Source organism: Enterobacter sp. 168J2 (assembly GCF_034107265.1).
Taxonomy (GTDB): Bacteria; Pseudomonadota; Gammaproteobacteria; order Enterobacterales; family Enterobacteriaceae; genus Enterobacter; species Enterobacter nematophilus.
Genome location: NZ_JAWNEB010000001.1, coordinates 1,024,277 through 1,254,962, shown reverse-complemented (window position 1 = coordinate 1,254,962; position 230,686 = coordinate 1,024,277). Strand labels below are relative to the sequence as shown.

General features: G+C 58.0%; 202 protein-coding genes and 5 pseudogenes (2 of these 207 cut by a window edge). 90 read left to right on the top strand and 117 right to left on the bottom strand.

Features of this window, described 5'->3' with window-relative positions:
* Both USG84_RS06070 and USG84_RS06065 read left to right on the top strand, forming a co-directional pair.
* Positions 1–1,395, top strand: the 3' portion of a protein-coding gene (locus tag USG84_RS06070; RefSeq protein ID WP_253542143.1) for an ABC transporter substrate-binding protein. Its footprint begins 204 nt before the window's first position; the window shows 1,395 of its 1,599 coding nt (coding positions 205–1,599); the start codon falls outside the window, past its left edge; the stop codon is at positions 1,393–1,395.
* A 55-nt stretch (positions 1,396–1,450) separates the two neighbouring features.
* Positions 1,451–1,684, top strand: a complete 234-nt coding sequence (locus tag USG84_RS06065; RefSeq protein WP_061098098.1) for a YdcY family protein — start codon at positions 1,451–1,453, stop codon at positions 1,682–1,684.
* Here the strand turns inward: USG84_RS06065 and USG84_RS06060 are convergent, their stop codons facing one another.
* Positions 1,685–2,134, bottom strand: coding sequence for a DMT family transporter (locus USG84_RS06060; protein ID WP_151413682.1), 450 nt, complete (start codon positions 2,132–2,134; stop codon positions 1,685–1,687). It lies immediately after the preceding gene.
* Complete coding sequence (locus USG84_RS06055; protein ID WP_061098100.1) at positions 2,131–2,649, bottom strand: GNAT family N-acetyltransferase; 519 nt, start codon at positions 2,647–2,649, stop codon at positions 2,131–2,133. Before USG84_RS06055 ends, USG84_RS06060 begins: the two co-directional genes overlap by 4 nt.
* A gap of 135 nt (positions 2,650–2,784) precedes the next feature.
* On the opposite strand from USG84_RS06055, the gene USG84_RS06050 reads away from it, so the two are divergent.
* From USG84_RS06050 to USG84_RS06040, 3 genes are all read left to right on the top strand, one after another.
* The gene (locus USG84_RS06050; protein WP_061098101.1) at positions 2,785–3,360 is read left to right on the top strand and encodes a helix-turn-helix domain-containing protein; all 576 of its coding nucleotides are present in this window, start codon (positions 2,785–2,787) and stop codon (positions 3,358–3,360) included.
* A gap of 65 nt (positions 3,361–3,425) precedes the next feature.
* Positions 3,426–4,466: an NADP-dependent oxidoreductase gene (locus USG84_RS06045; protein WP_253542141.1), complete on the top strand. Its 1,041-nt coding sequence runs from the start codon at positions 3,426–3,428 to the stop codon at positions 4,464–4,466.
* Positions 4,467–4,720: 254 nt separating this feature from the next.
* A complete protein-coding gene (locus USG84_RS06040; RefSeq protein WP_061098103.1) occupies positions 4,721–5,389 on the top strand; it encodes a GntR family transcriptional regulator in 669 nt (222 codons plus the stop codon).
* A gap of 119 nt (positions 5,390–5,508) precedes the next feature.
* Here the strand turns inward: USG84_RS06040 and pqqU are convergent, their stop codons facing one another.
* Complete coding sequence (gene pqqU, locus USG84_RS06035; RefSeq protein ID WP_320738209.1) at positions 5,509–7,623, bottom strand: TonB-dependent receptor PqqU; 2,115 nt, start codon at positions 7,621–7,623, stop codon at positions 5,509–5,511.
* 243 nt (positions 7,624–7,866) lie between these two features.
* On the opposite strand from pqqU, the gene USG84_RS06030 reads away from it, so the two are divergent.
* Positions 7,867–8,928: a YncE family protein gene (locus tag USG84_RS06030; RefSeq protein ID WP_151413683.1), complete on the top strand. Its 1,062-nt coding sequence runs from the start codon at positions 7,867–7,869 to the stop codon at positions 8,926–8,928.
* A gap of 51 nt (positions 8,929–8,979) precedes the next feature.
* Here USG84_RS06030 and ansP read toward each other — a convergent pair whose 3' ends face one another.
* The gene (gene ansP, locus USG84_RS06025) at positions 8,980–10,476 is read right to left on the bottom strand and encodes an L-asparagine permease (protein ID WP_028013287.1); all 1,497 of its coding nucleotides are present in this window, start codon (positions 10,474–10,476) and stop codon (positions 8,980–8,982) included.
* 417 nt (positions 10,477–10,893) lie between these two features.
* Here ansP and USG84_RS06020 point away from each other — a divergent pair, with 417 nt between their 5' ends.
* The 10 genes and pseudogenes from USG84_RS06020 to USG84_RS05975 all read left to right on the top strand — a co-directional run bounded on the left by USG84_RS06020 (position 10,894) and on the right by USG84_RS05975 (position 20,325).
* Positions 10,894–11,433, top strand: a complete 540-nt coding sequence (locus tag USG84_RS06020; RefSeq protein ID WP_253542136.1) for an AAA family ATPase — start codon at positions 10,894–10,896, stop codon at positions 11,431–11,433.
* A gap of 110 nt (positions 11,434–11,543) precedes the next feature.
* Positions 11,544–12,545 carry an LLM class flavin-dependent oxidoreductase gene (locus USG84_RS06015; protein WP_253542134.1) on the top strand — a complete coding sequence of 334 codons (1,002 nt, stop codon included), beginning with the start codon at positions 11,544–11,546 and terminating at the stop codon, positions 12,543–12,545.
* Complete coding sequence (locus USG84_RS06010) at positions 12,542–13,663, top strand: amidohydrolase (protein ID WP_151413684.1); 1,122 nt, start codon at positions 12,542–12,544, stop codon at positions 13,661–13,663. The genes USG84_RS06015 and USG84_RS06010 overlap by 4 nt, the downstream gene beginning before the upstream one ends.
* Before the next feature lie 16 nt (positions 13,664–13,679).
* Positions 13,680–15,943 (top strand): annotated as a pseudogene (locus USG84_RS06005) (NtaA/DmoA family FMN-dependent monooxygenase).
* A gap of 9 nt (positions 15,944–15,952) precedes the next feature.
* Positions 15,953–16,462: a GNAT family N-acetyltransferase gene (locus USG84_RS06000; RefSeq protein ID WP_080329221.1), complete on the top strand. Its 510-nt coding sequence runs from the start codon at positions 15,953–15,955 to the stop codon at positions 16,460–16,462.
* Between the two features lie 9 nt (positions 16,463–16,471).
* Complete coding sequence (locus USG84_RS05995) at positions 16,472–17,398, top strand: amino acid ABC transporter permease (RefSeq protein ID WP_320738208.1); 927 nt, start codon at positions 16,472–16,474, stop codon at positions 17,396–17,398.
* Positions 17,382–18,155, top strand: coding sequence for an amino acid ABC transporter ATP-binding protein (locus USG84_RS05990; RefSeq protein ID WP_151413687.1), 774 nt, complete (start codon positions 17,382–17,384; stop codon positions 18,153–18,155). The genes USG84_RS05995 and USG84_RS05990 overlap by 17 nt, the downstream gene beginning before the upstream one ends.
* 89 nt (positions 18,156–18,244) lie before the next feature.
* Entirely contained in the window at positions 18,245–18,862 is a 618-nt protein-coding gene (locus tag USG84_RS05985; RefSeq protein ID WP_061098114.1) for a glutathione S-transferase family protein, read from the top strand.
* Between the two features lie 37 nt (positions 18,863–18,899).
* Positions 18,900–19,130, top strand: coding sequence for a tautomerase PptA (pptA, locus tag USG84_RS05980; RefSeq protein WP_151413688.1), 231 nt, complete (start codon positions 18,900–18,902; stop codon positions 19,128–19,130).
* A gap of 193 nt (positions 19,131–19,323) precedes the next feature.
* A complete protein-coding gene (locus USG84_RS05975) occupies positions 19,324–20,325 on the top strand; it encodes a Kdo(2)-lipid IV(A) acyltransferase (RefSeq protein ID WP_151413689.1) in 1,002 nt (333 codons plus the stop codon).
* Positions 20,326–20,389: 64 nt separating this feature from the next.
* On the opposite strand, the gene USG84_RS05970 is transcribed toward USG84_RS05975, so the two are convergent.
* A complete protein-coding gene (locus tag USG84_RS05970; RefSeq protein WP_061098116.1) occupies positions 20,390–20,692 on the bottom strand; it encodes an ArsR/SmtB family transcription factor in 303 nt (100 codons plus the stop codon).
* Between the two features lie 160 nt (positions 20,693–20,852).
* Between USG84_RS05970 and fusA the strand changes: the two genes are divergently transcribed.
* Positions 20,853–22,952, top strand: coding sequence for an elongation factor G (gene fusA, locus USG84_RS05965; RefSeq protein WP_320738207.1), 2,100 nt, complete (start codon positions 20,853–20,855; stop codon positions 22,950–22,952).
* A gap of 273 nt (positions 22,953–23,225) precedes the next feature.
* On the opposite strand, the gene USG84_RS05960 is transcribed toward fusA, so the two are convergent.
* On the bottom strand, positions 23,226–23,798 hold the full coding sequence (locus USG84_RS05960; protein WP_061098118.1) for a flavin reductase family protein: 573 nt from the start codon (positions 23,796–23,798) through the stop codon (positions 23,226–23,228).
* A 108-nt stretch (positions 23,799–23,906) separates the two neighbouring features.
* Here USG84_RS05960 and nhoA point away from each other — a divergent pair, with 108 nt between their 5' ends.
* A complete protein-coding gene (gene nhoA, locus USG84_RS05955; protein ID WP_253542117.1) occupies positions 23,907–24,743 on the top strand; it encodes an N-hydroxyarylamine O-acetyltransferase in 837 nt (278 codons plus the stop codon).
* 8 nt (positions 24,744–24,751) lie between these two features.
* On the opposite strand, the gene USG84_RS05950 is transcribed toward nhoA, so the two are convergent.
* The 8 genes from USG84_RS05950 to USG84_RS05915 all read right to left on the bottom strand — a co-directional run bounded on the left by USG84_RS05950 (position 24,752) and on the right by USG84_RS05915 (position 35,500).
* Entirely contained in the window at positions 24,752–25,705 is a 954-nt protein-coding gene (locus USG84_RS05950) for a GlxA family transcriptional regulator (protein ID WP_253542115.1), read from the bottom strand.
* 61 nt (positions 25,706–25,766) lie between these two features.
* A complete protein-coding gene (locus USG84_RS05945; protein ID WP_151413757.1) occupies positions 25,767–26,480 on the bottom strand; it encodes an isochorismatase family protein in 714 nt (237 codons plus the stop codon).
* Positions 26,481–26,608: 128 nt separating this feature from the next.
* Positions 26,609–27,289: a respiratory nitrate reductase subunit gamma gene (gene narI / locus USG84_RS05940; RefSeq protein WP_061098122.1), complete on the bottom strand. Its 681-nt coding sequence runs from the start codon at positions 27,287–27,289 to the stop codon at positions 26,609–26,611.
* A complete protein-coding gene (narW, locus tag USG84_RS05935) occupies positions 27,286–27,981 on the bottom strand; it encodes a nitrate reductase molybdenum cofactor assembly chaperone (RefSeq protein ID WP_151413691.1) in 696 nt (231 codons plus the stop codon). The genes narI and narW overlap by 4 nt, the downstream gene beginning before the upstream one ends.
* Positions 27,981–29,525, bottom strand: coding sequence for a nitrate reductase subunit beta (narH, locus tag USG84_RS05930; protein WP_253542114.1), 1,545 nt, complete (start codon positions 29,523–29,525; stop codon positions 27,981–27,983). The genes narW and narH overlap by 1 nt, the downstream gene beginning before the upstream one ends.
* Positions 29,522–33,262 (bottom strand): nitrate reductase subunit alpha, encoded by a 3,741-nt coding sequence (locus USG84_RS05925; RefSeq protein WP_151413692.1) that lies wholly within the window; start codon positions 33,260–33,262, stop codon positions 29,522–29,524. The genes narH and USG84_RS05925 overlap by 4 nt, the downstream gene beginning before the upstream one ends.
* 67 nt (positions 33,263–33,329) lie before the next feature.
* Complete coding sequence (locus USG84_RS05920) at positions 33,330–34,715, bottom strand: NarK family nitrate/nitrite MFS transporter (protein ID WP_253542112.1); 1,386 nt, start codon at positions 34,713–34,715, stop codon at positions 33,330–33,332.
* 209 nt (positions 34,716–34,924) lie between these two features.
* Positions 34,925–35,500 (bottom strand): TetR family transcriptional regulator, encoded by a 576-nt coding sequence (locus tag USG84_RS05915; RefSeq protein ID WP_061098126.1) that lies wholly within the window; start codon positions 35,498–35,500, stop codon positions 34,925–34,927.
* Between the two features lie 117 nt (positions 35,501–35,617).
* Between USG84_RS05915 and USG84_RS05910 the strand changes: the two genes are divergently transcribed.
* Positions 35,618–37,105 carry an MFS transporter gene (locus USG84_RS05910; protein ID WP_151413693.1) on the top strand — a complete coding sequence of 496 codons (1,488 nt, stop codon included), beginning with the start codon at positions 35,618–35,620 and terminating at the stop codon, positions 37,103–37,105.
* A gap of 59 nt (positions 37,106–37,164) precedes the next feature.
* Here USG84_RS05910 and USG84_RS05905 read toward each other — a convergent pair whose 3' ends face one another.
* Both USG84_RS05905 and yddG read right to left on the bottom strand, forming a co-directional pair.
* Entirely contained in the window at positions 37,165–38,274 is a 1,110-nt protein-coding gene (locus tag USG84_RS05905; protein ID WP_061098128.1) for a porin OmpC, read from the bottom strand.
* Positions 38,275–38,750: 476 nt separating this feature from the next.
* The gene (yddG, locus tag USG84_RS05900) at positions 38,751–39,629 is read right to left on the bottom strand and encodes an aromatic amino acid DMT transporter YddG (RefSeq protein ID WP_151413694.1); all 879 of its coding nucleotides are present in this window, start codon (positions 39,627–39,629) and stop codon (positions 38,751–38,753) included.
* A 221-nt stretch (positions 39,630–39,850) separates the two neighbouring features.
* Between yddG and fdnG the strand changes: the two genes are divergently transcribed.
* The 3 genes from fdnG to fdnI are packed head-to-tail and all read left to right on the top strand — an operon-like array spanning position 39,851 to position 44,442.
* Positions 39,851–42,898, top strand: coding sequence for a formate dehydrogenase-N subunit alpha (gene fdnG / locus USG84_RS05895; RefSeq protein ID WP_253542104.1), 3,048 nt, complete (start codon positions 39,851–39,853; stop codon positions 42,896–42,898).
* A gap of 16 nt (positions 42,899–42,914) precedes the next feature.
* On the top strand, positions 42,915–43,793 hold the full coding sequence (gene fdxH / locus USG84_RS05890; RefSeq protein ID WP_253542101.1) for a formate dehydrogenase subunit beta: 879 nt from the start codon (positions 42,915–42,917) through the stop codon (positions 43,791–43,793).
* Positions 43,786–44,442: a formate dehydrogenase-N subunit gamma gene (gene fdnI, locus USG84_RS05885; RefSeq protein WP_061098132.1), complete on the top strand. Its 657-nt coding sequence runs from the start codon at positions 43,786–43,788 to the stop codon at positions 44,440–44,442. The genes fdxH and fdnI overlap by 8 nt, the downstream gene beginning before the upstream one ends.
* Positions 44,443–44,513: 71 nt before the next feature.
* Here fdnI and USG84_RS05880 read toward each other — a convergent pair whose 3' ends face one another.
* The 3 genes from USG84_RS05880 to ppk2 all read right to left on the bottom strand — a co-directional run bounded on the left by USG84_RS05880 (position 44,514) and on the right by ppk2 (position 45,970).
* Positions 44,514–44,837 carry a CcdB family protein gene (locus USG84_RS05880; protein WP_151413695.1) on the bottom strand — a complete coding sequence of 108 codons (324 nt, stop codon included), beginning with the start codon at positions 44,835–44,837 and terminating at the stop codon, positions 44,514–44,516.
* On the bottom strand, positions 44,837–45,025 hold the full coding sequence (locus USG84_RS05875; protein WP_151413696.1) for a hypothetical protein: 189 nt from the start codon (positions 45,023–45,025) through the stop codon (positions 44,837–44,839). Before USG84_RS05875 ends, USG84_RS05880 begins: the two co-directional genes overlap by 1 nt.
* A gap of 102 nt (positions 45,026–45,127) precedes the next feature.
* Complete coding sequence (gene ppk2, locus USG84_RS05870) at positions 45,128–45,970, bottom strand: polyphosphate kinase 2 (RefSeq protein WP_061098135.1); 843 nt, start codon at positions 45,968–45,970, stop codon at positions 45,128–45,130.
* Positions 45,971–46,149: 179 nt separating this feature from the next.
* On the opposite strand from ppk2, the gene USG84_RS05865 reads away from it, so the two are divergent.
* Both USG84_RS05865 and araJ read left to right on the top strand, forming a co-directional pair.
* On the top strand, positions 46,150–46,794 hold the full coding sequence (locus tag USG84_RS05865; protein ID WP_151413697.1) for a QnrE family quinolone resistance pentapeptide repeat protein: 645 nt from the start codon (positions 46,150–46,152) through the stop codon (positions 46,792–46,794).
* 120 nt (positions 46,795–46,914) lie between these two features.
* Positions 46,915–48,090 (top strand): MFS transporter AraJ, encoded by a 1,176-nt coding sequence (gene araJ / locus USG84_RS05860; protein ID WP_253542095.1) that lies wholly within the window; start codon positions 46,915–46,917, stop codon positions 48,088–48,090.
* Positions 48,091–48,095: 5 nt separating this feature from the next.
* On the opposite strand, the gene USG84_RS05855 is transcribed toward araJ, so the two are convergent.
* The 12 genes from USG84_RS05855 to USG84_RS05800 form a co-directional block, all read right to left on the bottom strand.
* Positions 48,096–49,187: an alkylhydroperoxidase domain protein gene (locus USG84_RS05855; protein ID WP_320738206.1), complete on the bottom strand. Its 1,092-nt coding sequence runs from the start codon at positions 49,185–49,187 to the stop codon at positions 48,096–48,098.
* Between the two features lie 10 nt (positions 49,188–49,197).
* Positions 49,198–50,187, bottom strand: a complete 990-nt coding sequence (locus USG84_RS05850; RefSeq protein ID WP_151413698.1) for a putative FMN-dependent luciferase-like monooxygenase — start codon at positions 50,185–50,187, stop codon at positions 49,198–49,200.
* A complete protein-coding gene (locus USG84_RS05845; RefSeq protein ID WP_253542093.1) occupies positions 50,184–51,791 on the bottom strand; it encodes a dipeptide ABC transporter ATP-binding protein in 1,608 nt (535 codons plus the stop codon). The genes USG84_RS05850 and USG84_RS05845 overlap by 4 nt, the downstream gene beginning before the upstream one ends.
* On the bottom strand, positions 51,791–52,639 hold the full coding sequence (locus tag USG84_RS05840; RefSeq protein WP_253542091.1) for an ABC transporter permease: 849 nt from the start codon (positions 52,637–52,639) through the stop codon (positions 51,791–51,793). Before USG84_RS05840 ends, USG84_RS05845 begins: the two co-directional genes overlap by 1 nt.
* Entirely contained in the window at positions 52,636–53,580 is a 945-nt protein-coding gene (locus USG84_RS05835) for an ABC transporter permease (protein WP_151413700.1), read from the bottom strand. Before USG84_RS05835 ends, USG84_RS05840 begins: the two co-directional genes overlap by 4 nt.
* 10 nt (positions 53,581–53,590) lie before the next feature.
* Entirely contained in the window at positions 53,591–55,210 is a 1,620-nt protein-coding gene (locus USG84_RS05830) for a TIGR04028 family ABC transporter substrate-binding protein (protein WP_151413701.1), read from the bottom strand.
* Between the two features lie 149 nt (positions 55,211–55,359).
* Positions 55,360–56,370, bottom strand: a complete 1,011-nt coding sequence (gene adhP / locus USG84_RS05825) for an alcohol dehydrogenase AdhP (protein WP_320738205.1) — start codon at positions 56,368–56,370, stop codon at positions 55,360–55,362.
* A gap of 195 nt (positions 56,371–56,565) precedes the next feature.
* Positions 56,566–58,278, bottom strand: coding sequence for an ABC-F family ATP-binding cassette domain-containing protein (locus tag USG84_RS05820; protein ID WP_320738204.1), 1,713 nt, complete (start codon positions 58,276–58,278; stop codon positions 56,566–56,568).
* A gap of 350 nt (positions 58,279–58,628) precedes the next feature.
* Positions 58,629–60,326, bottom strand: coding sequence for an NAD-dependent malic enzyme (locus USG84_RS05815; RefSeq protein ID WP_151413702.1), 1,698 nt, complete (start codon positions 60,324–60,326; stop codon positions 58,629–58,631).
* A 176-nt stretch (positions 60,327–60,502) separates the two neighbouring features.
* On the bottom strand, positions 60,503–60,640 hold the full coding sequence (gene sra, locus USG84_RS05810; RefSeq protein WP_008501714.1) for a stationary-phase-induced ribosome-associated protein: 138 nt from the start codon (positions 60,638–60,640) through the stop codon (positions 60,503–60,505).
* A 95-nt stretch (positions 60,641–60,735) separates the two neighbouring features.
* Positions 60,736–60,951: a biofilm-dependent modulation protein gene (bdm, locus tag USG84_RS05805; RefSeq protein WP_013096534.1), complete on the bottom strand. Its 216-nt coding sequence runs from the start codon at positions 60,949–60,951 to the stop codon at positions 60,736–60,738.
* Positions 60,952–61,182: 231 nt separating this feature from the next.
* Entirely contained in the window at positions 61,183–62,034 is an 852-nt protein-coding gene (locus USG84_RS05800; RefSeq protein WP_061098146.1) for a Vmh family MBL fold metallo-hydrolase, read from the bottom strand.
* A gap of 110 nt (positions 62,035–62,144) precedes the next feature.
* Here USG84_RS05800 and USG84_RS05795 point away from each other — a divergent pair, with 110 nt between their 5' ends.
* Positions 62,145–63,020 (top strand): LysR family transcriptional regulator, encoded by an 876-nt coding sequence (locus tag USG84_RS05795; protein WP_320738203.1) that lies wholly within the window; start codon positions 62,145–62,147, stop codon positions 63,018–63,020.
* Positions 63,021–63,027: 7 nt separating this feature from the next.
* On the opposite strand, the gene USG84_RS05790 is transcribed toward USG84_RS05795, so the two are convergent.
* A complete protein-coding gene (locus USG84_RS05790; protein ID WP_151413703.1) occupies positions 63,028–63,987 on the bottom strand; it encodes a hypothetical protein in 960 nt (319 codons plus the stop codon).
* A 115-nt stretch (positions 63,988–64,102) separates the two neighbouring features.
* Here USG84_RS05790 and USG84_RS05785 point away from each other — a divergent pair, with 115 nt between their 5' ends.
* Positions 64,103–64,531 (top strand): OsmC family protein, encoded by a 429-nt coding sequence (locus tag USG84_RS05785; RefSeq protein ID WP_028013230.1) that lies wholly within the window; start codon positions 64,103–64,105, stop codon positions 64,529–64,531.
* A gap of 23 nt (positions 64,532–64,554) precedes the next feature.
* Here the strand turns inward: USG84_RS05785 and USG84_RS05780 are convergent, their stop codons facing one another.
* Complete coding sequence (locus tag USG84_RS05780) at positions 64,555–65,460, bottom strand: LysR family transcriptional regulator (protein WP_151413704.1); 906 nt, start codon at positions 65,458–65,460, stop codon at positions 64,555–64,557.
* Between the two features lie 112 nt (positions 65,461–65,572).
* On the opposite strand from USG84_RS05780, the gene USG84_RS05775 reads away from it, so the two are divergent.
* Complete coding sequence (locus USG84_RS05775; RefSeq protein WP_061098150.1) at positions 65,573–66,322, top strand: SDR family NAD(P)-dependent oxidoreductase; 750 nt, start codon at positions 65,573–65,575, stop codon at positions 66,320–66,322.
* Here the strand turns inward: USG84_RS05775 and USG84_RS05770 are convergent.
* From USG84_RS05770 to USG84_RS05740, 7 genes are read right to left on the bottom strand one after another with little or no spacing between them, the layout of a single operon-like run.
* Positions 66,319–67,248 carry an ABC transporter ATP-binding protein gene (locus tag USG84_RS05770; RefSeq protein ID WP_320738202.1) on the bottom strand — a complete coding sequence of 310 codons (930 nt, stop codon included), beginning with the start codon at positions 67,246–67,248 and terminating at the stop codon, positions 66,319–66,321. The two genes, USG84_RS05775 and USG84_RS05770, sit on opposite strands and share 4 nt — an antisense overlap.
* The gene (locus USG84_RS05765) at positions 67,241–68,227 is read right to left on the bottom strand and encodes an ABC transporter ATP-binding protein (RefSeq protein WP_151413705.1); all 987 of its coding nucleotides are present in this window, start codon (positions 68,225–68,227) and stop codon (positions 67,241–67,243) included. The genes USG84_RS05770 and USG84_RS05765 overlap by 8 nt, the downstream gene beginning before the upstream one ends.
* A complete protein-coding gene (gene ddpC, locus USG84_RS05760) occupies positions 68,227–69,120 on the bottom strand; it encodes a D,D-dipeptide ABC transporter permease (protein WP_151413706.1) in 894 nt (297 codons plus the stop codon). Before ddpC ends, USG84_RS05765 begins: the two co-directional genes overlap by 1 nt.
* Positions 69,117–70,139 carry an ABC transporter permease gene (locus USG84_RS05755; RefSeq protein WP_061098154.1) on the bottom strand — a complete coding sequence of 341 codons (1,023 nt, stop codon included), beginning with the start codon at positions 70,137–70,139 and terminating at the stop codon, positions 69,117–69,119. Before USG84_RS05755 ends, ddpC begins: the two co-directional genes overlap by 4 nt.
* A gap of 23 nt (positions 70,140–70,162) precedes the next feature.
* Entirely contained in the window at positions 70,163–71,695 is a 1,533-nt protein-coding gene (locus USG84_RS05750) for an ABC transporter substrate-binding protein (protein ID WP_320738201.1), read from the bottom strand.
* A 14-nt stretch (positions 71,696–71,709) separates the two neighbouring features.
* Positions 71,710–72,285 (bottom strand): D-alanyl-D-alanine dipeptidase, encoded by a 576-nt coding sequence (ddpX, locus tag USG84_RS05745; RefSeq protein ID WP_151413707.1) that lies wholly within the window; start codon positions 72,283–72,285, stop codon positions 71,710–71,712.
* A 12-nt stretch (positions 72,286–72,297) separates the two neighbouring features.
* Complete coding sequence (locus USG84_RS05740) at positions 72,298–73,152, bottom strand: MurR/RpiR family transcriptional regulator (protein ID WP_061098157.1); 855 nt, start codon at positions 73,150–73,152, stop codon at positions 72,298–72,300.
* 266 nt (positions 73,153–73,418) lie between these two features.
* Between USG84_RS05740 and USG84_RS05735 the strand changes: the two genes are divergently transcribed.
* The 8 genes from USG84_RS05735 (at position 73,419) to USG84_RS05700 (ending at position 84,405) form a co-directional block, all read left to right on the top strand.
* Entirely contained in the window at positions 73,419–74,900 is a 1,482-nt protein-coding gene (locus tag USG84_RS05735) for an alpha/beta hydrolase (protein ID WP_320738200.1), read from the top strand.
* Positions 74,901–74,995: 95 nt separating this feature from the next.
* Entirely contained in the window at positions 74,996–76,207 is a 1,212-nt protein-coding gene (locus USG84_RS05730; protein ID WP_320738236.1) for a diguanylate phosphodiesterase, read from the top strand.
* Between the two features lie 88 nt (positions 76,208–76,295).
* Entirely contained in the window at positions 76,296–77,186 is an 891-nt protein-coding gene (locus tag USG84_RS05725) for an aminoimidazole riboside kinase (RefSeq protein ID WP_151413709.1), read from the top strand.
* A gap of 173 nt (positions 77,187–77,359) precedes the next feature.
* The gene (locus USG84_RS05720; protein ID WP_151413710.1) at positions 77,360–78,877 is read left to right on the top strand and encodes a carbohydrate porin; all 1,518 of its coding nucleotides are present in this window, start codon (positions 77,360–77,362) and stop codon (positions 78,875–78,877) included.
* Positions 78,878–78,943: 66 nt separating this feature from the next.
* Entirely contained in the window at positions 78,944–80,314 is a 1,371-nt protein-coding gene (locus USG84_RS05715; protein WP_253542052.1) for a sucrose-specific PTS transporter subunit IIBC, read from the top strand.
* The gene (locus tag USG84_RS05710) at positions 80,314–81,720 is read left to right on the top strand and encodes a sucrose-6-phosphate hydrolase (protein ID WP_320738199.1); all 1,407 of its coding nucleotides are present in this window, start codon (positions 80,314–80,316) and stop codon (positions 81,718–81,720) included. The genes USG84_RS05715 and USG84_RS05710 overlap by 1 nt, the downstream gene beginning before the upstream one ends.
* A 28-nt stretch (positions 81,721–81,748) precedes the next feature.
* Positions 81,749–82,765 carry a LacI family DNA-binding transcriptional regulator gene (locus tag USG84_RS05705; protein ID WP_253542047.1) on the top strand — a complete coding sequence of 339 codons (1,017 nt, stop codon included), beginning with the start codon at positions 81,749–81,751 and terminating at the stop codon, positions 82,763–82,765.
* A gap of 89 nt (positions 82,766–82,854) precedes the next feature.
* Positions 82,855–84,405, top strand: a complete 1,551-nt coding sequence (locus USG84_RS05700) for a methyl-accepting chemotaxis protein (RefSeq protein WP_320738198.1) — start codon at positions 82,855–82,857, stop codon at positions 84,403–84,405.
* An 89-nt stretch (positions 84,406–84,494) separates the two neighbouring features.
* Here USG84_RS05700 and USG84_RS05695 read toward each other — a convergent pair whose 3' ends face one another.
* Complete coding sequence (locus tag USG84_RS05695; protein WP_253542041.1) at positions 84,495–85,331, bottom strand: hypothetical protein; 837 nt, start codon at positions 85,329–85,331, stop codon at positions 84,495–84,497.
* Between the two features lie 265 nt (positions 85,332–85,596).
* Here USG84_RS05695 and USG84_RS05690 point away from each other — a divergent pair, with 265 nt between their 5' ends.
* From USG84_RS05690 to dsbG, 6 genes are all read left to right on the top strand, one after another.
* Positions 85,597–86,016 carry a hypothetical protein gene (locus tag USG84_RS05690; RefSeq protein ID WP_253542039.1) on the top strand — a complete coding sequence of 140 codons (420 nt, stop codon included), beginning with the start codon at positions 85,597–85,599 and terminating at the stop codon, positions 86,014–86,016.
* A 5-nt stretch (positions 86,017–86,021) separates the two neighbouring features.
* Positions 86,022–86,582, top strand: coding sequence for an RNA polymerase sigma factor (locus USG84_RS05685; RefSeq protein WP_151413758.1), 561 nt, complete (start codon positions 86,022–86,024; stop codon positions 86,580–86,582).
* Positions 86,583–86,669: 87 nt separating this feature from the next.
* Positions 86,670–87,041 (top strand): hypothetical protein, encoded by a 372-nt coding sequence (locus USG84_RS05680; protein WP_151413712.1) that lies wholly within the window; start codon positions 86,670–86,672, stop codon positions 87,039–87,041.
* Between the two features lie 48 nt (positions 87,042–87,089).
* On the top strand, positions 87,090–89,114 hold the full coding sequence (locus tag USG84_RS05675; protein ID WP_253542036.1) for a protein-disulfide reductase DsbD family protein: 2,025 nt from the start codon (positions 87,090–87,092) through the stop codon (positions 89,112–89,114).
* A gap of 6 nt (positions 89,115–89,120) precedes the next feature.
* Entirely contained in the window at positions 89,121–89,732 is a 612-nt protein-coding gene (locus USG84_RS05670; protein WP_151413713.1) for a DsbA family protein, read from the top strand.
* Between the two features lie 41 nt (positions 89,733–89,773).
* Positions 89,774–90,532: a thiol:disulfide interchange protein DsbG gene (gene dsbG / locus USG84_RS05665; RefSeq protein ID WP_151413714.1), complete on the top strand. Its 759-nt coding sequence runs from the start codon at positions 89,774–89,776 to the stop codon at positions 90,530–90,532.
* Between the two features lie 40 nt (positions 90,533–90,572).
* Here the strand turns inward: dsbG and USG84_RS05660 are convergent, their stop codons facing one another.
* The 3 genes from USG84_RS05660 to USG84_RS05650 form a co-directional block, all read right to left on the bottom strand.
* Positions 90,573–91,865, bottom strand: coding sequence for a glycoside hydrolase family 10 protein (locus tag USG84_RS05660; protein ID WP_253542035.1), 1,293 nt, complete (start codon positions 91,863–91,865; stop codon positions 90,573–90,575).
* A 7-nt stretch (positions 91,866–91,872) separates the two neighbouring features.
* Positions 91,873–92,160, bottom strand: a complete 288-nt coding sequence (locus USG84_RS05655; protein WP_151413715.1) for a VF530 family DNA-binding protein — start codon at positions 92,158–92,160, stop codon at positions 91,873–91,875.
* A 165-nt stretch (positions 92,161–92,325) separates the two neighbouring features.
* On the bottom strand, positions 92,326–93,813 hold the full coding sequence (locus USG84_RS05650) for a UbiD family decarboxylase (RefSeq protein ID WP_151413716.1): 1,488 nt from the start codon (positions 93,811–93,813) through the stop codon (positions 92,326–92,328).
* A gap of 112 nt (positions 93,814–93,925) precedes the next feature.
* Here USG84_RS05650 and USG84_RS05645 point away from each other — a divergent pair, with 112 nt between their 5' ends.
* Positions 93,926–94,810: a LysR substrate-binding domain-containing protein gene (locus USG84_RS05645; RefSeq protein ID WP_151413717.1), complete on the top strand. Its 885-nt coding sequence runs from the start codon at positions 93,926–93,928 to the stop codon at positions 94,808–94,810.
* Here the strand turns inward: USG84_RS05645 and USG84_RS05640 are convergent.
* The 4 genes from USG84_RS05640 to USG84_RS05625 form a co-directional block, all read right to left on the bottom strand.
* On the bottom strand, positions 94,801–95,712 hold the full coding sequence (locus tag USG84_RS05640) for a LysR family transcriptional regulator (protein ID WP_253542034.1): 912 nt from the start codon (positions 95,710–95,712) through the stop codon (positions 94,801–94,803). The two genes, USG84_RS05645 and USG84_RS05640, sit on opposite strands and share 10 nt — an antisense overlap.
* Position 95,713: 1 nt before the next feature.
* The gene (locus USG84_RS05635) at positions 95,714–96,700 is read right to left on the bottom strand and encodes an MBL fold metallo-hydrolase (protein ID WP_253542033.1); all 987 of its coding nucleotides are present in this window, start codon (positions 96,698–96,700) and stop codon (positions 95,714–95,716) included.
* A gap of 141 nt (positions 96,701–96,841) precedes the next feature.
* Positions 96,842–97,591 (bottom strand): 5'-nucleotidase, lipoprotein e(P4) family, encoded by a 750-nt coding sequence (locus tag USG84_RS05630; protein WP_414146785.1) that lies wholly within the window; start codon positions 97,589–97,591, stop codon positions 96,842–96,844.
* 86 nt (positions 97,592–97,677) lie between these two features.
* A complete protein-coding gene (locus tag USG84_RS05625) occupies positions 97,678–98,205 on the bottom strand; it encodes a GNAT family N-acetyltransferase (protein WP_061098178.1) in 528 nt (175 codons plus the stop codon).
* Between the two features lie 132 nt (positions 98,206–98,337).
* Between USG84_RS05625 and treZ the strand changes: the two genes are divergently transcribed.
* From treZ to glgX, 3 genes are read left to right on the top strand one after another with little or no spacing between them, the layout of a single operon-like run.
* Entirely contained in the window at positions 98,338–100,125 is a 1,788-nt protein-coding gene (gene treZ, locus USG84_RS05620; RefSeq protein WP_253542032.1) for a malto-oligosyltrehalose trehalohydrolase, read from the top strand.
* Positions 100,122–102,590, top strand: a complete 2,469-nt coding sequence (gene treY, locus USG84_RS05615) for a malto-oligosyltrehalose synthase (protein ID WP_151413719.1) — start codon at positions 100,122–100,124, stop codon at positions 102,588–102,590. Before treZ ends, treY begins: the two co-directional genes overlap by 4 nt.
* A 15-nt stretch (positions 102,591–102,605) precedes the next feature.
* Entirely contained in the window at positions 102,606–104,681 is a 2,076-nt protein-coding gene (gene glgX, locus USG84_RS05610) for a glycogen debranching protein GlgX (protein WP_253542031.1), read from the top strand.
* 1 nt (position 104,682) lies between these two features.
* Here glgX and USG84_RS05605 read toward each other — a convergent pair whose 3' ends face one another.
* The gene (locus USG84_RS05605) at positions 104,683–105,228 is read right to left on the bottom strand and encodes a winged helix DNA-binding protein (RefSeq protein WP_151413720.1); all 546 of its coding nucleotides are present in this window, start codon (positions 105,226–105,228) and stop codon (positions 104,683–104,685) included.
* Between the two features lie 199 nt (positions 105,229–105,427).
* Here USG84_RS05605 and USG84_RS05600 point away from each other — a divergent pair, with 199 nt between their 5' ends.
* The 3 genes from USG84_RS05600 to USG84_RS05590 are packed head-to-tail and all read left to right on the top strand — an operon-like array spanning position 105,428 to position 108,138.
* Positions 105,428–106,150, top strand: coding sequence for a DUF969 domain-containing protein (locus USG84_RS05600; RefSeq protein ID WP_025756467.1), 723 nt, complete (start codon positions 105,428–105,430; stop codon positions 106,148–106,150).
* Positions 106,147–107,133, top strand: a complete 987-nt coding sequence (locus USG84_RS05595) for a DUF979 domain-containing protein (RefSeq protein ID WP_151413721.1) — start codon at positions 106,147–106,149, stop codon at positions 107,131–107,133. Before USG84_RS05600 ends, USG84_RS05595 begins: the two co-directional genes overlap by 4 nt.
* 9 nt (positions 107,134–107,142) lie before the next feature.
* Positions 107,143–108,138, top strand: a complete 996-nt coding sequence (locus USG84_RS05590; protein WP_151413722.1) for a DUF2891 domain-containing protein — start codon at positions 107,143–107,145, stop codon at positions 108,136–108,138.
* A 34-nt stretch (positions 108,139–108,172) separates the two neighbouring features.
* Here the strand turns inward: USG84_RS05590 and USG84_RS05585 are convergent, their stop codons facing one another.
* On the bottom strand, positions 108,173–109,573 hold the full coding sequence (locus USG84_RS05585) for an MFS transporter (RefSeq protein ID WP_253542029.1): 1,401 nt from the start codon (positions 109,571–109,573) through the stop codon (positions 108,173–108,175).
* 117 nt (positions 109,574–109,690) lie between these two features.
* On the opposite strand from USG84_RS05585, the gene USG84_RS05580 reads away from it, so the two are divergent.
* Complete coding sequence (locus USG84_RS05580; protein WP_253542028.1) at positions 109,691–110,596, top strand: LysR family transcriptional regulator; 906 nt, start codon at positions 109,691–109,693, stop codon at positions 110,594–110,596.
* 9 nt (positions 110,597–110,605) lie between these two features.
* Here the strand turns inward: USG84_RS05580 and USG84_RS05575 are convergent, their stop codons facing one another.
* Both USG84_RS05575 and USG84_RS05570 read right to left on the bottom strand, forming a co-directional pair.
* Entirely contained in the window at positions 110,606–112,054 is a 1,449-nt protein-coding gene (locus tag USG84_RS05575) for a Cu(+)/Ag(+) sensor histidine kinase (protein ID WP_253542025.1), read from the bottom strand.
* Positions 112,044–112,727 (bottom strand): copper/silver response regulator transcription factor, encoded by a 684-nt coding sequence (locus USG84_RS05570; protein WP_151413723.1) that lies wholly within the window; start codon positions 112,725–112,727, stop codon positions 112,044–112,046. Before USG84_RS05570 ends, USG84_RS05575 begins: the two co-directional genes overlap by 11 nt.
* Positions 112,728–112,885: 158 nt before the next feature.
* On the opposite strand from USG84_RS05570, the gene USG84_RS05565 reads away from it, so the two are divergent.
* The 4 genes from USG84_RS05565 to silA are packed head-to-tail and all read left to right on the top strand — an operon-like array spanning position 112,886 to position 119,049.
* A complete protein-coding gene (locus USG84_RS05565) occupies positions 112,886–114,271 on the top strand; it encodes an efflux transporter outer membrane subunit (protein WP_151413724.1) in 1,386 nt (461 codons plus the stop codon).
* A 23-nt stretch (positions 114,272–114,294) separates the two neighbouring features.
* Positions 114,295–114,636 carry a cation efflux system protein CusF gene (cusF, locus tag USG84_RS05560; RefSeq protein ID WP_253542022.1) on the top strand — a complete coding sequence of 114 codons (342 nt, stop codon included), beginning with the start codon at positions 114,295–114,297 and terminating at the stop codon, positions 114,634–114,636.
* Between the two features lie 11 nt (positions 114,637–114,647).
* On the top strand, positions 114,648–115,898 hold the full coding sequence (locus USG84_RS05555; RefSeq protein ID WP_151413725.1) for an efflux RND transporter periplasmic adaptor subunit: 1,251 nt from the start codon (positions 114,648–114,650) through the stop codon (positions 115,896–115,898).
* A 10-nt stretch (positions 115,899–115,908) separates the two neighbouring features.
* Positions 115,909–119,049: a Cu(+)/Ag(+) efflux RND transporter permease subunit SilA gene (gene silA, locus USG84_RS05550; protein WP_320738235.1), complete on the top strand. Its 3,141-nt coding sequence runs from the start codon at positions 115,909–115,911 to the stop codon at positions 119,047–119,049.
* Positions 119,050–119,082: 33 nt separating this feature from the next.
* Here silA and USG84_RS05545 read toward each other — a convergent pair whose 3' ends face one another.
* Positions 119,083–119,514 (bottom strand): hypothetical protein, encoded by a 432-nt coding sequence (locus tag USG84_RS05545; protein ID WP_320738197.1) that lies wholly within the window; start codon positions 119,512–119,514, stop codon positions 119,083–119,085.
* Positions 119,515–119,960: 446 nt separating this feature from the next.
* Between USG84_RS05545 and USG84_RS05540 the strand changes: the two genes are divergently transcribed.
* The 4 genes from USG84_RS05540 (at position 119,961) to USG84_RS05525 (ending at position 121,847) form a co-directional block, all read left to right on the top strand.
* Positions 119,961–120,125 carry a hypothetical protein gene (locus USG84_RS05540; RefSeq protein ID WP_253542015.1) on the top strand — a complete coding sequence of 55 codons (165 nt, stop codon included), beginning with the start codon at positions 119,961–119,963 and terminating at the stop codon, positions 120,123–120,125.
* A 327-nt stretch (positions 120,126–120,452) separates the two neighbouring features.
* Positions 120,453–120,896 carry a PACE efflux transporter gene (locus tag USG84_RS05535; RefSeq protein ID WP_151413727.1) on the top strand — a complete coding sequence of 148 codons (444 nt, stop codon included), beginning with the start codon at positions 120,453–120,455 and terminating at the stop codon, positions 120,894–120,896.
* A 99-nt stretch (positions 120,897–120,995) separates the two neighbouring features.
* Positions 120,996–121,367, top strand: coding sequence for a VOC family protein (locus USG84_RS05530; protein WP_320738196.1), 372 nt, complete (start codon positions 120,996–120,998; stop codon positions 121,365–121,367).
* Between the two features lie 117 nt (positions 121,368–121,484).
* Positions 121,485–121,847 (top strand): DUF4406 domain-containing protein, encoded by a 363-nt coding sequence (locus USG84_RS05525; protein WP_151413728.1) that lies wholly within the window; start codon positions 121,485–121,487, stop codon positions 121,845–121,847.
* Between the two features lie 31 nt (positions 121,848–121,878).
* On the opposite strand, the gene USG84_RS05520 is transcribed toward USG84_RS05525, so the two are convergent.
* Complete coding sequence (locus USG84_RS05520; RefSeq protein ID WP_151413759.1) at positions 121,879–122,640, bottom strand: DeoR/GlpR family DNA-binding transcription regulator; 762 nt, start codon at positions 122,638–122,640, stop codon at positions 121,879–121,881.
* Between the two features lie 86 nt (positions 122,641–122,726).
* Here USG84_RS05520 and USG84_RS05515 point away from each other — a divergent pair, with 86 nt between their 5' ends.
* Positions 122,727–123,311, top strand: coding sequence for an NUDIX domain-containing protein (locus tag USG84_RS05515; RefSeq protein WP_061098202.1), 585 nt, complete (start codon positions 122,727–122,729; stop codon positions 123,309–123,311).
* A gap of 83 nt (positions 123,312–123,394) precedes the next feature.
* A complete protein-coding gene (gene tam / locus USG84_RS05510; RefSeq protein WP_151413729.1) occupies positions 123,395–124,153 on the top strand; it encodes a trans-aconitate 2-methyltransferase in 759 nt (252 codons plus the stop codon).
* 6 nt (positions 124,154–124,159) lie between these two features.
* Here tam and USG84_RS05505 read toward each other — a convergent pair whose 3' ends face one another.
* From USG84_RS05505 to USG84_RS05480, 6 genes are all read right to left on the bottom strand, one after another.
* Positions 124,160–125,350, bottom strand: coding sequence for a cytochrome c biogenesis protein/redoxin (locus USG84_RS05505; protein ID WP_253542004.1), 1,191 nt, complete (start codon positions 125,348–125,350; stop codon positions 124,160–124,162).
* Between the two features lie 135 nt (positions 125,351–125,485).
* Complete coding sequence (locus USG84_RS05500; protein ID WP_253542002.1) at positions 125,486–126,784, bottom strand: ATP-binding protein; 1,299 nt, start codon at positions 126,782–126,784, stop codon at positions 125,486–125,488.
* Complete coding sequence (locus USG84_RS05495) at positions 126,781–127,521, bottom strand: response regulator (protein ID WP_028013158.1); 741 nt, start codon at positions 127,519–127,521, stop codon at positions 126,781–126,783. Before USG84_RS05495 ends, USG84_RS05500 begins: the two co-directional genes overlap by 4 nt.
* 44 nt (positions 127,522–127,565) lie before the next feature.
* Positions 127,566–128,561, bottom strand: a complete 996-nt coding sequence (locus USG84_RS05490) for an alpha/beta hydrolase (RefSeq protein ID WP_320738195.1) — start codon at positions 128,559–128,561, stop codon at positions 127,566–127,568.
* A gap of 145 nt (positions 128,562–128,706) precedes the next feature.
* Complete coding sequence (locus USG84_RS05485; RefSeq protein WP_151413730.1) at positions 128,707–129,147, bottom strand: GNAT family N-acetyltransferase; 441 nt, start codon at positions 129,145–129,147, stop codon at positions 128,707–128,709.
* Positions 129,148–129,159: 12 nt separating this feature from the next.
* A complete protein-coding gene (locus USG84_RS05480; RefSeq protein WP_151413731.1) occupies positions 129,160–129,630 on the bottom strand; it encodes a GNAT family N-acetyltransferase in 471 nt (156 codons plus the stop codon).
* Between the two features lie 144 nt (positions 129,631–129,774).
* Here USG84_RS05480 and USG84_RS05475 point away from each other — a divergent pair, with 144 nt between their 5' ends.
* Positions 129,775–130,323 (top strand): GNAT family N-acetyltransferase, encoded by a 549-nt coding sequence (locus tag USG84_RS05475; RefSeq protein ID WP_151413732.1) that lies wholly within the window; start codon positions 129,775–129,777, stop codon positions 130,321–130,323.
* Here the strand turns inward: USG84_RS05475 and USG84_RS05470 are convergent.
* The 8 genes from USG84_RS05470 to sad all read right to left on the bottom strand — a co-directional run bounded on the left by USG84_RS05470 (position 130,311) and on the right by sad (position 139,126).
* A complete protein-coding gene (locus USG84_RS05470) occupies positions 130,311–131,225 on the bottom strand; it encodes a bestrophin family protein (protein ID WP_151413733.1) in 915 nt (304 codons plus the stop codon). The genes USG84_RS05475 and USG84_RS05470 overlap by 13 nt on opposite strands.
* A gap of 200 nt (positions 131,226–131,425) precedes the next feature.
* Positions 131,426–132,877 carry a tagaturonate reductase gene (locus USG84_RS05465; protein WP_151413734.1) on the bottom strand — a complete coding sequence of 484 codons (1,452 nt, stop codon included), beginning with the start codon at positions 132,875–132,877 and terminating at the stop codon, positions 131,426–131,428.
* Between the two features lie 115 nt (positions 132,878–132,992).
* Entirely contained in the window at positions 132,993–133,520 is a 528-nt protein-coding gene (locus USG84_RS05460; RefSeq protein WP_061098212.1) for a GNAT family N-acetyltransferase, read from the bottom strand.
* 82 nt (positions 133,521–133,602) lie between these two features.
* Positions 133,603–134,568 (bottom strand): sensor domain-containing diguanylate cyclase, encoded by a 966-nt coding sequence (locus USG84_RS05455; RefSeq protein WP_151413735.1) that lies wholly within the window; start codon positions 134,566–134,568, stop codon positions 133,603–133,605.
* Positions 134,569–134,687: 119 nt separating this feature from the next.
* On the bottom strand, positions 134,688–135,050 hold the full coding sequence (locus USG84_RS05450; RefSeq protein WP_151413736.1) for a DUF4186 domain-containing protein: 363 nt from the start codon (positions 135,048–135,050) through the stop codon (positions 134,688–134,690).
* On the bottom strand, positions 135,050–135,976 hold the full coding sequence (glsB, locus tag USG84_RS05445; protein WP_059355133.1) for a glutaminase B: 927 nt from the start codon (positions 135,974–135,976) through the stop codon (positions 135,050–135,052). The genes USG84_RS05450 and glsB overlap by 1 nt, the downstream gene beginning before the upstream one ends.
* A 64-nt stretch (positions 135,977–136,040) precedes the next feature.
* Entirely contained in the window at positions 136,041–137,630 is a 1,590-nt protein-coding gene (locus tag USG84_RS05440; protein ID WP_253541993.1) for a methyl-accepting chemotaxis protein, read from the bottom strand.
* Between the two features lie 107 nt (positions 137,631–137,737).
* The gene (sad, locus tag USG84_RS05435; protein WP_253541990.1) at positions 137,738–139,126 is read right to left on the bottom strand and encodes a succinate-semialdehyde dehydrogenase; all 1,389 of its coding nucleotides are present in this window, start codon (positions 139,124–139,126) and stop codon (positions 137,738–137,740) included.
* Positions 139,127–139,224: 98 nt separating this feature from the next.
* On the opposite strand from sad, the gene ptrR reads away from it, so the two are divergent.
* Positions 139,225–140,103 carry a putrescine utilization regulator PtrR gene (gene ptrR / locus USG84_RS05430; protein ID WP_063438018.1) on the top strand — a complete coding sequence of 293 codons (879 nt, stop codon included), beginning with the start codon at positions 139,225–139,227 and terminating at the stop codon, positions 140,101–140,103.
* Here the strand turns inward: ptrR and USG84_RS05425 are convergent.
* The 3 genes from USG84_RS05425 to USG84_RS05415 all read right to left on the bottom strand — a co-directional run bounded on the left by USG84_RS05425 (position 140,057) and on the right by USG84_RS05415 (position 142,240).
* A complete protein-coding gene (locus USG84_RS05425) occupies positions 140,057–140,539 on the bottom strand; it encodes a GNAT family N-acetyltransferase (protein ID WP_061098218.1) in 483 nt (160 codons plus the stop codon). The genes ptrR and USG84_RS05425 overlap by 47 nt on opposite strands.
* Positions 140,540–140,630: 91 nt before the next feature.
* Positions 140,631–141,425, bottom strand: coding sequence for a PhzF family phenazine biosynthesis protein (locus tag USG84_RS05420; RefSeq protein WP_151413737.1), 795 nt, complete (start codon positions 141,423–141,425; stop codon positions 140,631–140,633).
* Positions 141,426–141,451: 26 nt separating this feature from the next.
* Positions 141,452–142,240 (bottom strand): PhzF family phenazine biosynthesis protein, encoded by a 789-nt coding sequence (locus USG84_RS05415; RefSeq protein WP_151413738.1) that lies wholly within the window; start codon positions 142,238–142,240, stop codon positions 141,452–141,454.
* Between the two features lie 177 nt (positions 142,241–142,417).
* Here USG84_RS05415 and USG84_RS05410 point away from each other — a divergent pair, with 177 nt between their 5' ends.
* On the top strand, positions 142,418–143,614 hold the full coding sequence (locus USG84_RS05410) for a sugar transporter (protein WP_151413739.1): 1,197 nt from the start codon (positions 142,418–142,420) through the stop codon (positions 143,612–143,614).
* A 27-nt stretch (positions 143,615–143,641) separates the two neighbouring features.
* Here the strand turns inward: USG84_RS05410 and USG84_RS05405 are convergent, their stop codons facing one another.
* A complete protein-coding gene (locus USG84_RS05405) occupies positions 143,642–144,307 on the bottom strand; it encodes a MarC family NAAT transporter (RefSeq protein WP_061098222.1) in 666 nt (221 codons plus the stop codon).
* Between the two features lie 256 nt (positions 144,308–144,563).
* On the opposite strand from USG84_RS05405, the gene marR reads away from it, so the two are divergent.
* Genes marR through marB form a run of 3 tightly spaced genes read left to right on the top strand, consistent with a single transcriptional unit; the run spans position 144,564 to position 145,652 of the window.
* Positions 144,564–144,998 carry a multiple antibiotic resistance transcriptional regulator MarR gene (marR, locus tag USG84_RS05400; protein ID WP_028013139.1) on the top strand — a complete coding sequence of 145 codons (435 nt, stop codon included), beginning with the start codon at positions 144,564–144,566 and terminating at the stop codon, positions 144,996–144,998.
* A gap of 21 nt (positions 144,999–145,019) precedes the next feature.
* Complete coding sequence (gene marA / locus USG84_RS05395; RefSeq protein WP_008502237.1) at positions 145,020–145,400, top strand: MDR efflux pump AcrAB transcriptional activator MarA; 381 nt, start codon at positions 145,020–145,022, stop codon at positions 145,398–145,400.
* Between the two features lie 33 nt (positions 145,401–145,433).
* Positions 145,434–145,652, top strand: coding sequence for a multiple antibiotic resistance protein MarB (marB, locus tag USG84_RS05390; RefSeq protein ID WP_028013138.1), 219 nt, complete (start codon positions 145,434–145,436; stop codon positions 145,650–145,652).
* Between the two features lie 38 nt (positions 145,653–145,690).
* Here marB and eamA read toward each other — a convergent pair whose 3' ends face one another.
* On the bottom strand, positions 145,691–146,590 hold the full coding sequence (gene eamA, locus USG84_RS05385; protein WP_253541985.1) for an O-acetylserine/cysteine exporter: 900 nt from the start codon (positions 146,588–146,590) through the stop codon (positions 145,691–145,693).
* A 195-nt stretch (positions 146,591–146,785) separates the two neighbouring features.
* Here eamA and ydeE point away from each other — a divergent pair, with 195 nt between their 5' ends.
* Positions 146,786–147,979, top strand: coding sequence for an efflux MFS transporter YdeE (gene ydeE / locus USG84_RS05380; RefSeq protein ID WP_151413741.1), 1,194 nt, complete (start codon positions 146,786–146,788; stop codon positions 147,977–147,979).
* Positions 147,980–148,025: 46 nt separating this feature from the next.
* On the opposite strand, the gene zinT is transcribed toward ydeE, so the two are convergent.
* The 8 genes from zinT to USG84_RS05340 all read right to left on the bottom strand — a co-directional run bounded on the left by zinT (position 148,026) and on the right by USG84_RS05340 (position 156,044).
* Positions 148,026–148,667: a metal-binding protein ZinT gene (gene zinT / locus USG84_RS05375; protein WP_151413742.1), complete on the bottom strand. Its 642-nt coding sequence runs from the start codon at positions 148,665–148,667 to the stop codon at positions 148,026–148,028.
* Between the two features lie 52 nt (positions 148,668–148,719).
* Positions 148,720–149,418 (bottom strand): urea ABC transporter ATP-binding subunit UrtE, encoded by a 699-nt coding sequence (urtE, locus tag USG84_RS05370; RefSeq protein WP_126818165.1) that lies wholly within the window; start codon positions 149,416–149,418, stop codon positions 148,720–148,722.
* 9 nt (positions 149,419–149,427) lie between these two features.
* Positions 149,428–150,225 (bottom strand): urea ABC transporter ATP-binding protein UrtD, encoded by a 798-nt coding sequence (gene urtD / locus USG84_RS05365; RefSeq protein WP_253541981.1) that lies wholly within the window; start codon positions 150,223–150,225, stop codon positions 149,428–149,430.
* Positions 150,225–151,298 (bottom strand): urea ABC transporter permease subunit UrtC, encoded by a 1,074-nt coding sequence (urtC, locus tag USG84_RS05360; RefSeq protein ID WP_061098228.1) that lies wholly within the window; start codon positions 151,296–151,298, stop codon positions 150,225–150,227. The genes urtD and urtC overlap by 1 nt, the downstream gene beginning before the upstream one ends.
* On the bottom strand, positions 151,298–152,872 hold the full coding sequence (urtB, locus tag USG84_RS05355) for an urea ABC transporter permease subunit UrtB (protein WP_151413743.1): 1,575 nt from the start codon (positions 152,870–152,872) through the stop codon (positions 151,298–151,300). Before urtB ends, urtC begins: the two co-directional genes overlap by 1 nt.
* Positions 152,873–152,896: 24 nt before the next feature.
* Entirely contained in the window at positions 152,897–154,168 is a 1,272-nt protein-coding gene (urtA, locus tag USG84_RS05350) for an urea ABC transporter substrate-binding protein (protein WP_253541980.1), read from the bottom strand.
* Between the two features lie 202 nt (positions 154,169–154,370).
* Positions 154,371–155,474 (bottom strand): cobalamin-independent methionine synthase II family protein, encoded by a 1,104-nt coding sequence (locus tag USG84_RS05345; RefSeq protein ID WP_253541979.1) that lies wholly within the window; start codon positions 155,472–155,474, stop codon positions 154,371–154,373.
* A 156-nt stretch (positions 155,475–155,630) separates the two neighbouring features.
* Positions 155,631–156,044, bottom strand: coding sequence for a rhodanese-like domain-containing protein (locus tag USG84_RS05340; RefSeq protein ID WP_151413744.1), 414 nt, complete (start codon positions 156,042–156,044; stop codon positions 155,631–155,633).
* A gap of 73 nt (positions 156,045–156,117) precedes the next feature.
* Between USG84_RS05340 and ftrA the strand changes: the two genes are divergently transcribed.
* Positions 156,118–157,125, top strand: coding sequence for a transcriptional regulator FtrA (gene ftrA, locus USG84_RS05335; RefSeq protein ID WP_253541978.1), 1,008 nt, complete (start codon positions 156,118–156,120; stop codon positions 157,123–157,125).
* Positions 157,126–157,281: 156 nt separating this feature from the next.
* Here ftrA and USG84_RS05330 read toward each other — a convergent pair whose 3' ends face one another.
* Complete coding sequence (locus tag USG84_RS05330) at positions 157,282–157,644, bottom strand: hypothetical protein (protein WP_151413745.1); 363 nt, start codon at positions 157,642–157,644, stop codon at positions 157,282–157,284.
* Between the two features lie 243 nt (positions 157,645–157,887).
* Between USG84_RS05330 and USG84_RS05325 the strand changes: the two genes are divergently transcribed.
* Positions 157,888–158,118, top strand: coding sequence for a DUF2554 family protein (locus tag USG84_RS05325; protein ID WP_061099667.1), 231 nt, complete (start codon positions 157,888–157,890; stop codon positions 158,116–158,118).
* Here USG84_RS05325 and USG84_RS05320 read toward each other — a convergent pair whose 3' ends face one another.
* Both USG84_RS05320 and USG84_RS05315 read right to left on the bottom strand, forming a co-directional pair.
* The gene (locus tag USG84_RS05320) at positions 158,119–160,083 is read right to left on the bottom strand and encodes a peptidase U32 family protein (protein ID WP_253541976.1); all 1,965 of its coding nucleotides are present in this window, start codon (positions 160,081–160,083) and stop codon (positions 158,119–158,121) included.
* 80 nt (positions 160,084–160,163) lie between these two features.
* Entirely contained in the window at positions 160,164–160,691 is a 528-nt protein-coding gene (locus USG84_RS05315) for a helix-turn-helix domain-containing protein (RefSeq protein ID WP_061098236.1), read from the bottom strand.
* Positions 160,692–160,783: 92 nt separating this feature from the next.
* On the opposite strand from USG84_RS05315, the gene USG84_RS05310 reads away from it, so the two are divergent.
* A complete protein-coding gene (locus tag USG84_RS05310; protein WP_320738194.1) occupies positions 160,784–161,950 on the top strand; it encodes a benzoate/H(+) symporter BenE family transporter in 1,167 nt (388 codons plus the stop codon).
* Here the strand turns inward: USG84_RS05310 and USG84_RS05305 are convergent.
* Positions 161,930–162,802: a helix-turn-helix transcriptional regulator gene (locus USG84_RS05305; protein ID WP_151413746.1), complete on the bottom strand. Its 873-nt coding sequence runs from the start codon at positions 162,800–162,802 to the stop codon at positions 161,930–161,932. The two genes, USG84_RS05310 and USG84_RS05305, sit on opposite strands and share 21 nt — an antisense overlap.
* Positions 162,803–162,976: 174 nt before the next feature.
* Here USG84_RS05305 and USG84_RS05300 point away from each other — a divergent pair, with 174 nt between their 5' ends.
* Positions 162,977–163,873 (top strand): DMT family transporter, encoded by an 897-nt coding sequence (locus tag USG84_RS05300; RefSeq protein WP_253541972.1) that lies wholly within the window; start codon positions 162,977–162,979, stop codon positions 163,871–163,873.
* Between the two features lie 34 nt (positions 163,874–163,907).
* Here USG84_RS05300 and USG84_RS05295 read toward each other — a convergent pair whose 3' ends face one another.
* Both USG84_RS05295 and USG84_RS05290 read right to left on the bottom strand, forming a co-directional pair.
* Positions 163,908–164,582 carry a DUF3313 domain-containing protein gene (locus USG84_RS05295; RefSeq protein ID WP_061098240.1) on the bottom strand — a complete coding sequence of 225 codons (675 nt, stop codon included), beginning with the start codon at positions 164,580–164,582 and terminating at the stop codon, positions 163,908–163,910.
* A gap of 135 nt (positions 164,583–164,717) precedes the next feature.
* A complete protein-coding gene (locus USG84_RS05290) occupies positions 164,718–166,313 on the bottom strand; it encodes an ABC transporter substrate-binding protein (RefSeq protein WP_253543488.1) in 1,596 nt (531 codons plus the stop codon).
* Positions 166,314–166,424: 111 nt separating this feature from the next.
* Here USG84_RS05290 and pepT point away from each other — a divergent pair, with 111 nt between their 5' ends.
* Positions 166,425–167,654 carry a peptidase T gene (gene pepT / locus USG84_RS05285; RefSeq protein ID WP_253541968.1) on the top strand — a complete coding sequence of 410 codons (1,230 nt, stop codon included), beginning with the start codon at positions 166,425–166,427 and terminating at the stop codon, positions 167,652–167,654.
* Here pepT and tehB read toward each other — a convergent pair.
* Positions 167,651–168,244, bottom strand: a complete 594-nt coding sequence (gene tehB, locus USG84_RS05280; RefSeq protein ID WP_151413748.1) for a tellurite resistance methyltransferase TehB — start codon at positions 168,242–168,244, stop codon at positions 167,651–167,653. The genes pepT and tehB overlap by 4 nt on opposite strands.
* Complete coding sequence (gene tehA, locus USG84_RS05275) at positions 168,244–169,245, bottom strand: dicarboxylate transporter/tellurite-resistance protein TehA (RefSeq protein WP_061098244.1); 1,002 nt, start codon at positions 169,243–169,245, stop codon at positions 168,244–168,246. Before tehA ends, tehB begins: the two co-directional genes overlap by 1 nt.
* A gap of 122 nt (positions 169,246–169,367) precedes the next feature.
* Here tehA and ydcK point away from each other — a divergent pair, with 122 nt between their 5' ends.
* Positions 169,368–170,348 (top strand): YdcK family protein, encoded by a 981-nt coding sequence (ydcK, locus tag USG84_RS05270; protein WP_151413749.1) that lies wholly within the window; start codon positions 169,368–169,370, stop codon positions 170,346–170,348.
* Here the strand turns inward: ydcK and rimL are convergent.
* The 4 genes from rimL to USG84_RS05250 form a co-directional block, all read right to left on the bottom strand.
* On the bottom strand, positions 170,343–170,891 hold the full coding sequence (rimL, locus tag USG84_RS05265) for a 50S ribosomal protein L7/L12-serine acetyltransferase (protein ID WP_151413750.1): 549 nt from the start codon (positions 170,889–170,891) through the stop codon (positions 170,343–170,345). The two genes, ydcK and rimL, sit on opposite strands and share 6 nt — an antisense overlap.
* Before the next feature lie 45 nt (positions 170,892–170,936).
* Positions 170,937–172,592: a glucan biosynthesis protein D gene (locus tag USG84_RS05260; protein ID WP_151413751.1), complete on the bottom strand. Its 1,656-nt coding sequence runs from the start codon at positions 172,590–172,592 to the stop codon at positions 170,937–170,939.
* Positions 172,593–172,834: 242 nt separating this feature from the next.
* On the bottom strand, positions 172,835–173,608 hold the full coding sequence (locus tag USG84_RS05255) for a transporter substrate-binding domain-containing protein (RefSeq protein WP_025756391.1): 774 nt from the start codon (positions 173,606–173,608) through the stop codon (positions 172,835–172,837).
* Between the two features lie 10 nt (positions 173,609–173,618).
* Positions 173,619–174,788, bottom strand: coding sequence for a pyridoxal phosphate-dependent aminotransferase (locus USG84_RS05250; RefSeq protein ID WP_151413752.1), 1,170 nt, complete (start codon positions 174,786–174,788; stop codon positions 173,619–173,621).
* Positions 174,789–174,902: 114 nt separating this feature from the next.
* Between USG84_RS05250 and USG84_RS05245 the strand changes: the two genes are divergently transcribed.
* Positions 174,903–175,745, top strand: a complete 843-nt coding sequence (locus USG84_RS05245) for a LysR family transcriptional regulator (protein WP_320738193.1) — start codon at positions 174,903–174,905, stop codon at positions 175,743–175,745.
* On the opposite strand, the gene USG84_RS05240 is transcribed toward USG84_RS05245, so the two are convergent.
* Complete coding sequence (locus USG84_RS05240; protein WP_151413753.1) at positions 175,732–177,237, bottom strand: carboxylesterase/lipase family protein; 1,506 nt, start codon at positions 177,235–177,237, stop codon at positions 175,732–175,734. The two genes, USG84_RS05245 and USG84_RS05240, sit on opposite strands and share 14 nt — an antisense overlap.
* Before the next feature lie 43 nt (positions 177,238–177,280).
* A complete protein-coding gene (locus USG84_RS05235) occupies positions 177,281–178,624 on the bottom strand; it encodes a VOC family protein (RefSeq protein WP_151413754.1) in 1,344 nt (447 codons plus the stop codon).
* A gap of 506 nt (positions 178,625–179,130) precedes the next feature.
* Between USG84_RS05235 and USG84_RS05230 the strand changes: the two genes are divergently transcribed.
* The 8 genes from USG84_RS05230 to USG84_RS05195 all read left to right on the top strand — a co-directional run bounded on the left by USG84_RS05230 (position 179,131) and on the right by USG84_RS05195 (position 185,668).
* The gene (locus USG84_RS05230) at positions 179,131–179,316 is read left to right on the top strand and encodes a general stress protein (protein ID WP_004150795.1); all 186 of its coding nucleotides are present in this window, start codon (positions 179,131–179,133) and stop codon (positions 179,314–179,316) included.
* Positions 179,317–179,410: 94 nt separating this feature from the next.
* Positions 179,411–179,905, top strand: a complete 495-nt coding sequence (locus USG84_RS05225) for a ferritin-like domain-containing protein (protein WP_008502272.1) — start codon at positions 179,411–179,413, stop codon at positions 179,903–179,905.
* Positions 179,906–179,928: 23 nt separating this feature from the next.
* The gene (locus USG84_RS05220; protein WP_013096662.1) at positions 179,929–180,132 is read left to right on the top strand and encodes a hypothetical protein; all 204 of its coding nucleotides are present in this window, start codon (positions 179,929–179,931) and stop codon (positions 180,130–180,132) included.
* 25 nt (positions 180,133–180,157) lie between these two features.
* The gene (locus USG84_RS05215) at positions 180,158–180,664 is read left to right on the top strand and encodes a ferritin-like domain-containing protein (protein WP_014831871.1); all 507 of its coding nucleotides are present in this window, start codon (positions 180,158–180,160) and stop codon (positions 180,662–180,664) included.
* 15 nt (positions 180,665–180,679) lie between these two features.
* Complete coding sequence (locus USG84_RS05210) at positions 180,680–181,552, top strand: manganese catalase family protein (protein ID WP_320726452.1); 873 nt, start codon at positions 180,680–180,682, stop codon at positions 181,550–181,552.
* Between the two features lie 68 nt (positions 181,553–181,620).
* A complete protein-coding gene (locus USG84_RS05205; protein WP_061098254.1) occupies positions 181,621–183,024 on the top strand; it encodes a cytochrome ubiquinol oxidase subunit I in 1,404 nt (467 codons plus the stop codon).
* Entirely contained in the window at positions 183,024–184,034 is a 1,011-nt protein-coding gene (gene cydB, locus USG84_RS05200; protein WP_061098255.1) for a cytochrome d ubiquinol oxidase subunit II, read from the top strand. The genes USG84_RS05205 and cydB overlap by 1 nt, the downstream gene beginning before the upstream one ends.
* Before the next feature lie 8 nt (positions 184,035–184,042).
* A complete protein-coding gene (locus USG84_RS05195; protein WP_320738192.1) occupies positions 184,043–185,668 on the top strand; it encodes an alpha-amylase family protein in 1,626 nt (541 codons plus the stop codon).
* Here the strand turns inward: USG84_RS05195 and USG84_RS05190 are convergent, their stop codons facing one another.
* From USG84_RS05190 to USG84_RS05175, 4 genes are read right to left on the bottom strand one after another with little or no spacing between them, the layout of a single operon-like run.
* Positions 185,669–186,655 (bottom strand): SDR family oxidoreductase, encoded by a 987-nt coding sequence (locus tag USG84_RS05190; RefSeq protein ID WP_253541947.1) that lies wholly within the window; start codon positions 186,653–186,655, stop codon positions 185,669–185,671.
* Between the two features lie 17 nt (positions 186,656–186,672).
* The gene (locus USG84_RS05185; RefSeq protein WP_061098258.1) at positions 186,673–187,191 is read right to left on the bottom strand and encodes a 2-oxo-tetronate isomerase; all 519 of its coding nucleotides are present in this window, start codon (positions 187,189–187,191) and stop codon (positions 186,673–186,675) included.
* A gap of 11 nt (positions 187,192–187,202) precedes the next feature.
* Positions 187,203–187,649: a DUF421 domain-containing protein gene (locus USG84_RS05180; protein ID WP_061098259.1), complete on the bottom strand. Its 447-nt coding sequence runs from the start codon at positions 187,647–187,649 to the stop codon at positions 187,203–187,205.
* A 9-nt stretch (positions 187,650–187,658) separates the two neighbouring features.
* Positions 187,659–188,162, bottom strand: coding sequence for a hypothetical protein (locus tag USG84_RS05175; RefSeq protein ID WP_151413761.1), 504 nt, complete (start codon positions 188,160–188,162; stop codon positions 187,659–187,661).
* A gap of 139 nt (positions 188,163–188,301) precedes the next feature.
* On the opposite strand from USG84_RS05175, the gene USG84_RS05170 reads away from it, so the two are divergent.
* The 4 genes from USG84_RS05170 to USG84_RS05155 all read left to right on the top strand — a co-directional run bounded on the left by USG84_RS05170 (position 188,302) and on the right by USG84_RS05155 (position 193,379).
* Positions 188,302–188,691, top strand: a complete 390-nt coding sequence (locus USG84_RS05170) for a YdeI family stress tolerance OB fold protein (RefSeq protein WP_151413755.1) — start codon at positions 188,302–188,304, stop codon at positions 188,689–188,691.
* Positions 188,692–188,755: 64 nt separating this feature from the next.
* Positions 188,756–189,640, top strand: coding sequence for an SDR family oxidoreductase (locus USG84_RS05165; protein ID WP_061098262.1), 885 nt, complete (start codon positions 188,756–188,758; stop codon positions 189,638–189,640).
* A 186-nt stretch (positions 189,641–189,826) separates the two neighbouring features.
* Positions 189,827–190,750, top strand: a complete 924-nt coding sequence (locus tag USG84_RS05160; protein WP_151413756.1) for a LysR substrate-binding domain-containing protein — start codon at positions 189,827–189,829, stop codon at positions 190,748–190,750.
* 247 nt (positions 190,751–190,997) lie between these two features.
* A complete protein-coding gene (locus tag USG84_RS05155) occupies positions 190,998–193,379 on the top strand; it encodes a glucose/quinate/shikimate family membrane-bound PQQ-dependent dehydrogenase (protein WP_320738191.1) in 2,382 nt (793 codons plus the stop codon).
* Positions 193,380–193,425: 46 nt separating this feature from the next.
* Here the strand turns inward: USG84_RS05155 and USG84_RS05150 are convergent, their stop codons facing one another.
* From USG84_RS05150 to USG84_RS05105, 10 genes and pseudogenes are all read right to left on the bottom strand, one after another.
* Entirely contained in the window at positions 193,426–195,117 is a 1,692-nt protein-coding gene (locus USG84_RS05150; RefSeq protein ID WP_253541942.1) for a methyl-accepting chemotaxis protein, read from the bottom strand.
* 160 nt (positions 195,118–195,277) lie between these two features.
* Entirely contained in the window at positions 195,278–196,396 is a 1,119-nt protein-coding gene (locus USG84_RS05145; RefSeq protein WP_041910069.1) for an S-(hydroxymethyl)glutathione dehydrogenase/class III alcohol dehydrogenase, read from the bottom strand.
* A gap of 31 nt (positions 196,397–196,427) precedes the next feature.
* The gene (locus tag USG84_RS05140; protein ID WP_028013093.1) at positions 196,428–196,703 is read right to left on the bottom strand and encodes a metal/formaldehyde-sensitive transcriptional repressor; all 276 of its coding nucleotides are present in this window, start codon (positions 196,701–196,703) and stop codon (positions 196,428–196,430) included.
* Between the two features lie 229 nt (positions 196,704–196,932).
* Positions 196,933–197,307: pseudogene (locus USG84_RS05135) on the bottom strand (hypothetical protein); the annotation flags it as partial.
* 175 nt (positions 197,308–197,482) lie between these two features.
* The gene (locus tag USG84_RS05130) at positions 197,483–197,722 is read right to left on the bottom strand and encodes a hypothetical protein (RefSeq protein WP_151413798.1); all 240 of its coding nucleotides are present in this window, start codon (positions 197,720–197,722) and stop codon (positions 197,483–197,485) included.
* 1 nt (position 197,723) lies between these two features.
* Positions 197,724–198,200, bottom strand: coding sequence for a DUF2778 domain-containing protein (locus USG84_RS05125; protein ID WP_151413799.1), 477 nt, complete (start codon positions 198,198–198,200; stop codon positions 197,724–197,726).
* Positions 198,197–198,679, bottom strand: coding sequence for an Hcp family type VI secretion system effector (locus USG84_RS05120; RefSeq protein WP_151413800.1), 483 nt, complete (start codon positions 198,677–198,679; stop codon positions 198,197–198,199). Before USG84_RS05120 ends, USG84_RS05125 begins: the two co-directional genes overlap by 4 nt.
* 141 nt (positions 198,680–198,820) lie before the next feature.
* Positions 198,821–199,591 carry an SDR family oxidoreductase gene (locus USG84_RS05115; RefSeq protein WP_151413801.1) on the bottom strand — a complete coding sequence of 257 codons (771 nt, stop codon included), beginning with the start codon at positions 199,589–199,591 and terminating at the stop codon, positions 198,821–198,823.
* 55 nt (positions 199,592–199,646) lie between these two features.
* Positions 199,647–200,846 (bottom strand): arabinose transporter, encoded by a 1,200-nt coding sequence (locus USG84_RS05110; protein ID WP_151413802.1) that lies wholly within the window; start codon positions 200,844–200,846, stop codon positions 199,647–199,649.
* Positions 200,847–200,912: 66 nt separating this feature from the next.
* Positions 200,913–202,235: an amidohydrolase family protein gene (locus USG84_RS05105; RefSeq protein ID WP_151413803.1), complete on the bottom strand. Its 1,323-nt coding sequence runs from the start codon at positions 202,233–202,235 to the stop codon at positions 200,913–200,915.
* 169 nt (positions 202,236–202,404) lie between these two features.
* Here USG84_RS05105 and USG84_RS05100 point away from each other — a divergent pair, with 169 nt between their 5' ends.
* Positions 202,405–203,310 carry a LysR family transcriptional regulator gene (locus USG84_RS05100; RefSeq protein WP_253541938.1) on the top strand — a complete coding sequence of 302 codons (906 nt, stop codon included), beginning with the start codon at positions 202,405–202,407 and terminating at the stop codon, positions 203,308–203,310.
* On the opposite strand, the gene USG84_RS05095 is transcribed toward USG84_RS05100, so the two are convergent.
* The gene (locus USG84_RS05095) at positions 203,223–204,194 is read right to left on the bottom strand and encodes a LysR family transcriptional regulator (protein WP_253541936.1); all 972 of its coding nucleotides are present in this window, start codon (positions 204,192–204,194) and stop codon (positions 203,223–203,225) included. The two genes, USG84_RS05100 and USG84_RS05095, sit on opposite strands and share 88 nt — an antisense overlap.
* A 90-nt stretch (positions 204,195–204,284) precedes the next feature.
* Between USG84_RS05095 and USG84_RS05090 the strand changes: the two genes are divergently transcribed.
* The 3 genes from USG84_RS05090 to USG84_RS05080 all read left to right on the top strand — a co-directional run bounded on the left by USG84_RS05090 (position 204,285) and on the right by USG84_RS05080 (position 205,994).
* A complete protein-coding gene (locus tag USG84_RS05090) occupies positions 204,285–204,761 on the top strand; it encodes a GNAT family N-acetyltransferase (RefSeq protein WP_045260478.1) in 477 nt (158 codons plus the stop codon).
* A 172-nt stretch (positions 204,762–204,933) separates the two neighbouring features.
* Positions 204,934–205,602, top strand: a complete 669-nt coding sequence (locus USG84_RS05085; protein ID WP_151413805.1) for an epoxyqueuosine reductase QueH — start codon at positions 204,934–204,936, stop codon at positions 205,600–205,602.
* Between the two features lie 119 nt (positions 205,603–205,721).
* Entirely contained in the window at positions 205,722–205,994 is a 273-nt protein-coding gene (locus USG84_RS05080) for a DUF883 family protein (RefSeq protein WP_028013089.1), read from the top strand.
* Between the two features lie 25 nt (positions 205,995–206,019).
* Here USG84_RS05080 and USG84_RS05075 read toward each other — a convergent pair whose 3' ends face one another.
* Complete coding sequence (locus USG84_RS05075; RefSeq protein ID WP_151413806.1) at positions 206,020–207,483, bottom strand: EAL domain-containing protein; 1,464 nt, start codon at positions 207,481–207,483, stop codon at positions 206,020–206,022.
* 281 nt (positions 207,484–207,764) lie between these two features.
* Between USG84_RS05075 and USG84_RS05070 the strand changes: the two genes are divergently transcribed.
* Positions 207,765–208,649, top strand: a complete 885-nt coding sequence (locus USG84_RS05070) for a MarR family transcriptional regulator (RefSeq protein ID WP_151413878.1) — start codon at positions 207,765–207,767, stop codon at positions 208,647–208,649.
* 34 nt (positions 208,650–208,683) lie between these two features.
* Here USG84_RS05070 and USG84_RS05065 read toward each other — a convergent pair whose 3' ends face one another.
* From USG84_RS05065 to USG84_RS05050, 6 genes and pseudogenes are all read right to left on the bottom strand, one after another.
* Entirely contained in the window at positions 208,684–209,859 is a 1,176-nt protein-coding gene (locus USG84_RS05065; protein ID WP_151413807.1) for an HlyD family type I secretion periplasmic adaptor subunit, read from the bottom strand.
* Positions 209,856–212,033, bottom strand: a complete 2,178-nt coding sequence (locus tag USG84_RS05060) for a type I secretion system permease/ATPase (RefSeq protein WP_320738190.1) — start codon at positions 212,031–212,033, stop codon at positions 209,856–209,858. Before USG84_RS05060 ends, USG84_RS05065 begins: the two co-directional genes overlap by 4 nt.
* Before the next feature lie 72 nt (positions 212,034–212,105).
* Positions 212,106–213,755 (bottom strand): annotated as a pseudogene (locus USG84_RS24035) (FG-GAP-like repeat-containing protein); the annotation flags it as partial.
* A 195-nt stretch (positions 213,756–213,950) separates the two neighbouring features.
* Positions 213,951–214,019 (bottom strand): annotated as a pseudogene (locus tag USG84_RS24030) (hypothetical protein); the annotation flags it as partial.
* Between the two features lie 384 nt (positions 214,020–214,403).
* Positions 214,404–230,159 (bottom strand): annotated as a pseudogene (locus USG84_RS05055) (Ig-like domain-containing protein); the annotation flags it as partial.
* A 121-nt stretch (positions 230,160–230,280) separates the two neighbouring features.
* Positions 230,281–230,686, bottom strand: partial view of a TolC family outer membrane protein gene (locus USG84_RS05050; protein WP_253541927.1) — the 3' portion only. It continues 932 nt past the right edge of the window; only the last 406 of its 1,338 coding nucleotides appear in the window; its start codon lies off the right edge, out of view — the gene reads right to left on this strand; the stop codon is at positions 230,281–230,283.

The following is a 230,686-nucleotide window of genomic DNA, read 5'->3' as shown; positions in this document are numbered from 1 at the left end:
AAAAATACTCCGGTTCCTTCCCTGGCGGAGTCCTGGACGATTTCGCCGGACGGCAAGACCTATACGTTTACCCTGCGTAAAGGGGTGAAGTTCAACAGCAATAAATACTTCAAGCCGACCCGCGACTTTAACGCCGATGACGTTATTTTCTCGGTGATGCGTCAGAAAGACCCTAAGCATCCGTACCACAATGTCTCGCAGGGCAACTACGAATACTTTAACGACGTCGGGCTCGACAAGCTGATTCAGGACGTTAAAAAGGTTGATGATTACCACGTCCAGTTCACCCTGAGTGAACCAAACGCCGCGTTCCTGGCCGACTGGGGAATGGATTTCGCCTCCATTCTCTCCGCTGAGTACGCCGATGCAATGCTGAAAAAAGGCACGCCGGAGAACGTGGACACCTGGCCAATTGGTACCGGGCCCTACGTGCTCCAGCAGTACAAGGTGGATTCGCTGATCCGCTACGTCGCTAATCCGAACTACTGGGATGGCGAGGTGCCGACCAAACATCTTATCTTCTCCATCACGCCAAACGTGGAAACCCGCCTGGCGAAATTGCAGACCAATGAATGCCAGATTATTCCTGCGCCGTCTCCGGTCCAGTTTGACGTGATTAAAAAGAACAAAGACCTGACCCTGCACTCGGTCGATGCGCTGAACGTCGGCTATCTGGCGTTTAACACCGAGAAAAAGCCGTTCGATAACGTGCTGGTGCGTCAGGCGCTGAACTACGCGACCGACAAGAAGGCTATCGTCAATGCGGTCTTTATGGGCTCCGGTACGGTGGCAAAATCGCCGATCCCGCCAAATATGCTGGGCTTTAATAAAGATCTGCAGGACTACAGTTACGATCCTGAAAAAGCGAAAGCGCTGCTGAAGCAGGCCGGACTGGAGAAGGGCGCAGAGGTCACGCTGTGGTCAATGCCGGTTCAGCGTCCGTATAACCCTAACTCGCGTCGTATCGCGGAGATGATCCAGAGCGACTGGGCGAAAGTGGGCGTGAAGGCCAAAATCGTCTCTTACGAGTGGGGCGAATACCTCTCCGGGATGCGCAAAGGCGAGCACGACTCCGCGCTGTTCGGCTGGATGTCCGATAACGGCGACCCGGATAACTTCGCCGATGTGCTGCTGGGCTGCAACAGCATTAAAACCGGGTCAAACGCCGCGCGCTGGTGCGATAAGGGTTATGATGCTCTGGTGCAAAAAGCGAAGCTGACCAGCGATCCGGCCGAGCGTGCGAAACTGTACGGCCAGGCGCAGGAGATTTTCTACCAGCAGGCTCCGTGGATCGCGCTGGCAAACGGCAAAACGTTCTTTGCGACCCGCAGCAACGTGACCGGATACAGCGTGAGCCTGATGGGCAGCGATTTCTCTAAAGCGAAGCTGAACTAAGCATTTATTGCCGGGTAAGGCGTAAGCCGCCACCCGGCAAAAACAAGGAGTGACAATGTCACATTTAAACGAAGTTACCGCCCGCGTCGATGCCGCCATCGAAGAGAGCGTCATCGCCCACATGAACGAACTGCTGATTGAACTGAGCGATGATGCCGATCTCAGCCGTGAAGACCGTTACGCCCAGCAGCAGCGTCTGCGTACCGCGATTTCGCACCACGGCAAGCAGCATAAAGAGGAGATGGACGCGCGGCAGGAACAGCTGACCAAAGGCGGCACCATACTGTAGTCAAAACTGGCGTCGCGCCACCAGCCAGGCTCCCACGACCAGCATCACCGCGCCGCACACCGGGCCGATCAGGGCGCGCAGGGGAATGCCGTGGCTTCTCAGCACGTCAAGGACCAGCCCGCCAATCAGCTGGCTTGCGACCAGCACGGCGATGGTCGTTGCCGCGCCAACGTTCTGATACCCGCTGATGCTGGCAAACACAAAAAAAGACCCCAGCAGCCCCGGGATCAGCGTCCACCAGCGCACCGTTGATGCCAGCTCGCTGAACCCGGCGAAGCCCTGCTTCAGCAGCAGAATGCTGACAAACAGCACAATGCCAACCAGGGAGTTCAGCAGCATTGCGATAAGAATGGTGGAGGAGGACTGGGTGATTCGCACCATTAAGGTGTTTTGCACCACCAGACCGATCCCCGCCGCCACCAGGAACGTCAGCGTCAGCGACTGATTCATGGGATCGCGTCCGGGTCGCTGCGCTCGTCCAGCTGCAGCTGCATAAAGGTTAAGTCCAGCCAGCGGCCAAACTTGGTTCCCACCTGCGGCATCTGCCCCGTTGTCACAAAACCGAGCGTTTCGTGGAGGTGAATCGAGGCCTTATTTTGCGCTTCAATGCCGGCCACCATCACGTGCTTGCCGATGGCGCGGGCCTCGTTGATCAGCGCTTTCATTAACGTACGGCCAATGCCTTTACCCTGATGCTCCGGATGAACGTACACCGAATGCTCGACCGTGTGACGAAAGCCGTCGAAGGCGCGCCAGTCGCCGAAAGAGGCGTACCCGGTGATAGCACCGTTTTCCTCGCTCACCAGAACCGGGTAACCCGCGAGCGTGCGGGCCTCGAACCAGGCGATTCGGTTATCGGTATCGACGGTTTTATCGTTCCAGATCGCGGCAGTATGCAGCACCGCATGGTTATAGATCTCTCCTATCGCAGCGCAGTCTTCTTTACAGGCGTGACGAACGATCATGATTTAACCTCTGTGTGTTGTTTACTATAGTATTACGCTATAGATATGATATTACACAACTGTATCGTCAGAACGCTACGTGAGAATTATTATGAGACACATTGAAACGGCCTTTATACGCTTTAGTATGACGTTATGAACACACTGTCAGACACAATGAATCAGCGTATTAGCGCCAGAATTCGCCTCGAACGTGAATCACGCGGCTGGTCTCTGAGCGAGCTGGCCGAGCGGGCAGGCGTATCTCGCGCCATGATCCATAAAATAGAACGCGGTGACAGCAGCCCGACGGCAACCCTGCTTGCCCGCCTGTCAGGCGCGTTTGGGATCAGCATGTCGACCCTGATTGCCAGAGCCGAGATGCAGGAGGGAAAACTCCTGCGCCTGGCGAACCAGCCCGTCTGGCGCGATCCGCAAACGCACTACCTTCGTCGCCACGTTTCCCCGCGTACCGATCTGCCTATCGACCTCGTTCAGATTGAGCTGCCCGCGGGGAGCGACGTCCCGATGCCGGCATCGTCCTACGCGCTGGCGCGTCAGCTGATCTGGCTGCAGTCCGGCGAGCTGGTATTTCAGGAGGGCGATACCCGCCACGAGATGAAGGCCGGAGACTGTCTGGAGCTGGGGCCGCCAAACGACTGCCGTTTCATCAACGAAACGAACGAAACCTGTATCTATCTTGTGGTCCGGCTTAACCAGTCTGCCTCGTAATGTTAAGGCGATAATGCCGATCGTGAGCCAGGCTGTAATGACATTTGTACCAGAAGGAGAACCCGATGAATCAATCTGTTTCGCAAAATCGCCGCTGGGTGCTGGCCTCGCGTCCACAGGGCGCGCCGGTTGCGGAGAATTTTCGTCTGGAAGAGCAGCCTGTTCCTGCACCTCAGGCGGGGCAGCTGTTGCTTCGCACCGTGTGGCTGTCGCTGGACCCTTACATGCGGGGCCGCATGAGCGATGCGCCATCCTATTCTCCGCCGGTTGAAATTGGTGCGGTGATGGTAGGGGGAACGGTGAGCCGCGTTGAGCAGTCAAACCACCCCGACTTTAAAGCGGGTGAATGGGTGCTGAGCTACAGCGGCTGGCAGGAGTACGCGCTTTCGGACGGCAGCGGCCTGGTCAAGCTGGGCGATAATCCCTCCCATCCTTCCTGGACGCTGGGCATTCTTGGGATGCCGGGCTTTACCGCCTATATGGGATTACTGGATATCGGACAACCTAAAGCGGGCGAAACGCTGGTGGTGGCCGCGGCGACGGGCCCGGTTGGCGCAACCGTTGGGCAGATCGGCAAAATTAAAGGCTGCCGGGTGGTTGGCGTCGCCGGTGGCGCAGAAAAGTGCCGCCACGCCGTAGAGGTGCTCGGGTTTGACGCGTGTCTGGATCACCACGCGGCGGATTTCGCTGAGCAGCTGAAACGCGCCTGCCCGAAAGGCATTGATGTCTATTTTGAAAACGTCGGCGGGAAAGTATTTGACGCCGTGCTGCCGCTGCTGAATACCTCCGCGCGCGTGCCGGTGTGTGGCCTGGTGAGCGGCTACAATGCAACGGGCCTGCCTGAGGGGCCGGACCGTTTGCCGCTTTTGATGGGCACCATTCTGAAGAAACGCATTCGGATGCAGGGCTTTATCATCGCCCAGGACTACGGTCACCGCATTCACGAGTTTCAGGAAGAGATGGGGCGCTGGGTGCAGGAGGGCAAAATTCACTATCGTGAACAGGTGACGGACGGGCTGGAGAACGCGCCTGAAGCGCTGATTGGCCTGCTGGAAGGAAAAAACTTCGGTAAAGTCGTGATTCGCGTCGCGGGGGACAATAAATAAAAGGCACTATGGCGGGGTTTCCCGCCATATTTATTTGTGAAGATACGATATATTGTCTTTAATTAACGGACATGGCTTTTCGCGCCATCATCCCGGATGAGCCCGAAACCGATAAAAAAAACACATTTTGCATTTTTTGCTGTTTTATGTACTTCCCACCACCAGGCATGACGATACAGGATATATCGGACCAGCGTCGTTTTATTAAAACTGGCGTTTAAAATAGCATTAAGTTTTAGCTACAGGAATTGAACATGCTTGATTTGGATCACTTAGAAAAAGCCCAAAGGATCAGTCTTACCATGCAAGTTGAACTCAGTTTAAAAGGAGCGTTAATTACAGGCTCCCTTAAACCTGGTGCACGACTGATTACGAAAGAGATCGCCGATAAATTAGGAACCAGCATTACCCCAGTACGCGAGGCGCTGCTGCGTCTGGTATCAGCAGGGGCATTGCATGCCACGCCAGCACAGGCATTTCTGGTGCCGGAAGTGACGCTGGACCGTTACAACGAAATCAACGCTATTCGCAAGCAGCTTGAGCCCATGGCGGTTGCCGCAGCCTGTCAGAATATGTCTGACCAAAAGATGGAGACGTTGCGCAAATTGTCGGAAGCGTTTCATGAGGCTATGCGCAACGGGAACGTTCAGCAGGCATTGCAGGCGAATCGCATCTTCCGCTTTACGCTTTATCAGTACGCGGAAATGCCCACGCTGAATGCGTTAATTGAACAGCTTTGGGTGCGCATCGGACCGTGCATTAACTACCTGCACCAGGAGCTTAATGACATTAAAGAAGCGACGTATCACTATGACGAACTGCTTTCAGCCCTGGAACGCCGGGATGTTGACGCCAGCCAGAAGGCGATAGAAAAGTTGATTGATGAAGCGAATACGCTTTTACAGCGACAATATTTTAACTGAGAGATTATTTAACAGAGCGACTATATACCGCATTTAATTATTTATCTGGTGAATAACTCCTGATGGCATTTTGCCATCAGGAGCGTTATTTTCTTTATAAAATAAACTTTACTTTTTTCTTACTCGAATCGATAAGAAACCGACAGACCCACACCGTAGTTACGGCCAGGCGCTGGCTCGTAATAACGCCCGTTGGATTCGTTGACAATAACCGAGCCAGCGTACTCTTTGTCGAACAGGTTATCTACGCGGCCAAAGACGTCCATCCCCCAGCTGCCGTAGTTGAATTTATACCCGGTATTCAGCCCGACCACCGTGTACGACGGCGCTTTCGCCGTGTTCTCGTCGTCGGCCATGATATCGCTCATATAGCGCACGTCCGAGCCCGCGTACCAGCCTTCTTCAGGCTGCCAGCCAAACGACGCATAGCCCATATTGCGGGCAATGCCCGGCATACGGTTGCCGTTACAGTCCGCGTCGCCGCAGACGTTGGTCCGGTAGGTGGCATCAAGATAGGTCCACGCCAGTTTCAGCTTCCAGCTCTCAGCGAACTGCTGATCGAGAGACACTTCGACTCCCTGACGGCGGGTCTTGCCGGCATTTTTATAGCTGGTGCGGCCGCCAGAGCTGGCATCCACCACGATCTCGTCATCCGTATCGGTGCGGAACAGCGCTGCCGTCAGCAGGCCATTGCCAATGCGGGTTTTACTGCCCACCTCATACGTGTTGTTCGTGGAGGGCTGCAGGCCAATGTTCAGGCCGCCCTGGTTATCGGCGCGATACGAGAGCTCGTTGATGGTTGGCGTTTCGAAGCCACGTCCTGCGGCAGCGTAGAGGTTCCACGCGTCCGTCACCGCATACTTCACGGAGCCCGCCGGGAGCCACTTGTGATAGCTCGCGTCACCGCTGTCGTCGCCGTTGCCCGGCGTAACGTAATGGTCGTTGGAATCAAACCAGACCGAGCTGTAACGCACGCCCGCATCGACGGACAGTTTCTGCGTCAGCTGCCAGCTGGTCTGCAGGTAAGGGTCAACGTTCCACATCAGGTTACGTTCGTTCCGGCGTTTATCACCCTTCACGCCGTAGTCCGGCACGCCGTTGTTCATCACGAAGTTCTCGTACCCGCGGCGGTCTTCACTCATGTTTTCATAGTTCAGACCGGTGGTGAAGGTGACCGGCACCAGCAGCTCGCCGCGGTGCGTCCAGCGGGTATCAACCCCCTGATAATGACGCTGCATATCGATCACGCCGCCGGAGTGAGAAGGCCTCAGCTGCGGCTGATAGGGGATCGACTGGTACTGAGTCATTTCACGCTCGCCGGCGTACATCATCACGCTGAGATCGTCCTGAGCGCTAAGCTGGCGGTCGTAACGCAGCCCCGCCTGAGTCTGCTTGATGGTCTTGCGCGTGTTGTACTGATCGCCACGCGGGGACTGGCGCGGGTTGTCCTGCCACTCCTGATAGCTCAGCCCGCCAGGATCGTTGGCCTTCATGTCCACGCTGTTAAAAATCAGCGTCAGCTTGCTGGCGTCGTCAATGCGTACGCCCAGTTTGGCGTTCGCGAGATTCTTCCGCGCGCCGCTGTGGTCGCGGTAGCCTTTAGTGGTGAAGCGGGTGGTGGATACGGTGTAATCCACGTCCCCCGCGTGCGTCCCGTCACCCATTGCGCCGGTGGCTTTCATGCCGTAGCGCCATGTTCCGTAACTGCCGTAATAGCTGCTCGCCTCGATGGTCGGCGGCTGCTGCCCGGTTTGCGTATTGATGTTAATCACGCCGCCGGAGGCGTTGCCGTACAGGGCGGAGAAGGGACCGCGCAGCACCTCAACGCTGTCAATGCTGGAGAGATCGATGTTGGAGGTCTGGCCCTGTCCGTCCGGCATGGTGGCTGGAATACCGTCGACATACATGCGAATGCCGCGCACGCCAAACGTTGACCGGGCACCAAATCCGCGCATCGAAAGCTGGAGATCCTGAGCATAGTTCTGACGGTTCTGAATCTGTAGTCCCGGAACGCTGCCAAGCGATTCGGAGAGATTAATGCGCGGCGCGGCGTGGCGCATATCGTCGCCATTCACGACGCTGACCGCCGCCGGAGTATCAAGCTCTGATACGGTTTGCGGCGTGGCGCTGACGATCATGGTCTGTTCCTCTGCGCTTATCGCGCTTAGAGGCGCAAAAACAACGGGAACCAGCAGCAGCGGGAGAGATGCCTTACGGGCAGATATGATTTTCATGAGTAAAACCGGTTGTGATGTATAAACGAACCAAATGGAACATGTCCATACATGTTAAAGGTTTTGTAAATGTTTTGAAAACTATAACCGCACATTGCGTTAATGAAAGGCAATAGGGAAAAGAAAAACTCCACTTTTAACTTATTAATGATTACTATTCTCATTATCAAAAAGGCAATGCCATGACGTTGCCAGCCGGAAGCAATGTCAGCAGTACCCCCAATTTTCAAAAAAGGAATTGTTATGTCTTTACGCCATCTGTGCTCGCCACGCCTGAGTACGTCTCTGCTGTCTGCCGCTTTACTGTTTGCCGGAACCTTCCAGGCGCATGCCGCCGAAGAGATGCTGCGTAAAGCGGTGGGTAAGGGTGCCTATGAAATGGCGGTCAGCCAGCAGGAGAACGCGCTGTGGGTTGCGACGTCGCAAAGCCGTAAACTCGACAAGGGTGGCGTTATCTATCGCCTCGATCCTGCCACGCTGGAGGTGACGCAGGCCATTCATAGCGATCTCAAACCGTTTGGCGCCACCCTTGACGGCGCGACGCAAACCCTGTGGCTGGGTAATACGATCAACGGCGCGGTGACGGCCATTGATGCGAAAACGGGCGACGTGAAAGGGCGTCTGGTGCTTGATAGCCGCCAGCGCAGTGAAACCGTCAAGCCGCTGCAGCCGCGCCAGCTGGTGGCGGATGACGCGAGCAACACGATTTACATCACCGGTGTCGGCAAAGAGAGCGTGATTTGGGTCGTGGATGGCGCAACGCTGAAGCTGAAAGAGACCATTGCCAATACCGGCACGTACAGCACCGGTCTGGCGCTGGATGCGAAGGGGAAACGCCTCTACACCACCAATGCTGACGGCGAGCTGGTCACCATTGATACCGCCACCAACAAAATCCTGAGCCGTAAAAAAGTGCAGGACGATGGAAAAGAGCACTTCTACCTGAACCTGAGCCTGGACACCGCCGGTCAGCGCGCGTTCCTGACCGATTCAAAACAGCCGGAAGTGCTGGCGGTGAGCCTGAAAGACGGCAGCGTGATCGAGAAAATCGCCGCGCCTGAATCGCTGGCCGTTCTGTTTAACCCGGCGCGCAATGAAGCCTACGTGACGCACCGCGAGGCCGGCAAGGTGAGCGTGATCGACGCGAAAACCTACAAAGTGACCAAAACGTTCGATACGCCGGTCTATCCGAACAGCCTGGCGCTCTCGGCGGATGGCAAAACGCTCTACGTGACGGTGAAGCAGAAATCTACCCGCCAGCAGGAAGCGACCCAGCCTGACGACGTGATTCGTATCGCGCTGTAATATAAAAAAAGGGAAGGCATATGCCTTCCCTTTTTAATGCTTTTTTGATGCTTAACGCGAGGTCTCTTCCACCAGCGGCGCGTCGTGTTTTTCATCGTCTGGATGAACCGGCGCGGTGCTGTGAATTTCGTGAACGCGCTTACGCACGCCGAACCAGCCAGCGATCAGCAGCACGGCCAGCAGCGGGATGGTGGCAATGGTATAGGTGCCGTTCGGGTAGTCGAACGCCATCAGCACCAGCACGCTGAACAGGAAGAGCAGGGTGAGCCAGGAGGTCACCGGCGCGCCCGGCAGCTTGAAACTGATATCTGCGGCTTTACCTTCTTTAATGGCTTTACGCAGACGCATCTGGCAGACCACGATAAAGGCCCAGGAGGCGATAATCCCCAGCGCGGCCACGTTCAGAACGATCTCGAAGACCTGAGACGGCACCAGATAGTTCAGGAATACGCCGAAGACGTACACCACCAGCGTGGCCAGAATGCCCGCGTAAGGTACGTGCTGCTTGCTCATCTTCGACATGAACTTCGGCGCGGAACCGCCCATCGACATGGAGCGCAGGATACGGCCGGTAGAGTAAAGACCGGAGTTCAGGCTGGAGAGCGCCGCCGTCAGCACCACGATGTTCATGATGCTGCCCACGTAAGGCACGCCGAGCTTCGAGAAGAAGGTGACGAACGGGCTCTGGCCGGCCTGATAGGCGTTCCACGGCAGCAGCAGAACCAGCAGCACCACGGAGCCGACGTAGAACAGACCGATACGCCAGATCACGCTGTTAATGGCTTTTGGCACCATAGTCTGCGGATCTTTACATTCGCCCGCAGCGGTACCGACCAGCTCGATAGAGGCAAAGGCAAACACCACGCCCTGAACCAGCACCAGCGCAGGCAGCAGACCGTGCGGGAAGAAGCCGCCGTTATCGGTTATCAGGTGGAAGCCGGTAGCATTGCCATCCAGCGGCTTGCCGCTGCCGAGGAAGACGGTACCGACCACCAGGAAAATCACAATGGCGAGCACTTTGACCAGCGCAAACCAGAACTCCATCTCGGCGAACCACTTCACGCCGATCATGTTCATGGTGCCGACGATCGCCAGCGCGCCAAGGGCAAACACCCACTGCGGCACATCACCGAACGCGCCCCAGTAGTGCATATAGAGCGCAACGGCGGTGATATCGACGATACCGGTCATTGCCCAGTTGACGAAGTACATCCAGCCTGCCACGTAGGCGGCTTTTTCACCGAGGAATTCTCGGGCGTAAGAGACGAAGCTTCCGCTGGAAGGGCGATGCAGTACCAGTTCACCCAGCGCGCGAAGAATGAAGAAGGAGAAAATCCCGCACACCAGATAAACCAGGGCGAGAGCCGGGCCCGCCATCTGCAGACGCGCGCCAGCACCTAAAAACAGACCCGTTCCAATAGCGCCGCCGATGGCGATCATTTGAACCTGACGGTTGCCCATCGCTTTGTGGTAGCCCTCTTCGTGGGAGTTCAACCAGCGACGTTTCGCAGCATGATGATCGGCTGCGCTTTTATTGCTTGTTTTCATTGAGTTACCTGTTTGCCTGTCTGAACCATTATCGTGATAGTCCTGCCTGGCAGAATGCAATACAAACGATTGCTTCTGCGCAAACACATGCCGCCTTCCCAGTCATTCTGCGTATGGATAAGGCGAAACATGGCGAGGCATCCTACCTGCAATTCATAAGCGACGCAAAATATAACCGTGCCGAAAGTGATGCAGGTCGAAGGAAATCGTGTGGTCAGAGCAGACAAGGATTACAACGCGCTGAATCGTGGCGATTTTTTAGTCAAAACAATTATTGAAGTGCTGCTTTAATCATCAGAATCCCTTAATAATTACATAGGGGTAGAGCGCCAGCCTGCTGCGCCTCACTGGCGTTTCATTAACAAAACTAAAACGATATGATGCGATCCGTTTTCTTCAGCAGGGTCAGGCGGAACGGTGAAAATTAATATTATCGGTACCAGCGGAAGTGGAAAAAGTACGCTTGCCAGACGCATCGCGACGGAGCTGTCGCTCCCGTATATTGAGATGGACAGGCTGTACTGGCGCCCTGACTGGCAGGGGACACCGGACGAAGTGCTGCTAGACACGCTGGAGGATACGCTCGCTGCCACGCCCGGCTGGGTGCTTGACGGCAACTACAATCGCACGCGCCCGGTGAAGTGGCGTGATGTGGATATGGTCGTGTGGGTCGACTGCGGATTCACCCGCACGCTCCGGCAGGCGGTCACGCGCGCATTCAAACGCGCATGGCACCGGCAGGAGCTTTGGCCCGGCACCGGAAACCGCGAAAGCTTCCGCCGCTCATTTTTCAGCCGGGAGTCCATCATCATCTGGACAATTAAAACGTGGCGCAGCAACCGCAAACGTTACGAAGCTGACATGCAAAACCCGCAATACCGCCATATCCAGTTTGTCCGCATCACCCGTCGTCAGGAGGCGGATGCGCTGATTTCATCGCTAAAATCACACCGTTAGCAGGGTTATGCTTTTCTGTTTTCCGGGAAACCAAATGTAAATTAATTGTTTCTCAGTGGTGAAATGCGCCTTTAATAATGTCGCCATGTTAAGTCAAACGAGAACGCAACATGTCATGGCGAATCAGCATTCTGGATAAAAGCCCCATCGCTGAAAATGAAACGGCTGCCGATGCGCTGGCGCGGACGTTAGCGCTGGCGCAACAGGCAGAAAATCTGGGCTATCACCGCTTCTGGATTGCCGAACACCACAACACTCCCCATCTTGCCAGCCCGTCGCCGGAGCTGCTGATTGCCTGGATCCTCGGGCAAACCACGCGCATCCGCGTCGGATCCGGCGGTGTGATGCTCCAGCACTACAGCCCCTATAAAGTCGCTGAAAACTTCAACGTGCTGGCCGCGCTGGCGCCCGGTCGCGTGGATCTGGGCGTCGGGAAAGCCCCCGGCGGGCTGCCGCTCTCGACCCGCGCGCTGCAGCAGGGGCTGCATCAATATGAAAAAGGCAGCTTTGCCGAACAGCTGGCCCAGCTCGATCGCTGGATCCGCCCTGAACGTCAGTCTGCGGAGGAAGCCGTGCGCGCCACGCCGCTGCCGCCGGTACCTGCCCAGGGCTTTCTGCTGGGCGCCAGCACCGAAAGCGCGCTGCTCGCCGCATCGCTCGACTGGCACTTCGTCTTTGCCGCGCACCTGAACGGCGACCCGGAACTGCTGCGTGAGGTGGTATCAACCTGGCGTAAGAACAGCGCGCGGGAGGTGATTGTGGCGGTGCAGTCGATTGTCGCACGGACCCATGCCGAGGCGGACGCGCTGGCGCAGAAGGTCGAAGTGTGGGGCGTTGAGCTGGCAAACGGCCAGCGCGTGACCGTCGCCAGCGAGGAACAGGCCTACGCCTTTGCCCGTCAGGCGGGGAGCGAGCCGGTGCGCATTGCCCGTCGGGCGCAGTCGCTGCTGGCGGGCACGGCTGAGTCGGTGCTGGAACAGCTCAATGCCCTGCATGAGCAGTGGGGCATTGACGAATTTATCATCGACACGCCGGTCGCGGAGGGGGCAGCGCGCGTCCAGTCCCTGCGTTTGCTGGCCGAGGCGCGTCTTAACAGGGAGGTCACCGTATGAGCTTCGGCGAACAGCTGATTGCCTGGCGCCGCGAGCTGCACCGGAACCCGGAGCTGTCCGGCCAGGAAGTGGAGACCACCGCCCGCCTGCGCCAGTGGCTGACGGATGCCGGAATTCCCCCTCAGCCCTACGACCTGCCGACCGGGCTGGTGGCGGAAATCGGGGCCGGTGACAAACTGATTGCGCTGCGGGCAGACATTGATGCCCTGCCAATTGAGGAGCGCAGCGGCGTACCGTTTAGCTCGCAGCATGCAGGCGTGATGCACGCCTGCGGACACGATATCCACACCAGCGTGATCCTCGGCGCCGCGTTAAAGCTCAAAGAGCGCGAAGCCTCGCTCAACGGCCGGGTGCGGATCCTGTTCCAGCCTGCCGAAGAGAACTTTGGCGGGGCGAAGAGCATGGTGCGCGCGGGGGCCCTCCGTGACGTCCGCGCCATCTTCGGTATGCACAACGAGCCCGGCCTGCCGGTCGGTGAGTTCGCCACCCGCGGCGGGCCGTTCTATGCCAACGTCGACCGCTTCGTAATCCGCATTACCGGCAAAGGCGCGCACGCCGCGCGTCCTCACGAAGGCAACGACGCTATTGTGCTGGCGAGCCAGCTGGTGACGGCGCTGCAGAGCGTCGCCAGCCGCAACGTCAACACGCTGGATTCGGTGGTGCTGAGCGTAACGCGCATTGCCGGGGGGAATACCTGGAACGTGCTGCCGGAAAGCGTCGAGCTGGAAGGCACGCTGCGCACCCACCGCCTGGAGGTGCAGCAGAACGTGAAGGCTCGCGTGGGCGAAATCGCCGCCGGGTTTGCCAGCGCCTTCAGCGCGCAGATTGATATTACCTGGTATGCCGGGCCCACCGCGCTGGTGAACGACGAGCGCTGGGCCGATTTTGCCACCTCGGTTGCCCGTGAGGCGGGGTATGAAACCCGACACGCGGAGCTGCATATGGGTGGGGAAGATTTCGCGGTTTATTTGCAGTCCGTTCCCGGCGCGTTTGTCAGCATCGGCAGCAATAGCCCGTTTGGTTTACACCACCCGGCATTTAATCCGGACGAAGCATTAATTGAGCCCGCTGCCCGCTATTTCGCCCAGCTTGCGGAAAAAGCGCTGCAACACGTTTAATTCTGGAGAGGTAAATATGTCTGCACATCGTCAACTGCGGCTCGGGACCATTTTGCACGGTGCGTCCGGAAATATGTCCGCCTGGCGTCATCCAGCGGCGGTCGCGGATGCCAGCATTAATTTTGAATTTGTAAAAGAGACGGCGTTAAAAGCGGAGGAGGGCAAGCTCGATTTTTTATTTGTTGCCGACGGTCTTTATATCAATGAGAAATCCATTCCGCATTTTTTAAACCGCTTTGAGCCGTTAACGGTATTATCCGCGCTGGCAAGCATCACCTCGCGTCTGGGGCTGGTGGGAACCTTATCCACCTCCTACAGCGAGCCCTTTACCACGGCACGCCAGTTCGCCAGCCTCGATCACCTGAGCAACGGGCGCGCGGGCTGGAACGTGGTGACCTCGCCGCTGGAAGGCTCGGCGAAGAACTTTTCCCGCGAAAAACACCCGGAGCATGCCCTGCGCTACCGCATTGCCGATGAGTATCTCGACGTGGTTAAAGGGCTGTGGGATTCCTGGGAAGGCGACGCGTTCATCCGCAACAAAGAGAGCGGGCAGTTTTTTGACCCGGCTAAACTTCACGCCCTGAATCACCACGGTGACTTCTTCAAGGTCGCCGGGCCGCTGAATATTGGCCGCACCCCGCAGGGGCGTCCGATTGTTTTTCAGGCGGGCGCGTCGGACGACGGGAAAAAGCTGGCGGCAAAACATGCCGACGCCATTTTTACCCATCACGAAACCTTCGAAGAAGCGAAAGCGTTTTACCGCGACGTGAAGCAGCAGCTGGAAACAAACGGCCGCCGCGCGTCAGATTTACATATTTTCCAGGGCGTCAGTGTGATTGTGGGCAAGGACGCCGACGATGTGGAAAACCAGTATCAAACCACCGCGGCGCTGGTGTCGATCAACGATGCCCTCAACTACCTCGGACGTTATTTTGAGCATCACGATTTCAGCCAGTACCCGCTCGACGAGCCGTTCCCGGATATCGGTGACCTGGGCAAAAACAGCTTCCGCAGTACCACCGATGAAATTAAGCGTAACGCCCACGAGCGCGGCTTAACCCTGCGTCAGGTGGCGCTGGAGGCCGCTTCGCCGCGCCCGCGCTTTTCCGGTACGCCGGAAGAGGTGGCCGATGGTCTGCAGGCCTGGTTTGAAGGCTATGCCGCAGACGGCTTCATCATTCAGGGCGGTACGCCGGAAACCTTTCCGCGCTTTGTTGACCAGGTGGTGCCCGTTTTACAGGCCCGCGGCCTGTTCCGCACCGACTACCCGGGCACCACGCTGCGCGAGAGTCTGGGCTTAGACCAACCGAAAAACCAGTTCACACAACAATAAAAGAGAACTTCGCTATGCAGAAAACAACGCTTATTCTGGCGCTCGCGCTGGCCTTTACCCCTGCCGTCTGGGCAGATAATGTGAACATCAACGGCACCGGCGTGAGTATCGAAGCCAACAAAACGCCGATCAACACCGCCAAAAACAGCGATGCCGTGGCGCAGCTGCCGAAAGATTATCGCTTTGCCGTGCCGGGGAAATTTACCGTGGCGGTGGCGGGCCTCAATCAACCGCCGCTGACGGTGTTTTCCGACGACAACAAAACGCTGCTCGGCAGCGAGGTTGACGTCGCCCGTCTGGTGGCCGACAGCCTCGGGCTGGAGCTGAACGTGGTGCCAACCTCCTGGGAAGACTGGCCGCTGGGCGTGGCGTCCGGAAAATACGATGCGGCCATCAGCAACATTACCGTTACCAAAGCGCGCAAGGAGAAGTTTGATTTTGCCACCTACCGTAAGGACTCCCTCGGTTTCTACGTGAAATCGACCAGCCCGATCGAATCGCTTCAGAAGGCAGAGGATATCGCCGGGCTGCGGATTATCGTTGGTTCCGGGACCAATCAGGAGGCCATCCTGCTGGCATGGAATGCCGAAAACCTTAAGAAGGGGCTGAAACCGTTTACGCCGATCTACACCAAAGACGATGCGGCGCAAACGCTGGCGCTCCAGTCCGGGCGCGCGGATGCCTACTTTGGCCCGAACGTGATTGGCGCATGGAAGGCGGCGCTGACCGGGAAAACCAAGCTGGTCGGCAGCGTCGACGGCGGCTGGCCGAAGGCGGCGCACATTGCGGTGACGCTGAAAAAAGGCAGCGGCCTGGTTGAGCCGGTGCAAACCGCGCTGAACGGCGTAATCAAAAACGGCGATTACGACAAAGTGCTCAACCGCTGGGGGGAGGGCGTTGAGCGCATTCCGCAGTCAGAAGTGAACCCGGCGGGGCTGGGTGACTGAGGAGGCGCTATGCGTGAACAATTTCGTGACGTCTCGCCGGAAGATGCCGAACTCCAGCCCGTTATCGAGGGGCTGTTCGGTGAGTACGCCGCGCGCTACGGGGACTACTTTTCCAAAGATGCCGAGGTGGAGCTCACCGAGTGGTACTTAGCGCCGCAGGGGCTGTTTATCGTGCTGGAGCGCGACGGGAAGATTATCGCCACCGGCGCGTACAAGCCCTTCGACGAACGCACCGCGGAAATCAAACGCATCTGGACGGACAAAACCCTGCGTCAGCAGGGGCTTGCCGGGCGCGTGGTGCAGGAGCTGGAGCGCAGGGCGGTGCTGGCAGGCTACAGCCAGATCTACCTGACAACCGGTTTTCGCCAGCCCGAAGCGGTGCGGCTGTACCTCAGCCAGGGCTACCAGCCGCAGTTCGATCTTAACCGGGATCCGGAAGAGTACAGCCAGCCGCCGTTTGACGGTCGGCTGCGCTTCACTAAAACGCTGGTGCGCGAAGCGTTCAGTAAAACCGCATAAGGAACGACGATGAGCAACGTTGAAACCATTAAGGTGGTCCCGGCGCGTTACCCGCTGCGGGCCGTCGGCGCCGCGGTGGCGCTGTTTATACTGGCGGTCGTGGTTCAGTCCGTGGCCTTTAACCCGCGCTGGGAGTGGGCGGTGTTCGCCCGCTGGTTCTTTGACCCGGCGATCCTCGAAGGCGTAGGGCAGACGCTGCTGCTGACCCTGATCGGCACCGCCCTGAGCGTGGTGTTGGGCGGCGTGCTGGCGCTGGCGAGACTGTCCTCGTCATGGCTGCTGAGCAGCCTGGCGTGGGGCTACATCTGGCTGTTTCGCTCCCTGCCGCTGATCGTGGTGCTGATCGTTCTCTACAACTTTTCCTATCTCTACGACACGCTTTCTCTCGGCGTGCCGTTCACCGGCATCACCTGGGGCAGCTTTGAAACCATCAACGTGCTGGGGCAGTTCTCCACCGCCGTGGTGGGATTAACCCTGGTGCAGAGCGCCTATACCGCCGAGATCATTCGCGGTGGATTCCTCGGGGTCGATCACGGGCAGTATGAAGCGGCTGCCGCGCTCGGCCTGCCGGCCTGGCGACGTACGGTGCGGATAATTCTGCCTCAGGCGCTGCGCACCATTCTGCCGTCCGGGTTTAATGAAATCATCAGCCTCGCCAAGGGCACGGCGATGGTCTACGTCCTGGCGATGCCGGAGCTGTTCTACACCATTCAGATGATCTACAACCGCACGCAGGAGGTTATCCCGCTGCTGATGGTCGGTGCCGCATGGTATCTGGCCATTACTACCGTCCTGTCGGCCATTCAGTATATGGTCGAGCGCGCGCTTGCCCGCAGCGAACGCCGCTCTGCGGTTAATCATAACCGTGTCGCCCGTCGCACCCGTTCCGTCACTACCACGCCAGCACAGGAGCCTATCCATGCAAGCCTCTCCTGAAGGACATATCTCGATCACCGGCGTCAGCAAGTATTTTGGTCGCCATAAGGCGCTCGACAACGTCTCGCTTGAGATCCCGCCGGGGTCCGTGACGGTGATCCTCGGGCCGTCCGGCTCCGGTAAATCGACGCTGCTGCGCACCATTAATCATCTGGAGCGCGTCGACGAGGGCTTTATCCAGATAGACGGGGATTACATTGGCTACCGTCGTCAGGGCGACAGGCTTTATGAGCTGAAGGAGAAGGAGATCCTCAGGCAGCGCGTCAACGTGGGCTATGTGTTTCAGAACTTCAATCTCTTTCCCCATCTGACGGTGCTGGAAAACCTGATTGAGGCGCCCATCGCGCATAAAAAGCTCGGCAAAAAAGAGGCGGTGGAGAGGGCCTACAGCCTGCTGGACGTGGTTGGGCTGCGGGATAAAGCGGATGCCTGGTCCCGCCACCTTTCAGGCGGCCAGCAGCAGCGTATCGCGATTGCCCGCGCGCTGGCGCTGCGCCCCCGCGTGATGCTGTTTGACGAGCCGACCTCTGCGCTGGATCCGGAGCTGGTGGGCGAAGTGCTGGACGTGATTAAAAAGCTCGCCCGGTCCGGCACCACGCTGGTGGTGGTCACCCATGAGATCGGCTTTGCCCGTGAAGTGGCGGATCAGGTGGTGTTTATGGTCGACGGAAAAATCGTGGAGCAGGGCAGCAGCGACGAGGTATTGAACCGCCCGTCGCACCCGCGAACGCGCCAGTTCCTCTCCAAAGTGCTGTAAGGAGCGCCGATGAAACAGGCGGTCTACCCGCCTGGGATAACCTGCTCATGGTGCTCTACACTTAGGGTTTTTATCCCTGAGGGGGCAACATGATGAAACTCTATGGCGTACCCGGCTGGGGCTCGGCGATCGGTGAAGTGATGCTCACCCTGGCAGATATCCCTTATCAGTTTGTGAACGTGGACGGGTTTGACCAGCCCGGCCCGCAGCGCGAGCTGCTGCAAAAGCTCAATCCGCTGTGTCAGGTGCCAACCCTGGAGCTTGAAAATGGCGCGATCGTGACCGAAACGGCGGCGATTGCCCTGATGGTGCTCGACCGCTGTCCCGATCTTGCCCCGCCCGTGGGGCAGGCTGAGCGCCAGCAGTTTCAGCGTCTGCTTATCTGGTTCGTGGCGAACGTCTATCCCACCTTTACTTACGCCGACTATCCGGAACGCTGGGTGCCCGATGCGCCGGAACAGCTGCAGAAAAACTGCATTGAATACCGGAAATCCCTCTATCTGTGGTTTGAAAATCAGCTCAAGGCCGACCCTTTTGCGCTGGGTGAACGGCTGACGCTGCTGGATGTATATATAGCGGTGGCGCGCACATGGGGGCCTCGCCATGAGTGGTTTGCGACGAATACGCCGAAGCTTACGGCGATTGCGGATACCGTGTGTCAGCTGCCGGAACTGCACAAGGTGTTAAAGGCAAACAACATTATCTGATAACGTGGAATGCTCATACATAACAGGAAGCCTGCATATGCCACACGTAGATATCAAATGTTTTCCCCGCGATCTTAACGACGAGCAAAAAACCTCGCTGGCGGCAGATATCGCCGAGGTGATTATTCGCCATTTCAACAGCAAAGACGGTTCAGTATCGGTTGCTTTGAACCAGGTGAACCCGGAAGACTGGAAAGCCCAGGTATGGGATACCGAAATAGGACCGAAGCTGGACGAGTTAATTAAAAAGCCCGGGTATTCGATGTAATTTTTTTGCCGGGTAGGGTCGTTGTCTTGCCCGGCATCTCCTGCCTCTCATACCTTCATTTCGCAAAAAACGATAAAAATGAGTTTTATCTTATCCGTTACACTTAATGTTTCTGACTGACATTTAATAAATCCTTAGGAAAGATCTCCAGCAGAATCAATTAAGGACAGCAACGTTAAAGGATAATTTTCTCATGACAAAATTACCCCGGTTTTCACCCGCCTTTTTCCACCCTCGCTACTGGCTAAGCTGGACAGGCATCGCCGCGCTGTGGCTCATCATGCTGCTGCCTTACCCGGTGCTGTACAGACTGGGACACAGCCTGGGGCGGTTAGCCATGCGTCTGCTGCCTCGCCGCGTCGAGATTGCCCGCCGCAACCTGGAACTTTGCTTTCCGCAGATGAAAGCAGAGGAGCGTGAATCTTTGCTGCAGCGTAATTTTGAGTCCGTGGGGATGGGGGTAATCGAAACCGGTATGGCGTGGTTCTGGCCCGAGCGGCGGGTGCGGAAATGCTTTACCGTGCGCGGCTATGAGCACATGGAAAAAGCCAGGGAGCAGGGAAAGGGTGTGGTGCTGGTGGGGATGCATTTTTTGACGCTTGAACTGGGCGCGCGGATATTTGGCATGCTCAACCCCGGTATTGGGGTGTATCGTCCAAACAATAATGCGCTGCTGGACTGGCTACAAACGCGCGGGCGTCTGCGTTCTAATAAGACCATGCTGGATCGCCATGATTTAAAGGGCATGATCCGCGCCCTGAAGCAGAATGAAATTCTGTGGTATGCCCCGGATCATGACTATGGCAAAGCCAACAGCGTGTTTGCGCCGTTTTTTGCGGTTCCGGATGCCGCCACGACCGCTGGAAGCTATATGCTGGTCAAAAGCGCGAAACCTGCCGTGATTCCGTTCGTGCCGCGCCGCAGGGCGGACGGTACCGGATACGAGCTGATTGTTCTTGAAGATATCAGCGCTTCATTGCAGGGCGCGGATAAAGAGTCTGTCGCAACCCAGATGAACCGGGCGATCGAGCGCGCGGTGCTGATGGCGCCGGAGCAGTATATGTGGCTGCACCGTCGCTTCAAAACGCGCCCTGAAGGCCAGCCGGACAGGTATGCCCGCCGCAAGCGCGCGGCATCGCGGGTGGATATCCTCTCCGCCGACGACCTTTCTGACCGCTCGGGGGTTCAGCACTAAAAAGCGGCTCTCATCTCTTGCCGGGTGGCGTTGCGCTTGCCCGGCTAACAATAAGCTGTATTTTTCATTTTCCTGCTGTCAGCAGTATCTCCATCAGCCCCGGAAAGCGGGCATCCAGATCGTCTCTTCGCAATGAAATCATATTCTCCCGCCCCTGAGGGCGCTGCCAGATGACGCCGCTGTCGCGCAACACGCGCCAGTGATGGGTCATCGTTGACTTCACCACGTCGTCCGGGCGCAGCGCGTTACAGCTGAGTTCGCTGCCATCGGCGAGCCGGCGAATAATCGAGAGGCGAAGCGGGTTGCCGAGGGCAAAGAGCACATTTTCCAGCAGTATTTGTTCAGTTTCAGGGTGGTTTGGGATCATCGTTTTCCTGCGCGTGATGTCAGATTGAGCTATATCAACAATAGGTCAACCGTTAAAAAATAGTTCGATAATACTCGTACAATGGGACTATTATAGCAAACGAACGAATGCACGACCATCCCGGTCGTCACAGACAAGTCATGAGACTTAAGGAAATATCATGCCCCGACCCATCCCTCTCGAACGTTATCGCAACATCGGTATCTCCGCGCATATCGATGCCGGTAAAACCACCACCACTGAGCGCATCCTGTTTTATACCGGGATGAGCCACAAGCTGGGTGAAGTACATGATGGCGCGGCAACCACTGACTGGATGGCGCAGGAGCAGGAGCGCGGGATCACGATTACCTCCGCGGCGGTCAGCTGCTTCTGGCCGGGCATGGACAGAGGGTTTGAACCGCACCGGATCAACATCATCGACACCCCGGGGCACGTGGACTTCACCATTGAGGTGGAACGTTCCATGCGCGTGCTCGACGGTGCCGTGATGGTGTATGACTCCGTGGGCGGCGTGCAGCCGCAGTCGGAAACCGTCTGGCGTCAGGCCAATAAATATCACGTTCCGCGGCTGGCCTTCGTCAACAAAATGGACCGTCCGGGTGCCGATTTCTTCCGCGTGGTGCGGATGATGCAGGAGCGCCTGAAGGCCAATCCGGTGCCGATTGTCATCCCGGTGGGTGCCGAAGATCGTTTCACCGGCGTGGTCGATCTCATCAAGATGCGCACCATTTTGTGGGACGACGCCACGCAGGGCATGGCGTTCAGCTATGCGCCCGTGCCGGACGATTTAGTCAGTACCGCCCAGGAGTGGCGGGAAAAAATGGTCTCCGCGGCGGCGGAAGCCAGCGATGAGCTGATGGATAAGTACCTGGAGACGGGCGACCTGACGGAGGCGGAAATTATCCAGGGGCTGCGCATTCGCACCATCTCGGGCGAAATCCAGCCGATGCTGTGCGGCAGCGCCTTTAAAAACAAAGGCGTGCAGCGCATGCTGGATGCGGTGATTGAACTGATGCCGTCCCCGCTGGACGTGCCGGCCATTGACGGCGTGGATGAAAAAGGGCAGCACGCGGAGCGTCATCCAAGCGATGACGAACCGTTCTCGGCGCTGGCGTTCAAGCTGATGAGCGACCCGTACGTCGGGCAACTGACCTTTATCCGGGTCTACTCTGGCGTGCTGCGCAAAGGCGACGCGGTGTATAACCCGGTAAAAGAGAAGAAAGAGCGCATCGGGCGTATCGTGCTGATGCACGCCAACGATCGCCACGAGGTGGACGAACTGCGCGCGGGGGATATCGCGGCCTGCGTGGGGCTGAAGGACGTGACCACCGGCGACACGCTCACCGATCCGAACGCCGTGATCACGCTTGAGCGCATGGAGTTCCCGGACCCGGTTATCTCGTTGGCGATCGAGCCGAAAACCAAAGGCGATCAGGAGAAAATGGGGATCGCGCTGCAGCGTCTGGCGGCGGAAGATCCGTCGTTCCGCCTGCATACTGACGAAGAGTCCGGCCAGACCATTATCTCCGGGATGGGTGAGCTACATCTTGAGATCATCGTCGACCGCATGAAGCGTGAGTTTGGCGTCGAGGCGAATATCGGTCGCCCGCAGGTGACGTACCGCGAAACCCTGCGCAAGGCGGTGAAGGATATCGAAGGCAAATTTGTCCGGCAGTCCGGTGGTAAAGGGCAGTACGGCCATGTGGTCCTAAGCCTGGAGCCGCTGGAGCCCGGAAGTGGCTTTAAATTTGAAGATGCCACCAAGGGCGGCGTGGTGCCGCGCGAGTATATCCCGTCCGTTGAGAAAGGGCTGCGGGAGGCGATGAACAGCGGGGTGCTGGCGGGCTATCCGGTGGTCGACGTCAAAGCGACGCTGACGTTTGGCTCGTACCACGACGTCGACTCCTCGGAGATGGCGTTCCGCATGGCGGCGATCCTCGGCTTCAAGGAGGGCGCTCGCAGGGCGGATCCGTTTATTCTTGAGCCGATCATGCACGTGGAGGTGGAAACGCCGGAAGAGTACGCCGGGAACATCATGGGCGATCTCTCTTCCCGCCGCGGCATGGTGCAGGGGATGGCGGAGCAGTACGGCAGTCAGATTATTCGCGCTGACGTACCGCTGGCGGAGATGTTTGGTTACGCCACCACGCTGCGCTCGATGTCCCAGGGACGCGCGACGTATACGATGGAGTTCCATCATTTTGCGGAAGCACCGCGGAATGTTGCGGATGAGATTATTTCACGGCGTGCGAAGTAATACGGTCACTCTCTGAGGGGTCCCCATAAAATAATGCGAGCAGTGAATCATCCCCTCGCCCCTTTGGGGAGAGGGTTAGGGTGAGGGGAACATACGGCAGTGGTGGTCATTCCGTTCACTTTATGTTCCTTGCTACTCTGTGATTCTTCTACCAGTGAACGTGCCAGGGCGGCTCAATCGCCGCCGCCCTGGCAACCCGGGCTCCCGGCGGTAAATCGCCGCTTCGGGTAGAAAAATTACTCGGGAACCCTCAGCCCCCAGGGGGAGCGGTTCTCAATCCAGTGCCTTCACCATCTTCCCGCTCGCCACAAATGTCCCCGCGCCCAGATGATGCAGAGTATTCAGCTTATCCCCGTCAAACTGCCAGCGTCCGGCGACAAACGCGCGTTCATCCGCTGCTGCGGATACCACTTCGCCAAACAGCGTATCGTATTTTTCTGCCGCGGAAGTGACGGGTAATAACCGGCACTCCATCCACGCCAGGCATTTTTCTTCAATCACCGGCAGGCCAAGCTCAGGGCCGTTCACGACCGGGATCCCGTAGCAGTTGAATTTGTCCTCGTCGCGCCCGCTCACGCTACCCACCGCGAACGTCCAGTTGGCCGCCGCCACGCCGGGGATGACGATGCCAAACTTTCCGCTGCGCTCGATCAGCTCGCGTGACCAGGTACTTTTATCCACGACTATTGCGATGCGCGGCGGTTCAAACTCAACGGGCATTGACCACGCGGCGGCCATCACGTTGCGTCTGTCGAGGGATTCATCCCGACTGGTGATAAGCACGGTGGGACCGTGGTTGAGCAGACGGCTGGCATGACGTAATTCAACAGGGCGAAAGTGGCTCATAGGATCTCCTCATCTACACCGATGAGTATGGCGAAAAAGCACGTAAATCAAAGTGAGTGCGTAAAATTAGTTTATAAACAAAACATCACAATCAAAGGAAAATGATGCATGTCCCCATTTCTGACCGCCTATTTCGCTCGCATCGGCTGGGCGCAACCGCCACGGGTGGATATCGATACCCTGCGCGCGCTGCATTTACACCACAACTGTGCGATCCCGTTCGAAAATATTGATGTTGTCCTGCCGCGCGAAATCCATCTTGAAGATCAATGTCTGGTCGACAAGCTGGTGACGGCGCGACGCGGGGGATATTGCTTTGAGCAAAACGGTCTTTTTGAGCGCGCGTTGCGTGAAGTCGGGTTTACCGTGCGCAGCGTGCTGGGGCGGGTCGTACTGGCAAATCCGGCGCAGATGCCGCCGCGCACGCACCGCCTGCTGCTGGTCGAGCTGAACGGCGAGCGCTGGATTGCCGACGTGGGTTTCGGCGGACAGACGCTGACGGCGCCGATTCGCCTGCTCGCCAACGAGGAGCAGGAGACCCCGCACGGCATCTACCGTCTGCTGAGCGAGGGCAACGACTGGGTGCTGCAGTTCCGCCACCACGAGCACTGGCAGTCGATGTACCATTTTGACCTGACGACGCAGTATTTCAGCGATTACGTGATGGGGAACTTCTGGTCGGCGCACTGGCCGCAGTCGCATTTCCGTCATCATCTGCTGATGTGCCGCCACCTGCCGGACGGCGGCAAGCTGACGCTGACCAACTTCAACTTCACCCACTGGCACAACGGGCACGTGGAGGAGCAGATCCATTTGCCGGATGCCGGGGCGCTGTATCAGCTGATGCAGGAACGCTTTGGGCTGGGCGTTGACGATCCGAAGCACGGCTTTACGCTGGCAGAACTCACGGCGGTGATGGCAGGGTTTGAAACGCACGGGAAATAGCCCCCTCGCTATCGGCCACGAAACTCGCGCCGATAGCGAGATGGCGAGGTGTTAAGCAGCTTGTGAAAGTGGCGGCGCAAGGACGTTGTTGAGGGAAAGCCGACGCGCTCGGCAATGTCATCCACAGGCTGGTCGGTTTTTTCGAGATAGCGTTGGGCGACGATAATGCGCTGGTTTAGCAGCCAGCGCGAAAAGCTCTCACCGGTGGTTTGCTGAAAACGCCGGGTAAAGCTGCGACGGCTCATGCAGGCTTTTCCCGCCACGCAGTCCAGCGTGAGCGCAAGTTGGAGGTTTTCCGTCGCCCAGGCTAGCGCGTCGGTGAAGTTATCCCCTCGACGCGTGTTCTGAACCGGCAGTTCTACGTATTGACGTTGTCCACCCTGACGATGGGGCGGTACAACCAGCAACCGCGCTACGCTATTCGCCACTTCCGCGCCCCAGGCCTGACGCACCAGATGCAGGCAGCAGTCGATACTGGCCGCCGTGCCCGCGGAGGTGACAACGTCACCATTATCGATATAAAGAACGTCTTTATCCATCTGCACGGAGGGATAGAGACGCTGAAAGTCAGACGCCCAGCGCCAGTGCGTCGTTGCAGGGCGGTTTTCAAGTAGCCCGGCAGCGGCGACCACAAACGCGCCCATACACAAACCCACAATACGTGAACCCGCGGCATGTGCTTTTTGCAGGGCCTGCAGGAGATCGGGGGACGGGGCATGCTCGGGACAGTCCCAGCTTGGGACGATCACCATATCCATTCCGGCCAGCTCATCAAGCCCACGCTCGACAACGATAGAAAATCCGGCATTGGTTTTAAGCGCGCCGGGCGTGGTAGCGCATACGACAAGCTGGCAAAGGGGGGCGCCCATTGGCGTTAGCGCTTTCTCAAATACGGCATAGGGCACCGAAAGGTGAAAAGGAATAATACCGTCAAATACAACAATACCAATTTTAAGCGTCATGTAAGCCTCCTTGTGCCAGCCAGTATAAAGTCCTGGCTGGCGGCAGGGATCAAGCCCGGTCTTATTCTGTGACTGGCAGCGCCATAACGTCTCTGGTCGTCATAATTTCGGCAAACACATCGGCAACACCGGCTAATGCCGCACGCTGCAGCGTTTTGTGGTCCACCACGCCACCCTTACCATCATCCAGATCGCGTGTTGCTGTCGCATCTTCAGGGATAATCACGTTATAGCCCAGCGGTACAGCGTCACGCGCGGTAGAGGAAATGCACATGTGCGTCATCAGGCCAATGACTATCACCTTTTTGATGCCTTTTTTCTTTAATTGCGCATCCAGATCGGTGCCAACAAAAGAGCTCGGGGTCGCTTTGGTGATAATGGCGTCTTGCGCAGAAGGCTGCAGATCTTTATGGAACTGCGCATAGATAGATCCCTCGGCAAACAGTGGACTGTCTTTCGGCCCCATATGACGAACGAAGTAGACCGGCATCCCCTTTTGATGGGCATAGCTAACCAGCTTTTGACTGTTCTTCAGTACCTTATCGCCATCAGGGATCACCATCTGACCACGAAAATCTTTACCTGCGTAATATTCGTTTTGGATATCCACCACGATTAACGCAGTTTGTGAGGCGGATAAAGACGAAGTCGCCGTTGCGCCCGTCATTGCACGGATGGTCTTGCTATTCCTGTCGGTCGTTTCCTGAGCGTTAGCATAGGTTGAAAAAGTGCTCATCATGCCGATCAGCAAAGCCGTACGAAAAAATGGTTTCATCACGCGAACTCCCTCTGTGTTGTGTTCGGGAGCCATTATTCCGCACGGTCGCTAACGGTATGAGTCACCTGGAGAACCAATAACGATACTTTTGGGCCATTATGAGACGACACATCTGACGGCTTCAATCAACGGCGCGATCTCACCACCTGATACCGACGCGTGAAATACTCAAACGGCGCGCTCCACACGTGTACCAGACGGGTGAACGGGAAGATGAGGAAGATCGTCATCCCCAGCACCAGATGAACGCGGAAGATAGGCGCAACGCCGCTCAGCATCTCCGACGAGCCGCCCTTGAACGTCACGATCCCCTGCGCCCAGCCGACCAGCTTCATCATCTCGCTTCCGTCAGGGTACTGGGCGGAGAAAGGAATGGTCGACAGCCCCAGAATGCACTGGATAAGCAGGATACTCATGATGATAATATCCGGCGTGGTGGAGGTAGCGCGCACCCGCTGGTTGAAGAGGCGGCGGTAAAGCAGCATCGACCCGCCAATCAGCGTCAGCACGCCGCAAATCCCGCCCGCAATCATGGCCAGCTGCTGCTTAACCGCGACGGGTAAAAACCAGGCGTACATCCAGTGCGGGGTTAACATGCCGAACAGGTGCCCGAAGAAGATCCCCAGAATCCCGATATGAAACAGGTTAGAGGCCCAGTTCATCCCGCGCTTGCTGAGCATCTGGCTCGACGAGGCGCGCCAGGTGTACTGCCCGTAGTCGTAGCGCAGCCAGCTGCCGAGGAAAAACACGGTGGCGCAGATGTAGGGGTAAATATCATAGAAAAACACGTTCAGGTAATGGATCATTTTGGGCCTCCGGCGCTGACGTCCACGTACTGCGGCGCGACGTCCTGGCTAAAGCGTCGTTGATATTGCTGCATCGGCGAGCTGTCGCACGATGTGGCGTTGTCTTCGATAAACTTCACCTGTTCCTCTTCCCACACGGCGTCCAGCGCCTGACGGGTGTCATCCCGTTTCTCACCGGACACCTGTTTCGCCACGCTGTCGCTGGACAGCCGCGTACCGGCCATCGTCAGCAGGGCATCAAACAGCTGATAATGCGCCACGCCGCGCTGCTTCAGGCGGCCGCCAATCAGGGCCAGGATCGGCGCGACGTTTTGTAACCCTTCGCGCGCCTCTTCATCGGTCACGAGGCTGAGATATTCCAGGTAGAGCGGCAGATAGTCCGGCAGCTCGCGGCAGTCCAGCGCCAGACCGGCTTTCTCATACTGGCCCATCAGGTCCACCATCGCCTGGCCGCGATCGCGGGACTCGGCGTGAACGTGCTCGAACAGCAGCAGCGAGGTCGCGCGCCCGCGTTCAAACACTTCGCACCATTCGGCCTGTTTATCCAGCAGCGGGGCGCTCAGGTGCTGCTGCGCAAACGGCAGCAGCATGGGCGCGTCCTGCTCAACCAGGGAAAGCGCCTCATCGCGGTTTTCCCACAGCAGCTCATCGGGATACTCAATCAGCAGCGCGATGATTTTAAGGATCTGCATTACTCTCCCTCCCCGTGTTCGCGCACCTCGGTGATGTTGATCGCGTCGATGCGGCTGCTGTTGAAGAGGTTGAACTTGGTGTCGGAGCCGTGGCAGCCGTCGCCAAAGGTGAAGCCGCAGCCGTTTTTCTCCGGGAAGGCGTCGCGCGCCATTTCACGGTGGCTGGTGGGGATCACGAAGCGGTCTTCGTAGTTCGCGATGGCGAGATAGCGGTACATCTCCTCAACCTGCGCTTCGGTCAGGCCGACTTCCTCAATGGCGCGGGTGTCGGTCACGCCTTCCACGGTCTGGGAGCGTTTATAGTGACGCATCGCCATCATGCGCTTCAGGGCGCGCAGCACCGGGCCGGTGTCGCCGGCGCTGAGCATGTTTGCCAGGTACTGCACCGGAATGCGCAGGCTCTCAACCGCCGGCAGAACGCCGTCGCTCTGCGGCAGGCCGCCGGCGTCAGCGTAGGACTGAATTGGCGACAGCGGCGGCACGTACCAGACCATCGGCAGGGTGCGGTATTCCGGGTGCAGCGGCAGGGCGAGCTTCCAGTCCATCGCCATTTTGTAGACCGGCGAACGCTGGGCGGCGTCAATCACGTTCTGCGGAATGCCCTGTTTCAGGGCTTCCTCAATGACCGCCGGATCGTTCGGGTTGAGGAACACGTCGCACTGGCGCTCGTATAGATCGGTTTCATGCTCGGTGCTGGCGGCCTCCTCGATGCGGTCCGCGTCATACAGCAGCACGCCGAGATAGCGGATGCGCCCGACGCAGGTTTCAGAGCAGACGGTCGGCTGGCCGGACTCAATGCGCGGGTAGCAGAAGATGCATTTTTCTGACTTGCCGCTCTTCCAGTTGAAGTAAATTTTCTTGTACGGGCAGCCGCTGATGCACAGGCGCCAGCCGCGGCACTTGTCCTGGTCGATCAGCACAATGCCGTCCTCTTCGCGCTTGTATATCGCGCCGCTCGGGCAGGTGGCAACGCAGCTCGGGTTCAGACAGTGTTCGCACAGGCGCGGCAGGTACATCATGAAGGTGTTTTCGAACTGGCCGTACATCTCCTTCTGGATCTTCTGGAAGTTGCGGTCGCGGGCGCGTTTTTCAAACTCGCCGCCCAGCAGCTCCTCCCAGTTGGGGCCCCAGACGATCTTGTCCATCCGCTTGCCGTCAATCAGCGAGCGCGGGCGGGCAGTAGGGAGGTGATCCCCCGCCGGCGCGCGGTGCAGATCCTGATAGTCAAAGGTGAAGGGCTCGTAATAATCGTCAATCTGCGGCAGGACGGGGTTGGCGAAAATCTTCGACAGCACGCCCATTTTGCCGCCGAGGCGCGGCGTCAGCTTGCCGTGTATGCCTCGGATCCAGCCCCCTTGCCACTCCTCCTGATCTTCCCAGTTTTTCGGGTAGCCGATCCCCGGTTTGGTCTCAACGTTGTTAAACCACGCATATTCCATCCCTTCACGCCCGGTCCAGACGTTCTTGCAGGTGACCGAGCAGGTGTGGCAGCCAATGCATTTATCGAGATTCAGAACCATGCCAACCTGTGAGCGTATTTTCATTTTTTCGCCTCCTGTACCTGATCCCGACCTTCGCCGTCCAGCCAGTTAATGTTTTTCATTTTGCGGATCATGATGAATTCGTCGCGGTTGGAGCCGACGGTGCCGTAATAGTTGAAGCTGTACGCCAGCTGGGCGTAGCCGCCAATCATGTGCGTCGGTTTCGGGCAGACGCGGGTGACCGAGTTGTGGATCCCGCCGCGCCTCCCGGTCACCTCTGACCCCGGAATGTTCAGGATGCGCTCCTGGGCGTGGTACATCATGGTCATGCCCGGCGGCACGCGCTGGCTGACCACCGCGCGGGCGGTGAGGGCGCCGTTGGCGTTGAAGGCTTCGATCCAGTCGTTGTCCTCAATGCCCAGCTCGCGCGCGTCGGTTTCGCTGATCCAGACGATGGGGCCGCCGCGCGACAGGGTCTGCATCAGCAGGTTTTCGCTGTAGGTAGAGTGGATGCCCCATTTCTGGTGCGGCGTCAGGAAGTTGAGCGCTTTCTCCGGGAAGCCATTCGGCGGGATCTCGCGCATATGGGTGACGCTGCGGGTGTCAATTGGCGGACGGTAGGCGACCAGGCTCTCCCCGAAGGCGCGCATCCACGGATGATCCTGATACAGCTGCTGGCGGCCCGAAAGGGTGCGCCACGGGATCAGCTCGTGGACGTTGGTATAGCCCGCGTTATAGGAGACGTGCTCGCTCTCAAGGCCGGACCAGGTCGGGCTGGAGATGATTTTGCGCGGCTGCGCCTGGATATCGCGGAAGCGGATCTTCTCGTCTTCCTTGTTCAGCGCCAGATGGGTGTGATCGCGCCCGGTCAGTTCCCCGAGCGCTTCCCAGGCCTTCACCGCCACCTGACCGTTGGTTTCCGGGGCGAGGGCGAGGATCACCTCCGAGGCGTCAATGGCGGTTTCAATGCGCGGGCGGTCTTTCGCCGGGCCGTCGAGCTTGACGTAGTTCAGCTTGCCGAGGAAATCGACCTCGTTCTGCGTGTTCCATGAAATGCCTTTGCCGCCGTTGCCGAGCTTATCCATCAGCGGGCCGAGAGCCGTAAAGCGCTCGTAGGTTTCCGGGTAGTTACGCTCGACGACCGCAATGTTTGGCGCGGTTTTACCGGGGATCAGATCGCATTCGCCCTTGCGCCAGTCCTGAATATCAAACGGCTGCGACAGCTCCGCCGGGGAGTCGTGCTGCAGCGGCTGTAGCACCACGTCGGTTTCGGTACCCAGATGGCCAACGCACACCTCGGAGAAGACTTTGGCGATGCCTTTGTAGATCTCCCAGTCGCTGCGCGATTCCCACGCCGGATCGACGGCGGCGGAAAGCGGATGAATAAACGGGTGCATGTCCGAGGTATTCATGTCGTCTTTTTCGTACCAGGTGGCGGTTGGCAGGACGATATCCGAGAACAGGCAGGTGCTGGACATGCGGAAATCGAGCGTCACCAGCAGGTCCAGCTTGCCCTCGATGGCGGCGGTTTGCCATTCCACCTCCTCAGGCTTCACGTCGTCCGTTGAGCCTAAGTCTTCACCCTGAATGCCGCTCTCGGTGCCGAGCAGGTATTTCAGCATGTACTCGTGGCCTTTCCCGGACGAGCCGAGCAGGTTTGAGCGCCAGACGAACAGGTTGCGCGGGTGGTTTTTACCGTTGTCTGGCTGTTCGCTGGCGAAGCGGATATCGCCGGATTTTAACGCCTGAACGGTGTACTCCTGCGGCGTCATGCCCGCCGCCTCCGCGCGCGCCTTCACGTGCAGCGGGTTGAGGTTGAGCTGCGGCGCGGACGGGAGCCAGCCCATGCGCTCGGCGCGGACGTTAAAGTCGATCAGGTGTCCGGTGAATTTCGACGCATCTGCCAGCGGAGAGAGCAGCTCCTGCGCGGTCAGCTTCTCGTAGCGCCACTGGCTGGCGTGGTTGTAGAAGAAGGAGGTGCTGTTCATCTGGCGCGGCGGACGGTTCCAGTCCAGCGCGAAGGCCAGCGGCAGCCAGCCGGTTTGCGGGCGCAGCTTCTCCTGGCCGACATAGTGCGACCAGCCGCCGCCGCTCTGCCCGACGCAGCCGCAGAAGACCAGCATGTTGATCATTCCGCGGTAGTTCATGTCCATGTGGTACCAGTGGTTCACCCCGGCACCGAGGATGATCATCGAGCGACCGTGCGTTTTGTGCGCCGTGTCGGCGAACTCGCGGGCAATTTTTTCAATCAGGTACGCGGGCACGCCGGTAATCTGCTCGCCCCAGGCGGGCGTGTAGGCTTTGATCTGGTCATAGCTGTCTGCGGCGTTACTGTCCTCCAGACCGCGATCGAGACCGTAGTTAGCCAGCACCAGATCGTAAACGCTGACCACCCGTTTCTGGCTGCCGTCGGCGAGCGTCAGGGTTTTGCTCGGCACGCGGCGCGTCAGCACTGGCTCCTGCTTCACGCTGCGGAAGTGCGGGTTTTCGTTGCCGCCAAAGTAGGGGAAGGCGACGTCCGCCACGCTATCGTGGGTAATCAGCAGGGAGAGGGTTAATTCGGTTTCATGGCCCGCAGCCTGAGGCTCCAGGTTCCATTTGCCTTTTTCCCCCCAGCGAAAACCGATAGAGCCGTTTGGCACCACCAGATCCCCGGCAATATCAAAAGCGACGGTTTTCCACTCCGGGTTATTGGCTTCACCCAGACCGTCGACGAGGTCCGAGGCGCGCAGCATCCGCCCCGGCACCACGCGACCGTCAGCCAGCTCGTCGAGCAGGACCAGCATCGGCATGTCGGTGTAGCGGCGGCAGTAGCTCAGGAAGTAATCGCTCGGGTTATCGAGGTGGAACTCTTTAAGGATCACGTGGCCCATCGCCATGGCGAGGGCGCTGTCGGTGCCCTGTTTGGGGGCCAGCCACTGGTCGCTGAGCTTCGCCACCTCCGAGAAGTCCGGCGTGATGGCGACGGTCTTGGTCCCCTTGTAGCGCACCTCGGTGAAGAAGTGGGCGTCCGGGGTGCGGGTCTGCGGCACGTTCGAGCCCCAGGCGATAATGTAGCTGGAGTTGTACCAGTCGGCGGACTCCGGCACGTCGGTCTGCTCCCCCCAGGTCATCGGCGACGCGGGCGGCAGGTCGCAGTACCAGTCGTAGAAGCTCAGGCAGGTGCCGCCCAGCAGGGAGAGATAGCGCGTACCGGCGGCGTAGGAGACCATCGACATCGCCGGAATAGGCGAAAAACCGGCCACGCGGTCCGGGCCGTAGTTTTTGATGGTCCAGACGTTGGCGGCGGCAATCAGCTGGTTTAGCTCTTTCCAGTTCGAGCGGATAAACCCGCCTTTACCCCGCGCCTTTCTGTAGCTCTGGGCCTTTTGCGGATCGTGTTGGATGGCATCCCAGGCCAGCACCGGATCGGTATGCTGCGCCAGCGCCTCGCGCCAGAGCTCAATCAGCCTGCGGCGCACCAGCGGGTATTTAAGTCGGTTGGCGCTGTAGAGATACCAGGAGTAGCTTGCGCCACGCGGGCAGCCGCGCGGTTCGTGGTTAGGCAGGTCAGGGCGGGTGCGGGGGTAGTCGGTCTGCTGGGTTTCCCAGGTCACCAGGCCGTTCTTAACGTAAATTTTCCAGCTACAGGAGCCGGTACAGTTTACCCCGTGGGTGGATCGCACAATCTTGTCGAACTGCCAGCGCTGGCGGTAGCTGTCCTCCCAGTCGCGGTTGGTGTGGTACACCTGCCCGTGCCCATCGGCGAAACTGTCGCCTTTTGTTTTGAAGTAACGGAAGCGGTCCAGCAGTTTGCTCATGACATTTCTCCTGCTTCGATAGCATGGCCGGAGGGTGGTGCATCACGCTCCGGCGAAGATGTAGTTTTTATTTTTGTGCGGATTTGCGGCCATACACCAGCCAGGTGACGAGCACGCAGACGATGTAAAACACGAGGAAGACCTTCATGGCCCCGACCGGCGACCCGGTCATCGCCAGCGAGGTGCCAAAGGCTTTAGGGATGAAGAACCCGCCAACGGCACCGATGGCGGAGATAAAGCCCAGCGCGGCGGCGGTTTCCGTCACCGCTTCATGCTGCGCCTGCTCGTCCGTGCCGCCCTGCTTTTTGACACGGTCGAGGGTGATTTGGCGGAAGATAATCGCGATCATCTGGAAGGTCGAACCGCTGCCCAGCCCGGCGGTGAGGAACAGGCCCATAAAGACCAGGTAGAAGGCGACAAAGCTGCCGGAGCCAGAGCCGGGCAGGGTCAGGAAGATCAGGGCGCTGAATACGGCCATAAAGACGAAGTTAATCAGCGTGACGCGTACGCCGCCAAGCCTGTCAGAGATCATCCCGCCCGCCGAACGCGCCAGCGCGCCGATCAGGGGGCCAAAGAAGGCGAGGTGCAGGATGTTCACGTCCGGGAACTGGGTTTTCGACAGCATGGCAAAGCCCGCCGAGAAGCCGATAAACGAGCCGAAGGTAGCAAGATAAAGCAGGCTCAGCAGCCAGAGGTGTAAGCGCTTCAGCACCGGCAGCTGGCTGGCGATGGAGGCCTTTGAGCTGGCGATATCGTTCATGCCAAAAAACGCCGCAAGGGTTGCCAGCAGCAGCAGCGGCGCCCAGATCCAGGCCGCATTGGCCAGCCACATCGTCGAGCCGTCCTCCTGCGGTACGCCGTGCACGCGGAGGAAGGTAAACATTGGCAGGAAGATGACCAGCGGCGCAACCAGCTGCATCACGCTGACGCCCAGGTTTCCCAGCCCGCCGTTGATGCCCAGCGCGCTGCCCTGTCTGGCTTTCGGAAAGAAGAAGCTGATGTTACCCATGCTGGAGGCAAAGTTGGCCCCGGCAAAACCGCAGAGCAGGGCAATCACGATAAAGACCCAGTAAGGTGTCGCGGTGTCCTGAACGGCTATCCCCAGCCAGACGCAGGGAATAATCAGGATAACGGTGCTCAATACCGTCCAGTAACGTCCGCCAAATATTGGCACCATAAACGAGTAGGGGACGCGCAATATCGCGCCGGAGAGAGAAGGTAATGCCGTTAGCATAAAAAGCCGATCGGTAGTGAAATTAAATCCGACTTTATTCAGGTTGACCGCAACGGCGCTAAATAACATCCACACGCAAAACGCTAATAGCAGGCAAGCTACCGAAATCCATAGGTTTCTTCGTGCGATATGTTTTCCTTTGTTCTCCCAAAATTGCGCGTTTTCAGGTTTCCAGTTACTCAACAGATGGGGATTATTCTTTTCACTTTGTTGCGACATATCGCCCTCTTGCTTACCATGACGGAGAGAAAAATGAAGTAAAAACAAAAAGATGACTGTGGGGGTGTTATTGGTTTTTTTGGATGCTTTGGGATACATCTGAAAGGATAGATAAAAAAGCGAACCCCCGAGATTAGAATGAAAATAAGGGTTCGCTTAATGTGTTACTAATTGTAACCATCCTGAAAATTAATACTCCAGAAGGAGTATTAAAACAATTCCAGGGTGATAAGTTTATCGAGATGCTTATTAAACGCCGCATCGTCCATCTCAGGCATATTTAAAACGGCGATCCCATCCAGGCCGCAAACCAGCCCTATTAAACGCCAGGCGATATTTTCCGCCCGATCGGTAAGCGTGAACGCGCTGGCATCAGCCCCGGCACGGATAATCGCCACGGTTTCCTGATGCCACATCTCCATGGTCAGGACATAAGCCGCTTTGATCTCGGGATCCCGGCTGGCGAGAATTTGGGCTTCCCGCCACAGGCGAATGTAGGGTTCAAACCCACCGTCGTCGCTGCCGAGCATGCTGTGCAGCCGTTCCCGCCAGCTGGCGTTTTCCCCCACCACGTCGGCATCCAGCAGCTCGCGGATCACACGCACAAACGCCAGCGATTTTAACTCGCCGCCGGAGGCAAAGTGGTGGTGAACCTGTCCTGTCGCAACGCCTGCTTCTGCGGCAATGCGCCGTACCGTCATGGCTGCCAGCCCCTCGGCCAGCGCCACGCGCATCGCGGCCTGTAAGATCGCTTCCCGTCTCTCGTCCTTGCTCAAATAGCGCATTTTTTCTCTACTCTCAATAAGACCGAAACGAGTGTAACAAAAAGCTGGACAGGCGTTCAACTTTACGTAGGATCGGATTCTGGACATGTGTCCATGTTTAAAATGAAAAGGAAATTTATGTTTCGTCAGTGGTTAGCGTTAGTGATTATCGTGCTGGTGTACATCCCGGTGGCGATTGACGCGACGGTGCTGCACGTGGCGGCGCCGACATTGAGCATGACGCTGGGCGCCAGCGGCAATGAATTGCTGTGGATCATCGATATTTACTCGCTGGTGATGGCGGGGATGGTGCTGCCGATGGGCGCGCTGGGTGACCGCATTGGCTTTAAACGCTTGCTGATGATCGGCAGCACGCTGTTTGGCCTGTCGTCCCTGGCGGCCGCGTTTGCCCCGTCGGCAGGGTGGCTGATAGCGGCGCGCGCCTCGCTGGCGATCGGTGCGGCAATGATCATTCCGGCTACGCTTGCGGGGATCCGCACGCTGTTTACCGACGCGAGAGATCGCAACATCGCGCTCGGCGTCTGGGCGGCAGTGGGTTCCGGCGGGGCGGCGTTTGGTCCGCTGATTGGCGGTATGCTGCTGGAGCACTTCTACTGGGGCTCGGTATTTTTGATCAACGTGCCGATCGTGCTTATCGTGGTTACCCTAGCCGCGCGCTTTGTCCCGCAGCAGGAAGGGCGTCCTGAGCAGCCGTTAAATATCAGCCATGCTGTCATGCTGATTGTGGCGATTTTGCTGCTGGTCTACAGCGCCAAAACCGCGTTAAAAGGCGTTCTGTCGCCGTGGCTGGTGGCGTTTACCTTGCTCACGGGGGCCGTGATGCTGTTTATTTTTGTGCGCATCCAGCTGCGCGCCCGCGTGCCGATGATCGACATGCGCCTGTTCTGTCACCGCATCATTTTAAGCGGCGTGGTCATGGCGATGACGGCGATGATCGCCCTGGTGGGCTTTGAGCTGCTGATGGCGCAGGAGTTGCAGTTTGTCCACGGCTTTACGCCGTTCGAGGCGGGCATGTTTATGCTTCCGGTGATGGTGGCAAGCGGATTCAGCGGGCCGATTGCCGGTGTGCTGGTGGGCCGTCTGGGGCTGCGCATTGTCGCTGCCGGGGGGATGGGGCTCAGCGCGGTCAGCTTCATCGGCCTGTCGATGCTTGATTTCAGCACGCAGCAGTGGCAGGCGTGGAGCCTGATGGTTCTGCTGGGCTTTAGCGCCGCAAGCGCGCTGCTGGCCTCGACTTCAGCCATTATGGCCGCGGCGCCAAAAGAGAAAGCGGCAGCCGCAGGGGCCATTGAAACCATGTCCTACGAGCTGGGCGCGGGGCTAGGGATTGCTATTTTCGGCCTGCTGCTCACCCGCAGCTTCTCGGCGTCGATTGAGCTGCCGCAGGGGCTGAACGCAACGCTCGTCGATAGTGCATCGTCATCCATTGGCGAGGCGATGAAGGTGGCGCAGGATCTGACGCCAGCATTGGGGGACTCGGTAATTGAAGCGGCGAAAGCGGCGTTCATTACCTCCCACAGCGTGTCGCTGGGGAGCGCAGGAGGGATGTTGCTGCTGTTGGCCGTCGGGATTTGGTTTAGCCTGGCGAAGGTCAATTCACGGTAAACATGGGCAGAAGCCAAAAAAAAGCCAGCTTATTCAGCTGGCTTTTTTAGTGACAAATCTTAGAACTGGTAGGTCAGACCCAGCGCAACGATGTTGTCGGTACCGATACCTGCCTGGCGAGTGAACTGGTTGTCGTCGAGCAGGTTGATTTTGTAATCCACGTAGGTGGACATGTTTTTGTTAAAATAGTAGGTCGTGCCAACATCGATGTATTTAACCAGATCCTGGTCGCCGAAGTTCTCGATGTCTTTACCTTTGGACTGCAGGTAAGCGATGGATGGACGCAGGCCAAAGTCGAACTGGTACTGAGCCACAACTTCGAAGTTTTGCGCCTTGTTTGCGAAACCGTAAATGTCGCTGCGGTTGCCGTTAGAGGTACCGAAGCGGGTCGCGTTATAGGTCTGAGAGTACTGCGCGGCAAGGTAGATATTGTTCGCGTCGTACTTCACGCCGCCGCTGTACACTTCTGCGCGGTCGCCTTCACCGTATACGCCAGCCGCATTCTGGTCAGCGGTACGTTTGGAGGAGGACATTGCACCCCCGACGCTGAAGCCTTCACCCAGATCGTAAGTCAGGGACGCGCCGTAGCCGTCGCCGTTCTGGTTCAGCAGGCTGCGGCCGTTGGTGTTTTCACCGCTTACGCTGCCGTTTTTACCCTGGTACTGCAGGGCAAAGTTCAGGCCGTCAACCAGACCAAAGAAGTCCTGGTTACGGTAAGTTGCCACGCCGTTCGCACGAGACTGCAGGAAGTTGTCGGCACCGTAGGTGTCGCCGCCGAATTCTGGCAGAACGTCGGTCCAGGAGGTCACGTCGTAGATCACGCCGTAGTTACGACCGTAATCGAATGAACCGGCTTCAGCGAACTTCAGACCTGCGAAGGCCACACGGGTCCAGGACTGGTTGTCGCCTTCGTCTTTGTTACCCTGAATCTGGTATTCCCACTGGCCGTAGCCGGACAGCTGGTCGTTAACCTGGGTTTCACCCTTGAAGCCGATACGCATGTAGGTTTTATCACCGTCCGCTCCAGCGTCGTCAGAGAAATAGTGCAGACCTGTCACTTTACCGTACAGATCCAGCTTGTTACCGTCTTTGTTATAAATCTCAGCTGCGTTTACAACGCCTGCTGCCAACATGGAAGTGACTGCCACTGCAACTAATTTAAGTTTCATCTTAAATGTTCCTTATAATTTTTTTTCAGTATTTCCTGAGCCGTCGAGAACGATTTCTAAATGAGGCTGTTCGTCAACGGCGGGCTATTTTTAAAAATCTTGTCGCTGCCTTTCAATAATAAGTTTCAAAATATGAGTAATAATTTCATTTAGTGTGATCAAGATCGGGTTAATGACGGCTGAATAAAATGATGTGGCGATTATTTAATCAGTGTGCGTTTAATTTCTGGCAGGCATGATAGCGGGTATTATTGCATTTCGGGTTATTAATGGCGGTAATATTCGCAGAAAAATAGTTACCCTGCGGTGTCAGGTTATGTCAATTTGACGTCGTAGGAATTGACGAAGGAATCTAATATAAACAGAACATCAACAAGCGCACTAATGTTCTGATAAATATATTACGGTGTGATCACATATTAAATTTATGTTAATTTTTCTGCCGGGTTTAATCGAACCCGGCAGAAATCTGAACCCTATTTTCGTGTAGCGTACCAGCAGAGCAATGACCCGGCGCAGACCATCAGCGCGCCTTGCCAGAACGAAAAAGAGAGGGGGGAACTTAGCAGCACGGCAGCAAGCGCGGCAGAGAGTACGGGAGTAAAATAGGACACGGCAGCCAGCACCGTGACGTTACCGTGCAGAATGCCAATATTCCATGCCGCATAGCCAAACCCAAGCGCAATGCCGCACATAACGAGCTTCACGATAACCGGAAGGCTGAACACCATTTCTGGCTGATCGCTAACGGCATATTTCACCCACAGGCTCAGCGCAGTGAGCAAAACAAAGAGGGTAATACCGTTTTGCCCTTTGGCAAATTTGGCGGTTACGGTGCAGTAGGCAGCCCAGATAAAAGCCCCGGCAAAGGCCAGCGCATAGCTGAGCGGGTTCGAGACAATATTGCGGGTTATTTCATCAATATGTAACCCTTGCTCACCGCCTAATACCCAACATACGCCGAGCAGTGCGATAGCTAAACCGGGAATGACCCACAGCGTTGATTTCTGCCCGTTGAATAAAATAGCAAAGACGATCGTCAGGCTCGGCCAGAGATAATTTACCATGCCGACTTCAATCGCCTGCGCTCGCGTGGCGGCATAGCCTAACGACAGCGCCAGACAAATTTCGTAACTGACAAACAGCACGCTGCCTGCAATAAGATACCCGGGTGAAAAACGTTTAATATCAGGAAATCCTACCGTCACCAGGCACAATAACCCGCTGAGGGTGTAAATCATCGCCGCGCCCCCGACGGGCCCCAGCCCCTCGCTTACGCTGCGAATCAGGCCCACCATTGTGCTCCATAGCAGTATCGCCGCCAGCCCCGTGAGCGTTGCTCTCTTTCTGTCCATTACGTTTTCATCGCTAATAAAATCAAAGGGAAAATGTATAGCATTAATTCTGGCCCTGCCGCGAATTATTCTCTCAAGTGTTTAACCCTAAAGGATTATTCAAACGCGGCAGCGGTGACTATTAAGGGGGCGACGTCAGGCGTCCTTGATTTGACGCAAAAAAAACAGGGGTTTTAATGTTAGTTTGCGGCGCGAAGTCTTATCAGATAACGAGGACAACAATGGACGTCAGCCGCAGACAATTTTTCAAAATCTGCGCGGGCGGTATGGCCGGAACCACAGCCGCAATGCTGGGATTTGCTCCCAAAATGGCGCTGGCTCAGGCACGCAACTATAAGCTGCTGCGTGCGAAAGAGATCCGTAACACCTGCACATACTGCTCCGTGGGTTGTGGGCTATTGATGTATAGCCTGGGCGATGGCGCAAAGAACGCCAGAGAAGCGATTTACCATATTGAAGGGGATCCGGATCATCCGGTGAGCCGTGGGGCACTGTGCCCGAAAGGGGCGGGGCTACTGGACTATGTCCACAGCGAAAACCGCCTCCGCTACCCGGAATACCGCGCGCCGGGCTCCGACAAATGGCAGCGACTCTCCTGGGATGAGGCGTTCTCCCGCATTGCAAAACTGATGAAAGCCGACCGTGACGCCAACTTTATTGAAAAGAACGAGCAGGGCGTAACGGTCAACCGCTGGCTTTCTACCGGGATGCTGTGCGCATCTGCGGCAAGCAATGAAACCGGCATGCTGACGCAAAAATTTGTGCGCTCTCTCGGCATGCTGGCGGTAGACAACCAGGCGCGCGTCTGACACGGACCAACGGTAGCAAGTCTTGCTCCAACATTTGGTCGCGGTGCGATGACCAACCACTGGGTTGATATCAAAAACGCTAACGTCGTGGTGGTGATGGGCGGTAACGCCGCTGAAGCCCATCCGGTGGGGTTCCGCTGGGCGATGGAAGCGAAAAACAACAACGATGCGACGCTTATCGTCGTCGATCCGCGCTTTACGCGTACGGCATCGGTGGCCGATATCTATGCGCCGATCCGCTCCGGTACGGACATTACGTTCCTGTCCGGCGTCCTGCTGTACCTGATCGAAAACAATAAAATTAACGCGGACTACGTTAAGCATTACACCAACGCGAACCTGCTGGTGCGGGATGATTTTGCCTTCGATGACGGGCTGTTCAGCGGCTATGACGCTGAAAAACGCCAGTACGACAAAACGTCCTGGAACTATCAGTTCGATGAAAACGGCTACGCGATGCGGGATGAAACCCTGACGCATCCGCGCTGCGTGTGGAACCTGCTGAAGCAGCACGTTTCCCGCTACACGCCGGACGTGGTGGAGAACATCTGCGGCACGCCGAAAGCGGACTTCCTGAAGGTGTGCGAGGTGCTGGCCTCCACCAGCGCCGCAGACAGAACCACGACGTTCCTGTATGCGCTGGGCTGGACGCAGCACACCGTGGGCGCGCAGAACATCCGCACCATGGCGATGATCCAGCTGCTGCTCGGCAACATGGGTATGGCCGGTGGCGGCGTGAACGCCCTGCGCGGCCACTCTAACATTCAGGGCTTAACCGATCTCGGTCTGCTCTCCACCAGCCTGCCGGGCTACCTGACGCTGCCGTCGGAAAAGCAGGCCAGTCTGCAAGCGTATCTTGAGGCCAATACGCCAAAAGCGACGCTGCCGGACCAGGTGAACTACTGGAGCAACTATCCGAAATTCTACGTCAGCCTGATGAAATCCTTCTACGGCGACGCGGCGCAGAAAGAGAACGACTGGGGCTTTGAGTGGCTGCCGAAGTGGGACCAGGCTTACGACGTCATCAAGTATTTCAACATGATGGATAAGGGCAACGTCACGGGGTATATCTGCCAGGGCTTCAACCCGGTGGCCTCCTTCCCGGACAAGAACAAAGTCGTTCGCAGCCTGAGCAAGCTGAAGTACATGGTGGTTATCGATCCGCTGGTTACCGAAACGTCCACCTTCTGGCAGAACCACGGGGAATCCAACGATGTCGATCCGGCGTCGATTCAGACCGAAGTGTTCCGCCTGCCTTCCACCTGCTTTGCGGAAGAGGACGGCTCTATTGCCAACTCCGGCCGCTGGCTGCAGTGGCACTGGAAAGGGCAGGACGCGCCGGGCGAAGCGCGTAACGACGGCGAAATCCTGGCAGGCATTTACCATCGCCTGCGCGAAATGTACCGCACCGAAGGCGGCAAGGGCGCCGAGCCGCTGCTGAAGATGAGCTGGCACTACAAGCAGCCGGATCGTCCTGAGTCTGAGGAAGTCGCGAAAGAGAACAACGGCGTGGCGCTGGCGGATCTCTACGACGCCAACGGCAACCTGGTGGCGAAGAAAGGCCAACTGCTGAACAGCTTCGCGCTGCTGCGTGACGACGGTACCACCGCATCGTCCTGCTGGATCTACACCGGCAGCTGGACGGAGCAGGGTAACCAGATGGCGAACCGCGATAACGCTGACCCGTCAGGCCTGGGCAACACGCTGGGCTGGGCATGGGCGTGGCCGCTGAACCGTCGCGTGCTGTACAACCGCGCGTCCGCCGACGTGAACGGCAAGCCGTGGGATCCGAAACGGATGCTGATCCAGTGGAACGGGGCGAAGTGGACGGGGAACGACATCCCGGATTACAACACCGCCGCGCCGGGCAGCAGCACCGGGCCATTCATCATGCAGCCGGAAGGGCTGGGGCGCCTGTTTGCCCTCAACAAGCTGGCGGAAGGGCCGTTCCCGGAACACTACGAGCCGATGGAAACGCCGCTCGGCACCAACCCGCTGCACCCGAACGTGGTCTCAAGCCCGGTGGTGCGGATCTACGAAGACGACGTGCTGCGCTTAGGCAAAAAGGACAAATTCCCGTACGTGGGGACGACCTACCGCCTGACCGAGCATTTTCATACCTGGACCAAACACGCGCGGCTTAATGCCATCGCGCAGCCGGAACAGTTTGTGGAGATAAGCGAAACGCTGGCGAAGGCGAAGGGCATTGCCAACGGCGACCGCGTCAAGGTGAGCAGCAAGCGCGGCTTTATTCGCGCGGTGGCGGTGGTGACCCGCCGCTTGCAGTCGCTGAACGTGCACGGCCAGCAGGTGGAAACCGTCGGCATCCCGCTGCACTGGGGCTTTGAGGGCGTGGCGCAGAAGGGCTACATCGCCAACACCCTGACGCCAAACGTTGGCGATTCCAACTCGCAAACGCCGGAGTACAAAGCGTTTCTGGTCAACATCGAGAAAGCGTAAGGAGCGATTAAGGGCGATGGAAACACAAGACATTATTAAACGCTCCGCGACCAACCCGATCACCCCCGCGCCCCGCGCGCGGGGCTATAAGGCAGAGGTCGCCAAGCTTATCGACGTCTCCTCCTGCGTGGGCTGTAAGGCCTGCCAGGTGGCCTGTTCGGAGTGGAACGATATCCGCGACGAGGTGGGGCACTGCGTCGGGGTCTACGACAATCCGGCGGATCTGAGCGCCAAATCCTGGACGGTGATGCGCTTTAGCGAAACCGACCAGAACGGCAGGCTGGAGTGGCTGATCCGCAAGGATGGCTGCATGCACTGTGAAGATCCGGGCTGCCTGAAGGCGTGCCCGTCAGCGGGCGCGATTATTCAGTACGCCAACGGGATCGTCGACTTCCAGCAGGACAACTGCATCGGCTGCGGCTACTGCATCGCGGGCTGTCCGTTTAATGTCCCGCGCCTCAATAAAGAGGACAACCGGGTATATAAATGCACCCTGTGCGTGGACCGCGTCAGCGTCGGGCAGGAGCCTGCCTGCGTCAAGACCTGTCCAACCGGCGCTATCCACTTCGGCACCAAAAAAGAGATGCTCGACGTGGCGCAAGAGCGCGTGAACAAGCTGAAAGCGCGCGGCTACGACAGGGCGGGCATTTATAACCCGCAGGGCGTGGGCGGGACGCACGTGATGTACGTGCTGCACCATAACGACCAGCCGGAGCTGTATCACAACCTGCCGAAGGATCCGGCGATCGATACCTCCATCAACCTGTGGAAAGGGGCGCTTAAACCGCTTTCTGCGGCGGGCTTTATCGCCACCTTTGCGGGGCTGATTTATCACTACATCGGTATCGGCCCTAACAAAGAGGTGGATGAGGACGAGGAGGAGCATCATGAGTAAATCGAAAACGATCGTGCGCACGAAGTTTGTCGACCGCGCCTGTCACTGGACGGTGGTGATCTGCTTCTTCCTGGTGGCGGTATCCGGCATCTCGTTCTTCTTCCCGACGCTGCAGTGGCTGACCGAAACCTTCGGCACGCCGCAGATGGGGCGCATTCTGCACCCGTTCTTCGGGGTGCTGATTTTCGTGGTGCTGATGTTTATGTTCGTGCGCTTCGTGCACCACAACATCCCGGACAAGCAGGACATTCCGTGGGTGAAAGGGATCGTCGAAGTCCTCAAAGGTAACGAGCATAAAGTCGCGAAGGTGGGAAAATACAACGCCGGGCAGAAGATGATGTTCTGGACCATCATGAGCATGATTTTTGTGCTGCTGGTGACCGGGGTGATTATCTGGCGTCCGTATTTCGCGCACTATTTCCCGATCCAGGTGATTCGCTACGCGCTGCTTATTCACGCGACGTCGGCCATTATTCTGATCCACGCTATCCTGATCCATATGTATATGGCGTTCTGGGTAAAAGGGTCGATTAAAGGCATGATTGAAGGGAAGGTGAGCCGCCGCTGGGCGCAGAAACACCACCCGCGCTGGTATCGTGACGTGGAACGGCTGGAAGCGAAACAGGAAAGTACGGAAGGGATCAAGTAAGGCCTGCGCCGTCGGCTTTGTCCGGCGGCGCTGCGCTTGCTCAGGCAGGACAAATGCCTGACCAGCCGGCGTCATGTGTTAGTCAATAAGCGATCAATTGCTGCAATAACATCATGGCGTGTATTGCGTAAATTACAAACAAAGTCTTTAGGGTTAATTTTGTTGTTGTTAAGGTGGGTTATCATGGGTGAATAAATCAGAAATGTTTCAAAGTCGATATTTACCCCCGGAGCCAGATGGCTCTGCCATAACGGTAACTTATTATTTCTTGCGAGCGGCACAATTACGCGCGTGGCAAGATCGTCATAACAATCATCCTGAATGAGCATATAGTAGGGAAGCTTGTCCCGGGTAGCTGCAGATGTATTACGGTAAACATTAAATTGTCTCAGCATTAAAGCACCCTGAAAAACTCATCATCAGTAATGGTTCCATGCTTTTCGACAAGTTCATTCATTGACTGAATGAATGAACGATCCGCTTCTGATGGCTGACGGCGGTTAACCGAGTGTTGCTCTACATGATACAAGGGTTTACGCGACGTGATGTCCTGGCCTTGTTTTATTCTTGCGGTATGTTTCATTATTTTCTCCTTTGTTGGTGCGGCCATTATCAACCGCAGCCAACAAAAAACAATACCGTTTCCCCTGGTAATCTACGTTCTGCGAGCCGCCTTCCAGTAATATCAGAACCGCTCTTCCACATACCGGAACGGGTATTTGGTGGGCTTCACTTTGCCGATTTTACGTTTCGGTAAATCTACCTTATCAACATGAATTTCTTTATAGGGGATTTGCGTCAGCAGGTGCGAAATAATATTCAGGCGCACGCGCTTTTTATCTTCTGAACGGGCCACAAACCACGGTGCCCAGGCGGTATCTGTCGCTTCAAACATGGCGTCGCGGGCGAGGGTATACTCGTCCCACAGGTTAAAGGATTTAATGTCCATGGGCGACAGCTTCCAAATTTTGCGCCCGTCGTTGATGCGGTCGCGCAGGCGGCGCTCCTGCTCTTTCGGCGTCACCTCCAGCCAGTATTTCAACAGGATAATGCCGGCATCGACCATCGCTTTTTCCATGACCGGCGTGCCGTCCAAAAATTTCTCCACCTGTTCTTCGGTACAGAATCCCATCACGCGCTCGACGCCCGCGCGGTTATACCAGCTGCGGTCGAAGATGACGATTTCGCCCGCAGAGGGCAGATGCGGCACGTAACGCTGGAAGTAGAGCTGGCTTTTCTCTTTATCGGTAGGCGCGGGAAGCGCGACGACGCGAAAGACGCGCGGGCTGACGCGCTCGGTAATCGCTTTGATGGTGCCGCCTTTACCGGCACCGTCGCGTCCTTCAAATACGATACACACCTTTAATCCCTTGGCGACGACCCACTGCTGGAGCTTAACCAGTTCAACGTGCAGGCGGCGCAGCTCTTGTTCGTACTCTTTGGTCTTCAGCGCGGGTTTAACCACCTTGTCTACGCTGGCTTTGGTCACGGTCACTGCTTTCGTTTTATTCTGTTTTGCGTTTCCCATGATAATCCTCATCTCCGAATCGGGTGATGTGCCTGGAAGGAACTAACACTTTGAAGTGTAATGCTGACCGGCAACCTTCGCGGGAATTTTTGACATACGTGTCTGATAAGCGTGTTTCCCTTCATCAGATAACGGGTTAGAATGGTGCGATATACTGTATAAATAAACAGGCTGGCGTCATGACATTAATTTTTGAAGGTGAAAAAATAGGTCGTACCCGTTTTACCGGCGAGAAAATAGAGAATGCAATCTTTCGTAACTGCGACTTTTCAGGTACGGATTTAACCAGCACGGAGTTTATCGGCTGTCAGTTCTATGACCGGGAAAGCCAGCAGGGCGGTAACTTTAATCGGGCGCAACTTAAAGATGCTATTTTTAAAAGCTGCGATTTATCGATGGCGGATTTCAGGCATTCAAATGCATTAGGCATCGAAATTCGTGAATGCAGAGCGCAAGGGGCCGATTTCCGCGGGGTCAGTTTTATGAACATGATCACTACCCGTACTTGGTTTTGCTGTGCTTACATCACAAAAAGCAACCTGAGCTATGCCAACTTTTCGAAGGTGGTTCTTGAAAAATGCGAGCTGTGGGAAAACCGCTGGAACGGCGCGCAGATACTCGGTGCGACCTTCAGCGGCTCGGATCTGTCTGGGGGCGAGTTCTCATCCTTTGACTGGCGTGCGGCCAATTTTACCCACTGCGATCTGACCAATTCAGAACTGGGTGATCTGGACGTGCGTGGTATTGATTTGCAGGGCGTCAAACTGGACAGCTATCAGATTTCCCAGCTGATGGAGCGACTTGGCATCGTTGTTTTAGGCTAACGGTATTCACAGCCTCACCCGAATTAATGGATTAACCTGTCAGCCAACTGATTTGAACTGGCTCACCATACCAGATTGTTTGATAATGCCCGTCGCGAATAGTTAACCCGTGGTCGTGGTATGAAAAAAACAATTTTTTCGTTGGCGCTTGGTACGTTTGGTCTGGGCATGGCCGAATTCGGCGTGATGGGCGTGTTGACGGAACTGGCGAAGGACACCGGGATTTCGATTCCCTCTGCCGGGAACATGATCTCGTTTTACGCCTTCGGCGTGGTGATAGGCGCACCGATTGTGGCGCTGTTTTCCAGCCGGTTCTCTCTGAAATCAACATTATTGTTCTTAGTGGCGATGTGCGTCATTGGGAATGCCATGTTCAGCATTTCACATTCTTACGTCGGGCTGGCGACAGGCCGCTTAATTTCCGGATTCCCTCACGGCGCGATTTTCGGCGTAGGGGCGATAATCCTCTCTAAAATTGCGCCGCCTGGAAAAGTCACGGTCGCGGTGGCCGGTATGATCGCCGGAATGACCGTTGCCAATCTTGTTGGCGTACCTTTCGGGACGTGGCTTGGGCATGAATACAGCTGGCGCTACACCTTTTATCTGATTGCTGCCTTTGACGTGCTGGTCATCCTCTCCGTGTTGCTGTGGGTGCCAAAACTGCACGATAAATCAGAGATCAAATTGACCGCGCAGTTCCACTTCCTGAAGAAACCGGAGCCCTGGCTGATTTTCGCCGCCACCATGTTTGGCAACGCTGGGGTCTTCGCGTGGTTCAGCTTCGTTAAGCCGTTTATGGTCAATGTATCAGGTTTCTCCGAAGGCATGATGACCGTCATAATGATGCTGATGGGGCTCGGAATGGTGTTGGGCAATCTGCTCAGCGGTAAACTCTCGGGGCGGTTTAGCCCGCTGCGCATTGCTGCCACCACCGACATGATCATTGTCGCCTCTCTGCTGCTGCTTTTCGCCTTTGGTGAACTGAAAACGGCCTCATTGTTGATGGGCTTTGTCTGCTGTGCTGGCCTGTTTGCACTTTCCGCACCGCTGCAAATTCTGCTGCTGCAGAATGCGAAAGGGGGTGAAATGCTGGGGGCGGCGGGCGGCCAGATGGCCTTTAATCTGGGTAGCGCTGTAGGGGCATACTTTGGTGGGATGATGATTACGTTCGGCTTTAGCTGGGGCTATGTCACGCTGCCGGCGGCGTTGTTGTCCTTCGCTGCGATGACCTCGCTGTTGATGTATGGCCATCTCTGCGCCAAAAAGCGTCTGGCCAACGCGAGGGCGCTGGCCTGATTTTTTCAGGGAAGCCAGGGCTCGCCCAGGGTCAACATCAACCGGTTGGCCCAGGCAAAGAACGCGGCGGATTGCAGCAGATCGAGCTGTTCAAGCGTATCCAGTTTCTGTTTTTCCAGCTCGGCCAGATGGCCCGGCGTGACGGCCGGTGGCGTGACTGACAGCGCCGCCGCAAAGTTAATTTCCGCCTGCCAGCGTGCAGACTGCCCCTCGCTAAGGGATTGTCCCGGTCTTACGGCAAGCAGGGCCTCTACCGCAGCGTCATCCTTTGACAGCTGGCTGGCTTTACGCGCATGGACAGAAGCGCAGTAGATGCAGCCGTTGATTTTACTGGCGACCGTTGCGGCCAGCTCGCGCTCGGCGCGCGGTAATCCCCCCGGCGTATAAAAAATTCCTTTATCCGTTAGCGTGCGCTGTTCAAGCACCGGCAGGTTGCGCCCCAGCAGGCGGAAGTAGTCGGAATCGGTATGGCCAAATTTCGCCAGAACGGCAACCTCATCGTCACGGAAGTCCGCCAGCGGTTTAGCCGCTATCCACGGCTCCCATCCCAGCTCCTGCTGGGTGAACGCGACGGGTGCCGCCTTCCCGGTGGCCGTTGTTGCGGTCGTGTGCCAGACGCCCGCCGCCACCGGCGTTTCGCTTTGGGCGACGGGCCTGTCGTTCAGCAGCCGCAGCCCGACGACGAGTCGGCTCTGGAAGCTCACAAACGCAACAAGCTGCGCCAGGGTAACGATGCCTGCCTTGCTCCATCCCGCCTGGGTCAGCGCTTTTAGCGCCGCTGGTGTCGCTTCCACGGGTGAGAACGTCAGCAGGCGCGCGAAATTCAGCGCCGGTGTCAGGCGTTCTGAGGTAGGGTCTGCCAGGCCAAATCCGGCATAGTGCGCAGCCAGCGTCTCCGCGCTGTGCCACCTGGCGACTTTTGCCGCCACGGCGAAGCGCTCGTCGAGCGCAATATCATCATCCTGCTGGCTGAACAGGATTTCATAGCTGCCCTGGGCGTGGCGAGTTGCAGCATCACGCGTGGCGCGCGCCTCTGCCAGAGCGGAACCGGGTTTGATTTCCGCCAGCTCGGCGAGAATATCCTGACTTAATGACATAGGTGTCTCCTCAAAGGATGTGGGGGGCAATCTTTTCGGCGATCAGCTCAATGGAGCGCAGCGTGTCGCGGTGCGTGGGTTCGACCGAATGGACCTGGAATGAGATATCCGTGGCGCGCCTGAGAACGGAGTCCGCATGCAGTGAACGCAGCACCGTATCGGGGGAACCGATATGGGCGTCGAACTGGCGGCGATAATCGGTGACAATGTCACCTTTAACCGCGTACCCGGCGGCGCGATGCTGCCGGGCCTGTTTCGTGAGGCCCGGCGTTGCGACCCTGAGCGCATAGTCATCGCTGTCGGCGACGAACGCCGTGCGGGAGGCCAGAATACGCGGCGCGATGCCCGCAGGCAGCGCATCGAGGTAGGCATCCACAATCGGGTTCTGGATCGCGTCGAGCGTTAAATCCGGCCGGTCTGCCGGGCGCGGCTGCGTGCGGGAGAGCATTAAACCGTGTCCGGCCCGGGCGGCGCGAACGGCACCGTCGACAGAGAAGGTGGCAATCCAGATACGGCCGGCCAGCTGTGGCGCTGGCGGGTAGAGGTGGTTATCCGGATGGGTAAGCGAATCTCCGCGCCAGGCGCTTTGGATCACATGCAAATGGTCCGCAAAGGCCGCGCCGCGCGCCTCGAACGTCAGGCCGAACGGCAGGAATGAGGTCGGTGTACCGCCCGATCCAAAACCGACTTCGAGACGCCCATCGGCGAGGAGATCCAGCACGGCGGCATCTTCCGCCACGCGCAGCGGGTTCTCCATCGGCAGGGTAATGATGGCCGTGCCCAGGCGGATGGTTTCGGTATGCGCCGCAACGTGCGCCAGAAACAGCAGCGGCGACGGCAGGCCACCTTCGCTTTCGTGGAAGTGATGCTGCGCAATCCAGGCGCTGTCAAAACCGTGGCGTTCGGCGTGGCGGATCTGCTCGGTTGCCAGACGATAGCGCTCCTTCGGCGTGGCGTCGTCAAGCAGGCGGGTGAAAAAACCCAGGCGTTTTCGCGTCATGCGAACTCCTTCGTAGCGGGTGAAAAATGGGGAATGGCGTCAATCAGCTCGCGGGTATAGTCGGTCCGCGGCGACGCGAATAAGGTTCCGACGTCGCCCTGTTCGACGACCTGGCCGCCGCGCAGCACCGTGACGCTGTTGGCGATCCGGCGAACGATAGACAGATCGTGGGTGATAAAGAGGTAGGTCAATCCCAGCTGCTGCTGCAGCTGCTGAAGCAGAGCCAGAATTTGCGCCTGTACGGTGACGTCCAGCGCGGAGGTGGCCTCGTCAAGCACCAGAATGGTCGGCTCAAGGATCAGTGCCCGGGCGATGGCAACGCGCTGGCGCTGACCGCCCGAAAGCTCCCGGGCGGTGCGGTTCAATATATCGACCGGCAGAGCAACCCGCTGAGCCACGGTCTCTACCCGGAGCTTGCGATCCGCCTTGCTGAGGCGAGCAAAGTTCTTCAGCGGCTCTTCGATGATGTCGAACAGGGTCTGGCGCGGGTCGAGAGAGGCGAACGGGTTCTGGTAGACGAACTGGATCTTCTGGCGCAGCTGACGGCGGGCCTCGCGGCTCAGCGCGGTGGCATCGATATCATCAATAGTGACCCGTCCGCTGTCGGCTTGTTCAAAACCGAGCAAAATACGGGCGAGGGTGGTTTTTCCTGAGCCGGATTCCCCGACCAGCGCATGCGTGCTGCCGCGCCTGACGTCAAAAGTGACCCGATCCAGCGCCTGAAGCTGATGGCCTTTGCCCAGGGAGAACCGTTTGCTAATGGCGCGGGCGCGAATGGCCGGTGACGCGAGCGGGCGACCGGTCACCGGGGCGATGGTCAGGCGCTGGCCCTGGAGATCGCTCAGCAGCTGGCGGGTGTAGGCGTGCTGCGGCGTGCGGATGATATCCGCGGTGCTCCCTTGCTCCTGAACCTCGCCGTCGCGAAAAACCAGCAGCCTGTCCGCGCGCTGCGCGGCCAGCGCCAGATCGTGAGTGACAAACAGAACGGCGGTACCCGATTCCCGGCGCAGGATATCCAGCAGATCGAGAATGCGCTTTTGTACCGTTACGTCCAGCGCGCTGGTGGGTTCATCGGCAATGATGACGTCCGGACGCAGCGCTATCGCGATGGCAATCAGTACGCGCTGTTTCATCCCGCCGGAGAGCTGATGCGGGTACTGCTTCATGCGCTGCTCGGGGTGGCTCAGGCCGACCTTTGTCAACAGGGCGAGCACCTGCTCGTCGCGGCGGGCGTGGGTTACTTTCTGGTGGAGCTGAATAATTTCCCCGACCTGCGCGCCGATGGTCTTCACCGGGTTAAGTGAATTACCCGGATCCTGCGGAATCAGGCTGATTCGCGCCCCGCGAAGGGTATCGAGACGTTTAGCGGACCACCGGCTTATCTCCTCGCCGTTGAGAATGATTTTTCCCGCATCACGCCGGGCGTTGTCGGCCAGCAGACCGATAATCGCCTGTGCCGTGGTCGTTTTGCCGGAGCCGGATTCACCGACAAACGCCAGCATTTCCCCTCGTCCGAGCGTGAAGCTGACGTTGTGCACCACCTCTCGCCACTGGCGCGCGGTGCGGTAGCTCATCGTCAAATTTTCCACTGAGATAACGGTCATTAGCGACCTCCGCTGAACTGCTGGCTGATACGGTTGGTGGCGAGCACCACGGCGATGACGACCGTGCCGGGGAAGGCGGTTAGCCACCAGGCGGTCGAGAGATAGTTACGGCCTTCGGCAATCAGCAGGCCCCATTCCGGCACGGGCGGCGGGGTGCCGTAGCCGAGAAAGCTCAGCGTAGAGAGCGCCAGGATGGCCTGACCAAACTGCAGCGTGGCAAAGGCGAGGACGGCGGTAAACGCGTTGGGCAGGATGTGTCGCCACAGCACGGCGAAAAAGGTCCCGCCGCTGCCAAACGCCGCTTCGACGTAATCCGCGTGCCGGATGCGCACGACTTCACCGCGCGCGAGCCGGGCGAAGCTGGCAATGGAGGCAACGCCCACTGCAATCGCCGCGTTAACGGTGCCAAACCCGAGCAGAATAATGACCGTCAGCGAGAGCAGCAGAGACGGGATGGACAGCAGCACGTCAACAAAACGCATCAGCAGCGACTCGACGCGCCCGGCGAACGCCCCGGCAACCACCCCTAAACCGGTGCCCACCAGCAGGCCCATGGTGACGGCGGCCAGTGCCGCGCTCAGGGAGTGGGATGCACCAAAAACAATGCGGGTGAAAACATCGCGGCCAAGCTGATCGGTGCCGAGCCAGTGGCCCGCCTGCGGCGCCAGGCGCTGTGCGCCAGCGATGCCCTCAACCGGGCTGTAGGGGGTGAACAGGCCGGGTGCCACGGCGGCAAAAATCGCGAGAATAATCACCGCCCATGCCAGCCACAGCCCGGGCTGCCACTCCACTCCCTGAAAAGTGGGGACGCGCTTTCGCGCGGCGGCGGCGTAATCGACCAGGCTCATGAAGTACCTCCGGTAACGGTTTGCAGACGGGGATCGAGCAGCGGCATCAGCAGATCCACCAGCAGGTTAATCAGGACAAAACCGAGGGCGGAAATCATCACCACCGCCTGAAGCACGGCGATATCCTGGTTATTCACCGCCTGCTGGGTCAGCTGCCCAAGCCCGCTGCGGCCAAAAACGGTTTCAGCGATCAGCGCCCCGGCAATCAGCTCGCCCAGCAGCAGCCCGGCAATGTTCAGGACCGGCAGCAGGGCGTTGCGGGTGACGTGACGCCACAGGACGGCGGTTTCACTCATCCCTTTGGCGCGGGCGACGGCGACAAACGGCTGCGTCGCCACCTGGTCCAGGCTGCGCATCAGAATCTGCGCCAGCGGGGCGGAGATTGGGATCGCGACGGTGACGATCGGCAGGAGCAACCCCTGCAGAGGCGTCGGGTTAATCACCGGGATCAGCCGCAGCTGAAATGAAAAGATCTGAATGAGGGCAATCCCAAGCCAGAACGTTGGTAAGGAGACAAACAGAACCGGCAGCGACTGGAGGGTACTGCTCAGCCAGCGCACGCCCGGCAGACGCGACGCAAAGGCCAGCGCAAACGCCAGCAGGATCGCGAGCACAAACGCGGGCAGGGCGAGGCTCAGGGTATCCGGCAGATTACTGGTAATCAGCTCGCTGACCGGCACCCCTGCCTGTAACGAATAGCCGAAATCCCCGCGCAGCATCGCCAGCAGCGTGTGGCCGTATTGCTGCCAAAGCGGGCTGTCCGCGCCGTAGGCCACGCGCATCTCCTCGATTTGCGCCGGGCTTAGGCCCAGATCCGGGTTCTGAAATTTAATCAGCACCGCGTCGCCCGGCAGCACCTGGAGCAGCACGAACGAGAGGGTAAAGGCGGCCCAGAGCACCAGCAGCCCGTGCCCAAAGCGTTGAAGAAGTGCGTGGCGCATCGTCAGCTCCTCAGCGTTTCTCAATCCACGCGCCGTAGAACGACGGGCGGCCAACCGCTTCAAAACTCACCCCTTTCAGCCACGGCGCACCGGCAAAGACCTGCGGCTCTTCAAAGATCGGAATGACATAGGCGTTATCCAGCAGGTAGCGCTGGGCGTCTCCCGTCAGCTGCAGGCGTTTTTGCGGATCCACTTCGGCAGAGATGTTCACCAGCAGCGCGTTCAGCCTGTCGTCGCGGAAGTTTTTGGCCCTGTCGCTGGAGCCGCCTTTTTGCAGCAGCGCGTCGCGATTAGCGGGGTAGAACATACTTTTCAGCACGTCCGGATCGGCGCGGCCCACTTCGGAAACGGTTAACGGGGTTTTCAGCGGATCAAGGTTATCCAGCGTGCGGCTGCCCGCGTCACCGGCCTTGACGCTCAGCGCCACGCCCACCTGTCGCCACTGCTGGGCAACCAGCTGCAGCACCTCTTTGTTTTGCGGCTGCGGCAGAGATTCATACACCGTCAGCGCCAGGCGCTGGCCCTCTTTGGCGCGGATCCCGTCGCCGCCGGCTTTCCAGCCCGCCTCGTCCAGCAGCTTGTTGGCTTTTGCCGGGTCAAAGGTCAATTTGTCGCTGAGGTCGACAAAGCCTGCGGCGGAATCGGCAATCACGGACTTCGCCTGCGGATAGTTGGCCGAGAAGAGGGTGTCGACTACCTGTTTCGCGTTGGTGGCATGCAGCAGCGCCTGACGAACGCGAATATCGGAGACCAGCGGGTTATCCGGGCGGAAGCTGATGCTGTCGTTCACCCCGCGCGTCGGGGCGGCATAGATCGTATAGCCCTGGTCGGTGGCCTGCTTTTCGTCATACGCCTGCACCTGGCGAATAAAGTCGGCCTGACCCGCCAGCAGGGCGCCGACGCGCACGCTGTCTTCCTGGGTGACGATAAACTTGATGCCGTCCAGATTGGCTGGCCCCTGTTGCGCCAGGTTTTTAGGCCCCCACCGGTAGTCCTTACGGGCTTCGAGCGTCACTTCGCGGCCCAGCTTCTCGTCCTTCACCACAAACGGTCCGGAGCCAATGATGTGGCGGGCATCACCCAGCTCTTCAAAGTTGCGCTTCAGCGTGCTGAGCGAGACCAGGCCCGAACCAATGGTGGCGGTGCCCTGAAGGAACCCCGGCGACGGTTTTTTGAAGTAGAACTTCACGGTCAGCGGGTCGATGACTTCGCTGCGATCGTAGTTATTGATGACTTCTGACACCGGCAGGCGCTGCGCCTTATTGCCTAAACCGTAGGTATCAAAATTTTTCGCCACGGCGTTCGCGTCCAGCGGCGTGCCGTCGGAGAAGGTGATGCCGGGACGCAGTTTAAAGGTGTATTCGGTTTTATCGGCGTTGGTGGCCCAGCTCTCGGCCACCCAGGGTTCCACCTGCAGCGTCTTTGGGTTTTGCCACGTCAGTTTATCGGTGATCTGGTTCAGAATACCGCCGTTCGGGTAAAAGCCGCCAGCGGGCGGGTAGAGGTTGGTGTGCGCCTGCTGCTCCAGATAAATCAGCGTGCCGCCTTTGACGGGCGCATCTGCTGCCCAGGCTGCGGTGGTCGCCAGAATCAGCGCCGTCAGCAGCGGCAGACGAAATGGGGTTTGCATGGTGAATTCCTTTGTTATCTTCTTGTTAGCGTCGGATTCATCATCGGACGCACGGGAAAACAAGGGAACGAAGGAATTAAGATAAGGATTGCTGGAAAATGGCTATAAAAAAACCGCCCCGGTAAGGAGCGGTGATGAAAGGTGAACGGTTATGAACGTAGGTCGATCACCATACGGCCGCGGATCTGGCCCTGTTCCATCTCTTTGAAGATGGCGTTGATATCCTCAAGCGGACGCATCGTAACTTTCGGCACCACCTTGCCTTCAGCGGCAAACTGGAACGCTTCCTGCAGATCCTGACGGGTGCCGACCAGCGAACCCACCACCTGAATGCCGTCCAGCACCAGACGCGGAATGTCGAGGCTCATCGCTTCCGGCGGCAGCCCAACCGCAACCACGCGGCCACCGGCACGAACCGCATCCACCGCCGAGTTGAAGGCCGCTTTCGCGACGGCAGTGACCACCGCAGCATGCGCGCCGCCGGTTTTTTCCTGCACAATTTTAGCGGCGTCTTCGCTGCGGGAGTTGATGGTTAAATCCGCGCCCATGCTGGCCGCCAGCTTCAGCTGTTCGTCGTTAACGTCAAGGGCGATGACTTTGGCGTTAAAGACGTTTTTAGCATACTGCAGCGCGAGGTTGCCCAGCCCGCCCAAGCCATAAATCGCGATCCACTGGCCCGGCTTAATTCCGGAAACTTTCACCGCTTTGTAGGTGGTGACGCCGGCGCAGGTGATGCTGCTGGCCGCGGCTGAATCCAGACCGTCCGGCACTTTTACCGCATAATCCGCGGTGACGATGCACTCTTCGGCCATGCCGCCATCCACGGAGTAACCGGCATTTTTCACATCGCGGCACAGAGTTTCATTGCCGGTGTTACAGTATTCGCAGTGGCCACAGCCTTCAAAAAACCACGCCACGCTCGCGCGGTCGCCGACCTTCAGCGACGTCACGCCAGGGCCGACCTCTTTTACGATGCCAATCCCTTCATGGCCGAGGATCACCCCCGTTTTATCGCCAAAATCCCCGTTCTTCACGTGAAGGTCGGTATGGCAAACGCCACAGCACTCCATCTTCAGCAGGGCTTCCCCATGCTTAAGGGTGCGTAAGGTTTTTTCGGTGACGTTAACCTGATGATCCTGAGTAACAACAGCAGCCTTCATGTGTATCTCCTTGTTCATGATAAGAATCTGCATAGCAGGGTAATACCTCTTAAGGATTAATACATTAGCCTGGTAATGCAAGGCTGCAGCAACATAATGTCATCATTTAATCCGATTTCAGATTAAGAACAGGGCGTTCCTCTAATAATTTAGGGGGAAAATACTGGCCCGGCGAGAGGCTCGCCGGGCGCAGCGTTACAGCTGTGCTTCTATCTCCTCAATCTCTTTACGCCATTGCGCCTGCAGCTGCGGCTTTTGATGCTTCGGCTTACGCGCCAGGTCTTCTTCCAGCAGCGTTTCCAGCGCGATCAGCCGCTCCAGCAAATCGTCGTACGGCGAGGGTTGAACCGTCGCAGATGAAATCACCGGTGCGGCGGATGTCTCGAGCCCCGCGCTTTCACGCAGCCGCTCAAACACCGCTTCAGCATCGTGCCACTCGCTCAGCCTGCCGTCCTCAATCAGCCAGAAGCGGTTACAGCTTTGGCTGATTAACTGGCGATCGTGGCTGACCAGCAGCACGCCGCCTTCGAACTGCTGCAGCGTTTCCGCCAGCGCCTCTTTGCCCTCCATGTCGAGGTGGTTGGTGGGTTCATCCAGCATCAGCAGGCTATAACGGGCAAGCGTCAGCCCGACGAACAGCAGGCGAGAGCGCTCGCCGCCGCTGAGCGTACTGACTTTTTGCCCGTGGCGCGCCCACGGGAAGCCGGCGCTGATGAGCGCCATCTTCCTGTGCTGCGGATCGGGTGCAAACGGCTCCAGCGCGTCGAGCAGCGTGGCGTTGTCCGCAAGCTGATGAAGCGTCTGGTCGTAATAGCCTGCCGACACGCGCGGGTGCAGCTTCAGACCCGCGTTTGCCAGTTCCCCGGTAAAGCCGCGCCAGATAAGCTTCATCAGCGACGATTTACCGCAGCCGTTACGCCCGACAATCGCCACGCGATCGCCGCTTTTGAGCCGCGCAACGTCGATGCTAAACAGGTCCGGCAGCCCCGGCGCAGGCGGTACGCCGAGGTTTTCCATTTCCAGCAGACGGTCTGCCCGCAGCGCGTCACCGCGCAGGGTTAACGTCCACTGGCTGCCTGCCGTTACTTCCGTCTGGCTCTCCTTCAGCCGTTCGACCTGTTTTTCCATCTGTTTGGCTTTGCGGGCCAGGTCTTCGTTGTCATAAACCTTGCCCCAGGTCGCAAGCCGTTTCGCGCTGGCGGTTACGCGGTCGATCTCCTTTTGCTCCGCCTTATTGCGCTGCGCATCGCTTTCATCTTTTGCGGCAAGCGCCCTGCGGGCGGCCGTGCAGGGAAGGGCAAAGTAGTGCAGCGTCTTATCGCGCAGGATCCAGCTGCCGTTTGTGACGGCATCCAGCAGCTGTCTGTCGTGCGAAACCAGCACGAAGCTGCCTGACCAGTTCTGTAAAAAGTGTTCCAGCCAGAGCATGGTCGGCAAATCGAGGTGGTTGCTGGGTTCATCCAGCAGGAGCAGATCCGGCTCGTGAATCAACGCCCGCGCCAGCAGCAGGCGGGTGTGCTGTCCGCCGCTCAGGGTGGCGGATTGCAGCGTCATATCCTGCGGCGTAAAGCCCATGCTGGCCAGCAGCGTTTCGGCTTTCCAGCGCAGGCTGTCGCGCTCAGCTGATGGCAGCTGCGCGAGTACCGCATCCAGCATGGTCAGCGGGAAAATGGCGTCCGGGAGATGTTGCTCCACGCGCGCCATCAGGCAGTGCCCGGCAAGCGCGACCGTTCCGGCGGCAGGGATATCTGTTCCGTCCAGCACCTTTAAAAGCGTACTTTTGCCGCAGCCGTTGTCGCCCAGCAGGCCAATGCGGTCGCCTTTTTTCAGCGTAAAGGAGAGGGAGTCGAAGAGCGTGCCAAACGCCGTATCAACGCGTAAAGATTGTGCAGTGAGTAAAGTGCTCATTGTTGCTTACCCAAGAGTTACAGGCATGTTTATGCCTCGTCAAACATCGCTGACGATAACTCAGTAAGCCCGAGAGAAGGGATTTCAAGGGTTGGTGTCTTCGCTCAAGCAAAAGTTATCGCAGCACGATACCGATAACGCTTGAGCTGGTGCGATCACCAAATGTATGTGAAACATTGAAAATTTCACAGTACAGCATAATTGGCCTCCTTATATATTCAGTGGGTTAATGGATGAAAGGAGTGTAGCGGGGGAAAGGGGGTTTGGCCAGGGGATATTCGATCGTGCGGTCTGTGCCCCTCACCTTAACCCTCTCCCCACAGGGGAGAGGGAACGGTTCGAGCGCAGAATTAAATCGAGGTACGACGATAGCTGCGGTATTCAGGCATCCAGAAATTATCATCAATAGCCTGCTGCAGCGCGTCGGCAGAGGTTTTCACCGCCACGCCCTGCTGCTGCGCCATTTTACCCACCGCAAACGCGATAGCGCGCGACACCTTGTGAATGTCCTTCAGCTCCGGCAGCACCAGCCCTTCGCCGTTGTTGACCAGCGGCGAATAGCCCGCAAGGGTTTCGCTCGCCGACATCAGCATCTCATCGGTAATGCGGGACGCGCCGGAGGCGATCACGCCCAGACCAATGCCCGGGAAGATATAGGAGTTGTTGCACTGGGCGATCGGATAGGTTTTATCCTTCCACACCACCGGATCGAACGGGCTGCCGGTGGCAACCAGAGCGTTACCTTCGGTCCAGGCGATGATGTCCTGCGGCGTCGCTTCCACGCGGGAGGTCGGGTTAGAGAGCGGCATCACGATAGGGCGCTCGCAGTGCTTGTGCATCTCGCGGATGATCTCTTCGGTGAAGAGACCGGTTTGCCCGGAAACGCCGATCAGAATATCCGGCTTCACGTTGCGCACCACGTCCAGCAGGGAGAGCACTTCGTTGTCGGTATCCCAGTTTTTCAGGTTCTCGCGCTTCTGCACCAGCTTGTTCTGGAACGGCAGCAGGTTCGGCATACCGTCGGTCAGCAGGCCGAAACGGTCAACCATAAAGACGCGGGAGCGGGCCAGCTCTTCGCTTAAGCCTTCGCGCTGCGTCTGGGCAATAATCTGCTCGGCGATACCGCAGCCCGCAGAGCCTGCGCCCAGGAAGACAATTTTCTGGTAGCTCAGTTGGCTGCCGGCCGCGCGGCTGGCGGCGATAAGCGTGCCCACGGTCACCGCTGCGGTGCCCTGGATGTCGTCGTTAAAGGAGCAGATCTCATCGCGATAGCGGTTCAGCAGCGGCATCGCGTTTTTCTGCGCAAAGTCTTCGAACTGCAGCAGAACGTCCGGCCAGCGGTGCTTCACGGCCTGAATGAAATCGTCGACAAACTGATAGTACTCGTCGTCGGTAATGCGCGGATGACGCCAGCCCATGTAAAGCGGATCGTTCAACAGCTGCTGGTTGTTGGTACCGACATCCAGCACCACCGGCAGTGTGTAGGCCGGGCTGATGCCGCCACAGGCGGTGTAGAGAGAGAGTTTTCCGATTGGGATCCCCATCCCGCCAATGCCCTGGTCGCCGAGGCCGAGAATACGTTCCCCGTCGGTCACCACGATCACTTTGATATTGTGGTTCGGCACGTTCTGCAGAATATCGTCCATGTTGTGACGATTCTGATAAGAGATAAAGACGCCGCGTGAGCGACGGTAGATCTCAGAGAAGCGTTCACACGCCGCACCCACCGTCGGGGTGTAGATCACCGGCATCATCTCTTCGAGATGGTTTTGCACCAGGCGATAGAAGAGGGTTTCGTTGGTGTCCTGAATGTTGCGCAGGTAGATGTGTTTGTCGATCTCGGTTTTGAAGCCCTGATACTGGATCCACGCGCGCTCTGCCTGCTCTTCAATGGTTTCAACCACTTCGGGCAGTAAGCCCAGCAGGTTAAAGCTGCTGCGCTCTTCCATGCTGAAGGCGCTACCTTTGTTGAGCAGGGGGAATTCGAGTAAAACCGGGCCGGCATAAGGGATATATAAGGAACGATGTTTTTTCAGTTTGTTGTCCATGTCACTCACTCTTTTTTTGAAGATCCGTCCCTGACACTGCTGTTTGTCATCTTTCTGGCCTGTGCTACGGGGTGCGGTCGGGCGGTATTATAAAGGAGCTAAATATTAATTACCGCAACACATAAACAAAAACACCACCGGTTTTGCCGATGGTGTTCTGGATCTCAGTCTGGAACTTACTTGCCCGCGTGGCGTTTTCTGCCGGTGGCGTGAGTGACTTGCGTTTCATGGTCGCCTTCAATCACCACTTTACGCTGATTAGAAAGCTTGTAGTTCAGTCCCAGAATGTGGCGTGCCTGACGGTTCGATTTCATGTTAACTCCTCAATCCTGTTGATAGTTTTAAGGACCAGTTTGCTTTCGCAAACGAAATGTAACCCCTTAGGTTGCAGATCCAGCTTAGCAGGTTTTTACAAAGGTGCGTTTTGCCCGCTGACGACGTAGTTAATGGTCTGCTGGTAGATGTCACTGAGGATGTCATTATCCGTGGATTCCACCCACTTGGTCAGTTCCATTAAAATGTCATCTTCAGTCACAGCACCGTGCTCGGCGTGAAGACCCTGCGCGATCGCGTTAACGAGTTCAGGTTGTGCTGCTGCGGTATTAGCCGGGTAATAAGTAAACATGCTGCCTCCGTGTCGTTGTCTGTTTAATGGTACGGCTCGCAAAAAATTTAATTCATAAACAGAATGGCAAATATTTTCCCGGTTGTGTCTCAGATTCATCTTAGAAATAAAAATGACATAAGTGCATGCTTTTATGCGCTTTTAGAATGTGGGGATATATTGATGTGTAGCGGTGAAGATATTTTTGGGGACTCCTGCCATCGAGGAAATATAGCAGGAGCCGTTTTTAAATTACCACTTCATTTCGCCGGTATTCACTTTGGCGCTTAATTCCAGAGAGCTCTCTTCGGCCAGGCCCGGATACTGTTTTTTCAGTGCACCGATAACGCCCGCAGAGTCTTTATGTGCCGACAATGCCTGTTCAAAATGCTGCAGATAGCCACGGGTAAAATCAATAGCCCCGGTCCCGGCCGGCGGCGTGCCCAGATAGTGGCCCGGGATCACGCGTTCCGGTTTGTGCGCGGCCATATTGTCCAGGGTCTGCTGCCACTGCTGACGGCGAGCCGGCGTCTGGGTATCTGCCGTCCAGACGTGAATGCCCCAGGAGACGCCGGTGCCGCCAAGAATCGTTTTTGCTGACGGGATCCATACGTAGGCCGCGTAGCTGTCCGGCTGCTCGATATCGACCTTTTCCCCGTCAATCATAAAGGTGGTGGAGGCGAGCACCTGCGGCACCACCAGTTCAGTCGGCGCGCCGTCTTTCATCTGCGGGCCCCAGAAGGCGAGCTTGGCGTCTTTGGTGGCCTTAATATGGTCAACCACCTGCTGCGTGGCCACCACTTTGGCATTCGGGAAGGCTTTCACCAGCGGCTGCAGGCCAAAATAGAAGTCCGGATCGCCGGAGGTGATCACAATCTTGTTCAGCGTTTTACCGCTGCGGCGGATTTTCTCTACCAGCGCTTCGCCATCCTTCACGCTGAACTGCGCGTCAAACAGCACCGCCTCTTTCGGGCCGGAAACGAGCGTGGAGGAGACCGCGAAAATGCCTTTTTCCTGCGGGTTATAGGTATCAATCGTCAACGGTGCGGCAAAAACGGCCGGAGCGAAAAGGGCGGAAAGCAGGGCAATATGAGTGAGTTTCATGCTGTTGTCTCTGTTGTTCAGGAATATCGTTATTGTACGGATATTCGCATTTGCCAGAATTCCTGAAACAAGACATGCTTAGTTTCATAAATCGAGCAGATGGAGCTTATATGGATCGCGTTATTGCCGCTCAGGTCTATAACCGGATATGCGAGCTGGGAAGCCTGAGCGCGGCGGCCCGCGCGCTGGGCATTTCCCGGCCAATGGTAAGCCGCTACCTTGAACAAATGGAGAAGTGGGCGGGGACGCGGCTGGTAAACCGCTCCACGCGCAAGCTGACGCTAACCGCGGCAGGGGAAAAGGTGCTGCAAAAAACGCGGACGCTCTCGCAGATCTCGCAGGAAATCGAAGGTCAGTCTGAAAAAGATCTGCCGTCCGGCACGCTGCGGGTAGCCTGCGCGCACTTTACCGCGATGCACCTGATTGCGCCGGTCCTGCCCGGCCTGCTCTCGCGCTACCCGCAGCTGCGCATCGAGCTGGACGTGAACAACCACCCGGTCAGCCTGGTGGGAGAGCGCATTGACGTCGCGGTGCGCATTACCGATAACCCCGAGCCCGGCATGATCGCCCGCCGGCTGGGGGAGTGTCGCTCGGTGCTCTGCGCCTCGCCGGCGTATCTGGCACAGCACGGAATCCCCGCCAGCCCGGAAGAATTGGCGCAGCACAACTGCCTGCACTACAGCTTTTTCGCCGGCCAGTCCTGGCGTTTCCTGACGCCGGAAGGTGAAAGCCTGAGCGTGGCCGTCAGCGGCAACCTGAGCGCCAGCATCTCTTCACTGCTCATGAACGCGGCGATCGAGCATTGCGGCATCGCCATGCTGCCGGAGCGCGAAGCGCGCGCCGCGCTGGAGCAGGGATTGCTGGTGCCGGTGCTGGAGGCACTCGAGCCGAAACCGCTTGCCATCCACGGCATTTATCAGTCACGGGAATACCAGCCTGCCGCGCTGCGCGCGTTCCTCGACGAACTGTCCCGCAGCCTTGCCTGAGAGGCGATTATTTTGCCTTTAGCCAGGGAGAGGCCGTGCTCCAGAAAATAATATCTGCCCCGAGATAGCTTTCGCCGAAGCGGACAAACTCCGCTTTGGTGAACGGTTTTCCGGTTTGAGGATCCTTATAGGTCAGAGTCGGTTCCTGAACCGCCATGGCGATAAGCGGCAGCGTCTGTTTATTTTTATGGAAGAAGGGATAAGCATTCTTCATGTGCGCCTTGCGGTTGGGAACAATGTCCGGCCCACCGAGGCCGATATTGTTGGCGCTGGCATACGCAAACAGACGCCCCATGTAGTTGTGGTCGTTATCCCACTCGCACGGCCAGAAGTTCACGTACTGCACCACGTGTGATTTCTGAAAGGCCTTGCGCGCAAAGGCCAGATTTTCCATCTCACCCGCGAAATAGCTGTCGCAGGTAAAGCCCGCTGGCGGATTTTTCTCGTCAATATCAATCGCGGTTTCGGGCAGGTTCACGCCATACACCTCGCCATCAAAGCGTTTTGCGAGGGCAGCCAGCAGCGCCTGGTAGCGCTGGCGCACCGCGGGGTCCCACTGACGCGCTACCCATCCCGCGCCGACAGGCTTGCCCTCGCCGGGGTTATCGAACTGCGGCGCAATCCCGCCGCTGTATTGCTTATCGTGCATCAGATAGTCCGGAACGTAGCGGGCATCCGGCTCAAAAAAACGATCCTGGATCTGAATAAAGAGTTTTTTCCGGGCGGCCTTAACACGCGCCAGATCCTGCTCAATTCGCGAGAAGTCATAGCTGTCCTTCTCGGGTTCAAGCAGGCGCCAGTTGTACACGATCTGCACGCCGCCGATGTCGCCACGCGCAACAAGCGGGAGCGCCGCATCGAGGTCGCCTGAGCTGGTATAGATAAAGTTTTCCGGCGTTTTGGCCAGTGAAGAAAGAGAGAGAGCCAGCGTGGTTACCGCGACGGCCATCCTGATTTTTAGCGTCATATTTTTATCCTTGTTGTCGGTACAGCAGGTGAAAGACCCGGAATCGTCTGTGTTCCAGGGCGTGTCAGATGCGTAGTCTATACTTAACCCTTTGTAAGCCAAAAGGAGAGCAAGAATGACGATTCATAAGCACGGTTCGGCACACTGGTCTGGCGACATTAAGCGCGGGAAAGGAACGGTTTCCACCGAGAGCGGCGTTCTCAACCAACAGCCTTACGGCTTTAACACCCGCTTTGAGGGTGAAAAGGGGACCAACCCGGAAGAGCTGATTGGCGCGGCACATGCGGCCTGTTTTTCCATGGCGCTGTCGCTGATGCTGGGTGAAGCGGGCTATACCGCTGATTCGATTGATACGACCGCGGACGTCTCTCTGGATAAAACCGACGGCGGCTTTGCCATTACTAAGGTTGCGCTGCAGAGCAAGGTAACCGTTCCGGGCATTGCGCCACAGCAGTTTGACGGCATTATTCAGAAAGCCAAAGCGGGCTGTCCGGTGTCGCAGCTCCTGAAAGCTGAGATTACGCTGGACTATAAGCTTAACTAAGCCCCTGCCGGGTTCGCGCCCGGCTATCCCTTCAGCGCGGCGGGAAACACCTCCGCCAGCCAGGCGATAAATACCTTCAGTCTGTGCGTCAAATGCCGGTTCTGCGGGTAAACCACATGAAATGGATAGGCGGCAGGGCGCCAGTCGCCCAGGATCGCCGTCAGCCCTCCCGCCTGTAAATATGACTTAGCCGAATACTCAAAGGTTTGAACGATCCCCAGCCCCGCCGCGGCAGCCGCCAGATGAGCGTTGCTTTCATTGACGCCGAGATAGTGCGGAATGCTGATTTCCAGCGCTTCGCCGTTCTCCCTGAAGCGAAACGGAAACGGTCGTCCGGTGACGGGAGAGAGATAGCTAATAAGCTTATGGCCGTTGCGCAGCTCCTGCGGATAGGCCGGTACACCGTGGTTTTTCAGGTAACCCGGCGTCGCGCAGGTGACCATTTGGGCATCACCGAGATGGCGGGCGATAAGGGTTGAATCGTTCAGCGGGCCGCCGCGGATCACGCAGTCTACGTTACCGCTGATGAGATCGACCGGACGATCGGCTACGCCAAGATCGATGCGGATATCCGGGTAGCGCCGCACAAATTCCGGCAGCAGAGGGATGAGTACGTCCCTGGCGGTGGACCCGCCCACGTCAACCCGCAAATGCCCCTTGGGCGTCGCGCGGGAAACGCGAAACGAGGTGTCGATATCTTCGATATCAATCAGCACCCGGAGCGCTTTTTCATAGTATTCCATCCCTTCAGGCGTCGCGACCACCCGGCGAGTCGTCCGGTGCAGGAGGCGTATCTCCAGATGCGCCTCAAGTGATTTAACCAGCTTGCTCAGGGTGGCGATCGGCATATTCAGCGAGTCCGCTGCGCGGGTAAAGCTGCCGGATTCCACCACCCGCGTGAAAGCGCGCATCGCCATGAGCTGATCCATGATGACCTCTGATTGTTTCTTTAGGTGAATAGTCATTTTCATTTTTGCCCGTTTTTCACTAATGCCGCAAGGGCTAAAGTCTGTCCAACGCAAACACAAAAAGGTAAATGACATGAACACGACTCTCTCAGGAAAAATCGCACTGGTCACCGGCGGCAGCACCGGTATTGGTCTTGCCACGGCGCAGGAGCTGGCGGCTCAGGGCGCGAAGGTGTACATCACCGGGCGTCGCCAGGCCGAGCTGGACGCGGCGGTGGCAGAAATAGCTTCAACGGCCGTGGGCATTCGCGCGGACGTTTCTAAGCTTGCGGATCTGGATGCGGTCTATGCCCGGATAGCAAAAGAAGAAGGCCGTCTTGATATCCTGTTCGCCAATGCGGGTGGCGGCGATATGCTGCCGCTGGGCGCGATCACCGAAGAGCAGTTTGATCGGATTTTTGGCACCAACGTTCGCGGAGTGCTGTTCACGGTGCAGAAGGCGCTGCCGCTGTTATCCGCCGGTTCGTCGATTATTCTGACCGGCTCGACGGTGTCGATTAAGGGGACGGCCAACTTCAGCGTCTACAGCGCCAGTAAGGCCGCGGTGCGTAACTTTGCCCGTTCCTGGGCGCTGGATTTGCAGGGCCGCGGGATCCGCGTCAACGTGGTGAGCCCGGGTCCAATCAAAACGCCAGGTCTTGGCGATCTGGTGCCTGAAGAGCACCGTCAGGGGCTGTACGACGCGCTGGCCGCGCAGGTACCGCTGGGGCGTTTAGGCGCGCCCGTTGAGGTGGGTAAAGCGGTGGCGTTTCTGGCCTCCGACGCGGCCAGCTTTATTAACGCCACCGAACTGTTTGTGGACGGCGGGATGGCGCAAATCTAATCCAGGCTGCGCCAGCAGCGAACGTGACGGCCCTCGCCAGAGGGCTGTAGCGGCTGGGAACGTTCACACCCCTGCGTTGCCATCGGGCAGCGGTCGCGGAAAAAACAGCCTTCGGGCAGATGTCGGTTGCCGGGAAGCTCCGTTTTGCGTAGCGCCAGCGTTTCATCCAGCGGCTCTCCGGTGCGGGGAACCGAATCGAGCAGCAGGCGGGTATAGGGATGGCGTGGCTCACTCAGCACCTGCGCGGCGCTGCCCAGCTCCACAATCTGCCCGAGATACATGACCGCCACCCGGTCGCTCATGTGCCTGACCACCGAGACGTTATGCGAGATCAGTACGTAGGTCAGATTACGCTGCTGCTGTAGCGTCACCAGCAGGTTGAGGATCTGCGCCTGCACGGAGATATCCAGCGCGCTGGTGGGCTCATCAAGCACGATGATATCCGGGTCGGACGAAAGCGCCCGGGCGATGGCGATGCGCTGGCGCTGCCCGCCGGAGAAGGCGTGCGGAAGACGGTCGAGATATTCCGGTCGAATGCCTACCTGCAGCGCCAGATCCTCCGCCAGCCGGCGGCGCTCGCGCTCGCTGCTGCGTTTCTGCACCCACACCGGCTCGGTGATGATGCGCCAGACCGGCAGCCGCGGGTCGAGCGAGGAGAGCGGATCCTGAAATACCATCTGCATGCCGCCTGCGTGGTGCGCACGCTGGCATGCGCCGAAGCTCGGCTTAAGCATGCCCATCAGCAGCTGGGCCAGCGTGCTTTTCCCGCAGCCGGATTCCCCGACAATGCCCAGCGTTTCCCCCCGACGGATCTGGAGATCCAGCCCGTTGAGGGCATGGACCTGTTCCGTCACGCGGCCAAGCCAGTTTTTGCGCGCCGCAAAGTTCACGTGCACGCTGTCCAGTTCCAGCAGTACGTCAGACATGGTGTTTCTCCCGTTGTGGATACCAGCAGGCAGCCCGCTGTCCTTCTGCGCCAGCGGGCGACAGGCGCGGCGTTTCGCTGCATTTCGCCCCGGCGGCAAAGCAGCGATCGCGAAAAGCGCACCCCTGCGGAAGCTGGCTGAGGTTGGGCACCGTGCCGGGGATGGCGGGAAGCAGATCGCGCGGCTGGCCGTTTTCCGGCGCGCACCGCAGCAGGCCGATGGAATAGGGATGCACAGGGCGGTGGATCAGCGTTTGCGTGGCACCGCTCTCGATCACGCTGCCCGCATACATCACGTACATTCTGTCGCAGAGCTGGGACACCACGGCCATATCATGGCTGATAAACAGCACCGAGGTGCCGCTGGCCTTCGCCTTATGCTTCAGCAAGCGCAGCACCTGGAGCTGAACGGTCACGTCCAGCGCGGTGGTCGGCTCGTCGGCGATGATCAGCTCCGGCTCGCAGGAGAAGGCAAGGGCGATCATCACCCGCTGGCGCATGCCGCCGGAGAGTTCAAACGGGTAACGCGCCATGACCTGCTTCGCGTCCGGGATTTGCATCTCTTCCAGCAGGGCGATCGCCTTCTGCTGCGCCTCGCGCCGGGAAAGCGGCTGATGCTGGCGGATCACCTCCACCATCTGTTTGCCAATCCGACGCGTCGGGTTGAGGGCGGTCATGGGCTCCTGAAAAATCATCGCCACTTTAGCGCCGCGCCACTGGCGAAGCTGTTTCTCGGACGCCGTCAGGACGTTTTCACCCAGTAATTTCACCTGACCGTGATGAATACGATAGCTGCCCTCCGGCAGCAGGCGCATGGCGAGCATGGCGGTAACGGATTTGCCCGACCCTGATTCGCCCACCACGCCGACAATTTCACCCCTGCCGATCTCAAGCGAAACGTGGTTCAGCGCGTGAACCTCACCGCGAAAAATCGGGAAGCTCAGATGCAGGTCTTCAATACTCAGTACCGGTTCGGTCATTACTGTTTGCCTCCTGACTTCGGATCCAGCAGATCGCGGATACCGTCGCCAAACAGGTTAAAGCCCACGGCGGTAATCAAAATCGCCGCACCGGGAAAGGCGCAGTACCACCACTGGTCCAGAACGTAGTTACGGCCCACGGCCACCATCGCGCCCCATTCGGCGGTGGGCTGCTGCGCGCCCAGGCCAATAAACCCCAGCGTGGCGGCCATCAGAATGGCGCTGCCGATATCCAGCGACGCCTGCACGATCAGCGGCGGCAGGGCGTTGCGCAGGATATGCCAGCGGATCAAATGCCAGCGGGACGCGCCAAACGTGCGGGCGGCCTGAACGTAGGTGAACTGACGCACCACCAGAGTTTGCCCGCGCGCCAGCCGCACGTAGAACGGTATGCGGACGATCGCAATCGCCAGCATGGCGTTAAACAGGCTCGGACCGAGCGCGGCGGCCAGCGCCATGGTCAGCACCAGAGAGGGAATGGAGAGCATAATGTCCATCACCCGCATGATGACGGCGTCGCCGCGCCCGCCCAGTACGCCGGACAAACAGCCCAGCAGCGAGCCAATGCCGCCCGCAATCACCACCACCGCCAGCCCGGCGGTAATCGACTGCTGGCTGCCCGCCAGCACGCGGCTGAACAGGTCGCGTCCCACCTCATCGGTGCCAAACCAGTGCTGCGCAGACGGCGCCTGCAGGCGGGCGGTAAGGTCCAGCGCGTTCGGGTCATGCGGCACTATCCACGGCGAGGCCACCATCAGGAAGAGCATCGCGATCATAATGACGCCGCCAACGATCGTAAGCGGGCTTTGGCGCAGCATCCAGAACAGCTTTGCCCAGTTGACGCGTTGTCTGGCGGTTTTCACCGGGACGGGCGTTTCCTGCGTTAACATCATTCGGCACCTCCGCGCCCGATTCGCGGGTCAATCCACAGGTAGAGCAGATCGACCACCAGATTAACCAGCACGTAGGCCAGCGAAACGACGACGGCAAAGCCCATCACCGCCGGGAAGTCCAGCGCCTGAATGGACGTTACCACCCAGGCGCCCATTCCCGGCCAGGCAAAGACGGTCTCGGTCAGTACGGCGCCGTAAAGCAGATCGCCCAGCGCCAGCCCGAGCACGGTAATGGATGGGATCATGGCATTCGGCAGGGCGTAGCGCAGGACGATGTACCAGCCGGGCAGGCCGCTGGCGCGGGCGGTGCGGATGTAGTCCTCGCTGAGCTGCTCCAGCATCGCCGAGCGCACCTGGCGCGCCACGATGCCCAGGTGAACAAACGCCAGCGTCAGCGAGGGTAAAATCAGGTGCTGAAGCGCGTTGGAAAAGACCTCACCGTTGCCTTCCAGCAGGGCGTCCAGCAGATAAAACCCGGTGACGTGGGTCGGCGGATCGAGCCAGTCGTCCAGCCTGCCGCCGCCCGGCAGAATCTGCAGGTGCCCGTAGAACAGGACAATCACGCCCAGCCCGAGCCAGAACGCCGGCGTGGAGATCCCGGTCATCGCCATTAAACGCACCAGGTGATCCAGCCAGCGGTTGCGGTATACCGCCGACAAAATCCCCAGCGGCACGCCGATGACCAGCGCCAGCAGCAGGGAACAAAAGGCCAGCTCCAGCGTGGCGGGGAAAAAGGCCTTCAGGTCTTCCGCAACCGGGCGTCCGGTACGGATGGACGTGCCTAAATCACCGTGGGCCAGGGCGTCCACGTAGCGGCCAAACTGAACGTACAGAGGTCGATCCAGCCCTAACTGCTGGCGGATGTTCTGCACGATTTCGTCGCTGGCGCGGTCGCCCGCCAGCAGACGCGCCGGGTCGCCGGGGATCATGTGTGAAATAATAAAGGTAATGATACAGACACCGGCCACCACCAGGAGTAACCCCCAGCAGCGCTGGCGCACTATGCTCCAGAACGTCATACGCTTTCCCCCGGCGAGAACCGTTATTTACTCATGGTGGCGATGTTGAACACCTGCTCCAGCATCGGATTAAAGGTGAAGCCTTTGACCTCTTTGTTCATCGCCAGCTGGTAGTTTTTCTGGAACAGATAGACGTAGGCCGCTTCGTCAATCACCACCTTTTGCGCCTGCTGGTAATCTTTAGTGCGTTCCGCCTGGTCGGTGGTTTTCAGCGCGGCCTGCAGCAGCGAATCCACCTCTTTGTTCTCATAGAACGAGCGGTTGCCCGGCAGCCCCTTTTTGTCCGATTCGAACCAGTAGTTCATGAACATGTACGGGTCGGCAAAGTCCGGGCTCCAGTTGCCGATGGCAATGTCGTAATCGCCTTTTCCGACGCGGTCGCGCATGGTGGCATTGGCCAGTTTTTCCAGCTTGACGTTAATGCCGATCTTGCCGAGGCTCGCCTGCGTGGAGAGGGCGATAGGCTCCCAGTTCGGATCGTTGTCCGAGTAGAGGAAGGTCAGGCTGGCGGGTTTGTCCTTGACCTTCTCCAGCGCCGCTTTGGCTTTGGCCTCGTCAAAGCTGTACTGCATAGCCGTGGCGTCATAGCCCCACATGCCTTCCGGGATCGGGCCGCGCATCTGCTTGCCGTTGCCGCTCAGAATGCCTTTCACCATCCCCTGGTAGTCCGTCGCCCATGAGATGGCCCGGCGTAAATCCACCTGATTGAGCGGCGCTTTACTGTTGTTGAGATAGAGATAGGTCACGCGCAGGGACGGGTATTCCGCGACGGCGACTTTGCCTTCCTGCTTCAGGGCCGAAAGCTGATCGACCGGCAGGGAGTCGGCGATGTCCAGATCGCCGCGAGAAAGCTGCAGTCGGCGCGAGGCGCTCTCGCCGATAATCTTCACCGAGACGCGCTTAAAGTGCGGCTTTCCGCCCGGCCAGTGGGGGTTCGGCACCAGGATCAGCTGCTGGCCTTTCTGCCAGCTTTTCAGCATAAACGGCCCGGAACCGGCGGTGTTTTGCGCCAGAAAACCGCGCGCGTCGTCCGCGGCATTGGCCTCCAGCACCGCCGGGTTAATGATGGACGCCCCGTCGTTTGCCAGCGTGTAGAGGAAAGGCGCGAACGGCTGGCTGAGGGTGAATTTCACCGTGTGGTCATCCACGGCATCAATTTTCAGATCTTTCGGGAAGGCTTCAGACGGCCCCTGGCCGAGCTTCAGCAGGCGCTCAAAGGAGAGTTTGACCGCTTCGGCGGTGACCGGCGTGCCGTCGGAGAATTTAGCGTTATCCGCCAGGGTAAAGGTCCACTCTTTCTGATCGTCGGACGCCTTCCAGCCCGTCGACAAATCGCCTTCCACCTCGGTAGAGCCGGGCTTGTACTTAACCAGGCGCTGGTAGGACGGGTAGGTGACGGTCCAGTCGTTGTTATCAATGGTGATGGCCGGGTCGAGCGTTTGCGGATCGGCGGCTTTACCGATTGCGAGCATGTCTTTCGGAACGGCGGCCAGCGCCAGCGGGGCGCTCAACGCCAGCGTGGCGGCGATTACGGTCGTGAGAAGCGATGTTTTCATGGCAGTGCTCCAGGTTAAAGAGAGGTGTGCGTCAGGGGAAAACAGGCAAAACGGTCATCAAGCAGCGGGTAGCTGGCGGCGTTCGGCAGTTCGAAGTGCCACCATTCGCTGCTAATCCCCACAAAACCGCCGCCGAACATGATGGCGTTCAGCAGCAGACGGTTGCGCTGGGCGTGCGGCGGTACGGAGGGGTGATACGGATGCGAGCGGTCATGCATTTCGTCAAAGCCGGCGCCCATATCCAGCACGCTGTTATGCTCGTCCATCAGGGTGACGTCGATGGCCGTACCGCGGCTGTGATTGGAGCCAATTGCCACGTCGACCACGTATTCCGGGTTCGGGCAGGCGTCCCAAAGCTGAGCCTGCGCCTGCTGCGGCCGGTAGGCGTCGTACACAACCAGCTTCAGCCCGGCCAGCGCGGCAATGCTGATGGCTTTTGCCAGCGCGGTGGCGGCGTCGGTATGCAGCAGGCACAGCGCCTCCTGATAGATCGGCCTGCCGGTGATGTTGTCGGCGGTGGCATACTTCAGATCGATATGCAGCGTGGGAAACGTCTTCGCCACATCAATCAGTTCACTCTCTTCGGGCATAGCTCCGCTCCTTTAGCGTTCGAATTGACCAAACTCTTGTTGTAATTGTCGGTTTACCGCCAGGCGCGCCGGGAGCGCATCACCCAGCGCTTCCACCACGCCCGACAGCAGCAGGTTGAACAGACAGCTCACGGGGGCAAGTGAATCCCAGAAATGACCGGTGTCGGTTTTCACCTGCAGTAAATCCATCGGGTAATCCCGCGCCCACGGGCACCAGATGTCGGTGATTAAGGCCAGCGGAATGCCTTTCTCGCTGGCCACGCGGCAGTACTGGCGGGCCATCGCGGAGTAGGTGCGCGTATCGGTCAGCACAACGTAGGGGTGCGAAAACCCGGAGTTGAGGGATTCCACCCAGCTGCCGGAAGCGCCCTCGGAATAGCTCACGCGCGGGCGAAGGTACTCAAGGTGGCTGAAGAAAGCGTTGGCGATCCCGCGCGTGGACTGGATCCCCAGCACAAACACCGCGTCGGCGTGGGCGAGGTTGTGCACTACCTGACGGAAGGCGTCCGTTTGCGCCAGCTGATACACCTGCGTGATGGCGTCCACCTCCAGCGACAGGGCGTGCTGAAGGCGGTTGGGCAGGGGGCGCTGCTGCTGCCAGGAGTCCAGCCGCTCGTTCATGCCCCAGGGCTGGTACGGTTCGCGCAGGCTCTTTTTGGCATCTTCCAGGTTGCGGTATCCCAGCTTGCGCAGGAAGCGTCCGACGGTGATCCCGCTGGTCCCGCTTGCCAGACCGACGCTCTCCGCCGTTTCAAACGGGATTTGCGCGGCGTGCGCCAGCAGCCAGCTTCCGACCCGCTTTTCGCTGGGGGTGAGCTGGCTGAACGTCGCTTCGATACGGCTCAACATCTCGGGTTTCGTCGTCATACCGCCTCGCTGTTAACTGGCTGTCAAAAGCTGGGTTTGTGTTACCGGGTTAACAATGCATGACGCGTGCCATGTTGACAGGGCGGTTAAAACCCGCCGTGCTGTAAATTTCACGCAATATTTGGTTAACCGATGATCAACATTTGTGCAGCGTAGTTCACTTTTGGTGCAGCGGCTGACGCGGCAGGTATGAATTTGGTGAATACGTCAGCGCGTTCACATTTTTGATAAGATAGAAGCATTGTGAACATGAAAGGGATCCCGGCATGGCGAATTTGCCCTGGCGAATCAGCGTGCGCCTGGCGGCGCTGGCAAAGAAAACAGGGATGGTCGTGGGGATCGTCCTGGTCGTCCTGCTGGCGGTGCGGGTCTATCTCTCGCAGCAGGGGCCGGAGCTGCACCCCTGGCACACCTGGCGGGCGGACGAGATGTCCGTGCGTGAACTCGATAAGGCCAACTTTGCCGGGTATGTCGCCCGGGAAAACGCCATTTTCGCCGAGCTTGACAGGGCGGTGACGGCGAAAACAGAGGGCGAGGAACAAACGCTGCTAAACCGCTATTATCGCCAGAGCCTGATGTGGCCGGGGCAGTTTACGCCCGATGCCAACCGCTCCTTCGTGCTGATGCCGGACGGGAAGCCGCGCGGCGCGGTGGTGTTGCTGCACGGGCTGACGGACTCGCCTTACAGCGTCAGGCACCTTGCCGAAAATTATCAGCAGCACGGCTTTGTGGCCGTGGTTCCGCGCCTGCCCGGACACGGCACCGCGCCCGGCGCGCTGACGGACGTTGACTGGGAGATGTGGCTCGCCGCAGCGCGTCTTGCCGTGCGGGAAGCCACGCGCCTGGCGGGGGAGAACGTGCCGCTGCATCTGGTGGGGTACTCCAACGGCGGGGCGCTGGCGATGAAATATGCTCTCGATGCGCTGGATTCCTCTTCGCTTCGTCGGCCGCAGCAGGTAATCCTGCTCTCACCGATGATCGGCGTGACGTCCTTTGCGCGCTTTGCCGGTTTTGCAGGGCTACCAGCGCTGCTGCCGGCGTTTGCCAAAGCGGCGTGGCTGAATATCTCTCCGGAATATAACCCGTATAAATACAACTCCTTCCCGGTGAACGCCGCCCGCCAGTCGTGGCTGCTGACGAAGGCCCTGCAGGAACAGATTGGCCGCGAGGCGCGGGAGAACAGGCTGGCGAATTTGCCCCCGGTACTGGCGTTCCAGTCGGTCATGGATTCTACGGTCAGCACCCGTGCGGTGGTGAGCGGCCTGTTTGACCAGCTTCCGGCAAACGGCAGCGAGCTGGTGGTGTTTGACATCAACCAGGCGGCGAGCTTCCGCCCGCTGTTCAAGCCGTCGTCGTGGACGGCAACCTCGGCGCTCCTGCCGATTGCCGAGAGGCGTTACAGTGTCACGATTATCACCAATGCCAGCGAGCACAGTTTCTCGACGGTGGCGAAAACAACCCCGGCAGGCAGCACGCGGGAGACGGTTGTGCCGCTTGCGCAGGCCTGGCCGCAGGATGTTTATTCGCTGTCGCACGTTGCCGTGCCGTTTCCGCCGAATGACGATCTCTACGGTCGCGAGCCTGGCGTGAAAAACCGCTACGGGATAAGCCTGGGGACGATTGCGCTGTGGGGAGAGACGTCCGTGCTGAGCGTTGGCAAAGAGGCGCTGATGAGGGTCACCTCAAACCCTTTTTATGGCTATATGCAGGAGAGGATTAACAGCCGAATCGGGGTTGAGAAAAAGTAACGTTCCCTTGTGGCGTGAATGTGTTAGGTAGCATTGTTAAAGTATGTTAAACAGTAGCTTCAATGCACCGCTCTTTCTCATCGGAACACCCTATTGTGCTGACCACGCTGATTTACCGAAGCCAGTTGAAATTATCCTGTCAGTCCTCCGCGCTGAGGGAGCTGGTGGAGCACGCCCGGATCCGCAATGCCAGTCTGAATATCACCGGGGTTCTGCTCGCAAAAGGCACTGACGTGCTGCAAATACTCGAAGGTTCTGAAGAGAGCGTGGTTAAGCTGTTCCATAAAATCCGCAATGACAAGCGGCACGGCGGGGTGGTTGAACTGATGCGGGATTACGGCCCGCGCAGGCGTTTTGAAAATGTCGGCATGCTGCTTTTCGATCTGCAGACGCAGTCACCGAAAGAGGTGCTGCAGTCGGTTTTGCATTACAGCAAGCTGGACAGCTATCTGACATCTGATGACCGGGTGTTCAAATTTATACAGACGTTTATTACGGGCAAACGTCCGGCTCCGTCGGGGGGACGCTACGATCCGGCAAAATGGACGCTCTCAACGGAAACTTTACCGCTGGGAGAAAGCCTGGGCCTGCTTGTCAGCCAGCACTGCCAGTTTGCGCTTCAGCCCATTATTGAGCCCTCGGAAGGTAAGATCAGCTCCTTTGAAGCTCTTATCCGCGGCAATGATGGCGGCAGCCCGGAACATTTCTTCAGCGCCCTGGACCCGGCCAAAATCTATGAAGTCGATCTCCAGACGAAAGCGTATGCCTTCGCGCTGGCGGAAAAGCTGGGGATTGGCAGCCATAAAATTGCGGTCAATCTGCTGCCGATGTCGCTGGTGAACGTCCCGGGCGCGGTGGCGTTTCTGGTCGATCAGATTAAACAGCATGGGCTTCAGCCGGAGCAGGTGGTCGTTGAAATCACTGAAAACGAGATGATATCCGGGCTTAACCAGTTCAACAGCGCCATTAAACAGCTACGCGCCGAGGGCGTGGGGCTGGCGATTGATGATTTCGGTTCCGGCTATGCCGGACTTTCGCTGCTGACCCGCTTCCAGCCGGATAAAATCAAAATCGACCGCGAAATCATCAGCGACATCCACCTCAGCGGCCCGAAGCAGGCGATTGTGCGCTCCATCATCAGCTGCTGCTCCGATCTTGAAATTACCCTGGTGGCCGAGGGGATCGAGAAAATAGAGGAGTGGTGCTGGCTCGAATCTGCCGGGATCCGCCGCTTCCAGGGCTTCCTGTTTGCCCGTCCGCAGCTTAACGGCGTCGGCGATATTCGCTGGCCGCATCTGATGCGTTAGGCAATTTTCCTCCCGCGTTATTTCCCCTTAGCCCTGCCTGTGCTTAAATAGCTAAAACGGTTTAACATAGTTTAGCTAAGAGGATCACATGGAAAAAATCTGGGTACTTGGCGATGCGGTGGTGGATTTATTGCCCGATGGTGAAGGGAGACTACTGCAGTGCCCCGGCGGCGCACCGGCAAACGTCGCGGTGGGCATTGCCCGGCTGGGGGGTAAAAGCGCGTTTATCGGCAGGGTTGGCGACGATCCTTTCGGGCGCTTTATGGCGAAAACGCTTGCTGACGAGCGGGTTGACGTGAAGCATATGCGCCTTGACCCGGCGCACCGCACCTCGACGGTGGTGGTGGATCTGGACGACCACGGCGAACGTTCGTTTACTTTCATGGTGCGCCCGAGCGCCGATCTGTTTCTTGAACCCGCCGACCTGCCGACCTTCAGCGCGGGCGAGTGGCTGCACGTCTGTTCCATCGCGCTAAGCGCTGAGCCGAGCCGCTCGGCGACCTTTCAGGCGATGGACGCCATCCGGAAGGCGGGCGGCTACGTAAGCTTTGACCCCAATATTCGCCCGGATCTCTGGCCGGATGAAAACGCGCTGCGTCGCTGCCTGGAACAGGCTCTGCAAAGCGCCGAGGTGGTCAAGCTCTCCGCTGAGGAACTGACTTTTTTAACCGGCGATGCGGATGTACAAGACGGTCTGAACGCGCTGATGCAGCGCTGCCCGGCGCGACTGGTGCTGGTCACACAGGGAAAAGCGGGCGTTATCGCCTGGCATCAGGGCGAGGTGAAGCACTATCCGGCCACCCCTGTGCAATACGTCGATACCACCGGCGCGGGGGATGCCTTCGTTGCCGGGCTGCTCTACGGGCTGGCCGCCGGTCAGGAGCTGGTTCCGGTAATCGCCTTAGCCCAGCGCTGCGGGGCGTTAGCCACCACGGCAAAGGGGGCAATGACCGCGTTACCCTGGCAGCAGGATCTGTAATTTATTCCTTCACGGGCCGCCGTCCGGCGGCCTGAATTGTCGCCCCGATCACACTTACTAAAACGGTTTAGCAAAAAAGATTGCCGATCCAAAATTCACAGGTTTAGTATCAGCAACCTAAACCGGTTTAGCAATTTAGCACGTTCGATTAATACTTTTAGGGATGCGACAAAATGTATAAAAAACGCAGACTTGCCGTGATGATAGGCATGCTGGCCGGCAGTACCTCTGTTTTTGCCCAGACGGATATGACAAGCATTGAAGCGCGCCTTGCCGCGATGGAGCAGCGCCTTCAGGCTGCTGAAGCGCGTGCGCAGAGCGCTGAAAAACGCGCCACCGAAGCCGAGCAAAAAACGCAGCAGCTGGTCGCCGCCCAGCAGCAGACGCAAACCACAGCCCAGGCGGTGGCGCAGCGTACCGCCGCGCTGGAGAAAAAGGCGGACCAGAGCGGCGGGTTTGAGTTCCACGGCTACGCCCGTTCCGGCCTGCTGATGAACGACGCGGCCTCCAGCAGCAAAAGCGGGCCGTACCTGACGCCAGCCGGGGAAACCGGCGGTGCGGTAGGGCGTCTGGGTAACGAAGCCGACACCTACGTCGAGCTGAACCTGGAGCACAAGCAAACCCTGGATAACGGGGCGACCACGCGCTTCAAGGCGATGCTGGCCGACGGTCAGCGAACCTATAACGACTGGTCAGCCGATACCAGCGATCTCAATATTCGCCAGGCCTTTGCGGAGCTGGGCAACCTGCCTGATTTTACCGGCGCGCTGAAGGGCAGCACCTTCTGGGCGGGTAAACGCTTCGACCGCGACAACTTTGACATTCACTGGCTGGATTCCGACGTGGTGTTCCTCGCCGGTACCGGTGGCGGCGTCTACGACGTGAAGTGGAACGACACGCTGCGCAGCAACTTCTCCCTTTACGGCCGCAACTTCGGCAGCGTGGAGCAGACCGACAATAACGTCCAGAACTATATCCTCACCATGAACCACTTCGCCGGACCGTTCCAGCTGATGGTGAGCGGCTTGCGGGCGAAGGATAACGACGACCGTAAAGACGCTAACGGCGATCTCATCAAAACCGACGCGGCCAATAACGGCGTTCATGTCCTGGTGGGGCTGCACAACGAGAGCTTCTACGGCCTGCGGGAAGGGAGTGCCAAAACGGCGTTGCTGTACGGTCACGGCCTGGGGGCAGAAGTTAAGAGCATCGGTTCCGACGGGGCGCTGCTCTCGGATGCCGATACCTGGCGCTTCGCAAGTTACGGTGTCACGCCTGTTGGCGGTGGCTGGAGCATCGCGCCTGCCGTGCTGGCGCAGAGCAGTAAAGATCGCTACGTCAAGGGCGACAGCTATGAATGGGTGACGCTCAACGCCCGCCTGATTAAAGAGGTGACCCAGAACTTCGCTCTGGCGTTTGAGGGAAGCTATCAGTACATGGATTTAAATCCGGAAGGCTATAAGGACCGTAACGCCGTTAACGGCAGTTTCTACAAGCTGACCTTTGCGCCAACGCTAAAAGCGAGCAAAATCGGCGATTTCTTCAGCCGCCCGGAGCTGCGCCTGTTTGCCACCTGGATGGACTGGAGCAGCAAACTGGATAATTACGCCAGCGATGATGCCTTTGGCAGCAGCGGCTTCAACGCCGGCGGGGAATGGAACTTTGGGGTCCAGATGGAAACCTGGTTTTAACCCATCACGCTCCCGCCCGGCGGGGGCGTTTCGCACATCATAAAAAGAAGTCAGGCAGAGGTATCTATGGATGTTAATCAAATCGCCCGTGAGCTTATTCCGCTGCTGGGCGGCAAGGAAAATATCGCCAGCGCGGCGCACTGCGCAACGCGTCTTCGTCTGGTGCTGGTCGACGACGCGCTTGCCGATCGGCAGGCGATTGGCAAGGTCGAGGGCGTGAAGGGCTGTTTTCATAACGCCGGGCAGATGCAGGTAATTTTCGGCACGGGCGTGGTGAATAAGGTCTACGCCGCGTTTATTCAGGCGGCGGGGATTAGCGAGTCCAGCAAGTCTGAAGCCGCAGATCTGGCGGCGCGCAAGCTGAACCCATTCCAGCGCATTGCGCGTCTGCTCTCCAATATCTTCGTTCCGATCATTCCCGCCATTGTGGCGTCCGGCCTGCTGATGGGCCTGCTAGGGATGGTGAAAACCTACGGCTGGGTCAATGCGGATAACGCCCTCTACATCATGCTGGACATGTGCAGCTCGGCGGCGTTTATCATTCTGCCAATCCTGATCGGCTTTACCGCCGCGCGGGAATTTGGCGGTAACCCGTATCTGGGCGCGACGCTCGGCGGCATTCTGACCCACCCGGCGCTGACCAACGCCTGGGGCGTGGCCTCCGGCTTCCACACCATGAACTTCTTCGGCCTTGAGATCGCGATGATTGGCTACCAGGGCACGGTATTCCCGGTGCTTCTGGCCGTCTGGTTCATGAGCATCGTCGAGAAAAACCTGCGCCGCGCGATCCCGGACGCCCTGGATCTGATTTTGACGCCGTTCCTCACCGTCGTTATCTCCGGCTTTATCGCCTTGCTGATTATCGGCCCGGCAGGGCGCGCGCTGGGCGACGGCATCTCCTTCATCCTCAGCACGCTGATTGAACACGCGGGCTGGCTGGCCGGACTGCTGTTCGGCGGCCTGTACTCGGTGATTGTGATCACCGGTATTCACCACAGCTTCCACGCGATTGAAGCCGGGCTGCTGGGTAACCCGTCGATTGGCGTGAACTTCCTGCTGCCGATCTGGGCCATGGCGAACGTGGCGCAGGGCGGCGCCTGTCTTGCGGTGTGGTTCAAAACCAAAGATGCCAAAATCAAAGCCATTACCTTACCGTCGGCGTTCTCTGCGATGCTGGGCATCACCGAAGCGGCCATTTTTGGTATCAACCTGCGCTTCGTAAAACCGTTTATCGCGGCGCTGATCGGCGGCGCGGCGGGCGGGGCCTGGGTAGTGTCAGTGCATGTCTACATGACCGCCGTCGGGCTGACCGCCATTCCGGGCATGGCCATCGTGCAGGCCAGCTCGCTGCTCAACTATATTATCGGCATGGTGATCGCCTTCGGCGTGGCGTTTACCGTCTCGCTGCTGCTGAAATATAAAACGGACTCTGAATAATGACGTTACCTTACCGCTGGCCTGCGATCCTGCAGGCCGTTATGAAAGGGCAGCCGCGGGCGCTGGCGGATAGCCACTACCCGCAGTGGCACCCCGCGCCGGTGACGGGTCTGATGAACGACCCGAACGGATTTATCTGGTTTGCCGGACGCTACCATCTGTTTTATCAGTGGAACCCGCTGGGCTGCGAGCATCGCTTTAAATGCTGGGGGCACTGGAGCTCTGCGGACCTGGTGCACTGGCAGCATGAGCCGCTGGCGCTGATGCCCGACGAAGAGTATGACCGCAGCGGCTGCTACTCCGGTAGCGCCGTGGACAACCAGGGCGTCCTGACGCTGTGCTACACCGGCAACGTTAAGTTTGATGACGGCAGCCGCACCGCCTGGCAGTGCCTGGCGGAGGAACAGGCGGACGGTACCTTTAAGAAGCTGGGGCCGGTCCTGGCGCTGCCGGAAGGCTACACCGGCCACGTGCGCGACCCGAAGGTGTGGCAGCACGACGGGGAGTGGTACATGGTGCTGGGTGCGCAGGATGTGCAAAAGCGCGGCAAGGTGCTGCTGTTTAAATCAGCCGATTTGCATGCCTGGGCATCCTGTGGGGAGATCGCCGGTCACGGGGTCAACGGCCTGACGGAAGCGGGGTATATGTGGGAGTGTCCGGACCTGTTCGCCCTCGACGGAACGCACGTGCTGATCTGCTGCCCGCAGGGGCTGGCGCGCGAGCCGCATCGCTACCTCAACACCTATCCGGCCACCTGGATGAGCGGGGCGTTTGACTACGCCAGCGCCGCATTCGATCACGGCGAGCTGCACGAGCTGGACGCGGGCTTTGAGTTCTACGCCCCGCAAACCGCGTTAGCAGAAGATGGACGCCGCATTCTGATCGGCTGGATGGGCGTTCCGGACGGGGAAGAGATGCTTCAGCCCACGCGGGCGCACGGCTGGATGCACCAGATGACCTGCCCGCGCGAACTTCGCTATCGCGACGGCAGGCTCTGGCAGACCCCGGCGCGCGAGCTGGCGGCGCTGCGCGAAGATGAGCAGCGCTGGCAGGGACGCGCCAGCGAGGCGCCGGAACTGGACGCGGCGCGCCTGGAGTTTGAGCTGGGCGCATCGCAGGTGAATGTCGATTTTGCTGGCGCGCTGCGCCTCACGGTCGATGAGCAGGGCGTGCGCCTGGAACGCGCCAGCCTGAAAACCGGTGTAACGTTGACCCGCTACTGGCTGGGCGACGTCCGTCATTTACGCGTTCTGTGCGACCGCTCCAGCGTCGAAATTTTCATCAATCACGGCGAAGGGGTGATGAGCAGCCGCTATTTTCCTGACCATCCGGCCCGGGTGCGATTCGAAGGTGCGTCCGACATCACATTACGCTACTGGTCGCTGCGCGCCTGCATGATAGAATGAGGGTTTTGGCAGCCGGATCTAAGTCGTTGTGAGAAAAACAAAACGCGTCACCATTAAAGACATCGCGGAGCTGGCGGGCGTGTCAAAAGCCACCGCCAGCCTGGTTCTGAACGGGCGCAGCAAAGAGCTTCGCGTGGCGGAAGAGACGCGCGAGCGCGTGCTGGCGATTGCAAAAGAGCACCACTATCAGCCCAGCATTCACGCCCGGTCCCTGCGCGACAACCGCAGCCACACCATTGGCCTGGTCGTTCCGGAGATCACCAACTACGGTTTTGCCGTCTTTTCTCACGAGCTGGAGACGCTGTGCCGCGAAGCGGGCGTTCAGCTGCTGATCTCCTGCAGCGATGAAAATCCGGGGCAGGAGACGGTGGTGGTGAACAACATGGTTGCGCGTCAGGTGGACGGGCTGATTGTGGCCTCCAGCATGCTGAACGATGCGGACTACCTGAAGCTCAGCGAGCAGCTGCCCGTGGTGCTTTTTGACCGCCATATGAACGACAGCGCGCTGCCGCTGGTGATCACCGACTCCATTACCCCGACAGCAACGCTTGTAGCGGACATTGCGCGTCAGCATCCGGATGAATTTTACTTCCTCGGCGGCCAGCCGCGGCTTTCTCCGACGCGCGACCGTCTGGACGGGTTTAAGCAAGGTTTGCGAGAGGCTGGTGTGGAGCTGCGCCCCGAGTGGATCATTCACGGCAACTATCACCCGAGCTCCGGATACGAGATGTTTGCCGAACTCTGCGCCCGCCTGGGGCGTCCGCCAAAAGCCCTGTTCACCGCCGCCTGCGGGCTGCTGGAAGGGGTGCTGCGCTATATGGGCCAGCACAACCTGCTGCAAAGCGATATCAGGTTAGCCAGCTTTGACGATCACTATCTCTACGATTCACTGACGATCCCGGTGGATACCATTCGCCAGGACAACCGCCAGCTGGCGTGGCACTGCTTTGATCTGATTGGCAAATTGATCGAAGGGGAGACGCCGCAGCCATTGCAGCGCAAGCTGGATGCCACCCTGCAGCGGCGCTATAAGCCAGCGGTATAGCCCCGACCGATACATCAATAACTTTAATTAATTTAAGTTTTGGATGCGCCGATAACCATAAGGAATAATTCTCCTTGAGGTATTGGTTTATGTCGTTGAAAAAGTCGTCCCTGATTGTCCTGTTCTCGCTGCTTTTGTTCTTTGTTGTCAGCACCGTGACCAGCGTTGGCCTCATCATTAAAAGTAATAATTCGCTGGATAACGTGAACAAAGAGATTCAGGTGGTGCTGTCGATTATTGACCCCATCAACCACAGCCGTACGCTGCGCGTGCGGGTGATGGAGTACGTGAAGATGGTGGAAGCGGGCAACTCGACAGACGAGTCTGCAAAGCTTGCCGCAGTGAAAGAGGCGCTGGCCAAAGCGGACAATGCCTTTGCGGCCTTTATGGCTTCGCCGCGTCTGACCGACGAAGCGCCGCTGGTGAGTGCCTATCAGGACGCCTGGCAAAACTACCGCAACCAGGGGCTGGCGCCGCTGATCGATGCCGCTGCGGCGCACGATGTCGCCAAATTTAACGCGCTGATCCCGGAAGTTTCCCGTCTCGACCGCCAGTACGAAATCGTTCTCGATCAGGTGCTTTCGGTTCATCAAAAATACGCCAAAAGCCTGAACGAGGATGCGCGCGGCAATTTCGTCTCCGGCCTGGTGATGATTGCCGTTATCGCCAGCCTGTTTGTGGTGGTGATTGTGGCAGTCAGCATCTTTATGAAGCGCTTCGTCTTTGCCCCGGTCAACCTGGCGCGCGAGCACTGCAGCCAGATTGCGGCGGGCAAGCTGGACATTCCGGTGCCGGTGAAGGGGAGTTCACATAACGAAATCGACCACCTGATGGGCTCGATGGAGCAGATGCGTCAGGCACTGCTTGCCACCATCGCCCAGGTGCGCGATGCGAGCCATACCGTGACGCACGCGGCGCAGGAGATTGCCTCCGGGAATATCGACCTGGCGTCACGTACCGAGCAGCAGGCTTCCGCATTGACCCAGACGGCGGCGAGCATGGAAGAGCTGAGCGCGACGGTGGCGAACAATACCGATAACGTGTATCAGGCCGGAAAGCTGGTGCAGGACGCGGTGAACAATGCCCATACCGGCGAAGCGGTGACCCGCGAAGTGATCGACACGATGAACACCATCGCGGCGAACTCGAAGCGTATCGAAGACATTACCAGCGTGATCAACAGCATCGCCTTCCAGACCAACATCCTGGCGCTGAACGCGGCGGTTGAAGCGGCGCGCGCCGGCACGCAGGGCCGCGGTTTTGCGGTGGTGGCCAGCGAAGTGCGCACCCTGGCACAGAAAAGCGCGGTGGCGGCTAAGGACATTGAGAGCCTGATTGCGCAGTCGGTTTCCAGCGTCAAAAACGGCGCGGAGCTGGTGAACCGCTCGGGCGAGGTGATTGACTCGATTATTTCGTCGGTGAATAAGGTGAATACGCTGATGGAGCAGATCTCCGTCGCCTCTGAAGAGCAGAGCCGCGGAATTAGCCAGGTCGGGCAGGCGGTGACCGAGATGGATGGCGTAACCCAGCAGAACGCCGCGCTGGTGCAGCAGTCTGCGGCGGCGGCGGCCTCGCTGGAAGAGCAGGCGCAGCAGCTTTCACGGAGTATTTCGAGTTTTAGGTTGCCGGTGCAGGCTTGATTGTATGAAGGGTGGCTCCTGAGGGAGCCTTTTTAATGTCTGGCGTCGGCAGGGTTGAACAACAATCGGTACAAGGCACTAGTTATCTTTCATGGCAGGGATACCCGCATAACGAATGAAGCAGTGCCTGTACCGGCCTTTTCGCCTTTAGCGAAAACTTGTGTGTTTACTGTTCCGTTCGTACCATAACCTGTAGGATGGCCATTGCATATTCCTCCTAACTTAACCCTATACTTTGCAATGGTGACAGCTCCGTTATTTTTAGCATCTTGATATTCTGTTTCATCATTACAGTCGTCCGAATATTTCTGATTTAGTACCTCAAAGTGCGGGCGTTCTCTTTGTGGGCAGGACCAGTTGACAGCTACTGAGGCAGTATCTTCCTTGCTTCCTGCAATATATGTGTTGATTAATATTTGAGGTGCTGTTGTGCTAAATGTACAAGGCTGACGTTGTATTTCGCTCATGCAATTTATTGTGTAGGTTAAACCATCTTGATTTAGAATGTTAATACACCATTTTGTTTTAGCCTCACCTCCGTTGTTAAGTTTAAGGATTAGGTTGCTACCGAAATATGCTCTATTACCATTAGCGTAAATTCTGTTACCAAAACAATCAGCTCGGGTGCGCCCTTTTCTTGTGCATTGATGAGTTACCTCTTCATAACCGGAATACTCTTCTGTAAGTTTGATTATCGCTTTCGAAGAGCCATATGGCCACTCGTTAGTGTCGTAATTTTCGATGCCCCTTTCAGATACATTGGGTAAAACACGTGGAATAGTAACATACCCCGGGTTGCTTAGGTTAGCAGGTAATGGTGGAATCAAGGATACGCCAGGAGATATAGATTCCACATTTAATGCATCTGAATATGCTGCGAATGGGAAAAGCAAAAGGCAATAGAAATATCTCATATCGGTTTTCACGATTGTCTCCGTTTTTAAATACTAAATATAATGGATTTTTTTTATTGATTGTTACAAGAGCACTCTTGTTTTCATAAAAGATAACTGACCTAAAAGTGGCTTTGCGGATGGCCTGAAGGTGACTCATAGCGAGCGCCAGCTCTAACCGCTATGAGTCCAAATTCCGCATCACGAAATTTTTTTATTCACCCCGGCAATATTTCCCTCCCTCATCCGTCTACCTCATCACAAGCCATAATCAGTTACTGTAAACGAGGTAAACACCATGAGAGATTTTGATATGCACGGCAGAGGTCACGGGCGCGGATTCGGTCGCCACCGTATGGGCAAGGGCTTAGTCATCGGCGCGGTAATTTTCATCGTGCTCGGCCTGCTGGTGATGTCCCTGTGGAACGCCTTACTCCCGGCGATCCTCGGCGTGAAGGCCATCGGGTTCTGGCAGGCTTTAGGCATTCTGGTGCTGAGCCGCATTCTGTTTGGCGGGCTGGGTTTCCGCCCCGGGATGTTTGGCGCGCACCGCCGGATGCACGAGCGCTGGATGAACATGACGCCCGAGCAGCGCGAGGCGTTTATTCAGCAGCGTCGCGAAGGCTTTGGTCGCCACGGGCGCGGGCACTGCGGCTGGCACGGCCATCGTGACGACAAGCGCGACGACGCCGCGCCAAAAACGCCGGAAGCAGAGTGAGCGAAATGAAAGCCGGGGAGGCGGGCGGATCCATGCTGATGTCGGCGCTCAGTGCCTGCCGCGCCCGGCTGAAAGCCTTCATTCGCGGACGGACGTCCGTTCGTGATGATGCCGACGACATTTTGCAGGAAGTGACCTATCAGCTGATGAAAGTGGAGCAGCCGGTCGAAAACGTCGCGGCCTGGCTGTTCCGCGCGGCGCGTAACGAGATGACCGACCGGGCGCGTAAAAAGCGCGAGGTGCCGCTCTCCGGCTATTTTACGGGCGAAGACGAAGAGGGTTTCCCCGAAGACGAGCTGGCCGAAACCCTGTTCGGCGTGCCGCAAACGCCGGAGGAGGAGTATCTCAAAACGCTGCTGTGGGAAGAGCTGGGGCAGGCGCTGTCTGAACTTCCGCCGCCGCAGCGCGAGGTATTTGAAAAGACCGAGCTGCACGGCTACAGCATTAAAATGCTGGCAGAGGAGACGGGGGCCAGCGAGCAGGCGCTGTTATCCCGCAAGCACAAGGCGGTGCTGTTTCTGCGCACGCGGCTGCGGGATATCTACGACGCGCTGACGGGTGAATAGCGGCGACAGACAAAACCTTACACTCAAGGCACTTGTAGATTCATCACTATCGTTTATGATCGGGGCGTCTTGTTACTGTGGAATATTATGCGCAACCGTCAGCTCCTCGGAAAATGGCTTTTGATCGTCACCTGTCTCGCGATGGCGCTTTGCCTCGTGCAGCGTGCGGTGATGCTCAACCATTTTTTACAGGGACTGGATCCGCAGATTTCACTGAGTGCAGATGCCCCAACGCAAAGCAGCAAGACTGAGCAGTCCGGGCCATCGCCCTGCCAGCTAGGCGCCCAGTCGCTTCTTTGTGCCCAGCCGCTGTTCTTCGACGGCGCGCTGCCGGCCATCATTATCTTCTTCGCGCTGTTACAGCTGCTGACGCAAGGGCGGGCATTCGCTCCTGCGGAACAGCCCGTTCAGGCACCGCCTCCCCGAATACACCTTAAAAACTGCGTTTTCCGTGAATGAAAATCATCGTCACCACACGATAATTTTTCACTGTTCACGGAGTAATACATGGTTAACCTCTTCAGGGGATTCGTCTTCCTGTGGCTGTCCTTCATCGGCATTGTCCATGCGGCAGACACCGGCTGGCTGGTCTCCCCACAAAACGATCACGCCCGCATCCGCTTCCAGGCGGAAAGGGAACAAGCGCATATTAAAGGCCTGCTCACCGTTGAGCTAAAGCCCGGCTGGAAAACCTACTGGCGATCGCCGGGCGAGGGCGGCGTGGCCCCGAAAATCAGCTGGCCGAAAGGCGTAACCGACAGCTGGTCCTGGCCGGTGCCGTCGCGTTTCGATATCTCCGGCATGACCACGCAGGGGTATCACGACAAGGTCACGATTCCGATCGTTCTCGACGGGGTGAAGAGCGACGCGCTGGACGGGACGCTCACGCTCTCCACGTGCAGTAACGTCTGCCTGCTGACGGACTATCCGCTACATCTCGATTTTACCCAGCCGGTGGATGAGGGCTTCCAGACCGCCTTCGAGCAAGCGATGCGCACCGTTCCGGGCACGTCGGGCGTATCCGCGGATCTGGCCGCCTGGCTCTCTGGCGACAAGCTGGTGATTACCGGCACCACGGACGGGAAGTGGGACAATCCGGGGATCTACTTTGACCCGCTGGAGGGTGACGTTCTGCCCGGCGAGCCGGTAATTAAACACGAGGGCAATACGCTTCGGGTGGCGGTACCCGTGACCGACGAATGGGGCGATAAACCCGCCTCGCTGGAAGGCAAGAAGCTGTCGTTTGTGCTGACCAATGGCGGTAACGCTCAGCAAACCACCATGACCGTTGGGGCAGCCCCCGCAGAGCCTTCCGCACCGGGCGGAACGGGCAAAATGGTGCTTTTTGCCCTGCTGGGCGGGCTGATCCTGAACCTGATGCCCTGCGTGCTGCCGGTAATGGGCATGAAGCTTAACAGCATCCTGCAGGCGGGATCGGACAGGCGCGCCATCAGGCTGCGCTTCCTGGCCACCAGCGCCGGGATCCTCACCTCCTTTATGCTGCTGGCCGCGATGGTGACCGCGCTTAAGCTGACCGGGGCGTCGCTGGGGTGGGGCATTCAGTTCCAGAACCCGTGGTTTATCGGCCTGATGGTCGCCGTGACCTTCCTCTTTGCGCTGAACCTGTTTGGGGCGTTTGAGATGCTGCTCCCTTCAGCCGCCGCCGGGCGGCTGGCAACGGCAGGGGGCACGGGGCTTGGCGGCAGCTTCTGCGAAGGGATGTTCGCCACGCTGCTGGCCACGCCGTGCTCCGCGCCGTTCCTCGGTACGGCAGTTGCCTTTGCCCTTGGCGCGCCGCTGCACTCCCTGTGGCTTATCTTCCTGATGCTCGGCGTAGGCATGAGCCTGCCGTGGCTGTTTGTGGCCCTGGTGCCGAAAACGGCCATGATGCTGCCAAAACCCGGCCGCTGGATGAATACGCTCAAAACGATTCTGGGCCTGATGATGCTGGCCTCCAGCCTCTGGCTGGTCACGCTGCTGAGCCTGCATCTGGGCGAGGCGGTCAGCCAGATCGTGATGCTGGTGTTGATCGCTATCGCGCTGGCGCTGTTCGCGAAGAAAGGGCAAACCTCCTCGCCGTTGTTCTGGGTCGTGGTCATCGCGCTGTCGGTGTCTGGCGGGTATCAGCTGCGCGGGTTGCTCAACTCACCGTCTGACGCCACCACGCAAAGCGTGGCACAGACCATCCCGTGGCAGCCGCTCAGCGAGGAGGCCATCCAGCAGGCGCTGGCGCAGGGGAAACGGGTGTTTGTGGATATCTCGGCGGACTGGTGCGTGACCTGCAAAGTTAACGAGCACCGGGTACTGCGTCAGCCGGACGTTATTGCCGCGCTGAGCCAGCCGGACGTGGTGGCCCTGCGCGGAGACTGGAGCCAGCCCTCCGCGCTAATCGCGGAGTTTCTGGCGAAGCGAAACCGCTACGCCATTCCCTTTAATGAGGTGTATGGCCCCGGCACGCCTGATGGAGAGATCCTCTCTCCGCTGCTGGACAAGCACACTCTGGTCACCACCCTGAATAACGCAAAAGGCTAATGCATTATGAAAAAATTCTTTATTACGCTTATGTTCCTGCTGGCCTCGGCTCAGGTGTTCGCTGCCCAGCCACTGACGCCGGACCAGGAACAGCGTGCGCAGAAGATGATCGCTGATTTCCTGTTTAACGATCCGAACTCCCCGCGTATTGGCGCGAAAAATCCAAAGCTCACCCTGGTGGTGTTTACCGACTACAACTGCCCGTACTGTAAGAAATTCGATCCTTACCTGGAGAAGATCGTCGAAAAACACCCGGATGTGGCGGTGGTCTTTAAGTTTTTACCTTTCCGCTCGGAAAGTTCATTGACCGCCGCGCGTGACGCGTTAACCGTCTGGCGCGCGCATCCTGAGCAGTTTATGAAATTTAACCATACCCTGATGGCAAAAAAGGGATACCACGATGACGCCAGCATTCAGGAGGCGCAGAAGCGCGCAGGGGTGAGCGTCACCGCGCCGGATGATGAGAGTATGGTGTCGATCAAACGCAGCCTGATCGTCGCGGAAAAAATGGGAATTCAGGGCACGCCCGCTACGCTTATCGGCGAAGGTCTGCTTCCCGGCTGGGTTCCTTTTGAACAGTTCGACGAAATGGTCAGTGACGCACTGAAAAACCGCTAACCTGAAGGGGGCGGAATGCCCCCGACAAACCGGAGAGGGAAATGAAAAAATTACTGTTACTTTCGGCGCTGGCGGCATCAGGGCTGGCCCAGGCCGCTGATGCCATACCGGATGTAGTGAAGCAGTTCAGCGAGCAGCAGCAGATCAAAATCATTAAGAAACTGGATGCCCCCGGCGGCGCACCGGCCTGGCTGGGGCAATATCAGGACATGGGGGTGACGCTATTCTTAACGCCGGATGGCAAGCACGTTATTTCGGGCTATTTGTACGATGACAAAGGAAAAAACCTCAGCGAAGGCTACTTCCAGAAAGAGATCTACGCTCCGATGGGGCGCGAGATGTGGAAGAGCCTGAACGCGGCGCATCCCCTGAAGGAAGGGGCAGAAAACGCCCCGCGTAAGGTCTTCGTCTTCGCCGATCCGTTCTGCCCGTACTGCAAGCAGTTCTGGGCCGAAGCGCAGCCGTGGGTGAAGGCGGGCAAGGTTCAGCTCAACACGCTGCTGGTGGCGTTTCTTAACCCCAACAGCGGGCGCAACGCCTCTGCGATCCTGAATGCGAAAGATCCGGTTTCGGCCTGGCGCGAATACGAACTTTCCGGCGGGAAAAAATTGCCCAAGCCAGAAGGGGACGCTTCCCGCGAAACGGTAGCGATCCTGCAGAAACACCAGGCGCTGATGGACAGCCTGGGCGCTAACGCCACGCCGGCCATTTACTATCTCAATGCGGAAAACGAGCTGCAGCAGGTGGTCGGTATGCCGGACGCGCAGCAGCTTGAGGCGATGTTCGGGCCGAAGCCGTAAAAAATCAGGCAGAAACGGGGCGTTTCTGCCTGAGAGTCACTTAGCTTCCCCAGCGTCCTTTGAGGTAGTTCACCGCCTGCTGGGTCTGCGGCTGGTTCAGGTAATCTTCCCGGAACAGGATGGTGCCGTTCACGTTGGGCAGCGAATCGTTAAGATCGAGCTGTTTTTTCAGCTCCGGCACGCCGCCCTGTACCGTCCAGTCCGGCTCGTTTTTTGAGGGCTCGCCAATCTTGTAGAACGCGATGCCGATATACAGGCGGGTGTGGGTCGGCTTGACGACGTCGGCCCACCATTTGGTCAGCACGTCATAGCGCGCCGCATCACGGGCGAAGGGCCAGTATATCTGCGGGGCAATATAGTCCAGCAGGCCCTGCTGCACCCACTGGCGCGTATCGGCGTAGGATTCATCGTAGGCCGCGGCGCCGCGCGTGTCCGAACCCGCCGGGTCAAAGGAGCGGTTTCGCCACACGCCCGCCGGGCTGACGCCAAACTCCACGTCGGGCCTGGTCTGCTTGATCGCGCGGGAGACCTGCACGATCAGCTGCTGCGTATTGTGTCTGCGCCAGTCGGCCTTTGAGGCAAATCCCTGGCCGTACTGCCGCCAGGTTTGCGCGTCGTTGAGCGCGGATCCCGGCGATTCAGCGTAAAAGTAATCATCAAACTGCACGCCGTCTACCGGGTAGTTCGCCACCACTTCGGTCACCACTTTGGTTATCCAGTCGCGCACGTCGGGAATGCCCGGGTCGAGAACAAAACGATCGCCCGAGACGCGCACCCATTCCGGGTGCTGAACATAGACGCTGGACGGGGTCAGATATGAAGTCCGGTTCAGGGCGGCGATGGTTGACGGCTTGGTATTGGTCGACACGCGGTACGGGTTGAACCAGGCATGGACCTTCATGCCGCGCTTGTGCGCTTCATCCAGCATAAACTGCAGCGGGTCGTAACCCGGATATTCGCCGATGTTGCCCGTCAGCATATCTGACCACGGTAGAATTTTTGAAGACCAGAGCGCGGTGCTGTCAGGCTTCACCTGGAAAAATACCGTGTTAATCCCGAGGCGCTTAAGGTTGTCGAGCTTGCCGATCAGCGCCTGCTTTTGCATGGCGATGCGCTGGTCGGCGCTGCGGCCATTCACCGAGGCCACCGGCGGCCAGTCGAGACGAGAGACGGTCGCCAGCCAGATCCCGCGCATCGGCTCGTTTGCCTGCGGTGTCGGTTTGCTGGCGGTGGGAAGAGGGGTAACCAGTGATTTAGGGGGTTTTGAGGAGCAGCTTACAAGTAAAAGTGCGCAGGCAGCCAGCGCACCGATCCGTTTTACGTGTCGCGTCATTTGCGTATTAGCTCTTGATAATCCGACTGTTAGCCCAGGGATTAAAGGCGGGCGCCGCCTGTTCTGCGCATTCCTCATTGTTGAGGGAGTCCAGATACAGGGCTTCAACTTCCGCGCGCGCCCACGGGGTGCGGCGCAGGAATTTCAGGCTCGATTTAACGCTGGGGTCTTTTCTGAAACAGTTAATTTTGATGCGGTCACCCAACTCGCTCCAGCCATATTTCGCCACCAGGGCGTTGACCATCATCTCCAGCGTTACGCCATGCAAAGGATCTTTGGAAATGTGTGCAGTCATAGGCGTCGAAGGTCTCAGTTTTAGTGGAGGGGTGGGTTTACCGGTGAAAGGGTACAAGAAAGCAGGGGAAGCGGCAATTTAATGTGAGCAGTGAACAATCCCCTCGCCCCTTTGGGGAGAGGGTTAGGGTGAGGGGCACACATATGGCGGTAGTGGTGATTCCGTTTACTTTTTGTCTTTAAACAGCTCCGGCGCCCACGGACGTGGATCCACCTCCATAAACGGCGCGCGCTCGAAGCGGTCCTTAAGCGCCCACGGCACCGTGCAGTCGAAGATGGTCTTGCAGGAAATGCCGTTTCCGCGAATCGAGGTGCTGTAATCCGGCGACTGGGACGGATCCAGCTGGTGGCCGCGGATCCCCGGAATGTTGGTGATGCTGACATCGCCCTGCATGCGGGTGGTCATCGCCCACAGGATGTCGTCGCTGTCGAAAATATCCACGTCTTCGTCGACAAGAATGATGTTCTTCATTTCCGAATAGGTGGCTAAGGCGATAAGCGCCGCCTGGCCCTGACGTCCTTCGTCCGACGGCTGGCGTTTTTTCACCTGCAGTATGCCGAGGAACTTGCCGCCGCCCGCGGTATGCGCATAAACGTTTTGCAGGAAGCCTGGAATCGCCTCCTCAACGGCATTGCGGATGCTGGCCTCCGTCGGCAAACCGGCCAGCGTGGTATGTTCTTCCCCCGGGCCCACCAGCGTTTGCAGGATCGCGTGGTTTCGCATGGTCACCGCTTTCACTTTGATCACGGGCAATGAGGGGTTCGCCTCGCCGCAGTAGCCCGGGAACTCCGGCATCGCGTGGCCGGTGTTGGTGTGCTGATCTTCTCTTACGCGCACGCCCGGGAGCAGTTCACCCTCGATGATAATCTCCGCCCGCGCAATGGCTTTCTCTTTTACCGCCACGCCCTGCACCAGCTCGACCGGCTGCTGGCGCAGCGCCCCGGCGACGCCCAGCTCGTTGTAGCCAAACGGGGTAGTGGGGGCTTCAAAGCACGCGCCGATATAGATGGCCGGATCGAGCCCCATGTTGATCGTCACCGGCAGCGGTTTTCCGGCTTCTTCCGCCTTTTTGCGGAAAACTTCGATATGGCGACCGGCGGCAAGGAACATGGAAAGCTCGTCGCGCTCCTGGACGCAGAGGCGGTGTATGGTCACATCTGTGAGCGAGCTATCCTCAGGATCGCTTGCCAGCACCAGCCCCAGGCAGAAGAACGGGCCTGCATCAATCGGCGTGTTTGTCGGTGCCGGAAGGAGCTTACGCAGGTCGAAGTCAGGATCGTCAGCGTAGAAAACCTGCTCCTGACAAGGCGCCTGCGAGGCCGGGACGACGACGGGGGCTATCGGCTTTTTCACCGCCTGGCCGACGTGTTTTGCCAGCTCAGAGGGCTCGCAGCCCAGGAGCAGCGCCGCGCGCTCGCGGCTGGCGTGCATGCCCACCAGAATGCGGGAGCCCGGATAGCCCTTCACGCTGTTGAACATCATGGCCGGGCCGATGCGCGTCGGACGTTTTACCGTGCCGCCCGCGCCGATATGACGGTACACACCCGCCAGCTCCGCGTTGGGATCGACCGGACGATCGGTTTCAATATACTGGCCTTCGTGGCGCTGAAGTAGAGCGATGGCGCTGCGGAGATCGTTGATCGGGTTTTCCATATTTTCCTCCCTCGTTTGAATACCTCCATTTTTATGGCAATGACCAATAGGATCAATTGCATCATTACTGCAAAATTGATAAGTAAATTCATATCAAAACAGGAGGCGTTGCGTGCAGTTTCGTCAGATGCGCCATTTCATCGTCGTTGCCGAAGAGCTCCACATGCATCGGGCCGCCGAGCGTCTGAACATGGCGCAGCCGGCCCTAAGCCAGCAGATAAAAGCGCTGGAAGAACGTTTAGGCGTCATGCTCTTTAGCCGGGCGAACCGCCGCTTAACCCTGACGCCCGCAGGTGAAGCATTTCTGGTGAAAGCCAGACTCGCCATCTCGCTGACCGAACAGGCGGTGCTGGACGCCAGGCAAACCGCACGGGGCGAGCAGGGGGTATTAAACCTGGGGTGCGTGTCGAGCGCGATGTTCGACGGCAGGCTGCCCTCCGCGCTGCGGCAGATGCACACGCGCTGGCCGGCCATTACCATGTCGCTGGTGACGGGAAACGTGCAGACGCTCTACGCCGCCGTGCAGAGTAACCAGCTGGACGTGGCTATCATCCGGGCGCCGCTGCCTTCGCTGCCTGACGACCTGCAAAGCCGCCCGTTCACGTCAGAGAAAACTGTCCTGGCGCTGTATCGTCAGCATCCGCTCGCCGGATCGTCCGCGCTGACGCTCTCGTCGGTGAAGGACGAAAAATGGATCTCCCTGCGCGACCCGGAAGGGATGGGGCTGGAACAGTACTTTTATGACGTCTGCAATGGGGCAGGTTTTCAGCCGGACGTGGTGCAAAACGCGACCGACGTACCCACCGTGATCAGCCTGGTCTCGGCGGGGTTCGGTCTGGCGCTGCTGCCCGCGTCGGCAAAGGCGGTAAACGTCGAGAATGTGGTCTACGTGGACATCCTCGACAGGCTCCGGGAGAGCGAGCTGACGCTGGTATGCCACCGGATTATTCGCTCAGAAGTGCTTAAAAAGTTTCTGCTTACCCTCGATCACACCTGACGCCCGGCCGCCTCCAGCAGCTGCTCGCGCAGCCAGACGCACGCCGGATCCCGGCTGTTTTTCGGGTGCCAGTACATGTAAATGGTAATCGGCTGGAGCGGCAGCGGCGGGGGAAAAATATCCAGCGTGCTGGCGAACTGTCGCAGCATCCGTTCCGGTAAGGTGCAAACGAGATCGGTCCCGGCGACAAGGGCAGGCGCCATGGCGTAGCTCTGGGTGGACATCGCGACGTGCCGCTGATGGCCCAGCCCGGCCAGGGTTTGATCGACAAAGCCGGTAAACGGATCCCCCGCCGACGACACCACCAGATGGGAAAGCGCGCAGTAGCTTTCCAGATCTAACGCACCGGTCCCGCGCGGATGTCCTTTGCGCTGGGCGGTGGCGAACGCGTCATCGAGCAGCTTGCGCCTGACCCAGCCGTCATGGGCGCCCGCGCTGACGCCGATATAGACATCCACGTCACCGTTTTCCAGCTGCTGCGGCAGCGTAGCCATCTCCGGCAGGGCGAAGCGCAGGCGGATACCCGGCGCCGCGGCGCCTGCCTGGTTCAGCAGCCCGGTGCCCAGCATCAGCGCCGGGTTTTCATGCAGCGCAATGACAAAGGTCCGGGTGCTGGTCTGCGCATCAAACGCGGCGGGGGCAAACATCGCGCTGATGCCGCGTAAAACGCTTTCAACCTGCGGCTTCAGCGCTTCCGCTCTCGGAGTGGGTAACACTCCGCGTCCATGCGGGGAAGGAATAAACAGCGGTTCGCCAAAGAGCGTGCGCAGACGCGCCAGGCGGGCGGACAGCGCGGGCTGGCTGATGCCCAGCCGCGCGGCCGCGTGGGTGATGTTCCTGTCCTGAAGCAGAGCGTCAAGCGTCAGGAGCAGGTCTATGTCCATCTCAGAAACGGGCGCCATTTTATTTCGCGCTGCTGGCGTCCCGGTTGGTATAGGTGACGGGGACCCAGGCATAGCCGCCTTTCTCACCTTTCGTCACGTATCCGATGCCCGGGAAAGGCAGATGGGGCGCGGCAACCAGGTCTCTGTTTTTCACAAAGTCTGCGAACGCCTGCTCGCGCACGCGGGCCGCGCTGTCCTGATCCTGATCGTAGGCGATAGTGACCTCAGGCTGCGGGAACTGGACTGCCGCAACGTGGATAACGTCACCGATGAAGGTGATCTTCTCGCCTTTACTTTCAAGCGTGTAGAAGGCCGAGCCCGGCGTATGTCCGGGGTGAACCGTGCCGGTAAGCCCGGGAAGAATTTCAGAGGTCCCGCTAAACGGCACCACTTTGCCGGCGTCAATATAGGGCTTTAAGGTTTTCTGCGCGACGTCAAAGTAGTTCTGGTCATAGCCGGTTTTTTTCTGATTGTCTTCGTTAAAGAAAAAGTCGACGTCCGGTTTGCCGACGTAAACGCGCGCGTTGCTGAACACCACCTTGCCGTCCTTCACCAGGCCGCCCGCGTGGTCGGAATGGGCGTGGGTCAGCAGGACTTCAGTAATGTCCTCGGGTTTGATTCCCTGGGTGGCGAGGCTCTCAATCAGACGTCCGCCGTTGCCGGTGCCAAAGAGCTGGCCGGAGCCGGTATCCACCAGGATTTTGTGTCCGGGCATCGCAATCAGAAAGGCATTGATGGACACTTCCGCCGGGTTGGTCTGGAAGTTTTTCGCGAGCAGCGCGTCGGTCTTCTCCCCGGTGGTCCGGCGCAGCAGCTTATGCAGATCCTGCGCAACGGTCCCGTCCGTAAACGACGTGACCAGAACGTCGCCGACCTGCACGCTGTAACCGCCAGCGGGTTGTTTCACGACGTGCTGCGGCGTCTCCGCCGAGGCATGCAGCGCGGGATAGAAAAGCAATGAACTGGAAATCAGCGTGGAAAGAGCAAGTTTTTTCACGGTAAGCATACGAGTCTCCTTTGAAAGTGCTCATCTTACTGCTCCGTAAAATTATAAGAACCTGCTCAGAAATGATAGGACCTATAAACGAGATAAATAGCACAGCGCAAAAGCCGGGTGGCGGTGAAGCCTTTCCCGGCCCTTAAGGCGTTATTTTTTCAGCGGCGCGTTCCAGGCGTCCGGCGTGGCTTTCGACCAGGAGCCATAAGCGGCATTAGGCAGCACAATCCAGTCGTTACCGAAGCGTTCCGCGCTGGCCTCAACCAGCCCGCGCTGCTGCTCGCTCGGCTTTTTGTTTTTAAACTGCACGGCGAAATCCGCCAGGCTGTCGCCAAACAGCATTATAATCTGCTGCTTTTTGAGGATGCTCTGGCGACGCTCTTCCTTGCTGACCGTATCCAGAAGCACGCTTTCATCGGACACCTGCGGAAGTCCCAGGGCTTTTAACGTCCTGAGCGTATCGGCTTTATTTTCCTGCATGCGGTCCGAGACGTAATAGATACGGACCTTGCTTTGATTAACGTGGTCAAGAAACGCTTTCGCACCCGGAATTAAGCCGGGCTTTCCCTGTTTTTCCCAGTCGCTCCAGGTATCCCATTTCGTATAGTCGTGACACTGCGCCATGTCGCGCACCAGCAGAGGGGTGTTATCCAGCACCGTTTCATCCAGGTCCATCACCACGGCGTAATTTTCAGGATTTTTCAGATCCTTTAACTTCTCGTTGAAACGCTCGGTGGCAAACCGATACGTCTGCAGCTGAAGGGCCATAATCTCTGCCGATTTCTGCTGATAGCGCAGCGCCATTTCGTACGCTTTAGGCTCACACAACTCGCGCTCGGCGGCCGTCGCCGCTGCCGTTGCACTCAATAAGGGTAATGCCAGCAGTAATGCCTTAGCCATTGAATTCACACTTTTTTCCTCAACACCCTGGTTAAAATCCCGAAAGCGTAATGAAGTTCAATGACAGAAATATGAAGGCTGCGTCGCTACGCCAGCATGTAATACCAGAACAGGGCGACCTCGTCTTTTTCCGGTAAGGCGTTGTAGAGATAACGATCGTACCCGCCCAGGGTAAACCCGTAGTGACGGTAAAACAGACAGGCTGAGACGTTCACATTTTGTGTTTCAAGCCGTAATCCCGGCGCGTTTACGCTCCGGGCCCAGACGTGCGCGGCGGCCATCAGCTTTTGCGCGGCGCCGGTTCGGCGTTTCGTGCGCTCCACGGCGATGTAATCCACCGAAATAAACTTATTCCAGCCGATTGACGCGGTAATAAATCCCGCTATTTCACCGTCATCCGTTTCAGCGACAAGAAAGATGGCGTCCGGATTAACGCAGTGGTTCTCAAGGGTTTGGATGTCGAGCTCGTAGGTTTTTATCCACGGCTCGGCAACGGCTTCAATATGCAAATCACCGTGGATAAAAGGCTCTCTGGCGATGCGGCTAATGGTGAACGAAAAGTCACAGCATTCAAGGCGTGGGAGATCGGTATTTAATCCTTTTCGAATCTGCATAGTATTCCCGGTAGTGAGTTATTTCATAAAGAATAGACGAAGCGGTTAAATCCGCTGGGCTAACGGACTTTTAATCCTGGACTAAGCTTGTACTTCGTTCCGCGTAAAATGTGGGTCATTCGAGGACAATGAATGGAATTCAGGACATTTCAAAAGCAGTGGGGTGCTGAGTTTATTTCCGATGACGTGGTACGTTTTCGCGTCTGGGCAGAAGGACAGAAAGAACTTACGCTACGTCTGGCTGCCACCGACGTGCCGATGACGGCGGTGGGGCACGGCTGGTTCCAGGCAGACGTTTCTGGCATCGCGCACGGTGCAGAATATCAGTTTGTCCTGCAGGACGGCACGGCGGTACCCGACCCGGCGTCGCGCGCGCAAAAGGGCGACGTGAACGGGCCATCGGTTGTTATCAATCCCCGACGCTATCAGCCGGTCAACCGGGACTGGGCAGGGCGGCCGTGGGAAGAGACGGTTATCTACGAGCTGCACATCGGCACCTTTACCCCGGAGGGCACCTTCCGGGCGGCTATCGACAAGCTGCCCTATCTGGCGGAGCTCGGCATCACCCAGCTTGAAGTCATGCCCGTCTCCCAGTTTGGCGGAACCCGCGGCTGGGGCTACGACGGCGTGCTGCTGTATGCCCCGCACGCTGCCTACGGCACGCCGGAGGATTTCCACGCGTTTATCGACGCCGCGCACGGGCTGGGGCTTTCCGTGGTGCTGGATATCGTGCTCAACCACTTCGGCCCGGAGGGCAACTATCTCCCTCTGCTGTCGCCCGCGTTTTTTGATGCGGAGCGGATGACGCCGTGGGGCAACGGCATCGCCTACGAGCGCGAGCCGGTGAGGCAGTACATTACCGATGCGCCGCTCTACTGGCTGACGGAGTACCGTCTGGACGGCCTGCGCTTCGATGCTATCGACCAGATTAAAGACAGCTCCGGGACGCACGTTCTGGAGGAGATTGCCGCGAAGATCCGCGAGGCGATCCCCCACCGTCACGTTCACCTGACCACGGAAGACAGCCGCAACGTGATTTTCCTGCATCCGCGCGATGAACAGGGCAACGCGCCGCTGTTCACCGCCGAGTGGAATGATGACTTCCACAACGCTGCCCACGTGTTTGCCACCGGCGAAACGCACGCCTACTACCAGGATTTTGCGTGTGAGCCGGAGAAAAAGTTCGCCCGCGCGCTGGCGGAAGGGTTTGTCTACCAGGGCGAGATTTCGCTGCAAACCGGGGAATCGCGCGGGGTGGAGTGCCGCACCCAGCCGCCGCAGTTCTTCGTCGATTTCATTCAGAACCACGATCAGACCGGGAATCGCGCCCAGGGGGAGCGGCTTATTACCCTCGCGGGGGCTGATAAAACGCGAGTGCTGCTTGCCGCGCTGCTGCTTTCTCCCCATATCCCGCTGCTGTTTATGGGCGAGGAGTTCGGTGAAACGCATCCGTTCCTGTTCTTCACCGACTTTCACGGCGACCTGGCAAAAGCGGTGCGGGAAGGGCGCGCGAAAGAGTTTACCGGCCACGCCGGGCACGATGAAGCCGTTCCGGACCCGAACGACGTGAACACCTTCGTCCGCTCAAAGCTCGACTGGCATAAGATTGCAACCGACGAAGGGAAAACGTGGCTGCGCTTCACCCGTCACCTGCTGACGCTACGCCATCGCCATATCGTTCCGCTTCTGCATCAGGGCGGCGCCGTTGAGGGCAAGGCGATTGAGACCGCGCCTGGCATGGTGGCGGTGAGCTGGCGCTTCCCCTCCGGGACGCTCTCTCTGGCGCTCAATATCGGCCCTAAGCCTGTCGACCTGCCCGCGCTCGCAGGGGAGACGCGCTTCGCCTGGCCGGAGGTAAAGGACGTTTTGCCGCCGAACAGTATTGTCGTTCGCTTTGCTGATGGAGACGCATCGTTATGATCCCTTCCGCCACGTACCGTATTCAGTTCCGCAACGGCATGACGTTTGACCGCGTCGTCGGGCTGGTGCCGTATCTGAAAGACCTCGGCATCAGCCACCTCTACGCCTCGCCCGTGTTTACCGCCACAGCGGGTTCCACCCACGGCTATGACGTGACCAACCCGAATGAAATTGACCCCGCGATTGGCGGTCGGGAAGGGTTTGACCGCATGGCCGCGGCGCTCAGGCAGGCCGGCATGGGGCTGATTCTGGATATTGTCCCGAACCATATGTCCACCTCGCTGGAAAACGCCTGGTGGCGGGACGTGATTGAATACGGCCAGCAGAGCCGCTATTTCCGCTATTTCGATATCGACGCGTCGCGCCCGCTTACGCTTCCGTTTCTCGGCGACACCTTTGAGGCGGAGCTGGAGAAGGGGGCTATCACGTTAAAACGTGACGCTGTCACGAATAAGGCCTCTCTGGTCTATTACGACACGGCGTACCCGCTCAACCCGGGAACGTACAGCGAGGATAAAAGCATCGCCGAGTTGCATGAGGCGCAAAGCTGGCGGCTGATGTCCTGGCGGGAAGCGCCGAAGCAGCTCTCGTGGCGGCGCTTCTTTGAGATCACCGGTCTGGTGGGCGTTCGGGTTGAAGACGAGACGGTCTTTGACGATACGCACCGGCTCATTCTTGAGCTGGTTCACGCGGGCGTGGTGGACGGCCTGCGCATTGACCATATTGACGGCCTGGCCGATCCGCTGGGTTATTTGCAGAAGCTGCGGCAGGCAGCCGGACCCGACTGTTACATTACGGTCGAGAAAATTCTCGCGAAGGGAGAGCAGCTCCCCACCGACTGGCCGGTTTCCGGCACCACCGGGTACGAGTTTATTGCCTCGCTGGCGGAGGTGCTGGTCGACGACGATAACCTCTCGCGCCTGGAGACAATCCACGACGAGACGCTGGGCGTCACGGTCGACCGCCACGCGGAACTGCGCGATGCCAAGGGCCTGATGACCGATCGTAATTTTGAGGGCGAGTTCACCACGCTGCTAAACCTTGCGGACGATCTGGCCCAACGCAATGACGTTGCGCTGCCGCGCGAGGATATCCGCCACGCGCTTCGCGAGCTGCTTATTGCGTTTCCGGTATACCGCACCTACGGCACTCGCGAGGGGTTAACCCCGCCGGACGTGGCGCTGCTCAGCCGCGTGGTCGCCGGGGTAAATACGTCCGAAGCGGCCCTGAGCCTGATTGTGCGCATTCTTACCGGCGAGCTGCCGGAAGATTGCCGCGACTGCGCCGCGCTTTTCAGAACCCGCTTCCAGCAGCTGACCGGGCCGCTGATGGCGAAGTCGGTGGAAGATACGCTGTTTTTCCGCCTGAACCTTGAGCTTGCGCTCAATGAAGTGGGCGCTGACCCGACGCCGCGCGCGTTCTCATTATCCCGCTTTCACCAGGAGATGCGCATTCGTCTCGCCCGTCAGCCCGACGCGCTGCTGGGCACCTCCACGCACGATACCAAGCGCGGAGAAGACGCCCGTGCGCGGCTCTACGCCCTGACGGAGGCGCCGGAACGCTGGGGAGAAAATCTCGCCCGCTGGCGGCAGATGAACCAGACCCAGGTGCGTTTTCTCAACGACGGCACAGCGCCGAACGCCGCCGATACCTGGATGATCTATCAGGCGCTGGCGGGCGTCTGGCCCGCCACGCTGTCGCCGGACGATGCCGAAGGGCTTGCATCGCTGGAGACGCGTTTCATCGGCTTCCTTGAGAAAGCGCTACGCGAGGCGAAGCAGCGCACCGACTGGATCGACAGCAACGAGAGCTATGAGAGCGTGGTGCTGAGCTACGCGCGGCACCTGCTGTCCCCGGACAACACCCTGTTTCTGAACGATTTTAGCGAGGCGATGCAGCCCTTTATCCGCGCCGGGCTGATGAACAGCCTCAGCCAGACGGCGATCAAGCTGACGGCGCCCGGCGTGCCGGATATCTATCAGGGCAGCGAGGCGCTCAACTTTAGCCTCGTCGACCCGGATAACCGACGGGAGCCGGACTTCAACGCGCTGGTGCAAAACCTCAGCGCGGCGGATGCCACGGTGTTTGAACACCCGGCGTGCTGGCGAGACGGCAGGGTTAAGCAGTTTGTCACCGCCACGCTGTTACGGCTTCGACCACATTACGACGCGCTTTTCCGCTACGGCGACTGGCTGCCGCTCAAGGTTTTCGGCGAGCGCGAGGAAAACCTGATTGTCTATGCGCGGGTTAAGGACGACGAGGCGCTGATCGTTGCCGTGCCGCGTCTGGTTTTTGGCGTCACCGATAATCATCAGCTGTGGGTCAATACCACGGTAGCGATACCCGACGAACTGGCCGGGAAGCGCTGCCGGGATCTGTTTAGCGGTGAAAGCCGCATTCTGCAAGAGACGCTGGATTTAACGTCAGAAAAGGGATGTGTACTGGTTCTGCTTACCTGCGAATAATCGTGGAGAACGAAAATGGCAAAGGATACAACGTTTGAAATTCGGGCCGGTCATGGCCAGCAGCTGGGGGCGAATTATGACGGGAAGGGGGTCAACTTCGCGCTGTTCTCCGCGCACGCTGAGCGGGTGGAGCTCTGTCTGTTTGACCCGTCCGGGAAAACGGAAATTGCCCGGCTCGAATTGCCGGAGTATACCCATGAGGTCTGGCACGGCTATGTGCCTGACCTGAAACCCGGCGCGCTGTACGGCTATCGCGTCTACGGCCCTTACGATCCGGAAAACGGTCATCGCTTCAACCCGCATAAGCTGCTTATCGATCCGTATGCCCGTGAACTGGTGGGCGATATCGACTGGAACGACGCCCATTTCGGCTATGAGCTGGGGCATGACGAGCTGGATTTGAGCTTTGATACGCGGGACAGCGCGCCGTTCACGCCGAAATGCAAGGTTATCGACCCGAACGCCTTCGACTGGCAGGACAACAACCGGCCAAACGTGGCCTGGCCGCATACCGTCGTCTATGAGAGCCACGTGAAGGGCTTTACCCAGATGAACCCGGCCATCCCGCCCGAGCTGCGCGGGACGTTCGAGGGGATGGGGCACAAAGCCTCGGTCGACTACATCAAGAGTCTTGGCATTACCTCGGTGGAGCTGCTGCCCGTTCACTGGTTCCCGGACGACCAACATCTGCTCGACCGTGGACTGAAAAATTTCTGGGGCTATAACACGCTCGGCTTTTTTGCCCCGGCGTCGCGCTACTACGGCCCGGCAGGGATCCAGGGCTTTCGCGATATGGTGCGCGCGTATCATGACGCGGGCATCGAGGTGATTCTGGACGTAGTCTACAACCACACGGCGGAAGGAAACGAGCTGGGGCCAACGCTCTCGTTCAAGGGCATTGATAACTACAGCTACTACCGCACGCTGCCGGACCAGCACCGGTATTACATTAACGACACCGGGACGGGGAACACGGTGAATACCTCGCACCCGCGCGTGCTGCAGATGGTGATGGATTCCCTGCGCTACTGGGCCGAATCCATGCACATTGACGGCTTTCGTTTCGACCTGGGGACGATACTGGGCCGCGAGCCCGAAGGGTTCGATCCGCGCGGGGGCTTTTTCGACGCCGTTACCCAGGATCCGGTTCTCTCTAAACTCAAGCTGATCGGCGAGCCCTGGGATATTGGCCCCGGCGGCTATCAGGTCGGCGGCTTCCCGCCGGGCTGGGGCGAGTGGAACGATAAATACCGCGACACCGTGCGCGAATACTGGAAGGGGGATAACGTCTCCACCGACTTTGCCGCGCGTCTTCTCGGCTCCGGGGATCTGTACGACCTGCGCGGGCGTCGCCCGTGGGCCAGCGTCAACTTTATCACCGCCCACGACGGATTTACGCTGAATGACCTGGTGTCGTACAACGAGAAGCACAACGCCGACAACGGCGAGGACAATAACGACGGGCATAACGATAACCGGTCGTATAACTATGGCGAAGAAGGGCCGACGGAAAACCCGGACATTATCGCCACCCGGGAGCGGCAGAAGCGTAATTTCCTGACCACGCTGCTGTTTTCCCACGGTACGCCGATGCTGCTGGCGGGGGACGAGTTTGGCCGCACGCAGAAGGGCAACAACAACGGCTACTGTCAGGACAGCGAAATCTCATGGATCGACTGGAAGGGGCTGTCCGAAAACGACGCTACGCTGCGCGAGTTTACCCGCCGGCTCATTTCCCTTCGCGCGCAGCAGCCGTTATTGCGCCGTGAAAGCTGGCGCGACGGGCTGGAGATCCGCTGGTTTAACGCCGGAGGCGGCCCGCAGCAGGCCGAGCAGTGGGATGAAGGCTCGACGCTCGGGGTCTCCATCAGCAGGCCGGATCTCAGACAGGAGGACGGCATCTGGCACGACGTGCTGATGCTGTTCAACCCGTTTGAAGGCACCGTGCCGTTCCAGATCCCGCAGTTTGGCGAAGGGGGATGGGTGCTGGAGCTGTCTACGGCGGATGACGCTGCCGCCGGAACAGCGATCGTCGACGCCGTAGAGTACGAACTGGCCGGACGCAGTATAACCCTGTTCAGACGTCCGTAGTTCAGAGTGATGCCGCCGCCCGGGCGGCGGTGTCATACAGGGAGGAGATCGCGCGTAACAGCTGCGCGGTTTCGCCGATCGATTTCCCGGAAATGCCGCTCTCCGCGTGAATGGCGATAAGACACGCTTCCCGCACGTCCCGGTACTTCATGCACAGCGCTTTCCCTTCATCCGTAGTGGAGAAAAAGAGCTCTTTCCCCGCTTTCTCGCTCGTTACGTAGCCCGCTTTGACCAGCTTTTTCAGGGCATAGGTCACTACGTGGGTATCTTCCACGTTAAGCACGAAACAGATGTCGGCCAGCTTTTTCTTGCGGTCGCGGTGGTTCACGTGATGCAGCAGCGAGACGTCAAAGGCGCCCATATCCGGTTCGCCGGCGGCGGTCATGCAGCGCACCATCCACTTGTTAAAGGCGTTGCCGGTCATGATCAGCGCGTACTCCAGCTCTGACAGTTCCGCGCAGCGCTCCGACACCAGGTGGCGGGAGGAGACGATCCGGCCATCGTTGATATCGTTGCAGTCGGGTGAAGCACTCTTTTTCGAGGTCATAACGTTCCTTAGCCAGAAATGTAAACTCGTCGATAAAATAAGAACATTTTATTGATAATTTGTTTACATGTTTTTGAGGTTCAGATATAGCTTTTTAGCGCAGGTTTTGTGAAGCCTGACGAAAAACACAACATCGCTCGCCGCAAATTAAAAAAATAGCCGTCGGCGCGCAACGCTCACTTTCGATAGGGTAAACGTTATGGACGGTACTACGCTGTTGCCGCTGATCGGGATACCGATCGTGGTTATTGGTTTTGCACTGCGCTTCAATCCGCTGCTGGTCGTCGTGGTGGCGGGGCTGGCGACGGGCCTGCTGGTCGGGATGGATTTCGGGATGCTGCTGGAGACCTTTGGCGAGAAGTTCGTCAATAGCCGATCGCTGGCGACCTTCATCCTGATCCTGCCGGTGATTGGTCTGCTGGAATACTACGGCCTTAAAGAGCGCGCCCAGGCCTGGGTGGCGAAGATCGCCAGCGCCACCTCGGCGCGTATCCTGATGCTCTACTTCGTGGCGCGTGAGGGCACCGCCGCGCTGGGGCTGATGTCTCTGGGCGGCCATGCCCAGACGGTGCGCCCGCTGCTGGCCCCGATGGCCGAAGGGGCGGCGCTGAACGAATACGGCGAGCTGCCGCAGCACATCCGCGACAAAATCAAGGCCCATGCCGCGGCGTGCGACAACATCGCGGTTTTCTTTGGGGAAGACATCTTTATCGCCTTCGGTGCGGTGCTGCTGATTGACGCGTTTCTGAAGGAAAACGGGATCGAAGGGATCGAGCCGCTGCACATCGGCCTGTGGGCCATTCCCACCGCCATTGCGGCATTGATTATTCATATGACGCGCCTGCTGCGCCTGGATGCCAGCATCCGCCGCGACGTTATGGCCTGGCGTGCAGAGCAGGGTACGCAGGAGGCCGCGCAATGATGACGCTTATCACCATTAACCGCGTGTACTACCTGATCGGCTTTGTCGTGATGCTGCTGGTGGTCATGACCCTGCGCGACCGCGCTAATCCGAAGCGTTTTACCACCGCGCTGTTCTGGTTCTTATTCGGCGGGATCTTCCTGTTCGGTGACCTGATGGTGCAGGAGCTGGGTAAATCCCTGGCGTACCGAATCATCGGCGGGTGCGTCATCGCTATCGCGCTGCTGGCGGGTTTTGGCCTGGTGGGGAAAGGGCACTATAAAATGGCCTCCGACGAGGAGCGCGTTGCCTCATCGAACCGGCTTAAAAACTGGCTGTTCCTGCCTGCGCTGATGATCCCGGTGGTGACGGTTATCGGCACCCTGTTCCTGAAGGGCGTGTCGATTGGCGGCGTTTATCTTCTCGACCAGAAACAGCTCACCCTGGCGGCGCTGTGCGTGGCCTGCGTCGCGGCGATCCTCACCGGCTGGTGGCTGACCAAAGGCACGCCGCTGCACGCCATTCGCCAGTCTCGTCGTCTTGTCGATACCATCGGCTGGGCGGTGATCCTGCCGCAGATGCTGGCCATGCTCGGCGGCGTGTTCGTGGCGGCCAATACCGGTGATTCGGTGCAGAAGGTGGTGAGCCTGTTCGTGAACCCGGACAGCCGCTTTATGCTGGTGGTGATTTACTGCGTGGGGATGGCGCTGTTTACCATGATCATGGGTAACGCCTTTGCGGCCTTCCCGGTGCTGAGCGCGGGGATCGCCTTGCCGTTTCTGATCAACGTGCATCACGGCAACCCGGCGCCGCTGCTGGCGATCGGCATGTACGCGGGCTACTGCGGCACGCTGATGACCCCGATGGCCGCGAACTTTAACATCGTTCCCGCCGCGCTGCTGGAGCTGAAAGATAAATATCAGGTGATCAAGATCCAGATCCCGACCGCGTTAACCCTGCTGGTGGTGAACGTGTTCCTCATGTATTTCCTCGTGTTTCGCTAAGGAGCTGTTATGGAATTGACGCAACATCAGGCTGACGCGTTTGCCCGCATGCCTTTAACCTACTTGCGCCAGGAATACCCGAACCACATTATGCACCTGCTGAATGATGATGGTGACGTTCTGCCGCCTCGCGAGCTGCACCCGATTTTTTACGGCTGTTTCGACTGGCACTCGGCGGTGCACGGCTACTGGCTGCTGCTGCGCTGCGTGCGCCTCTATCCTGAGCTACCGTGTCGGAATGACATCGTTGCGCTTTTCGACGAGCACCTGACGGAAAAGAACGTGGCGAAGGAGCTGGCCTATTTCACCGCGCCGTTCCGCGCCTCGTTCGAGCGGCCGTATGGCTACGGCTGGCTGCTGGCGCTGGCCCAGGAGCTGAAACAGTCGTCGCTGCCGCAGGCCGCAGGCTGGTACCAGACGCTGGAGCCGCTAACCCAGGATATTCGCAGCCGGCTGGTGGATTACCTCAGCAAGCTTACCTATCCGATCCGCGTCGGGACGCACTACAACACCGCGTTTGCCCTGGTGCTGGGGCTGGACTACGCCCGAGCCGTAGAAGATAGCGCGCTTGAGCAGGCGATTGTAACGGCGGCGGAGCGGTTTTATCTCGCCGACACGCGCTACCCGGCCCACTACGAGCCGGGTGGCGATGAGTACATTTCCGGCGCGCTGACGGAAGCGCTGCTGATGAGCAAGGTTGCAGAGAATTTCCCGGCCTGGTTTGACGCGTTTCTGCCGGATGTCGGCTCTACTGCGGCGCTGATGAACCCGGCGGAAGTGAGCGACCGTACCGACCCGAAAATCGCCCATCTCGACGGGTTAAACCTCAGCCGCGCCTGGTGCATGAAGCATATTGCCAGGGCGCTTCCGGCAAACCATCCGGCGCAGCAGGCGCTGGGTGATGCCGTGGCGAAACACCTGACGGCAAGCGTTGAGCACGTGGTGGGCAGCCACTACAGCGGCGGGCACTGGCTGGCGAGCTTTGCGCTGCTGGCGCTGGAGTAAATAAACGTGCAGCGCCGCGAGGCGCTGCAACAGTTTACGCAGATGCCCGAACCGCCGGGCGCAGCCTGCTCAGGCTAAACACCACCGATCCCGTCGAGGCGATGACGGCGATCCACAGCGCCAGATGCACGGCCCGGTCATGGTCTGATTCGGTCGTCGCAAGCAGCACGCCCACGACGGCGGCACCGAGACACTGGCCGAACGTCCTGACGATAGACAACACGCCGGAGGCATAGCTGGCATACTCCCGCGCCACGTTAGCGAGCATCTCCCGGTTATTGGGGCTCTGGAAGCAGCCAAACCCAATGCCGCATACCAGACTGCGCAGGCAGATATTCCATGCGGACGGATTTTCCGGCAACGTCGCCAGCAGGACCAGTCCACCGACAAAAATCATCAGCCCGATTGTCGAGATCGGCGGCGCGGAAAGGGTATCCGCCCAGCGCCCCGCGTGCGGCGCGATCAGCACAATGCCAATTGGCCACGGGGTGAACAGCAGCGCCGAAACCACCGGGCTGTAGCCATACACGCTCTGAAACAGGAACGGCAGCGCGACAAAGGTGATGCCCTGGCTGACAAACGAGGCCAGCGAGGTCAGCGCGGCGAGGGTGAAGCGTCCATTTCTGAACATTACGGGCGGCAGTATGGGACTGCGCGCGCGCCGAATACGCCAGACGAAGGCGATCGCGCTGACCAGCGCGAGAAGCCCCCAGCCAGTGGCCGCCGGGTCGATGCCTTGCGTTATGTGCTGAAGGCTGTCGGCCAGCATGATTGCAGAACCTAACAGCAAGGCGGAGAGCGCGGCGCCCGGCGCATCAAAGGGGGAGCGGTCAACGTCCGACTGGCGCGGCAACGCCCGCCATGCCAGCACCAGGGCGATGCTGCCCGGAACAAGGTTAATGGCGAACAGCCACTGCCAGCTCAGCGCGTCCAGTATCGTTCCCCCCAGCACAGGGGCAACCGCCGTGCTGGAGGCGATAAGCAGGGCGTGCAGCCCAAGAATACGCCCAAGCAGGCGACCAGGAAAAACGGAACGCAGGATCGCCGGGGCGATACTCAGGGTCGCCGCGCCGCCGATGCCTTGTAATATACGCATGCCAATCAGCATTTCTGGCGTGGTCGCCAGCGCGCAGCCGAGCGAGGTGAGCGTAAAGGTGGCAAGCCCGGCAAGAAACACCGGGCGATAGCCCACGCGCGCCGCCAGTGCCGCGAAGATGGCCAGCGTCATTGCCGCTGAGAGCAGATAGCCGTTAGCAAACCACACCGCAACGTTCGCGGGGACCTGCATCGCCCTCGCCATGGAGGGCAGCGCGATGTTGATCATGGTGCCGTCAAAGACGCCCATCAGCGTGGTGGTCATGACGGCGACCATCACCCTGGCGCGTTCATGACCGGGTAAACCTTCATCGCCGGGCTGGTTTGAAAAGAGCGTCATCGTTGTAACTCCCGATAAGAATAGTGATGACGAAACTATAATCATGGGGTATACAGGGCGGAAGACGCAGCGTTTGCACTTTATCGTTGCATGTAACGCCTTGTCTGAGGAGCCATCGTGTCCGATCCTGACTTTAACCTTCTGGTTGCGCTCGACGTTCTGCTGGCCGAAGCCAGCGTGGCGGGCGCGGCGCGACGCTTAAACCTGAGCACCTCCGCCATGAGCCGCACCCTGAGCAGGCTGCGGGAGGTGACCGGCGATCCTATCCTGGTGCGGGCCGGTCGGCAGATGGTGCTGACCCCCTGGGCCGAAGCCACCCGGGACCGGGCCAGAAGCGCAGTGCATGAGGCGAGGGCGGTGCTGCAGCCCTCCACGGAAACGCTGAATGTTGAGCGTATGGAGCGCCTGTTCACCATCAGAGCCAACGACGGCTTTGTAGTGGCGTTTGGGCCACTGCTCATTGCCGCCGTGGCGGCGGTGGCGCCCGACGTCTGCATTCGCTTTTCGCCGAAACCGGAGAAAACGTCGCGCTATCTGCGTGAGGGGCTGGTTGACCTGGAGATCGGCGTGCAGAGCAATATGGGGCCTGAAATTCGTCTGCAAAGGCTCTTTCAGGACCGGTTTGTGGGCGCGGTGCGCCAGGGGCATCCGCTGGCCTCGCTGCCGTCAGTCAGCCTTGAGGATTATGTCGCCTGGGGGCACGTGGTGGCCTCGCCCGACGGCTCGTTACACGGGTTTGTCGATGAGGCGCTGGCGGAACGCGGGATGAAGCGCAAAATCGCCAGCGTGGTGCCAGGGTTCCCGACGGCGCTATCGGTGGCACTGGTCTCGGATCTCGTTGCCATGGTGCCGGCGCTCTATCTGCTCAATCAGCCGATGACCGAGCGCGTGCACGTCTTTGAACTGCCGTTCAAAACCCGGAGCATTACGGTGTCACAGATGTGGCACCCGCGCATGGAAAGGGACCCGGCGCATCGCTGGCTCAGGGAAAAGGTGCTGGAGGTGTGCCGCGCTGTCCGCTGACGGCTCAGGTCACTTTTTCGGCACGGAGAGAATGAAGCGCGTCGATACCGCATTTGATTCCACGCGAACTTTTCCGTGATGCGCAGCGACGATGGACTTCACGATGGCAAGCCCAATCCCGCTGCCTTCGCCTTTGCGCTGCCTGGAAGGATCAACCCGATAAAAACGGTCAAACAGCCTCGGCAGATGCTCTTGCGGGATCGGCGTGCCGGGGTTTTCAACCACCAGTTCAACATCGTTCTCCTGTTCACTGAGCGAGACGGTCACCGCGTTTCCTTCCGGCGTATAGCGCAGGGCATTGGAGAGCAGATTGTTAATCGCTCTTCTGAACATCTGCGGGTCGCCTTCCGTCAGGCAGGGCTGCCCGTTAACGTTCAGCGTGACGTTACGTTCTTCCGCCCAGGCTTCGAAGAAATCGAACACTTTCACGACCTCGGCACGCAAATCAAACATCACCCGGTCCGGGATCAGCTGATTATTATCCGCCTGCGCCAGAAATAGCATGTCGCTGACCATCCGGGTCATCCGGTTGTACTCTTCAAGGCTGGAGTACAGGACATCCTCCAGCTCCTTCGGCGAGCGGTTCTGGCTCAGCGCGATTTCGGTTTGCGTCACCAGGTTGGTGATGGGGGTTCTGATTTCATGCGCGATGTCGGCGGAAAAATTCGCCTGCCGGGTAAAGACGTCTTCAATCTTTTCGATCATATGATTGAAGGAGATAACCAGCTGCTCCAGCTCAACGGGCACGCGGGAGGGTTCCAGCCGCGCGTCCAGATTCTCCGAGGTGATATTTTTAATGGCGTTGCTGACGTTACGCAGGGGCAGGTGACCCTGGCGCACCGCGATGCGAATAATGAGAATAATCAGCAGGCTGATTACCGCGGCAATGGCAAAAAGATTCTTCTTCAGCGCGTCCAGGTAGTGCAGATGAAAATTAATGGAGAGCCCGACCAGCATAACGTAGTTCTGCGCTTCGCCCTGCAGCGTCGCCGTGCCCGAAGAGGCGATAATCCGGTACGTTTCCATTTTCATGTCGTGCCCGGCGTGCAAGGGGGCGGCAGGGTCTTCAACCGTCCAGAGAAACACATCCTGCGCGCGACGGTGTGCGCTAAAGTCTGCCGCGTTCATTGCAGGGCGTAACGCCGCCCCTTGCGCCGAGCTGAACAGGGTCTTTCCCTGCGGATCCAGAAGCAGGACGGCCACGTTGCGGTAGCTGGTAATCGACTCTTTAAGCTTGCTGATTTTCTTTTGGTCGGGGTCGGCCGGGGACTGCAGGATGCGGTGCATCGCGGTGCTGATCTGCTGCAGGTCGCTGATGTCCTGCTCGGCGAAATGCTTTTCAACGGAGTGCAGCATAAACCACGTGAAGGCAAAAAAGGCCAGGATCGTGGAAAGACTGATAAAAAAGGTCAGCCGCAGGGCAAGCGAAAAAGGGCGTCTGAAGGGCTTAGCGCGCATCCAGCGCCTCCAGCATATAGCCTACGCCGCGCACCGTCTGGATCAGCTTCGGTTCATAATCGTTATCAACTTTCGCCCGCAGCCGCTTAACCGCCACGTCAATCGCGTTCGTGTCGCTGTCAAAATTCATGTCCCACACCTGGGAGGCGATCAGGGAGCGGGACAGCACCTCTCCCTTATGACGCAGGAAAAACTCCAGCAGGCTGAACTCTTTGCTGGTGAGTAAAATGCGGTTTCCGGCCCGGCTCACCTTTCGCGACACGAGGTCAACCGTCAGGTCAGCCGCATGAAGCTGGCTTTCCGCGATCACCGTATTTCCGCGTCTTAGCAGCGTCCTTACTCTGGCGAGCAGCTCAGCAAAGGCAAAAGGTTTGATCAGATAATCATCCGCGCCCAGCTCAAGCCCTTTTACCCGGTGTTCAATCGTGCCGAGCGCCGTGAGTAACAGTATCGGCATCCCTTTTCCGGCCGAGCGGAGCATGCGGACAATATCCCAGCCGTTCAAATCGGGCAGCATGATATCCAGGATCAGCAGATCGTATTCAGCGGTCATGGCGAGATGGTATCCGTTCAGGCCATTGTCCGCGTGGTCCACCACGAACCCCGCTTCAGTCAGCCCTTTGCTGAGGTACTCACCGGTTTTCATTTCGTCTTCAACGATCAGTATTTTCATCGTGCTCCCCCTGACTGGCTGCTGATGACATTCTAGTGAGCGTACCGCCGTTAACAATGACTTACGTTAAAAATGACAACATTGTCATTATCCTGTCACCCGTCAAACAGGATGCCTTCCGTAGAGTAGCCCTCGTCAAACTCTGGACGAGAAGCGTTATGTTCCTGTTAAAACGACTAAGCATCAGTACGGTATTCATCCTGGCAGGCTGCGTTTCGCTGGCACCTGAATACCAGCGGCCCGCGTCACCGGTACCCCAGCAGTTTTCGCTCTCGCGTAACGGCCTGACGCCTGCGATAGCGGGGTATCAGGACACCGGCTGGCGGCGCTTTTTTGTCGACCCTCAGGTTGCCGGACTGATTGCGGAAGCCTTGAAGAACAACCGCGATATAAAAATGGCCGCCCTGAAGGTCGAAGAAGCCCGGGCGCAGTTCAACGTGACGGACGCGGACCGTTATCCTCAGCTGAATGCAAATTCGGGTATCACCTACAGCGGTGGGCTGAAAGGTGATAAACCCACCTCACAGCAGTACGACGCGGGTCTTGCGCTTAGCTACGATCTCGACTTTTTCGGCAGGCTGAAAAACATGGGCGAGGCCGACCGACAGCGCTATTTCGCCAGCGAGGAAGCCCGCCGCGCCGTGCATATCCTGCTTGTCTCTAACGTGTCGCAGGGCTATTTCAACCAGCAGCTGGCGTATAAACAGCTGCGTATTGCGCGGGAGACATTGAAAAATTACCAGCACTCCTATGCGTTCGTTGAGCAGCAGCTGGTGACGGGCAGCATGAACGTCCTGGCGCTGGAACAGGCCCGGGGACAGATCGAAAGCACGCAGGCAGAGATTGCCAAAAGAGAGGGAGAGCTGGCGCAGGCCAATAATGCATTGCAGCTGGTCCTCGGCACGTATCGCGCGCTGCCGGGCGACAGCGGTATGAACGGCGGCGACGTTGCGCCGGTGAAACTGCCTCCCCATCTTTCATCAGCGATACTGCTGCAGCGCCCGGATATTATGGAGGCGGAGTATCAGCTTAAGGCGGCCGATGCGGATATCGGCGCGGCGCGAGCTGCCTTTTTCCCGTCCATTTCGCTGACCAGCGGGGTTTCAACGGGCAGTACGGAATTGTCCAGCCTGTTCACCGCGGGCAGCGGAATGTGGAATTTTATTCCTAAAATTGAACTTCCCATTTTTAATGCGGGCAGGAATAAAGCCAACCTGAAGCTGGCCGAAATTCGCCAGCAGCAGTCGGTTGTTAATTACGAACAAAAAATTCAGACCGCCTTTAAACAGGTTGCCGACGCGCTCGCGCTGCGGGACAGCATTACCCAGCAAATTGAAGCGCAGCAGCGCTATCTTGCTTCGCTGCAAATCACGCTGCAGCGTGCCAGAGGGTTATATTCCAGCGGTGCGGTCAGCTATATCGAGGTACTCGACGCGGAACGTTCTCTTTTCTCCACGCAGCAAACCATTATCGACCTTATTTACGCCCGACAGGTGAATGAAATAAATCTCTTCACCGCGCTGGGCGGTGGTTGGGTCGAATAACTTAATCAAAGAGGAAAATAAAAATGCGTAATTCACTTAAGGCCGTTGTATTCGGTGCGATCTCGGTTGTGTTTTCTGCCAGCCTCCAGGCTGAGGTGCATCAGCACGACGCAATGAACGCCGCCAGTGACGCGGCTTCCGAGCAAATTATCCACGGTAAGGGCGTTGTGAAAGCGGTTGATCTTACGAATAAAAAAATTACCATTTCTCATGACGCTATTCCGGCCATTGGCTGGCCCGCGATGACCATGCGGTTCACCTTTACCGACGCTGACGAGAGTATTAACGCACTAAAGCCCGGCAGCCAGGTTGATTTTTCATTTGTTCAGCAGGGCAATATCTCTTTACTCAAAAGCATTAAATAGCGAGATACGGCATGGCCTCATTAAAAATAAAATATGCTGCCATGATAGTCAGCAGCCTTATTGCGGGAGGGCTGATATCGGTGACGGCATGGCAGAATCTTCATTCATCTGAAAAAACGGAAAATAACGCGTCGGAAAGAGAGGTGCTTTTCTGGTATGACCCGATGAAACCCGACGTTAAATTCGATAAGCCCGGTACATCGCCGTTTATGGATATGGATCTGGTGCCGAAATATGCGGATGAAAACGAGGATAACACCAGTGCCGGTATACGTATCGATCCGGCTCAGGTTCAAAACCTGGGATTAAAAACGCAAAAGGTGACGCGCGGAACGCTGAATTATGCCCAGACGATCCCGGCTAACGTCAGCTATAACGACTATCAGTTTGTTATTGTGCAGGCGCGCGCGGAAGGCTTCGTTGAAAAAGTATACCCATTGACGACCGGCGATCGCGTGAAGAAAGGCACGCCGCTGATTGATATTACTATTCCGGACTGGGTCGAGGCGCAGAGTGAATTTTTGCTGTTATCCGGCACCGGCGGAACGCCGACGCAAATAAAAGGGGTGCTTGAACGGCTGCGGCTGGCGGGTATGCCGGACGAGGATATCCAGAGGCTGCGCGCCAGCCGTACTATCCAGACCCGGTTTACCATCAGGGCGCCCATCGACGGGGTCATTACGGCCTTTGACCTGCGTACCGGCATGAATATTTCCAAAGATAAGGTGGTAGCGCAAATACAGGGGATGGATCCGGTATGGATCGGCGCGGCGGTACCTGAATCCATCGCTTATCTGCTGAAAGATACCTCGCAGTTTGCTGTTTCGATTCCGGCTTATCCGGATAAAACCTTCCCGGTAGAAAAATGGAACATCCTGCCGAGCGTGGACCAGACCACCCGCACGCTGCAGGTTCGCCTGCAGGTTTCTAACAAGGACGAGCTGCTGAAGCCGGGCATGAACGCGTATCTGAAGATGAATACGCAAAGTCAGGAGATGCTGCTGATCCCCTCCCAGGCCGTGATTGATACCGGAAAAGAACAGCGCGTCATAACCGTTGATGAAGACGGGCGCTTTGTGCCGAAACCAATACACGTGCTGCATGAATCTCAGCAGCAGTCGGGGATTGGTAGCGGACTGGAAGAGGGGGAGTCGGTGGTGGTCAGCGGCCTGTTCCTGATTGACTCGGAGGCCAATATTACCGGCGCGCTGGAGCGCATGCGTCAGGCTGAAAACGCTGACGACGCGCATTCCGGCCATTAAGGAGACGATGATGATTGAATGGATTATCCGGCGATCGGTCGCCAACCGTTTCCTGGTCATGCTGGGGGCGCTTTTTCTCAGCGTCTGGGGAACATGGACCATCATCAACACCCCGGTCGATGCCTTGCCCGATCTGTCTGATGTTCAGGTGATAATCAAAACAAGCTATCCCGGCCAGGCCCCGCAGATTGTTGAAAACCAGGTCACCTATCCGCTTACCACCACCATGCTGTCGGTTCCCGGCGCAAAGACCGTGCGCGGTTTTTCCCAGTTTGGCGATTCGTATGTGTACGTCATTTTTGAAGATGGCACCGATCTCTACTGGGCCCGTTCGCGCGTGCTGGAGTATCTGAACCAGGTTCAGGGCAAACTGCCTGCCGGGGTGAGCTCTGAAATAGGCCCTGATGCCACGGGCGTGGGCTGGATATTTGAGTATGCGCTGGTGGATCGCAGCGGAAAACACGATCTCGCCGAATTGCGCTCGTTGCAGGACTGGTTCCTAAAGTTTGAGCTGAAAACTATCCCGAACGTGGCCGAGGTCGCGTCGGTGGGCGGCGTGGTAAAGCAGTATCAGATTCAGGTTGATCCGCTAAAGCTGACCCAGTTCGGCATCAGCCTGCCTGAGGTTAAGCAGGCGCTTGAATCGTCCAACCAGGAAGCAGGGGGATCGTCGGTTGAAATGGCGGAAGCGGAGTATATGGTCCGCGCCAGCGGCTATCTGCAGACGCTGGATGATTTCAATAATGTTGTCCTGAAAACCGGTGAGAACGGGGTACCGATTTACCTCCGTGATGTTGCCCGCGTACAGACGGGGCCGGAAATGCGGCGCGGTATTGCCGAGCTGAACGGGCAGGGGGAAGTTGCGGGTGGCGTGGTAATTCTGCGTTCGGGCAAAAACGCGCGCGACGTTATTACCGCGGTGAAAGATAAGCTGGCGACCCTCAAGGCCAGCCTGCCGGAAGGCGTTGAGATCGTGACCACCTACGATCGCAGCCAGCTGATCGACCGGGCAATCGACAACCTGAGCTACAAGCTGCTTGAAGAGTTTGTTGTGGTGGCCATCGTCTGCGCGCTGTTCCTCTGGCACGTCCGTTCCGCGCTGGTGGCGATTGTCTCTTTGCCGCTGGGCCTGTGTATTGCCTTTATCGTCATGCACTTCCAGGGGCTGAACGCCAATATCATGTCGCTGGGCGGGATTGCGATTGCCGTCGGCGCGATGGTGGATGCCGCCATCGTGATGATTGAAAACGCGCACAAACGGCTTGAAGAGTGGGATCATCAGCATCCTGGAGAGCAGATTGATAACGTTACTCGCTGGAAGACGATCACCAACGCCTCCGTGGAAGTGGGGCCAGCGCTGTTTATCAGCCTGCTGATTATTACCTTGTCGTTCATTCCCATCTTCACCCTGGAGGGGCAGGAAGGGCGGCTGTTTGGCCCGCTGGCCTTTACCAAAACGTACTCCATGGCAGGTGCAGCCGCGCTGGCCATCATTGTTATCCCTATTCTGATGGGATTCTGGATCCGGGGTAAAATCCCCGCCGAGACCAGTAACCCACTGAACAGGCTGCTGATTAAAGCCTATCACCCGCTTCTGGTTCGGGTGCTGCACTGGCCCAAAACAACGTTGCTCGTTGCCGTCTTGTCCATCTTCACGGTTATCTGGCCTTTGAGCCAGGTGGGCGGCGAGTTTCTGCCGAAGATCAACGAGGGGGATCTGCTGTATATGCCGTCCACGCTGCCCGGCGTGTCCCCGGCAGAAGCGGCCGCGCTGTTACAGACCACGGACAAATTAATCAAAACCGTGCCTGAGGTGGCCTCAGTTTTTGGTAAGACCGGCAAGGCGGAAACGGCAACGGATTCTGCGCCGCTCGAAATGGTGGAAACCACCATTCAGCTTAAGCCGGAGGATCAATGGCGGCCAGGCATGACGATGGACAAGATCGTTGACGAGCTGCATAAAACCGTTCGTTTGCCCGGCCTGGCTAACCTTTGGGTGCCGCCCATACGTAACCGCATTGATATGCTCTCAACCGGGATCAAAAGCCCGATAGGTATCAAGGTGTCCGGTACCGTTTTGTCTGATATCGACGCGACGGCGCAAAGCATCGAGGCGGTAGCGAAAACCGTGCCGGGCGTGGTGTCAGCCCTGGCTGAACGTCTGGAGGGCGGGCGCTACATTGATATTGATATCAACCGGGAAAAAGCGTCCCGCTATGGGATGACGGTGGGTGACGTGCAGCTGTTTGTCTCCTCGGCCATCGGCGGTGCGACGGTGGGGGAAACGGTAGAGGGCGTTGCCCGGTACCCGATAAACATTCGCTATCCTCAGGACTATCGGAACAGCCCACAGACGCTGAGAGAAATGCCGATTCTGACGCCGATGAAGCAGCAGATCACGCTGGGCGATGTGGCTGATATAAAGGTCGTATCTGGCCCGACCATGCTGAAAACGGAGAATGCGCGTCCTGCCAGCTGGATTTACATTGATGCACGGGGCAGGGATATGGTGTCGGTGGTGAACGACATTAAGACGGCCATCAACCAAAACTTGAAGCTGAGGCCGGGTACCAGCGTCTCATTCTCCGGGCAGTTTGAACTGCTGGAGCACGCCAATAAGAAACTGAAGCTGATGGTGCCGATGACGGTGATGATCATCTTCATTCTGCTCTATCTGGCGTTCCGTCGCGTGGATGAGGCGTTACTGATCCTGATGAGTCTGCCGTTTGCCCTGGTCGGCGGCATCTGGTTCCTGTACTGGCAGGGCTTCCATATGTCTGTTGCAACCGGCACCGGCTTTATCGCCCTGGCCGGGGTGGCGGCAGAGTTCGGGGTCGTCATGCTGATGTATTTGCGGCATGCCATTGAGGCGAATCCAGCCTTATCCCGGCGTGAGACATTCACCGCACAAGCGTTGGATGACGCTCTGTACCATGGCGCGGTTCTGCGTGTCCGACCCAAGGCGATGACGGTGGCGGTTATCATTGCGGGTCTGCTGCCTATACTCTGGGGAACCGGCACGGGGTCAGAAGTTATGAGTCGGATCGCCGCGCCGATGATTGGCGGGATGATCACCGCGCCGCTGCTGTCGCTGTTTATCATTCCGGCGGCGTATAAGCTTATCTGGTTACGCAGGTATAAAAAGCAATAAACAGACCCCGCCAGAGATGGCGGGGTTTTATGTTCAACGAGCCTGGTGCAAAAGTTTACGCCAGGCACGATTGTGCAGGGTAAACAGCAGCATCTTATAGAAAGAAGTAGAGTGGATGCAGTAACCGCTGAGCAGCAGCATAGAGATGCTTATCGACGCCGCGATGAGACTGACGCCCGGAACACTCGCACCGCTTAGCGCAGTCAGCAGATAGACTGTCGTTAACACAAGGCTTACAACTGCCAGCGTAAGATGCACCTGCACGGCACGCATGAGGCCTTTGCCAATCAGAAACATCGTCATGCCATTGATGCCTGAGAACAGCAGGGCGATCAAAACCACCCATATAAATACGCTTTCTTCAGGCTCCCCGAGGGCGGCGCTGACTTTGTAACCCAACCACAGCTGCGGTATCCCAAAATTGACGATCACCCCAAGGGTACTGAGAACAGCTGGAATGCCCATGGTATAGCATCCCGTCGGTGTTCCGATCAGTTCGGCCAGTTCCGCTTTTAACTGTTGCAGTTGTGCAGTATTGGCCTTGCTGATTCTTACCGCCAGGTCGTTACAGTGGTTTAGTCGACGATATAGTGCTTTAATTATTTGAATATAATGACATAAACGTCATCAGCCCGTCATGCGAAAGAGGTTCAGCCATATGAGCTGCGAGCACTGCCGTGAACTCTGTGTTAAGTACGTTATCCGGACGCCCGATCAGTTACGAAAAGCAATTCGTATTGCCAGAAATGCAATCAACGAAGGGATGTTGTCAGAAGTTCTGACAAAGGACGACTGGAATCAGTACAGCTTCAGTGAGTGCTCTGAAAAGATGATATGGGGCGACATCGTCGATTACCACTTTGTATGCAACTTTTGCGGTACCCAGTTCGTCCTGGGGGCAGAAACGTATCATGGAAGTGGAGGTTACTGGTCGCCAGAGTTTGAAAAGCCTTCCGACATCATTGACTGATTATGATGTAAGAGCAGTGGCTGAGGCACAGGATATGATTTATGGATTTATTGCATTTAACTTATGTATTGTGAATGTTGAGATCACCAATTTTCAACAGGCGTAGAGTGGTCAAAGCGGTGAATCTGAAAGAGATCCACATAAGTGAAAGACGAGAAGCGTGAGGGAGGTCAGAATTAGTAACAGATTGATGTATCGGCTCGTGATTAACTATTAGATGACATTTAACATAATATACATTATGCGCACTAAAGTAAGGTTCGGAAAATTCTGCCTTTCTACGGCCATGATTGCTCTGGTCATTGATAGCCTGAAAATTCGCCTGTTCAAATGTCAACGCTATCACGATATCCGCACCCTCAACGTCTACGTTTATACAAGGTTAAAAGACGTTTGATATACTCCAGGCTTTGACCACCGCTGCTGTAGACTTATGGAAATTGAACTCGATAAAAGCTTCAAAGAAAGGATTTTCCACGCTGTCATTTTTGAAGTGACGGCCAACGTTATCATCGCTCTGTCTCTTGCATGGCTGATGAACGTCTCGGTACTCCAGTCCGGTTCGTTGTCCGTGATATCCGCACTTACCGCAACGGTCTGGAATTTTATCTTCAATAAGCTCTTTGACTCCCTGCAGAAAAAACATCAGTTTCAACGAACGTTCCTCGTTCGCGCCATCCATGCGGTTGGGTTTGAAACGGGCCTTATCGTTTCCTTAATCCCTGTGGCCATGTTCATGCTGAATTTAACGATCGCGGAGGCATTTTTTGTCGAGATTGGCCTTGTGCTGTTTTTCCTGCCATACACGATGCTCTTTAACTGGCTCTATGATCACCTGCGTTGGACATTCATTGGGAGTAAACGGTCTGCTGTGTAGCGAGTCTTGATATCGGTCACATTCACAACCCCTTGATCGTATTGGACTCCACTCTTTTTCTATACTTCTCATTTCACCATTACTTTTGAGGAGTCCATCATGTTTGATCATGTGAAATTCGGCGTCAGCGATTATGAGAAAAGTAAAACCTTCTTCCTCATGTCGCTTCAACCGCTCGGTATCGAACTCGTCGATGAAGGCTCTCCTGACTATGGCGTCGAAATGAGTTCAGGCGATGTATCTCTTTGCCTTTTTCAGTCGAATGATAAGCCCGCTCCGCTTCATCTGGCCTTTGTGGCCACGACACGCCAGCAGGTTAATGACTTTTACCATGCCGCGCTGCGCGCAGGCGGACGCGATAATGGTGCACCGGGATTGCGCTCCTACGGTAAAAATTACTATGCCGCATTTGTCATTGCGCCTGATGGTCATAATATCGAAGCGGTATGCCATGCCCCCGAAGAAGGATAAGTTAATTTCGCCCGTCCGCCTGATAATTCTTGATATTGCACGATATTGCCGATTATCATTCCCGTGAAGTGAGAAACAAACCTGCAATTTCATGCAAAAACACTTAACGAGGTGGATATGACGCAACAGTTGATTTTGATTGCTGGCCCCTATCGAAGCGGTACAGACGGCATTCAGGCCCGCATTGATGAAAATCTTGCCCGTCTTGAACGAGCTGCATTAGCCGTTTATCAGCGCGGCCACGTTCCGGTAATTGGTGAATGGCTGGCGCTTCCACTGGCCAAGGCCGCGGGCTCGACGTCGGTGGGCGATGAGATTGCAGAATCGATGCTGTATCCCGTTGCACACCGGCTCATCGCAAAATGTGATGCAATTTATCGTATTGCCGGCGCGTCTCAGGGCGCGGACATGGACATAGAGGTTGCGCGAAAACACGGCCTCACGATTTATACCGCGCTTGAAAGCATTCCTCAGGCTTAACGGTTCCCGCGCCAGCCAGTTTCTGGCTGGCTCACGCGGTAGCCAGCACGACCGACACCCCTTTTTCCGATACCGCATTAATCCAGCCTTGATCGGTATCTCCTTCAACCACGATCGTATTTGCCAGCGCCACATCGCCAATCACAAATGATGACGCCGTGTTTATTTTTTCCGGCGACGCCAGAACAACCGTCTCGGCGGCTCTGCCGGAAAATGCACGTTTGATGCACGCCTCTTCAAAATCTCCGGTCGTCAGCCCTGCTTCCGGATGGATGCCGGTTACGCCCATAAAGAACAGATCCGCATGAATATTTTCGATACCTTCGATGGCCGCCGCGCCGACCGCGACAATCGAATGTTTATACAAACGGCCGCCGATCAGAATAACCTCGATGGAAGGATGATTAACAAGCCCCAGGGCAATGCTCGGACTGTGCGTCACCACGGTAATGCGCAGGTCATGCGGTAAGAAGGCGATCAGTTCTGAGGTGGTCGTTCCACCGTCAACGATCACCACCTGGCCCGAAGAAATCAGCTGCGCCCCCTTCTGCGCCACCTTTCTTTTGGCATCCATTTTAACGGACTGTCGTTCCGCGAAAGGCACAATAGCGGAAGACGACGGCAGCGCGCCGCCATGAACCCGCTGTAAACGCCCTTCTGCCGCCAGCTCGCGCAAATCGCGTCGGATGGTGTCTTCAGAGACGTCGAAGAGAACGCTGAGCGCTTTTGACTGGACCTGACCTTCGGCGCCGAGCTTTTCAAGGATTAACTGTTTTCGCTGACTGGTGAGCATCATGGATTCCTGATGTTGCATGTTTAATCTTGAAATTGCACGTTAATGCTGTTATTGATAGTTACTCTACGTAAGGAGGACGAAACGTGCAATCAAAACGTGCAGATGTGCGCATCATTGACAGTGAAACCCTGTCCGATAACTGGTATTTACTTAAAAAATATACCTTTGACCTGCAAAGGCGCGATGGCGAATGGCAGCGGCAAACGCGTGAAGTTTATGACCGGGGGAACGGCGCCACGATCCTGCTCTACAACCGCGACCAAAAAACCGTGATTCTGACCCGCCAGTTCCGCTTCCCGGTCTTTATTAATGGCCATGAGGACGATCTGATCGAGGCGGCGGCCGGCCTGCTCGATAATATGGATCCCGAAAGCCGCATTAAAGCAGAGGCGGAAGAAGAGACCGGGTTTAACGTGTCGAGCGTGCAGAAAATCTTTGAAGCCTACATGAGCCCTGGCTCCGTCACGGAGAAACTCTACTTCTATCTTGCCGAGTATCAGCCGAAGGACAAAACCAGCGCAGGCGGCGGTATCAAAGCGGAGGGCGAAGATATCGACGTGCTTGAAATGCCCTTTGAAGAGGCACTGCGGGGAATTGATACGGGCAAGATCGTCGACGGAAAAACCATCATGCTGCTCTACCATATTGCACTGAAAGGCATTCTGTAACCTGCCGCTCGCCTGACGCCTGTCCCGGCGCAGGTGTCGGCCTGTGCTATCCTTGCTGAAACACGCAAAACGGAGATCTGAAGATGGCCGACTGGAACCCTTCGCTTTATCTGCAATACGGTGCTGAACGAACGCGCCCTGCCGCCGAGCTGCTTGCCAGAATTCCCCTGAGTGACGTCGCCACCATCGCCGATTTGGGCTGCGGGCCGGGAAACAGCACCGCGCTGTTGCAGCATCGCTGGCCTAAAGCTCAGATCGTCGGCGTCGATAACTCGCCTGCCATGCTGGAAGAGGCGCGCAGCGCACTGCCCGACTGTCAGTTCGTTGAGGCCGATATCCGCCAGTTCAGGCCAGGCCAGCCGTTGAACCTCATCTATGCGAACGCATCGCTACAGTGGGTCCCTGACCATTACGATCTCCTGCCGCACCTGGCGTCACTGCTCACGCTCAATGGCGTGCTGGCGATCCAGATGCCGGACAACTGGCTTGAGCCCACGCATGTGGCAATGCGCGAAGTGGCGCTGGATCAAGGCTACCCCGACCGTGGCCGTGAGCCGCTGCCCGGCGTGCATGCCTATTACGATATCCTGTCGGAGGCCGGCTGCGATGTGGATATCTGGCGGACGATCTATTTCCATAAAATGAGTTCGCACCAGGCCATTATTGACTGGGTCAGCGCTACCGGTTTGCGGCCGTGGCTCCAGGAACTCAACGAGAGCGAGCAGAAACGTTTCCTGGAACGCTACCATGAACTGCTGGAGGAGCAGTATCCGCTCCAGGAAAACGGACAGATACTGCTGGCTTTTCCCCGGCTGTTTATGGTTGCCCAGCGTCAGCCCTGAACGACGCTATGAACGGGCTTCTTTGAGCAGCTGCTGGATAACCTTTTCCTGCTGCTCATAATTTCCTTCGCCAAACGAGGTATAGCGTAGCTGGCCTTTAGCATCGAAATAGTAGTGCGCGGGCCAGTACTGGTTGCCGAAAGCGTTCCAGATCTGATAGTTGTTGTCCGTCACAACCCGGTACGGCAGCTGCCATTTATTGACCGCGTTTTTCACCGAGGCGATCGGTTTCTCCCAGGGATATTCAGGCGTGTGTACCCCTATGACGACCAGGCCCTGAGACTGGTATTTTGTTGCCCAGTCTCGCACGTGCGGAAGCGTATGCTGGCAGTTAATGCAGTCCCAGGTCCAGAAATCGATCAGAACCACCTTCCCGCGCAGTGACTCAGACGTGACAGGGTCACCATTCACCCACCCTGTTCCACCGCTTAATGAAGGCAGCTGGCTGCTGGGCTCGGTCATGACGACCGGCTGAAGCTTCGTCGGTTGGGTGGCGGGTTTTGCCAGATTCAGCAGCGCGGTTTCAAGGCGATCCGCGACGCCGTTTGCGCCCTGCAGAACAGACGTCATCCCTGTTGCGTTAAAGACGACGGCCGCTAACATTACCACGCCTGCCCCCTGACGTAATTTTTCCATCAGCGCCGATCTTGCTCTCAGCGGCGCCATCAGCGTGCGGCCTCCGAAAACGAGCAAACCCAGCATCAGCGCGCAGCCGCTACCGTAGGCGGCCAGCAAGGCTCCTGTGGCAATGGCCGAATGTCCGGCAATATTGATGCTGAAAATGGCGCCCAGAATCGGTCCCGCGCAGGGAGACCAGAGCAGCCCGACCGCAAGCCCGGCCAGAAAAGCCGATGCTATACCGCGCGTTTGCCCGCTTCGGGTGTTGAGGGCATTTCCCGCGCTCACTGCCGGCCCGGCAATACGCTGGGCAAAGGCCGGAAAAATTAAGGCCAGCGCGGCCATGGCCAGGACGATAAGCGCGATCCAGCGCCCGACGATAGTTGCCTCTGCTATCCACTCGCTGGCGACGGTGACGACCATCGCCACCAGGGTGAACATGACGATCATCCCCGCGAGCAGCGCCAGAATCTGTCGCCGCTGCCCCTGAAAACCGGCGAACAGGAGAGGAATAACCGGGAGCGTACATGGACTGAGCAGGCTTATCATCCCGCCCAGGAAAGCAATTATCAGAAACATAGACACCTCACATTACAAGTCCTGCGACGCTGCAGTGAGGCTATTTCATCGTGCGGATGTGTTCAGGATATGTGTAAAAGCGTGGGTTTTGTCTGGCTCTGTATCGCCCATGCCGGGTGATACAGAACCGTACAATTAACGGCGCGGGAGAGTAATCGAAACGTCCAGCCCGCCCTCTGCGCGGTTCGCCAGCTTTAGCTTTCCGTCCAGCTGAGCGGTGAGCTGCGCAGCGATAGCCAGGCCGAGCCCTGTCCCGCCGGTGTCGCGGTTGCGTGACGTTTCCACCCGATAAAACGGCTGTAATACCGCCTCCAGCTCGGCATCCGGTATCCCCGGCCCGCCGTCGATGATGTGAATAACCACCTCTCCGGCAGCCGAGTCATCAATGCTAATGGTGGCGTAGTCGCCAAATTTCAGGGCGTTATCCAGCAGGTTGGTCATCACCCGACGAAGCGCCTGCGGACGCGTGACGATGGGCAAACGGTTTTCGCCTGCCTGAAACTGCACGTTTTTACCGATGTCCTGATAATCGCAGGCGATGCTGTTTATCCAGGCATTCAGCTCCAGCTTCAGCGAGGTCTCTTCCAGCGATTCTGATGACCGGGCATACGCAATGCCCTCCCGCACCAGACGCGACATGTTATCCAGGTCGTTTAAGAGCTTGTCGCGCAGGTCAGGCTGTTCAGCCATTTCAACACGAAGCTTCATGCGGGTAATCGGGGTCTGGAGATCGTGCGAAATGGATGCCAGAATCTGCGCCCGCTCCCTGAGATAGGACTGAATGCGCGCCTGCATCGCGTTGAAGGCATGCGCTGCCCGCTGAACCTCAACCGGCCCTTTTTCCGTCATTGGCGAATTGGCCGCCGGGTCCAGGGAATCTACCGCGCGGGTAAACTGTGAAAAAGGCCGTATCACCTGGCGCACGGCGATCCAGGAGCAGGCAGCCAGCACGAGCAGCTGCAGAATAAGAACAACCGGCAGCCAGCTGGCGACCGGCGGCATCCGAGGGATCAGGTCGATGGTCAGGGGCGCGCCATCATGTAACGTGAGATGCGCCTGGATATGTGAAATGGCGCCGGGAACGGCGGTAAAGCTGAGCGGGTACTGTTCCGCAAGCGTCGCTTTTAAGGTTCGGATGGCGTCCCGCGAACGCTTGTCCGTCGGCGCGTTGCCGGGCTCTCCCGGTCCCAGAATATAGCGGTAGTTACCCCGTTCAAGGCGCGGCAGCCAGGCCGCGCGCTCGCTGGCCGGTAAGCGGTCTAAGATAGCCACGCTGGTCGCGACATCGTATTCCAGATTACCAAGCATCACCGTTCGGGCGCTGTGCATTCGCTCAATCATGACCAGCGTCAGGCTCAGGGCGTTGGCCAGCAACAGGCCGGGCAGCACGACGATCAGCAGGCGGGCCAGCAGCGAGCGAGGCCAGAGCGTCATTCGTTAGCCTCTTTGATGGTGACCGGCATGGTAAACACATAGCCCTCGCTGCGCACGGTTTTGATATACGCGGGCGTGCGGGCATCTTCATTCAGACGCTGGCGAACCCGGCTAACCAGCAGGTCGATTGAGCGTTCAAACAGCTCGGCGTCGCGTCCCTGCGTCAGGTTGAGCAGCTGATCGCGGGTCAGCACCCGCTGCGGGTGGTCAAGGAAAACGCGCAGCAGGCGATACTCCGCCCCGCTGAGCGCCACAATCACCCCTTCCGGGTCGATCAGGTGTCGGGCAACGGTATCGAGCTGCCATTCGCCGAACGTCACCAGCCGCCCTGCTTCCGTCACCTGTAAATTGGGCGGCATCGTGCGAAAACGGCGTAAAATCGCTTTGATACGCGCCAGCAATTCTCGCGCGACGAAAGGTTTTACGACGTAATCGTCGGCTCCCATTTCCAGACCCAGGATCCTGTCCGTCTCCTCGTTGCGCGCCGTCAGCATCAGGATGGGCAGATCTTTATATTTCCCGACGCGTAATTGCCGACACAGCGTAAGCCCGTCATCGCCGGGCATCATAACGTCCAGCACCACCAGGTCGATATGCTGTTTGTCCAGCACGACGCGCATCTCTTTGCCGTTTGCCGCGCCAGAGGCGCGATAACCGGACTTAACGAGATAGTCGATAATCAGTTCACGAATATCCCTGTCGTCATCGACGACAAGGATATGATCAATATGCTCCACCGAAATCTCCAGACCGAAGGGTAACGTACTGAAAATAGCACATTTCAGAGTTTGTCAGCGTCAACGACTGCCTTGACGAAATCCTGCGGATCTTCCTGAGGGGGATTGTGCCCCACGGTTGCGCCGAAGGTACGGTGTTCATACTTACCGGTGAATTTACCCGCGTAGGCCTGCGGTGCCGGATGCGGCGCCCCGTTGTTTCCGCCTTCGATGGTGATCGTCGGAACGGTGATGTTCGGCAGCGTGGCCAGTTTTTGCTCGTAGGCGTCGTATTTGCGCTCGCCTTTTTCCAGCCCTAAGCGCCAGCGATAGTTACTCAGCGTCACCGCAACGTGATCCGGGTTATCAAGGGATTTGGCGCTGGCGTTGAAGGTTGCATCGCTAAATTTCCAGTCCGGCGAGGCCTGCGACCAGATCAAACGGGCGAAGTCATGCGTGTTTTTGGCATAGCCCTCAGCGCCGCGCTCGGTGGCGAAATAGAACTGATACCACCACTGCTGCTCCGCTTTTGGCGGCAACGGCTGTTTACCAATCTGCTGGCTGCTGATGAGATAGCCGCTCACCGAAACGAGCGACTTGACGCGCTCTGGCCACAGTGCCGCAACGATATCCGCCGTTCGGGCACCCCAGTCATAGCCTGCAAATACCGCCTGCTTGATATTCAGGGCGTCCATCAGGTTCACGATATCTTTCGCCATCGCGGAAGGCTGGCCGTTGCGCGGCGTTTTTGCCGACAGGAAACGCGTGGTACCGTAGCCGCGCAGGGAAGGCACAATCACGCGGTAGCCTTTTGCCGCCAGCGCAGGCGCGACTTCAGCGTAGCTGTGAATATCGTATGGCCAGCCGTGTAACAAAATGACCGGCTGGCCGTCTTTCGGGCCAATGTCGACATACCCGATGTTAAGATCGCCGGCGTTGATTTGCTGTGGGCGATCGAAAGCGGCCGCGAAGTTCGTGCCGGTGGCTTCGGCCTGACAGGACATGACGGTGCCAAGGGTAACGGTGAGAGCAAGCGTTGAGTAAGCGAGTTTGCTGAACATGTTGATATCTCCGGTTGAAAACAATTTACGGGGTTATAACAACAGTTCAATGTATAGCGGATATGTGCGAAAACGCGTTTATTGCAAGCCTGTGTATGTATCTGGAACACGGATACAGTGTGATACAAACACAGGCGCTGTTACCTTAAAGAGAGAGACGATAGCGGACGTAATCGTCTGCGTCACCGTACCGATCGTAGAGTTTACGTGCCGGGTTGTTCTCCCGGGTGACCCAGTAGAGCTTTGACCACCCTTCGCGCTTTCCTTCCGCTATCAGGGCATCAATAAGCGCCTTACCCGCTCCCGCGCCGCGCTCGGCAGCATCAACAAACAGATCTTCCAGGTAGCAGACGGGCGCGGTTGACCAGGTTCCTTCGTGCAGAACACACATTGCGAAACCGATGACCTTTTCGTCTTTCTCTACCACGCGGCAGAACATCGAAGAATGAGTTGAGAGCGCCCTTTCCCATGTTGATGCGGTGACGGACTCCTCGAGGTAGCAATCATAAAAATGGGTATAGCCATCCCACAGCAGTCGCCACTGGGAATAGTCGTCTTCGCGTAGAGGTCTTACCGTCACAGCCATGCGTTCCTCTCATTACAAGTCGATTGCCATTTCAAAACAGCGTAAATCAGCCCCCGCCATACGCGAGTGATGATAGTTTTCGCGCAGCGTCACAAACCCCAGCTTCTGATAAAAGGAGTGGGCGTTAGGCGTTGCATCGAGCCTCAGGCGGGTTATCCCCCGGCTGCGCGCCTCGTTTGTAAGCGCCTCGATAATTCGGGTCGCCATGCCTTTTCCGGTGGCTGAGGGCAAGGTGAATATGGCCTCCAGGCAATGTGTATCAAGATCCAGATAACCGGTTGCCGCAATCACGCCCTTCTCGTCTTCCATCACGTAAAAAGGATATTCAATGACCATTCGGCGGTAATGCTCGGGCATAAGATCCGGCGTCCAGCGTGCAATCACGTCAGCGTCGTAGCTGGTTTTGCAGCCGTGACGAATCGCCTGATTGCGAATATTCCAGAGTATTTCGGCTTCCTGTGGATGAGCAGTTCGTAACGTCATATCACCTCATCTATATTTCGCCATTAAAGAGACGTTGCCCATTTTTGATAGTGAATAACCACAGCACGCCTCACCAGAATGTGATAGAGATGAAAATACCAGAACGCAAACAAAAACATAACGCTTAAATACGGAGATCCGCAGATGACGATACCGACCCTCACGACAGAACGTCTCCTGCTGAAACCGCTGGTTGCCGAAGATGCGGTTCAGATTCAAAAGCTGTATCCGCGCTGGGAGATCGTCCGCTATTTGGTCTCTTCCGTGCCATGGCCCTACCCGGATAACGGTGCGGAAAATTATGTCAACAACGTCGCGCTGCCGGATATGGCAAAAGGGATAGCCTGGATCTGGAGCATCCGCCGTCGTGAAGTGCCGGATGCGTTGATGGGGATTATTTGTCTGTACGATGTTGACGATAACAACCGCGGATTCTGGCTGGCGCCGGAGTTTCAGGGACAGGGTTATATGCGTGAGGCCAGCATTGCGGCGACGGATTACTGGTTTAATACGCTGAACAAATCCGTTTTGCGGGCGCCGAAGGCCGCCGCGAACAGCCGCTCCCGTCGTATTTCAGACAGCAGCGGGATGCGGCTTATCAGAACGGAAAAGAAATCCTACGTCAGCGGGATGCTGGACTCCGAACTGTGGGAAATCACCCGCGACGAGTGGAACGCCCGTCAGGTTAGCTGATAGTGCTTATCCGGCATCAGCCTTTCCGGAATGTTCTCTTCGTCGTTCATCTGCAGCAGATCGCGTTCCATCATGTTGCAAATGGCGTCCAGCGGAAGGTCGTTATCTTCTGTGCCAAACGGGTCTTCCAGCTCTTCCGCCAGGGTGTCCAGCGAGATAAAGGTGTATGAGACCAGCGCCGAGACAAACGGCGTCATGTAGTGCAGATCCACAACCAGCGCGAACGGCAGCATGATGCAGAACAGATACACCGTGCGGTGCAAAATCAGCGTATAGGCAAACGGCACCGGCGTTGTCGCAATGCGCTCGCAGCCGGAAAGGACGATAGACATATCGTTCAGACGGTTGTTCAGGCTGTGGAACAGGATGTCTGAGAGTTGCCCGTTACGCCGCCGCACGGCCAGCCACTCCCCCATAACCAGTAAAATACGGTTCGCCGGCGAGTTGGCGCCCATTACCTGAGCTAAAACGTCCGGTGCAAGATAGCGCGAGAGCTGCTCAGCGTTCATTTCCCGGCGCAGGGTCATGCGCAGGCAGTTGGCAAAGGCGATCTGCAGGCGGACAAACTCCCCCAGGTGCTTATCGTCCGGCAAGGTGTTTTTTACCTCGCGAAACAGCGAGCGTGCCGCTATCATCAGTTGCCCCCAAAGCAGGCGAGCCTCAACGTAGCGTGAATAACAGGCGTTATTTCTGAAACCCAGAAAGATGGCGATCGCCACGCCGAGAATGCTAAACGGCGCCACGGTAAATTTGATGCCCAGCGAGGTATACCACGGCAGCATCAGGATAACGGCGATAGAAAGCAGGAAGTTGAGCAGCAGTCGGGTATAGATTTTGGGAAGTACCGAACCGTGCCAGACAAAAATCAGTTGTAGCCAGTGCTGTTTAGGACGAACAATCATAGTGAGTTTCAGGCAAGAAAAGAGCGTGGCTATTAAACGTGATCCCCCTCACGGTTGCAAGCATGTTAACGGAACATTGCATTTTCTCACCTGAAGAACGAAAGCCGCACGGTGCTGCATCTGTTTTTAAAAACGAGGTAAACAGTATGTTGTAACTAAAATAATGCCTTTCCAAACCCGGCCGAAGCCGGGCCACGTGATTAACAAAGCGGCTTCACCGCCGCGCGCATGCCCTTCAGCAGGATGGCATCAAGATCCAGCGTCACCTGGTCGACGAGACCGTCTACCTTCGTCAGATCCTGCTCCCAGTGCGCCTCCGCGCTCAGCACGGCGTGCACCAGTTCGCGGGTAGCGATCTGATTATCGCGATGCTGCGCCCATAGCTGTTGATACCGTTCCAGCCAGAACGCATCATCCTGCACCGGATAGCTCTCCCCGTTACGCTCCGCGCGATAAAACGCGATCAGTGCAGCCAGCGCAAACGTCAGACGTGCAGGCAGCTGCCCCACTGCCTTATGCCCTGCCAGCAGCTGCGGAAGAATACGCGTGCGGAACTTGGTCATGCCGTTGAGCGCGATGGAAAGCAGCTGGTGTCTTATGTACGGGTTTCGAAAACGCCCCGTTACCGCGCTGGCGAACGATTCCAGCTCGTCGCGGGGCAGATCGAGAACCGGAATGATTTCCTGATAAATCGCTTTCTCGACAAACGCGCACACCTCTGCATCATTCATCGCCTCGCCTACCGTATCCATCCCCGCCAGGAACGCCACCGGCACCAGCGCCGTGTGCGCACCGTTCAGGATTGCGACTTTGCGCTCTTTGTAGGGCCTGATGTCATCCACAATCAGCACGTTAAGCGGATACTGATTCAGACGCAGCTCGCGGGCAAGTGATTCAGGCCCCTGAATAACAAACAGATAGAAGTGTTCAGCCGTGTCCAGGAACCCGTCGTGATAACCCAGCTCGGCCTCAAGCTCGTCCACTTCGTCGCGCGGGTAACCGGTCACGATACGGTCAACCAGCGTTGAGCAGAAGTGGTTTGCCTCGTTCAGCCACTGGATAAAGGCGGCAGGCAGCGCCCACTCCTGCGCATAGCGCAGCACGAGTTCACGCAATGCGTCACCGTTGTAGTCAATCAGTTCACACGGAATGATGACCCAGCCCTTGTCATGCGCGCCGCTAAAGTGGCTGAAGCGCTCAAACAGCAGGCGCGTTAGCTTCGCCGGGTAGCTGACGGCAGGCGCATCGTCGAACTTATCCCCCGCGTGATAGCTGATTCCGGCTTCGGTGGTGTTCGAGAAAACAAAGCGCATATCCGGACTGTGTGCCAGTTTCAGAAATGCGTCGTAATCGTCGTAGACGCTGATTTCATGGTTAACTGAGCGGATAAGTCGAGCTTCGCTCACCTCTTCGCCCTGCTCATTCAGGCCACGAATGAGGGTGGTATAGAGACCATCCTGCGCGTTCAGCGACGGCGGGAAGTCGCTCTGAATAGGACGAACGATAACCACACCGGCGTTGAGATCGGTATGTTCATTCAAAAGGTCAATTTGCCAGTCGACAAACGCACGCAGGAAATTGCCTTCGCCAAACTGAATAATGCGTTCGGGATACTGCGCACCGGGAAAATCACGACGGTTGAGCGTGTTCACAAGAGGGTTCCTTTTATGATTAGTCATACAGCCTGATAAGATTGGTACGATAACTTATCAAAACTTTACGACCAGAAACCCTGTTTCGATCAATCCCCGGCGTGGTTGTGAAAAATTATAAGAATTTATAGAACACTGACGTGGCCGTCAGGGCGCCGTCCGGCATCAGGGCGTAGCGCGGGATCTCACCGACCTTTTGCCAGCCGGCGCGCTGGTAGAAGGTTTCGGCGCCGCTGCCGGTGGAGGTATCGAGCACCAGAACCGAAATGTTTCTGGCCCGGGCCTCAGCTTCCAGCGCTTCCATCAGCGCCATTGCGGCTCCTTTGCGACGCGCTTTTTCATGAACCAGCAGCTTTGCAACATCCGCACGGTGCGGCTGGTTTTCCGGCTGGTCGGTAATCAATTGTACCGTGCCTATAACGCCCTCCTGCGGATCAATACTCGCCAGCACAACGCGCTCGTTGCGCCCTACGCTGTCAGCTATGCCGAGCCAGAATGAACGGGCCTTCTCCAGGTTAAAGGGCAGCATAAAGCTGACGGATGCGCCGCCGTTAACGCAGTTTTCGAGGATTTCGGCCAGCGCATCAAGATGGGTGAGAATGTCGTCGCGGGTGAGGTTTTTGATTTGCAGTGAGGTATTCATTTTTTGTCCTTACGTTGAATACCCTCACTTTGCATTTAACATTTTATTAACGCAAACGGAACGGTCATACGCTTTTGTTATGTCATCTGGCCCGCTGCCGCTGCTGCTTCATGGCATACATTTTTTCATCGGCATCTTTGAGCCACTGCTGCAGGTCGTTGCCGTTATGATCGAATTCGCTGAGCCCCCAGGAGAACAGAAGCGACCACGGATGTAGCTTGCGCGCATTGTAGTTTTCGACCTGCTCGGCGAGATACTGCATGGCAATCCACGCGCCCTTCTCATCCGTATCGGCAAACAGCACGGCAAACTCATCGCCACCGAAACGAACCAGCAGATCCGCTTCGCGGAAAGAGGCACGCATCAGCTGCGCCATGGTTTTTAACGCCTTATCCCCCTCTTCGTGCCCGTAGCGATCGTTAATCTCCTTGAAACGATCCAGATCCAGCCAGCCGAGCGTTAACGGCTCAGCCCGGCGTCGGGCGATGGAGAGCGTGAACCGCACGAGCTGATTAAAGCCCCGTCGGTTGAATAATCCGGTCAATTCATCCGTGGTCGCCGCGCTGATTGCCGCAAACTCATCTTCAGCAAGCGCGCCCAAATCCCCCAGCACGGCGAGATCGGCCGCTGAGAACTCCCGCGGTGCGTAGTCAATCAGGCAAAGCGAGCCAACGCTTGCACCGTTGCGCAAGCGCAGCGGAAAGCCTGCGTAAAACCGCACGCGAGGTTCGCCGGCCACCAGCGGGTTATCCGCAAAACGATCGTCCTGAAGCATATCCCCGACGATCAGCGGGGCTTCGGTGAGGATGGTATGGCCACAAAAAGAGATGTTGCGCGGAACGGAATCGGGTGCCTGCCCATCCGCCGACTTAACGATCAGCGTATGCTCATCAATAAGGTTGACCATTGCCAGCGGTACCTGGAAAAAGCGTTTTGCCAGACGCGTTAAGCGGTCAAACGCCGGGGAACTGTCAATCTCAAGCAGACCCGATTCGCGCAGCGCGTGAAGTCTGTCAATTTCATTTTCAGGTGTTGCAGGTGCTTTCATAATGTCTCCTGACGTAAAGCGTTACTCAAAGCGTAGCTTAAACAGAGACATTGTCAGTATGACAACATCCTGTTCGTCCGCCGCCCGGGCGCTGGTAATCACTCCATATGGAAGTCTCGTCAAATTTGGGCGTTCATGTGTAACACCAGCCAGTGGTGGATCACGCTGACGATATAATGTTGCTGCTGCTCGCTCAGCTGCACGCCCTGGGGAATGTTATGCCATTTTGCCAGACAGCCCCGGCAGCAGGTCGCGGTGGCGTGCTGGGCGATAAACACCGGGTGGCCGCGCATGGGCGTCTGCTTGCCGTCGTTTGCCGGTTGCGCGGGTGCAAGGCGTTTAGCGACAAAATCGGCGGCATGCTGGTCAATGGTTTCGGGGCCTTTGTCCCAGCAGTACTGTCGTTCCTTATTGCCCAGGCGGAAGCGCGAGCGAAACGTCGATCGCGCCAGGCGGGAAAAGAGAGGATCCAGGTCAGACATCAGTATACGGAACGTCCCAGACGTTGGGTCAGCTTCTCCAGAACCGCCACGCCGGCAAGTGAATTTCCCGTTTCATCCAGCTCCGGGCTCCAGACGGCAATCGCCATTTCGTGCGGCACAATCGCCACCACCCCGCCGCCAACGCCCGATTTCGCCGGAAGGCCAACCCGCCAGGCAAACTCCCCGGCGTTCTGATACATGCCGCTGGTTGCCATCAGGGCGTTAACCTGACGCGCCTGAAGCGGGGAAACCACCTCCTGATCGAGATGCGGCGCGTGCCCCTGGTGCGCAAGGAACAGAAACGTCTGGGCCAGCTCAACGCAGTTCATCTTCAGGGCGCAGTAATGGAAGTAGTTTTGCAGCACGGTCGCCACGTCGTTGTGGAAGTTACCGAAGGATTTCATCAGCCAGGCGATAGCCGCGTTGCGGGCGGAGTGTTCAAACTCCGAGCGCGCCACCACCGAATCATAGGCAATGTCGTCCACGCCCGAGAGCTGACGAACGATCTCAAGCATTCGCTGACGCGGTGCGCTGAGGCGGCTTTGCAGCATATCGCAGACCACCAGCGCCCCGGCGTTGATAAAGGGGTTACGCGGTTTACCCTGCTCGATTTCGAGCTGAAGCAGTGAGTTAAAGGGCTGGCCGGACGGATCTTTTCCCACGCGCTGCCAGATCTCCTCTTCCTCGTACTGGCGCATCGCCGCGACCAGACTCAGCACTTTAGAAATAGACTGAATGGAGAAACGTTCCGTGGCATCGCCTGCCTGGAATCGCTGTCCGTCTATGGTACAGATAGCGATGCCCAGCTTATTCCCGCTCACCGAGGCAAGGGCCGGAATGTAGTCGGCCACCTTCCCCTTTCCCAATAACGGACGAACCTGCGCCAGAATCTCGTCCAGCATCTCATTATGGATGACCGCAGCCACTCTTTTTGCTCCTTGCCCTCAGGCTAAAACGGGCTGCGAGTATAACAGAGGCTAATGTATTGCGTCAGGCGCTAAGACGAAAACGCGAAACGGCCTGCAATAAAAGATCGGACTGATTTTGCAGGCGTTCTGAGGCCTCCGAGGCGTCAGAGACCAGCAAATCCGTCTGGCGCGAGACCTGATTTAGCGCCTGAAGCTGGCGCGTCATCTGGTGAATGCTCTCTCCCTGACTGAGCGTGGCGGTAGAGATTTCATTCAGCAAACTGCTTAAATTGCCCACCAGACCGGTAACCTGCTGCAAATTCTCTTCCATCAGATTCACGGCGCGGGAGCCATCTTCAATGCCCTGCACGGAGCGGTTGATCAGCTCCTGAATGGTCTGCGTCGAGTGGCTGCTCTTTCGCGCCAGGAGCCCGACTTCCCGGGCGACGACGGCAAACCCGCGCCCCTGGTTCCCGGCATGGGCGGCCTCAATGGCGGCGTTCAGCGCCAGAATGTTTGTCTGAAACGCCACGCTGTCGATCATCGCCACGATCCCGCGCATCTCTGACGATCGCTCGACGATCGCCTGCATGGACGCATTCACGGTGGACATCATCTGGTCGCCTCCTACCGCGGCCTGACGCGCTTCATCCGCCCGCGAGCTGGCGAGCCGGGCATAGCCGGTATTCCCTTCCACGTGGGTTTCCAGCGCCGCGATATGCGTTGTCACCTCCTCCAGCTCCCTGGCCTGACGCGCCGACTGCTGATACAGCTTTTGGTTTCCCTCTGCCAGGGAGCCAATGTTCTCCACCATCGTGGCCGTGGCGTGGCTGACCTGGGTCACCAGCTGCTGCAGGCCGCGCTGCATGGTGGCAATGCTGTCGCTGAGCTGCCCGGTCTCCCGGTTAAAGCGCATTACGTTTGGCGGCGTGCCGGAGAGATCTCCGGCGGCCAGCCGGTTGATGTGCGCAATAAGCCGACGCAGCGGCGTAATCACCCACCTGGACATGCCGAACCAGACGGCTACGGCGATGGCGAGCAGCTGCACCGGCGCCAGCAGGAACAGCGTTTGCAGACCAGAAAGCTGCGCCATCAATGCCTGACGCCCCTGCATGGCCTGCTTCTCGCTGGCCTGCTGATAGCGCGCGTAGTTGTCGTTAAAGTCGGTCTGAAACGCCTGCGCCGGCACGGCAAAAAAGGCATCAATGGAGTTGGTTCTGACAAGCGCTTCCGATTGCTCTTTAATGGCATCGTAGAAAAGCTGATAGCTGTTAATCAGCGCCTCATCTTTTGGCGGGCTGAGCGCCAGCCAGGCCTTCCACGCCTGCTGAGAAACCGCCAGCGACTTTTGCGCGTCGTCCATCAGGCTGTGCCAACTTCCCTCCGAGCCGGTCTCTTTATCCTGCATAAACCAGACGCCGGAGCGGTTGAGCAGATCGCTCGCCGCCAGCAGGGAGACGCGCGCCAGATCCAGCTTGCTCTGCTGCTGATACGCCAGCAGGTTTTGCCGTTCATTGCGCTGCGCCTCCTTCAGGGAAGCGTTCAGCAGAAAGGATGAGGAGAGCTGCAGCGCGGAGAAAAGGCCAATAATACAAAAGATACCCGTCAGCAGGCCAAACTGGCGAGGGATAAGACGCTGCGCAATACGACGAAAAATTTGCGTTAGATTCATAATTTTCTTCAGTAACAAGACGTTATACGCGTGCGAGTCTACGAAACGAAAATGACAGAACCATTGCAGATAAATGACAACGGCCCTCGTGATGAGGGCCGAAAAAATTACACGCGATCCTTCCACACCGTCTGCACATTACAGAATTCGTGCAGCCCGAAATGGGAAAGCTCTCGGCCAAAGCCACTCTTCTTCACGCCGCCAAAGGCCACGCGCGCGTCGCTGGCGCTGTAACCGTTGATAAACACCCCGCCGCACTCCAGCTCGCGAGAGAATTTATCCGCAAGCGCTGCGTCGGCGGTGAAGACCGTGGCAGAGAGGCCAAAGTCGCTGTCGTTGGCAAGCGCCAGGGCGTGCGCCGCGTCTTTCGCAACCGTAATGGCCGCAACCGGACCAAACAGCTCCTGGCGGAAGGCCGTCATTGACGGGGTGACGTTCGCCAGCACGGTTGGCGCGTAATAATTCCCCTCACCGCTGATTTTCTCTCCCCCCAGCAGCAGCGTTGCCCCTTCAGCCAGGCTCGCCTGCACCTGTTGATGCAGTTCATCGCGCAGGTCATAGCGCGCCATCGGGCCAAGGTAGTTCTCTTCTTCATCCGGCGCGCCCATCTTTAACGCGGCGACGGCGTCAACGAAGCGTCGGGTAAAGGTATCTGCAATACCCGCTTCCACAATGAAGCGTTTGGCCGCAGCGCACACCTGCCCGGTATTCTGGTAGCGCCCTGCTACCGCCGCCTTCACGGCAAGATCCAGGTCGGCGTCGTTGAGAACGATGAACGGGTCAGAGCCTCCCAGCTCAAGAACGCATTTTTTCAGCGCCGCCCCCGCCTGCGCGCCAATGGCGGCCCCGGCGCGCACGCTGCCGGTCACGGTCACCGCCGCAATGCGGCGATCGTTAATCGCCTGGCTTACGCCGTCATTGGTGGCGTTCACCCAGCCGAACACGCCTTCAGGAAAACCTGCGTCCGCAAAAATCTGCGCGATAAGTTCCGCCGAGCCGAGCACGTTGGGGGCGTGTTTGAGCAGATAGCTGTTGCCCGCCAGCAGGATCGGCACCGCGCCGCGCAGCACCTGCCAGAGCGGGAAGTTCCACGGCATCACCGCCAGAATCGGACCCAGCGGGCGATACTCAATGACCGCGTTGTGATTCTCGACCTGCGTGGGTTCAGCATTCAGCATCGCCGGGCCATGTTCGGCATACCAGTCGCAGAGACCGGCTGATTTCGCCACTTCCGCTCGCGCCTGCTGAATGGGTTTTCCCATCTCGCGGGACATCATCCGGGCCATCTCTTCCGCGCGACCGCGCAGCGCGGCGCCGAGATCCCGCAGCTTCTGCGCCCGGTGGGCAACGCTTAAGCGCCGCCACTGACGAAAGCCCGCATCAGCCAGCGCGACGGCACGTTCAACCTCTTCCTGCGTCGCCCACGGATACGAGGCGAGCGTTTCGCCCGTTGCAGGGTTAACGGACAAAGCATGTGTAGCAGATGAATATTTCATGATGTTCTCCACGCGTTTCGGTTGATTAAGTGTGGCTCACTCTGCTATTTCTTAAAAATGAATAATACTGACCACCTTATTCACGAAACGAGAATGCTATGGATTTAACCCAGCTTGAAATGTTTAACGCCGTCGCGCTGACGGGAAGCATCACCCAGGCGGCGCAGAAGGTGCATCGCGTTCCTTCGAATCTGACGACCCGCATCCGCCAGCTGGAGGCCGATCTTGGCGTTGAGCTGTTTATTCGTGAAAACCAGCGTTTGCGCTTATCTCCCGCCGGACATAACTTCCTGCGCTACAGCAGGCAGATCCTGGCGCTGGTGGATGAAGCGCGCATGGTCGTCGCGGGCGATGAGCCGCAGGGGCTTTTTGCCCTCGGCGCGCTGGAGAGCACCGCCGCCGTGCGCATCCCTGAGACGCTGGCGCAGTTTAACCAGCGCTATCCGCGCATCCAGTTTGCCCTTTCTACCGGGCCGTCCGGGACGATGATTGATGGCGTACTTGAGGGAACCCTGAGCGCCGCCTTTGTCGACGGGCCGCTGTCGCACCCGGAGCTGGAAGGAATGCCGGTCTACCGGGAAGAGATGATGCTGGTCACCCCTGCCGGGCAGGCGGAGGTGACGCGCGCTGCGCAGGTGAGCGGCAGCGACGTTTATGCCTTTCGCGCAAACTGCTCGTATCGCCGGCACCTGGAGAGCTGGTTTCATGCAGACAGAGCCGCGCCGGGACGCATTCATGAGATGGAGTCCTATCACGGCATGCTCGCCTGCGTCATTGCGGGCGCGGGCATCGCGCTGATGCCGCGCTCAATGCTGGAGAGTATGCCTGGCCACCATCAGGTTGAAGCCTGGCCGCTGGCGGAAAACTGGCGCTGGCTCACCACCTGGCTGGTGTGGCGACGCGGGGCGATGACCCGCCAGCTGGAAGCGTTTATAGCGCTGCTAAACGAACGTCTTCAACCAGCGCCTTCTCCATAAACAGGCTGAGCGGGTCGTCAGCATACGGGGGAAATGCCGGACGCACATCGTATCCACACTGTTCATAGAGACGAATCGCGGCGGGTTGTTTGATACCCGTCTCCAGGCGTACCGTGTGGCAGTGACGGCTCAGGGCCTCGTCTTCCAGGGCGGCCAGCAGCGTCTCTCCGAGATGCTGCCCACGATGGGCCGGATCGATATAGACCCGCTTCATCTCCCCCGTTCCGTCGCCGTTGAGCACGATGGCCCCGCAGCCCACGGCCTGTAGCTGCTGGTCGCGGACGATCATCAGGATGAGCGACGTTTCCGGCAGCGCAGCCAGATCGAGCAGATGATTGCTCTCAGCGGGATAGAGTTCGCTCTGATAGCGGTCAAGCGCCGCTATCAGTTTGAGAATGTCAGGGTGACGGGCAGATTCAGAGGTAATGGAATACATGGCAGGCTCCTTGCTTGTTTTTTAGACTCAATTCCAACATAGCGCAGCCCTGCCAGGGTGCTTCATAGTATTAACTTATAGCCCTGTCCGGCTAGCGTAAGAAGATACGCCCTTTCAGATACAGCGTGGCCTGGCCGCCAATCAGCACGCGGTCGCCCTTCAGCTCACAGCGAAGATCCCCGCCGCGGTACGACACCTGGCGGGCGTTAAGCGACGTCTTACCCAGCCTTTCACTCCAGTAGGGGATCAGCATGCTGTGCGTGGACCCGGTAACCGGATCTTCCGGCACCCCTTCGCCCGGGCAGAAGAAGCGGCTGACGAAATCATATTCCCCCTCGCCCGGTGCGGTCACGCAGACCATTTTATCCAGCGGAACCATCGCCCCAATATCCGGCGTTAGCGCCTCCACCTGCTGCTGGCTCTCCAGCACTACGATGTAGTCTCGCCCGACGCGCACCTCTTTTGCCGCCGGGATGCCCAGCGCGCTAAACAGCGCTGGCGGTGGGTTATCAACGACCTCCGTCGACCACGCGGGGAAATTCAGCGTCAGCCAGTCGCCGCTGCGTTTGACCGTCAGCTCGCCCACGAAGCGCGTGGTAAAGTGGATTTCCGTATGCGGATAGTCCAGATACTCAAAAATAACGTGTGATGCCGCGAGGGTCGCATGCCCGCAGAGGTTAATTTCATGCAGCGTGGTGAACCAGCGCAGTTCAAATCCTTCGTCGGTGCGCACAAAAAACGCGGTCTCCGACTGGTTATGCTGCTGCGCCATTTTGAGAAGCGTCTCGTCCGGGAGCCACTCTTCCAGAGGACATACCGCTGCCGCGTTGCCGCCAAAGGTTTTGTCGCTGAAGGCATCCACCAGATAAAAATCAATTTCCCGCATTGTCTCTTCCTCTCTTGTTATCAGTTTTAGCGCAGATACACAGTGCCTTTCAGGTAGCACGACGCCTGACCGCTCATCAATACGCGCTCCCCTTTTAGCTCGCAGCGCACATCCCCACCGCGCGTCGAGACCTGACGGGCAAACATCGCCGTTTTCCCCAGCTTTTCGCTCCAGTAGGGGATCAGCATCGTGTGCGCGGATCCGGTGACCGGATCTTCCGGCACGGAAACGCCCGGCGAGAAGAAGCGGCTGACAAAGTCATATTCCCCTTCGCCCGGTGCCGTCACGCTCACCTTATGCTCGCCCGGCGTCATCGCCGAAAAGCGCGGGGCAAGCGCTTCAACCTGCTGGCGGTTTTCCAGCACAATCACCCAGGCGCGGCCTTTGCGGGCTTCAACGTAATCGTGGATACCGAGCGCCGCAAGCATCTCCGGCGGCGGCGTCTCTTCACGGGTCGGACACGCCGGGAAGTCCAGCGTCATCCATTCTCCCTCCCGGCTGACCGTCAGGCGGCCAGAGGCGGTATCAAAGTGGATCCGCGAGTCGGGGTAATCGAGTTCATTAAACAGAACGTGCGCGGCGGCCAGGGTGGCGTGGCCGCAGAGATTGACTTCAGTGAGCGTGGTAAACCAGCGTAGCTCAATGCCGCCTTTCGTGCAGACGAAAAATGCGGTTTCCGACTGGTTATGCTGCTGCGCCATTTTCAGTAACGTTTCATCCGGCAGCCATTCGTTCAGCGGGCAAACCGCCGCGGGATTGCCGCCGAACGAGGTATCGCTGAACGCATCTACCAGATAAAAATCAATCTCCTGCATTGTCTTACCGCCCGTTTTTGCTGTGTTGTACTTTTATATTCAATGAAAACAGCGCCTCCGGCTACCGCTTTCATAAGGTAAATATTGAGATCTGCGTCACATAATGATTGAGTTTTCGCCGTTCGACGTTTTAAGATCGTCTCCTCTTCTTTCCAGCAACGAATCTCCGACATCCCTATGACAACGAACACAGTTTCCCGCAGAGTTGCGTGGCTACGCGTGGTCACGCTGGCCATTGCCGCGTTTATTTTTAACACCACAGAATTTGTTCCGGTTGGGCTGTTGTCTGACATAGCCGAAAGCTTCCAGATGGAAACGGCGCAGGTGGGCATTATGTTGACCATCTACGCCTGGGTGGTAGCGCTGATGTCGCTGCCGTTTATGCTGCTCACCAGCCAGATGGAGCGGCGCAGGCTGCTGATCGGCCTGTTTGCCCTGTTCATTGCCAGCCATGTCCTGTCGTTTATGGCGTGGAATTTTACGGTGCTGGTCATTAGCCGCATCGGCATTGCTTTTGCCCACGCGGTCTTCTGGTCGATCACCGCGTCGCTGGCTATTCGGCTCGCCCCGGCGGGTAAACGCGCCCAGGCCTTGAGCCTGATTGCCACTGGTACCGCGCTGGCGATGGTGCTGGGTCTGCCGATTGGCCGCATCGTAGGGCAATACTTCGGCTGGCGTACCACCTTCTTCGCCATCGGCATGGGCGCGCTGGTGACGCTGGTGTGTCTGATTAAGCTGCTGCCAAAACTACCAAGCGAACACTCCGGCTCGTTGAAAAGCCTGCCGCTGTTGATGCGTCGCCCGGCGCTGCTGAGTATCTACCTGCTCACCGTTATCGTGGTCACCGCGCACTACACGGCGTACAGCTACATTGAACCGTTTGTGCAGGTGGTCGCGGGCTTTAGCGCCAACTTTGCCACCCTCCTGCTGCTCATCCTCGGCGGCGCGGGCATTATTGGCAGCGTGCTGTTCGGCAAACTGGGTAACCAGCATGCCTCCACGCTTGTGAGCAGCGCCATCGGCCTGCTGCTGGCGTGCCTGGTGCTGCTGCTGCCTGCGTCAGGCAGCGAAAGCCAGCTGGCGATCCTGAGCCTGTTCTGGGGCGTGGCGATCATGATTATTGGTCTCGGCATGCAGGTGAAAGTCCTGGCACTGGCGCCGGATGCCACGGACGTGGCGATGTCGCTGTTCTCGGGGATATTCAATCTGGGGATTGGCGCGGGGGCGCTGGTGGGCAATCAGATTAGCCTGCACGTGTCGATGTCGGCGATTGGCTATCTGGGGGCGATTCCGGCCCTGGTGGCGCTGATCTGGTCGGTACTCATCTTCCGCAAGTGGCCGGTGGCGCTGGAGGAACAGGGGCAGCACGGGTGACGTGTGCAGCGCCACCCGGCAATCACATCAATGATAAGTCTTAATAATCTCCAGCACGCCGTTAATAATAAACTGCACGCCCATACAGACCAGCAAGAAGCCCATCAGGCGGGAAATCGCTTCGATACCGCCCTTGCCTACCCAGCGCATGATTGCACCGGAGCTGCGCAGCGACGCCCAGACGGTAAGCCCGATAATCGCAAAAATCAGCGGCGGCGCAACCGTCAGCACCCAGTCCGGGAAGGTTGCGCTGTCGCGCACCGTCGACGCGGAGCTGATGATCATCGCGATGGTACCCGGCCCTGCCGTGCTGGGCATAGCCAGCGGTACAAAAGCGATATTGGCACTCGGTTCAGTTTCCAGCTCTTCGGATTTACTGGCCGCCTCCGGCGACTCGTGCGCTTTTTGCGCCGGGAACAGCATGCGGAAACCGATAAAGGCCACAATCAGCCCCCCGGCGATACGCAGGCCAGGGATGGAAATCCCGAAGGTGTTCATCACCAGCTGTCCGGCGTAATAGGCCACCATCATGATGGCAAATACATACACTGCAGCCATCATCGACTGATGATTGCGCTCGGCGCTGTTCATGTTCCCTGCCAGTCCGAGGAAAAGCGCCACCGTCGTTAACGGGTTAGCCAACGGCAGCAGTACCACCAGCCCAAGCCCAATTGCTTTAATCAAATCCAACATAGTGCGTCGTTGTCCTTATCCACATTTCACATCGCAATTATAGGGTGAAAGCATGACGTTCAGCCATGCGCGCAACGTAACGATTATTTTCTTCCGGTAAAGATAACCTGTCGTTATCTATATGATTTGAAAGCCTTCAAAAAGAGTTCATGAAACGTTTTAGCAATTCGTGGCATCGGCTGATTCATTCAGTTGACTTATACTTGCCTGAGCAATAATATCTGCCGTGATTAAACTACTTGCCAGGGCAACCATTGTGAAAAGCACCAGTGATATCTTTAACGACGTTGTTCCGCTGGGTCGTCTTATTCATATGGTTAACCAGAAAAAAGATCGCCTGCTCAATGACTACCTGTCACCGCTGGATATCACCGCAACACAGTTCAAAGTGCTGTGTTCCATTCGCTGCGAAGTGTGTATCACGCCGGTTGAGCTGAAAAAGGTGCTCTCTGTCGATCTGGGTGCGTTAACCCGCATGCTCGATCGTCTCGTCTGCAAAGGATGGGTAGAACGAAGCCCTAACCCGAATGACAAACGCGGCGTACTGGTCAGGCTCACCAGCGATGGTGCGGCTATGTGCGAGCAATGTCATCAATTAGTAGGACAAACACTGCATCAGGAACTAACAAAAAACTTAACGGCAGATGAAGTGGCAACCCTTGAGCTTTTGCTGAAGAAAATACTGCCGTAAACAGAAAAAAGAGGTATGACGATGTCCAGACGCAATACTGACGCTATCACTATTCATAGCATTTTGGACTGGATCGAAGATAACCTGGAATCGCCGCTCTCCCTTGAAAAAGTGTCAGAGCGTTCAGGTTACTCCAAATGGCACCTGCAACGGATGTTCAAAAAAGAGACCGGTCATTCATTAGGTCAATATATTCGCAGCCGCAAGCTGACGGAAATTGCCCAGAAGCTGAAAGAAAGCAATGAACCGATCCTTTATCTGGCGGAGCGTTACGGATTTGAATCACAGCAAACCCTCACGCGTACGTTCAAGAACTATTTTGACGTGCCGCCTCATAAGTACCGAATCACCAGCGTGCCGGGTGAATCCCGTTACCTGTATCCGTTAAAACACTGTAGTTAATCATCGCCTGTAAAAGACGTAACCGAGGAAAAAATGAAAGTTACCGCCTCCGCCGCCCTCGCCTTGCTGGTGCTGTTTTCCAGCCAGACCTTCGCGGAGCAAACCCCAGGTGCAACGCAGCAAAATAATCATGACACGATGATTTTGCCGTCAGCACATGACCAGTCGCCTTATGATTTCAACCACATGGGTGCTGGTAGCGACAAATCCGACGAATTAGGCGTGCCTTATTATAATCAGCACGGCCTCTGATTCGTTTTTGCCCCGCAGATGCGGGGCTTTTTTATGCCCTATCCCCTTACCCGCGCCGCCCGGCGAACCCGCAGGCCAAACACGTTGATGTACAGCCCGGCCATGATCAGCACGGCACCGAGCAGCTGCAGCGCGCTCAGCGTTTCGTCCAGCAGTATCGCCGCACTGGCAAGCCCCACCACCGGAACCAGCAAAGACAGCGGCGCGACGCGCCAGGTCTCATAGCGCCCCAGCAGCGAGCCCCAGATCCCGTAGCCCACGATGGTGGCGACAAACGCCAGATAGATAAGAGAAAGGATCGTGGTCAGATCGATCTCGACCAGGCTTTTCAGCATCACCTCCGGGCCATCCAGAATAAACGACGCCGCCAGAAACGGGATTATCGGGATCAGTGCGCTCCAGACCACCAGGGACATCACCTGAGGCCTCGCCTCGTGCTGCATAATCAGCTTGTTGAAAATATTGCCGCACGCCCAGCTCAGCCCCGCCGCCAGCGTGAGCATAAACCCGAGCAGCGCCACATCCTGACCGTTCAGGCTGGCTTCAATCAGCACCAGCACGCCAAACACCGCGAGCGTTATCCCCGCCAGCTGTTTGCCCTGCAGACGTTCGCCAAAGACGAACGCGCCGAGAATGATGGTAAAGAACGCCTGCGCCTGTAGCACCAGCGAGGCAAGACCGGCCGGCATGCCGAACTTGATGGCGCAGAAGAGAAACGCGAACTGGCCAAAGCTGATGGTCAGACCGTAGCCCAGCAGGAGTTTCAACGGGATTTTCGGACGGGCGACGAAAAAGAGCGCCGGGAACGCCACCAGCATAAAACGCAAACCGGCCAGCATCAGCGGGGGCATGTTGTGCAATCCCAGCTTGATGACCACAAAATTGAGCCCCCATACCACGACCACCAGCAACGCCAGCAGTCCGTCTTTACGCGTCATACCCTGCCCCTGAATTATTAATAATTTGTTAACACTTCAAGGTAACAGAAAAAAGTGTGCCGCGAGAAGATCATTATTTCTGGCAGGCAGCTGAAGCACTTAGGGATAAATCGGGTGCTATACAAGCCCCTTATGTCATGGTAATCCTGTTAACACACGTCTAAAAAAAAGCATAAGCAACCGTCGGGCAGGAAAATGAAACCATCTCTCAGGCGCTCAACCGCAGCGCTGCTGGCATCGTCATTGTTATTAACCATCGGTCGGGGGGCAACGCTGCCGTTCATGACCATTTATCTCACGCGCGTGTTTAACATGAGCGTCGAGAATATTGGTTATGCCCTGACGATTGCGCTGACCGTTGGCGTGGTGTTCAGCCTGGGATTTGGCATTCTGGCCGATAAGTTTGATAAAAAACGCTACATGCTGATCGCGATCGTGGCTTTTATCGCCGGGTTTGTCGCGATCCCGCTGGTGGATAACGTCACCCTGGTGGTGCTGTTCTTTTCCCTGATCAACTGCGCCTATTCCGTCTTTTCGACGGTGCTGAAAGCCTGGTTCTCGGACGTGCTGACCTACAGCCAGAAAGCGCGCGTCTTCTCGCTCAACTACAGCTTCCTGAACATTGGCTGGACGATCGGGCCGCCGATTGGCACCCTGTTGGTGATGTACAGCCTGCAGCTGCCGTTCTGGCTGGCGGCCTTCTGCGCCGCGCTGCCGCTCGGGTTTATTCATTTCTTCGTGCAAAAAAGCGTCGCGCTGGATACCGCCGAGGAGAAGATGCCCTGGCAGCCGTCGGTGCTGCTGAAAGACCGCGCCCTGTTCTGGTTCACCCTCTCCGGCCTGCTCGCGTCTTACGTGGGCGGATCGTTCGCCAGCTGCATTTCGCAGTACGTGCTGGCCGCCAATGCCGACAGCGATTTTGCCCAGAAGGTGGTCGCCGTGGTGCTGCCCGTTAACGCCGCCGTGGTGGTTACGCTGCAGTACGCGCTGGGGCGCAAGATCTCTGCCAGCAATATTCGGCCTTTAATGACCGCCGCAACGCTGTTTTTTATCCTGGGGCTGGGAGGCTTTATGCTCTCCGGGGAGAACCTGATTTACTGGGGCATCGCCGCCGCCATCTTTACGCTGGGTGAGATTATCTACGCACCGGGTGAATACATGCTGATCGACAACATCGCCCCGCCGGGGATGAAGGCGAGCTATTTTTCCGCACAGGCGCTGGGCTGGCTCGGGGCGGCGGCAAACCCGATGATCACCGGCATTATCCTGACCAACCTGCCGCACTGGTCGCTGTTTGCAATCATGATGGTTGCCATCGTCATTGCCTGGCTGATGATTTTGCGGGGAATGAGCGTGAAGGCGTGGAACGAGTCACCCAAAGCGGCGTAGAGAATAGAGGCCGGGTAAGGCGTAGCCGCCACCCGGCAATAACGCATCAGTGGTGCAGCATTTCCTCCACCACCTGCTCTTTGTACATCTCGTTTGGATAATAGGTCGGCCAGTTATCCATCTCTTTCAGCAGCGCCTCGTGGGAGGTGTTGCCCATAAAAATATGGAAGTGCGAAGAGGCTTTCGGCCCGATGATGTGGTCGCTGAACTGCACGAACTTCGGCGCCTTGCTGCCGGCATCCTTACACTCAAACAGATAGCGAACGCCTTTTTTGCCCGATGCGTAGGTCAGAATTTTGTAACCGCTGTAAGCATACTGACAGCTGCTGACCGCCTTGCCTCTGTGGAATTCCATTACGTTATTTTCAATGCCGATGGCATCCACGTCCGTGGCATATCCCTTGCGGTAGTAAGCTTTCACCTCGTCAAAGGTTTTGCTTTTATCCTTCTGCGCTTTCTGTTTGAAGACCGGATCCAGCGAGCCGTCCAGCAGGAACGGATAAACCGACTGCCAGGTGCCGTCCCAGTCGGACAGCGCTCTGTCCTTTACGTCTTTATCCTCAAACACGCCGTTTGCCGCCTTCTGTTCCGCTTCGGTCATCTGATGGCCGTGCGAGTGAGCAAACAGCTGGCCGCTGACCAGCAGCGCCCCCAGAGTCATGGCAAATTTCCCAATATGTGCAGCCAAAGTAACGCCCTCATTCCGTTTTATAAGAATTAGAATGTTATATTATAACATTTCAGATCGCAACCAGTCCGCGAACGCCCTCCTGCTCCATATTTTCGCCCCTCCCGCGCTGGATTATGGTGCCGCGGGACATCAGGAGATAGCTGTCGGCCAGCTCGGCGGCAAAGTCGTAAAACTGCTCGACCAGCAGGATTGCCATATCGCCTCTGTTTGCCAGGGTGCGGATCACCTGGCCAATCTCTTTGATGACGGAAGGCTGTATGCCTTCGGTCGGTTCGTCCAGAATCAGCAGCTGCGGACGGCTCGCCAGCGCGCGACCAATCGCCAGCTGCTGCTGTTGCCCGCCGGAGAGATCGCCCCCGCGGCGGTGCTTCATCTCTTTGAGAACCGGGAACAGCTGCCAAATCTCGTCAGGAACCTGCTTTGCCTCGCGGGCGGAAAAACGCGACAGCCCCAGCAGAAGGTTCTCTTCCACGGTCAGGCGCGGGAAAATCTCGCGGCCCTGCGGGACATACGCCACGCCAGACTGCACCCGCTGGTGCGGCCTGCTGTGGGTGATCGTTTTACCCTGCCAGATGACCTCCCCGGTTTTCGCCGGGATCAGCCCCATCAGGCACTTCAGCAGCGTGGTTTTGCCTACGCCGTTGCGCCCCAGCAGGCAGGTGACTTCACCGGTGGCGGCTTCAAAGCTCACGCCGCGCAGGATATGGCTGCCACCGTAGTACTGATTCAGTTCGTTAACCTGTAACATCATCGCTCCTTAGCGCCCCAGATAGACCTCAATCACCTGCTCGTTGGCCTGCACCTCGCGAAGCGAGCCTTCCGCCAGCACGCGTCCCTGATGCAGTACCGTGACGTGGTCGGCAATCGTTTCAACAAAGCCCATGTCGTGCTCCACCACCATCAGGGAATGCTTGCCCGCCAGGGTTTTGAACAGCTCGGCGGTGTATTCCGTTTCCGCGTCGGTCATCCCGGCGGCGGGTTCATCCAGCAGCAGCAGGTGTGGGTCCTGCACCAGCAGCATGCCGATCTCCAGGAACTGCTTTTGCCCGTGCGAAAGCAGCCCCGCGCGACGGTCCCGCTCGCTGCCAAGGCGCAGAAGAACCAGCATCTCGTCAATGCGGTCCCGCTGCTCGCCGTTGAGTTTTGCCCGCAGGCTCGCCCAGACGGATTTATCGGTTTTCATGGCGATCTCAAGGTTCTCCCACACCGTCAGCGCTTCAAAGACCGTGGGCTTCTGGAATTTTCGGCCAATCCCCTTACGGGCAATGGCCGCAGGCTCCAGCGCGGTCAGGTCGATAGACTGGTCGTAAATGGCTCTACCGCTCTTTGGCCGAGTTTTACCGGTAATCACGTCCATCAGCGTGGTTTTACCGGCTCCGTTGGGGCCAATCACGCAGCGCAGCTCGCCCACGCCGATATTCAGGGAGAGATCCGTCAGCGCCTGAAATCCATCAAAACTGACGCTGATGGCCTCAAGCTGAAGCACCGGGTCGGTCTGGTCCCGATAGCGATCGCCGGGCAACTGGCGGGTAAATAATCCTTCCGTTTGCTGCATTATTTCTCTCCCTTACGCAACAGACCGTAGACGCCGCGCGGCAGGAACAGCGTGACGGCAATAAAAATCAGCCCCAGAAACAGCTGCCAGTACTCCGGCATGGCGACGGTAAAGAAGCTCTTCGCCCCGTTGACCAGCGCCGCGCCAATCACCGGGCCCACCAGCGTGCCGCGCCCGCCCAGCGCCACCCAGATAGCGGCTTCTATTGAGTTGGTCGGCGACATCTCACCGGGGTTAATAATGCCGACCTGGGGAACGTACAGCGCCCCCGCCAGGCCGCACAGCACGGCAGAGAGCGTCCACACCAGCAGCTTGAACCCGCGCGGATCGTACCCGCAGAACGTCAGGCGGTTTTCCGCGTCGCGCACGGCGGTCAGGATGCGGCCAAACTTGCTCTTCGCCAGCGCGAATCCGCTGCCCAACGCCAGGAGCAGCAGCAGCACGGTTGCCAGAAACAGCGCGATGCGGGTGGCCGTTTCCGTAACCGAAAACCCGAGCAGCGTGGTGAAGCCGGTAAAGCCGTTATTGCCGCCAAAGCCGGTTTCGTTGCGAAAGAACAGCAGCATGCCCGCGTAGGTCAGCGCCTGGGTCATAATCGAGAAGTAGACACCTTTGATCTTCGAGCGGAAGGCAAACCAGCCAAACACCAGCGCCAGCAGGCCCGGCACCATCACGATCAGCACCAGCGCCCAGGCAAAGTGCTGGGTACCCCACCAGAACCACGGCAGCTCGCTCCAGGAGAGAAACGACATAAACGCGGGCAGGCCGTCGCCTGACGCCTGGCGCATCAGGTACATGCCCATCGCATAGCCGCCCAAGGCGAAGAAGATGCCGTGCCCAAGAGAGAGCATGCCGGCGTAGCCCCACACCAGATCCAGCGCCACCGCAACGACGGCATAGCAGAGGATCTTGCCGATGAGCGTCAGCATCCAGGTCGACAGCGCCAGCGGATGCGTGGCGGGCAGCAGGGCGAAAAACGGTAATATCAGCAGACACGCCACAAGCAGGCTGCCGGCAATCTGCGTTACGCGCGGCGCTTTACGCGCCAGCGTTAAGGTCAGCGGCTGGCTCATCAGTCAATCACCCTCCCTTTCAGCGCAAACAGCCCCTGAGGGCGCTTCTGGATAAACAGGACGATCGCCACCAGAATCACGATCTTGCCCAGCACCGCACCCATCTGCGGCTCGAGGATTTTATTGAAAATGCCCAGCCCGAACGCGGCCGCCACGCTGCCTGCCAGCTGGCCTACGCCACCGAGAACGACAACGAGGAACGAGTCGATGATGTAACCCTGACCAAGCTCCGGCCCGACGTTACCAAGCTGGGATAACGCCACGCCGCCTAACCCGGCGATCCCTGAGCCCAGCCCGAACGCCAGCATATCGACGCGCCCGGTCGGTACCCCGCAGCAGGCGGCCATGCTGCGGTTTTGCGTCACCGCGCGCACGTTCAGGCCAAGACGCGTTTTATTCAGAATCAGCCAGGTGAAGAACAGCACCATCAGCACAAAGCCCAGCACCACGATGCGGTTCCACGGCAGCGTCAGGTTGGCAAAAACCTGCACCCCGCCGGAAAGCCATGCCGGGTTTGCCACCTCCAGGTTCTGGGCACCAAAGGTCATGCGCACCAGCTGGATGAGCATCAGGCTGATCCCCCAGGTCGCCAGCAGCGTTTCCAGCGGACGACCGTACAGGTGACGGATCACGGTGCGCTCCAGCACCATTCCGATGCCCGCCGTCACGCAGAACGCTACCGGCAGCGCGATAACGGGATAGAGCGCCAGCCACTGGGGCGCAAGCCCGGCCATTGCCTGCTGCACCATCCACGTGGCGTACGCCCCCAGCATCAGCATCTCGCCGTGCGCCATATTGATAACGCCCAGCAGACCGTAGGTGATCGCGAGCCCAAGCGCGGCCAGCAGCAGCACCGACCCCAGAGAAAGCCCCATAAACGCCTGGCCCAGCAGATCGCCCCACATCAGGCGATGCGTAATCTGGCTAAGGCTCTCTTCTGCGGCCGCGCGCACGCCGGCGTCCGGCTCGGTCTGCGCCTGGGTAAATGGCGTGAGTCTGGACTGCACGTCCGGATCGTCTGACTGGCCCAGCAGTTCAACGGCCCTGCGGCGCACCTCCGGCTGCGGGCTCGCCAGCTGGAGGTTTGCCACCGCCAGCAGCAGCGCCTGACGCGCTACGGCGTCCGTTTCATCCCCAGCGCGCTTTTCCAGAAAAGCGAGCATGTCGGGCTGGGCATCACGCTGGAGCTGACGGGCTGCAGCCCGCCTTTCCGTGACGCTGTCACTAACAAGCTGGTGCGTGGCAATGGCCGTTGCGGCCAGCACGCGCAGCCGGTTGGTCAGGCGTACGGCTTTGGTTTGCCCTTCGGCCACGCGGGCTTCACCGAGCGAAACCATTTCGCCGTTACGCTGCGCAAAGGCGTGCTTTTGGCTGTCGGTATACAGGTTTTCCTTTTGCAGGGACTGAAGCAGCGGAAGCCTGGCGGCATCCGGCGCGGCGGCCCACTGCGCGAGGAGTTCCGCCTGCTGGCCGCGGCTGGCGGCAACAAAACGATCGGCATCCGATGCCTGCGCCATCCCTGGCAGCAGTCCGGAAAGCCATACAAGAGCGATGAACATGCGCATGGCGTTCATGACGTTTCTCCCTGAGGCAATGGCTTAGTTGCTGGCGGTTTTCATCGGCTGGTCGGGCTTTTTGTCATTCCCGGCGATGAACGGACTCCACGGCTGGGCGCGCACCGGCTGCTCCGTCTGCCAGACCACGTTGAACTGGCCGTTGCCTTCGATTTCACCGATCATGACCGGCTTATGCAGATGATGGTTGGTGGCATCCATGGTAAGCGTAAAGCCAGACGGCGCCTTAAACGACTGACCGGCCATCGCCGCACGCACCTTATCCACGTCGGTGGTGCCCGCTTTTTCCACCGCCTGCGCCCACATATGGATACCCACATACGTGGCTTCCATCGGATCGTTTGTGACGACGGTATCGGCATTCGGCAGCTTGTGCGCCTTCGCATAGGCTTTGTAATCCGCCACAAATGCCTGGTTGGTTGGATTATCCACGGATTCAAAGTAGTTCCACGCCGCCAGGTTGCCCACCAGCGGTTTGGTGTCGATCCCGCGCAGCTCTTCTTCACCTACGGAGAACGCCACCACCGGGACGTCGGTGGCCTTCAGTCCCTGGTTAGCCAGCTCTTTGTAGAACGGCACGTTGGAGTCGCCGTTGATGGTCGACACCACGGCGGTTTTGCCGCCTGCGGAGAATTTTTTGATGTTGGCGACGATGGTCTGGTAGTCGCTATGGCCAAACGGGGTGTAAACCTCTTCGATGTCCTTATCCTCAACCCCTTTCGAATGCAGGAACGCGCGCAGGATCTTGTTGGTGGTGCGCGGGTAAACGTAGTCGGTACCCAGCAGGAAGAAGCGCTTCGCCCCACCGCCGTCCTCGCTCATCAGGTATTCCACCGCCGGGATGGCCTGCTGGTTCGGCGCCGCGCCGGTATAGAAGACGTTTGGCGACATCTCTTCGCCTTCATACTGCACCGGATAGAACAGCAGGCCGTTCAGCTCCTCAAACACCGGCAGCACGGATTTGCGCGAAACCGACGTCCAGCAGCCGAACACCACCGCCACTTTATCCTGGCTCAGCAGCTGGCGCGCCTTCTCGGCAAACAGCGGCCAGTTTGAGGCGGGATCCACGACCACCGGCTCCAGTTTTTTACCCAGCACGCCGCCTTTGGCGTTGATCTCGTCGATGGTCATCAGGGCGACGTCCTTCAGCGGGGTTTCGGAGATGGCCATCGTGCCGGACAGAGAGTGCATGATCCCCACTTTGATGGTATCGGCCGCCTGCACGCCAAAACTCATTCCCATCGCCGCGACGGACGCGGATAACGCAAAGGCTTTTAATAAGGTACGACGCTGCATATTTTCACTCCTGAAAAAGAACGCTGCGCGAAAACGTCCGTTACGGCATGGACGCGGAAATAAAGATGTCAGCGAAGCAGGAGCAAAAAGGATGCCAGAATGAAGAACGCGCTATTGCAGGAGACAGAAGGCAGGATGTAAAGAGAACGACTCAGAATGGCACAGCGCTGCACTTTTATAATGCAGCGCTGAGGAAGCGGTTTTACCAGACTTCGCTGGCGATCTGCGTTACCAGGCGGACCTTATCCCACTGCTGGGACTCGCTCAGGCTGTTGCCCTCTTCGGTGGAGGCAAAGCCGCACTGCGGGCTGAGGCAGATCTGCTCTTTCGCCACGTATTTCGCCGCCTCTGCCAGACGGGCCTTCACGCCTTCCGGGTTCTCCAGCTCACCTTTTTTCGTGGTGATCAGGCCCAGCACCACCTGCTGCTTGCCCGGGCGAACGAAGCGCAGCGGCGCGAAATCCCCGCTGCGGTCGTTATCGTATTCGAGGAAGAAGGCGTCAACGTTAACCGTCCCGAACAGCACCTCCGCCACCGGCTCATAGCCGCCTTCGGAAATCCAGGTTGAACGGAAGTTACCGCGGCAGACGTGCAGCCCGATGGTCAGATCCTCCGGCTTGCCTTCCAGGGCCTTGTTCAGCACGCGGGCGTAGATTAGCGCCAGCTCATCGGCGTCGTCGCCGCGCTCGCGGATCTGACGGCGCTGGTCGTCCGAGCAGAGATAGGCCCAGACGGTGTCGTCCAGCTGCAGATAACGGCAGCCCGCTTCGTAGAATGCGCGGATGGCGTCGCGCCAGGTAGTCGCCAGATCGTCGAAATAGTCGTTCAGATCCGGGTACACCGTCGCGTCGATGTCTTTGCGCCCGCCGCGGAAATGGAGCACGCTTGGGCTGGGAATGGTCATCTTCGGCTGGGCACTGCCGCTGATGCTTTTCAGATAGCGGAAGTCTTCCAGCATCGGGTGGTCGCCAAAGCCCAGCTTGCCGGTCACGCGCACGCCGTGGGCTTTGGTTTGCACTCCGTTGAACTGAATCCCCTGCTGTGAATCGTAACGCTCAACGCCCTGAAGACCGTCAAAGAAATCGAAGTGCCACCAGGCGCGGCGAAATTCACCGTCGGTCACCACATGCAGGCCGCACGCGCACTGCTGCTCGACGACGTGGCGAATGGCCTCGTCCTCCACCGCGCGAAGCTGTCCGGCATCAATCTCGCCGCTGGCGAACTTCAGGCGCGCCTGCTTAACGGCATCCGGACGTAAAAAGCTGCCGACTACGTCGGCGCGGTATGGGGCGTGCTGTCGTTGCATGGAAATCTCCTCAGTCTGCCGGTATTAATTGCCCGCAGTGATAATTCATCATTTGAATATTTAGACTTCTGGATGTCTAAATGTCCAAAAAAGATGTCATACCTGACCGATTCCGGCAAACGAGAAAATTTCACGGGTATTGAAAAAAATTCATCTTCACAGCGCGGCCTCATGCGCCTGGCTGGCAAACGCGTAGCGTTCATCTTCCCAGCCGGTGATGCCCCCGAGCATGATTTTGACCGGCAGTCCGAGACGCGCCAGCTTCAGCGCCGCCCTGTCCGCGCCGTTACAGTGTGGCCCCGCACAATACACGACAAACAGCGTCCCCTCCGGCCATTGGGACATCCGCTCAGCGGTAATCTGGCTCCAGGGCATATGCAGCGCGCCCGGCACGTGGCGGCGGGCAAACTGCTCCGGGCTCCCCACCACGTGCAGCAGCACGAAGTCCTGCTCGTTATTGGCGATGGCGTGATGCACGTCGGCGCAGTCGGTTTCGACGCTCAGGCGACGCAGAAAATGGGTAACGGCTTCCTGCGGCTCGGCAGCCGGAAACTCAGTAACATAGCTCATGAACCTTCCTCATCTTTGGCGTTTGTGTTAACACTACTCTATCCACAAATTCAGCCCGTGAATGCGCTCGCTTATGCCAGAAAACAGCAAAAAGATGACAAACTTAAGACAGGTTATCCGCCCGCAGGTGGTAGTGCTGGCGTATGACGGGCTGTGTACCTTTGAGTTTGGCGTGGCGGTTGAGATTTTTGGCCTGCCGCGTCCGGAGCTGGGCGACGACTGGTACCGTTTTGCGGTGGCGAGCGTGGATAGCGGAGAACTGCGGGCGACCGGCGGGATCCGCATCGTTGCCGATGGCGACTTGAACCTGCTTGCGTCGGCGGACCTGATTGTGGTTCCCGGCTGGCGGGGGCTGGATGCACCGGTTCCTTCGGCGCTTTGCGAGGCACTGCGCCAGGCCAGCGCGCGCGGATGCCGGCTGCTGTCCATCTGTTCGGGCGCGTTCGTGCTGGCCGCTACGGGGCTGCTGAACGGCCGTAAAGCCACGACGCACTGGCGCTACATTGACGCGTTTAAGGCCCGCTACCCTCACATCGAGGTGGTTGAGGACGTGCTCTACCAGGACGAAGGCGATATCCTGACGTCCGCAGGCAGCGCGGCGGGAATCGATCTCTGTCTGCACGTCGTCCGGCGGGACTATGGCATGGAAACCGCCAACAGCGTGGCGCGACGGCTGGTGATCCCCCCTCACCGGGATGGTTCACAGCCGCAGCAGCTGAGCCGCCCGGTGGCGCAGCTGCGGGAGAGCCAGCGCCTGGGCCAGCTGTTTGATTTTCTGCACACGCACCTTGTCGAGCCGCACAGCGTCGACTCGCTGGCGCGTCGGGTCGGCATGAGCCAGCGCACCTTTCTTCGTCGCTTCGAGGCGGCAACGGGCACGACGCCCGCACGCTGGCTGCTCAACGAGCGCCTGCTGAGAGCAAAAGATTATCTGGAGAGCAGCCGTTTAAGCATCGACAGCATCGCTGAACAGACCGGGTTTGGTCAGGCGTCGACGCTGCGCCATCATTTTCGCCAGCAGTTCGCGCTTTCTCCGGCCCAGTATCGTAAACAGTTTTCACGTTCCGATCCTGCCCGCTAGCGGCAAAAGCGCAAAAAAAAACCGCCATTATCTGGCGGTAAATGCTTGCATGGATAGATTTGTATTTTGGTCTCTACGTCCCCGACGCTCCATGGTCGGGCAGCGGATCTCGAATAAACTAACACCGGCTGTCTTAACGAAACCTAAACAGCCCGGTTAACTCGCGCTGGTATTGATTTGCAAATAGCGCATCAGACCCTGCTCAGCGCTCTGTTTTGCATCATCGTTAAGTGCCTCGAGATAAAACGAACGCGATACTCCATAGGGAGCTTTTTCAGAGGGATATACCGCAAACTGGAATGTTTTTCCCCGTGCCGGATGGGTGCAGTCTAATTCCCAGCGTTGATCGTTTACTTTTTTGCTATTGCAGGCTACGCGTCCATAGTCGCTGGTTAAATAAGAACCAACGCGAACTTCCGCGGACTGAATATATTCTGGTTCGTCATTACCGATATAGCGAACCCCTGCGGTAGCCCCAACGGCCGCCACGAGGAGCGCAAGCGCGATTATTTTTTTCATTTATTTAGACTCATTCCTTAGCCAGAGAACCTCTATTATATAGGATTATCCTTAAAGTAAATGTCTATTTCCGTACCAGAACAGGTAGTTTACAACGCGTATTCCATATTTAGGATATTTCTTAAGACGGATTCACTACCTACAGTATTTGACACTTTCTTTGCTGTACTTTGAATTATTGAATAATAACGAGAAAAAATAATCGGCATGCTTATTCCCGCAATGTTATTCAGCGGTGAAACCATGGTGAAAAAAGGGTTATCTCTCGTCATGCTTATTTGTGCGCTGTTTTCCGGCCAGCTGATGGCCGGGCACAAAGGCCATGAATATATTTGGGTAAAGAATGTGGAACATCAGCTGCGGCATGAGGCCGACAGCGACGAGTTACGCAGCGCAGCGGAAGAGTCAGCGGAAGGTTTGCGCGAGCACCACCTGTGGCAGAAATCGCGCAAACCGGACACGCACGTAAGGTAGTTAACTGCCCTTGCGTTTCGGCAGGGTTTTCATCAGGTCGTCCGGGCTCACGGACGCGACGATGCTGCCCGGCGGTGGCATTTTGAAAATATGGTTTTTCATTTTGCCGATAACATGCATTTCGCAAGGACGGCAGTCAAACTTCAGGGTCAGGACTTCGTCACCGTTGACCAGCTGCATGGGGGTGGCCTTCCAGCTCTTGATATTCCCTTTCGCCTGTTTCGGGCACAGGTTAAAAGCAAAGCGCAGGCAGTGCTTGGTGATCATCACCGGCACATCGCCCTTCTCTTCGTGCGCTTCATAGGCCGCGTCGATCAGCTGCACGCCGTGGCGATGATAGAATTCACGCGCTTTATGGTTGTAAACGTTGGCCAGGAACGATAAATGGGTGTCCGGATACACGGGCGCAGGAACAGATTCGGCCTTACGGCTGCCGCGCGGATAGTGCGCCAGGCGTGCGGCATCCAGCATCTCTGCCGTTTCGCGGCGGAACTGGTTAAGCAGGCTGTTCGGCACGAACAGCGCGTCCGGCAGATTAACCTCGATAGCGCGCGCGTAGTAAATCGTCTGGCCCAGCTTCGCCACGCCGTCCTTCAGGCTGTTAAGCGCTTTATCCGCGTTGTTTGCCACCTCGAACAGGCCATCAAGCGTATGCGTTACGCTGATGCCGTCTTCGCAGGTCATGGTCAGAATCAGCTGCTCTTCCCAGCCGCCCAGCTCAATATCCACCGCGATGCGGCGCTCGCTGGAGGTTTTCAGCAACGCCTGCTGCCAGTTATGATCCAGGTTACGGTTGAGCGGCGCGTTCGGCCTTGCCTTGTAGAGATCGGCAGGCATTTCATTCGGCCAGACGCGGTAGCGGTTCTCGCCGGTTTTTTCGACCGTGTTGGCGCGAAAGCCCACCACTTCACGCTTAATCATCACGTTCAGGCCGTCGCCGTTCGCCAGCGGCTCCGTCACTTCAACGTCCAGGTGATCTTTCGCCACTTTCAGCACCTCACCGACCGGTAAACCGATAAACTTCGGTGAGTCAAACGCGCCGATATCCCCTTTGCGGGCGTTCACGAAATAGTCCGTGCTGCCGCGGTGGAAGGTTTTGTCAGTCGACGGAATAAAGAAATGCTCGGTACGACCGGCCGAGGCGCGCGCCAGGTCACCACGATCTTCAATAATGGCGTCCAGCATCTGGCGATAGTGCGCGGTGATGTTCTTCACGTAGCTCATGTCTTTGTAGCGTCCTTCAATCTTGAAGGAGCGCACGCCTGCGTCGATCAGCGCGCCCAGGTTGGCGGTCTGATCGTTATCCTTCATGGAGAGCAGGTGTTTTTCGAACGCCACCACGCGCCCCTGATCGTCTTTCAGGGTATACGGCAGACGGCAGGCCTGTGAGCAGTCGCCGCGGTTGGCGCTGCGGCCCGTCTGGGCGTGGGAAATGTTGCACTGGCCGGAATAGGCCACGCACAGCGCGCCGTGGATAAAGAACTCAATCGTCGCGTCTGTCGCCTGGTGAATATCGCGGATTTGATTCAGGTTCAGCTCGCGCGCCAGCACGATCTGTGAGAAACCGACGTCAGAGAGGAATTTGGCTTTTTCTACCGTGCGGATGTCGCACTGGGTACTGGCATGCAGCTCAATCGGCGGAATATCCAGCTCAAGCACGCCCATGTCCTGAACAATCAGGGCATCGACGCCGGTCTGGTAGAGATCGGTAATCAGACGCTGCGCGGGCTCCAGCTCATCATCATGAAGAATGGTGTTCAGGGTCACGAACACTTTCGCCCCGAAACGGTGGGCGAACGGCACCAGCTCGGCAATATCGCGCAGGCTGTTGCTGGCGTTATGGCGGGCACCGAAGCCAGGGCCGCCGATGTAGACGGCGTCAGCGCCGTGAAGGATCGCTTCACGGGCAATGGCGGCGTCGCGGGCCGGGCTTAAAAGTTCAAGATGATGGGATTGCAGGCGCATACTTCGTCGTTATCCGTTATGGTCAAAATGGCGGCTATTGTAGTCAGAAGTATGCGCCAGCGAAACAGTTTTGCGTAGCCTCAGCGGGGATAATGGATCAGTGAGTGAAAATGCACCGGCCGGTCGCTGCTGTTGCGGTAGGCGTGCGGTTTATCGCCGGCAAAACGCACGCCCGAATCGGCAAAAATCGTCTGCCATTCGCCGTTGATGTTCATCTCCAGCTCGCCGCCGATCACCACCACATGCTCAATCACGCCCGCCTCGTGCGGCGTGGACTCGCTCACGGCGCCCGGTGCCAGCGTAATAGAGAAATAATCAAACCCGAGCGTCTCATCCCAGGGAAAGAGCGGTTTGACCACCATCGCCTGCTGCTGCGAGTCAAACACGGCCGGCCTGTCCGCCTCGGACGTGATGAAGGCGGAGAACGGGACGTTCAGCCCGGTGGCGATTTTCCACAGCGTCGACACCGTCGGGCTGGACTCATTGCGCTCGATTTGCCCGAGCATCGCTTTCGACACGCCGGTTTCGTCCGCCAGCTTCGACAAACTCCAGCCGCGCGCCTGGCGCAGCGTTTTCAGCGTTGCTGCAAGATGTTGTGTAATGTCCATGCTCCCTCCTGATGACTCCGAGCATACCACTTGTACGCTATAGCGCACAGTGTTACCTTATCGCGGACGTTATAACGCACAGCGGAGTCTCTATGCGCCCTTCCTCTCATCTCGTTCCAGCCGTACTGGCTGGATTTGTCGCCGTTCTGGTCGGTTACGCCAGCTCGGCAGCCATCATCTGGCAGGCCGCCGCGGCGGCAGGCGCCAGCGCGCAGCAGATTGCGGGCTGGATGACCGCGCTGGGGATTGGGATGGGCGTCAGCACGCTGGCGCTCTCCTGGTGGTATAAAGCCCCGGTGCTGACCGCCTGGTCAACGCCCGGCGCGGCGCTGCTCGCCACCAGCCTGCACGGCGTGACGCTGGCTGAGACAATCGGCGTGTTCATCTTCGCCAACGCGCTCATTTTACTCTGCGGCATTACCGGCCTTTTCGCCCGTCTGATGAGGCTGATCCCCCATTCGCTTGCGGCCGCCATGCTGGCAGGCGTACTCCTGCAGTTTGGTCTGCACGCGTTTGCCCATCTGGATGGGCACTTTCTGCTGTGCGGCAGCATGATTGCGGCGTGGCTGCTGGCGAAAGCGCTGGCACCGCGCTATGCCATCGTCGTAACGCTGCTAGCGGGCGGGATCGTGGCGTGGGCGGGAGGTGACGTTGTCACCGATAAAATCACCTTCGCCCTCGTGATGCCTGAGTTCATTGCCCCGGACTTTACCTTCACCAGCCTGGTGAGCATCGGCTTGCCCTTCTTCCTGGTGACCATGGCCTCGCAAAATGCCCCCGGCTTCGCGACGATGAAAGCCTCCGGCTATCCGCTGGCGGTCTCACCGCTCATTATTTTTACCGGCGGGCTGGCGCTGCTGCTGTCCCCCTTTGGCGTCTTTTCCATCTGCATAGCCGCCATTACCGCCGCTATCTGTCAGAGCCCGGATGCCCACCCGGACGCCGGTAAACGCTGGCTGGCGGCCATCGCGGCCGGCGGGTTTTATCTGCTGGCGGGGGTGTTCGGCGGATCCATCACTGGCATTATGGCTGCGCTGCCGCTCAGCTGGATCCAGACGCTGGCCGGTCTGGCGCTGCTGGGTACTATCAGCGGGAGTTTATATCAGGCGCTAAATCATGAAGCGGAGCGCGACGCGGCCATCGTCACGTTTCTGATGACCGCGAGCGGCGTCACGATCCTGGGCATCGGTTCGGCATTCTGGGGGCTGGTGCTGGGCGGCGTATGCTACGCCCTGTTTTCACGCGCTCGCCGCGCGTAGCTGTGAGGGCGTCATACCCATGACGCTACGGAAACGGTTACTGAAGTGGCTGGCGGAGTTAAACCCGCAGGCCAGCGCGATATCCGTCAGCGGCGTCGAGGTATGCTGTACCAGGTTTTTCGCTTTTTCCATGCGCCGTTGCATGACGTACTGATGCGGCGCCAGCCCCGTCGACTGGCGGAACATGCGGGCAAAATGGTATTCGCTGAGGGCGGCCTGCGCCGCCAGCTCGGCCAGCGTCAGGGGCTGCCCGAGGTTTTCTTCGATAAAGGCCAGCACGTTGCGCAGAACAAACGGCGATAGCCCGCCGGTAACGACCGGCAGCTTCCACTGAACGTTTGAGTAGTTTTGCAGCAGGTGGGTCAACAGCAGCGTGGAGGCCGTGCTCAGGGTGAGCTGATTGGCCTGCTGCTGCCAGTCGCAGCCGAGCAGAAACTGGCGGTACAGCGCGGTGATCTTCGGGTCGCTGCCAAAAATGCGCTCGTCCAGGGTCAGCGACAGCGGCCGCTTGTCCCAGATTTTTTCGCCCACATCGTGCAGGTGTTCATCGGTGCAGTAGAGATGGACAAACGACAGATCGTCGCGGATATCCCACGTCGATTCACTCTCTTTCGGCATCAGACAGAAACGGTCCGGTCCCCCGCCGTTCTTCCAGCCGCCCGGCGTCTTTTGATAGCTCTCGTAGCCGTCGGCGACGTACAGGCTGAGGGTATGATGATTGCTTTTAACCGTTATCGTATCGCGCTTGTTGTACCACTCCGCCAGCTGAATGCCGGAATTGAGCGAGACGGTTTCCCGCAGGACCGCATTCTGTTGGCGTAGCGTTTCAAAGGTATCGTAAGCGTGAGACATAACCGTTAGCGCGTTATTGAGTGAACTGTCAGTCTAAGAACTGTTGTCCCCCGTTGCCAGCCCCCGGAAAAGAAAAAAGCGCAAGATTTTGCAAGTCTACCGCAAGCCGGTGAAAGCCCCTGACAGATGACGGCGCCATACTGCGGGCTTCCGTGGTTAGAGAAGAGAAAAAATATGAATGCGTTATTATACGGACTGGTGGTGATCATCTGGGGAACCACCTGGATTGCCATTTTCCTGCAGCAGGGTCCCGTACCCGCACCCGTCTCTATTTTCTGGCGCTTCGCCGTCGCCAGCCTCACGATGATGGTGGTGTTAGTCGTCCTGCGCCGCCTTCGCAAGCTGGCGCTGCGGGATCACCTGTTCTGCATGCTTCAGGGATGCTGCGTCTTCTGCTTTAACTTCTGGTGTTTTTATACCGCGGCGGCACACATCAACACCGGGCTGGAATCGGTGATCTTCTCCATGGCGGTGCTCTACAACGCGATTAACTGCTTTATTTTCTTCGGGCAGCGCCCGCCCGCGCGTTTCTGGACGGCGGCGGCGCTGGGTCTTGTGGGGATCGTGACCCTTTTCTGGGACGACCTGCTGGCCAGCGGCTGGAGCGTATCGCTCCTGACGGGCATTGGCCTTTCCGCGCTAGGCACGTACGGCTTCTCGCTGGGCAATATGATCAGCATGCGCCATCAGCGCAGAGGTCTGGAAACCATGACCACCAACGCCTGGGCGATGCTTTACGGCACGCTGGTGATGGGATGTATTGCGCTTTTCAGAGGCGACAGTTTTACCCCGGAATGGACGGTCACCTATATGGGCGCGCTGCTCTATCTAGCCCTGTTCGGCTCGGTGATTGCCTTTGGCGCCTACTTCACGCTGGTGGGACGTATCGGCCCCGGGAAAGCGGCTTACAGTACGCTGCTCTTCCCGCTGGTGGCGCTCTCCATCTCAACGGTGTATGAAGGCTACGTCTGGCACATCAACGGTATCGTCGGTTTGCTGCTGATTCTGGGCGGGAATATGGTGATGTTCACGAAACCAGAGACCTGGTTCAGGCGCCTGCGTACGGCGTAAGAAAAACGGCCTGCGCGATGCAGTCCGCTTAACGTTATTTCGCTGTTTTATGCACGTCAAACATGGTGGCGTCCGTCGCCATGTCGTCAACAACCTGCTTCAGCGTAGCGAAGCCCATAGGCGTGTTTTCGTTTGCCAGCTCTTTACCTTCGCCTTTACGAACGACTTTCATCACCGGTTTATTGGTGGCCGCGTCGATCAGCTCGCCTTCAAAGTAGAGATGGGTATCCATGGTGCGATGCCCGGTTGCCATCTGCGTACCTGCTACCACCAGCGCGACCGGCACCACTTCATAGAACTGCAGGCCCTCTTTCTGGGAACTCACCCCGGTAATTGCCCCGCGGAAAATCAGGCTGTGTTTGCCCGGCGTGGTCACAATCGGCTTACGGGTACCAATCGCCGTTTTCATTTTGTTATTGGTATAATTCAGCAGCTCATCAAGCGTTTTTTGACCAATCTGAGTGGTTGGTTTTGGCGCTGGATAATAGGTAATCGGCGTCCAGATAATGCTGTCGTAGTTCGCTTCGTTATAGGAAGGATCAACCCAACGCAGCGTTGGTTTACCCGTTGCTGAGGTCGTCTGCTGCAGGCCGGAATAATCTTTTAAAAAGCCTGAATATTGTTCTGGAGCCGCGACCTTTGAAGAACAGCCCGCCACTGCCAATAAACCAGTAAGCACTGCAACTTTAAAAAAAGTTTGAGTACGCATGATAGTTTTCCATGTTATCTGCAAGTATGCATTTGAAGTTATAGCAAAAGTTCGGTGGGTTTGTTGTGACAAAAAATGATGTGGAGAGCACAAATTGCGAAAAGAGTGCCCGGCCGCGTACCGGGCAGTGAAAAATTACTGATTAATATCCACCTGCCAGAACAAATGTTTGCCAAACGGATCGATTTCGTAGCCTGTCACCTCTTTGCGCACCGGTTCGAAGATCGTTGAATGCGCAATCATGACCGCAGGTATCTGGTCATGCATGATCTGCTGCGCCTCTTTATACAGCGCCACGCGCTTGTCGCGATCGGTGGTTGATTTTGCTTCCGCGATAATTTTATCAAACGGCTTGTAGCACCACTTCGCCGAATTCGAACCGCCGTTTGCCGAGGTGCAGGTAAATAGCGGTCCAAAGAAGTTATCCGGGTCGCCCGTTGCGGTCGTCCAGCCCATCAGGGCGGCCTGATGTTCACCGTCCTTCACGCGCTTGAGATATTCGCCCCATTCGTAGGTGACAATTTTGGTCTGCACCCCCACCTTCGCCCAGTCAGCCTGAATCATCTCCGCCATCCGTCTGGCGTTCGGGTTATAGGGCCGCTGGACGGGCATCGCCCACAGGTCGATACTCATGCCGCTGGTTAAACCGGCCTCTTTCAGCAACGCTTTCGCTTTTTCAGGATCGTAATCGTAATCCTTCAGTTCGCTGTCAGCGCTCCAGACGCCCGGCGGCAGCAGGTTTTTCGCCGCGGTTCCGGTGCCGTGGAACACCGCGTCGATAATGGCCGGTTTATTGATCGCCATCGCCAGCGCCTGGCGAACCTTCACGTTATCCAGCGGCGGCTTTTGGGTGTTAAACGCCAGGAAACCGGTGTTCAGCCCGGCCTTGCTCATCAGCGTAATATCTTTATTGGCCTTCATACGCGGCAGATCCGCCGGGTTCGGGAACGGCATCACCTGGCATTCGTTTTTCTCAATTTTGGCAAAACGCACGGAGGGATCCGGGGTAATGGTAAAGACCAGCCTGTCCAGCTTCGATTTCCCCTGCCAGTAGTCGGCAAACGCGGTAAACAGGATGCGGGAGTCCTTCTGATACTGCGCCAGCTTAAACGGCCCGGTGCCGATCGGCTGCATATCCACCTTCTCCGGCGTGCCCGCTTTCAGCATCGCATCGGCATACTCCGCGGAGAGGATTGAGGCAAAATACCATGCCAGATCGGCGACAAACGGCGCTTCCGGATGGGCCAGGGTAAAGCGCACCGTGTGGTCATCGACTTTATCAATGGCGGTAATCAGGCTGCCAAACTCCAGACTTTCGAAGTTGGAATAGCTACCGTTTGAGACGTTGTGATACGGATGATTCACGTCCTTCTGACGCATAAACGAGAAGATCACGTCATCGGCGTTAAAATCGCGGGTCGGCGTGAAGAATTTATTGCTCTGGAACTTCACCCCTTTACGCAGATGGAAGGTGTAAACCTTGCCGTCGTCGCTCACCTCCCAGCGCTCTGCCAGGCTCGGCACCAGCTCCGTGGTGCCGGGTTTGAAATCGACCAGCCGGTTGTAGACCGGCACGGCGCTGGCATCCACGCTGGTGCCCGAGGTGTATAGCTGAGGATTAAAGTTTTCCGGTGACCCTTCGGAGCAATACACCAGCGTTTTCGCGCCTACGGTGGAACTGACCGTGAGCGCAGCGAGTGCCAGCGTTAACGTTGTGCGTTTGCTTGTCATCATTTATTCCTGTCTTTTTAATTCGACGGCTAATTAATTCTTTTGCCATTTCATAAATAACATTAAAGTGAAGTGGCAAACACCCGAAAAATAAATAAGGAAGAAAACACTATGGGCTCGCCGCTTTCCAGACAATTAACGCACCGTTTTTTCCGCTATCTTGCGATTACCAGCCAGAGCGATCCAAAAGTTAAAACCCTGCCCTCCACGCCGGGCCAGCACGACATGGCGCGAGAACTGGCGCAGGAGCTGGCGCAGCTGGGGTTAGACGACATCGTGATTGACGAATTCGCTACCGTGACGGCAGTGAAAAAAGGCAATGTGCCCGGCGCGCCGCGCATCGGCTTTATTACCCACATTGATACCGTTGACGTCGGTTTATCACCGAATATTCATCCGCAAATATTAACCTTTAATGGTGAAGATCTCTGTCTGAATAAGGAAAAAGACATCTGGCTGCGGGTGAACGAGCACCCGGAAATTCTGGCTTACCCGAATGAGGAGATTATTTTCAGCGACGGAACCAGCGTATTGGGCGCAGATAATAAAGCAGCGGTGACGGTGGTGATGACCGTGCTGGAAAACCTCACCGCTGAACATCAGCATGGCGACATTGTGGTCGCGTTTGTGCCAGACGAAGAGATTGGCCTGAACGGCGCCAAGGCGCTGGATTTGAAACGCTTCGACGTGGACTTTGCCTGGACTATCGACTGCTGCGAGCTGGGAGAAATTGTTTACGAGAATTTTAACGCGGCAGCGGCAGAGATCCACTTCACCGGCGTGACGGCGCACCCGATGTCCGCCAAAGGCGTGCTGGTGAACCCATTACTGATGGCGACCGACTTCATCAGCCATTTCGACCGCCAGCAAACCCCGGAGTGCACCGAGGGCCGCGAGGGCTATATCTGGTTTAACGGCATTCAGGCCGGACAGAACGACGCCGTGCTAAAGGCCAATATTCGTGATTTTGATAAAGCCGGCTTTGCCGCCCGCAAGCAGCAGATTGCGGACGTCGCCGCGCTGATTGCCGCCCAACACCCGACGGCGAAGGTGGAGTATCGCATTGAAGATACCTACAGCAACATCAGCAATGCGATTGGCGAAGACCGGCGCGCCATCGACCTGATGTTTGAAGCGATGGAATCGCTCGGCATCACCCCAAAACCGATCCCTATGCGCGGCGGCACGGACGGCGCGGCGCTGTCGGCAAAAGGGTTACTCACCCCGAACTTCTTCACCGGCGCGCATAACTTCCATTCGAAGTTTGAGTTCCTGCCGCTGTCGTCGTTCGAGGCGTCTTACAAGACTGCCCTGCAGATCTGCCTGCTGGCCGCCCGTTAAGCGGGCTTGCGCGCCAGCATGGTGGCAAAGCGCAGCTTGATGCGGTTGCCGTTTTCATCGGTGCGGTGCAGCTCGCCCACCTCTTCGTTGTATTTGAGCAGCTCCCAGCCTTCGTAGTAGCTGCTCAGTTCGCCGCTTTTGAACGCAAACGGGAAGCCGACGGTGCACGGGTAATCCGCCGTGTCCATCGCGGCAACGATCAGGTTGTAGCCGCCGGGTTTGGTGCAACGCTGCATGTTGGCGATAAGGCCCGGGATGGTTTTCGCCTCCAGGAACATCAGCACCACGGTGGAAAGAATAAAGTCGTACTCGCCGTCAAAGCTCAGGCTGTTCAGATCTTTGACGGCAGTATGCAGATTCTCAATCCCTTCTGCCGCCTTGATGCGCTCGATGTTATCCACGCTCATCGGGTTTTTATCCCAGGCGGTGACATCGTAGCCGTTGGCCGCCAGGTACAGGCTGTTGCGGCCATTTCCACAGCCCAGATCCAGCGTCTTACCGGGCTTCACGATCCCCGCGCTGTACAGCACCTCTGAATGCGTACGGGTTAAGCCATATTTCTCTGTGAAGTAATTTTCATCGACAGCCATTATTTTTCCTCAGATTGCATAAGCAGTGCTTTATCAGTGCGCACCAGAAGTTTGCCCTGAATCAGCAGAATAAACGTACGGACCAACAGCATCCCAATGATGAGGTTGGTAAAGATAAACAGCGGCACGGCAATGGCGTGGAAAAAACCTGACGAACTGCCGTGTCCCAGGTGCAGCCCCGTGGTTGCCAGGGCCGACACGCCAAACGAGAAGCTCCAGAACGAGGCGTTAAACGGTTGAGACACATACCACGGCAGCAGGCGCAGCATAAACAGCAGCTGCAACAGGCCGTAGCCGAACAGCATTTTGGCGAAGGTGTCGGCTTCCCCGCCGTTGACGCTAAACCAGGCGCTACAGGCCACCAGCGCGGGGGCCAGCTGAATGCCTAACGCGGTGCGCTGCGCGGTGGGAAGCTCTCCGGCGCTGCGAAGACGCTGGAGGATAACCGGCTCCAGGCTGAGCCAGGAAAAGACGCCCGCGCCGAGAAAAACGAGCCCTGCATCGTTGAACCCCAGGGCACCGCACGCCATCGCGCTGATGAAATTATTCGCCACCGTCGGCAGATACAATCCCGGCGTGGTGGCCTCCTGCGGGTGTCGGCCTCGCCAGAGCCCGGCGCTTTGCCAGGCGGAATAAGCAAGCTGTAACACCACCCCCACGCCGAACAGCGCCAGCGATACCGGGCGGAACCAGGGCACAAAACCGATGGCGACCAGCATGGTGGTGGCCGGAAAAAGGCTGACGAAGCTGCTCATTACCGGGTGGCGCATCTCTGCCAGCACGCTGTGCGGGAAGCGGATCGCACGGGTAATAAACGCCGCCGTCAGTAAAAACCAGCATGCAACCGCGAGAGCGACCAGAATCTCACCCGGCCAGCGCGTCACCGGCCACAGGGTGCTGGCGTATCGCCAGGCGAAACCCATGCCGATGATGCCAAGCACCATGCCAAAATAGCCTGCGGGAAGGTTAAGCGCCTGTTGGGGTTTGTTTGATTTATCCATTAATTTGAATTTTTAAAATGTATTTTAAATGCCATTTTAAGAGGTTTCCGCGACGGATGCCAGCACAACGGAAAGCCGAAAGTTTGCTACGTTTAGTGAAGACGCATATCAGGGATCCCACGATGAAAAAGTATCGGCTCAGCGATGAAACCCGGCTCTGGCAATGGAAAAATGGCGAAACATCTCACTCAACGACGCTGCGGCAGGTTATCGCCACGGTGGATTTTAACGATGTGACGGCCGGTACGAAAGGCGGCTGGGTTGACGATGAACGCGCCCTTGCGCAGGACGGAGACTGCTGGATCTACGATGAGAACAGCGTAGTATTCGCCGGTGCAACCGTGTCCGGCAACGCGCGCCTTACCCTGCCGTGCACCGTCAGCCATGACGCGCACATCGGCGATAGCTGCTGGCTGGACGCCGCAGAGGTCAGCCACGGGGCGCGAATAAGTGACAACGTCACCGTTCAGCACTCCTGCGTGCGGGGTGAGTGCCATCTCTACGGCGACGCGCGCGTCCTGCACAACAGCGTCATCATCGCTGCCAAAGGCCTCACGCCGGACCATGACCAGATCCTGCAAATTTACGGCAAGGCGACGGTAAGCCGGTCGCGCATTGTGCATCAGGCGCAAATATACGGCGAGGCGATGGTGAATAACGCCTTTGTTGAGCACCGCGCTGAAGTGTTCGACTGCGCTATCCTCGAAGGTAACGAACTCAACAACGTCTGGGTGTGCGACTGCGCCAAAGTGTACGGCAACGCCCGCGTGATAGCCGGTTTCGACGACGACGCCATCCCTACCGTGCGCTACAGCTCACAGATTGCTGAGAACGCCGTGGTGGAAGGAAACTGCGTCATCAAGCACCACGTTCTGATCGGCGGGCAGGCATGGCTGCGCGGCGGGCCGATCATGCTGGATGATAAAGTGGTGATTCAGGGACGCGCGCGGATCAGCGGCGACGTGCTGATTGAGCATCGGGTAGAAATCACCGACGATGCGGTGATAGAGGCCTTTGCTGGTGAGAGCATTCACCTGCGCGGTGAAAAGGTGATCAACGGCGACCAGCGTATTACCCGCACGCCGCTGCTGGGGGCGCTATAGGGTATAAATCTTGCCGTAGATGTTCACATCATCATAGGTGCCATTCAGGTATTCCGCCTCCCTCAGGCACCCTTCCAGCGTAAAGCCGTTGCGCATGGCAACGCTGTTGCTGTGCTGATTCGCCACCCGACACTTAATCACAAAACGGCGGATCTCACCGCGCCCGGCGTAGTAGCGCATAAACGCCTGCAGTGACTGCGAGAGGATCCCCTGCCCCTGATGCGCTTCATCCAGCCAGTAGCCGATGTACGCGGCTTTGTTGGCCGGCTCAATCGCATTGAACGACAGCACGCCGACCAGCTCATCGTCCTTGAAGATCAAAAACATTTTGGCGTAGCCGCGCTGGTGCAGCATCTGGTTACTCTGCACGTTGCGGCGGGTATCCTCAACGCTTCCGACGTGCTGCGCCCAGTCAAAGGCGGTTTGCAGATAGGCTCTGTTTTTAACGACGAGATTATGCAGATCGGCGGTGTAGCGCTCTTCAACGGCGCGAAGCTCGAGAGCGTCAGTTACCGGAATAGTTTCGGATTGTGTTGCGGTCATTGCCCCTCACCCTAACCCTCTCCCGGAGGGAGAGGGAATCGATCGTTAACGCATTACCCGATCGTCAACGTAATTACGTTTATCCGGCGCTGGCGGGAAATACTGATACAGCCAGGTTTCGCTGATGGCATCGCCCTGGCAGCGCAGGAACAGACGCATATCCACCGGTTCGGTAGAGTCAGAGGTTGGATACCAGTCAAACAGAATGCGATAGCCGTCAAACGGTTCAACGTAGAGGATCTCAACCTGCTTTGCTTCACCGCTGGAGAGCGTAATCACCGGCTCAATGCCCTTCGGCGCGGCGGCCTTCAGGTCACCGCCGACGAAGTCGATAGCAAAGCGGCGGGCCCACACTTTCGGATAGTGTTCGCCCGGCGCCCAGCCCTCCGGGAAGCCGCCCATACCGGTGCGGGTCGCGTAAACGTTGGCCAGCGGGGAACGCACCGGCGGCTGCGCGCTCCAGTAGAGACGATATTTAAAGTCCAGCTCGTCGCCCGCTTTCACCGGTTTTTCCGGCTGCCAGAAGCAGACCACGTTATCCAGCGTTTCACCGGTGGTTGGGATCTCCATCAGCGCGATGGATCCTTTCCCCCAGTCGTTGCGCGGCTCAACCCACAGGCTAGGGCGCTTGTTATACCAGCCCATCACGTCCTGATAGTGGGAGAAATCGCGATCGAGCTGCAGCAGGCCGAACCCTTTCGGATTTTTATCCAGATAGGCATTGAACTGCAGCTTCTGCGGGTTATTCAGCGGACGGCAGATCCACTCCCCGTTGCCGCGCCACATTGCCAGGCGGTCGGAGTCGTGGATTTGCGGGTGAATGGTGTCGCACATGCGGCGTTCATTATTGCCGCAGCTGAACATGCTGGTCATCGGCGCGATGCCCAGCTGCTTAATGTCCTTACGCGCGTAGAGATGGTTTTCCACCTCCATGATCACCTGGCTCTTCTCGCAGTGGATCACGAATTTATAGGCACCGGTGACGCTCGGGCTGTCCAGCAGCGTATAGACGGTAAAGGTGGTATCGCCAGGCTTAACGGTTTCAAACCAGAAGGAGGTGAAGTCCGGGAACTCTTCCGGGGTGTCGGTAAAGGTATCTACCGCCAGACCGCGCGCGGAAAGGCCGTACTGGTAGGTATCATCCACCGCGCGGAAATAGCTCGCGCCCAGGAAAGAGACGATATCGCGGCGCGCCAGCTCTGGCGCTTTAAAGGCGCGGAAGCCCGCAAAGCCGAGATCGCTTTGCCCTTCAAGCTGTTTGGTATCAACTCCCGTGTCACCGTAGCTGAACAGCTCGGGGCGGAAGTGGATCTCGCGCGCCATAGAGGTCGACTGGTCCAGCGAGAACATCCGCACGCGGCGGCGGAACCCCATTCCCATATGGAAGAACTGCACGTCCAGCTGACGCCCTTCAATGTTGTTCCACAGAGACTGTTTTTCATCGTAGCGGATGGCGTTATACGCCTGCGGCGTCATGGTCGCCAGCGTCTCCGGCAGCGGACGCGGCGCGCCACCCCACGGGGTTTTCGCCAGGTCATGCGCCATGGATTGCAGTACGGAGAAGTCAAACCGACGGCTCTGACCGTCAGCGATGTCAGAGTCAGCAGCGTATGCCGCTTTGGAAAACAGGGAAGCAAGGCCGGAGGTGCCGCTCAGGGCTGCCACAGCCAGCGAGCCTTTTAGAAAACGTCTGCGATTCATGCCTGGAAAAACGTCCTTATGGTCGTGTGAATGTGTTTCGCGCTTGGCGAAATGACGGCAAGAAAGAACGCACAGCCTAAACAAAAATGGTTAAGAATCCAATTGTTGGCCGGTGATTATCTGAACAAAGTGAGAAATATTTTCTGTCGACCAGAACGGCCCGAAAGTGGTGTAAAGAAAGCCTGGAAAATGTGTAGAAAAATGCCCCGGCGCGACATCGTTCGCCGGGGCCAATGAGGCGGTTATTTTACGCTGACATCGATACCCGGGAAGTACTTATCAGCGAGTTTGGCGATCGTGCCGTCGGCACGTACTTTATCAATGGCGGCATCAAGCTGCTTTTTGGTGGCCTCGTCACCTTTGCGCAACCCAAAGCCGATCCCACTGCCGAGGATCGTGTCGTCAGACACCGGTTTGCCGATGAAGCCAAACCCTTTCCCCTGCGGCTTGCTGAGGAAACCCGCCTGCCCGGCCGCGGACATCACCAGCGAGGCGTCAATGCGGCCATTCAGCAGGTCACCCCAGGCCATATTCTGATCTTTATAAGACACCACGGTGACACCCTGCTTTTCCCAGTGCTCTTTGGCATAGGTTTCCTGAATTGACCCCTGCAGCACGCCGATGGTTTTCCCCTTCAGCCCTTCAGGCGTCGCTTCGACCGCCGTACCGGCCTTGCCGACCAGCTGAGACGGAATACGGTAGATCGGCTGGGTAAAATCAATGCTCTTGCGGCGCTGTTCGGTGATATTCATCGCCGAGTTGATAGCGTCAAACTTCTTCGCCACCAGCCCCGGGATCAGCGCGTCAAACGAGGTTTCTACCCAGCTGCACTTCAGCGCAGCCGCTTTGCAGATGGCATTCCCCAGCTCAACGTCAAATCCTTCCAGCTCGCCTGCCGCGTTGCGGCTCTCAAACGGCGGGTACTCCGCTTCCAGACCGTAGCGCAGCTCGGTGGCCGCGAAGGAAGAAAACGTACACAGCAATCCCATGCCGACAACTAACGCGCGTAATTTCATCTCATACTCCTTAGCGTGGTTTAACCCGACACAGGGCCTGGGCACCTGCCCGTAACGTCGACTCATCCTTCGCAAAAGAGAGACGAATCAACTTATTATCCGTGCCGTCGGCATAAAACGCCGACAGCGGAATGGTGGCAACGCCGTACTCAACGATCAGCCGCTTCACCAGCTCGCTGTCGCGCTCGTCGCTGAACCGGCTGTAGTCCGCCAGCATAAAGAACGACCCGGCGCTCGGCAGCAGGGTAAACGGCGAATCGGCCAGCAGGCCGTGCAGCAGATCGCGCTTGCGCTGGTAAAACGCCGACAGCGCCAGCCAGGTTTGCGGATCGGTCATATGTTCTGCAAACGCGTGCTGCATTGGCGTATCGGCAGAGAACATCAAAAATTGATGGACTTTACATATCTCGTCCATCAGCTCCGCGGGTGCCACACAATAACCCACGCGCCAGCCGGTGACGTGATAGGTTTTTCCGAAAGAAGAAATAATCACGCTGCGCTCCGCCAGCTGCGGGTGCGTGGCCATCCCGCGGTGCGGTTCCCCATCAAACACGACGTGTTCGTACACTTCGTCAGACAAAATAATGATGTCGGTATTGCGCGTCAGCGCCGCCAGCTGCTGCAGGTCATTAGCGGAGAAGACCTGGCCGCTCGGGTTGTGCGGCGTATTGATGACGATCATGCGCGTGCGCGGGGTGATGGCCGCACGGACCTCATCCCAGTTGACGGCAAAATCCGGCACCGTGAGCTTGATGGCGACAGGCGTTGCCCCCTGAAGACGCACAATCGGCGCGTAGCTGTCAAACGACGGCTCAAAGTAGATCACCTCGTCGCCAGGGTGCACCAGCCCGCTTATCGCGGAATAGAGCCCTTCGCTGGCGCTGGCGGTGACCAGCACCTCGCTGGCAGGGTCGTACCGCGTGCCGTAGAGCGCGGCAATTTTATCGGCAATGCGCTCTTTGAGCGGCTGCAGGCCGGTCATCGACGCATACTGGTTATGCCCTGCCTCCATCGCGCGGGTGACGCCGGCAATCAGCTTCGGGTCGCAGGAAAAATTCGGTGCCCCCTGAGAAAGGTTGATGGCGTTATGCTGGGCCGAAAGCTGGCCGATAACGGTAAAAATGGTGGTCCCCACGTCTGGCAGCTTGGAGCGCGTTTGCACCGGCGTTCGTAAAGTCATCCTCTTTCCCTTCTCATGGATATTGCATAACTATTCAAACAACATCTGCGTTGCCGGGACAATCGAATTGTTGTCATAATAGCCATGAGAAAAATGCATAGCTGAGGTGTTTTAATGTCGCGCCGTTCGCTCCCGCTCAATGCCATCGACGCATTTTTAGTCACCGCGCGTCATCTGAACCTTACCCACGCCGCCGCGGAGCTGTGCCTGACGCAGGGGGCCGTGAGCCGTAAGATTGCTTCCCTTGAAGCGTGGTTTGGCTTTCCGCTGTTTGAGCGCCACGCGCGCGGGCTGCGCCTCTCCCCGCAGGGCAGCGCCCTGCTTCCCGAGCTGCAGTCCTCATTCGAACAGCTGCTGAGCGTGGCCGACCAGGCCCGCAGCCAGCACACGGTGATCCGCCTCAAGGCCCCCACCTGCGCGATGCGCTGGCTGGTGCCGCGCCTGCTGGAGGTAGAGCGCGAGCAGCCGGATCTGCAGATCGCATTGACCACCACCACCGATCATAACGTCAATTTCAAAACCGAATCTTACGACGCCGCCATCGTCTTCGGCACGCACATGAGCGCAGGCGATCTGCTGTTCGAAGAGGCGCTCACCCCGGTATTCAGCCCCGTGCGGGCGGGTGCCGCACTGGGTTCACTGACGTTTCTTCACCCGACAAGGGATAAGACAGACTGGTCACTGTGGCTGGCGAATCAGGAAGGTCCGGGCTTTGTTATGCACAAAAATCAACACTTCGATACGATGGATCTCTCCATTACCGCCGCCATTCAGGGCCTGGGCGTGGCCATCGCCGACGAAACGCTGGTGGCAGAAGATGTCCGCGCCGGAAGGCTGATGCGGCCCTATGAGACCAGCATAAAAACCGGCGCGAGCTACCGGCTGGTGCTGCGCGAAACGCCTTGTCAGGAAAATGGTCTGGCGGCGTTTCGCGCCTGTTTGCTTAATCGAGGCTGACGTGGTGCTTCATCACGCGCTTGAAGAGGCTCATGCGGGCGCGCATAAATCGGTTTTCAAGCCTGAAACCTGCATCTTTATTCACGCCAATACGTAACAGCACATCCCGCCCTTTGCGGCAGGCGGGCCAGCGCGTCGGCCCGTGAAGGCTGTCATGCGTTCCGGCATCGCGCGCAAAGCTTACCCAGTAATCAGCCACCCGGGCGGCAAACGTCAGATCCCGTTCGTTAACGTACTGGCGCGAAGGCTCCACCTGCCCGAGGGTATCGAACGCGTACGGCACCTCATTGCCGTGCCAGGCACCGTTGATATAGGTGTCATGTTCCGCTTCGGCCACATAGTCAAACCAGTAACGCCAGCAAAGCCCGCCGACGCGCTGCTGCGCCTGCATCACCACGTAGCCCATGGTGGTGAAGGCCATGTCGCGGCACACCTGCCTGCCGAGCTCCTCGTCGCCTTTCACGCCCGGATAAAGCAGCTTGATGAGCCCCAGCCCGAAGCGGCGCTCCCGGCGAAGCTTCTGGATCTGCCCGGCGAGATCGACACCAAACACCGCCATCACGCTGGCTTCATCGCTGTTGGAGCCAATCATCACCGGCACGGGATGCTGACGGGCGGCGAAAAAGACGTCCAGCATCGCCTCCGGCAGAACGCAATCCCCGACGATGGGCGCCGGGGCGACGTTCAGCGGCGCGGTCAGCGGCCAGAACGCCTCGGGCGGGATGGCGCGCAGCTGCTCTGCCGTCGCGTTCTCCAGCCCGAAGTGGGCGGCCAGCGCTTCCCCTTTTTGCAGGGCCTGCTCGCGCGGCGTATCCGGCAGGGTGTACCCGCTTTGCACTATCGCCTTATGAAATAGTCCTTCCGCCAGCGGCGAGGCCAGCAGCGACAGCACGCTGCGCGCGCCGGCGGATTCACCAAACAGGGTCACGTTAGTAGGGTCGCCACCAAACGCGGCGATATTCTCCCGCACCCATTCGAGCGCGGCGATCTGATCCAGCAGGGCAAAATTATGCACCACCCGCTCTTCTTCCCCCTCAAGCGCGGGATGGGCAAAGAAGCCGAGATGGCCGAGACGGTAGTTAATCGTGACGATAACCACCCCACGGGATGCCAGGGCCTTGCCGTTATAGGGCGGCAGGCTTCCGGCGCCAATTGTAAACCCCCCTCCGTGCAGCCAGACCATGACCGGCAGCGGCCCGGTACGGTCGACGGGAGACCAGACGTTCAGATAGAGGCAGTCTTCAGAAAACTGGCCGGGATCGCCCCCGCCCAGCTCCTGACAATATTCACTGCTTTGCCAGCTTGAGGGCGAAAAGGCGGTAGCTTCACGCACGCCGTCCCAGCGTTCCGGCGGCCGGGGTGAGCGCCAGCGCCAGTCGCCAACGGGCGGTGCGGCATAGGGAATACCGCGCCAGAGGTGAACGTTTTCATCGGTTAAACCAGACAGTGCGCCCTGGCGCGTTTCAACCACAGGGGCGGAAGGATTTTGCATAACGACCTTATTTTTTCCATCACACCCCTGAAGAGTAACGATTTCAGAGCAAACCGCAACGCTGTTTGCTGCGCGTTTCCGCCTCCTCGTAGAGCGTAAATTCGTCATACACCGGACAGCCGAGCGCGGCTTCAAACGCATTGCGGCTGGCATTCCCGTGGCTGCGCGCCTGGGTTTCATTTCCAAGATTGGACTGGAAAATCCCCGCCGCGCTGACCGGAAGGAAATCTTCGTAGATTATCGGCTGGGCCACCACCCACCCGCGTTCGATCAGCGGCTGCGGGTCATCGCCCGGACGAAACGCGTGACGATGGGCCTCTCCCGCCGGGGTCAGGCGATAGCGAAAATACGCCAGCTCCTGACGGCGCAGGAACATTTCGCTGTCCGGGAAGGCGCTGAAAATCTCCCGCAGATGCAGCTGGTGCGTAAGGTTATCTTTTCCGGTTCCGGCCTGGGCCAGCAGGCTATCGTACAGTTCACGGCCTTTCGGGGTCAGCGCCACGCCGCGCTGTTCAATTTCACCGAAGCGCGCGGTGTGGGTGCCTTTATGTTCCCCGGCGAAAAGCACCGGCTCTTCGAGGGCTTTAAAGCTGGTCTGACGCAGCAGGATCGGCACTTCACGACGCGGCGGCCCTTCGATCAGAATTTTTGGCTCAATGCCGTACTTCGGCATCAGCTCCTGTACCCGGTCGATGTCCAGCGTGCGCGGCGTGAGGTGGTTGATATGGCAGCCCGGGAAGCAGACGACGTCAGCTATCAGGCGGTGCTCATTACTCAGCGCCAGGTAGGTCTCCTGGTCGACCGTAGCATGACGGTGCCAGCGGAAGGTTTCTAACGCTTCCTGCACAAACTCGTGCGCCTGCGCTTCGGTAAAATGCCCTTCCGACTCGTGGAGGTCAATAAGTTCCAGACAGCGCGGCGTAAAGATGTTCCGGTGAGAGAGAATTTCTGCCGCCCGCTCGCGCAACGCCACGTTTTCAATCAGCTCAAGGCGCAGCAGTGAGGTAAAGATACGAAACGGATTACGGCACAGCGCCGCATCGTCAACCGGACGAAACGCCGTTGAGTGAACCGGCACCCCCGCCTGCGAGAGATCGTAATAGCTGACCGGGAACATGCCCATGATGGCAAACATACGACGCAGGGTGGAAAGCTCTTGTGCGGTGCCAACGCGGATCGCCCCGTGACGCTCCACGTTCAGGCGCGCCAGCTCGTCGGCGTTCGCCAGTTGTTCATGTAATAGTGGGTTATTTTCCAGAACCGCCAGGTTTACGTCCGCGACCAGCTCAAGCAAGGTGCCGTACTGCGGAACTTCCTGCTGGTACATCGCCGACATAGCCTGCGAAAAGTGTTCCCGAATATCATCAGCCGTGATGGTGTTCGCCATGATGTCATGCCTCCAGTGAATATTACCTGGAGTGTAGAGAAGGCCGTTCCTTCCGGGGGGAAGAATTTCTGATTTGTGATCTTAAGACGCCAGTGGTTAAACCGTGTGCTACCGACCCCTGCCGGGCGCCTCGTCATCTTTTTCCAGGATTTTCCTTATGATTCGTAGCGGCTATTTTTTCTAGCCCTAAAGGGGTAATCTTTTCCATCTCATCGCTTGCAAATTATCCGATTTGGTTACGCCATTATTATCAGCCTCGACCTTGCGCTTTTTAACTTAAACTTAGGACTAATCCGAGCGTTTGTTTACAAGTCCTTCCCACCCTTCCATATTTCCCAACCAAGCGAAGCGCAAACGCAGCAATAATTAAATATAACGTAACCGCTAATGGCGAAACGCATTTGACGAATGTCGCACAGCGACTAGAGTTATTACTCGAACGACGAGTGATACGGAATATTTTCGTATCGTACTGACATAACCAATATATGAATATGAGGTTTAATATGGCAGAGCATCGTGGTGGTTCCGGTAATTTCGCTGAAGACCGTGAAAAAGCATCAGAAGCTGGACGTAAAGGTGGCCAGCACAGCGGTGGTAATTTTAAAAACGATCCGCAACGCGCATCTGAAGCGGGTAAGAAAGGGGGACAGAACAGTCACGGCGGAGGCCGTAAATCTGATAACTCCTGATCTTATTTAGTACTCTTTTAATAATACCAGAGAGCATGCTGCGGGCTGAAAAGCTCGCAGTACCCTCTCCTTATTTTACCGGAGCGTAATAATTATGAATATGAAAAGCGTTGAGGATGTATTTATTCATCTTCTGTCGGATACCTACAGTGCGGAAAAACAGCTAACCCGCGCGCTGAGTAAGCTTGCCCGTGCCGCATCCAGCGAGAAACTGAGCGCGGCCTTTACCGCACACCTTGAAGAGACGCAGGGTCAGATCGAACGTATCGACCAGATCGTTGAACAGGAAGACGGTATCAAACTCAAGCGCATGAAATGCGTGGCGATGGAAGGCTTAATTGAAGAAGCCAACGAAGTCATCGAAAGTACGGAAAAAAATGAAGTCCGTGATGCTGCCCTAATTGCCGCTGCGCAAAAAGTAGAGCATTACGAAATTGCCAGTTACGGTACCCTTGCAACACTCGCAGAACAGCTGGGCTATAAAAAAGCCGTTAAACTTCTTGCCGAAACGCTGGAAGAAGAAAAAGAGACCGACCTTAAACTCACCGATCTGGCCGTTGGAAATATTAACCAAAAAGCGCAGAAATGACGCAATAATACAGGTTAAATAAAATGAGCATCAGTCCCAGGACAATTAAACGGTGCCATTTAACGGCAGCTATAATATGGTTCATTCTCGCTATCCCTTCCGTAATATGGTGGAAGAACAGCGTGCTATGGGTCATTATCATCAGTATATACGCTAATATTGTCGGCCATTTGTCTGGCTACAGTGCCGCGCGTGCCGATCAGGCTGCTGAAAGTGAGACCAAATAAGCGAACCCATAATGAGGATACAATGATGAATCACGTAGAACACTACCATGACTGGCTACGCGATGCCCATGCGATGGAAAAGCAAGCCGAGTCAATGCTGGAATCCATGGCCAGCCGCATCGATAATTATCCTGATGTTCGCGCCAGAATTGAACAGCATATTAATGAGACAAAACGGCAAATTACATTGCTGGAGGAAATCCTCGACCGTAATGATATTTCTCGTTCGGTTTTAAAAGACTCGATGAGCAAAATGGCGGCGCTGGGTCAGTCCATCGGCGGCATGTTCCCCTCTGATGAGATCGTTAAGGGCTCGATCAGCGGCTATGTTTTCGAACAGTTTGAAATCGCCTGCTATACCTCCCTGCTTGCTGCCGCGAAAAAAGCGGGCGATACCGCCTCCGTGCCCGCCATTGAGACGATCCTGGCGGAAGAGCGCGAGATGGCCGACTGGCTGATTCGCCACATCCCCCAGACGACGGAACAGTTCCTGCTGCGTTCAGACGCATCGGGTGTCGAAGCGAAAAAATAACTCTGGAGAGTCTGCATGTTTCGACACGTTAAACAGCTGCAGTACACGGTTCGCGTTGCTGAACCGAATCCGGGTCTTGCCAATCTGTTGCTCGAACAGTTTGGCGGGCCGCAGGGCGAGCTGGCGGCCGCCTGCCGCTACTTTACGCAAGGGTTGAGCGATGACGATCCTGGCCGTAAGGATATGCTGATGGATATAGCAACCGAGGAGCTTAGCCACCTCGAAATCATCGGTACGCTGGTCGGTATGCTGAACAAAGGCGCCAAAGGCGAGCTGGCGGAAGGGGTTGAAAATGAGGCTGAACTGTATCGGTCCATGACCGAAAACGGTAACGACAGCCACATCACCTCCCTTCTCTACGGCGGCGGTACCCCGCTCACTAACTCGGCGGGCGTGCCGTGGACGGCGGCCTATGTCGATACCATCGGCGAGCCGACGGCGGATCTACGCTCGAACGTGGCGGCAGAGGCCAGGGCGAAAATCATCTATGAACGGCTAATCAACGTCACTGACGATCCCGGAGTGAAGGATGCGCTGGCGTTTCTGATGACGCGTGAGGCGGCGCATCAGCTCTCCTTTGAGAAGGCTCTGCAGTCCATTCGCAACAATTTCCCGCCGGGAAAACTGCCGCCAATCGAGGAATTCACCAACAAGTACTACAATATGTCTGAAGGTGGAGAGGTTCGCGGAAGCTGGAACAGCGATAAGCACTTTGATTACGTTGAGTCCCCCCAGCCTGCGGTTGATGGAGGAGACGGCAGCGCCAGCGTGACGCTCACAGCTGAACAGGCAACCCTGGTTAAGGCGATGTCTGCCCGCACGAAGTCCGATCCCCATTCCGACCCGCTGACCGGTGCCGAGCTGGGCGCCGGTAAGAAAAAACCGTAATCGGTTTTGCCGGGCAGCCCTGCGCTGTCCGGCAATTCTCGTGCCCCATCGCTTCAGAGGTACGGACCATGTTCGAACTTGATGCATTCCATCTCGCCAGAATTCAGTTCGCTTTTACCGTCTCGTTTCACATCCTTTTCCCGGCGATCACCATTGGTCTTGCCAGCTATCTTGTCGTGCTGGAAGGCATGTGGCTGCGCACCAAAAACGACGTCTGGCGCTCGCTTTACCACTTCTGGCTCAAGATATTTGCCGTCAACTTCGGGATGGGGGTGGTTTCCGGGCTGGTCATGGCGTATCAGTTCGGCACCAACTGGAGCGGGTTCTCCCAGTTCGCGGGCAGCATTACCGGCCCTCTGCTGACCTACGAGGTGTTAACCGCCTTCTTCCTTGAAGCCGGGTTCCTTGGCGTGATGATGTTCGGCTGGAACAAGGTCGGCCCTGGGCTGCACTTTTTTTCAACCTGCATGGTGGCTCTCGGCACGCTGATGTCGACCTTCTGGATCCTCGCCTCAAACAGCTGGATGCACACCCCGCAGGGTTTTACCATCGAGAACGGGCAGGTTATTCCGCAGGACTGGCTGGCGATTATCTTTAACCCCTCCTTCCCTTACCGCCTGATTCATATGGCCATCGCCGCGTTTCTGAGCAGCGCGCTGTTCGTCGGCGCGTCGGGCGCATGGCACCTGCTGCGCGGTAACGATACCCCCGCCATACGAACCATGTTCTCCATGGCGATGTGGATGGCGCTGCTGGTTGCCCCCATCCAGGCCGTGGTGGGCGATATGCACGGCCTGAACACGCTTGAGCATCAGCCGGCCAAAATTGCCGCCATTGAGGGGCACTGGGAAAATCCGCCCGGCGAGGCCACGCCGCTGTTGCTGTTTGGCCTGCCGGACATGGACGAGGAGCGCACCAAGTACGGTCTGGAGATCCCCGCGCTCGGCAGCCTAATCCTGACGCACAGCCTGGATAAGCAGGTTCCGGCGCTGAAGGACTTCCCGAAAGAGGATCGCCCAAACTCGACCATCGTTTTCTGGTCGTTCCGCATCATGGTTGGAATGGGCCTGCTGATGATTACCCTCGGCCTGGTCAGCCTCTGGCTACGCTATCGCCACCGGCTCTACCGCTCGCGTCCGTTCCAGTGGTTTGCCCTCTGCATGGGGCCTGCCGGTCTGGTGGCGCTGCTCGCCGGCTGGGTGACTACCGAAGTGGGCCGCCAGCCGTGGGTGGTCTACGGCTATCTGCGTACGATTGACGCGGTTTCCCTGCACAGCACCCTGCAGATGAGCATCAGCCTGCTGGCGTTCTTCGTTGTCTACTCGTCGGTGTTTGGCGTGGGCTATGTGTACCTCATCCGGCTGATTAAGAAAGGCCCGCAGCCCGTCGATACGCTGACGTCAAACACGTCGGGCACCCCCGCCCGTCCGCTGTCTGCCGCGGAGTCTGTTCCGGAACAGGAGAGAAACTGATGGGCGTCGATATCTCTGTTATCTGGTTTGCCATCATCGTCTTTGCCACGCTGATGTACATCATTATGGATGGCTTTGATTTGGGCATCGGCCTGCTGTTTAACTTCGTGGGCGATGCCAAAGAGCGCGATGTGATGGTCAACAGCGTAGCGCCCGTGTGGGACGGCAACGAGACCTGGCTGGTGCTTGGCGGCGCGGGGCTGTTCGGCGCGTTCCCGCTGGCCTATGCGGTGATCGTTGATGCGCTCACTATCCCCCTCACCGCGATGCTGATCGGCCTCATCTTTCGCGGTGTCGCCTTTGAGTTTCGCTTTAAAGCGACGCCTTCGCACCGCAAGTTTTGGGACTACTCCTTCGCCGGCGGCTCCCTGCTCGCCACCTTCAGCCAGGGGATCGTCGTGGGGGCGGTGATCAACGGCTTTGAGGTTGAGGGCAGACGCTTTGTGGGCTCGCCGCTTGACTGGCTGACGCCCTTTAACCTTTTCTGCGGTATCGGGCTGGTGGTCGCCTACACGCTGCTGGGCACCACCTGGCTTATCATGAAAAGTGAAGGCGCGTTGCAGCACCGCATGCGCGAGCTGACCCGCCACGTGCTGCTGGCCCTGGTGGTGGTGATAGCGGTCGTCAGCGTCTGGACGCCGCTCGGCTGGCAGTACGTGGCCGACCGCTGGTTTACCCTGCCCAACTTCTTCTGGTTCCTGCCGGTTCCCCTGCTGGTAGGGCTGTTCAGCGTGCTGATCTGGCGGCTGACCCGAAACCCGGCCAGCCACTCGCGCCCCTTCCTGCTGACGCTGGGGCTGATCTTCCTCGGATTTAGCGGCCTGGGTATCAGCCTGTGGCCAAACATTATTCCGCCGCGCATCACCCTGTGGGAAGCCGCGGCGCCCCCCGCCAGCCAGCTGTTTATGCTGGTCGGGACCCTACTGATTATTCCGGTGATTCTGGTGTACACCGCCTGGAGCTACTACGTCTTCCGGGGAAAAGTTTCGGATACTGAAGGCTATCACTGAGGAACGCTATGACGGACTGGCATACACGGGCCATTATTTACCAGATTGATACCGCGCTTTTTTATGATATGAACGGCGATGGCTGCGGGGACATCGCCGGAATAGCGGCCAAGCTGCGCTATATTCGCCGCATGGGGGCGACGGTTATCTGGATCACCCCGTTTTACCTCACGCCCTTTCTCGATGAGGGCTACGACGTCAGCGACCATCTGCAGGTGGATCCCCGCTTCGGAAAACTGGCCGATATTATCGCCTTTATCGAACAGGCCCGTGAACTGGGCATACAGGTCATTATTGAGCTGCTTATCCAGCACACCTCGGACGCCCATCCCTGGTTCCAGCAGGCCCGCCGCAGCCCCGCCTCGCCCTACCGCGACTACTATATCTGGTCGGATAACGACGAAGACGACACGCCCCCCATGTTCCCCGGCGTGGAAAAAAGCGTCTGGAGCTGGGACGACGAGGCGGGACAGTATTACCGGCACATGTTCTACCGCCACGAGCCGGACCTGAACCTGACCTCGCCCGCCGTGCTTAAGGAGATTGAGAATATTATCCTCTTCTGGCTCAAGCTGGGGGTATCGGGATTTCGGCTGGATGCCGCATCACACCTCACGAAGCAGGCGGGCAACGGTGACGAGAAAAAGGGCCTGTGGATCCTGGAGCACATGCGCCGTCTTATCGAACAGCGTAACCCGGACGCGATCCTGCTCGGTGAAGTGGACGTGGACGTGGAGGTTTATAAAGACTATTTCGGCAATAACGACCGCCTGCATCTGGTGCTCAACTTCTGGCTCAACAAGTATTTTTACGTCAGCCTGGCCAGAAAAAGCGCCCGCCCGTTGCGCAACGCGGTGAAGAAGATGATCGTCCCGCCCGATTCATGCTGTTTTGCCAACTGGCTGCGCAACCACGACGAGCTGGATCTCGAGGGGATTAGCAAAAAAGATAAACAGTTTGTCCTCGACACCTTCGCCCCTGACGAGGAGATGAACGTCTACCAGCGCGGGATCCGCCGACGTCTGGCACCGATGCTGAATGGCGACCCAAAGCGGCTGGCGTTCTGCCACGCGGTGCTCTTTTCCCTGCCGGGCGTCCCGGTGATGCGCTACGGCGATGAGATCGGCATGGGTGACGACCTGGAGCTGGAGGAACGCTACGCCGTTCGCACCCCAATGCAGTGGGCGGGCTCACGGGGCGGCGGTTTTTCGGCGGCCGATCCTGAAAAATTTATCGCGCCGATTATCGACCACGGCCCTTACCGCTATCAGAAAATCAACGTCGCCGATTCGCTGCTTCACCGCAACTCGCTCCTGCACCGGATCATTGATATTGCCAATACCCGCTCGGAGTTCCCCGAAATTGCCGTGGCGCCCTTTCGCCTCATCACCCTCGATCATGACGCGGTGCTGGGGATCTATTACGAGACCGACGAGCGCAGCATCCTGACCTTCGTTAACTTCAGCGACCAGCCGGTGCAGTTCACCGCAAAGGGGATCCGCAACGCCACCTGGACCGCCTGCCTCGCGGACAAACGCTACGACGACGCGCTGGTTTGCGGCAAAACCGTCGAACTCAGTATTGGCGGCTACGGCTACCGCTGGTTCTGGACGCACCGCAGCGCGCTGCGCTGATTAGCGTTTCCGGCGGGTTATCAGGCGCGTCAGCATAATCCCCGCCACCGCGAGCGCCCCCAGCGCCACCTTGCCCGGCATACCGGAGGTGACGGACGGGGCGCGGTTCTTCGCTTCGTCGGTAAAACGACCGTGGATTTTGTGCAGGTCGTTAACCGGCTGGTCGAGATAGTCCCGACGATCCGCGGCGTTCAGATCGTCGGTCATCTGGCCTTCCCAGGCTTTTTTCACCATCAGCCGGTCAAGGTAGCCCGGAAAGAAGAATTGCCCGACGATGGACTGGATGGTGCTGCTGCCCACCCACAGCTCGCGCACCGGTTTCTGCGCAACCTTAAAGATGGCCCTGGCGGCGACTTCAGGCTCAAAGACCGGCGGCACCGGGCGCATCGCCCAGGCGAACTTATTCCTCGCCCATTCGAACTGCGGCGTATTGAGCCCCGGCATCTGAACCATCGAAAGCTGGACCCGGCTGTTCTCGTGCATCAGCTCCGTGCGCACCGCATCGGTGAACCCGCGGATCGCCGCTTTGGCTCCGCAGTAGGCCGACTGCAAAGGGATGGAACGGTAGGCCAGCGCGGACCCCACCTGGATAATCACGCCCCTGTCGCGGGGCACCATCAGCTCCAGCGCGGCGCGGGTGCCGTTAACAAACCCAAGATAGGTAACGTCAGTCACGCGACGAAACTCATCCGGCGTCAGGGTACGAAACGGCGCCAGGACGGCCCCCATCGCATTGTTGACCCAGACATCAATCGCCCCGAGGCGATACTCGATCTCGTTAGCCGCATCCACCACCGCCTGGCTGTCGGCGACGTCCGCCTGCACCGCGTGGGCATTAACGCCAAAGCGGCGCAGCTCTTCCTGGGTTGAGTGCAGGCTGGCTTCATCGCGGGCGATAAGCCCCACATCGTAACCTGCCTTTGCAAAGTGCAGCGCCGTGGCTTTTCCCACGCCCGCCGTCCCGCCGGTAATCACTATGACCGCCATAGAACCTCCGCGTGAATTTAGCCGTTATTGCCGTCCGATAATTTTGTCACCAGTTCAGCGAGCGAATACTGCACCGCTTTTTCCACCACGTCCTGGCAGTCGCCGGAGAAAAGGACGGTGCGGGTTGTCGTCTCACCGCAGATATTCCAGGCAAAACAGACCGTTCCCGCCGCCGTGCCGTCATCGCCCCCTTCCGGGCCCGCGTAGCCGCTGATGGCGATGCTAATATCCGCCTGAGCAATGTCGCGGATGCTGGCGGCCATCTCGGTCACCGTCTGTTCACTGACGGCGGTATAGCGCGCCAGCGTTTCAGGGCGCACGCCGAGGATCCGCGATTTGGCTTCATCGCTAAACACAACCAGCCCGACGTCATAAAAATCGGCCGTGTTTTCCTCTGCACACAGCGCCACCGAGAGCTTTCCTCCCGTGCAGGATTCCGCGGTGGTTAAGCGCAGCCCGGCATCGGTTAATTTACTCGCCAGCTTTTTGGTGAGTTCACTCACGGTATAATGACTGTCGTGTAAAAGATTGCTCATTTTGCCGCCTCTTATTTTTCAACAGGAATGATTGAAATATGTCCATTGCGCTCAAGTATGGCATATTTAATTTCGCTCATTTCTGTAATGCCATTATTTTGACGCGCTGACACCAGAATATCATCACAAGATACGTCGACTTTTTTAAGCTTATCCGCTATGGGTACGCCATTCTCAACCAGAATCACAGGAGTTCCATCCAGGATATTCTCCACCGGGGAAAAATATTTCTTCATCAGGCCAAATATAATGTCAACGACCACCAGCGTGGTAATGGTAATCATTGCGCCGGTAACGGAGAAATCCTGCCCCAAAAGCGCCTGCTGCGTCGCCTCACTAATAATTAAGAGAAGGATGAGATCAAAGCTGGTCATCTGCAGCAGCGCGCGTCGCCCTGCCACTTTAAATACCACCACGAGAAACAGATAAATCGCCAGCGCGCGAAAGACCATATCCATATCAGCCTCCTAGGGGTAAATAAATTGCCAGAGGTTAATCTCCGGCTCGTTGTTGACGCGGATGACGGTGTTCCATTTACCGGCTCTGGAAGGTGTCGTGAAGTATAAAACAGAGAAATTGTCTGATTTTTGCAGGTCGTCATAGACCAAATAGAGGGTTTTTCCGTGGCTATACATTTTATCTGGCTGCGGCCAGACGCTGCCGGGCTCGTACACGTCGCTGCTATCGGTGGTCAGGCTGAGGGTATATCTGCCCTCCGTTTTCACCGGGAAGGTGAACTGCATTCTTGACTCCGTCTCCCGCCGACCGAAGCGTTCATAGTTTATGCTCAATGAGTTAGCGGAATTGGTTTTGGCCGTATCGCTCACCGTTCCGCTGGAAAAAAGACCGGCAACCGCAGCGATAATAATAGCCAGCAGTACCACAAAACCCACCTGGCGAAATGTATATTCGAACCTCAGCAAGCGATAACTCTCATCTATCCCGGGTAACTTTTCATTTTCACGCTTCATGGTCATCGTCACCGTTTCGCTTATTTCATGATAGTTTTGATTTCCAAAGAGAATGTTTTTAAGACTTATCACATTTGCCACATAAAGGAATAGCAACAATACTTAATATGTCAAGACACTCAAAAATGAAGGATATCAGATGAAATTATCACTTATTTCCGCTTTTTTGATATTTCTGGTTCCAGCTGCATGGGCAGATAATAACGGCGGGTTACAAAAAGGTGAAGCGCCGCCGCCCCCCCACGCGCTGGATAGCGGATATCGTGGAACCGACGACGCGCGTATTATGACCATCGTTCAGGCAAAACAAATGCACGATGGCGCGACAATTTCATTGCGCGGTAATCTTATTGACGGTAGCGGCGATAAGTTTGTATTCCAGGATAAAACCGGAAAAATCGACGTTATTATTCCCCAGGCAGTCTTCGACGGCAGAACGGTAAAACCCGATCAGATGATCAGTATCAACGGTTCGCTTGATAAAAAATCATCGCCTGCCGTCGTTCGTGTTGATCGTTTGCAGAAATAATTCAGCGAAGCGTTAACGCTGCAACTATCCATCAAATCTCACCCCTTGGCTTAAGGAGTCAGCTATGAGTGATACTACACAACGTACGAACGCTTACCCGCAACCCCCTTTCCCGGAACAGCCGCAAACGCCGCCGGGACTGGCGTCTGAAATGCAGCCTGTACCCGACCACGGGGAAACAAGCTATAAAGGGCATGGCCGCCTTGCCGGCAAAAAAGCGCTGATCACCGGTGGTGACTCCGGCATTGGTCGCGCGGTGGCTATCGCCTACGCCCGTGAAGGGGCAGACGTTGCCATCAACTATCTGCCTGAAGAAGAGAAAGATGCCGCCGAGGTCATCGACCTGATCAAAGCGGAAGGCCGCAAGGCCATCGCGCTGCCCGGAGACGTGCGGGATGAAACCTTCTGCCAGAATCTGGTGGAAGAAGCCGTCTCGAAGCTGGGCGGGCTGGATATTCTGATCAACAACGCAGGCCGTCAGCAGTACCGGGAATCCCTTGAAGAGCTGACCACCGAAGATTTTGACGCGACGTTCAAAACCAACGTTTACGCCCCCTTCTGGATCACCAAGGCGGCCCTGCGCCACCTGAAAGCGTCGTCCGTGATCATTAACACCTCCTCCGTTCAGGCGGTGAAGCCGAGCCCCGTGCTGCTGGACTATGCCCAGACGAAGGCCTGTCTGGCGGTGTTTACCAAATCCTTAGCCAAACAGCTGGGTCCGAAAGGCATTCGCGTCAACGCGGTCGCCCCCGGCCCGTACTGGACGGTACTGCAGTCCAGCGGCGGCCAGCCGATGGAAAAAGTGAAGGAGTTCGGCGGAGATACCCCGCTGGGTCGTCCGGGGCAGCCCGTCGAAATTGCTCCGCTGTACGTCACGCTGGCCTCGGATGAATGTTCCTTTACCTCCGGTCAGGTATGGTGTTCTGACGGCGGCGACGGCGTGATTTAAAACCCGTTACGCTTTTTTCCCTTCCACGCAGTGAGCAATAAATGAACAAGGACGTTCATCACCCGCCCCGCCTGAAAAACATGTTGTAACTCAAACAGATCAAATGTTAAAAATATTTTGCTATCAGGTTATCAAAATTAAACAACTTAACTTGTCACCCGCATCGCTCTGTTTTTAACATCGCCTATGGAAAAAAATGGTCTGTTCAGTCAGCGCATACGCTTGCGCCATTTGCATACATTTGTGGCCGTCGCTCAACAGGGAACGCTGGGGCGCGCGGCTGAAACTCTTAACCTGAGCCAGCCTGCGCTCTCGAAAACCCTCAACGAGCTGGAACAGCTGACCGGCGCCCGTCTATTTGACCGCGGTCGGCTGGGGGCACAGCTGACTCTGGTGGGCGAACAGTTCCTGACGCACGCCGTGAAGGTGCTGGATGCGCTCAACACCGCAGGCCAGTCCCTGCACCGAAAAGAAGAGCACACCAGCGAGGTGGTGCGCGTCGGTGCCCTGCCAACCGCGGCGCTGGGGATTCTGCCGCCCGTTATTGGTCAGTTCCACAAGCAGCAGCGCAATACCACTATTCAGGTTGCCACCATGAATAACACCATGCTGCTCGCGGGGCTGAAATCCGGTGAACTGGATCTCGGCATCGGGCGAATGTCTGACCCTGAGCTGATGGGCGGCCTCAATTATGAGCTGCTGTTCCTGGAATCCCTGAAGCTGGTGGTTCGCCCCGATCACCCCCTGCTGCAGGACACGGTGACGTTAAGCCGGGTGATGGAGTGGCCGGTAGTGGTTTGCCCGAAAGGCACCGTCCCGCGCCAGGCCGCCGAATCCTTGCTGCAGATGCAGGGGTGTACGCTACCTTCAGGGTGCATCGAAACGCTTTCGGCTTCCCTTTCGCGTCAGCTTACCCTGGATTATGACTACGTCTGGTTCGTCCCATCCGGTGCGGTAAAAGATGATTTACGCCAAGGCACGCTGACCGCCCTGCCGATAACCTCCCCCGGTGCGGGTGAACCCATCGGTATTTTGACCCGCGTGGATACCCCACTTTCCACGGGCGCACAAACGCTGCTGAGCGCGATTCGCAAATCCATGCCTGTTTGACCTCTTACCCCTCACCCTCTCCCCTTAGGGGAGAGGGAACTGGCCCGTGCGTTAATCAAATAATGCGGAATGATTCATTAACAATTGCGTAAAACAATTTAACAGTTTTATCATAGCGACGGATTCACCAAATGGTTCGCTAATCATTTTATAAACACGAATTCACTCGTATTAATCATTATATCTCCCGCATTTATTATCCAACTGGTACATATCCGGCACGACGGGGGATTTAAAGGAGACAGAAATGGCATTTGGCAGCGCGCCGCGCGGGGTACCTCGTATTCTGCAGTGGCTCCTTGCCGGACTGATGTTGCTCATCGGTCTGGCGGTCGGCGGGTTGGGCTTTAAGCTCGCCACCGTAGGCGGAAGTTTTTACTTCCTGATAATGGGCGTGGTGATGGTCATTGCCGCGCTCCTGATTTTCCTCAATCGCAGCAGCGGGATCGTGCTTTACGGCATCGCGTTTATTGCCTCGCTGTTCTGGGCGGTAAGCGATGCGGGCTGGGATTTCTGGCCGCTCTTCTCGCGCCTGTTCACCTTTGCCGTACTGGCCTTCCTCTGCGCCATCGTCTGGCCTTTCCTGCGCGCGGCCAACCGCGGCGCAGCGAATAAAGCCCCGGCTTATGGCGTTGCGGCGGTGATCGCGCTAGCGATGCTGGTCAGCCTCGGCTGGATGTTTAAGCCGCAAACTCTCGTGGCGGCGAACGAGCCCGTTCCGGTGAAGCCCGTCGCCCCCGGCGAACAGCAGAAAAGCTGGGAGCACTGGGGCAACACCACCCACGGCGACCGCTTCGCCGCGCTGGACCAGATCAACAAGCAAAACGTCAGCGATCTGAAAGTCGCCTGGGTGGCGCACACCGGCGATATTCCGCAGAGCAACGGCTCCGGTGCGGAAGATCAGAACACGCCATTGCAGATTGGCGACACGCTCTATGTCTGTACCCCGTACAGTAAAGTCCTGGCGCTGGACGTGGATTCCGGGAAGGAAAAATGGCGCTACGATTCTAAAGCCACCGCGCCTAACTGGCAGCGCTGTCGCGGTCTGGGCTATTTTGAAGATCGTTCAAGCGTGACAACGTCACCAAACGAAGCTCAGCCTGCGGCCTGCCCGCGCCGTCTGTTCCTGCCAACCACCGACGCCCGTCTGATTGCCATCAACGCGGATACCGGCAAGGTGTGCGATGACTTCGGCGACCATGGCACCGTGGATCTGAGCATCGGCATGGGCGAAATCAAGCCGGGCTATTATCAGCAGACCTCCACGCCGCTGGTGGCCGGAAACGTCGTTGTCGTCGGCGGTCGCGTAGCGGATAACTTCTCCACCGGCGAACCGCCGGGCGTGGTGCGCGCATACGACGTTCACACCGGTAAGCTTGCCTGGGCGTGGGATCCGGGTAACCCGAACCTGACCGGCCTGCCGCCGGAAGGCCAGACCTACACGCGCGGCACCCCGAACGTCTGGTCTGCGATGTCTTACGACGCTAAGCTAAACCTGATCTACCTGCCAACCGGCAACGCCACCCCGGACTTCTGGGCGGGCGAGCGCACCGCGCTGGACGATAAATACAGCTCCTCCATCGTCGCCGTTGACGCGACCACCGGACAGGTGCGCTGGCATTTCCAGACCACCCACCACGACCTGTGGGACTTTGACCTGCCTTCCCAGCCGCTGCTGTACGACCTGCCGGACGGCAAAGGCGGCAACACGCCAGTGCTGGTGCAGACCAGCAAGCAGGGCATGATCTTTATGCTCAACCGCGAAACCGGCAAGCCGGTGGCGAAGGTGGAGGAACGTCCCGTTCCGGCAGGTAACGTTGAAGGTGAGCGCTACTCGCCGACCCAGCCGTATTCCGTTGGCATGCCGATGATTGGCAACCAGACGCTGACCGAGTCCGACATGTGGGGAGCAACGCCTGTCGACCTGCTGCTGTGCCGCATTCAGTTTAAAGAGATGCGTCATCAGGGCGTCTTCACCCCGCCGGGTCTCGACCGTTCCCTGCAGTTCCCCGGCTCGCTCGGCGGGATGAACTGGGGCAGCGTTTCCGTTGACCCGAACAACAGCCTGATGTTCGTCAACGATATGCGCCTGGGCCTGGCAAACTACATGGTGCCGCGCGCGAACGTGGCGAAAAACGCCAGCGGCATTGAGATGGGGATTGTCCCGATGGACGGCACGCCGTTCGGCGCGATGCGCGAACGCTTCCTGTCGCCGCTGGGTATTCCGTGCCAGAAGCCGCCGTTCGGCACCATGTCGGCCGTTGACCTGAAAACCGGCAAGCTGGTGTGGCAGGTACCGGTTGGTACCGTGGAAGATACCGGCCCGCTGGGCATTCGCATGCACATGCCGATCCCAATCGGGATGCCAACGCTGGGCGCGTCGCTCTCAACCCAGTCCGGCCTGCTGTTCTTCGCCGGCACCCAGGATTTCTACCTGCGCGCGTTTGATACCGCCACCGGGAAAGAGATCTGGAAGGACCGCCTGCCGGTCGGCAGCCAGTCCGGCCCGATGACCTACGTCTCGCCGAAAACCGGCAAGCAGTACATCGTCATCAACGCCGGGGGCGCTCGCCAGTCGCCGGATCGCGGTGATTACGTTATCGCGTACGCGTTACCCGATAAAAAATAAGATGTGAAAAAGGGACCGAAAGGTCCCTTTTTTTGCCCGGTACGCCTCAGAACGTCTCCCAGTTATCCCCGGAAACCGTCGCCGCCGGACGCAACGGCGCGCTCGTCACCACTGGCGCTGACGCCACCGCGCGGCCCGGCTTTGCATTGCTCAGACGAAACGCCCCGACCGCCTCGGTCAGGCGAGCGCCCTGCTCTTCCAGCGACGCCGCCGCCGCGGAGGCCTCTTCCACCAGCGAGGCGTTCTGCTGGGTCACTTTATCCATCTCCGAAATAGCCTGGCTGACCTGCACGATACCGCGGCTCTGCTCGTCAGACGCGGCAGCAATCTCCAGCATGATGTCGGTTACGCGCTTAACCGCCTCGACGATCTCATTCATGGTGTTGCCTGCGGCAACGACCTCACCGGAACCCTGGTCAATCAGCGAGACCGATTCGTTGATCAGGCTTTCGATCTCTTTTGCGGCGTTGGCGCTGCGGCTGGCCAGAGTACGGACTTCGCTGGCCACCACGGCGAACCCGCGTCCCTGCTCGCCCGCGCGCGCCGCTTCTACCGCCGCGTTAAGCGCCAGGATATTGGTCTGGAAGGCGATGCTGTTGATCACCGCGGTGATCTCAGAGATTTTCTTCGAACTGCTTGAGATATTGCCCATGGTTTTCACCACGCCGGAGACCATCTGGCCACCGCGGCTGGCTTTCCCGGAGGCATCTTCCGCCAGCTTGCTGGCATGATGGGCGTTATCGGCGTTCTGCTTCACCGTCGCGGTCAGCTGCTCCATGCTCGCGGCCGTCTGCTCAATGGCCGCGGCCTGCTGCTCGGTGCGCGAAGAGAGATCGGTGTTACCGGCAGAGATCTCGCTGGTACCCCGATAGATCTCCTCCGCCCCCTGACGGACGGTGCCGACCGTTGTTTCAAGGGAGTGCTGCATGGTTTGCAGATCGCGCGTCAGGCGGCCAATTTCGCTGCGGCTCGTCGCATCGTCAGGCATCGTTAAATCGCCCTTCGCGATATTCTCGATGCGGGTGGCGGCACGCTGGAGCGGATTAATGACCGTGCGGCGCAGCACGACGAAGGTCATCGCGGTCAGCAGCAGCGCCAGCGCAAACGCCCCCACCATAAACATCAGGCCCAGCTGCGTGCGGCTGTGCGCCTGCGCCGTCAGCGCATTGGCGCGGTCGGTGCGGATCTTAATCGCCTTCAGCAGAACGGCGTTGTAAGCGTCGTCCAGCGGGCGGGCGGTCTCATTTTCGTGGTTGATGATCGCCTCGAACATGCCGTTTTTGGCAAATTTGACCATCGGCTGGAGGCCCGCAATATAGGCGTCGTAGCGTGCCTTCAGGTCCGCATCCAGCGCTTCGTCCGCAGCGCTGCGCACGGAACGATTCATATAGGCGGTAAAGCTATCCTGGGACTGCTTGATGCGCGTTTCCGCCTCGCGGATGTTCTGCTTCATGGCCTCCATCTCCGCGATACGGCTTGCCGCGCCGGCGTGGATCATATTGATACGCGCGGTTCGCAGATGGTTTGAGCTGTTCGACAGCCCCATACGCACCTGAATTTCTGATGTGACGTCCTGCTGATCGTTGTCGGCCTGCAGCAGGAAATACCCCGCCAGACCCGAGCTCAAGGCAAACAGCAGAATAATGCCACCGAGAATGGAGGAAAACAGCGGAACCAGCCTGATGTGATGCAGGAAGCTCAGCTTGCGCTGCGCCTGCATCGAAGAAGTGTTGTCCATGACCGTCGACTCTCTTGTAGGTAAGATGCGTAAAAACACGCCTGTTAGATAGTCATCGGCACGGTTGAGATTTAAATTACGGCTAAAAACGCCGCACTGGTCACACTTTAGAAAAGATTATTAAAGAAATGCCAGCGGCTAAAAACCGCTGGCAGAAGAGTTACTTGTCGCCGAAATGAATGACGGTGCGGATGGATTTTCCTTCGTGCATCAGATCGAACGCCTCGTTGATCTGCTCCAGCGGCAAACGGTGGGTGATGAACGGGTCGAGCTGAATTTTACCGACCATCGCGTCTTCAACCATGCCGGGAAGCTGGGTACGCCCCTTCACGCCGCCAAACGCGGAGCCGCGCCAGACGCGTCCGGTCACCAGCTGGAATGGACGGGTTTTGATCTCCTGGCCTGCCCCGGCCACGCCGATGATGATGCTCTCACCCCAGCCCTTGTGGCAGCATTCCAGCGCGGAACGCATCACGTTCACGTTGCCAATACACTCGAAGCTGAAGTCCACGCCGCCGTCGGTCATCTCAACGATGACGTCCTGAATCGGTTTCTCGTGATCTTTCGGGTTCACGAAATCGGTCGCGCCCATTTCGCCCGCAAGCTTGAATTTTTCCGGGTTGGTATCGACCGCGATGATACGACCGGCCTTCGCCTGGACCGCACCCTGAATCACCGCCAGACCAATGCCGCCGAGACCGAACACCGCCACGGTGTCGCCCTCCTTGACTTTTGCCGTGTTATGCACCGCGCCAATGCCGGTGGTTACGCCGCAGCCCAGCAGGCAGACTTTATCCAGCGGCGCCTGAGGGTTGACCTTCGCCAGGGAGATCTCCGCGCAAACGGTGTATTCGCTGAAGGTGCTGGTACCCATGTAGTGATAGATTGGCTCACCGTTGTAGGAGAAACGGGTGGTGCCGTCCGGCATCAGCCCTTTCCCCTGGGTGGCGCGAACGGCCTGGCAGAGGTTAGTTTTGCCGGATTTACAGAACTTACACTCGCCGCATTCCGCGGTGTACAGCGGGATAACGTGATCGCCTGGCTTCAGGCTGGTCACGCCCTCGCCCACTTCCACCACAATCCCGCCGCCTTCATGACCCAGCACCGCCGGGAAGACGCCTTCCGGGTCGTCACCAGAGAGGGTAAACGCATCGGTATGGCACACGCCGGTATGGGTGATTTTGATCAGCACTTCGCCTTTTTTCGGCGGTGCTACGTCGATGTCGACGATTTTCAGCGGCTGGCCGGGGCCAAATGCGACAGCAGCGCGAGATTTCATAGTGACGTCCCTTATTGTGAGGTGTGTGGGTTTATTTTAGATAAGAGCGCAGCAAATGGCCGACTTCCGCCATCCGCACGGCTCGCTGATCCGGCGTTGTGTCTCCCGTCACCAGCTCGTCTTTGAGATGAATTTCAACCATTTCGCCCATCAGGCCATTGGCAGCGCCGCGCACGGCGGCAATTTGCTGCAGGATGGCCAGACAGGGGTCGCCCGACTCCAGCGCGCGTTCAAGGGCATCAACCTGGCCCCGAATGCGACGAACGCGCGTCAGAATACGTTTTTTATCTTCGGGTGAGTGCGGCATATGCCCTCTTGATACTATAGGGGGGTATGGTACCCTTTTTAGTAATCTTTTGTAAACATTATGTTTTTCATGGTTATCAGCCATTTAGGAGATATGACGAAAAGACACTATCGGACATATTGAGCCTTTTTACTGCCCCCAAATTGCCCCTAAGACCTTTTTTGCCCCCAAATTTGCCCCCAAAATTCATGCATTTGCGTAGCTCCTTCCAGTTTCATAACGTCCCACTTTCCGACAACCGCTCGATATAGTCCTCGCTAATCATCGCCGGGATAACAACATGATCGAAGCTCAGGCCCATTCCGCCAGCCAGCATAAAGCCGGAAAATTCTGGTCCCGGGTAACCACCACGACCACCGGTAATCTGGCCGCCACCAGCGCGGGAAACGGTCTGCCCAACCGAGCGCCCGGCGGCGTTGATAATTTCCCACTCGTCAGCCTGCTTTACGCCAAACTGACATGACCACAATTCCTGAGCCTCAGGGCTGGCGATAATGTCTCGCGTCCTACGGCTGTTTCGCTTCACCAGAGAATCAGAGAAGGAAATATTCAGGTTACGGAAGCGCCGGAGTTTACCTTCCTGCACCAGCGCATTGATATATGCCGACATTCAGGGTTCGGATCAGCTGTATCGACAAAACCAAGGCCACCGTATTCTGGTCGCTGGCGGCCGTCCTTTGCAGCGGCGGCAGATGCGCGGTCAAACTCTGCAATGTCACGCCACTGGTAAAGATGGTTTTCGAAGATAAAAAAACCCGCCGAAGCGGGTTTGCGCAATTTTAACCTTTCTTTCTCGCTGAGCCCACGAGGAATATCAGCACGGCATTCATCAGCACTGACACGGCCATAATGCTGAACAGCACCATGTCACTCCAGTCCGTTTCCGTTATGAACCCCACTTTGTCGCTGTAGACGTCAAAAAGGTATTCAAAGGGGAATACGATATAAATCACGGAGAAGATGACCAGAAACGAAATGAACTGAATCAGCCACATCCCTGCCTGTTTTGCTGGAGCCATGTTAATACACCTGTACAGTGCCGTAAGCGGACAACGAAGCCGTCACGAGGGTTTGAGGTGTTCTCAACAGTGCCTCTCGGAGAATGTGAAAGTGTGCCGGAGAAGGCAGCGTTATGCAGCCGTTGCTTATACCTTCATAACCTGCGGGATGCAGCCTGAAATTACCCCTTGCGACTTCTTCAAAGAAAGTTACGTCATCAATACTGGGATCGTCCCGGTACAATGCAAACCAAATAGAATGATCGGAACCCGTGTACTTGGTAGCGAAAAAATCTTTTACTCGTGTGCCGATGCTTCTTGGCCTCTCCACAATGTAATATTTACCTGGCGGAAGCGGCCCTATGTTCTTCACAGCAACTGAATCCGGGTTATTGCGGTGATGTCCTTCGTTACCGGAATAGGCTGGGAAAAAACCTACCCCCGGGCAGCTCAGGTTTGACAGCGCGTTACCGTTCAGCCTGAATGTGCAGTGTATCATCGTTCATTCCACGCATCAGTGAACATGATATTGCCATCGCAGTACTTCCATGTGATTTTTTCATAGCGCAGGGAAATCGCTTCGAGGTGGTTGTGCTTTTCGGTGCTGGCATTTTTGCAGTTATGCATCAGCGGACATACAGAGACGACTTTAACGCCCTCAAGAAGCATGTTGAAGTATTCGACTTCTTGCCCTGCGTCGTTGATTTTGTACCATTTAAATTCAGCGCTTTTCAGTGTCTGGCCTTTGGCCACAGCCTTGTAGAGGTATGGACTGGAGGAGTCAAACTCTTTCTCGAAGGTCAACGCGCTATGCATGCGGGTGCCGGTTATCTTGCCAGTCATATTATCTGTAGGCAAATGCAGACCATGAGCGAAGCTGTGGATCTCAATACTGCCATCTCGACCCTGTACATCTACAGAGCCAATAATGTCCGCGCCGCCATCGTCTTTCAACCATAAGTATGCTGGTATAGCCATGATTTATCTCCTTATAAAAACGCGGAGTATAACCATGCTCTTTATGAGGCTTAATTCAATTCGTGCTTACCGCCATAAGAAGTAATTCACAAAAAACCCGCCGAAGCGGGTTCACAGTTTGGTCCGTTGCCTGATTAAAGATTACTCCGGCAGCGCTATCCCTGAAATCTCTGTACAAATATCAATGAAGCGATCCTGCAATGCCGCATCGAGAGCCTGTTGATTAGCGGCCATGCGCTTCATGTGGTAGAAATATTTCCCCGTCACATCAGCCGCAGAGTCATGGCTGGCGGCAAGCCATGCCTGAGTGCGATGTGCCTGGTCCATATCGTCCGGGGCATGCGGCCCACCCATTTTTGTCGGCACCCAGCCAGGCTCCAGGCTATTGCTCCGTACGTTACGCCAGCGACGCGCCAGAGCAAAAGCCAGCATAGCGTCATGTAATTTGCTCTCTGCATAGGCGTCAGCGCCGTTCCAGCGGCGTTTGCGCCAGAGAATATCGTCCAGGTTTGCCCGGACATGATGATGCATACCTGAACTCAGGTAGACGAGGCGCTGCGGGCGTTCAATCAGCGCGGTGAGGATGTAAGCCGAGAGCGTGTTGATCGCGAAAACATGCGGCAGCCCGTCGCGGGTCACGCGATGCGCTTCGTTGTAGCCAACGGCTGCATTGTGGATGACGGCATCGAAATGCCCCAGGTCGTTGACGCGTAATGCCGTTTCCCTGGCACCGGCGATGGTCTCCAGGTCACCCACAACAACGGCTTCAGCCTGAGGTAAGGCGCGTTGAGCGTCTTCCGCACGGCTGACATTACGCGCGTGGAGCACAACCTGATGTCCTTGTTGAACCAGCAGTTCGGCTGCCATCAGGCCGAGGCCCGTGGACGAGCCTGAGATGAAAATGCGTGACATATAATTTCTCCAGATTATTAAACCAACAGCCGCGGCTGACGGCTTTGAGGTATGTTCAGAATTGCTGCCTGCGCGACGCGCTCGCAAGCAGCGCACCCAGCAGCGCACAGATCGCCCCAGACAGATATACGGCTGCATAGCTAAACTGACCGGCGATCAGGCCAGCTACAGGCCCGGCGATGCCATAAGCGACATCCAGAAAGGCAACGAAGGCGCCCATCGCACTGCCGCGGTTGGCTTCTGGAACACGTCTTAAGGCTTCGACGCCCAGCGCGGGGAAAACCAGCGCACAGCCCAGGCCGGTTACCAGAGCGCCGGCAAGCGCCATCCATTCGTTTGATCCCAGCCACAGCATTGCCTGGCCGAGAGCCTCAACCGCCAGGGACCAAACCGCAACGCGATAGCCGCCCATTTGGTCCGGTAGATGTCCGAAAGCGACGCGAACAAAAATAAAACCCAGACCAAAAGCAGTCATCACCAAGCCGGCGTTCTGCCAGTGATGCGCTGCAAAGTACAGCGAGGCAAAAGCGGTCAGCCCGGAAAGTCCGACACCCTGCAGCATCAATCCCAGCCCTTCGCGCCAGATGCGCCTTACTACGCGATGGAACGGCAGCCGCGGACCTCCTGGCGATCTATATGATGCAGTGCCTAATGCAATCAGGGCGGCCAGTAGCGGTGAAGCAATACAGGCAATCATCGCCGTCGCGAGGCTGTAATGCTGATATAACGCCATCCCAACCGGGGCACTAATCGACAGTGCCGCAAACATGGCGATGCCGGTCCACGACATTGACATCCCGGCGCGCTGAGGGCCGACGGAGGCAATTGCCCATGACACGCATCCCGTCACGAACTGGCTTTCGCCAAACCCGGCCATCAGACGCCCTGCGATAACAATGCAAAGTGTGGCGGTGGGCGACAGGTCCGTTGCCGAAGCCACCAGATATAGCCCTCCGGCCAGCGCCGAAAGGATCGCGCCCTGTAGAGCGGAACGTTTGCCGCCCTGCTGGTCGGTAACCCGCCCGGCGTAGCCGCGGGTAAGCACCGTAGCCAGGAACTGGATGCCGATGACCAGTCCCACCACGACGTTGCTAAAGCCGAGATGCCCGTGGATGAACAAGGGAATCACTGGCAACGGCAGTCCGACGGCCAGATAGCCAAAAAATAGCGCGGCAATAACGCCCGTTGCCGGGCGGGGAAGAAGTGCGGACGGAGCGTTATCCTCCGCTAGCCGCTTTATTACGTGGGCTTCCATCAAATTCTCCTTGATGATACAGGCGTAAGAGAGTTGAACGGCCCGGCGTATCGGGCCGCTCTGTTATCAAGATGCTGTAAAGAGATCGGTGTGATAGCCGCTGGCTTTGAGGAGATAATCGCGAGAGTGAATAATATCCGCGCTCAGCGCCGCCAGATCGATGCCCGTTAACTTGCCCGCACGCTTGCGCAGCTGGCCTGCCACCATCACGGTATCCACATCAGACCGTTCGATCGCCTGGACGACAGTGCCGATGGCGTTGGTCACCGGGAAAACGGCGACGCCGTTAGTACGAATCATGATAATGTCGGCCTGCTTTCCTGGCGTAAGGGTCCCAATCTGTTCCTCAAGCCCGGCCGCACGCGCGCCATTCACGGTTGCCGCCTTAAGGACCGCTTCTGCCGTGATGGGAGATGGCACGTTCTCCTCGCCACGGAAGCGACGGTAGCGCATAGCCGATCGCTGCTGACCGAACAGCGCGTGCATTTCTCCGAAAATATCGCTGCCAAACGCCGTGTCCAGGTCGATGCCCAGCGCCGGGGTTAAGCCATTATCAACAGCCTGCTGGTAAGCAAAGGTTTCATCGTCGAAGCCAAATAACGCATCCGAACGTGGATTGACCGTGACGTTGACCCCGGCATCCGCCAGCAGCTTCCATGTATCCTGAGGCACCCTTGAGCAGTGATTGAAGATATTATCCGTGCCCAGCACGCCCGGTCTGGCAAACTCGGGGCCGAGATTTGCCAGATCGCCGATGAATTCAGTCAGAATGCGCATGTCGAGCTTGCGGGCGACCTCCCACCAGTCAAGATTGAGCTGACCAAACAGGCCCACCTGAACAAGGCTGTCAGTGGAGTTCCAGCGTTGTGACAGCCGCGCCAGATCGTTCGGCAAATGCGCGGATGGAGCACCCTTGTCCATTGCCGCACCTACCATGTGCAATGCACGAATGCCGCTTTCACTCAGGGCATCAAGTGCGGCATCGGTATGCTCCGGGCTGCGCGAGTTGTGGCAGGCATCAATAATGGTCGTGATACCAGCGTCCAGCGAGGCAAGTGCCGTGAGCTTTGTGCTCAGGTACATGTCCAGTGGACGATAATGTTTGCCCAGCTTCTCTGCGACGACATCAATGTAAGCAAAAAGGTCATCGACGTCCGGCATCATGCGGCGCATAACCCCGAGCCACATGTGGTGATGGGCATCAATCAGGCCGGGCATAACAATATGATCGGTGGCGTCAATCACATGGGCGTCATCCGCGTGCAGATCCGGACCTACAGCCGCTATTCGGTCGTCCTGCACAAGCACATCGCCCACGGAGAGATTAGGTACGTCAGCATCCAGGGTCAGGATAATGCCGCCTTTAAAAAGCGTGCGCGTCGTTGTCATTTCGTGTTCCTCTGGGTTAAGTGGTGCCGTTCGTTGCGCGGTTCGCCAGGGCGACGATCGTGAAAATTGCTCTTCGCAACGAATGGGCTGACACAATAGGTTGCGCGCCATCTTTGATAAAGGTAGGTTTATTCAAATTATATTTGCATAAATTCAAAGGTGAGCGGAAATGAGTTTTGACGGACGGTTACTGTCAGGATTAAGCGTCCTGGCTGCGGTGGTAGAGTCGGGTAGCTTCAGCCGCGCTGGCGAAGTGCTGGGGCTATCCGCGTCTGGCGTCAGCAGATCGATAGACAGGCTTGAAGAGAGGCTCGGCGTGCGCTTGCTGAACCGGACGACGCGTACCACGAACCTGACGAATGAAGGACGGGCTTTGTATGAGCGCGCCGCTCCACATCTGGAAGGTATCGAAGTTGCAGCAAGCTACGTTGCCGGTGCCGCCGTGGCGGTTCGGGGTGCATTAAGGGTCAGCGTTAATCCAATATTTGCCCGACATATTTTGGCGCCTAACCTGCCGCTGTTACGCGAACGTCATCCGGAACTGGAGCTGACGGTGGTCCAGCAACCGGACGTCGGGGATTTAGTGACGGAGGGAATTGATGTTGCGGTGCGTTTCGGGCCGCAGCTTCCCTCAACGATTACGTCAAAATTGTTGTTAAAGACGCGCGTGCTGACGGTCGCATCACCGGCCTATCTGGAACGGTACGGGCGACCGGAGCATCCTGAAGCGTTGAACAGGCACGAGTGCATCCAGTTCATCGATCCTCGCCGCGGTAGGCCGTTTGAATGGGAATTCCGCCGTGGTCGGGAAGTACTGACGGTTGAAACCCGTGGCCACCTCACGACAACCGACGTCGATCTGATGGTTCAGTCCTGCGTAAGTGGCGTTGGCATTGCCCAGGTGCTTTCGCTCAGCGTTGCGCAGCAGATCGCTGACGGAATGCTGGTCGAACTTTTCCCGGAATGGCCGGACGAAACCTATCCACTCTATATCACCCGCCCTTCACGTCGGCTTCCTCCCGCCGCAGTCGAAGCCTTTATGGAATTTTGCGCCAGCATTTGCAGCTCCTCCTGAAGCCAGCGGGTCGCCCCCCGCTGGCCGCTGCGCTTATGAGAGTAAATTTTCACCTCAAACCTGGGAATAGAGAACGGCAAGGCAAAAATCCTTAGTTCCGCTGCCGCAACCAGCTTCTCGGCGGCGTAACGAGGAATGGCCATCAGCAGGTCGCTTTCCGCTACGATAAACGGCGCGCTCAGCATCGACGGCGTTTTGATCGCAATGTGCCGCGTATAGCCCAGCTGCTCAAGCCGCACGTCCAGAACGCCCTGCTTTTCATTCCACGGCGTCACCACCAGGTGTCGGGCAGCGAGGTAATCCTCCAGCGTCAGCCGGGTCCGGCGCGCGTTGCTGATGACCACATACTCATCTTCAAACCAGCCGATCTCCTCCAGCTCCGGATGGCGACTCTCCTCCGGGGTGCTGAAACCGAGCGCAAGATCCACCTCACCGGCCAGGAGTTCCGTCAGCGCCGGGCTGTGCGGCAGATAGCGCAATTCGAAACGCAAGCCCGGGGCAGCAGCCTGCAGCTTGTGCATCAGGGTGGGAAAAATGCACAGCGCGGTAAAATCCGTAATCCCAATTTGTAAGCTTTCGGTACTGCTGGCGGCGTCAAACTCCGGCTGCGGGGTCAGCTCCTGGTTAAGGAATGACAATGCGGAAGCAATAGAAGGCGCAAGCTGAGCGGCATACACGCTGGGGGACATACGATGCCCTTCCCGGAAAAAGAGCGGATCGTTAAGGGTCGTGCGCAGACGCGACAGCGCATGGCTCAGCGCCGAGGTGCTCATCGCCAGCTCGTCGGCTGCGAGGCGAACGGAACGGTGGCGGTAAATGGCGTCAAAAACGGGCAGCAGGTTTAAATCAAGACGTCTCAGAGCCGGATGCATAATATTCATCATTTGTTGATTTCATTGCACTTAATTCTTCGGACAATACTCCGTATGCTTAACGCCATCAATCGCGAACCGTGCAAAAAAACAGGAAAAACAATGAGCATAACCCTTCGTCAGGCCCGTCCCGAAGATGCAGCGGCCATTTACGCCATGATCTATGAGCTGGCGGTGTATGAAAAAGCGCCCGAAGAGGTCGTAACCACGCCGGACGAGATCCGGGAAACCCTCTTTGGTGCGGGCAGTAAAACCGAGGCCTTGATCGCTGAGTTTGACGGCAGGATCGCCGGCTATGCCGTGTTCTTCACCAGCTATTCGACCTGGCTTGGGCGCAACGGGATTTATATGGAAGACCTGTATATTTCTCCGGACTATCGCGGTAAGGGCGCGGGCAGAGCGCTGCTGAAGCATATCGCTCAACTCGCGGTAAAACGGCAGTGTGGCCGCCTTGAATGGAGCGTGCTGGACTGGAACCAGCCCGCCATCGATTTTTATCTGAGCATTGGCGCGCTGCCGCAGTCCGAATGGGTACGCTACCGTCTTGACGGCGAAGCGCTGCTCAAATTTGCCGAATAATGACCACCTGAGCCGTATGTTCCCCTCACCCTAACCCACCCCCAAAGGGGCGAGGGGATTGCTCGCTGCTTGCGTTTATTTATGGGGATCCCTCAGCCCATCGCTACTGTCTGAAGATATTAATATCTTGTGCTACAATTCCATAAATTTCATTAACATATTGTAGAGCAAAATGAGTACAACTCCCTTCATCCGCCCGCAACTCAGCCTGCCAAACGGCGCCGATAAGCTTCTGCTGCACTCCTGCTGCGCCCCCTGCTCCGGTGAAGTAATGGAAGCTATTCAGGCCTCGGGCATTGATTACACCATTTTCTTCTATAACCCCAACATCCATCCGCAAAAGGAATACCTTATCCGCAAAGAGGAGAATATCCGTTTTGCGGAAAAACACGGCGTGCCGTTTGTTGATGCCGATTACGACACCGATAACTGGTTCGAACGCGCAAAAGGCATGGAGTGGGAGCCCGAGCGCGGCGTCCGCTGCACCATGTGCTTCGATATGCGCTTCGAGCGCACGGCGCTGTACGCGGCGGAAAATGGTTTTAGCGTTATCAGCAGCTCGCTGGGGATCTCGCGCTGGAAGAATATGCAGCAGATCAATGACTGCGGCCAGCGTGCGGCAGCGCGCTATCCGGGGATGGTCTACTGGGACTACAACTGGCGCAAACAGGGCGGCTCATCGCGCATGATTGAGATCAGCAAGCGGGAACAGTTTTACCAGCAGGAATATTGCGGCTGCGTGTACTCCCTGCGGGACAGCAACCTGCACCGCAAGTCTCAGGGCCGCCCGCTTATCCGCATTGGCAAACTGTATTATGGCCAGGATGAGAGCGAAAAATAACGCCCTCTTCTGGTGTAGATATATCCGAAAACAGGCCAATTCCCTCCGAAATTTAGCGTTACGCCTCTCATCTTTTCAAAGAGAGGCTATCCTTTAACTATCAACAAAAGGAGGCAAAAATGTCTGATTTCGGTACTGATAAAAACACCCAGTTTGCTGAAGACAAAGCAAAAAATAAATTTGATGAACTTTCAGGTTCAGCCCAGCAGCAGTTCGGTGAATTTGTTGATTCACCGAAGCATCAGGTAAAAGGCGCTGCGAAAAAATATGCCGCACAGGCCAGCGATGCCGTCTCTGACGTGACTGAAGCGGTCAGAAATAACCCGCTTACCGGTCTTATCGCCGCGGGCGCCGTCGGTATTGTGCTTGGTCTGTTGCTGGGACGCAAATAAACAAGGCCCTTCGGGGCTTTATTTTTTAGCTGAACAATCTCACCATGCGGTCTAATTCCTCCTCTTTCACCGCGCGCGAAAGATAATAACCCTGAAAGTTTTTCACCCCCAGCTCGACTAATTTTTCAAATTTCTCTTCATTGTCAACGCCCTCTGCAATGCAAGCCGTTCCGGTCATGTCGCTGTAAATCTGTATCGCTTTAATCAGATTATAATCGTTGTCGTTCGCCACAAAATGATCGACGATGTCCCGATCCAGCTTGAGCCCATCAAAATGCACCTGCCTGACGGGGAACATGGCGTGATGGCTTGAGAAGCAGTCATCAAGAAACAGTCTGCACCCCGTATTACGCAGGTGCCGCATGGTTTCAGGGATGCTTTTATCTTTCGTCACATCAATATCTTCCGCGAATTCAAAGACCAGCTTTTCCGCCCACTGGGGGTTGAGCAGCATGCCGATGGCTTTCCTTGCCATCTCTGGCAGCGCGTTCCCGGACGCCAGACGAGGCGGAATATTCACGGAAAAATAGAATTTACCGTTATATTTATTAATCCCGGACACGGCGGCGTGGATCACCATAGCCGTAATTTTTAGCCAGACTTCATAATTAGAAATATCATTCAGGAAACGGGCTGGCTTGACTATTTTACCGTTCTTATTCCAGCGAATGAGTATCTCAAACCCCACTCCTTTCTTGTCACGATCGGTAATGATCTGATAGGCGGGGAATATCTCCCTTTTCACCAGCGCATTAAAAACCTCCGCCTCTTTATCGGTGAAGTCCACTTTCTGATTTTGGCTTTTAATCCGCCTTTCCACTTTTACATTGCGCGGTTCATTCAACCATCGCTTGATATAATGTAATTTCTGCAAACCTTCTTTACGATGGGTGTAAACCGTTTTATTAGAGAGCCTCAGCTTGTCGCACAGGTCTTTTATAGACATGCCGCGATAGAAATTTAATAAAACATCAACCTCTCTTCTTGTTAACCATTTAAGATTTTCTCGCGAAGTGCAATCGAGATAGTAATCGCGTAATAAGCGCGAGCGATCTTTAAAGCCATTATTGTGGGTATGGAAACAGGTTATTACATCAGAAACGCTGGCTATGCGAATCAATGATAACTGATGGCTATTATTTAGAAGGCTTCCCAGGGTTCGATATAGCCAGCTGTCGGGTATATCACCATACAGGGTAACACGACGAATAACAGGAAGTGCATTGAGCACGGATGCCAGTCGCGTCAGGCTCTCCAGCAGATCTACCCTACCTTTTCCCAGGAACACTACGATGTGAGCATTTTGATGAATAAGGATATTTTCCTTGTCAGGATCGGATAACTCATCTCCATCGAAGTGAATATGCGCAGTCTCTATTCCGTACTTTTTGAGCAGCAGGTGATATCCCTGAAACGTAAAGCCGCAGGCTGAAATGACAAACCTTTGCTCGTTGCGCGCAACATTCCTGAGAGAAATTTTATGGGTCATAACCTGCTCCTGGGCACGAAAGCGCCATTATTATTATGAATATTTAAACCAACAGCGGTGTGTATAATAATTTTACAATACACCATCAGGTTAAGATACTGTTATCAACGCCACACCCCGTAACATCTTTTCGTTAATCACGCTTTTTAAGCGCATCAATATAACTATATATTTCTTTTAAAATACCGACCTCAAGCCACTTTTTCTCAGGTATAATGAAAATTCCGAAAAAGAAGGCTGGATACTTCATCTATCGACTCATCAAATACGAGAAAAATGCTATGGATAATCACATCTCATCCAGGGCCTTGCTACATCGAAGGGATGTTATAAAAAGCAACCCGCGTTTTAGTGAGGCAATATTAGAACACTACACAATCAATGACGCCATCTACAAAAAACAACCCTTGTTCTACAAGACAATGCTTCAGGAATCACGATTTAACATTATCCTCTCCATGTGTTGTTTTATATTTGGCAATCAGGCCGAATCCGTCTCAGAGATAAAAGAGTTATGTTCCCGCTATAAAATAGCCAGCCCCAACAGCGTTATTGCAATCATTACAATACTCAGAACCACGGGGCGCATCAGGACCTGGCGCTGTACGGAAGACCGGCGAAAAACGAGAATTGCTCCAACCGAAAAAGGATTGAATGAACTCAAACGCTATATGTCCGGTGCATTTTTGCCCGTCAGCATTCTTTACCCGACGTTTAATATTGATGTAAACCTGCTGGATAATGACACGTTGAGAAATAATTTCTTCCGCCGCGCGGCAGAATATCTTTTTCGGGGATTAACGTTCAGAAAAGTTTTACCGGAAGTGGGATTATTTATTGATAAGGATGGAGGCCGCATGATTATGCTGTATCTTTACCAGCAGGCCATAAAAAACAAATCCGCCCACGGCGCGGTTATTCACTACTCCGCCAGCACGCTCGCGAAAGAATTCTTTGTCTCCCGGATCCACGTCAACCGGATTATCAAATCGGCGCATGAGGCAGGTTATCTTAAAGATCGCGGTGACGGTCGCCTGTCGGTGTATCCGGCGTTTTTCGAACTGGTCGAAAACTATGCCGGATTGTATTTTGCCTATGTTACTCATTACATTAACGTGGTGCCGAAGGAGCGACGCCACCCAAACAGCGTAACGTCAACGGTATAATACAAATGGCGTTCGGTATCCCGAACGCCAATCTTTATCTTTCGCGCAGCGCCTCTTTTGCCTTGTTCAGCGGTTTCAACAGATAATCCAGGATGGTTTTGCTGCCGGTTTTAATATCTACCGTCGCAATCATGCCCGGAAAGACCGGAAAGTCTTTGCCCTGCTTATTGGTCAGGTGGTTACTGTCGGTACGGATATAGACGCGGTAGTAGTAGACATCTCTTTTCACCTCGTCCTGCAGGGTGTCCGGCGAAATCATGGTCACCTCGCCCTCCAGTCCTCCATAGATGGAGTAGTCATAGGCCGTAATTTTCACCAGCGCTTTCTGGCCGGGGTGGATAAACGCGACATCGCGCGGCGAGATTTTCGCCTCAACCACCATCTGGTCGTCCAGCGGGACCAGGCTCATCAGCTTGCCGTTCGGGGGAATAACGCCACCCACGGTCGTCACGTCAATATCCTTCACAATCCCACGCACCGGCGCGTTGAAGGTCAGCCGGGTCAGGGAGTCCTCACGCCCTTTCATCACCGAACGCTGGGCTTCAATCTCCGCGTTGGCTTTCGCCAGCTCTTCGCGGGCGCGCACGTAATACTGGTTTTTCATCTCGGTGATTTTATTCTCAAGCTCATTTTTTTGACGCTCAAGACGTAACACCTCAACCTTGCTGGCCGCCCCCTGGGTCACCAGCGGACGGGTCAAAGACAGCTCGCGCTGCACCAGTTCGGCACCCTGCCGTAAGCCGGCCAGCCCTTTTTCGAGACTCTCGCGACGGGACTGATAGAGCGCCGTTTCCTGTTTGACCAGCTCAACGTCATCGTCCAGCTCCTCGGGAAACGCGAGCTCCGTGTCGTTGACTTCGGCCTTCAGACGCGCAGCCGTTGCCAGCGCCGCGTTCAGACGAGACTCGCTCTCCAGCACGCTGGACTCGGTTTTCGTCCGGTCAAGCTGCGCCAGCTGCTGGCCGCGCTCAACGATATCGCCCTCGCGCACCATCAGGCTGTGAATAATCCCCCCTTCCAGGGACTGAATCACCTGCTCATGGGAAGACGGTATCACCTTGCCGCTGCCGGTGGTGACTTCATCCAGCTGGAACAGGCTCGCCCAGGCGATAAACGCCGCCAGCAGGGCGAACAGCGACCATGCCACCAGCGAGGAGCGCGGCAGGCGCGGCTCTTTCAGACGGCTGTTATAACGGGAGAAATCATTCATGCCGCGCCCTCCTCTGCAACCGCCGCCGGCTTCATGGTCACGGTGCGCTGTGCCGCCTTTTGCGGCGCCAGCCCGTGCTGATGCAGGATCGCGTCGCGCGGGCCGTCCATCACCACCTTGCCGTTTTCCAGCACAATGATGCGGTCGACCAAATCCAGAATCGGCAGGCGATGGGTTGCTACCACCAGCGTCCGGCGCTTGCCCAGCCATTTGTGAAGATGCTGAATAAACTGCTTCTCGCTCATCTCGTCCAGCCAGGCGGTAGGCTCATCCAGCAGCAGGATATTCGGGGCAGTGATCAACGCGCGCGCCAGCAGCAGCGCCTGACGCTGTCCGCCGGAGAGGCCCGTTCCGCCCTCGTTGATGATGGTGTTCATTCCCATTTTCTGCTTGCGCACGAACTCCAGCGCGCCGCTGTTGACCAGCGCCTGATGAATTTCATCGTCGGTGGCGAGCGGGTTGCCCATCAGGATATTGTCCCGCACGGAGCCAAAGAACAGCCGCGCCTGCTGGCTGAGCAGCTGCATATCGCGACGCAGGTCGGCCGGGTCCAGATGATTGAGGGCAATATCGTCCAGCAGGATGCTCCCCTGCTGCGGCTCCTGCATGCCCGCCAGAAGCTGCAGCAGCGTGCTTTTACCGGAGCCGTTACGCCCCAGCACCGCCACGCGCTCCCCGGCGCGGATCTTAAGCTTGCTGATGTCGAGCACGGTGAGCTTCTCTTCCTCGTCGTAATAGAACCCGACGTCTTCAAGCGCGTAGTCGCCGCGCAGGTGCGCTTTATGCACTTTCTTGCCGTGCTGCGGATCGTCAATCGGGCGCTGCATCAGGTCGTCCAGCCCCTTGCGGGCCACTTTTGCCGACTGCCAACGCGAGAGCACGCCAGAGATCTGCGACAGCGGCGCGATAGTGCGCGACGCCAGAATCGACGTTCCCACCAGCGCGCCGGTCGTCATGTCGCCGCTGATGACCAGGTAACAGCCCACCAGCAGCACCACCGCATAGACGATGGACTGCACCTCCTGCGTCCAGGTCAACAGAAGCCCCGTCAGCCAGCGCTGCTTCATGCCGACGCTGGCGGCCACGTCGTTGGTGTTGTTCCACTGGTTCTGGAAGCGCTGCTCGGCGCGCATCAGCTTGATGTCTTCAATGCCCTGCACCGCCTCCACCAGCGTGGCGTTACGAATGGCGGATTCGCGCATCCCTTCGCTGGAGAGCTTCCCCAGCGGGCGCTGCACCAGCAGGCCCGGAATGAGCAGCAGCGGCACGGCGAGCAGGACCACCAGCACCAGCGGGCCGCCAATCATCCACAGAATAAAGACGAACAGCAGGAAGAACGGCAGATCGGAGATCGCCGCAATGGTGGTCGAGGTGATGAGCTCGCGCACCGATTCCAGCTCGCGGATCTGGGCGATAAACGAGCCGGTTGATTTGGAGCGCGCCCCGTTTTTAATCCGCAGCGCGTGAGCAAAAACGCGTTCTGAGATGCGCAGGTCGGCGCGTTTCCCCACCACGTCCGAAATATGCACGCGCAGCATGCGCATGATGAATTCAAACACGATGGCAAGCATGACGCCGCCAAACAGCACCCACAGCGTGGCCTCCGACTGCGACGGCACCACCCTGTCGTACACCTGCATGGAGAAGACCATGCCGGAGAGCGCCAGCACGTTAGCGACCAGCGCCACCAGCATAATATCGCTGTAGCGGCGCCAGTCCTTCAGCGCCAGCTGCCAGAACCAGTTTTTCTCATACGGTTTGATGTAGTCGTCCACGCGGGCGTCCGGCGTAGACTCAAGCGGGCGCAGCACCAGCAGCGTTTTCAACCGTGAGCCGAGCGCGTCCCGCGTCAGCGTCGTCTCCAGCCCGCCGTCGCCGCTGAACTGCAGGCTGACGTTGCCTTCGTTGTCCATGCGGTTAATGACCGCGATTTGTCCGCCGGTGAATTCCGCCAGCAGCGGCAGGCGCCACGGGTCGAGAGACATTGCATCAGCCGCCACGCGCATCCCCAGCCCAAGCTGGCGCGCCATTTCCTCCAGCACCAGCTGGCGCGGAGACTGGCTTTCATGGTTAATCGTGACCCGAACGTGCTCCACCGAAAAGTCCAGCCGGTAGTGCTTCGCGATGATGAGCATGCCCTGCAGCCAGGGTTCGTACTGTGGATGTGTCTTCATAATCTCCGGGTTAACGCCATTCGTGTAAAGAAACGCCAAAAGGCCGCGAGGATTGCTCCCCGCGGCGTTGGTTTACGCAATTAACAATTGATGATTCGCCAGCAGCGTCGCCAGGTCCGTCTGCACGCCGTTGAGCGTCACCAGGGTGGTTGGCGAGAACTGGCCTGCGGTACCGTCCAGATCCACCTGGATTTCGGTATTGCTGCCGTTCTGCACCACGCGGACGTAATCGGTGATATTGCCCGCGCTGCTGTCCAGCGTGGCCACGCCGTTCACGTAGCTCGCCGAGCCCGTGCCGGTATAGCCGCTGCCGGAGAGCAGATCGCGCAGGTCAATACGATCCGTGTCCGCCGTGCCTTCCCAGGTGCCGACGGTGAAGCCGTTCACCACGTCGTGACCGTTACCGCCCGTCGCGTCCGAGGCGTTGATCAGCTTGTAGAGCAACGTATCGTGGCCGCCGCTGCCGATGTTGAAGGTGTCGTTCCCGCCGCGGCCTTCGAACTGGTTATCACCGCTGTTGCCGGTAATGACGTCGTCGAAGTTCGAGCCGTTGATGCCTTCAATGTTCACCAGCGTTACGGTATCGAATCCGGTACTCTGGGCCGTTGAGCGTCCCAGATCCACGGTGACGCCGGAAGTGGCGTTACGATAATCCACAACATCCATACCGCCTGTACTGCTCCAGGTGTCGTGTTCTGAGGTCGTCGTCCAGCCACCAGAACCGTTGTAGGTATACGTTCCTGCCTCAGCGATAAAGGTATCGTTGTAGCCGGTACCTGTCAGGGTACCCTGGTGACCGCCCGTGGCCGCTTCAGCCGTCAGGGCATAACTTTCTTTACCGTCCCCTGCCGTCAGCCCATCCCAAATTTCATTGCTCGATACACCGTTAACGGCGCGAACCAGCACCGCGCGGTATGTTTCATTAGGATCCAGACCGTAAAAACTGATGAGCGATGAAGAATCGTTAATGCCGATCCCGGACTGGGCATTGATGATTTCGCTGGCGACCAGTTGACCTGCCGAGTCGTAAAGCTGGACCGTGTTGCCAAAGAAGGCGTTAATCCCTTCACTGTCGACAATCTTCAAATGCAATGCCGTTCCAGGCGCGACCGTATTGGTATTCCGCTCCAGAAGCACCGTACCGTTTTGACGGAAAATCAGCAGATCCTGTGCGCCATCCCAGTCGTAATCCAGCAGGGCCGCGCCGGATACCTGGCTTGACGTAGCGGTACTGAATTTTGAGGCGGTAAAGCTTGCGGTACCCTCCAGTCCATCATTGGTGTAAAGATAAGACTGCCCGCTATTCGCCAGCTTGATGATGTCCATCTTGCCGTCGAGGTTCCAGTCCACCGCCACGCTGACGTTACCCACAAACTTATCCGTGGTCGCCGTTCCAACCGCAGTGCCGGTAAGAAGGTTACCGCTACCGTCGTTCAGCATTAACACCCCGCCCTGGCTGGTTCCGCTGGAGGTGCGCGACATGCTCATATACAGGTCCATATAACCATCACCGTTAAAGTCGGCCCAGGTCATACTTACTGCGCTGGACGCTGCGGCTGCGCCATAGCCGCTGTACATGGTGTTGGTAAAATTTTGCCCCCAGGTAAATGTGCCATTGCCCTGGTTAAACATGGTCGACAGGGCGTAGTTGTTGCCCCCATTGGTCGTATGCTGGGCAATATCAACTTTTCCGTCGTTGTTTAAATCCACGCCGGACGTTTCAATCAGGCTGTTGTAGTTACCTACCGTTGAGCCCGATACAAAATTGGAGTACGTCCCGGACTTCGAACTGCCCGTCAGCGCGCCGTTGTTATTGAGCATAAATGTGCTGGAATCCGGCCCACCCGCATCGCCAATCACAAAGTCGGTGTAGCCATCGCCCTGAATGTCAATGGCGACCACCGCGCCATACCACACCGCAGCCCCCATATTGGTCAGCGTACTGGAGGTGTAGGTCCCATCTCCGTTGTTAATCAGCTGCGCCATGTACGAGTAGCTTGTTCCTTCCGCCAGCACGTCAGCCAGCCCGTCGCGGTTGATATCCGCGTAGGTACCGGTTGTGTAATTTCCCGTCATCGAGAAATTACCTGAAACGGTGTAAGAATTACGGCTACCGGCGTTTGCCGATGCGAATTGCTGGTTAGCCATAATCGTCCACAGCCCGTCCGCATCCAGCATATAGCTGGAAGAATAGGAGTAGTTCGCGGCGGTAAATGACCAGGTCGGTGTCAACGACTCTTCACTGCCCACGATCAGGCTACCGGTAGTCAACCCGGCGGTATTGCCGTTGCCCGCGCTGCTTTTCACCTGTGCCGTGACATCGTAATTCTTCACGCTCAGCGCATCGCCGTCCGGAAGCTGCAAATACCATGTGTTATTATCCGGATCGACCACGACCGCACCGCCGGGCTCTGAGGTATAGGTCTTATCGTTCACGGTGATAACCACGTACTCGCCGTTGGTCAGTCCCGCCGATACCTGACCACTCAGGATCGGGGTGATGTCCGTCGTAGTCTCAGGGTTAATGCTCACCGTGGTGGTCGGGATGCTCGTATCCACTTTCAGCACGAAATCATCTGAATCGGTGAAGTTCCCTGCCAGATCGGTCACACGCAGCGTATAGGTGTGATTACCGTCGTTCAGACCGCTGTCCTGGAAATACCAGCTGGCAGCGCCGTTCATCGTCACCTGTCCCAGCAGTACACCGTCACGATACAGCTGCACAATCTCGCCACTTTCCGGCGCACGGTTAAGCGTCCCGCTAATCAGCGGCGCGTTATCGTCCGTTGCCACCGCGCTGCCGAAGGTGCCCTGGCGCTCTCCTTCAACGTCGGTATAGCTCACGACCGTCCCCACCGTTGTCGGCGGCGTGGTGTCCACCGTCACCACCTGGGAGGCGGTGGAGCCGACGTTGCCCGCCTGGTCGATAATCCGCACCTGGTAGGTGTAGTCTCCGTCAGGCAGATCGCGGGTATCGGTGTAGCTCCAGCGCAGGTTGGTGACCGTGGTATCGAGCCAGGTATTCCCACCGTCGAGGCTGATCTGCACGCGCTCGTCGCTTGCCAGCGCGCTACCCAGCGAACCGTTGATGGTCAGCGTGGTGTCCATGGTGATGAAATCACTGCCGGACTGGCCGGTATCTTCGCTGATGCTGTCGATGGTGACGCCGTACTGCGGCGCCTGGGTATCCACCGTCACCGCCTGCGACGTAGTTGCCCCGACGTTGCCCGCCTGGTCAATGACACGGACCTGATAGCTGTAGCTGCCGTCGGTCAGGGTACGCGTATCGCCGTAGCTCCACTGCGTACCGCTCACTGTGGCGTACACCCAGGTGCTGCCGCCGTCCATGCTTACCTGAACGAACTCACCCGCGCCGAGTTCTGCACCGAGCGTTCCGTGCAGCGTGTACGAGGTCGAACTGGTCAGGAAGTCGTTATTGTCGAAGCCGGTATCCACGGTGATGTTATCCACGGTCACCGTAATTGCCGCATCCGGGGCGACCGTATCGACGGTCACCTGCTGATGGGCGCTGGCCCCCACGTTGCCCGCCGCATCCACCACGCGCACGTAGTAGTCATAGGTCTGGTTACCCAGCGTACGACCGTCCACGTAGTACCAGCTGCTGCCGGTGACGATCGCGTTCTGCCAGGTGACGCCGCCGTCGAGGCTGATCTGGACATACTCGCCGTCCGCCAGCGTCGCGCCGAGCGAGCCGTGCAGCGTCAGGGACGTATCGTTAGTGATAAAGTCGCTGCTGCTCAGGCCGGTATCGTCGCTGATGCTGTCGATGGTGATGCTTTTGCTGGCGTCCGGCGCAACCGTATCAATCGTCACTATCTGGCTGGCGGTGGCGCTGATATTGCCCGCGTCGTCAATCACGCGCATCTGGTAGTTGTAGTCTCCGTCGGGCAGCGTACGACCGTCCACGTAGGTCCAGCTCAGGCCGCTGACACTGACGTCGGTCCAGGTGACCCCGCCGTCGAGGCTGATCTGCGCGTGGTCGCCGCTGCCCAGCGCCGCGCCGAGCGTCCCTTTCAGGCTGATCTGGTTGTCGCTGGTGATAAAGTCGCTCCCGGACAGGCCGGTATCCTGGGTGACGGAATCCACGGTAATGGTCGTCGCCGCAGGCTTCGTCAGGTCAATCACCACGTCCTGGCTGTCCGTAGCCCCCACGTTTCCGGCGTTATCGATTACACGCACCTGGTACTGATACGTACCGTCCGTCAGGGTACGGCCGTCGGTGTAGCGCCAGGTGGTCCCGGTCACGGTCAGGTCAATCCAGGTGGTGCCGCCGTCGAGGCTGATCTGCGCCTTCTCGTTATTGCCGAGCTGCGCGGTCAGCGAGCCGTTAACCACTACCTGAGCGTCGTTGGTGATGAAATCACTCGCGCTCAGGCCGGTATCGTTTTGCAGCGAATCAATGCTGATGCCCATCGACGGCGCGGTGAGATCCACGGTGACGGTGTGGTTATCGCTGCTGCTGTTGCCGATGGCGTTGCTGACCTGCGCGTTAATCACGTAGGAACCGCCGTCTGCCAGCGCGGTGACGTCTGCGCTGCCCATCGTGTAGCTCCAGGTGCCGTCATTCTGCACGGTCGCCGCGTAGGATTTGCCGTTCAGCGTAATCGTCACCGTCTGGCCCGCAGGCGCGTCGGTGGTGCCGCTGACGACCAGCGGCGTGCCGTGCTCGGCGGCGTTGACGATATTGTCCTGCGCAAAGGTGTTTATCGCGATGGTTGGGACATCGCCGTTCAGCGTCACGTCGTGCGTTGCGCTGCCCGGGTTGCCCGCCTTATCGCTCACCGACGCGGTGATGGTGTAATCCCCGTCGCTCAGGCCGAGGAAATCACGGCCCGGCACGAAGACCGACCACGATCCGTCCGCCCCGACGGTCGCCTGATAGCTATGCCCGTTGAAGGAGACGGTCACCGTCTGGCCCTGTTCCGCGGTGGTGGTACCGCTGATGGTCTGACCCGCCAGCTGCTCCGCGTTGTTAACGATATCGTCATCGGCCACGGTGCTGATGGTGACGGTTGGCGCGACGGTATCCACCGTTAAGGTATGCGTGGTCTGGCCGCCGTTACCGGCTTTGTCGTTGACCGACGCGGTGACCGTCAGCGCCCCCTGGCTCAGGATAGCCAGATCTGCCGCCGGCACGTCGAGCGTCCAGGTGCCGTCGCTGCCGACAAGCGCAGTGTAGGTTTTGCCGCCCAGCGTCACGGTGACGGTCTGGCCCGCCTCCGCGCTGGAAGATCCGTGTACCGTCAGCGGCTGCTGCGCTTCCAGCGCGTTCAGCATGTCGTCACCCGACAGCGTCGCAATGCTCACGACCGGTGCGGTGGTATCCACGCTGATGCCGTGCGTCGCCGAGGCGCTGTTGCCCGCGCTGTCCTGCGCCGACACGGATACCTGATAGCTCGCGCCATCCGCCAGGGCACCCACGTCGGCGGCCGGAACGGTGGTCGTCCAGCTGCCGTCATTCTGGATGGTGGCCGTATAGGTCTTGCCGTTCAGCGTCACGGTGACCTGCGTCCCGTTGGCAAACTGGGCGCTGGAGCCGTTAATCACCAGCGAACTGCCCGCCTCTGCCGCGTTGATGACGTCGTCACCGCTAACGGTGTTCACCGTCAGCGCCACGGAGGCGGTGTTCACCACCACATCGTGGGTCTGGGTGCTGCTGTTGCCCGCGCCGTCGGTAATGGTCGCGCTAATGGTCACGGAGCCGTCGGTCAGGGCAGAAATCACGCTGGCCGGAACGCCCACGCTCCAGTTGCCGCTGGCGTCAACGGTGGTGGTGTACTGGTTCGAACCGATGGTGATGACCAGCTTATCGCCGACGCTCGCGCCGGTTGCCGTACCGCTGACGATCTGCGCCTGCCCGTGCTCCACGCTGTTGATGACGTCATCGCCCGCCACGGCGTTAAAGCTGACGGACGGCGGCGTGGTATCAAGCGTAATCGCTTTGCCCGCGCTGCCCGGGTTACCCGCGGCGTCGCTCACGCTGGCCTGCACGGTGTAGCCGTTATCCGCCAGTGCGGAGAGGTCGGTGCCCGGCACGTTGACGCTCCAGATACCGCCCTGCTGCACCTGCGCGGTATAGCTCTTGCCGCCCAGCGTCACGGTGACCGTCTGCCCGGCTTCCGCCGTGGTGGTGCCGGAGATGGCCACCCCCGCAGCCGCTTCGCTGCCGTTAATCACGTTATCGCCAGCCACCGTATCAATAGTCACGGACGGCGCGGTCGCATCCACGCTGTACTCGCGGCCTGCCGACGCGCTGTTGCCGTGCGCGTTGGTGACGCTCACCTGCACGCTGGCGTCACCGTCCTTCAGGCCCGCGAGATCCGCGGAAGGCACGGTGGCCGTCCAGTTACCGTCAGCATCCACTTTCGCGGTGTAGGTTTTGCCGCCGAAAGCGATCGTGACGGTCTGGTTTTCCTCCACGTTCGAGGTGCTGCCCGAGAGCACCAGATCCGCGCCTTTCTCCGCCGCGTTAACCACGTCGTCGGTGGCAATCGCATCGATGCTTACGGCGACCGCTGAGAGATCGACGGTCACGTCGTGGCTAATGGTCACCGGGTTGCCCGCCGCGCTCTGGCCAGCAACGGTCACGGTCACCGTGCCCGCAGCCAGGGCCCCCACGTCCGCGGCCGGGATCGCCGCGCTCCAGGTGCCGTCCGCCAGCACGGAGGCCGCATAGGTTTTGCCGTTCACGGTGACGGTGAGCGTGGTGCCCGCCGCCAGCCCGTCGCTGGAGCCGGTGACGATCAGGTTCTGCCCATGCTCAATGCTGTTGATGACATCGTCGCCCGCCACGGTATCAATGCGCAGACCCGGCAGGCTGGCGTCTATAACGATTTCGCGCTCGCCCGCGCCGGTGTTGCCGTGGCCGTTGGTGACGCTCGCCGACACGGTCAAATCGCCGTTGCCCAGCGCGGTCAGGACGGACTCCGGCACGCTCACGGACCAGGTCAGATCGTTCTGTACCGTCGCGGTGTAGCTGTTGCCGCCAATGGAGAGGGTGACGGTATTGCCCGCTTCCGCGTTCGCCACCTTACCGCTGATGGTCTGGCCCGCGGCCACTTCCGCCGCGTTAATCACGTTATCGCCCGCCACGGTGTTGATGGTGACGGTCGGCAGCGCGGTGTCGACCAGCAGGTTCGCGGCGCTGCTCACGCTGTTGCCCACGCCGTTGGTGGCGATGGCGCTCAGGGTGTAGTTCGCTTCGCCCAGGCTCGCGAGATCCGCCGCCGGAACCGTCAGGCTCCAGCTGCCGTCTGCCGCCGTGGTGGCCGCGAAGTTTTTACCGTTCAGCGTCACTGTTATCACTGTGCCTTCCGCGAGGTTGGCGCTGGTGCCGCTGATGCTAAGATCCTGGCCTTTTTCCACCGCGTTTAAGACGTTATCGCCGCTGATGGCGTTAAAGCCCACGGACGGCAGCCCGGTATCCACGGTGACGTTATGGCTGCCGGTGCCGGTATTGCCTGCGGCATCGGTGACTGACGCCGTGACGGTCACGGTGCCGTCCTGCAGGGCGGAAATCACGCTCGCCGGCACGCCGACGCTCCAGTTGCCCGCCGCATCCAGCACGGTGGTGTACGTCTGGCCGCCAATGGTGACGGTGACGGTATCGCCCGCCGCCGCGCCGGTGGCGGTGCCGCTGACGATCTGCGCCTGCGCGTGCTCAGCAATGTTAATCACGTCGTCGCCCGCCACGGTGTTGATGGTCACCGCAGGCACGGTCACGTCCACCGTCAGGTTGCGATCGACCGACGCCGGGTTACCCGCTTTATCGCTGACGCTTGCCGTCACGGTGACGCTGCCGTCGCCGAGCGCCGCCAGGTCCGCCGCCGGGACGTTCAGCGTCCAGCTGCCGTCCGCGCCTGCGGTGGTGGTGTAGTCTTTGCCGTTCAGCGACACGGTCACGGTCTGGCCCGCTTCGGCGGTGCTGGTGCCGGACACGGTCAGATCGCTCTTCGCTTCGGCGGCATTAAGAATATCGTCCGTCGCCAGGGCGTTGATGGTCACGGACGGCGCGGTGGCATCCACGCTGTACTCGCGGCCCGCCGAGGCGCTGTTGCCGTTGACGTTGGTGACGCTCACCTGCACGCTGGCGTCGCCGTCCTTCAGGCTGCCCAAATCGGCAGACGGTACGGTGTATGTCCAGCTGCCGCCATCGCCCACGGTGGTGGTGTAGATTTTACCGTTCAGGCTGATGGTCACGGTCTGCCCGGCTTCCACGTTGGTGGTCGCCCCGGACAGCACCAGATCCGCCCCCTTCTCCGCCGCGTTAATCACGTCGTCGGCGGCAATCGCGTTGATGCTGATGGCAACGGTCGCCAGATCCACCGTCACGTCGTGGCTGATGGTAATCGGGTTACCCGCTGAACTGTTGCCAGTGACGCTGATTTTCACGGTGCCTTCCGGCCACGCGCTCACGTCAGTGGACGGGATCGCCGCGCTCCAGGTGCCGTCCGCCAGCACCGTCGCCGCATAGTCTTTGCCGTTGACGTTGACGGTCAGCGCCGTGCCTGCCGCCAGCCCGTCGCTGGAGCCGGTGACGATCAGGTTCTGTCCGTGCTCGATGCTGTTAATTACGTTGTCGCCCGCCACGGTATCGACGCGCAGGCCCGGCAGGCTGGCGTCGATGGCGATCTCGCGCTCGCCGGAACCGGTGTTGCCGTGGCCGTTGGTGACGGTTGCCGTCACGCTCAGGCTGCCGTTGCCCAGCGCCGTCAGCTCGTCAGACGGCACGTTCACGGACCAGGTCAGATCGTTCTGCACCGTTGCGGTGTAGCTGTTGCCGCCAATGGTCACGGTTACCGTGTTGCCCGCTTCGGCATTCGCCACGGTACCGCTCACGGTCTGGCCCGCGGCCACTTCCGCCGCGTTAATCACGTTATCGCCCGCCACGGTATTGATGGTTACGCTCGGCAGCGCGGTGTCCACCAGCAGGTTCGCGGTGTTGCTGACGCTGTTGCCCACGCCGTTAGTGGCGGTCGCGTTCAGGGTGTAATTGGCCTGGCCGAGACCGGCCAGATCGGACGCCGGAACCGTCAGGCTCCAGGTACCGTCTGCCGCGGTCGTCGCCGTGTAGTTTTTACCATTGAGGGTTACGGTCACCACGGTGCCTTCCGCGAGGTTGGCGCTGGTGCCGCTGACGCTCAGATCCTGGCCTTTTTCAACGGCGTTCAGGACGTTGTCATCGCTGATGGCGTTAAAACTGACCGATGGCAGACCGGTATCGACGGTCACGTTATGGCTGCCGGTGCCGGTATTGCCTGCGGCATCGGTGACTGACGCCGTGACGGTCACGGAGCCGTCGCTGAGGCCGGAAATCACGCTCGCCGGTACGCCCACGCTCCAGTTGCCCGCCGCGTCCAGCACGGTGGTATAAGTCTGGCCGCCAATCGTGACGGTGACCTTATCACCCGCTGCCGCGCCGGTGGCGGTGCCGCTGATGATTTGCGCCTGGCCGTGTTCTGCGATGTTAATGACATCGTCGCCCGCCACGGTGTTGATAGTCACCGCAGGAACGGTCACGTCCACCGTCAGGTTGCGATCCACGGACGCCGGGTTACCCGCTTTATCGCTTACCGATGCGGTGACGGTGACGCTGCCGTCGGTTAACCCAGCCAGATCCGCCGCCGGGACGTTCAGCGTCCAGCTGCCGTCCGCGCCTGCGGTGGTGGTGTAGTCTTTGCCGTTCAGCGACACGGTCACCGTCTGGCCCGCTTCGGCGGTGCTGGTGCCGGACACGATCAGATCGGCTTTCGCCTCCGTCGCGTTCAGAATGTCGTCCGTCGCCAGGGTGTTGATGGTCACGGACGGCGCGGTCGCATCCACGCCGTACTCGCGACCCGCCGAGGCGCTGTTGCCGTTCACGTTAGTGACGCTCACCTGCACGCTGGCGTCGCCGTCTTTCAAAAGCGCCAGATCGGCCGCTGGCACCGTGGCGGTCCATTTGCCGTCGGCGTCTACCGTCGCGGTATAGCTCTTGCCGCCGAAGATGATAGTGACTGTCTGGTTTTCTTCCACGTTGCTAGTGGTGCCGGAGAGCAGCAGATCCGCGCCCTTCTCGGCCGCGTTAATCACGTCGTCGGTGGCGATGGCGTCAATGCTGATGGCAACGCTTGCCAGATCCACCGTCACATCGTGGCTGATGGAGACCGGGTTACCGGCGCTGCTCTGGCCCGTGACGGTCACGGTGACCGTGCCCGCGTTCAGCGCGCTGACGTCTGCTGCCGGAATGGCCGCGCTCCATGTGCCGTCGGCCAGAACGGTGGCCGGATAGGTTTTGCTGTTTACGGTCACGGTCAGCGTCGTGCCCGCTGCCAGGCCGTCGCTGGAGCCGGTGATAATCAGGTTTTGAGTATGTTCGATGCTGTTGATCACGTCGTCGCCCGCTACGGTGTTCACGCGCAGGCCCGGCAGGTTAGCGTCTATAACGATTTCGCGCTCGCCCTCCCCGGTATTGCCCACGCCGTTGGTGACGGTCGCTGACACGGTCAGATCGCCGTTGCCCAGCGCCGTCAGCGCAGATTCCGGCACGGTAACGGACCAGGTCAGATCGCTCTGCACCGTTGCGGTGTAGCTGTTGCCGCCAATCGTCACGGTCACGGTGTTGCCCGCCTCGGCGTTCACTACCTTACCGCTGATGGTCTGGCCGGCAGCCAGCTCCGCCGCGTTGATGACGTCGTCACCCGCGACGGCGTTGATAATCACCCCCGGCAGAACGGACTCGACGTTTACGGTGTGCGACGCGCTGGTGCTGTTGCCCACGCCGTCCGTTGCTGACGCGGTGACGGTGTAAAGCGCCTCGCCCAGTTGACCGACTTCGCTCGCCGGAACGGTGGTGGTCCATTTTCCGTTATCGTCCACCTGCGCGCTGTACGCCCTGCCGTTCAGCATCACGGTCACCACCGCGCCTGTGGCCAGGCCGGATGCCGTACCGGAGATCGTCAGATCCTGCGTTTTCTCGGTATTGTTGATCGCGTCGTCACCGGAAACGGTGTCGATGGTCAGCACCGGCGCGGTCAGGTTCACCTCCACGCCGTGCGTGGCGCTGTTGCTGTTGCCCGCCTTATCGGTCAGCGCGGCGGTGATGGTGTAATCCCCGGCGGCCAGCGCGGTAACGTCTGCCGCAGGCACGCCCACGCTCCAGTTGCCGGAGGCGTCCAGGGTGGCGGTGTAGGATTTGTTATTGAGGGTAACGGTAACCACGTCGCCCGCCGCCGCGCCGGTCGCGGAACCGGTGACAATCAGGGCCTGCGCGTGCTCGGCGCTGTTGATCACGTCGTCGTCGGAAACGGTGTTAATGGTCAGCTGTGGAACGGTGGTATCGACCAGCACGTCGCGACCCGCCGAAGCCGGGTTGCCCGCCTTATCGGAGACCGCCGCGCTGATGGTGTAGCTGCCGTCGGTAATCGTGCCGACATCCGCAGAAGGTACGGTCACGCTCCAGCTGCCGCCAGCCTGCACGGTGGTGGTGTACTCTTTGCCGTTCAGGGTTACGGTCACGGTCTGGCCCGCTTCGGCGTTAGAGATGCCGTTGACGATCAGATCCTGCTGCGCGTCGGCCGCATTGATGATGTTGTTGTCGCTGACGATTTCGATGGAGACCGTCGGCGCGGTGGCGTCCACGCTGTACTCACGCCCCGCCGAGGCGCTGTTGCCGTTCACGTTGGTGACGCTCACCTGCACGCTCGCGTCGCCATCTTTCAGACTGCCCAAATCGGCAGACGGCACGGTCGCCGTCCAGTTGCCATCGGCATCAACTTTCGCCGAGTAAGACTTGCCGCCGAAGGTGATGTATACGGTCTGGTTTTCTTCCACGTTGGTGGTGGAGCCGGACAGCACGAGGTCCGCGCCTTTCTCCGCCGCGTTAATCACGTCGTCGGTAGCAATGGCGTCAATACTAATCGCGACCGCCGCCAGATCCACCTTCACGTCGTGGCTGATGGAGACCGGGTTGCCCGCCGCGCTATTTCCCTCGACCTTCACGGTCACCGTGCCTGCGCCGAGCGCGCTGACGTCTGCCGCCGGGATGGCCGCCGTCCAGGTACCGTCTGCCAGCACCGTGGCCGCGTAGGTTTTGCCGTTGACGGTTACTGTTAACGCCGCGCCCGCCGCCAGCCCGTCGCTGGAGCCGGTGATAATCAGGTTCTGCGCATGCTCAATGCTGTTGATCACGTCGTCGCCCGCCACGGTATCGACGCGCAGGCCCGGCAGATTGGCGTCTATAACGATTTCTCGCTCGCCGAAGCCGGTGTTGCCGTGGCCGTTGGTGACGCTGGCTGACACCGTCAGATCGCCGTTACCGATAGCGGTTAATACCGCGGACGGCACGTTGACCGACCAGCTCAGATCGTCCTGAACCGTCGCGGTGTAAGTATTGCCGCCGACTGAAATAGTGACAGCGTCACCGATCGCCGCGCCGCTCACTTTCCCGCTCAGGGTCTGCCCGGAAGCCACTTCCGCCGCGTTAATGACATCGTCCGTGGCGACAGGGTTGATGGTCACCTGCGGCAGCGCGCTGTCAACCAGCACGCTGTGGCTGGCGCTCGCGCTGTTGCCCGCGGCGTCGGTCACGCCTGCCGTCACGGCGTAGCTCGCTTCGCCCAGGGCCGAGACGTTCGCCGCCGGAACGGTGACGCTCCAGCTGCCGCTGGCGTCGGCGGTGGCGGTATAGCTGATGCCGTTCAGGGTCACCGTAATGGCTGTACCTTCCGGCTGGTTGCTGGTGCCCGAAATCTGCAGATCCTGACCTTTCTCGACCGCGTTAATCACGTCGTCAACCGCCAGGGTACTGATGGCAATCACCGGCGCGGTCAGGGAGACGTCGAATTCATGCGTGGCGGTGGTGTTATTACCCGCTTTATCGGTGAGGGTTGCGGAAATCGTCTGGTCGCCGTTAGCCAACGCGCCCACGTCTGCCGCCGGAACGCCCACGCTCCAGCTTCCGGACGCGTCCAGCATCGCGGTGTAGTCTTTTCCGTTCAGGGTGACGGTAATCACGTCACCCGCCTGCGCGCCCGTAACCTTGCCGGAGACGATCAGCGCCTGGCCGTGCTCGGCAATATTTACGATGTCGTCGCCCGCGACGATGTTAAAGCTAATCTGCGGCACGGTGGTATCCACCAGCACGGAGGCATCCGCGCTGGCCGGGTTGCCGGCTTTGTCGGATACGGAAGCCGTGACCGTGGCGTTACCGTCGGCGATACCCGCCAGATCGGCTGCCGGCACGTCCAGCGTCCAGCTGCCGTCGGCCTGCACCTGCGCGGCGTACTGCTTGCCGTTGAAGGTCACGCTGACCGTCTGGCCCGCTTCGGCAGTAGAGGTGCCGCTCAGGGTCAGATCCTGCGCCGCCTCTGCCGCGTTCAGCATATTATCGCCGCTGATGGCGTTGATGGTCACCGTTGGCGCGGCGGTATCGACGCTGAATTCCTGCGCAGACGACGCCGCGTTGCCGTTCACGTTGCTCACGCTCACCTGCACGCTGGCGTCGCCGTCTTTAAGGCCGCTCAAATCGGCGGCCGGGACGGTGTACTTCCAGTCGCCGCTGGCGTCCACCGTCGTGGTATAGGTTTTACCCGCAAAGGTGATGGTGACGGTCTGGCCCGCTTCTACGTTAGATGAGGTGCCGGACAGCACCAGATCCTGGCCTTTTTCCACCGCGTTGAGCACGTTGTCCGCGGTCACGCTGTTGATGCTGACGGCGACCGGCGCGAGATCGACGTCCACGACGGTGCCGATAGTCACCGGGTTGCCGGAAGGATCCTGCGCGCTTGCCTTGATATCCAGCGAACCGTCCGCCCACTGGGACACGTCCGCTGCCGGTACCGCCGCCTGCCAGGTGCCGTCCGCCAGCACGGTTGCGGAATAGACCTTGCCGTTAATGGTCACCGTGACGGTGCTGCCCGCCGCCAGATCGGTGCTTGAGCCCGAGACAATCAGGTTCTGAGCGTGCTCTATGACGTTAATGACGTCGTCGCCCGCCACGGTATCAATACGCAGGCCCGGAAGCTGGGCGTCGATGGTGAAGTCCAGCGAAGACGAGCCGGTATTGCCGTGCGCGTTGGTGACGCTGGCTGAAACGGTCAAATCCCCGTTGCCAAGCGCGGTGAGCTGGCTCTGGGTTAACGGCAGGCTCCAGGAGAGATCGTCCTGCACGGTAGCGGTAAAGGTCTCTCCGCCCAGAATAATGGTGACAGTGTCACCTTCCGCCGCGTTAGCGACCTTGCCGGTCAGGGTCTGGCCTGCCGCCACTTCTGCCGCGTTAACGGTATTATCGCCCGCCAGCGCGTCGATCGTGACAACCGGCAGCGAGCTGTCCACCAGCACGTCGTGGCTCGCAGAGGCGCTGTTGCCCACGCTGTCGGTCACGTTCGCCGTCACGGTGTAATTCGCTTCGCCCAGCGCGCCGACCGCAGCCGCCGGTACGGTAACGCTCCAGCTGCCGCTATCATCGGTTGTCGTCGTGTAGTTAATGCCGTTCAGGGTCACGGTGATGGTGGTACCGGCAGGCTGGTTGCTGGTGCCGGCGATCTGCAGATCTTCGCCTTTCTCGACGGCGTTAATCACGTCATCCGCTGCCAGCGTGTTAATGCCGATGGCTGGCGTCACGGTATTCACCACCACGTCCAGTGAATGGCTGCCGGTGTTGCCGGACCTGTCGGTCACGGAGACGTCGATTGTCCAGGTGCCGTCAGTTAGCCCCTGCACGACCGACGCGGGCAGGCCGAGGCTCCAGTTGCCTGATGCATCCACCACGGTGGTGTAATCCACGCTGTTGATGGTGATGGTGACAAGATCGCCCGCTGCCGCTCCGGTCACGGAGCCGCTCAGGATCTGCGCCTGTGAATGGGCGAGCTGGTTCACGGTGTTGGTGGCGGTGACAAAGTCGTTAATGGTCACCTGCGGCACGGTCGCGTCCACCAGCCCAACGCGGTCCGCGCTGCTGGCGTTGCCCGCCACGTCGCTGACGGTTGCCGTCACGGTGACAATGCCGTCTGCCAGCGCCCCCACGTCGGCCGCAGGCACGCTCAGCTGCCAGGTACCGTCCGCCTGAACCGTGGTTTGATAAGTTTTGCCGTTAAGGGTCACGGTGACCGTCTGGCCGGGTTCCGCCGTGCTGCTGCCGCTTAACGCTAATTCCTGCTGCGCTTCCGCCGCGTTGATGATGTTGTCGTTGGTCAGGTTATCGAGCGTAATCGCCGGAGGCTGCGTATCCACCGTGACCACGCGCGACGCGTCGGCACTGTTGCCGCTGACGTTGGTGACGCTGACGCTCACCTGCGCGCGCCCGTCAATCAGGGTTTCCATGGCGCTGGCAGGCACGGTCAGGCTCCAGGAGCCATCCTGCTGCACCTGGGCGGTAAAGGTCTGGTCGGCAAATTTCACCACCACGGTTTGCCCCGCCTCAACGCCCTGCGTCTGGCCGGAAAGGGTTAAATCGGTCCCTTTTTCTGCCGCGTTCAGCAGGTCATCGCCGGAGACGGTATCAATGGTGACCGCCACGGCGTTGAGATCGAGTTCAATCGGGTGTTCCGCCGCAACGGTGTTGCCCCAGGCATCTTTCGCGCTGACGCTCACCGTCATACCTCCCGCCGTCCAGGCCTGCAGGTCCGCAGCAGGAACGCCAATGCTCCAGCCGCCGCTGGCTGTAACCACGGCGTTATATTCGACGTTGTTGATGGTGACGACAATCGGCGTACCCGCGGCCAGATGGGTGCTGGCACCGGTGACGGTCAGATCCTGCTGCTGCTCGATGGCGTTGATCACGTCATCGCCGGAAATGGTGTTTACGCGCAGACCCGGCAGTTCCGCGTTGATATTGATATCGCGCTCGCCGGTGCCGGTATTACCGTGCCCGTTGGTCACGGAGGCGGTAAAGGTTAAATCCCCGTCGCCGAACGCCTGAAGATCCGCTGACGGGATCGTGACGTTCCAGGTCAGATCGCTGCCCACCGTGGCGCTGTAGCTCTTACCGCCGACGGTAACGGACACCGTATCGCCCGCCGCCGCGCCGGTAACGCGGCCGCTGAGGGTTTGGTCCACGCCCGCTTCGGCGTTATTGACCAGGTTGTCGCCCGCAAAGGTGTTGATAATAACCTGCGGAAGAACGGTATCCACCAGCAGCGTCGCCCCGGCAGAGCCGCTGTTGCCCACGCTGTCGGTGCCGCTGACGCTGACGGTGTAAAGGGTGTTCGCCAGATTCAGGACGTCGGACACCGGCACCTGGACCGCCCAGATACCGTTTTCGACGGTAGCCTGATAGTTGACGTTGTTCAGCGTCACGGTAACGGCGCTGCCGTCCGGCAGGTTGCTGGTTCCGGTCAGGTTCAGCGGCTGCATCGCCTCCCGGGCATTCAGCACGTTGTCCTGGCTGATGGCGTCAATCGTGAATTCCGGCGGGTTGCCGCTCAGCGCAATGCCGTGCGTGGCGCTACCGGTGTTCCCCGCTGCGTCGGTGACGGAGACGGCAATGGTGTGGTTGCCCTCACCCAGCGTGCCGACGACGGAAGCAGGAACGCCCACGCTCCAGCTGCCGTCTGCCTGTACGACGCCGGTGAAGGTCTGGCCGCCAACGGTCACGGTGACGACATCCCCTGCCGCCGCGCCGCTCGCCTGCCCGGAAATAATCTGCGCCTGGCCCTGCTCGCTGGTGTTCAGGATATTGTCACCCGCGACGGTGTCGATGGTGACGACCGGCGCCTGGGTATCCACCGTGAAATCTGCGGTCACGGACGCGCCGTTGCCCGCTTTGTCGCTGACGTTCACCGTCAGGGTGTGGTTACCTTCACTGAGGGCCTGCACCTCGCTGGCCGCCAGCGTGACGGACCAGGTGCCGTCGCCGCCCACCGTGGCGTTATAATTTTTACCGTTCAGCGTCACCGTCACAATCTGCCCGGCTTCCGCGTTGGTTTTACCACTCAGCGTCAGCGGCTGGTTGTGCTCAGCGGCATTAATGATGTTGTCCTGCGCGAGCGTGTCGACGGAGAGCGTTGGCGCAGCGGTATCCACGCCGATCGTCTGGCTTCCGCTCACGGTGTTACCCGCCGCGTCTTTGCCGCTGACGCTGACGGTCCAGGTGCCGTCGCTGAGCGCCTGCGCGTCTGCCGCAGGCACGTTAACGCTCCACGCGCCGTCTGCCCCCACCTGGGCGGTGTAGGTTTTACCGTTCAGCGTTACGGAAACGTCGGTTCCCTGCGCCAGATGCTGGCTGCTGCCGGACAGCGTAAAGCCCGCGGACTGCTCGCTGGCGTTAATCACGTTGTCACCCGCCGTTGTCGCCAGCGCAAGCGTGGCCTCGGCCGTGGAAACGGTCACGGTGATGTTGCCCGCGGACGTGGTTTTACTGCCGTCGATCTGCACGACTGACCAGGTGTGCTCCCCGTCGGCCTGGGTCGGGAGTTTTACCGTCCAGGTGCCGTCTTTACCGACCATCGCGCTGGCGATGGTGCTGCCGCTGCCGTCTTTAATCTGGATGGTCGCGCCCGGCTGACCGGTACCGCTAAAGGTCGGCGCGTTATCGTCCGTGAGGGCGTTTGCGCTCAGTACTCCCTGCTTGTCGCCCACCTTGTCCGACAGCAGGAAGGTCGGCGTGGCGCTTTCCACTTCTTTGGTGTTATCAATAACTTTCGTTTTGGTTTCGCCGTCACCGCCGTGGGCCAGCAGTGCGCCGATAGCGCCGCCGCCTAACGCCGCCCCTGCAATCCAGCCCCACGGCGCATCGCTCAGGACGCTTCCCTGCTCCAGGAAAGGTTCAATACTGCTAATGGGTGTGGCCTGCGCGGTTAATTCAGTCACGGCAACGCCTGACGCTTCCCCGGCATCGGCAAAAGAGAGATGAGTCAGTTCCTGCCCGTCGTTGAACACCAGCTCTGACTGATGTTGGGTTTCAGGATCTTCAACAAAATAGTTATTGCAGCGAATAACGCTGCCGTCCTTCATATAAATGAGAAGGTCTTTACCCTGGCGGACATAACGCACCACGTCCTGAGCAGAGCCCTGAATTTCAATCACGCTCGGCGATGAAATTGAGACCGACAGATTTCCTTCGCCGGTTAATTTCGTTTTCTCCGCCGTTTTGCGAATGATGACATCAACAACCTTTACGTTACTCATATTCCTCTCCTTGCAGGTGTACGGATCCCTGTGGATATATCCACCAGACGGATGTAGCTATCCCTGGGAAAAAACACCCATTATTTTCAGACTTATTTCGCGCAGCTATGCGTGGCTTTTGTTAACTTAAATCGGGTAATTTTGCGGCAGCGTTTTTCTCTATTCCAACAAGCGGCATTAAATTATCAACCGCGGAAGCATAATTAATTGCCGAACTCCAGCCATCATACTCGGCGATTATTTTCGCCGACGTGGCCTGCCAGACATCCTGCTCAACGCTGAGCAAATCATTAATGCTCCGCTTGCTCAGGGTGTATTCATTTTTATAAACCTCGCGGGCCCGCAGCGCGTTTTCCAGCTGCCGCTTCCCGGCCTCCATTCTTCCCCGTGCGCCGGTCCAGTCAGCCTGCGCGACGGAGGCCTTTTGCAGCACGTCGAAACGCGCCTGATCGACCTGAGAGGACGCCATCGCCCGTGCGCCCTCAGCCTGACGCACGCGTGCGGATACCGCGCCGCCCTGATAAAGC

What these genes read in the sequence shown, in the direction of transcription:
- USG84_RS05960 (WP_061098118.1), bottom strand. Translation starts at nt 23,798, where the DNA reads ATGAGCCACTTTCGCCCTGTTGAATTACGTCATGCCAGCCGTCTGCTC.
- USG84_RS05530 (WP_320738196.1), top strand. Translation starts at nt 120,996, where the DNA reads ATGTTTGATCATGTGAAATTCGGCGTCAGCGATTATGAGAAAAGTAAA.
- pqqU (WP_320738209.1), bottom strand. Translation starts at nt 7,623, where the DNA reads ATGAAAATCATATCTGCCCGTAAGGCATCTCTCCCGCTGCTGCTGGTT.
- USG84_RS05625 (WP_061098178.1), bottom strand. Translation starts at nt 98,205, where the DNA reads ATGCAGATTCGAAAAGGATTAAATACCGATCTCCCACGCCTTGAATGC.
- USG84_RS05095 (WP_253541936.1), bottom strand. Translation starts at nt 204,194, where the DNA reads ATGATGAATATTATGCATCCGGCTCTGAGACGTCTTGATTTAAACCTG.
- USG84_RS05250 (WP_151413752.1), bottom strand. Translation starts at nt 174,788, where the DNA reads ATGACTTTACGAACGCCGGTGCAAACGCGCTCCAAGCTGCCAGACGTG.
- urtC (WP_061098228.1), bottom strand. Translation starts at nt 151,298, where the DNA reads ATGAGCCAGCCGCTGACCTTAACGCTGGCGCGTAAAGCGCCGCGCGTA.
- USG84_RS05205 (WP_061098254.1), top strand. Translation starts at nt 181,621, where the DNA reads ATGTTCGAACTTGATGCATTCCATCTCGCCAGAATTCAGTTCGCTTTT.
- USG84_RS05140 (WP_028013093.1), bottom strand. Translation starts at nt 196,703, where the DNA reads ATGCCGCACTCACCCGAAGATAAAAAACGTATTCTGACGCGCGTTCGT.
- USG84_RS05915 (WP_061098126.1), bottom strand. Translation starts at nt 35,500, where the DNA reads ATGCGCTATTTGAGCAAGGACGAGAGACGGGAAGCGATCTTACAGGCC.
- fdnI (WP_061098132.1), top strand. Translation starts at nt 43,786, where the DNA reads ATGAGTAAATCGAAAACGATCGTGCGCACGAAGTTTGTCGACCGCGCC.
- USG84_RS05820 (WP_320738204.1), bottom strand. Translation starts at nt 58,278, where the DNA reads ATGAGCACTTTACTCACTGCACAATCTTTACGCGTTGATACGGCGTTT.
- USG84_RS05460 (WP_061098212.1), bottom strand. Translation starts at nt 133,520, where the DNA reads ATGAATACCTCACTGCAAATCAAAAACCTCACCCGCGACGACATTCTC.
- USG84_RS05235 (WP_151413754.1), bottom strand. Translation starts at nt 178,624, where the DNA reads ATGGCGAACACCATCACGGCTGATGATATTCGGGAACACTTTTCGCAG.
- USG84_RS05305 (WP_151413746.1), bottom strand. Translation starts at nt 162,802, where the DNA reads ATGTCTCACGCTTACGATACCTTTGAAACGCTACGCCAACAGAATGCG.
- silA (WP_320738235.1), top strand. Translation starts at nt 115,909, where the DNA reads ATGATTGAATGGATTATCCGGCGATCGGTCGCCAACCGTTTCCTGGTC.
- USG84_RS05650 (WP_151413716.1), bottom strand. Translation starts at nt 93,813, where the DNA reads ATGGAAAACCCGATCAACGATCTCCGCAGCGCCATCGCTCTACTTCAG.
- USG84_RS05840 (WP_253542091.1), bottom strand. Translation starts at nt 52,639, where the DNA reads ATGAGCCTGGTCGATTACGCCGCCGCCGCGCGAAAGCGCGTCCCCACT.
- USG84_RS05640 (WP_253542034.1), bottom strand. Translation starts at nt 95,712, where the DNA reads ATGGCGCCCGTTTCTGAGATGGACATAGACCTGCTCCTGACGCTTGAC.
- USG84_RS05195 (WP_320738192.1), top strand. Translation starts at nt 184,043, where the DNA reads ATGACGGACTGGCATACACGGGCCATTATTTACCAGATTGATACCGCG.
- USG84_RS05075 (WP_151413806.1), bottom strand. Translation starts at nt 207,483, where the DNA reads ATGACCCATAAAATTTCTCTCAGGAATGTTGCGCGCAACGAGCAAAGG.
- tehA (WP_061098244.1), bottom strand. Translation starts at nt 169,245, where the DNA reads ATGGATAAATCAAACAAACCCCAACAGGCGCTTAACCTTCCCGCAGGC.
- USG84_RS05925 (WP_151413692.1), bottom strand. Translation starts at nt 33,262, where the DNA reads ATGAGCAAACTGCTGGACCGCTTCCGTTACTTCAAAACAAAAGGCGAC.
- USG84_RS05790 (WP_151413703.1), bottom strand. Translation starts at nt 63,987, where the DNA reads ATGACGCTAAAAATCAGGATGGCCGTCGCGGTAACCACGCTGGCTCTC.
- USG84_RS06010 (WP_151413684.1), top strand. Translation starts at nt 12,542, where the DNA reads ATGAGCTTCGGCGAACAGCTGATTGCCTGGCGCCGCGAGCTGCACCGG.
- USG84_RS05600 (WP_025756467.1), top strand. Translation starts at nt 105,428, where the DNA reads ATGGACGGTACTACGCTGTTGCCGCTGATCGGGATACCGATCGTGGTT.
- USG84_RS05750 (WP_320738201.1), bottom strand. Translation starts at nt 71,695, where the DNA reads ATGAAAACATCGCTTCTCACGACCGTAATCGCCGCCACGCTGGCGTTG.
- USG84_RS05220 (WP_013096662.1), top strand. Translation starts at nt 179,929, where the DNA reads ATGAGCATCAGTCCCAGGACAATTAAACGGTGCCATTTAACGGCAGCT.
- USG84_RS05320 (WP_253541976.1), bottom strand. Translation starts at nt 160,083, where the DNA reads ATGCGCCTGCAATCCCATCATCTTGAACTTTTAAGCCCGGCCCGCGAC.
- USG84_RS05755 (WP_061098154.1), bottom strand. Translation starts at nt 70,139, where the DNA reads ATGACGTTCTGGAGCATAGTGCGCCAGCGCTGCTGGGGGTTACTCCTG.
- USG84_RS05990 (WP_151413687.1), top strand. Translation starts at nt 17,382, where the DNA reads ATGCAAGCCTCTCCTGAAGGACATATCTCGATCACCGGCGTCAGCAAG.
- USG84_RS05690 (WP_253542039.1), top strand. Translation starts at nt 85,597, where the DNA reads ATGAGAGATTTTGATATGCACGGCAGAGGTCACGGGCGCGGATTCGGT.
- USG84_RS05150 (WP_253541942.1), bottom strand. Translation starts at nt 195,117, where the DNA reads ATGGACAACACTTCTTCGATGCAGGCGCAGCGCAAGCTGAGCTTCCTG.
- ydeE (WP_151413741.1), top strand. Translation starts at nt 146,786, where the DNA reads ATGAAACCATCTCTCAGGCGCTCAACCGCAGCGCTGCTGGCATCGTCA.
- USG84_RS05500 (WP_253542002.1), bottom strand. Translation starts at nt 126,784, where the DNA reads ATGACGCTCTGGCCTCGCTCGCTGCTGGCCCGCCTGCTGATCGTCGTG.
- cusF (WP_253542022.1), top strand. Translation starts at nt 114,295, where the DNA reads ATGCGTAATTCACTTAAGGCCGTTGTATTCGGTGCGATCTCGGTTGTG.
- USG84_RS05865 (WP_151413697.1), top strand. Translation starts at nt 46,150, where the DNA reads ATGACATTAATTTTTGAAGGTGAAAAAATAGGTCGTACCCGTTTTACC.
- USG84_RS06055 (WP_061098100.1), bottom strand. Translation starts at nt 2,649, where the DNA reads ATGATCGTTCGTCACGCCTGTAAAGAAGACTGCGCTGCGATAGGAGAG.
- USG84_RS05485 (WP_151413730.1), bottom strand. Translation starts at nt 129,147, where the DNA reads ATGGCTGTGACGGTAAGACCTCTACGCGAAGACGACTATTCCCAGTGG.
- USG84_RS05795 (WP_320738203.1), top strand. Translation starts at nt 62,145, where the DNA reads ATGGATCGCGTTATTGCCGCTCAGGTCTATAACCGGATATGCGAGCTG.
- yddG (WP_151413694.1), bottom strand. Translation starts at nt 39,629, where the DNA reads ATGGACAGAAAGAGAGCAACGCTCACGGGGCTGGCGGCGATACTGCTA.
- USG84_RS05525 (WP_151413728.1), top strand. Translation starts at nt 121,485, where the DNA reads ATGACGCAACAGTTGATTTTGATTGCTGGCCCCTATCGAAGCGGTACA.
- USG84_RS05340 (WP_151413744.1), bottom strand. Translation starts at nt 156,044, where the DNA reads ATGAGCTATGTTACTGAGTTTCCGGCTGCCGAGCCGCAGGAAGCCGTT.
- USG84_RS05470 (WP_151413733.1), bottom strand. Translation starts at nt 131,225, where the DNA reads ATGATTGTTCGTCCTAAACAGCACTGGCTACAACTGATTTTTGTCTGG.
- USG84_RS05060 (WP_320738190.1), bottom strand. Translation starts at nt 212,033, where the DNA reads ATGAAGACACATCCACAGTACGAACCCTGGCTGCAGGGCATGCTCATC.
- USG84_RS05310 (WP_320738194.1), top strand. Translation starts at nt 160,784, where the DNA reads ATGCGCCCTTCCTCTCATCTCGTTCCAGCCGTACTGGCTGGATTTGTC.
- USG84_RS05775 (WP_061098150.1), top strand. Translation starts at nt 65,573, where the DNA reads ATGAACACGACTCTCTCAGGAAAAATCGCACTGGTCACCGGCGGCAGC.
- fusA (WP_320738207.1), top strand. Translation starts at nt 20,853, where the DNA reads ATGCCCCGACCCATCCCTCTCGAACGTTATCGCAACATCGGTATCTCC.
- cydB (WP_061098255.1), top strand. Translation starts at nt 183,024, where the DNA reads ATGGGCGTCGATATCTCTGTTATCTGGTTTGCCATCATCGTCTTTGCC.
- glgX (WP_253542031.1), top strand. Translation starts at nt 102,606, where the DNA reads ATGGCAAAGGATACAACGTTTGAAATTCGGGCCGGTCATGGCCAGCAG.
- ddpC (WP_151413706.1), bottom strand. Translation starts at nt 69,120, where the DNA reads ATGATGTTAACGCAGGAAACGCCCGTCCCGGTGAAAACCGCCAGACAA.
- ftrA (WP_253541978.1), top strand. Translation starts at nt 156,118, where the DNA reads ATGCCAGAAAACAGCAAAAAGATGACAAACTTAAGACAGGTTATCCGC.
- USG84_RS05455 (WP_151413735.1), bottom strand. Translation starts at nt 134,568, where the DNA reads ATGAAAGCACCTGCAACACCTGAAAATGAAATTGACAGACTTCACGCG.
- treY (WP_151413719.1), top strand. Translation starts at nt 100,122, where the DNA reads ATGATCCCTTCCGCCACGTACCGTATTCAGTTCCGCAACGGCATGACG.
- marA (WP_008502237.1), top strand. Translation starts at nt 145,020, where the DNA reads ATGTCCAGACGCAATACTGACGCTATCACTATTCATAGCATTTTGGAC.
- USG84_RS05995 (WP_320738208.1), top strand. Translation starts at nt 16,472, where the DNA reads ATGAGCAACGTTGAAACCATTAAGGTGGTCCCGGCGCGTTACCCGCTG.
- USG84_RS05540 (WP_253542015.1), top strand. Translation starts at nt 119,961, where the DNA reads ATGGAAGTGGAGGTTACTGGTCGCCAGAGTTTGAAAAGCCTTCCGACA.
- USG84_RS05480 (WP_151413731.1), bottom strand. Translation starts at nt 129,630, where the DNA reads ATGACGTTACGAACTGCTCATCCACAGGAAGCCGAAATACTCTGGAAT.
- USG84_RS05595 (WP_151413721.1), top strand. Translation starts at nt 106,147, where the DNA reads ATGATGACGCTTATCACCATTAACCGCGTGTACTACCTGATCGGCTTT.
- USG84_RS06030 (WP_151413683.1), top strand. Translation starts at nt 7,867, where the DNA reads ATGTCTTTACGCCATCTGTGCTCGCCACGCCTGAGTACGTCTCTGCTG.
- USG84_RS05555 (WP_151413725.1), top strand. Translation starts at nt 114,648, where the DNA reads ATGGCCTCATTAAAAATAAAATATGCTGCCATGATAGTCAGCAGCCTT.
- sad (WP_253541990.1), bottom strand. Translation starts at nt 139,126, where the DNA reads ATGAAATATTCATCTGCTACACATGCTTTGTCCGTTAACCCTGCAACG.
- ydcK (WP_151413749.1), top strand. Translation starts at nt 169,368, where the DNA reads ATGAAAAAGTATCGGCTCAGCGATGAAACCCGGCTCTGGCAATGGAAA.
- USG84_RS05800 (WP_061098146.1), bottom strand. Translation starts at nt 62,034, where the DNA reads ATGAAACTCACTCATATTGCCCTGCTTTCCGCCCTTTTCGCTCCGGCC.
- USG84_RS05680 (WP_151413712.1), top strand. Translation starts at nt 86,670, where the DNA reads ATGCGCAACCGTCAGCTCCTCGGAAAATGGCTTTTGATCGTCACCTGT.
- USG84_RS05700 (WP_320738198.1), top strand. Translation starts at nt 82,855, where the DNA reads ATGTCGTTGAAAAAGTCGTCCCTGATTGTCCTGTTCTCGCTGCTTTTG.
- urtE (WP_126818165.1), bottom strand. Translation starts at nt 149,418, where the DNA reads ATGTTACAGGTTAACGAACTGAATCAGTACTACGGTGGCAGCCATATC.
- USG84_RS05115 (WP_151413801.1), bottom strand. Translation starts at nt 199,591, where the DNA reads ATGTCACGCATTTTCATCTCAGGCTCGTCCACGGGCCTCGGCCTGATG.
- nhoA (WP_253542117.1), top strand. Translation starts at nt 23,907, where the DNA reads ATGTCCCCATTTCTGACCGCCTATTTCGCTCGCATCGGCTGGGCGCAA.
- USG84_RS05905 (WP_061098128.1), bottom strand. Translation starts at nt 38,274, where the DNA reads ATGAAACTTAAATTAGTTGCAGTGGCAGTCACTTCCATGTTGGCAGCA.
- USG84_RS05170 (WP_151413755.1), top strand. Translation starts at nt 188,302, where the DNA reads ATGAAATTATCACTTATTTCCGCTTTTTTGATATTTCTGGTTCCAGCT.
- USG84_RS05585 (WP_253542029.1), bottom strand. Translation starts at nt 109,573, where the DNA reads ATGACGCTCTTTTCAAACCAGCCCGGCGATGAAGGTTTACCCGGTCAT.
- USG84_RS05985 (WP_061098114.1), top strand. Translation starts at nt 18,245, where the DNA reads ATGATGAAACTCTATGGCGTACCCGGCTGGGGCTCGGCGATCGGTGAA.
- USG84_RS05725 (WP_151413709.1), top strand. Translation starts at nt 76,296, where the DNA reads ATGGAAAAAATCTGGGTACTTGGCGATGCGGTGGTGGATTTATTGCCC.
- USG84_RS05970 (WP_061098116.1), bottom strand. Translation starts at nt 20,692, where the DNA reads ATGATCCCAAACCACCCTGAAACTGAACAAATACTGCTGGAAAATGTG.
- eamA (WP_253541985.1), bottom strand. Translation starts at nt 146,590, where the DNA reads ATGACGCGTAAAGACGGACTGCTGGCGTTGCTGGTGGTCGTGGTATGG.
- USG84_RS06060 (WP_151413682.1), bottom strand. Translation starts at nt 2,134, where the DNA reads ATGAATCAGTCGCTGACGCTGACGTTCCTGGTGGCGGCGGGGATCGGT.
- USG84_RS05670 (WP_151413713.1), top strand. Translation starts at nt 89,121, where the DNA reads ATGAAAAAATTCTTTATTACGCTTATGTTCCTGCTGGCCTCGGCTCAG.
- USG84_RS06040 (WP_061098103.1), top strand. Translation starts at nt 4,721, where the DNA reads ATGCTTGATTTGGATCACTTAGAAAAAGCCCAAAGGATCAGTCTTACC.
- USG84_RS05090 (WP_045260478.1), top strand. Translation starts at nt 204,285, where the DNA reads ATGAGCATAACCCTTCGTCAGGCCCGTCCCGAAGATGCAGCGGCCATT.
- USG84_RS05070 (WP_151413878.1), top strand. Translation starts at nt 207,765, where the DNA reads ATGGATAATCACATCTCATCCAGGGCCTTGCTACATCGAAGGGATGTT.
- USG84_RS05325 (WP_061099667.1), top strand. Translation starts at nt 157,888, where the DNA reads ATGGTGAAAAAAGGGTTATCTCTCGTCATGCTTATTTGTGCGCTGTTT.
- USG84_RS05920 (WP_253542112.1), bottom strand. Translation starts at nt 34,715, where the DNA reads ATGTCGCAACAAAGTGAAAAGAATAATCCCCATCTGTTGAGTAACTGG.
- bdm (WP_013096534.1), bottom strand. Translation starts at nt 60,951, where the DNA reads ATGTTTACTTATTACCCGGCTAATACCGCAGCAGCACAACCTGAACTC.
- narI (WP_061098122.1), bottom strand. Translation starts at nt 27,289, where the DNA reads ATGATCCATTACCTGAACGTGTTTTTCTATGATATTTACCCCTACATC.
- USG84_RS05440 (WP_253541993.1), bottom strand. Translation starts at nt 137,630, where the DNA reads ATGAATCTAACGCAAATTTTTCGTCGTATTGCGCAGCGTCTTATCCCT.
- narW (WP_151413691.1), bottom strand. Translation starts at nt 27,981, where the DNA reads ATGCAGATCCTTAAAATCATCGCGCTGCTGATTGAGTATCCCGATGAG.
- USG84_RS05410 (WP_151413739.1), top strand. Translation starts at nt 142,418, where the DNA reads ATGACAACGAACACAGTTTCCCGCAGAGTTGCGTGGCTACGCGTGGTC.
- USG84_RS05105 (WP_151413803.1), bottom strand. Translation starts at nt 202,235, where the DNA reads ATGACAACGACGCGCACGCTTTTTAAAGGCGGCATTATCCTGACCCTG.
- USG84_RS05295 (WP_061098240.1), bottom strand. Translation starts at nt 164,582, where the DNA reads ATGCGTACTCAAACTTTTTTTAAAGTTGCAGTGCTTACTGGTTTATTG.
- USG84_RS05655 (WP_151413715.1), bottom strand. Translation starts at nt 92,160, where the DNA reads ATGACTGCACACATTTCCAAAGATCCTTTGCATGGCGTAACGCTGGAG.
- USG84_RS06045 (WP_253542141.1), top strand. Translation starts at nt 3,426, where the DNA reads ATGAATCAATCTGTTTCGCAAAATCGCCGCTGGGTGCTGGCCTCGCGT.
- USG84_RS05660 (WP_253542035.1), bottom strand. Translation starts at nt 91,865, where the DNA reads ATGACGCGACACGTAAAACGGATCGGTGCGCTGGCTGCCTGCGCACTT.
- USG84_RS05815 (WP_151413702.1), bottom strand. Translation starts at nt 60,326, where the DNA reads ATGGACAACAAACTGAAAAAACATCGTTCCTTATATATCCCTTATGCC.
- USG84_RS05770 (WP_320738202.1), bottom strand. Translation starts at nt 67,248, where the DNA reads ATGTCTGACGTACTGCTGGAACTGGACAGCGTGCACGTGAACTTTGCG.
- USG84_RS05110 (WP_151413802.1), bottom strand. Translation starts at nt 200,846, where the DNA reads ATGGAAGCCCACGTAATAAAGCGGCTAGCGGAGGATAACGCTCCGTCC.
- pepT (WP_253541968.1), top strand. Translation starts at nt 166,425, where the DNA reads ATGGGCTCGCCGCTTTCCAGACAATTAACGCACCGTTTTTTCCGCTAT.
- USG84_RS05215 (WP_014831871.1), top strand. Translation starts at nt 180,158, where the DNA reads ATGAATCACGTAGAACACTACCATGACTGGCTACGCGATGCCCATGCG.
- USG84_RS05225 (WP_008502272.1), top strand. Translation starts at nt 179,411, where the DNA reads ATGAATATGAAAAGCGTTGAGGATGTATTTATTCATCTTCTGTCGGAT.
- dsbG (WP_151413714.1), top strand. Translation starts at nt 89,774, where the DNA reads ATGAAAAAATTACTGTTACTTTCGGCGCTGGCGGCATCAGGGCTGGCC.
- USG84_RS05855 (WP_320738206.1), bottom strand. Translation starts at nt 49,187, where the DNA reads ATGTCATTAAGTCAGGATATTCTCGCCGAGCTGGCGGAAATCAAACCC.
- USG84_RS05505 (WP_253542004.1), bottom strand. Translation starts at nt 125,350, where the DNA reads ATGTTTCTGATAATTGCTTTCCTGGGCGGGATGATAAGCCTGCTCAGT.
- USG84_RS05190 (WP_253541947.1), bottom strand. Translation starts at nt 186,655, where the DNA reads ATGGCGGTCATAGTGATTACCGGCGGGACGGCGGGCGTGGGAAAAGCC.
- ddpX (WP_151413707.1), bottom strand. Translation starts at nt 72,285, where the DNA reads ATGCCCGAAGAGAGTGAACTGATTGATGTGGCGAAGACGTTTCCCACG.
- fdxH (WP_253542101.1), top strand. Translation starts at nt 42,915, where the DNA reads ATGGAAACACAAGACATTATTAAACGCTCCGCGACCAACCCGATCACC.
- araJ (WP_253542095.1), top strand. Translation starts at nt 46,915, where the DNA reads ATGAAAAAAACAATTTTTTCGTTGGCGCTTGGTACGTTTGGTCTGGGC.
- USG84_RS05740 (WP_061098157.1), bottom strand. Translation starts at nt 73,152, where the DNA reads ATGACGACGAAACCCGAGATGTTGAGCCGTATCGAAGCGACGTTCAGC.
- USG84_RS05765 (WP_151413705.1), bottom strand. Translation starts at nt 68,227, where the DNA reads ATGACCGAACCGGTACTGAGTATTGAAGACCTGCATCTGAGCTTCCCG.
- USG84_RS05120 (WP_151413800.1), bottom strand. Translation starts at nt 198,679, where the DNA reads ATGGCTATACCAGCATACTTATGGTTGAAAGACGATGGCGGCGCGGAC.
- USG84_RS05210 (WP_320726452.1), top strand. Translation starts at nt 180,680, where the DNA reads ATGTTTCGACACGTTAAACAGCTGCAGTACACGGTTCGCGTTGCTGAA.
- USG84_RS05945 (WP_151413757.1), bottom strand. Translation starts at nt 26,480, where the DNA reads ATGAAACCATTTTTTCGTACGGCTTTGCTGATCGGCATGATGAGCACT.
- USG84_RS05545 (WP_320738197.1), bottom strand. Translation starts at nt 119,514, where the DNA reads ATGGGCATTCCAGCTGTTCTCAGTACCCTTGGGGTGATCGTCAATTTT.
- adhP (WP_320738205.1), bottom strand. Translation starts at nt 56,370, where the DNA reads ATGAAGGCTGCTGTTGTTACTCAGGATCATCAGGTTAACGTCACCGAA.
- USG84_RS05160 (WP_151413756.1), top strand. Translation starts at nt 189,827, where the DNA reads ATGGAAAAAAATGGTCTGTTCAGTCAGCGCATACGCTTGCGCCATTTG.
- USG84_RS05185 (WP_061098258.1), bottom strand. Translation starts at nt 187,191, where the DNA reads ATGAGCAATCTTTTACACGACAGTCATTATACCGTGAGTGAACTCACC.
- USG84_RS05635 (WP_253542033.1), bottom strand. Translation starts at nt 96,700, where the DNA reads ATGCTTACCGTGAAAAAACTTGCTCTTTCCACGCTGATTTCCAGTTCA.
- USG84_RS05605 (WP_151413720.1), bottom strand. Translation starts at nt 105,228, where the DNA reads ATGACCTCGAAAAAGAGTGCTTCACCCGACTGCAACGATATCAACGAT.
- USG84_RS06050 (WP_061098101.1), top strand. Translation starts at nt 2,785, where the DNA reads ATGAACACACTGTCAGACACAATGAATCAGCGTATTAGCGCCAGAATT.
- USG84_RS05315 (WP_061098236.1), bottom strand. Translation starts at nt 160,691, where the DNA reads ATGGACATTACACAACATCTTGCAGCAACGCTGAAAACGCTGCGCCAG.
- USG84_RS05735 (WP_320738200.1), top strand. Translation starts at nt 73,419, where the DNA reads ATGGCGAATTTGCCCTGGCGAATCAGCGTGCGCCTGGCGGCGCTGGCA.
- USG84_RS05675 (WP_253542036.1), top strand. Translation starts at nt 87,090, where the DNA reads ATGGTTAACCTCTTCAGGGGATTCGTCTTCCTGTGGCTGTCCTTCATC.
- USG84_RS05845 (WP_253542093.1), bottom strand. Translation starts at nt 51,791, where the DNA reads ATGACCGTTATCTCAGTGGAAAATTTGACGATGAGCTACCGCACCGCG.
- USG84_RS05590 (WP_151413722.1), top strand. Translation starts at nt 107,143, where the DNA reads ATGGAATTGACGCAACATCAGGCTGACGCGTTTGCCCGCATGCCTTTA.
- USG84_RS05180 (WP_061098259.1), bottom strand. Translation starts at nt 187,649, where the DNA reads ATGGATATGGTCTTTCGCGCGCTGGCGATTTATCTGTTTCTCGTGGTG.
- USG84_RS05345 (WP_253541979.1), bottom strand. Translation starts at nt 155,474, where the DNA reads ATGCAACGACAGCACGCCCCATACCGCGCCGACGTAGTCGGCAGCTTT.
- USG84_RS05715 (WP_253542052.1), top strand. Translation starts at nt 78,944, where the DNA reads ATGGATGTTAATCAAATCGCCCGTGAGCTTATTCCGCTGCTGGGCGGC.
- USG84_RS05415 (WP_151413738.1), bottom strand. Translation starts at nt 142,240, where the DNA reads ATGCAGGAGATTGATTTTTATCTGGTAGATGCGTTCAGCGATACCTCG.
- USG84_RS05245 (WP_320738193.1), top strand. Translation starts at nt 174,903, where the DNA reads ATGTCGCGCCGTTCGCTCCCGCTCAATGCCATCGACGCATTTTTAGTC.
- rimL (WP_151413750.1), bottom strand. Translation starts at nt 170,891, where the DNA reads ATGACCGCAACACAATCCGAAACTATTCCGGTAACTGACGCTCTCGAG.
- USG84_RS05830 (WP_151413701.1), bottom strand. Translation starts at nt 55,210, where the DNA reads ATGCAAACCCCATTTCGTCTGCCGCTGCTGACGGCGCTGATTCTGGCG.
- USG84_RS05420 (WP_151413737.1), bottom strand. Translation starts at nt 141,425, where the DNA reads ATGCGGGAAATTGATTTTTATCTGGTGGATGCCTTCAGCGACAAAACC.
- USG84_RS05910 (WP_151413693.1), top strand. Translation starts at nt 35,618, where the DNA reads ATGTTTCGTCAGTGGTTAGCGTTAGTGATTATCGTGCTGGTGTACATC.
- USG84_RS05230 (WP_004150795.1), top strand. Translation starts at nt 179,131, where the DNA reads ATGGCAGAGCATCGTGGTGGTTCCGGTAATTTCGCTGAAGACCGTGAA.
- narH (WP_253542114.1), bottom strand. Translation starts at nt 29,525, where the DNA reads ATGAAAATACGCTCACAGGTTGGCATGGTTCTGAATCTCGATAAATGC.
- USG84_RS05405 (WP_061098222.1), bottom strand. Translation starts at nt 144,307, where the DNA reads ATGTTGGATTTGATTAAAGCAATTGGGCTTGGGCTGGTGGTACTGCTG.
- USG84_RS05975 (WP_151413689.1), top strand. Translation starts at nt 19,324, where the DNA reads ATGACAAAATTACCCCGGTTTTCACCCGCCTTTTTCCACCCTCGCTAC.
- USG84_RS05880 (WP_151413695.1), bottom strand. Translation starts at nt 44,837, where the DNA reads ATGCTGAGACAATTTAATGTTTACCGTAATACATCTGCAGCTACCCGG.
- urtA (WP_253541980.1), bottom strand. Translation starts at nt 154,168, where the DNA reads ATGCAGCGTCGTACCTTATTAAAAGCCTTTGCGTTATCCGCGTCCGTC.
- USG84_RS05535 (WP_151413727.1), top strand. Translation starts at nt 120,453, where the DNA reads ATGGAAATTGAACTCGATAAAAGCTTCAAAGAAAGGATTTTCCACGCT.
- USG84_RS05425 (WP_061098218.1), bottom strand. Translation starts at nt 140,539, where the DNA reads ATGTATTCCATTACCTCTGAATCTGCCCGTCACCCTGACATTCTCAAA.
- USG84_RS05175 (WP_151413761.1), bottom strand. Translation starts at nt 188,162, where the DNA reads ATGAAGCGTGAAAATGAAAAGTTACCCGGGATAGATGAGAGTTATCGC.
- USG84_RS05630 (WP_414146785.1), bottom strand. Translation starts at nt 97,591, where the DNA reads ATGGCTAAGGCATTACTGCTGGCATTACCCTTATTGAGTGCAACGGCA.
- tam (WP_151413729.1), top strand. Translation starts at nt 123,395, where the DNA reads ATGGCCGACTGGAACCCTTCGCTTTATCTGCAATACGGTGCTGAACGA.
- treZ (WP_253542032.1), top strand. Translation starts at nt 98,338, where the DNA reads ATGGAATTCAGGACATTTCAAAAGCAGTGGGGTGCTGAGTTTATTTCC.
- USG84_RS05255 (WP_025756391.1), bottom strand. Translation starts at nt 173,608, where the DNA reads ATGAAATTACGCGCGTTAGTTGTCGGCATGGGATTGCTGTGTACGTTT.
- USG84_RS05145 (WP_041910069.1), bottom strand. Translation starts at nt 196,396, where the DNA reads ATGAAATCTCGCGCTGCTGTCGCATTTGGCCCCGGCCAGCCGCTGAAA.
- USG84_RS05080 (WP_028013089.1), top strand. Translation starts at nt 205,722, where the DNA reads ATGTCTGATTTCGGTACTGATAAAAACACCCAGTTTGCTGAAGACAAA.
- USG84_RS05290 (WP_253543488.1), bottom strand. Translation starts at nt 166,313, where the DNA reads ATGACAAGCAAACGCACAACGTTAACGCTGGCACTCGCTGCGCTCACG.
- USG84_RS05685 (WP_151413758.1), top strand. Translation starts at nt 86,022, where the DNA reads ATGAAAGCCGGGGAGGCGGGCGGATCCATGCTGATGTCGGCGCTCAGT.
- USG84_RS05155 (WP_320738191.1), top strand. Translation starts at nt 190,998, where the DNA reads ATGGCATTTGGCAGCGCGCCGCGCGGGGTACCTCGTATTCTGCAGTGG.
- USG84_RS05165 (WP_061098262.1), top strand. Translation starts at nt 188,756, where the DNA reads ATGAGTGATACTACACAACGTACGAACGCTTACCCGCAACCCCCTTTC.
- USG84_RS05100 (WP_253541938.1), top strand. Translation starts at nt 202,405, where the DNA reads ATGAGTTTTGACGGACGGTTACTGTCAGGATTAAGCGTCCTGGCTGCG.
- ansP (WP_028013287.1), bottom strand. Translation starts at nt 10,476, where the DNA reads ATGAAAACAAGCAATAAAAGCGCAGCCGATCATCATGCTGCGAAACGT.
- marB (WP_028013138.1), top strand. Translation starts at nt 145,434, where the DNA reads ATGAAAGTTACCGCCTCCGCCGCCCTCGCCTTGCTGGTGCTGTTTTCC.
- USG84_RS05125 (WP_151413799.1), bottom strand. Translation starts at nt 198,200, where the DNA reads ATGATACACTGCACATTCAGGCTGAACGGTAACGCGCTGTCAAACCTG.
- USG84_RS05570 (WP_151413723.1), bottom strand. Translation starts at nt 112,727, where the DNA reads ATGAAAATACTGATCGTTGAAGACGAAATGAAAACCGGTGAGTACCTC.
- USG84_RS05575 (WP_253542025.1), bottom strand. Translation starts at nt 112,054, where the DNA reads ATGCGCGCTAAGCCCTTCAGACGCCCTTTTTCGCTTGCCCTGCGGCTG.
- USG84_RS05300 (WP_253541972.1), top strand. Translation starts at nt 162,977, where the DNA reads ATGAATGCGTTATTATACGGACTGGTGGTGATCATCTGGGGAACCACC.
- USG84_RS05520 (WP_151413759.1), bottom strand. Translation starts at nt 122,640, where the DNA reads ATGCTCACCAGTCAGCGAAAACAGTTAATCCTTGAAAAGCTCGGCGCC.
- ptrR (WP_063438018.1), top strand. Translation starts at nt 139,225, where the DNA reads ATGGATTTAACCCAGCTTGAAATGTTTAACGCCGTCGCGCTGACGGGA.
- USG84_RS05475 (WP_151413732.1), top strand. Translation starts at nt 129,775, where the DNA reads ATGACGATACCGACCCTCACGACAGAACGTCTCCTGCTGAAACCGCTG.
- USG84_RS06015 (WP_253542134.1), top strand. Translation starts at nt 11,544, where the DNA reads ATGTCATGGCGAATCAGCATTCTGGATAAAAGCCCCATCGCTGAAAAT.
- USG84_RS05565 (WP_151413724.1), top strand. Translation starts at nt 112,886, where the DNA reads ATGTTCCTGTTAAAACGACTAAGCATCAGTACGGTATTCATCCTGGCA.
- USG84_RS05085 (WP_151413805.1), top strand. Translation starts at nt 204,934, where the DNA reads ATGAGTACAACTCCCTTCATCCGCCCGCAACTCAGCCTGCCAAACGGC.
- USG84_RS05260 (WP_151413751.1), bottom strand. Translation starts at nt 172,592, where the DNA reads ATGAATCGCAGACGTTTTCTAAAAGGCTCGCTGGCTGTGGCAGCCCTG.
- urtD (WP_253541981.1), bottom strand. Translation starts at nt 150,225, where the DNA reads ATGCAGCAAACGGAAGGATTATTTACCCGCCAGTTGCCCGGCGATCGC.
- urtB (WP_151413743.1), bottom strand. Translation starts at nt 152,872, where the DNA reads ATGAACGCCATGCGCATGTTCATCGCTCTTGTATGGCTTTCCGGACTG.
- USG84_RS05065 (WP_151413807.1), bottom strand. Translation starts at nt 209,859, where the DNA reads ATGAATGATTTCTCCCGTTATAACAGCCGTCTGAAAGAGCCGCGCCTG.
- USG84_RS05130 (WP_151413798.1), bottom strand. Translation starts at nt 197,722, where the DNA reads ATGGCTCCAGCAAAACAGGCAGGGATGTGGCTGATTCAGTTCATTTCG.
- USG84_RS05780 (WP_151413704.1), bottom strand. Translation starts at nt 65,460, where the DNA reads ATGGATCAGCTCATGGCGATGCGCGCTTTCACGCGGGTGGTGGAATCC.
- USG84_RS05450 (WP_151413736.1), bottom strand. Translation starts at nt 135,050, where the DNA reads ATGTCTGACCTGGATCCTCTCTTTTCCCGCCTGGCGCGATCGACGTTT.
- ppk2 (WP_061098135.1), bottom strand. Translation starts at nt 45,970, where the DNA reads ATGGGAAACGCAAAACAGAATAAAACGAAAGCAGTGACCGTGACCAAA.
- USG84_RS05720 (WP_151413710.1), top strand. Translation starts at nt 77,360, where the DNA reads ATGTATAAAAAACGCAGACTTGCCGTGATGATAGGCATGCTGGCCGGC.
- USG84_RS05710 (WP_320738199.1), top strand. Translation starts at nt 80,314, where the DNA reads ATGACGTTACCTTACCGCTGGCCTGCGATCCTGCAGGCCGTTATGAAA.
- USG84_RS05330 (WP_151413745.1), bottom strand. Translation starts at nt 157,644, where the DNA reads ATGAAAAAAATAATCGCGCTTGCGCTCCTCGTGGCGGCCGTTGGGGCT.
- USG84_RS05850 (WP_151413698.1), bottom strand. Translation starts at nt 50,187, where the DNA reads ATGACGCGAAAACGCCTGGGTTTTTTCACCCGCCTGCTTGACGACGCC.
- USG84_RS06065 (WP_061098098.1), top strand. Translation starts at nt 1,451, where the DNA reads ATGTCACATTTAAACGAAGTTACCGCCCGCGTCGATGCCGCCATCGAA.
- USG84_RS05875 (WP_151413696.1), bottom strand. Translation starts at nt 45,025, where the DNA reads ATGAAACATACCGCAAGAATAAAACAAGGCCAGGACATCACGTCGCGT.
- USG84_RS05950 (WP_253542115.1), bottom strand. Translation starts at nt 25,705, where the DNA reads ATGACGCTTAAAATTGGTATTGTTGTATTTGACGGTATTATTCCTTTT.
- sra (WP_008501714.1), bottom strand. Translation starts at nt 60,640, where the DNA reads ATGAAATCGAACCGTCAGGCACGCCACATTCTGGGACTGAACTACAAG.
- USG84_RS05835 (WP_151413700.1), bottom strand. Translation starts at nt 53,580, where the DNA reads ATGCGCCACGCACTTCTTCAACGCTTTGGGCACGGGCTGCTGGTGCTC.
- USG84_RS05785 (WP_028013230.1), top strand. Translation starts at nt 64,103, where the DNA reads ATGACGATTCATAAGCACGGTTCGGCACACTGGTCTGGCGACATTAAG.
- USG84_RS05240 (WP_151413753.1), bottom strand. Translation starts at nt 177,237, where the DNA reads ATGCAAAATCCTTCCGCCCCTGTGGTTGAAACGCGCCAGGGCGCACTG.
- USG84_RS06000 (WP_080329221.1), top strand. Translation starts at nt 15,953, where the DNA reads ATGCGTGAACAATTTCGTGACGTCTCGCCGGAAGATGCCGAACTCCAG.
- USG84_RS05490 (WP_320738195.1), bottom strand. Translation starts at nt 128,561, where the DNA reads ATGTTCAGCAAACTCGCTTACTCAACGCTTGCTCTCACCGTTACCCTT.
- tehB (WP_151413748.1), bottom strand. Translation starts at nt 168,244, where the DNA reads ATGGCTGTCGATGAAAATTACTTCACAGAGAAATATGGCTTAACCCGT.
- pptA (WP_151413688.1), top strand. Translation starts at nt 18,900, where the DNA reads ATGCCACACGTAGATATCAAATGTTTTCCCCGCGATCTTAACGACGAG.